Below are 230686 nucleotides of genomic sequence, written 5' to 3'. Positions count from 1 at the left end.
TCCGCAGCAAGGCGGGCCTGGACCACAAGCACTGCGGCAGCCTGCACGCGGCCGACGCGGCGATGGCCATCCAGATGGCGCGCGACGTCTATACCCGCCGGCAGGAGGGCGTGAGCATCTGGGTCGTGCGCTCCGAGCAGATCGTCGCCAGCGACCCGGCCGAGAAAGGCAGTCTGTTCGAGCCGGCCGGTGACAAGGTCTACCGCCACCCCACGTTCTACGAGCTCCCGGAAGAGCTCAACCACATGTGATGGACGCCAAGACCACCTACGTTCTGCGGCTGGCCGACACCTGTCTCATCCACAGCCAGCGGCTGTCCGAATGGGCCGGCCATGCGCCGGTGCTGGAGGAAGACCTGGCGCTGACCAACATCGCGCTGGACCTGCTGGGCCAGGCGAGGGCTCTGCTGACGCATGCCGGGCAGCTGGAAGGCGCCGGCCGTGATGAAGACCAGCTCGCCTTCCTGCGCGAGGAGCGCGAGTACCGCAACCTCATCCTCGTCGAGTTGCCCAACGCGGCGGCCAGCCCGAGCGATGGCGCCGGCGGGCGGGACTTTGCGCTCACCACGCTGCGCAACGCCGCGATCGCGATCTGGCTGGAGCTGCTGTTTGACCGCCTGCAGACGAGCCGCGACGCGGAGCTCGCCGGCATCGCCGCGAAGTCGCTGAAGGAGGTGCGCTACCACCGCCAGCACAGCAGCGACTGGGTCGTGCGGCTGGGCGACGGGACCGAGGACTCGCAACGCCGCATGCAGGCCGCGCTGCAGGTGCTGTGGCCTTACTTCAACGAATTGTTCGCGGCCGATGGCGTGGATGGCGTCGGCCCCGCCTGGCGCGAGCTGGAGCCCGACTGGCGCGCCCGCTGGGCCACGCTGATGACCGAGGCGACGCTCACGCTGCCACCCGGCAGCGCGCTGCAGCCGCGCGGCATCGACGGCATCCACAGCGAGCACATGGGCCACCTGCTCGCCACGATGCAGTTCCTGCAGCGTGCCTACCCGGGCGGGACCTGGTGATGAACCTTGCCGCCGCCCGCGAGCGCCTGGCCCAGGTGCCCGACCCGGAAATTCCGGCGGTGACGCTGGTGGATCTGGGCATCGTGCGCGACCTGCGCGAGACGGCCGCAGGCGTCGAGGTCGTGCTGACGCCGACCTACAGCGGCTGCCCCGCCACCGAGCTGATTGCCGACGACGTGCGCGCGGCGCTGGCCGGGTTCGGCGAGGTCACCGTCACGCTGCAACGCGTGCCGGCCTGGAGCACCGACTGGATCAGTGCCGAGGGCCGCGAGAAGCTGCAGCACTACGGCATCGTGCCGCCGCAGTGCAGCGCGGAGCAGGCCATGAGGGTCGTGCCGCGCCTGCGCTGCCCGCGCTGCGATGGCGGCAAGACGGAGCAACTGTCCCGCTTCGGCTCCACCGCGTGCAAGTCCACCTGGCGTTGCATCGAATGCGGCGAACCCTTCGAATACTTCAAACCCTTCTGACCGATGCACCCCCCATATTCACTTCGCTCACTGCCCCCCGAGGGGGCGTCAACGCCCTTGGGGCGGCCGGGCGGGCGTTGAGATGGCCCTTCACTTCCACCCGCTGCGAGTGACCTCCGTCGAGCGCGACACCGAGGACGCCGTGGTCGTCGGCTTCGAGGCGCCGGCCGAGGGCTTCGGCTTCGAGCCCGGCCAGTACCTCACCTTGCGCGCCAGCATCGGTGGTCGGGAGCTGCGCCGCAGCTACTCCATCTGCTCCGACCGGCTGTTGCGCGTCGGCATCCGCCGCGTCGAGGGCGGCGTGTTCTCGAGCTGGGCGCACGAGCAGTTGAAGCCCGGCGATGTCATCGAGTCCTACCCGCCGCAGGGCCGCTTCGTGTTGCCGCCGGCCGGCGGGGCGCGCCATGTGCTCTTCATCGCCGGTGGCTCCGGCATCACGCCCATCTTGGCGCTGATGACGGCGTTGCTGACCCGCGAGCCGGCTTCGCGCGCGACGCTGATCTATGCCAACCGTCGCACGGCGTCGACGATGTTCAAGGAAGACCTTGAGGACCTGAAGAACCGCTTCATGATGCGGCTGTCGCTGCATATGGTCTTCAGCCGCGAGGTGGTGGACGCGCCGCTGTGCGCGGGCCGGCTGGACGCCGGCAAGCTCAGCGCGTTTCTCGCCGGCCCGGTGCCGGCGGCCAGCATCGACGAAGCCTTTGTCTGCGGCCCGTTCGAGATGAACGACCAGGCCGAGGCCGCGCTGCGGGGGCATGGCCTGCCGGCCGCGCGCATCCACATCGAGCGTTTCGGCACGCCGGAGATGGCCAGGGGTGGCGCTGCACCGCACGAGGTCAGGCCTGGCGATGCGCCCGAGGCGCGCGTGACCGTCATCCGTGATGGCCTGTCGCGCGAGATCGAGTTTCTTGCCAGCGACGCGAGCCTGCTCGACGCCGCCGCGCGCCAGGGCCTGGACGTGCCGTTCTCGTGCAAGAGCGGCGTCTGTTCCACCTGCCGCTGCAAGCTCGTCGAGGGCCGGGTGCGCATGGACAAGAACTTCGCGCTCGACAAGGCCGAGGTCGCGGCAGGCTTCATCCTCAGCTGCCAGGCCCATCCGTTGAACGACCAGGTCGTGATCAGTTTCGACGAACGCTGAATGCCCAGAAAGCGCGCTCCCACCTTCGAAGCCCAACGGGACGACATCCTGGCCGCTGCGGCCCGGCTGTTCGCGACGCAGGGCTTTTCGGCCACCTCCATGAACCAGGTCGCCGAAGCCTGTGGCGTGGCCAAGCCCACGCTGTACCACTACTTCGAGGACAAGCAGGCGCTGCTCGCGCAGATCTGCGACGGCCATGTGCATGCACTGCTGGCGCTCGTCGACGCGGTCAAGGCGCAGCAGCTGGCGCCCGAAGCCCAGCTGCGCAGCCTCATCGAGCGTTTCACGCGGGCCTACGCCGATGCGCAGGACGAGCACCGTGTGCTGACCAGCGAGATCAAGTTCCTGGCCGATGCTGAGCGTGAGCGCCTGCTGAATGTCGAACGCCGGGTGGTGGAGGAGTTTGCGGCGGCCCTGTCGCTCGTGCGCCCCGAACTGCGCACGGCGCGGCTGCACAAGCCGCTGACCATGCTGCTGTTCGGCATGATCAACTGGACCTTCACCTGGCTGCGGCCCGAAGGCGAGTTGTCGCACGAGGCGCTGGCGGCGCTGGTGAGCGACCTGTTCTTTGGCGGGCTCGGTGCGGTGCAGACGCACGCCGTCGATCTTCAAGACAACCACGAGGAGACAACCCCATGAAGCGCATCCATCACCTGGCGCTGGTGGCGACCCTGAGCCTGCCGGCGCAGGCCGACATCAACGTCGGCGTGACCGTGTCGGCCACCGGCCCGGCGGCGTCGCTCGGCATCCCGGAGAAGAACACCATCGCGCTGATGCCGACGACGCTGGCCGGCCAGAAGGTCAACTACCTCGTGCTGGACGATGCATCGGACACCACCACCGCCGTCGCCAACACGCGCAAGTTCATCACCGAGAACAAGGTCGACCTCATCATCGGCTCCACCGTCACGCCCAATTCGCTGGCGATGATCGATGCGGTGGCCGAGAGCGGCACGCCCATGATCTCGATGGCCGCGTCCGCCCGCATCGTGGAGCCGGTGGAGGGCAAGAAAAAGTGGGTGTTCAAGACGCCCCAGAACGACATCATGATGACGCTGGCCATCATGACCCACATGGCCGACAACGGCGTGAAGAAGGTGGGTTTCATCGGCTTCGCCGACGCCTACGGTGAGGGCTGGTGGGGCGAGTTCCAGAAGATTGCCGCCACCAAGAAGCTCGGCATCGTGGCCAGCGAGCGCTACAACCGCACGGACACGTCGGTCACCGCCCAGGTGCTCAAGTTGGTTTCGGCCCGCCCTGACGCCATCCTCATCGCCGCCTCCGGCACGCCCGCCGCGCTGCCGCAGAAAGCGCTGAAGGAGCGCGGCTACACCGGCCGCATCTACCAGACGCACGGCGTGGCCAACAACGATTTCCTGCGCGTGGGCGGCAAGGATGTGGAAGGCACGCTGTTGCCCTCGGGCGCGGTGCTGGTGGCGTCGCAGTTGCCGGCGGATCATCCGGTGAAGCAGAGTGCGCTGGACTACATCGGCAGGTACGAGGCCGCCTACGGCAAGGGCAGCGTGTCGACCTTCGGTGGCCACGCCTGGGATGCCGGCCTGCTGCTGGCTGCAGCGGCGCCCGAGGCGCTGAAGAAGGCCCAGCCGGGCACGCCGGCCTTTCGCGCCGCGCTGCGCGATGCGCTGGAGAACGTGAAGAACGTGGCTGGCGCGCATGGGGTCTTCAACATGTCGGCGGGTGACCACCTGGGCCTGGACCAGCGGGCCCGCGTGATGGTCGAGATCAAGAACGGTGCGTGGGTGCTGTTGAAGTAGCCCACCCCCTGCGCACCACCGATTCCACTGATTCGCTGGCCTAGGCGCTTCGCGCGCCCCCTCAAGGGGGCACTGCCAGTGGCCCGGCAAAGCCGGTTCCACGGCAGTTGCTGGATGAACGGCCCGCGTGCAGCGCGGCTTTGAGGACATGACATGGCAGTCTCCACAATTCAGAGTTACATCGCGGGCCGCTGGATCGGCGCCACGGCCGCCAAGCCCCTGGCGAGCGCTATCAACGGCCGCGTCGTCGCACACACCCACGAGGAGGCGCTGGACTTCGCCGAGGCGATGAGCTTCGCGCGCAGCACGGCCTTGCCGGGCCTGTTGCGCACGCACTTCCAGGATCGCGCCCGGGTGCTGAAGGCGCTGGCGGCCTATCTGCTGGAGCGCAAGGAAGCGCTTTACGCCGTGAGCGCCCACACGGGTGCCACGCGGGCCGATTCGTGGATCGACATCGAAGGCGGCATCGGCACGTTGTTCGCGTATGCGTCCATCGGCGGCAAGGATCTGCCCAGCAGCAACGTGCTGCACGAGGGCCCGCCGATGCGCCTGGGCGCCGACAACCACTTCATCGGCAGCCACGTGCTGGTGCCCCGGCGCGGCGTGGCGCTGCACATCAACGCGTTCAATTTCCCCGTTTGGGGCATGCTGGAGAAGTTCGCGCCGAGCTTCCTGGCCGGCATGCCCTGTCTCGTGAAGCCGGCCACCGCGACGAGCTACGTCGCCGAGGCCTGCGTGCGGCTCATCGTCGAGTCCGGCCTGGTGCCGGCCGGTGCGCTGCAGCTCATCATCGGCGGCACGGGCGACCTGTTCGAGCGGCTGGACGAGGCCGATGTGGTGACGTTCACCGGCAGCGCCGACACCGCGTTGACGTTGAAGGCGCATCCGAACCTGCTTCAGCGCAGCATCCCGTTCAACGCCGAGGCGGACAGCCTGAACTGCGCCATCCTCGCGCCCGACGTGACGCCGGACGATCCGGAGTTCGAGCTCTTCATCAAGGAGGTGGCGCGCGAGATGACGGCCAAGGCCGGCCAGAAGTGCACGGCCATTCGCCGCACGCTGGTGCCGCGGCATCTGACGGATGCCGTCGCCACGGCGCTGAAGGCGCGGCTGTCCAGAACGGTTGTCGGTGACCCTGCGGTGGAGGGGGTGCGCATGGGCGCGCTGGCCAGCAAGGCGCAGCAGGCCGACGTGGCCGAGCGCGTGGCGCAGCTGTCCGCGCAGTGCGAGGTGCTGCTGTCGGCGAGCGATGGTTTCGCACCGAAGGGCGAGGGCGTGTCGGGCGGCGCCTTCTTCGCGCCGACGTTGCTGCTCGCGCGCAACTCGGCCACCAGCGACGCGCATCACCTGGAGGCTTTCGGCCCCGTCACGACGCTGCTGCCCTATGGCGACTTCGACGAGGCACTGCACCTGGCCACGCTGGGCCGAGGCAGCCTGGTCGGTACCGTCTGCACGAAGACGCCGGCCCTGGCCGCGCAGGCCGTGCCGACCTTTGCCGCCTGGCACGGCCGCATGCTGGTGCTGGACCGCGAGGCCGCACTGGAGAACACCGGCCATGGCTCGCCTCTGCCCAAGCTCAAGCACGGCGGCCCGGGCCGAGCCGGCGGCGGCGAGGAGCTGGGTGGTCTGCGTGCCGTGAAGCACTACCTGCAGCGCTGCGCGGTGCAGGGCTCGCCGACGATGATCTCGGCCGTCACGGGCGAATACCAGCGTGGTGGCGCCGTGACGGAGAGCGAGGTGCATCCGTTCCGCCGGCATTTCGAGGACGTCGAGGTCGGCATGAGTCTGCTGACGCATCGCCGCACCGTTGGCGAGGCCGACATCGTCGCGTTCGGGGGCCTGTCAGGCGACTACTTCTACATGCACTTCGACGAGGTCGCGGCCAAGGACTCGCCGTTCGGCCGGCGCATCGCGCATGGCTATTTCGTGCTGTCGGCCGCGGCGGGCTTGTTCGTGAGCCCCGCACCGGGGCCGGTGCTGGCGAACTACGGCCTGGAGAACCTCCGCTTCGTAACCCCGGTTGCAATTGGTGACACGATCCAGGCGCGGCTCACGGCCAAGCGCAAGATCGACCGCCTGCCGCGCGGTGACCGGCCCGAGGAAGTTCCCCAAGGCGTCATCGGCTGGGACGTGGCGGTGACCAACCAGCGTGGCGAGCTGTGTGCGAGTTATGAGATCCTGACGCTCGTGGCCAAGCGAACTGCCGGCTGATGTGTGGCCCCCATCGGGGCTGCGGGTCAGCGGGTGATGGTGGCGCTGCTTTCGGCGGCTGCCTTCAGGTCAGCCCGGCGCGCGCCGGTGAAGCGCTTGGCCCAGTAGGCTTCACGCATGTCTTCCACACGCACGGCACTGCCGGCGCGTGGGGCATGAATGAACTTGCCTTCGCCAACGTAGATGCCGACGTGGCTGAACGTGCGTCGCATCGTGTTGAAGAACACGAGGTCGCCGGGCTTGAGGTCGTCCCTGCCGATGGACAGCAGGCTGTTGGACTTGGCCTGCTCGTCGGCGCGGCGCGGCAGCACCAGGCCCACGCTCATCTCGAAGATGTGGCGCGTGAAGCCGCTGCAGTCGAAACCGTTCTCGACGGAATTACCGCCGCGCGTGTAGCGCACGCCGAGGAAATTCATCGCCGACAGCACCAGGTCGGATGCGGTGTCACGCACGCTGGCCAGCAAGCGAGATGACCCGCCAGCAGGTTCCGAATTGGTGGCCGTCAGGCCGCGCTCGGTCAGGAAGCGGTTGACCGCATCACCGGCGGTTGCCGTTTGCTGCGCCTTGGCGGGCGTGCCGGCAGCGGGGGCCGCCTTGTCGGCGATGGCGCGCTGCTGCTGCAGGCTCTGTCCGTAGGCACCGGTCATCGTGCCCGGGGGCGGCATCGTGGCCGCCTGGGCGACGCCCTGTGCGTGCGCCGCGCAACCGATGACCAGGAGGCCGGCGGCAGCGATGCGGTTCAGCAGGGGAAAGACGGAGACCAGGAGCATTCGAAACAGAAACCGGGAGGCGGGCCGCAGGGCGGTCGCGGTAGCGGAGGTGTTGGAGCGGGGCGAAGAGTAGGGGGGTGCCCCAGGGACCGTCAATCCGAGCGGACGTAAAGCTTGTAAGTTTCGGGGCAAACCCCGGTGCGCCGCGCGACGGGACTCGGGGAAACCCTGGATTCTGTCACGCCAAGACCTTGCGCGAGGTCAGATTGCCGTCAGTGCCTGCGGCTCAAACTGGTTCGCATGACGCTCACCACCTATGCCGACTTCCATGTTCGCTCGCTGGTCGAGCGCGATGCTTTCTGGGCCGAGCAGGCGCGGCGCATCGATTGGCACACGCCGCCGCAGCAGGTCTGCGACACGAGCCGCCCGCCGTTCGCGCGCTGGTTCGTCGGTGGCACCACCAATCTGTGTCACAACGCGGTGGACCGCCACGCGGCCACGCGGCCCCAGGCCCCCGCGTTGATCTGGGTGTCGACCGAGGTGGCGCAAGAGCGGGTCTACAGCTTCGCGCAGCTGCAGGTCGAGGTGGAGGCCTTTGCCGCCATGCTGGTCGCCCAGGGCGTGGGGCAGGGCGACCGGGTGTTGATCTACATGCCCATGATTCCCGAGGCGGCGTTCGCGATGCTCGCCTGTGCGCGCATCGGCGCCATCCACTCCGTGGTGTTCGGCGGCTTTGCGTCGGTGAGCCTGGCCAGCCGCATCGACGACGCAGCGCCCAAACTCATCGTCAGCGCCGATGCCGGCAGCCGTGCCGGCAAGCGCCTGGCCTACAAGCCGCTGCTGGACGAGGCCATCACGCTGGCCGCGCACAAGCCGCAAGCGGTGCTGATGGTGGACCGCGGCCTCGTGCCGTTCGAGCGCGTGGCGGGCCGCGACCTGGACTATGCCGCCCTGCGCCGCCAGCATGACGGCGCCCGCGTGCCCTGCACCTGGCTGGAGAGCAACACGCCCAGCTACACGCTCTACACCAGCGGCACGACGGGGCGGCCCAAGGGCGTGCAGCGCGACGTTGGCGGCTACGCCGTGGCGCTGGCCACGAGCATGGACTACATCTTCGGCGGCAAGCCCGGCGAGACCTATTTCTCCACCAGCGACATCGGCTGGGTGGTGGGTCACAGCTACATCGTCTACGGCCCGTTGATCGCCGGCATGGCCACGCTGATGTACGAGGGCACGCCCGTGAATCCTGACGCGGCCGTGCTGTGGCGCCTGGTGGAGAAATACCGCGTCACGGTGATGTTCAGCGCACCCACGGCGGTGCGGGTGCTGAAGAAGCACGACGAGGCGCTGCTCAAGCGGCATGACCTGTCGTCGCTGCGTGCGCTGTTCCTTGCGGGCGAGCCGCTGGACGAGCCGACGGCGCGCTGGATCGCGGCCGGCCTGGGCGTGCCCATCATCGACAACTACTGGCAGACCGAGACCGGCTGGCCGCTGCTGACCGTGGCCCACCACATCCCCGGCGTGGAGGCGGTGCCCACGCGCTTTGGTTCGCCCGGCGTGCCGATGTACGGCTACGACGTGCAACTGCTCGACGAGCAGACCGGCGAGGTGCTGACGGCGCCCCAGCAGAAGGGCGTGCTGGTCATCAAGCATCCCTTGCCGCCCGGTGCGCTGCAGACGGTCTGGGGCGACGACGCGCGCTTCGTCAACACCTACTGGAAGAGCGTGCCTGGCCGTGAAGGCGAGCACGAGGTCTATTCCACCTTCGACTGGGGCCTGCGCGACGCCGACGGCTACACCTTCATCCTCGGCCGCACCGACGACGTCATCAACGTGGCCGGCCACCGGCTGGGCACGCGCGAGATCGAGGAGTGCATCTCCGGCCATGCGGCGGTGGCCGAGGTGGCGGTGGTGGGTGTGGCCGATGCACTCAAGGGCCAGGTGGCGCTGGCGTTCGCCGTGCTGCGCGATCCGGCGCAGGCCGGCCCGGCGCTGGAGGCCGAGCTCATGAAGCATGTCGATGCGCAGTTGGGCGCCGTGGCCCGGCCGGCGCGCGTGCTGTTCCTGACGCTGCTGCCCAAGACGCGCTCGGGCAAGCTGCTGCGCCGCGCGCTGCAGGCCGTGGCCGAAGGCCGCGACCCGGGCGACCTGACGACGCTGGATGACCCGTCCGCGCTCGCCCAGGTGAAAACCCTGCTGCAGAAGTAGCGCGTGGCGGCGGGAGGCGGGCCGGCCACGCCCCAGAATCGCCGGCTTCCCGCAGGAGACCCGATGAAGACCGCCCCCATCACCCTGGCCGCATTGCTGCTGGCCGGCGCCGCGCAGGCCCAGCCCCGGCTGCCCGGCCCCAACTTCCCCGCTTACCGCAACGTGGCTGACGTGCAGACCCGCTGCGACACCGGCCTGCAGGGCGCGAAGCGCCGGGTGGCGGCGCTGGAGAAGCGCAAGGTCGACGCCGGCTGGCTGGCCGCGTTCGATGACCTGACGGTCTACTTCGAGGACCACCAGTACCCCAACGACTTCGTGCTGAACGTGCACCCGGACAAGGCCGTGCGCGACGCGGCGCAGGCCTGTTCGCTGCGTTGGGCCGATTTCGCCTCCCGCCTGGGCCAGAACGAGAAGCTGTTCCGCGCGCTGAAGAAGGCGCCGCAGAAGGACGGCATCGACGCCGAGTTCGTGCGCCTGTCGTCGGGCCAGTTCGAGGACTCCGGCGTGGCGCTGCCGCGCCCCAAGCGTGCGCGGGCCAAGCAGATCCTGGACAAGCTGACCGAGCTGGACCAGCAGTTCAACAAGAACGTGCGCGACGCCGGCACGCGCGTGGCCTTCACCGAGGCCGAACTGCAGGGCGTGCCGGCGAGCGTTTGGGAGAAGGCAGGCCGCGACGATCAGGGGCGCATCGTGCTGGGGGTGGACTACCCGAGCTATGTGCCGGTCATGCGCAGCGCCGAGAGCGAAGCCGCGCGCGAGCGCATGTGGCGCGCCAAAGTCAACGAGGGCGGGCAGGCCAACCTGGACCTGCTGGCGCAGATCGTCACGCTGCGCAGCGAGTACGCCAAGCTGTTCGGCTTCGACAACTACGTGGACTTCAACCTGCGCCGCCAGATGGCGAAGAACGGCGCCAACGCCACGCGCTTTCTCGACGCCGTGAGCGGTGCCGTCAATGCGCGCGAGAAGGACGAACTGCAGGAATTGCGCGCGGCCAAGGCCCAGCACCTGGGCACGCCGCTGGCGCAGACGACCGTGCAGCGTTGGGATGCCACCTTCTACAGCGAGCGCGTGAAGCGGCAGAAATTCAGCGTCGACCAGAACGCCTTCCGGGCCTACTTCCCGCCGCAGGCCAGCCTGGAGTTCGCGCTGCACATCATCGAAAAGGTGATGGGCGTGAAGTACCAGCGCATCGACAACAAGCTGTGGCATGACGAGGCGCAGACCTATGTCGTCAGCGACGCGGCGACCGGCCAGGCCATCGCGCAGCTGTATGTGGACCTGTACCCGCGCGAGGGCAAGTACAACCATGCCGCCGTCTGGCCGCTGCGCGGCAGTGCCACCCGCATCGGCCGCACGCCGGCGGCGGCGCTGGTGGTGAACTTCGACCGCCAGGGCCTCACGCTCGATGAAGTCGAGACGTTGCTGCACGAACTGGGCCACGCCGTGCATGTGGACCTGTCCCGCACCCGTTATGCGTCCACCTCGGGCACCTCGGTCATGCATGACTTCGTCGAGGCGCCGTCGCAGATGCTGGAGGACTGGGTCTACGACCAGCAGGTGCTGAAGCTGATGCAGGCCGTGTGCGCCGATTGCAAGCCGGTGCCGGACGCGCTGGTGGAGCAGGCCAAGGCCGCCAAGGAGTTCGGCAAGGGCGGCCAGTTCGGCCGCCAGCACCTGTACGCCAGCTACGACCTGTCGTTGCACCAGCGCCTCAAGCCTGAGCCGCTGCCGCTGTGGGCCACGATGGAGGGCGCCACGCCGTTGGGCCATGTGCCGGGCACGATGTTCCCCGCCGGCTTTGCCCACATCGCGGGCGGTTATGGCGCGGGCTACTACGGCTACTTGTGGAGTCTGGTCGTCGCGATGGACTTGCGCACGGCCTTCGCTGCCGACAAGCTCAGCCCGGAGGTCGGCAAGCGCTACCGCGAGCAGGTGCTGGGCCAGGGCGCGCAAAAGCCGGCGCCCGAGCTGGTGAAGGACTTCCTCGGCCGCGAGTCGCACTCGCAGGCGTTCTTCGAGTACCTGAAGAAGTGACCCTAGGGTGATGGTGACGCCGTCAACGTGACAAGGGCCGCAACAGCGGCCCTTGTTCCATGCGGTCGACGGGCGCCTGATTCAGTGCCCGCAACTGCCAGAACCGCAGCCCGCGCTTGCAGACTCGGCGACGGCCGCTTCCCGGCGCTCGCCGGTTGTCGGGTCGAAGCCCAGTTGCTCCATCGTGAACACCAGCGCCGCGTCCATCATCTCCGCGTGCTGCGGGAACCAGCCCGCCAGCTCGGTGCGCAGGATTTTGAGCGGCTCGCGGTCGTTCAGCTCGTTGGCATAGCGCAGCGCCTCGCGCATGACGTTCAGCACCATCGCGTGCTGGCTGGCGTGGCAGTTCTGCGGGTCGAAGCCGCAGCGCGCCATCCAGTCCTCCTCCATCGCGAAGTGGGCCTCGGTGTGCGTCAGCAGCGCGTGGTAGGCGGGCAGGGCGTCGTCACCGGCGTCCAGCGCGTCGCCGAAGGCATTCAGCAGCTCGACGAACTCCTGGTGGGTGGTGTCCAGCGTGGGCTGGTTCAGGACGAGGTTGTCGGTCCAGGCGAGGGTGGTCATGGGAGGGATGCTAGGCGGTGCGTGGCGGGAAGTTGTTGAGCCAGCTCAAGCCAGCCTGGCGCGGTGCCGCGCCACCTGCGCGCGCACCTGGGCCGGCGCCGTGCCGCCCAGCACGTTGCGGGCGTTCAGCGAGCCTTCCAGCGACAGCACGTCGAACACGTCGGCCTCGACGCGGGCGTCGAAGGCTTTCAGTTCGTCCAGCGACAGCGCGGCCAGGTCTACGCCCTTGGCCGTGGCCGTCTTCACCGCATGGGCGACGACTTCATGCGCGTCGCGGAAGGGCAGGCCTTTCTTGACGAGGTAGTCGGCCAGGTCGGTGGCGGTGGCGTGGCCGCGCAAGGCGGCGGCGCGCATGGCCTCGGGCTTGGCCGTCAGGCCGGCCAGCATGTCGGCAAAGATGCGTAGCGTGTCTTTCAAGGTGTCGACCGTGTCGAACAAGGGTTCCTTGTCTTCCTGGTTGTCCTTGTTGTAGGCCAGTGGCTGGCCCTTCATCAGCGTGACGAGGCCCATCAGGTGGCCCACCACGCGGCCCGTCTTGCCACGCGCCAGCTCGGGCACGTCGGGGTTCTTCTTCTGCGGCATGATGCTCGACCCCGTGCAGAAGGCATCGGGCAGCGCGATGAAGCCGAAGTTCTGGCTCATCCACAGGATCAACTCCTCGCTCAGCCGCGAGATGTGCAGCATCACGAGGGTTGCCGCCGACGTGAACTCGATGGCGAAGTCGCGGTCGCTGACGGCGTCCAGGCTGTTCTGACACACGCCCTCCATGCCCAGCGTGCGGGCCACGCGTTCGCGGTCCAGCGGGTAGCTGGTGCCGGCCAGCGCGGCGGCGCCCAGCGGCAAGCGGTTCACGCGGCGGCGCGCGTCCAGCATGCGTTCGGTGTCGCGCGCAAACATCTCCACATAGGCCAGCAGGTGGTGGCCGAAGCTGACCGGCTGGGCCACTTGCAGGTGGGTGAAGCCCGGCAGGATGGTGTCGGCGTACTGCTCGGCCTTGTCCACCATGACCCGTTGCAACGCGCCCAGCAGGCCGGCGATTTCGTCGATCTCGCCGCGCAGCCACAGCCGCACGTCGGTGGCGACCTGGTCGTTGCGGCTGCGGCCGGTGTGCAGGCGCTTGCCAGCGATGCCGACGCGCTCGGTCAGCCGTGCCTCGATGTTGAGGTGCACGTCCTCCAGGTCCAGCTTCCACTCGAACTGGCCGGCCTCGATCTCTGCGGCGATCTCGCCCAGGCCGCGCTGGATGGCGGCATGGTCCTCGGCGCTCAGGATGCCTTGCGCGGCCAGCATGTCTGCATGCGCCAGGCTGCCCTGGATGTCGGCGCGCCACAGCCGCTGGTCGAAGCCGACGCTGGCCGTGTAGCGCTTGACCAGGTCGCTCATGGGCTCGGAGAACAGGGCGGACCAGGCTTGGGACTTGTTGGCGAGTTGGTTGTCTGACATGGGCGGGCAGGGCAGCGGGTTTCGGCGCGCACAATCGCGCGCAGCCCGGGATTATCGAACGCCTGACATGCCCTCACCTGAGCGCCGCACCGCCGGCCCGCGCCGCCGCAAGTGGCACGACTCTCTGCACATCAGCCAGTGGCTGGGCTATGCGCCGAGCGACATGCCGCAGCTCAACGGTGCGCGACTGCTCGACCCGACCCGCGCGTTCGATGTCTGCCATGTGGGGCTGGTCATGCGCACGGTGCTGGGGGTGCAGCTGCTGCTGGCGCTGGGTGCCGCGCTGGCGGCGCGCGACGGTGCGCAATGGCTGACCCTGACGGCCAACGGCACCGTGGTGACGATGTTCGCGTCGCTGAGCTGGCTGCTGGCCGTCTGCGCCGCCAAGCGCCTGTGGCCACGTCTGCCGGAGCCCGTGCAGTGGGGCGTGTTGATGGCGCTGGGCGCTGTCACGGCGACCTTGGGTTTCGGCCTGCTCAGCTTCACGGCCGGCGAGCTGGTGCCGCTTTGGCGCTGGGGCAGCGTGGCCGCTACGGGGGCTGCGGGTGCGGCGCTGCTGCTGGGCTGGCTCAAGCAGCGTGAGCGCACACGGCGGCCGGCCGACGCGCTGGCGCAGCTCGTGGAGCTGCAATCCCGCATCCGGCCGCACTTTCTGTTCAACACGCTCAACAGTGCCATCACGCTGGTGCAGGTGGACCCCGCGCGTGCCGAGGGCATGCTGGAAGACCTGGCGGAGCTGTTCCGGGTGGCGCTTGCCGACTCCACGGCTTCCGTGACGCTCGCCGAGGAGGTGGACCTGGCGCGGCGCTACCTGGCCATCGAACAGATCCGCTTCGGCGACCGGTTGCGCGTCACCTGGCATCTGGACCCGACCACCGACGCCGCCCGCCTGCCCCCGCTGCTGCTGCAGCCGCTGGTCGAGAACGCCGTGCGGCACGGCGTGGAGCCCAACGACGCGGGCGGCACGGTGGAGGTGAGCACGCGCCGGCGCGGCCGGGATGTGGAGATCCGCATCGTCAACAGCGTCGGCGCGCCGGCCCGCACCAGCGGCCACGGGCTGGCGCTGCGCAATGTGCGGCAACGACTGAGCCTCATGCACGACGTCGCCGCGAGCTTCGAGATCCACGCCACCGCCAAGCGGTTCGCGTTGCGTATCCTGGTGCCCCTATGACGACCTTACGCATCCTCATCGTCGACGACGAGCCCCTGGCCCGGCTGCGCCTGCGCAGCCTCGTGGACGCCGTGACCGACCCGCCTTGCGAGGTGGTGGCCGAAGCCGCCACGGGCTCGCAGGCGGCGGCCTGGCTGCGGGATCACGGCTGCGACCTCGTGCTGCTGGACGTGCAGATGCCCGGCATGGACGGGCTGCAGCTCGCCGACAGCCTGGCGCAACGCGCGGCGGCGGGCCATGCGGTGCCGATGATCGTTTTCGTCACCGCCTATGCCATGCATGCGCTGCGAGCCTTCGAGCTGGATGCGATCGACTACCTCACCAAGCCGGTGCGGCGCGAACGGCTGCAAGCCGCCTTGGCACGGGCCAGCCAACGCCAGGCCGAACGCGCGGCCGTGCTGAAGCAGCCGCCGGTGGACGCAGCGGATACGGCCGATGCCGACTTCATCACCATCACCGACCGTGGCCGCCTGCGGCGCGTGCCGCTGCGGGACGTGCTGTATTTCAAGGCCGAGCTGAAATACGTGACGCTGCGAACGGCCAGCGACAGCCATGTGCTGGACGGCGCGCTGTCCGATCTGGAGCAACGCCACGGCGATCGATTCCTGCGCATCCACCGCAATGCGCTGGTGGCGCGTTGGGCGGTGCGCGAGCTGGAGCGCCATGCGCCCAAGAACGTCGGCGAACCTGAGCGCGATGAGCCTGCCGACACGGCCGACAGCTGGGCCGTGCGCATCGTGCATGTCGACGAATGGCTGGCGGTGTCTCGCCGGCAGGTGGCGGCGGTGCGGGAGGCGCTGGCCGGCAACCGCGGTTAGCCTGGATATCTCGCGGGCTGGCCGAGCATGCCCGCGAGGTGCGCCAGGATCAGCGGATTGACGCGAGCGGCGTCCGCGATCGGTGCCAGGTGACCCGCACCGTCGAGCTCGACGGTCTGCACCTGCGGCAGTTGCGTAGCCAATGTCAACGCCACGCGGCGCGCGCTGGCCCGTGTGGCGCTGCCGAAGATCAGTCGCACGGGCATGCGCAGCGCGGCCAGTTGGGTCGGCTGCCAGCGTGCGGCGAACAGGGCGTCGAAATGGTGTCGGATCGTCGGCATGGGTTCAGCCAGCCGCGCGCGCTGCGCGGCATCCAGCTCGGGCCACACATCCCGGCCCTGCCAGTAGCCGACGAAGCCGCGTGCTGCCGCGTCGGTGTCGCCGCGAGCCAGCGCGGCGGTGACGGCGGCGGCCACGTCGCGCGCCTCGCACCACTCGGGCTGCTCTTCTCCCAGGGCGGGCAGCACGCCGAAGGCCACGGGCTCGTAGAGCGTGAGCGACCGCACCCGCTCGGGGTGCATCAGCGCGATCTGCAGCGCCGTGGCGCCGCCGTAGCTGTGGCCGACCAGGTGCAGCGGCTGCCCGGCGGGCAATTGGAGGTGGTTCAGCAGCTCGCGGGCCTCATGCGCGAGATCGCCCACGGCGTCGGCCGGCCAGCCGGGCCGGCTGCCGTGGCCCAGCAAGTCGGGGGCATGCCAGGTCCAGTCGTGGCCCGCAGCGGCAGCGTCCGCCAGCAGCCGGCGCCATTGCCGGCCACCGGCTCCGCTGGAATGCAGGCAGACGATGGGCGCGGCGGCTGGGGTCATGACGTTCCTGGGAATGGAGGCCCGCATGCTAGTCCAGCGAAGCAGTGAAATCGGTGGTGCGCAGGGGGCCGGCCGGGCTGGCGGCTAGGCGCAGCGCTTGCCAATGCTGGCCGCCTCGGCAAGCGCTGCAACGACGCGGCCGGCCCTCAGCCCGTGTTGCGCAGGCCGGCGGCGATGCCGTTGATGGACAGGTGGATGCCGCGCTGCACGCGCTCCATGGCCGGGTCGTCCGCCGCGATGTGGCGGTAGCGACGCATCAGCTCGACCTGCAGGTGGTTGAGCGGGTCGATGTAGGGGAAGCGGTGCTCGATGGAGCGGGCCAGCGACGGGTTGGCCGCCAGGCGCTTGTCGTCGCCCGTGATGAGGCCCAGCGCCGCCTGCGTGCGCTCGAACTCCTCGCGGATGGCGGCGAAGATGCGCTTGCCGAGCTTCTTGTCCTCCACCAGCTCGACATAGCGTTCGGCCAGCGCCAGGTCGGCCTTGGCCAGCACCATGTCGAGGTTGGACAGCACGGCGCGGAAGAAGGGCCAGCCCTTGAGCATGCGCTTGAGCAGGGCCAGGTTCTTGGCGCGCTGCCCGGGCTCGTCGCCCAGGAAAGCCTCCACGCCCGAGCCGAAGCCGCACCAGCCCGGCAGCGCCACGCGGGCCTGGCCCCACGAGAAGCCCCAGGGGATGGCGCGCAGGTCCTCGATGGCGCGCGTGGCCTTGCGGGACGCCGGGCGCGAGCCGATGTTGAGCTCGGCGATCTCTCGGATGGGCGTGCTGGCGAAGAAGTAGTCGGCAAAGCCCGGTGTGCCGTAGACCAGCTTGCGGTAGGCGCTGAAGCTCGCGTCCGACAGCGCTTGTGCGGCCTGCAGATAGCCCTTGGGCGCGTTCTGCGTGGGGTGCAGCAGCGTGGCCTCCAGCGTGGCGGCCACCAGTGTTTCCAGGTTGCGCCGGCCGATCTCGGGGTGGGCGTACTTGGAGGCGATGACTTCGCCTTGTTCGGTCAGGCGGATCTGGCCGTTCACGGTGCCCGGCGGCTGCGCCAGGATGGCCTGGTAGCTCGGGCCGCCGCCGCGGCCCACGGTACCGCCGCGGCCATGGAAGAGGCGCAGCGTGATGGGGCCGACGCGCTTGAGCTCGTCGAACAGCTCCACGAGGGCGATCTCGGCGCGGTACAGCTCCCAGGACGACGTGAACATGCCGCCGTCCTTGTTGCTGTCCGAGTAGCCCAGCATGATGTCCTGCTCGCCGCCGCTGCGGTCCACCATGCCGCGGATGCCGGGCAGCGCGTAGAACTCGCGCATGATGTCCGGCGCGATACGCAGGTCTCCGATGGTCTCGAACAGCGGCACGATGATGAGGTCGCTGCTCGCGTAGCCGTCCAGCGTGCCGCGCAGCAGGCCGGTTTCCTTCAGCAGCAGCGCCACTTCCAGCAGGTCGCTGACCGACTCGGTGTGGCTGATGATGTAGTGCCGCAGCGCCTCGCGGCCGAAGCGGGCCAGGGCCTCGCGCGCGGCTTCGAAGGTGGCGAGTTCGAACAGCGTCTTCTCGGTGTAGTTCGCGCCGATGACGCGCAGCGGCCGGGCGTCGCTGAGCAGCTTCAGCAGCAGGGCGCGTTTGGGCCCTTCTTCCAGCGCCGAATAGTCACTCTCGATGCGGGCCGTGGTCAGCAGTTCGGCGATGACGAGTTCGTGCTGGTCGCTGCTCTGGCGCAGGTCCAGCGTCGCGAGGTGGAAGCCGAACACCTGCACCGCACGCATCAGCGGCGCCAGGCGCGGGGCGATCAGTGCCTCGGCGTGGTGGCTCTTCAGCGAGGCTTCGATGATGCGAAGGTCGGCCAGCAACTCGTCGGGCGAGCGATAGGGGTCTTGCGGGGCGACGGCGTGGCGCAGCGCCTCGGTGCCGGTCAGTGCGTGCAGTGTGGCGGCCAGGCGGGCATACATGCCCGTCAGCGCTCGGCGGTAGGGCTCGTCCAGGCGATGGGCGTTTTGGTCGGGGCTGCGTTCGGCCAGCGCCTGCATCTCGGCTGACACGCCGGTCAGGCGCAGCGAGATGGACAGCTCGGCGCCGAGCTCGTGCAGCTCCGTCAGGTAGTGGCGCAATGCCACCTCGCTCTGGCGCTGCATGGCGCGCTTGAGCGTGGCGGCACCGACGTTGGGGTTGCCATCACGGTCACCACCGATCCAATGGCCCATGCGCAGGAAGCTGGGCAGCTTGGCGCCGGGCAGGTGTTCTTCCAGCTCGGCATAGAGCTTGGGGATTTGGCGCAGGAAGGTGGTGGGATAGTAGGAGAGCGCGTTCTCGATCTCGTCGGCCACCGTCAACTTGGAGTAGCGCAGCATGCGCGTCTGCCACAGCTGCGTGATGCGGGCGCGCAGCAGGTCATCGGCTTCGCGCAGTTCGCGTTCGGTGCCGGCGCGGTCGCGCGCTTCGAGCAGGCCGGCCACGGCGCGCTCGGCGTCCAGGATGCTCTTGCGCTGCACTTCGGTAGGGTGGGCCGTCAGCACGGGTGAGATGAATCCGCGGTGCAGCACCTCCGCGATCTCGGTCGGGCGGATGCCATTTTCGTGCAGATGCTCCAGGCAGTAGGCCAGCGAGCCGGGCTGCAGGCTTCCCGCGCGTTCGTGCACGTCGCGGCGGCGGATGTGGTGGCGATCCTCGGCGATGTTGGCCAGGTGCGAGAAGTAGCTGAAGGCGCGGATGACGCTGACCGCCTGCTCGCCGGACAGGCTCTTGAGCAGCTTGTCGAAGCGCTTGCCGGCCTCCTTGTCGTGCTTGTGCCGGTACGCCACGGACAGCTGCCGGATGCGCTCGACCAGCTCGTAAGCCTCACGGCCCTCCTGCTCTCGGATGACGTCGCCAAGGATGCGGCCGAGCAGCCGGATGTCGGCGACGAGCGGTTCGTTCTTTTCGGCGTCTTGGCGGGCGGGAGCGGCACGAGGGGGCATGGCGGGTCGTCCGGAAAAATGAAGGAATTCAAAAAAGTAACGAAATTACTTGAATATCACTCTAGCAGTTTCTTCTGGAAAACGTGCCTGCAATCGTCGAGTTGTTGCTTGATTCGCGGTGGGCGTGGCGCCGGTGCCAACGAGCGCTTCTTGGTTGTCTCGGCTGGCTTCGGGTGCCGCGAAGTGGGGGGGGCGGCGGCGTCGGGCGGGGGCGTTGGCGCGGCGGTGTTCATCGCGGCCTGGAGAAGCGCGGGCACGCGCCTGTGCGCTTCAGCCAGCGGCGGCGCTTGTGCCGCCGTGCCGGAGGCGTGCGCCTGGGGGGGCTTTGTCGTCTCGAACCTTCCGGCGGGTTTGATGGTGCTGGCGGGCGCCAGCCAGCTCGGCCTTCGTCCCGTCGGCAGGCGCGGTCGGCGGCCAACGGAGAGAGGTGGCCGCCAGCGCAGCATGCTGATGGGTTGATGCCGCCAAGAGCTTGTACTGCATGGCCTGGCGGACGGGCCCACGGCCAAGCGGGCGGCGCTCGCTACATCAATGCAGCGGATGTTCCACCACCTTGAATTTGGGGGAGGTGGTTCCAGACCGGATTGCCAGGCCCGTTCCAATCGACTAGCTTGGACAACGTTGTCAGCGCGCCGGCGATCACAAGGTGTTGCCGCGCTCGAGCGGTAATGATAGCGTTATCAATTCGTGAAATGAAACGAGTGGCTGAGTTGCAGCACAACGCGGCGACTGACGCCTGGATGACGGTTGATGTGCGGTGTTGTGAATTGACCTAAGAGGCTGATGCGACTCGTACAAACCCCAGCAGAACGCCGTCGGTGCAAAAAATACAGTACGTTAGGTACATGGCTTGAATGTGCTGGCCGTAGCTGGATTGGTAACGTTATCTGGCATCCCAATGGAAAGTCATCGCAAGTCCACGTCGATCGGCTCAGCCTAGGGCCTAGAAAGCAAGCAAGGAGACAAATGAAACACCCCCACAGTTCCCAGGTGCGGCGTCAGGCTGCGACCCCGCGTGTCCGCCCCGTTGCGTTGGCTTCGGCGCTGGCATTGCTGTCCGGCGCGGCGGCCCATGCCCAGCAGGCAAGCGCACCGGCCGAAGAGAAACAGAAGCTCGAATCGGTCGTCATCACCGGCATTCGTCAGTCGCTAGACAGCGCTGTCAACATCAAGCGTGAATCGCGTGGCCTGGTCGATGGCATCGTGGCCGAAGACATTGGCAAGTTCCCCGACTCCAACCTGGCCGAGTCAATGCAGCGCATTGCCGGGGTGTCCATCGACCGTTCGGCCAGCGGCGAGGGCTCGCGCGTCACCGTGCGGGGTGTCGGCCCTGACTTCAACATGGTGTTGCTCAACGGTCGCCAGATGCCCACGGCCATGATTGGCTGGGAAGGTGCCGGCGCCAACGGTTCGCGCGCCTTCGACTTCGCCAACCTGTCCTCCGACTCGATCTCGGCGCTGGAGGTTTACAAGACGGCGCGGGCCGAGTCGCCCACCGGCGGCATCGGCGCGACGATCAATGTGAAGACCGCCCGTCCGCTGGACGTGCGCGAGCGCATTGCCGCCATCGGCGTGAAGGCCAACTACGACGCGTCCGTCGGCCGGCTGCCGGGCCCGTTGCAGGGTGACAAGACGACGCCGGAAATCTCCGGCATTTACTCCGACACCTTCGGCAACCGCACGCTGGGCATTGCGATCAGCGGCAGCTATTCCAAGCGTGACTCCGGCTCCAACAAGGCCTACACGCAAAACGGCTGGGGCACGAACGACGCCGGCGTCAAAAATGCCAGCCCCAGCAGCAACATCATCAACATGCCCACCGGGCTGTATGCGACGTCGCGCGATCTGCGCTACTCGCTGACGGGCATGGAGCGCGAGCGGATCAACGGCCAGGCGACGCTGCAGTTCGCGCCGACCAAGGACCTGAAGTTCACCGTCGACTACACGATGGCGACGAACACGCTCCACTCGAAGAACGCGGAGATGTCGAGTTGGTTCAACAACTCCTTCTCCGACATCTACGACACGAGCACGCCGCCCAAGCTGATCGGCAGCCTCAAGGGCACGCCGACGGCGACCTACAACAGCCCGGCGACGACGTTCACGAAGGGCGGCGTTGCCGCGCCCATCGTCCAGACCGCGATCTGGGACGGCTCGCACGACCTCGCCATCAACACCGGCCAGTACGCGCAGAAGTCCAAGCTCAACTCCGTCGGTTTCAACTCCGACTGGAAGGTCAGCGACGCACTGCGCATCGAGCTGGATGCTCACCATTCCACCGCCAAGACGTCGCCGGACAGCCCGTTCGGCACCTACAACGCGATGGACCTGGCGATGTTCAACCAGGGCAACGCCACCGTCTACTACGACAAGAAGTTCCCGATCCTGAGCTTGCCGGGCCAGGTGTTCGACGACACGAAGATGAACGTGACGGGCACCCAGTTCCGCAACAACCTGAGCGACCAGACGATCGACCAGGGGCAGGCGCGTGGCACCTACCGGTTTGATGCGGACAACAAGCTGCTCGCGGGCCTGGGCTTCACGAAGACCAAGAACCGCTCTGCCAGCTACAACAACCAGAACAACGACTGGGGTGGTGTGGCCCCCACGCTGGGCCAGTTCGCCGGCATCAACACGGGCACCTACAGCCTGGGCGGCTTCTTCAACCGCATCCCCGGTCATGACGACCCGCGCCTGTTCCAGTCCTTCTACATGGCGGACTTCAACAGCCTGCGTGACCGCGCCATCAAGGTCAAGATGGCCAACACGCCGGGCATGACGCAGGCTCAGGCCGAGGCCTACTTTGCGGCGGCGTCGGACTACACCAAGGGTGACGACTGGCGCGCGACGGAGAAGTCCACGTCGCTCTATGGCCAGTGGGATCACGCGTTCGACACCGCGATGCCGATGAACATCTCGGTCGGCCTGCGCTACGAGAGCACCAAGGTGGAGGCGTCGTCCCAGGTGGTCGACCGCACCGGCACGACGAGCTGGAAGTCGCAAAACGAAATCGACCTGACGTCGGGCAGCACCACATTCGGCACCAAGAGCGGCAAGTACTCGTACTGGCTGCCCAGCATCGACTGGGATGCCGACCTGGCACCGAACATCAAGGTGCGCGCCAGCTACGGTGAGAACATCGGCCGTCCTGGCTGGAACCAGATGCAGGGTGGCCTGAGCCTGAACAGCCCCGCCAACCCGAGCAGCGGTGGCACCGGCTCGACGGGCGATCCGGCGCTCAAGCCGTTGAAGTCCAAGAACTTCGACCTCTCGGCCGAGTATTACTACGCCAAGTCCAGCTACGCGGCCATCGGCGCGTTCTACAAGAAGGTCAACAACTTCGTCACCACGTCGACCTTCGACACCACGCTGCCCGGCATCCTGAATCCGGCCAGCGGCACGTACTACAACGCGGCGCTGGCGGCTTGCGGCGGCAATACCCAGCCGCTGTGCATCCGCAACTACATCTTCAAGACCTACGGCGGCCAGCCTGGTGTGACGGTGTCCGGCCCGCTGACCGACGCGGAGATCAAGGGCGTCATCACCGGTGCCGTGCCCGGTGCCACGGCCGTTCCCTTCAAGGTCACGACCTTCACGAATGGGCCTGGCGACACGATCAAGGGCCTGGAGTTGAACTTCCAGCACATGTTCGGCAGCAGCGGCTTCGGTATGTCGGGCAACTTCACGAAGGTGAAGACCGGCCTGAAGTTCGACAACCAGCGCACGGACCAGCAAGCTGCGCTGCTGGGTGTCAGCGACTCGGCCAATCTGGTGGGCTTCTTCGAGAACGACGTCTGGTCGGTGCGCGCCGCGTACAACTGGCGTGGCGAGTTCCTGGCGGCCATTGGCGACGGCAACGGCAACAACCCCGTCTACACCGAACCCTATGGTCAGGTGGACGCGTCAATCGGCTACAAGCTCGGCAAGAACCTGACCTTCCAGCTCGATCTGCTGAACCTGAACGACGGCTACATCCGTCAGCATGGCCGGACCGACGAGATGCTGGTGTCGGCCATCCAGACGGGTCGTCGCTACCTGATCGGTGCTCGCTATCGCTTCTGAGTGACGAGCACGCGTGCGGTGACGGCCCGTGCGGGCTGGCGCCGTGCGCCTTTCTGAGGGCCGGTGCGGGCGTTCAGCCTGCACCGGCCAGATTCGTTTGCCGAATTTCTTCGTCGCGCGGCGCCACACGGGCCGCGCGGCCATACTTCCCCTGGATGAACTCCGAGTTGACGACAGCCGTTCGACGGATCGTGGTGCTGGGTGGCGGCTCAGCCGGTTGGCTGACCGCCGCGACGCTGGCTGCCGAGCTGGGTGGCGACGGCCCCGACGCGTTGCAGATCACCCTCATCGAATCGCCCGACGTGCCGGCCATCGGCGTGGGCGAGGGCACCTGGCCCACGATGCGCGCGACGCTGCAGCGCATCGGCCTGACGGAGGCCGAACTGATCCGTGCCTGTGACGCGGCCTTCAAGCAGGGCTCGTGCTTCGTGGGCTGGCAGCAGGGCGGCGCTGGCGACCGTTACTACCACCCGTTCACGCTGCCGCATGGCTGGGGCGACGCGGATCTGGCGGGCGCCTGGCTGCAAGAAGCATCCAGCGTGGCGTTCGCCGACAGCGTGACGCCGCAGTCGCATCTGTGCGACGCTGCGCTGGCGCCCAAGCAGACGACGACGCCGGACTTTGCTGGCGTTGTGAACTACGGCTACCACTTCGACGCCGTCAAGCTGGGCCAGCTGCTGCAGCGGCATGCGACGAGCGTGCTGGGCGTGCACCATGTCGTCGACCATTTCACCGAAGTGCGCTCCCACCAAAACGGCGACATCGCCGCGCTGGCCACGCGCGCCCACGGCGACATCGCGGGCGACCTGTTCATCGATTGCTCGGGCCTGGCCTCGCTGCTGCTCGGGCAGCATTACGGCGTGGGCTTGCGGTCCGAGCAGGCGGTGCTCTTCAACGACAGCGCACTGGCCGTGCAGGTGCCGCACGTCGAACCGCTGGCGCCGCTGGCCTCGGCCACCGTGTCGACCGCGCATGCCGAAGGCTGGACCTGGGACATCGCGCTGCCAACGCGGCGCGGCGTCGGGCTGGTCTATTCGGCCGGTCACACGAGCGACGCGCAGGCCGAGCGCGCGCTGCTGGGTTACATCGAGAGCCAGGGCCTGTCGCTGGGCGACGCCGCGCCTCGCCGGCTGCGCTTCCAGCCGGGCTACCGCGAGCGCTTCTGGCATCGCAACTGTGTCGCGGTGGGGCTGGCGGCTGGCTTCATCGAACCGCTGGAGGCCTCGGCCCTCGCGTTGGTGGAGCTGTCGGCCGCTTTCATCCGCGACGAGATGCCGGCCGGGCGCGCCGACATGGACCTGGTGGCGCGCCGCTTCAACGAGGCTTTCGGCTACCGCTGGTCGCGCATCATCGATTTCCTGAAGCTGCATTACGTGCTGAGCCGGCGGGACGATGCCGACTACTGGCGCGACCATCGAGCGGCGGCGAGCCAGCCCGAGTCGCTGCGCGAGCTGCTGCAGCTGTGGGCGCATCGCGCGCCATCGCGCAACGATTTCTACCGCGCCGAGGAGGTGTTCCCGGCGGCCAGCTACCAGTACGTGCTGTACGGCATGGGCTTTCGGCCCGTCGGCCGGCCGCTGCGGGCTGACCGGCTCGCCAAGGCGCAGTCCTGCCTGCGGGACGTGACGACAATAACCCGCCGCCTGCTCGGGGGCTTGCCCCGGCATCGCGACCTCATCCAACACATTCGCGCGCACGGCATGCCGCCGGCCGCCTGACCTGACCCATGCTGCAACTGCTCAACAACATCCAGCACAAAGATCTGCGCATCGTCACCGAGCGCGGCGCGGCCTGGGGCGACGATTTCATGTCTGCCCCGGCCACGCCCGATGAGTTCCGCAAGCTGCAGGCCCATTACCCCATCGTCTTCCAGCCCGATGGCCGTGGTGGCTTCGTGCCCGTGGTGCTGTTCGGGCTGCGCGAGGGCCAGAACCTGTTCCTGCGCGAGGACGGCGGCAGCGGCTGGGACGCCGACTACCTGCCGCTGTCCGTGCAACGGCTGCCGTTCTCCATCGGCGTTGCCGACGGCGAACTGCGCATGATGGTCGACATGGCCAGCCGGCGCATCAGCCGCGGCGCCGAAGGTGAGGCCGTCTTCCTGCCGCATGGCGGCACGTCGGACTTCATCGAGAACGCCAACGCCGTGCTGAAAGCCTTGCACGAAGGCCTGGAGGCCACGACCGAGTTCGTGCTGACGCTGGTGGCGCACGAGCTGCTGGAGCCGTTCACGCTCGACGTGGAGCGGCCGGACGGCACGCACGGCCAGCTGCTGGGCTACCACATCATCGACGAGGAGCGCCTGGCCGCGCTGGACGCGGCCACCGTGGGGCTGCTGCACCAGGCGGACTATCTGCAGCCCATCTACATGGCGCTGGCGTCGCTGTCCAATTTCGTGCCGCTGATCCGGCGCCACCTGGCCCGCGAGGCCTGACGCGAGATGTCGGCGCTCGCCGTTTCCAGCCCGCCGGCCGCTGCCGAGCTGCCGGCCGGTGTGCTGCAGTCGACCGAGCCCGTGCTGCTGCGCGGCCTGGCGGCGCACTGGCCGCTCGTGCAGGCGGCCCGCCGCTCGGACGCGGCGTTCTGCGATTACCTGCGCCGGTTCGGCGCGCAGACCCGGCTGGGCCTGTGGCGAGGCGGCCCGGCCATCGACGGCCGCTTCTTCTACAACGACGACTTCAGCGGCTTCAACTACCGCCACGAGGTGCAGACCTTCGGCGCGCTGCTGGACGAATTGCTGGCCGGCACGGCCGACGCGGTCTATCTCGGCTCCACCGAGGTCGACGCTTCTTTCCCCGGGCTGCGCCAGCACAACGACCTGCCCGCGCTGGCGGCGTGCCAGCCGCATGTGAGCCTGTGGCTGGGCAACCGCATGCGCGTGGCGCCGCACTTCGACCTGCCCGACAACATCGCCTGCGTCGTGGCGGGGCGGCGACGCTTCACGCTGTTCCCGCCTGACGAGGTGGCCAACCTCTACATCGGCCCGCTGGACCTGACGCCCGCCGGCCAGCCGGTCAGCCTGGTCGACCACGCCCACCCCGATCTCACCCGCTTCCCGCGCTATGCGCAGGCGCTGGCCCGGGCGCAGGTCTTCGAGCTGCTGCCGGGCGATGCGCTCTTCATTCCCAGCCAGTGGTGGCACGGGGTGGAAGCGCTGGAGCCGGTCAACGCGCTGGTCAACTTCTGGTGGCGTCAGTCGCCCGCCTTCATGGACACGCCGCTGAACACGTTGATGATGGCGCTGCTGTCGTTGCGTGACCTGCCGCCCGCACAGCGGGACGCCTGGCGAGCGCTGTTCGACCACTACGTGTTTGACGCCGACGAGCAGACGGCGGCCCACATCCCGCCCGCGGCGCGCGGCATCCTCGCGCCGATGAACGACCACCGCGCCCGCCAGTTGCGCGCGCTGCTGTTGAACCGGCTCAACCGATAGATCGACGCTTCATGACCACTTCGCCTGCACCCCAGCCCATTCGTCGCGTCGTCATCGCCGGGGGGGGCACGGCCGGCTGGATGGTGGCGGCCGGGCTTGCCAAATGCCTGGGCCGGCAGCTGGAGATCCGGCTGGTGGAGTCGGAGGAGATCGGCACCGTCGGCGTTGGCGAGGCGACGATCCCGACGTTGCACTTCATGCACGAGATCCTGGACCTGGAGGAGAAGGAGTTCATCCAGGCCACGCAGGCTACCTTCAAGTTGGGCATCAGCTTCGAGAACTGGCGCAACGTCGGCGAGCACTACTTCCACTCATTCGGCAAGACCGGCCAGGGCCACTGGACGGCGGGCTTTCACCATTTCTGGCTGGACGCGCGCCGGCGCGGGCTGGCTGGCGGCTATGGCGAGTACTGCCTGGAGCTGCAAGCGGCAATGGCCAACCGCTTCGCGCTGCTGCCCGACAACGGCATCAACTACGCCTACCACTTCGACGCGACGCTGTACGGCCAGTACCTGCGCCGGTTCTCAGAGCCACTGGGCGTGCAGCGCATCGAGGGCAAGATCGCGCAGGTCCACACCGATGCGGCCAGCGGCAACATCACCGGCCTGCAGCTCGCCGATGGCACACGGGTCGATGGTGACTTCTTCATCGACTGCACCGGCATGCGCTCGCTGCTGCTGGGCGAGACGCTGGGTGTGCCCTACGAGAGCTGGTCGCACTGGCTGCCTTGCGACAGCGCACTGGCCGTGCAAACGACGCGCGTCGGCGAGCCCGTGCCCTACACCCGCTCCATCGCGCACCCCTGGGGTTGGCAATGGCGCATCCCGCTGCAGCACCGGGTCGGCAACGGCGTCGTGTTCAGCAGCCGGCACATCAGCGACGACGAAGCCAAGGCCGCGCTGCTCGCCAACGTGGAGGGCGAGGTGCTGCGCGAGCCGCGCGTCATCCGCTTCACGCCGGGCCAGCGCGAGCAGGTCTGGAAGAAGAACTGCGTGGCCATCGGGCTGTCCAGCGGCTTCCTGGAGCCGCTGGAGTCCACCAGCATCCACCTGATCCAGAAGGGCATGACGCGGCTCGTGGAGCTGTTCCCGTCGGACGGCATCCGCCAGAGTGATGTCGACGAGTACAACCAGCAGGCCCGCGAGGCCATCGAGGTCATCCGTGACTTCATCATCCTGCACTACCACGTCACCAACCGCGACGACTCCGCCTTCTGGCGCGGCTGCCGCGACATGGAGGTACCCGCGCTGCTGAAGCACCGGCTGCAGCACTTCCGCGACACGGCCCGCATCGCGCTGCGGCCGGGTGAGCTGTTCGCCGAGAACTCCTGGGTGCAGGTCATGATGGGGCAGGGCATCCAGCCCGCCAGCCACCATCCCATCACGCGCAACATGGACGACCGCACGCTGGCCGACTTTCTCGGCGGCGTTCGCAAGGAGGTGGCGCGCACGCTGATGAAGCTGCCCAGCCACCAGCAGTTCATCGACCAGTTCTGCCCGGCGCCGGCCATCGACCCTGCCGTGCGGGCGCGGCCGCTGCTGCGCGTCAACCCCGACGCCCGCATCGAGACCGTGCGCCTGGACGATGGCTCCACGGTTCACGTCGTCGACGATTTCGTGCTGGACCCGCAGGCGCTCGTGGCCTTCGCCGAGGCGCAGGCGGCCCGGTTCGTGTCGTCCGCCGGCCACCCTTACCCGGGGCCGCAGCTGGCGCTGTCCGACGACCTCTGCCGGCCGCTCGGGGAGTACTTCGAGCAGCAGCTGCGCAGCCGGCTCGGCGCTGGGCCCGGGCTGGGCCTGTTCGGGCGCTTCTCGCGCGTCACGCAGGAGGCCGCCTCGCTGGACCCGCGCCAGCGCATCTGCCACCGCGACGATTCGGGCGTCGCGCCGGGCGAGATGATCGCTGCCAGCGTGCACTACCTGTTCGAGGATGAACAGCTGGGCGGCACGGTGTTCTTCCGGTCCTTGATGTCCGCTGCCGACACGCGCCAGTTCATGCAAGACGCCAACGCGCTGGAGCCCAGCGCCTTCTCCGACAAATACGGCATCGCGCCGGGCTACATGACCGACAGCAACCGCTACTTCGAAGTCATCGGCCGGTTGCCGGCGCGCTGGAACCGGGCCGTGTTCTACGACGGCGGCATCCTGCATTCCGCCGACATCCGCTGGGCGGCGCACAAGGCCGGCTATCAGGCCGGGCTCGGGCGGCTCACCATCAACGCCTTCTTCAAGCGGTTGCGGGCGGCATAGGGACAGCGCCCGCTGCTGGCCGGGGGCGCGACGACGCCACGCTGACCGCCCCGGGTTGACGAACGGGTCCCGCTGACGCGCGACGCCAGCCCTCTTGTCCGGGAGCCTTCTCTGGCCGGCCGCAGCGCGCCTCGATAATGCCCCGCCATGACCACCCCCATCACCATCGCCACGCGGGAGAGCCGCCTGGCGTTGTGGCAGGCCGAGCATGTGCAGGCCCGCCTCGCCAACGAACTGGGCCTGACGGCCACGCTGCTGGGCATGACGACCCGCGGCGACCAGATCCTCGACCGCACGCTGTCCAAGGTCGGCGGCAAGGGCTTGTTCGTCAAGGAGCTGGAAACGGCGCTCGCCGAAGGCCGTGCCCGGCTTGCCGTGCATTCGCTCAAGGACGTGCCGATGGAGCTGCCCGAGGGCTTCACGCTGGCCGCCGTGCTGGAGCGCGAGGACCCGCGTGACGCCTTCGTGGCCAATGACTATGCGTCGCTGGCCGAGCTGCCCGAAGGCGCCGTCGTCGGCAGCTCCAGCCTGCGCCGCGTGACGCAGTTGCTCAGCATCCGGCCGGACCTGCGCGTGGAGCCACTGCGCGGCAATCTCGACACGCGGCTGCGCAAGCTCGACGAAGGCGGCTACCACGCCATCGTGCTGGCCGCCGCCGGCCTCAAGCGGCTGGGCCTGGCGCACCGGGTGCGCGCGCTGTTCGAGATCGATCAGATGCTGCCTTGCGCGGGGCAGGGCGCGTTGGGGCTGGAGATCCGTGCCGATGACGGCGAGCTGGCCGACGCGCTCGCCCAACTCGTCCACGGGCCGACGCAACTGGCCTGCGAGGCCGAGCGCGCCGTGTCGCGCGCGCTCGGCGGCAGTTGCAGCCTGCCGCTGGCCGCCCATGCGCGCTGGCAGGGGGCCACGTTGTGCCTGGACGCGGCGCTGGGCCACGCGGAGCAGCACCGGTCGCCGCTGCTGCGGGTGCGCGCCACTGCCGAGGTGGTGGATGCCGCCGCTGCCCGGGCGCTGGGCCAGCAGGCTGCGGCGCAGTTGCGCGACCTGGGTGCGGGCTCCTACCTGCCCGGATGACGGCCACCCTCATCGTCACCCGCCCGCGCGCGCAGTGCGGCGACTGGCTCGCGCGGCTGGCCGCGCTGGGCGTCGATGCCGTGGCGCTGCCGCTCATCGAAATCCTGCCGGCGCGTGATGCGGCGCCGGTGCAGGCTGCGTGGGCGGCCCTGCCGGCGGTGGACCTGGCCGTCTTCGTCAGCCCCAATGCCGTCGCGCAGTTCTTCGCCGCGTCTGCGGGGGCCGCCTGGCCGGCGCAAGCGCTGGCGGCCTGCGTGGGCCCGGGCAGTGCGCAGGCGCTGGCGGCGCAAGGCGTGCCGGTCGAGAACATCGTTCAGCCGGCCGCTGACGCCGAGAGCCTCGACTCCGAGCACCTCTGGGAGCAATTGGCTCCCCGGCGAGATTGGGGCGGGGCGCGCGTGCTGATGCTGCGCGGTGATGGCGGGCGCGAATGGCTGGCCGACCGGCTCAGCGAGGCAGGCGCTCGGGTCGAGGCGGTGACCGTCTATCACCGCAGCGGCCCGTCTTTTTCCGCCGCCGAGCTGGCCTTGCTCGACGATGTGCGGTCCCGCCCGCAAGCCCATGTCTGGCTGTTCAGCAGCGCTGAGGCCATCGGGCATCTGCAGGGCAGGGCGCTGGCCGGGCAGCCGGCCATTGCCACCCACCCGCGCATTGCCGAGGCGGCCCGCGCCGCGGGCTTCGCGCCTGTGGTTTTGACGCGACCGGCCCCCGAAGCGGTCATCCGGGCCCTGAAAGCCCTCTGACAGAATCTGTTGCACTGTGAACGAGCCGATTTCTGCTGTAACCGTGGCCGAGCCGCCGGCATCCCCGCCGGCCGGTCCTTCACCGACACCCACGCTGCCGGGCTGGCTGCCATGGCTGCTGGCCTTGATGGGCGCGGGCGTGCTGCTGGGCGTCGTGCTCGCCTGGCAGAGCCTGTCCCGCCAGCAGTCGCTGGAGCAGGAGCTGGTGCGCCGGCAGGAGGTCAGCCAGGCGCAGGCCACCGAGGCGCATCTGGCCGCCAAGCAGTCGGCCGAGCTGGTGCGCGACACGGCCGCCAAGGTGTCGCTGCTGGATGCGCGCCTCGCCGAGGTGGCGCTGCAGCGCGGGCAGCTGGAGGAGCTGATTCAGTCCATGTCCCGCTCGCGCGACGAGAACGTCGTCGGCGATATCGAGGCCGCCATCCGCGTGGCACTGCAACAGACGCAGATCACTGGCAGTGCCGAGCCGCTGGTGGCCACGCTCAAGCAGGCCGACGAACGCCTGCTGCGCTACAAGCAGCCGCGCATGGAAGGCGTGCGCCGCGCGGTCGGGCGTGACCTGGACCGCGTCAAGGCCGTTGCCGTCGTCGATGTCTCGACGCTGACCATCAAGCTCGATGAAGTCGTCCGCATGGCCGACGAGATGCCGCTCCTCTCGGGCGGCGAGGTCACCACCCCTCGCGAGGAGCGCCGGGCCGAGGCCGCCGCCAAGGAGCGCGATCGTGCGCTGCTGCTGCAGCGGGAACAGGCCGCTGCGGCGGCTGACGGCAAGCTGGCGCTGTGGTGGTGGCAGGCCACGCAGCAACTGTCCGACTGGACGGGGGCTGCATGGGGCGAGGCCAAGACGCTGCTGCGCGTGACCCGCATCACACACCCGGAGGCGGCGCTGATCTCGCCGGACCAGAGCTTCTTCCTGCGCGAGAACCTCAAGCTGCGCCTGCTCAACGCCCGCCTGGCGCTGCTGAGCCGCCAGTTCGATACGGCGCAGTCCGACTTGCGCGACTGCCAGGAAATGCTGAACCGCTATTTCGACACCCGCTCGCGCAAGGTCGCCAGCGTCGCCGAGTTGCTGCGTCAGGTGGCTGGCCAGGCTCGCCAGGTCAGCGTGCCGCGGCCCGACGACACGCTGGCCGCGCTGGCCGCGGCCGCAGCGGGGCGCTGACCATGCGGCTCGTCATCTGGCTGGTCCTGCTGTTCATCGCGGCCGTGGTGGCCGCGCTGACGCTGGGTTCCAACGACGGCCTCGCCAGCTTCTACTGGTCGGGCTGGCGTCTGGACATCTCGCTCAATCTGTTCCTGCTGCTGCTCGTCGCCAGCTGTTTTGCGCTGGTGACGGCCATCCAGGCGATCGAAGCGTTGACGACGCTGCCCAAGCGGGCTCGCGAATGGCGCATGGCCCAGCGCGAACGCAATGCGCAACTGGCGCTGCGCGAGTCGCTCGTCGAGCTCTTCGGCGCCCGCTTCAGCCGCGCCCAGAAGGCCGCACAACGGGCGCTCAACATCCAGTCGGCCACGCCCGAGCTGGCGGCAGACCAATCTTTCATGGCGCTGGCCCATCTGCTGGCGGCGGCCAGTGCGCACCGCCTGCAGGATCGCCGGCATCGCGACGAGCAGCTGACCAAGGCGCTGGAGCTGGCGCGACGCAGCAGCAGCGCACGCGCGCAGGAAGAAGGGGCTCGGCTTCTCGCCGCGGAGTGGGCGCTCGACGACCGCGACGCACCGCGTGCGCTGGCGTTGCTGGGCGAGTTGCCGCCCGGCGTGGCGCGTCGCACCCAGGCGCTGCGGCTGCGGCTGCAGGCGTCGCGGCTGGCTCGTCAGCCGCTCGACGCCTTGCGAACGGCCCGCCTGCTGGCCAAGCATCAGGCTTTCTCCAAGGTGGCGGCGCAGGGTTTGCTGCGCTCGCTGGCGTTCGAGGCGCTGGACGGCGCGCGCGACGTCGATCAGCTGCGGACAACCTGGCAACAGCTCGACCCCAGCGATCGCCGCGACCCCCTGGTGGCGACGCGTGCCGCGCAATGCGCCGGCCAATTGGGGTCGCCGGATGATGGTCGGGGCTGGCTGCGGCCTTTCTTCGACGACCTGGGCGAACTGACCTCGGACGACCGGCGCGAGATGGCGCTGGCCTTGGTGCCTGTGCTGGCAGGGTGCGGGCCGGACTGGCTGCAACGGCTGGAGTCTGCGCAGGCGCGCTTCCCGCGCGAGCGGGCGCTGGCCTACGCCCTCGGTCATGCGCTCGCCGAGCGTCAGCTGTGGGGCAAGGCCCGCCTGATGCTCGACGCGGCGGCTGAGGATGTCGGCATGCCCGGCGGCGCCCGTCGGCGTAGCTGGCTGGCGCTGGCGGCCTTGGCGGAGCAGGAAGGCGACGAGACGCGCCGCGCCCGCTGCTTCGAAGCGGCAGCTCGCCTGCCTTGAAGGCCGCTTAGGGGGCAGTTTGAAATTTCTTGATCAAACAGTTCCAAACTCTTGCCGGAGAGTCAAAAAACTGGCTATACTGTGAGGCTTCAGCGGCTGTAGCTCAGTTGGATAGAGTACTTGGCTACGAACCAAGGGGTCGTGGGTTCGAATCCTGCCAGCCGCACCAAAAATTAGAAGAGAAGTCATGATCGGTAGCATCCACCTGCCGGTCGCCTGATCACCGTAAAGCATTAGCGGCTGTAGCTCAGTTGGATAGAGTACTTGGCTACGAACCAAGGGGTCGTGGGTTCGAATCCTGCCAGCCGCACCAACAACAAGAAGAGAAATTGACGGGTTAGCACCGAAAGGCGCTAGCCCGTTTTGTTTTTCGACTCTTTGTTTTATTTTGCTTTGAGTTTGGCGCTCTGCCCCCTGCAAGCCTGGCGAATCGCGCAGCGCGCATGTAGCCAACAGCGTCGCCTGGTCATGGCGATGTGGTGCCTTCCTCGCTATCCACGCTTGGTGGGGTCAGGTGGACGGCGTTTTGGCGGATCGGCGCTGCAGCGTGGCGGCAAGGAATACGCCCTGCGTGCAGGGCTGAGTCTCGTCATCACTATGTGGGGTGCGTGCCTGCAGTTGTCCGGCTAGCCTGCCTGCCGAGTTACCCATCTGAACGATACGCAGATGGCCAGGCGCGCGGAGGGACGCATGACTCAGACGGCCGGTATGCCGCCGAACGGTTCGAGGGCTTTTTCAGATCCACTTGCCGGTGCCGGTGCCGGGCGCCGATGCCGCGCTGTGGGGATGATCGGGGTCAGCGCGTTGCTCGCCGCAGGTGTCGCGGTGGGCCAGACGCCCGCTGTCGTGCCGACGCCGGGGGAGTTGACGCCTCGGCGCGCCGTGGTGACGGACCCTGCCCAGTTGCCGGAGACCCGTCGTGCACCGCGGCAGTTGGCTGAGCCGGAAGCCCTGACCATCGACGTGCACCGGTACGTGGTGGCGAACGACGCGCCGGCAGAACTGCGCGCCGCGCTGGACCGCATCACCGCGCCCTATGTGGGCGCCGGCAAGCACTTCGAAGACCTCATCAACGCGGCGGATGACGTCACCCGGTTTCTGAACCGAGAGCTGGGCTACTACCTGGCCTATGCGTACATCCCGGAGCAGTCGCCGCAGGACGGCCAGATCCGCATCGAGGTCGTCGAGGGGCGGCTGGACCGCGTCGTGTTGCTCTGGCCCGATGGCCCCATGCCGGTGAAGCGGGAGGTCATCGAGGCCTACCTGGCTCATCTGCAACCCGGAGCCGTTCTGAAGGTGCGCGATGTCGAGCGGGTGGTGTTCCTCGTCAACGACCTGCGCGGCGTGACCGTGCGGTTCGACGTCCAGCCCGGGGATCGCCCTGGCACGTCGAAGCTCGTCGTGACGCCCGACGTCGATCCTTCACGGGCGGGGCGGTTGGATGTGGACTCGACGGGCTCGCGCTTTCTGGGCACCTACCGCCTGGGCGCGACGTGGGCATGGGACAGCCCCCTCGCGCGGGGCGACGCGATGACCGTGAGCGGCCTCGCGTCCTACAACGGCGGCCTGGCGTTTGCGCTCGGCAGCTACTCGCTGCCGTTGGGCGGCAGTGGCATCAAGGTCGGCGGTTCGCTGTCCTACATCCGCTACCAGCTCGACGACGATGAGTTCCCGCTGGGCGTGAACGGCGATGCGGTCGCCGTCAACGCCTTTGCGCTGTATCCGTGGGTGCGCTCGCGCAATCTCAACGTGTTCCTGGTGGCGGCGCTGCAGCAGACGAACTCGACGGACCGCAAGGAGCTGGCCGGTGTGAAGGACCGGCGCAGCCTCAACAGTGTGTCGTTGGGGTCGACCGGTGACATCCGCGATGGGCTGCTCAGTGGGGGCGTGAATTCCTATGAGATCAATTTCGCCGCAGGCCGTGTGCGTTATGCCGACGGGCGGCCCGCAGGGCTGGATGACGGCCAGACCTTTCGCAAGCTCACGCTGTCGTTCAACAGGCTCCAGAACCTGATCACGTCTCAGCTGCTGATGTATGCGGCGGTTCGTGGGCAGCATGCGCTCTCCAACCTGGATACCAGCGAGCAGTTCCGTGCCGGAGGCCCGGATGGTGTTCGGTCGTTCGCGCCGGGCGAAGGTACGGGCGACAGCGGCTGGCTCGGCACGGTGGAGCTACGTCTCGTGCCGCAATGGGAGTTCTTGGGCCGGTTCGCGCGTGAGTCGATGCTGAGCGTCTTCTATGACGCGGCTCGGGTGAAGTTGCGCCACGACGCATCGCAGCGCCCGGCCAATTTCGTGAACGCTGAGTCCTTTGGCGGCGCTGGCCTGGCGCTGTCCTGGGCGCGGGGGCGCGCGTACGCGCTGCGAGTGAGCGCAGCCTGGGCGACGCATGGCACGCCGAAGTCGGACCCGGTGGTGCGCAGCCCGCGCCTCTACATGCAGTTCAGCAAGTACTTGTGATGCGGTGTCGTGGCGCCACGCCAGGCTGGCGCCCCGTCGCGGAGATTGAACAGGAGCGTCAGATGAGCATCCGCAGCCCCCGCCGTCGCCACCCGCGCACGTCGATCCGGCCGATCTGTCTGGCTGCAGTCATCGCCCTCTCGCCGGTGGCTTGGGCCTTGCCGACGGGCGGCGTGGTCGGCAGCGGGCAGGCGCAGATCGGCACGCCCGGCGCAGGCCAGATGCTCATCGTCCAGAGCACGCCAACGGCCGCCATCGACTGGAAGACGTTCTCCATCGCCGGGGGTGAGGTGCTGCGGGTTCAGCAGCCGGGGGCCAGCTCGGTGCTATACAACACGGTCAGCGGGGCCGATCCCTCACAGATTCTCGGCACGCTGCAGGCCAACGGCCGCGTCTTCCTGTCCAATCCGCGCGGCATCCTGTTCGGCAGCGGCGCGCAGGTCGATGTGGGGGGGCTGGTGGCCACCACGCTCAGGTTGGGGGCCAACCCGCTGGCGGGCTCGCCGGGCGCCCGGCTGTCGCTGCAGGCCGACGCCGACGCCGGCGCCATTCGAGTGGAGGGCGAACTGCGCGCGACGGGCACGATCGCGCTGGTGGCGCCGCAGGTGGAAGTGGCGCCAGGCGCACGGGTGGTCGCGGGCCGGGTGGGCATTGCTGCGGCCGGGGCGGTGGACGTGGATCTCGACGGCGACGGGCTGGTCTTCTTCAACGCACGCAACACCGGGCAGGAGGTTCGCGTGAACCTGGCCGGCCTGGTGCAGGCCGATGCCGGGCTGGCGGAGGTGCGCGCTGCGGCGCGCAGCGCGCTGGCCGGCACGGTGTTGAACCTGGACGGCGTGGTCCGCGCGCGCGGGCTGGCGCGGCAGGGCGGTCGCATCGTCATCGACGGCGGCACGGCCGGTGCCACGGTGGTGAACGGCACGCTGGACGCGGCGTCCGAGGTTGCGGGGCAGCGTGGTGGCGACATCGCGGTGCTCGGCCAGAGGGTGACGGTGGGCGAGCAGGCGGTGATCGCCGCGGATGGCGCGGCGGGTGGCGGCACCTTGCGCGTGGGTGGCGGCTGGCAGGGCAAGGAGCAGGACGTCCACAACGCCACCGACGTGACGGTGCAGGAGGGCGCGCTGTTGAGTGCCCGCGCCACGGCGCAAGGCCAGGGTGGCAGGGTGGTCGTCTGGTCCGACGGCAGCACGCGCTTCGATGGCACGATCGATGCGCGCGCCGCCGGGGTGGGCACGGTGGGCGGGCAGGTCGAGACATCGGGCAAGGTCGCGCTGGGCGTTCAGAAGGGGCGCGTGCGGGTCGACGGCGGCCTGAACGGCCGGGGTGGGAACTGGCTGCTCGACCCGACCAACCTGGTTGTCGTCGCTGGCGGGGCGGCCCCCTATTCGGGCATCGCGGCAACGCCGGCGGGCGACCTCAGCGTGGCGCCGGCCGCGTTGGAAGCGGTTCACGGCAACGTGCTGCTGCAGGCCACGAACAACATCACCGTCACCGACGCGATCGCACTGACGACCGGCGGCGCCCGCCTCACGATGACGGCAGGCAACGCGATTGCGGTCAACAACAACGTCAGCACGACGGGCGCTGGCAACATCTCCCTCACCAGCGGCGTGGGGGGCATCACGCTGGCGGCGGACAAGTACATCAACGCGGGAGCCGGCAGCATCACGCTGGACGCTGGCGGCGGCCCGGTCAACCTGGCGGCTGGCGGCGCAACTGCGACGGCATCGACCGGCCTGATCACGACCAGCAACGCGGCGGGCGCCGTCTCTATCGTCAACGCGACGACGCTGGTGCTCAACAGTGTGAGCGCCGGCACGGGCGGCGGCATTTCGGTGTCGCATTCGGCGGCGGGCTCGCAGGTGACGGGGTCCTTGATCCAGCATGGCGTGTTGACGAAGGCCGGCAGCGGCACGCTGACCCTCGGCAGCTCGAACACCTACACCGGGGGAACGACGGTCAGCGACGGCGTGCTGAGCATCGCGGCGCAAGGCGCGCTGGGCGCAACGCCCGGGGTGTTCACGGCGGATCAACTGGTGTTGGCGGGGGGCACGCTGCAAGTGACCGACGACGTCACGTTCGATGCCCAGCGGGGCGTGGTGCTGGGCACCGGGACGTCGGGCATCAGCGGGGCGACCCTCGACGTGGCGGCTGGCAAGACCTTGACCATCCACGGTGCCATCGCCAACAACGGCGCCAGCACCGGCACGCTGACGAAGACAGGCGGTGCGACCAGCAAGCTCGTGCTGGCCGGCGCGAACACCTACACGGGCCTCACGACGGTCAACGGCGGCCAGCTCACGCTCAGCGGTGGCTCGGCCATGGCCGATCCTGGGGCCGGCGTCGACGCTGGCGCGGGTGCCATCGCGTTGGCCGACACGGCGGGCGTGCAACTGGTGCTGGCCGCGAACGAGACCATCGGTGGGCTCAGCGGTGGCGGCGACATCAACCTGGGCGCGTTCCGGCTGACCTTGGGCGACAACTCGAACGCGACGGCCACGTACAACGGGCAGATCACCGGCGCGGCGGGCCAGGCAGGCGTGGTGCAACTGGTCAAGCAAGGCAGCAGCACGCAAGTGTTCACCCATCCGACCAACAGCTTCACCGGCGCGACGCGCATCGACAGCGGCACGTTGAGCATCGCGGCGGACGGCTCGCTGGGGGCGGCGCCCGGCGTCGTCACCGCGAACCAGCTCGTGTTGGCAGGCGGCACTCTGCGCGTGATGGGCGACGTGGCGCTCGACGCCGATCGGGGTGTGCTGCTGGGCAGCGGCGCCACGGTGGACGTCGCCGACACCAAGACGCTGACCATTCACGGCGCCATCGGCAACAACGGCGCCTCCACCGGCACGCTGACGAAGACCGGTGGTGCGACGAGCGGGCTCACGCTGGCAGGAGCGAACAGCTACACGGGCGCGACCACCGTCAGCGGCGGCCGGCTCACGCTCACGGGTGGCGTGGCCATTGCCGACCCCGGCGCCGGGCCCAACGCGACAGCCGGTGCCGTGGTGCTGGCCGACACGGCCGGCGTGCAGTTGGTGCTGGCTGCGAGCGAGACCATCGGCGCGCTCAGCGGTGGTGGTTCTGCAGGCGGCAGCACCTCCCTTGGCAGCTTCCGGCTCACGCTGGGTGACAACGGCAGCACGCCGGCAACGTACGCCGGGCAGATCAGCGGCGCGGCCGGCCAGGGCGGCGCGTTGCAGGTGGTCAAGCAGGGCAGCAACGGGCAGACGCTGGACGGCGTCGCCGGCTACAGCGGCGACACCCAGGTGCTGGCGGGGACCCTGACCGTCGGATCGCACGGCCGCTTGAGGGGCCGCTTGTTCGTGTCTGCCGGCGCCACGCTGTCGACGGCGGCGGGCAACGCCGATGCGCTGGACGACGCCTCCGACGTCACCGTGGGCGGCACGCTGATGCTGGGCAGCGCGGAACGCATCGAAGCGTTGACGCTCGACAGCGGCCGGGTCGCCGGTGCGGCGGCGCTGACCGCCGCGAGCTTGACCAGTGGCGGGGCCAGCACCTTGGCGGCCGACGTTACGGCCACGCAGGCCACGATCAACGCGGGGGCGCTGGCGGTGGCTGCGGGTGGCAAGCTCAGCGGCGACATCAGCGTCGGCGCCGCGACGCTCAGCACCACGGCCCCAGGCCAGCTCGGCGCCGCATCGAGCCTGCACATCCAGGGGGGCTCGCTGGTCCTCGGCGGGGCTGCCAACGTGGCCTCGGTGTCGCTCGACGGTGCCACCCTCGGCGGCAGCGGCGCGCTGGTGGCCGGCCAGCTGTCGAGCGTCGGGGCGAGCAGCCTGTCGACCGGCGTGGCGGCTCAGGACGCCACGGTGTCGGCCGGCACCTTGACGCTGACCGGCGGCGTCTTCTCGGCCGCCACCCACGTCGGCGCGGGTGCCGCGCTGGTCAGCACGGCCGCCGGTCAGATCGACGCGGGCGCCAGCTTCGATGTCGACGGCACGCTGACCCTGGGCGGCCCGGCCACCATCAGCAGCCTGCTGCTCAAGGGCACGCTGAATGGCACGGGGCCGTTGGACGTCACGCACACGGCAGCGCTCTCCGGCGGCACCGTCGGCACGGGCTTGACGGCAGGCCTGCTGACGAGCAGCGGCACCAGTGCGATCAACACGGCGGTGTTGGCCACGGCCGGCGCCACGGTGACGGGCGGCACGCTGACGGTTGGCGGTGCGGGCGGGAGGCTCACGACCGCTGGCGGTGCGATCACCGTGGACAGTGGCGCCACGCTGGCGACGGTGGCCGGCGTGACGGACGGGCTGGGCGACGGCTCGGCGCTACGGGTCGCGGGCGCGTTGACGCTGGGCGGCGCCGAGACCGTGAACCGGCTGACGCTCAGTGGCACGCTGGGCGGCGCCGGTAGCCTGAGCGTGGCGGACACGGCGACTCTGAGCGGCGGCACGCTGAACACGGGGCTGACGGCGGCCAGCCTCACGAGCAGCGGCATCAGCGCGATCAACACGGCGGTGTTGGCCACGGCTGGCGCCACGGTCACGGGCGGCACGCTGACGGTTGGCGGTGCGGGCGGGAAGCTCACAACCGCTGGCGGTGCGATCACCGTGGACAGTGGCGCCACGCTGGCGACGGCGGCCGGCGTGACGGACGGGCTGGGCGACGGCTCGGCGCTGCGTGTGGCGGGCACGCTGGCGCTGGGCGGCGCCGAGACCGTCAACCGGCTGACGCTGAGCGGCACGCTGGGCGGCGCCGGCAGCCTGAGCGTGGCGGACACGGCGACGCTGAGCGGCGGCACGGTGAACACGGGCCTGACGGCGGCCAGCCTGACGAGCAGCGGCATCAGCGCGATCAACACGGCGGTGTTGGCCACGGCCGGCGCCACGGTGATGGGCGGCACGTTGACGGTCGGCGGCGCGAGCGGGCGGCTGACGACGGCTGGTGTGGGGATCACGGTCGACAGCGGCGCCACGCTGGCGACGGCAGCGGGGGTGACCGATGGTCTGAGCGGCGGCCCGGAACTGCGCGTCGCGGGCACGCTCACGGTCGGCGGCACGGAAACGGTCGACCGGCTGCTGCTGAGCGGCACGCTCGGTGGTGCGGGTAGCCTGCACGTGACGGACACGGCGACGCTGAGCGGCGGCACGGTGAACACGGGGCTGACGGCGGCCAGCCTGACGAGCAGCGGCATCAGCGCGATCAACACCGCGGTGATCGCCACGGCCGGCGCCACGGTGACGGGCGGCACGCTGACGGTGGGCGGCGCGGGCGGGCGGCTGACGACGGCTGGTGTGGGGATCACGGTCGACAGTGGTGCAACGCTGGCGACGGCAGCGGGGGTGACCGACGGCCTGGGCGGTGGCCCGGAACTGCGCGTCGCGGGCACGCTCACGGTCGGCGGCACGGAAACGGTCGACCGACTGACGCTGAGCGGCACGCTCGGGGGCGCCGGCCGCCTGAACGTGACGGGCGCCGCCACGCTCACCGGCGGCACGGTGAATGCGAGCCTGACAGCAGGCAGCCTCACCAGCAGCGGTGCCAGTGCCATCAACGGCTCGGTGCTGGCCACCGGTGGCGCGACGGTCACGGGCGGCACGCTGACGGTGGGCGGCGCGAGCGGGCGGCTGACGACGGCTGGCGTGGCGATCACGGTCGACAGCGGCGCCACGCTGGCGACGGCGGCCGGCGTGACCGATGGCCTGGCCGATGGCTCTGACCTCCGCGTGGCGGGCGCGCTCGCCGTCGGCGGGGTGGAAACCGTCAACCGCCTGGCGCTGAGCGGCACGCTCGCGGGCGCCGGCCGCCTGAACGTCACAGACACCGCCACACTCACCGGCGGCACGGTGAACGCGAGTCTGACCGCGGCCAGTCTCACGAGCAGCGGCGCCAGTGCCATTCACGGCGCGGTGCTGGCCAGCGGCGGCGCGACGGTCACGGGCGGCACGTTGACGGTCGGCGGTGCGAGTGGGCGGCTGACGACGCCGGGCGTGAGCGGCGTCGCCATCACCGTGGACCGCGGGGCCACGCTGGCGACAGCGGCCGGCGTGACCGATGGCCTGGGCGATGCGTCGGAACTGCGGGTGGCGGGCACGCTCGCCGTCGGCGGGGGGGAAGCCGTCAACCGCTTGGCGCTGAGCGGCACGCTCGCCGGTGCCGGCCAGCTGAACGTCACGGACACGGCCACGCTCAGCAGCGGCACCGTCGACGCGAGCCTGACGGCGGGCCGCTTCACGAGCAGCGGGGCCAGTGTCATCAGCGCGGCGGTGGCGGCTACCGGCGGGGCGACGGTCACGGACGGCACGCTGACGGTGGGCGGTGCCGGCGGGCGGCTGTCGACGCCTGGCGTCGCGGGCGTTGCCATCACTGTCGCCAGCGGGGCCACGTTGGCGACTGGCGCCGGCGTGGCCGATGGCCTGGGCGATGGCTCGGCCTTGCGCGTCGCAGGCGCGCTCGCCGTGGGCGGCGCCGAGCGCGCGGGCCGGCTGACGCTGAGCGGCACCTTGGGCGGTGCGGGCACGCTCAATGTCGCCGACACGGCGGCGCTGAGCAGTGGCACGGTGAACACGGGCCTGACGGCCGGCAGCCTGAGCAGCGACGGCAGCAGCGCGATTAACGCGGCCGTGGTGGCCACGGGCGGCGCGGCGGTCACGGGCGGCACGCTCACGATCGGCGGCGCCAGCGGGCGGCTCACGACGCCGCGTGTCAGCGGCGTCGCCATCCGCGTCGACAACGGGGCCACGCTGGCGACAGCGGCCGGCGTGAGCGATGGCCTGGGCGATGGTTCGGAACTGCAGGTGGCGGGCTCGTTCGCCGCAGGCGGCACGGAGACCATCCACCGATTGGTGCTGAGCGGCACGCTGGGTGGTGCGGGTGGCTTGAACGTCACGGACACGGCGACGCTGAGTGGCGGCACGGTGAACACGGGCCTGACGGCTGGCAGCCTGACGAGCAGCGGCATCAGCGCCATCAACACGGCGGTCGTGGCCACCGGCGGCGCCACGGTCACGGGCGGCACGATGACGGTCGGCGGTGCGGGTGGGAAGCTCACCACCGCTGGCGGTGTGATCGCCGTCGACAGCGGCGCCACGCTGGCGACGGTGGCCGGTGTGACGGGCGGGCTGGGCGGCGGCTCGGCGCTGCGCGTGGCGGGCACGCTGGCCCTGGGCGGCGCCGAGACCGTCAGCGGGCTGATGCTGAGCGGCACGCTCGGTGGCGCCGGCAGCCTGGCGGTGGCGGACGCGGCGGCGCTGAGCGGCGGCACGGTGAACACGGGCCTGACGGTAGGTAGCCTGAGCAGCGACGGGGCCAGCGCGATCAACAGCGCGGTGGTGGCCACGGGCGGCGCGACGGTCACGGGCGGCACGCTCACCATCGGCGGGGCCAGCGGACGGCTCACGACGGGCGGCGTGGGGATCACGGTCGAGAGCCCGGCGACGTTGGCGACGGCAGCCGGCGTGACCGCCGGCCTGGGTGAGGGCGCGGAACTCCGCGTCGCGGGCACGTTCGTGGTGGGCGGCACCGAGACGGTCGGCCGGCTGGCGCTGAGCGGCACGCTGGCCGGTGCGGGCCAGTTGAATGTCACCGATACGGCGACGCTGAGCGGCGGCACGGTGAACACGGGCCTGACGGCGGCCAGCCTCACGAGCAGCGGCAGCAGCGCGATCAACGCCCCGGTGCTGGCCAGCGGCGGTGCGACGGTCACGGGCGGCACGCTCACGGTCGGCGGCGCGAACGGGCGGCTGATGACGCCGGGCGCGAGCGGTGTGGCCATCACCGTGGACAGCGGGGCGGTGCTGGCCACGGCGGCCGGCGTGAGCGATGGCCTGGGCGATGGTTCGGCACTGCGCGTGGCCGGCACGCTCGCTGTCGGTGGGGTGGAAACCGCGGACCGACTGACGCTGAGCGGCACGCTCGCGGGTGCGGGCCGGCTGAACATCACGGACACGGCCACGCTCACCAGCGGCACCGTGAATGCGAGCCTGACGGCAGGCAGCCTCACGAGCAGTGGCAGCAGCACCATCAACGGCGCGGTGCTGGCCACGGGCGGTGCAGCGGTCACGGACGGCACGCTCACGGTCGGCGGCGCGAGCGGGCGGCTGACGACACCGGGCGGCAGCGGCGTCGCCATCACCGTCGACAGCGGCGCGACGCTGGCGACCGCAGCGGGCGTGGCCGACGGGCTGGGGGATGGCTCGGCGCTGCGTGTCGCCGGCGGGCTCGCCGTGGGCGGCGCCGAGACCGTGGGCGGGCTGACGCTGAGCGGCGCCCTGGGCGGCGCGGGCCAGTTGAACGTCACGGACACGGCCGTGCTGAGCGGCGGCACGGTGAACGCGGGCCTGACGGCGGGCCGCCTCACCAGCAGCGGCACCAGCGCTCTCAACGCGGCGGTGCTGGCCACGGGCGGTGCGACGGTCACGGACGGCACGCTCACGGTTGGTGGTGCCAGCGGCCGGCTGACGACGCCGGGCGGCAGTGGCGTCACCATCGCCGTCGACAGCGGCGCCACGCTGGCAACGGCGGCGGGCGTGGCGGACGGGCTGGGCGATGGCTCGGCCTTGCAGGTGGCAGGCACGCTCGCCGTGGGCGGTGCCGAGACCGTGAACCGGCTCGCGCTGAGCGGCACGCTGGCAGGCCCCGGCAGCTTGAGGGTCACGGACACGGCCGTGCTGAGCGCCGGCACGCTGAGCACCGGCCTGACGACGCAGACGCTGCGTTCGCAAGGCGCCAGCAGCCTCGGGGCGGCCGTGCAGGCGGCGTCGGCTGCCACCGTCGTGGACGGCCTGCTGGCGCTGCAGGCCGGCAGCGTGCTGGTGACGCCGACCCTGCAAGTGCTGGACGGCGCGGCGCTGGCCACGCTGGGTGCCGGCGGGCTGGCTGTGTCTGGCACGCTGGAGGTCGCCCAGGGGGCGCGTGTGACCTTGGCGGCTGATGAACAGGTGTCGGCGCTGAACCTGTTCGGCGTGCTCGCGGGCAGCAGCGCGGGTCAAGGCCGCTTGACGGTGGCCGGCGCCAGCGTCGTCGATGGTGGCACCCTGGCCGCGCCGCTGACGACCGACACGCTCGTTGCCCGAGGCGCCAGTTCGCTGGCCGCGCCGGTGCGGGCGCTCACCGGCGCCGTCATCGCTGGGGGCGCGACGACGACGCTGACGGTCGGCGGGACGCTGAGCACGCCGAGTCTTCGCGTTGCTGGCGGCGGCTCGCTGAGCACCATGGGTGCCGATCAGTTGGCGGGTACACAGACGCTGGCGGTTGACGCTGGCGCCGTGCTCACGCTGGGCGGCGCCGAGCGCGTCAAGGCCATCACGCTGGCCGGCGTGGCGAATGGTGCCGGCACGCTGACAGCCGACACGACGGTGCTGGACAGCGGCAGCCTGGCGCTGTCGCTGTCGACCGGCACGCTGCAGTCGCAGCAGGCCAGCCGCATCGACGGCGCCGTCACGGCCGGCACGGGCGCCGTGGTGAGCGACGGCACGCTCACGCTGGCCGGTACGCTGAGCGCGCCGACGCTGACCATCGCTGGCGGCGCGACGCTGCACACCACGCAGGCCGAGCGCCTGGGCGACGCCACCGCACTGCGCCTGGCCAACAACGTCAGCTGGGTCATCGGTGGCAACGAGACGGTCGGCAGCCTGGCGGACCTGGACCCGGCCGCCGCCGCCGGCCGCGGGGCGAGCGTGCGGCTCGACAGCTTCCGGCTCGCGACCGGTGGCGCCGGCAGCGCCGGTGACGGCGACCGCTTCAGCGGCAGCCTCAGCGGCACCGGCACGCTGGAGAAGCAGGGCGACGGCGTGCTGACGCTGGCCGGCAGCAACAGCTACGGCGAGACCGTCGTGAGCGCGGGCACGCTGCGCGTGGGCATCGGCAACCAGGGGTCGCTCGGCACGGGTGCGGTGCGCAACGACGGCACGCTGCAGTTCGCCCGCAGCGACACGCTGACGGTGAGCAACGCCATCACCGGGCGCGGCGCGCTGGAGCAGGTCGGCAGCGGTGTTCTCGTGCTGACGGCCGCGGGCAACGACTGGACTGGCAGCACGCGGGTGCTGGCCGGCACCTTGCGCACATCGGCCGCGCAGCGGCTGCCGGACGCCACGCCGGTCAGTGTGGCCGGCACGGCAGCGCTGGAGCTGGGCGGTGATGAGGCCATCGCCGGAATCAGCGCCGATGGCCGTGTGACGCTCAATGGTTCGGTCACGACGACGGGCGCACAGCGGTACGGGGGCGGTGTCACGGTCACGGCGGCGGGGCCCATCACGCTGACGGCGCCCGGGGCCGCCATCACCGCGCTCAGCGACGGCAACAGCTGGGGCTCGCAGCCGCTGTCGGTGACTGCCGGGGTGCTCGAACTCTCGGCGGGCAAGTCTGCGGCCGACACCTGGCGCGACTTGACGCTCGGCGCGGTTCGGCTGGGTGAGGCGGGTGCCGGTGCCAGCCGCGTGGACGCCGGCCGGCTGCAATTGGGCGCCAGCGCCGGCGCGGCCACCGGGGATGCCCGCCAGGACGGCGTGCTGCAACTCGGCGGCGGCACGCTGGTGCTGCAGGCCCATGCGGCGCCGAGCGGCTATGCGGCGGTGGAGGAGGCCCAGGCGCTCGACCCGCTGCGAGGCCGTGCCGCCATGCAGGCCGCCGCAGACGTCATCACGCAGGGTGCCAACAGCCGCGTGGCGGTCGGCAGTGGCGCACTGCTGAGCCTGCAGGCGGATGCGGGGTCGATCAGCCTCAATCAGACGTCCAACCAGTTCACGGGCGGCGTGGAGGCGCTGGCCGGCACGGCCTGGGGGCAGCCCTGGGCCGTGAACACGGCAACCGTCAACGGCGTGGAGATCGCGCGTCAGCAGCGCATCACGCTGGCCGGGCAGGGCGTGCAGGTCGGCGGGCGGGGCCTGGACGCCGACCTGGTGCGGCTGACGGCGGGCACGCTGGCGACACCCGACCCCGCGAGCGTCATCCGGGCTCGCCTCTGGTACAACGATGCGGCCTTTGGCACGCAGCTGTCGACGCCCGGGTTGCGGCTGACGCTGTTGCCCGAAGCCTTCAGCACCGCCGGCAGCCATGGCGATACCGACCACCTGATCTGGGTCGCCGTGGGCGTCAAGGGGGCGAACGCGACGCCGGAGCAGAGCTTGTCAGCCGGCTTCGTGCAGCTGTTGCCCAAGGGCGGCGCGCAGGGTGCGACGGCGGTGTTTCTGGGCGGTGAGCCGGTGACGGCGGCGGGCTACCGCTTCTTCCATGATGGTGCCGCCATCGCGACCGAGGTGCCGGTGAGCTACAACCGCGTGCTGCCGGCGACCCCGCAATTGAGCGGTTCGTTGGCCGCGGTGGCTGCCGTCTCGGAGGGGTCGCGCCGCGAACGCTTCGAGGAGACGGTGCGCACGGAGAACGTTGCGCCGCGGCTGCGCGCGGGCATCATCGCCGAGGTGGGCCCTGGCCAGCCGGCGACCACCCAGTCGGGCCTGGGCAAGCCGGTCGCCGGACCGGAGTCCTGCGTCGCTTCGAGCGCTTCGATGGCCTGCGGTGGTGGCACGCCGCAGGCCACGCCCACAGCGCAGCCACCCGTCGCGAAGGAGCAGCCATGACCGAGGAAACCCGCCGTGCGCAGCGCGCCTGCGCCGATCAACCCGGGCAAGGCCGGCGGTTGCGCCGCCGCGAGCTCATGCAGTGGCCGGCAGCGGCCGCCACCAGCTGGATGGCGCCGCGACTGGCCGGCGCACTGCCGAGTCCGCAGCCCGGCGGCGCGCGCCTGGCGCTGCTGATCGGCAACCGCGACTACCCGCCGCCCTACGACCTGCCCTCCATGGGCAAGAACGTGAAAGACCTCGAAGACGCCCTCGCGCGGCGCGGGTTCGAGGTCAGCGCCCATGTCGACATGGGCCTGGCCCAGATGCGCGACGCCATCGGCGCGTTCGCGCAGCGCGTGGCGGGCGTGGGGGACGACGCCGTCGTCTTCTTCTACTTCAGCGGCCACGGCTCTCAGGTGGATGCCGAGAACCTGCTAGTGTCGGCCAACACCAACCCGGCGTCGGCGCTGCGCACCGTCGAGGCGGGCAGCACAGTGTTGGGCCGCGACGTGGTGCGCCGGCTGCCCAGGCCGGCTCGCGGGCAGCTCATCGCCGTCATCGACGCCTGCCGCACGGGCCTGAGTTCGTCGTCGCCGGCCGACGGCCTGAACCAGGTGGAAGCCCCGCAGGGCTGCCTCATCGTGTTCTCCACCGGCGCCGGCAAACCGGCGCTCGCGCCCACGACAGACACCATCAGCACCTTTTTCACGGCGGCCCTCGTGCGCCAGATCAACCAGGCGTCCGACGAGCTCACGTTCTCCGACGTGATGCGACTGGCCAAGCTCGACACGCAGCGCACGATGGAGAACCACCCGGTGGCGCTGGTCCGGGAGTTCGCGCAGTACCCCTTCATCGCCGAGGGCACCACGGTGCCGATGCTGCTGGCCCGCCAGGCGGAGCCGGTGGCGGCGCAGGGCCCCGCCGGTCTTGCTGATGCGGTGCCGCAGCGCTATGGCTCGGCCGAGGAGGCGCGCGACTGGCAGGCTCTGCAGGCCACCACCTGGCCACCGGACCTGCGCCGCCGGGCCGAGGCCTTCATGACGGCCTATCCCGAAAGCAAGTTGCGCAGCGCGGCGCTGGTGGCCCGCGAAGGGGCCGGCGAGTCGGCGGCGCTGCTGGCGCGGGGCGACATCCGCCTGTTCCGCAGTTCCTTTGCGACGGATGGGCTCGCGGAGCGGGACGTCGCCGAGCTGGCCCGGGCGGCCAGGGGCGACAAGGACGCCGCCGCGCGCATCGGCCGGCGGTGGGCGACACGGGCCGACAGTGGCCCGGGCTTGTCGCGCTACGAGGGCTGGATGCAGTACGCGGCCGAGCTGGGCAACGGCATCGCCAGCTACGAGTTGGCGCTGCATTACCGCCGGCTGGACCAGCCGCTGGCAGCGGCTCGGTGGGATGCACATTCCAGGCAGCTGGGCTACACGCCGCCGCCGTCGCTGGACAACCGGCGCAAATGAGCGCGTGACGCCATCGGCCTTGCTGCGGTGGCGATGCGCGCTTCGATGACACGCTGACGGCACGCTCACCGTCCTGCGGCGCCTGTCGGGCGCATCGGACAATCAAGCGGCGGGTGCGCCCGTGCGCCTCGCGGCGCGTCAGCAAGGAGACATGGCAATTGAGCAAGGCTTTCACGAAGGAATCGGAGGCGGCGGATGAGGATGACGGCGACGGCCCGTCGCTGCCCGCATTGCCGGCCGGCACGCGCAACTACATGACACCCGGCGGCTACGCGCGGCTGCGCGCGGAGTTCATGCAGCTCATCGACGTCGAACGGCCCAAGATGGTGGAGACGGTGTCGTGGGCGGCCAAGAACGGCGACCGCTCGGAAAACGGCGACTACCTCTACGGCAAGAAGCGGCTGCGCGAGATCGACCGGCGGCTGCGTTTCCTGACCAAGCGGCTGGACATCGCCGAGGTGGTGGACCCGAGCGCCCACCATGGCAGCGAGCAGGTGTTCTTCGGCGCGACGGTGACCTATGCCAACGCCCGGGGCGACGAGAAGACCATCACGATCAAGGGCATCGACGAGTCGGACAGCCTGGCTGGCGAGGTGAGCTGGATCTCGCCCATCGCGCGCACGCTGCTGAAAGCCCGCGTGGGCGATGAGCTCAACCTCGTGACGCCGGTGGGCGTGGAGAAGATCGAGGTGGTCGACGTGCACTACCCCGCGCCCGGCCCGGAGGCTTGATCAGGACTTCTTCGGTGCGGGCTTGAGCATCGCTTCCGCGCGTGCCGCCTCTTCCGGTGTCAGCTTGGCGCGCAGAACGGGCAGGGCCGTGGCGGCCTGATCGTTGCCCAGGCTCTTGCTGATCGCGCACCAGGCGTAGGCGGAGGCCATGTCTTTGTCGCCGCCCTCGCCCTGGGCCAGCATGACGGCGAGGTTGAACATCGCATCTGGCTGCCGGCGCTGGGCGGCAGCCTGGAACAGTTGGCGCGCGGTCACGAAGTTCTGTGCCACGGCTTCGCCACGGTAGAAGTAGGTGGCCAGCGCGTTCTGCGCGTCGGCGTGCCCCCTGAGGGCTGCGTCCTTGTAGAGCACGATGGCGCGCTCGGGAGCAGGGGCGGGCGTGCCTTCGCCCAGGTCCAGCATGCGGGCGGCTTCGTAGGTGGCTTCCAGGTGGCCGGCCTTGGCGGCGGCGCCGAAGTAGGCGCCCGCGCGGTTGAGGTCCAGCGGGATGCCGGGCGGCTGCTTGGGCAGTTGGTGGTGATAGAGCTGGCCCAGCATGTAGAGGGCCTTGGTGTCGCCGGCCGCACCGGCGGCCTCCAGATAGGCCAGTGCCGGTTTCACATCGATCTGGGTGCCGATGCCGCTCAGGTGAGCCTGCGCCAGCAGCGTGCCGGCGGGCTCGAAGCCGTAGTCCAGCGCCTTGCTCCACCACTTGTAGGCTTGCGCGGGCGCGCGCGGTGTGCCCTGGCCCGTCAGGTAGATGCGGGCCAGCAGCAGTGCGGCCTCGATGCGGGTGTTGATGTTGTCCGGGTGCTTGGGATCGAACTGCAGGCGGTCCTTGACGGGGTCGTAGCGGGCATCGACGACCTCGCGCAGCCATTCGATGGCCTTGGTCGTGCTGGCGGGCGTGCCCAGGCCCAGCAGCTGGATGCGGGCCAGCATCAGCGCCGCTTCCTCGTAGCCGAGCTTCTTCCAGCCTTCCTCGAACCTGGCGCGGGCCTCGACGTAGTTGCCGGCCTCGTAGGCATCGAAGGCCTGGGTGAGCGACTTGTCCTTGCGCGCGATCCAGTTGCGGCCGGCGGCAAACCGGTTGTCAGCGGCGGAGCAGGTCACGCCGGGTGTCTGTGCCGACAGGCCCGAGGCCGTGTCAGCGGTGGGGGAGGACAGTCCGCTCGCGACGCTCTGGGTCTTGGCATTGCCGTCCGGGCTGAGGTCGCTGAAGCGCTCGGCCTCGTTGGACGCGTTGTCCAACATGTTGAAGTCGCGCATATAGGCCAGCGTGACGTCATCGTCGGCCGCCGAATAGCCACTCATGAAGGCGCAGGACGAGGCGTAGTTGCGCGACAGGACCTTGTTCTTGGCCGCCGTGACGATCGACGGATCGACGCTGCCGTTGCTGCGCTGGCCGGTCACCTTGACGGTGTCCAGCGTGTTGGGCGCCCCGCCGGGTGCGCTCGCAGCCTGCTGGGCGTGGGCGGCCGAGACCGCCAGGAAAAAGGCCAGACCGGCTGGCGCCGTCCAGCTTCTGGTGAAGAACGGACGGACGCAGCCGGTCATGGGGGCTCCTCGGTTTTTTTGCTCAGCGCGGGCTGCGCAGTGTCATGCCCACCGTGTAGCGGCGGCCGGCGTAGCCGTCCGAGTAGATGCTCGGAATGCCGTCGGCGTAGTCCTGGTAGCCGCCCGTCGTGTTCTGCGTGCGCTCGCCGGTCAGGTTGCGCACGTCGGCAAAGATTTCCAGGCCGTTCTTGAAGCGGTAGGACATCTTGGCATCCACGTAGCGGGTCATGTTGCCGAACTGCGGTGCGCCCGGGTTGTAGGGCGCGCGCCAGCTGGTGGTGCTCACGGACGGATAGTTGTTCACGCCCAGGTTGTTGGACGTATTGGGCGAGAACAGGAAGTAGCGTGGCGCCACGACCTGCATCGCGACGCGGGCCTGGAAGGCGCCGTCGTCATACCAGAGCGAAGCGTTCCACGAGTACTTCGGTTCGTTCACCACGGGCAGCACGTCGCCGCTGATCAAGTCCCGCGCCGGCATGCCCTGGCTGGAGCGCAGGCGGCTGTAGTTGGCGTCGATGCCGGTGTAGCGCAGCACGGACGGCAGGAAGGTGAAGGCCGTCTTCACGCCGAACTCGATGCCGCGGCGGGTCGATGCGGGGGCGTTGTCCCACTGCGTGTACGAGAACTCGTAGTCCTTCAGCGGTGTGCCGGTCTGCGGGTCGACGGCCGTGCTGTCCTTGAATACGTTCTGGTTGTTGCGAACCGTGCCGATGGTGGGCGCGCCGATCAGGCCGCGCTGGCGGAAGACGTTGACCGACATGCTGGTGTCGCGGTTGGCATACCACTCCAGCGACAGGTTCTGGTTGGTGTTGGTCTGAGGCTTCAGCGCAGGGTTGCCCATGGTGCCGGAGCAGGTCTGGTTGGGCGAGTTGCCCTGGTCGTCGGGCTCGGTCTCCTCGACGACCTGGCTGATCGTGCAGGTGCCGCTCGGCAGCAGCTTGGAGACCGGCGGCCGTGCGACGGTGCGGCCGATGGAATAGCGCAGCGCGAGCTTGTCCTCCACGGGCCAGAGCGCCAGGTTCAGTGATGGCATCACGTCCGTGGCGCTGTCCTTGATCGATGTGTTCTGGCTGGTGACGTAGCTGGAGACATCGCCGGCATTCGTGTCCTTGTTCCAGTTCGGGTTCTTGCGAATCGACCTGAACGACATGAAGCCCATGGCCTCCACGTCGGTCTTCACCATGCGCACGCCGACGTTGCCGGTCAGTTCCATGTTCCCCCACAGCGGCGCCTCGAAATCCTCCATGACGTAAGCCGCCGTGGACTTCTCGCGGAAGCTGGAGTAAGGCATGTCGTAGACCTTGCCGTCGCTGGCCGTGCAGCTGCGAAAGCAGTCCAGGCGCACGGGGATGCCTGCCAGTGCAAACAGCTTGTCGATGTTGATCTGGTTCCAGCCGTTGATCAGCGTGTCCGGGCGGCCCTTGGAGCCGCCGTAGAACTGGGCCGCGGGATTCAGCGTCAGCGTGGACTGGATCAGCTGCTGGTACTGGGCCTGGGTCAGTGTCGTGGTGCCCGCCGGTGTGCTGCCGATGCCGGCGTTGAGCAGGTTGCTGTTGGGCACGTAGCCGTAGGCGCAGGGCTGGCCGCCGGTCGCCACGGAGCCGGCGGTGTTCTCGCAGCCGATGACGTTCCAGCGCGTGTTGACCTGCGGCATGTAGACGCCGGGCTTGAAGCCGGCCGTGCCGTAGGTGCCGATGGGGTCCTGCAGCGTGCCGCCGGCGCCGTTCCACGTCTTGCCGCCGGTGTCGCGGAAGTTGAAGCCGCCCTTTAGCGAGGTCAGGAAGGGCACCTTGTCCACCATGTTGTAGGCCAGGTCGACCTTGGCGGTGCGCTCGGTGCTCTCGGTGTCGAACGAGCGGATGACCTGCAGCAGCAGGTTGTTGGTGTAGAGCGCGCGCTGCGCCGCCGTGTAGGCCGGCGTGGCCAGCAGCTGGGTGGCCGACGCGGCGGTGGCCGCCTGCGGCGTGGCGGGGTTCAGTGCCGAGTAGGCCGGCCAGTTGAACTGGTTGATGTTGTTCGTGCCGTCCGGCAGCGAGAACGCCCACAGGCCGTTGTCCTGCAGCGAGTAGGTGGCCCGGCCGTAGTTGTAGCTGTAGGACGCCCGGCGGTCATAGCGCAGCGCCGTGGACTTGGTCGACCCGGCCATGAAGTTGGCGCTGAAGCGGCCGTCGCGGTATTCGCCGCCGGTGGACAGTGTCTTGCTGGTCGTGTCGATGGAGCTGAAGATGGTGTCGGTGGTGAGCACGCCGCCATCGGTCGTGTAGCTGGTCACGTGGTGGCTCGAGTCGACCGTGTAGCCTGGCAGGATGTTGGTCGTCGTGCCGAGCACCAGCGGGGCATTGTTGGCACGCCAGGAGTAGCTGGGCAGCAGCGAGCCGCTGACGCCGGTGGCCAGCGAGCGGGTGTTGGCCGTCGTGTTGTCGGTGAAGCTGTTGGCCGCATTGAACGTGGGCGTGCTGCCCACGCCCAGGAAACCGACGGTGTCGTCGACGTGGCGATCGCTGCGGGCGAACTTGCCGAACACGGTCAGCTTGTCGTTGACCTTGAAGTCCAGGCGGATGTCGCCGCTGTTGCGCCGGTCGTCCTGGCTCTTGACCGTGTAGCGGAAGCCCACCGTCTTGGACGGCGTGTAGTCGTTCCACTGGGACAGGCAGGTCAACTGCTCGTTCTGGCGCGCCGTGTAGGCCGCGGTACGGCTGCTCGAAGCGATGTCCGCCGTTTGCGCAGCCGTCAGATTCGGGAAGATCGTGAAGCAGTCGGCCTTGGATTGGGCGGCGGCCGATCGGGTCAGCAATTCAACCGGCGTGGCCGAGTTGAAGACGCCGCCGGCGGTCAGGGGCACGGAGCTGAGCGGGGTGTTGATCGAGTCGCCGTAGGCCGTGGACGGATTGAAGGTGAAGGTCTTCTCGGGCGAGTTGTCGAAGTCCGCCGCGCGCGACAGGCCTTCCTGGCTGTTGCTGCCACCTTGGGCGATGCCGTGCTGCTCGTTCTTGTAATGGGCGCGGCCCAGGTTGGCGATGATGCCCAGGCGTTTGTCCAGGAACTTGTCGGCCAGCACCAGGTTGAAATTGGGCGTCGTCTTCTTGTTCAGGTCGCTCTGTGTGGCCTCGACCTTGAGCGAGTAGTAGCGCTTGTCGAAGTCCAGGCCGGTACGGGTCGTGATGATGATGCCGCCGCCCAGCGAGCCTTCGGTCATGGCGGCCGTCGATCCCTTGACGACGTCGACGCTCTTGATGAGGTCGGACGACAGTTCGCGGAATTCCGTGCCACGGCCGTCGCCACCGTTGAGCAGATCGGTGCCGGCGCCGGAGCGCACGGCCATGCCGTCCATCTCGACGCGCGTCAGTTCCGGGCCGTTACCGCGGATCGAGACGTTCACGCCCTCGCCGAAGTCGCCGCGGTCCAGCGCCACGCCGGCCACGCGGGAGATGGCCTCGCCGATGTTGCGGTCCGGGAAGGCCCCGACGTCCTCGGCCACGATGGAGTCCTGTGCCGTTGCCGCGCGCTTCTTGCGGTCGATGGCGGATTGCTGCGACCTGCGTGTGCCGATCACCAGCACCGTCTCCAGCTCGTTGACCGGTGCCTTCGGCTTCACGTCGGCAGGCTTGGCTTCCGGCGGCTTGGCGGGTGCGGGTTTCGTGTCGGTGGTCGACTCGGTGGCTTGCTGGGCCAGGGCGGCCTGGGCCGCCAGCAGGGCGACGGCGAGGGAAGCGGCAGCGCCGATGCGGTCGCGCCGCAGCGCGGGATGGCTGTTCGTGGTCACGAGGGTCTCCGTTCGCGTGACCGGTAAGTTCCGGTCCGCTTTTGTTGTGAAGACGCGTGCCCTGACCAGAGCAGCGATGTTTCAGTCAGGTTTCACGCGACGGAGCGGACCTTAAACAGCGGGTTACGAGCCGAGAAATACGATTTCGCCGGTTTGTTATCCCGCAAAGGAATACCGACGCCAGAAACAGTGGTTAACCCGGGGAATTGAACAGAAACACTCAGCGGCGTGAGCGGTGCGAGGCTCCGCTGTCACAACGACAACGGTGTCAGGGTTTGGTGCGCGCCACACGCTGCACGGACGCCGTGCGCCGCAGCACGCGCAGCACGTCGGCCAGGTGCAGGCGGTCCCGCACGGCCAGCAGCAGGTTCATCTCGACCTCTTCGAGCGCCGGCGCCTCTTCGCCCATCGCGATGTGGGTGATGTCTGCTTCGGCCTGCGCCACGGCTTGCGCCACCTGGGCGAGCACACCCTTGCCGTTGCTCAGCAGCAGCGTCACGCCGACCTCGAAGCTGCGGGTGGGCTCGTCGGCCCACTCGACGCGGATCCAGTGTTCGCTGTCGCGCTGGAAGAGCCGCTTGCCGACGGCGCAGTCGCAGGTGTGCACGATGAGCCCTTCGCCGCGGCCGAGGTAGCCACGCAACTCGTCGCCAGGAATGGGCCGGCAGCAGCTGGCCAGCTGCACCGAGGCGCCTTCGCTGCCGTCGATGAGCACGCTGCCGCGGTCCACGGGTGCTTCGGCAAAGCGGCCGAGCGTCAGCGCCAGCGCATCGGGCTTCTGGCCATGCTCGGCCATCAGCCGCGCCATCTTCTTGGCGATGATGGCGGCAATCTTGCGGCCGGCGCCGATGTCGACGAGCAACTGCTCGGTGCCGGCGCTGCCGGCCCAGGAGGCCAGCTCGTGCCAGATTTCGGCGGCCGGGTCTTCCAGCTCGAGGCTGGGCAAGCCCAGGCCCTCGACACGCATGGCCTGCGCCAGCATCTTCTCGCCCAGCTCGCGCGACTCTTCCTGCTCCAGGTCCTTCAGGTAGTGGCGGATCTTGGAGCGGGCCCGGCCCGTGCGAGCGAAGCTGAGCCAGGCCGGATTGGGGCTGGCGCCGGGCGCGGTGATGATCTCCACGATGTCGCCGCTGTGCAGTTCGGCCCGCAGCGGCACGGCCTCGCCATTGACCTGGGCCGCCACGCAATGGTCGCCGACGTCGGAGTGGATGGCGTAGGCGAAGTCCACCGGCGTCGCGCCCTTGGGCAGCGCCATGATCTTGGACTTGGGTGTGAAGACGTAGATCGCGTCGGGGAACAGGTCGATCTTGACGTGCTCCAGGAACTCGTTGGCGTCGCGCGTCTCGTCCTGGATGTCGATCAAGCTCTGCAGCCAGCGCGCATTGGCCTGCTGCGCGGCCAGCGCCGAGGACTGCTTGTTGCGGCTCTTGTAGATCCAGTGCGCCGCCACGCCCTGTTCGGCGATCTGGTGCATGCCCTCGGTGCGCAGCTGGAACTCCAGCGGCGTGGCCAGCGGCCCCAGCAGCGTCGTGTGCAGCGACTGGTAGCCGTTGTCCTTGGGGTTGGCGATGTAGTCCTTGAAGCGGCCGGCCTGCGGCTTGTAGAGCTGATGCAGCACGCCCAGCGCCGTGTAGCACTGCAGCTCCTCCTCGGTCAGGATGCGAAAGCCGAAGATGTCGCTGACCTGGGCAAAGCTCATCAGCCCCTTCTCGCGCATCTTTTTGTAGATGGAGTAGACCGTCTTCTCGCGCCCCTGCACCTCGACGCGCATGCCGGCCTTGACGAAGGCGGTGCGGATCTCACCCTCGATGCGCGACACCAGATCGCGCCGGTTGCCGCGTGCCTTGGCCACGGCCTTGGACAGCGCGGCATATCGCCAGGGGTGAAAGTACTGGAAGGACAGGTCTTCCAGCTCGCGGAAGGTCTGGTTCAAGCCCAGCCGGTGGGCTATTGGGGCGTAGATGTCGAAGGTTTCGCGCGCGATGCGGCGGGCCTTGTGCGGCGCCATCGCGCCCATCGTGCGCATGTTGTGCAGCCGGTCGGCCAGCTTGATGAGGATGACGCGCAGGTCCCGCGCCATGGCCAGCAGCATCTTGCGGAATGACTCGGCCTGCGACTCCTCCTTGGTGGAGAACTGCAGCTTGTCGAGCTTGGTCAGGCCGTCCACCAGGTCCGCTGTCGTTGCGTCGAACTTCTCGATCAGCTCGGTCTTGGGCACGCCGCAGTCCTCGACGACGTCGTGCATCAGCGCCGCCATCAAGGCCTGCACATCAAGCCGCCACTCGGCGCAGATGCCGGCCACGGCGATGGGGTGGGTGATGTAGGGCTCGCCGGTGGCGCGCTTCTGGCCCAGGTGGGCCTCGTCAGCGAACTTGTAGGCCTCGCGGACGCGCTTGACCTCGGCCTTGCTGAGGTAGCCGAGCTTGGGGAGGAGGGCGTCGAAGGAGGCGGCCTCCGCAGGAGTCGGAGGCGCCGCCTGGCGCAGCCCGGGCAGCGTGAACCAGGCGGTGAGGGAGCGTTGGGCCATAGAGGCTCGAATTTAGCCCATGCCAAAAAGCCAACGGGCGTCCGAGGACGCCCGTTGCATATTCGGCGAAGGCCGATTTAGACCGGCACCTTGCGCAGCATCTCGATGCCGACTTCACCGGCGGCGATTTCGCGCAGCGCCGTCACGCTGGGCTTGTTCTTGCTCTCGATGCGGGGGCTGTGGCCCTGGCTGAGCATGCGCGCACGGTAAGTGGCGGCCAGCACGAGCTGGAAGCGGTTCGGGATCTTGGTCAGGCAGTCTTCGACGGTGATGCGGGCCATGGTGTTCCTTGGATTGAAGCGCGGTCAGGGCAGATCAAGCGCCTGAAAGACGGCGGAGCGGTTGCGCCGCTGAGCCGCGTATTTTAGCCGCTGGGCGTGGACGATGGTCTTGAGGTCGAAAACCGCGGTGTCGAACACCGCGTTCACGACGACGAAATCGAAGTTCTGGGCCTGTGCCACCTCGACGCGCGCGTTGTTCATGCGCTTGGCGATGACCTCGGGTTCGGTGTCGCCGCGCCGGTTCAGGCGCAGGCGCAGCTCGTCCCAGCTCGGCGGCAGGATGAAGATCAGCACGGCGTACGGGAACAGCTGCTTGATCTGCAGCGCGCCCTGGAAATCGATCTCCAGCACCACGTCGTCGCCGTTCTGGAGCCGGTCCTCGATGCCGGCGCGCGAGGTGCCGTAGAGGTTGCCGTGCACCTCGGCCCACTCGAAAAAGTCGCCGCGAGCGGCCATGGCGCGGAATTCGTCGGGCCCGATGAACCAGTACTCGCGGCCATGTTGTTCCTGGCCGCGCGGCGCGCGCGAGGTGTGGGAGGTCGAGACGGCGAGTCGTGCGTCCAGCTCCAGCAGCGCCTTCACGAGGCTGGATTTGCCGGCGCCGCTCGGGGCGGCGACGACGAAGAGATTGCCGGGGTATTCCATGTCGCGGGCTGAATTGATGCTCTGAGGGCGCTAGGCCGGCTCGCGACTTTAGCTTGCACCCGAGGCCCGGCCGGGCACCTGGCGGCCAGGCCGGGGCCGCTGGCGTGACGTCTCTCTCGTCTGGCCCTGCCGTGACGCCGCGGTTTTGGCGGGCGAGCGGCCTGCGCTCAAGAAATTGCAGCGGACCTTGAACGACATCAAAGTGCGATCAATCGATCCGGTCCAGCATCGGCGCCTTCGCGTCAATTCCCGCTTCCCATGACCACACCCTCGCTCCTTGAACGCATGGCGGCCGCCGGCCTGCGCCCCTTGCAACTCGCCGGCCGGCAGTTGCTGCCCGTCGTGCAGGGCGGCATGGGGGTGGGCGTGTCGGCGCACCGGTTGGCCGGCAGCGTCGCCGCCCAGGGCGCCTGGGGCACCATCGCGTCGGTGGATCTGCGCCGCCACCACCCGGACCTGATGGCCCGCAGCGAGGGCATGAGCGACGGCGACGAGCGCAAGAAGGCCGTTATCGAGCAGGCCAACCAGGAGGCGCTGACCCGCGAGATCCGTCAGGCGCGCGGCATTGCCGGCGGGCGCGGCGTGGTGGCCGTCAACGTGATGCGTGCGGTCAGCGACTACGCAGCCTCCGTGCGCACGGCGCTGCAGGAAGGGGTGGACGCGCTGGTCGTGGGCGCCGGGTTGCCGCTGGACCTGCCGGAGCTGGCCCAGGATCACCCGGACACGGCGCTGGTGCCCATCCTGAGCGACGCGCGCGGCGTGGCGCTGCTGTGGCGCAAGTGGGAGCGCCGCCAGCGGCTGCCGAGTGCCATCGTCATCGAGCACCCCGGGCATGCCGCAGGTCACCTGGGCGCCGCCCGCGTGGCCGATGTGGGCGATGCGCGATTCGCGTTCGAGACGGTGCTGCCGGCCGTGCGCCAGCATCTGCGGGACGCCGGCGTGGAAGGCCAGGTGCCGCTGATCGCGGCCGGCGGTGTGCGCCGCTGCGAGGACATCCAGCGGCTGCAATCCCTCGGCGCCGACGCCGCCCAGCTGGGGACGGCCTTCGTCGCGACCGAGGAGTGCGACGCCCATCCGCATTTCAAGCAGGTGCTGGCCGAGGCGCGCGACGAGGATCTGGTGGAGTTCACCAGTGTGGCCGGCCTGCCCGCCCGCGCCGTGTTGACGCCCTGGTTGAAGAAGTATCTGAAGGCCGAAGAGCGGCTGCAGGCCGTGGTGCAGATCAAGCAGCGCTGCACGATGGCCTTCGACTGCCTGAGCCAGTGCGGCCTGCGCGACGGGCTCAAGGGCTGGGGCCAGTTCTGCATCGATCAGCGGCTGGCGGCTGCGTTGCGTGGCGAGATGGCCAAGGGGCTGTTCTTCCGCGGTCGTGGCGAGCTGCCGTTTGGCTCGCAGGTGGCGACCGTGCGCCAGTTGCTGGAGCGGTTGATGACGCCCGGCGTGCCGCTGGGCACCCCGGCCTGAGCCAGTCCGCCCTGGCCAGGCGGTTCAGTCGGCCATGTTGAACAGTAAGGGCTGGTCGCGTGGCAGCTTGATGCGCAAGGGCAGGCAGTGGTCCGGTGCGGCGGACACGCCGGCTTGGACCAGCCGTTCGCGCCACGACGGTGCGCCCAGCTGTGGCGTTCGCAGCACGATGCTCAGGCGCCAGGGCCAGGATTCGGTGGCGTCCTCGCCGGCCGTGATCACGCGGTCGATGCCGGGCTGATCCAGCAGCCTGGCGAGGACATGGGCGGGCGGGTCGATGCGCTGCCACAGTGCCAGCATGCCCGGCTGCGAGACGGGCGCCAGCGGAGGCTTCAGCACCAGACACTCGAGCTGACCGTTGCGGCGCCAGGCGTTCAGGCTGGCGAGCACCCGGTGCTCGCTGCGGCCCAGCTGCCTGGCGCATTCGGCGAAGGGCTTGGAGCACACCGCCAGGCCTTTTTCCATGCTGGCGGCCAGGTGGAGATCGTCGCAATCGAGCGTGGCGCCGGGCGACGGCAGTCGCAGCCAGGCGCAGGGCGCCAGCGGCAGTCGGGCCAACTGCCGCTGCAGCATGGCTTCGTCCAGCGCCTCGATCTCGGCCCACAGCGTCGGCGCGCCTGCAGGGGCATCGGCCAGCTCGATGCGAAAGCAACCGGGCAGTGCGGCAAGCGCGGTGGCCAGGCTGTCCGGCGCGTCGAACGCGATGCGCCAGCGCGCGCGGCGCAGCGCCGCCCCCCAGCGCGGGCGAATCGGCTGCAAGGCGCCGCTGCGGCTCAGGTCACGGCAAGTCGTCAGCAGCTCGCGCGGCGTCGCCCCGCTGCGAGCCGCCATCTGGCGAAACGGTGACGGGTGCAGCGGAAAGTCCTGCTGCCAACCCTGGATCAGGGTCTGGCGCAAGCCGGCGCAGCAACTGGGCGGTGCAGCATGGGTGGGCATGGTGGGCGGATGGTGGTTCGCGCATGCCCCGCTGTCCTTGATCTTGTTCAAGCTCGCTCGGGTGGCTCATTGATGGAGATCAAGGTCCCCCGTGCGCGCCTGCCGTCCTCAAGGCAAGGGACATCTCCCGGCAGCTCGCTTGCTCCGCAGCCGTTTCACAGCGCAGACTGCCACCTGCCGTGACGTTACGACGGCGACTTCTCCGTGGGAGCTTGCTGCATGAGCGAACTGCGCCCGGTGGTCCTGGCAGGGCGGACCGTCTGGATCGAGAGCGACGAGGTGCCAGCCTCGGCGCCGGCCACCGCTGCGCCGCCTGCGAGTGGCCCCAACCACCCGGCGCTGACGCGGACGTCCGCAGGCAGCGGCCCGGCGACACCGGCACCGGGCGCGGCGGAGATGGCGCAGATCGGCCCGACGCTGGAGGCGGTGCTGGAGCCGATCAAGGCCAGTTGCCGCACGCTGCCGTCGCTCAGCGAGGTCACCGTGGAAGTTTCGCTAGGTTTCAAGGGCTCGGTCGGCTTCTTCGTGGCCAAGGGCGAAGCCAACGGCGCCGTGAAGGTGGCCGTCAAGTGGAGCCCGGGCAAGGACTGAGCCGTCGAGCGGCTGCGAGAACCTCATGCCATTGCCTAACGATTCGCTGGTGAGCTTCTGGCGCTCGGAGTTCGACTCCAGCCCGGGTTGCTTCGTCTGCAGCGGCGTGTTCGTGGGCGACGGGCTGATCCTCACCGTCAAGCATGCGTTCGAGGATGCGGCCAACGGCGTGCTGTGGGCGCGGCCGCACAGCAATGCCACGCAGGCCATGCCGCTGCGCCAGTCGCCCCACACCGACCCGCTGCTCAAGCACCCCGAGCTGGACGCCGCGCTGGTGCGTGTGGAGGCCATGCCGCTGCACGCCCGCGCCGCGACCATCGACTTCGGCGGCAACATGAACGCGCTCGGCCCCGACGTGACGCTCAACGGCTACTTCCGCGGCCATCACGAGCGGCCGCTGCCCTTGCGGGTGGTGCAGTTCGATGCCGCGCTGCGCCACCACGAAACCGAGCCCAAGCACCCCGAGGGCTACAGCGGCGCCGGCGTCGCCAACGGCGACCGGCTCTGGGGCATCAGCTACGCGCACTACACCGACGGCAACGTCGCACGCGGCTGCGTGCTGTCCATCGACCAGTTGATGGCCGGCTGGCTGGAGGCGCACCTGCGCAGCCGGGAGGCGCCGTCTTACGACATTCCGGCGCGTGAGGAAGAGATCCGGCAGCTCATCGGCCAGGCCGATGTGGAGGGCGCGCGTAGGCGTCTGATGGATCTCATCGACTCCTTCCTGCACGAGCCCGGCATGAAGGAAGCCAAGATTCGCGTGACCAGCCTGAGCGCGCGACAGCGCCTGCTGAACCAGCAGATCGACGCGCTGCGCGACGCGCGCGACCGGCTCGAGGCGACGATGCGCTTCACGATGGAAATCGTTGACGGCCTGCTCGCCTTGCTGAACGAGGTCGTCGAGTCGCTGTCGCGCCGACTCCAACCGGGAGCTGCCTGATGCAAGAGCCCACCCCACCGGCCGGCACCGAGGCCTTTCTGCACGAGATGCGGACCGAGGCCGGGCTGCTGCGCGACGGCCTGGCGCCGCAGGGCCGGGCCGACGGCGCCAGCCGCCTGCTGTCCTTCGCCGAGAAATACGCGGTGGCACCCGCGCTGCGCGACGAGGCCCTGAAGCTGCGGCTGATGTCGCGCCTGCAGGGCGCGACGCCCTCCAACGACCTGGTGCTGCGCATGACCGCGCTGGTGGACGCCATCCTCGCCGAGCACACCGACGCGCAAGGCGTGGCGGGGCTGGAGGAGCGTGCCCGCGTGAAGGCGCAGCTGCGCGAGCACTACCTGCGCTCCGCCCCCGAGCAGGCGGTGTTCTTTCGCTGCGACGGCGTGGCCAAGCGCTACGGTGGGTTCAGCATGGGCACGCTGACGCTGGAGCTCAGGCTTGGCGAGATCACCGGCATCGTTGGCCAGAACGGCCACGGCAAGACGACGCTGCTGAAAATCGTCAGCGGCCAACTGGCGCCCAGTGAAGGGACGCTGGCCTACCCGATGCTGCATCAGCGCGAGCCGGGCATCGACTGGCCGGTGGTCAAGGATCACATCGCCTTCGTGCCGCAGGAGCTGCCGCCCTGGCGCGGGCGCCTGCTCGACACGCTGCACTTCGAAGCCGCCATCCACGGCGTGAAGGGCGAGGACAACGAGCGCGATGTCCGCTTCATGGTCGAGCGGCTGGACCTCGGCGGCCATGTCGACAAGCGCTGGGACGAGCTGTCGGGCGGCACCAAGCTGCGCTTTGCGCTGGCCCGCGCGCTGGTGTGGAAGCCGCGCCTGCTCGTCATGGACGAGCCGCTGGCCAATCTGGACGTGCTGGCCAAGGGGCGGCTGCTGCTGGATGTGCGCGATCTGGCCCAGTCCTACATCCACCCGATGGCCGTCATCATGAGTTCGCACGATCTCTACAACCTCGAGGCGGTGTGCGGCCAGATGGTGTTCCTGAAGAACGGCCGCGTGGACTTCGTCGGCGCTGTCGGTGCCATCCCGGCGCGTTACGGCGACCAGGAGTTCGAGATCGGCACGGCCATGCGTTCCAGCCAGGTGCGCGAGCTGCTGGTCGGCGACCTGGTCACCAGCGTGCAGCAGGACGGTGTGCACCTGCGCATCCGCGCCGTGCCGGGCTGCCAGCCCATGGACGTGCTGCGGCTGCTGGTGGAGCGCGGCATCGCCATCACGTATTTCCGCGACAACAGTGCGTCGATCCGGCGCCTGTTCAGCTGACGCGACTTGGGCGTTCAGGAAGACCCCACCATGCTGGTACGCCGCCCCGCCGTGCTGCCGCTGCCAACGGCGACCCCGGTGACCGGGCCGGTGGCGTCGCCTCGCGGCGCGTCGCCCGGGCGGCGGCTCATTTCGTGGCGCTCGCCCTCGCGCTGGTTGTTGCTGAACTACCCGTTGCTGTGGCGCGCGCGGCCCGGGCTGTTGCTGGCCGTGGCGCTGGTCGGGCATCTGCTGGCCGGCTGGCTGGCCTGGCTGCTGCCGGCCTCGGTGCTGTGGGATGGCGAGTTGCAGTTCCACCTCGTGCCGCTGGCCTATGCCTGGGCGTTGACGCTGGCGATCTTCATTCCGTGCACGCGGCGCATGGCGGTGTACCGCGATGCCGGTCGGCGCCCGCGCCAGCGGCTGGCGACGCTCGCGCTGTCGCTGGCCGCCGTGCTGGCGCTGTGCTGGCCGGCCGACCGTTTCCAGCAAGTCGTCATGCGTCGCCAGGTGGCGACCGTCACGGCCGAAGACGTGGTGCTGGTGCGCCGCCTCACCGCGCTGCAGAACAGCCTGTTGAACCTCGCGTCGGAGCCGGGCGGCCCCTTGCCGGGCTGTGCGGGCTGGCCGGCGGACTGGACGGCGCCGGACGCAGCCGGGCGTCTCAATGACTTGCTGCGTCGCAACCGCCTCGACGGCAGCCTCGATGCTGAGGACCTGGCCGCCGCGATCGCCGGCCAGCCTCCGTCCTGCGGCGGCGTCGACACCCCGACGGTGGATGCCCGGGCGTTCTTTTTCCTGCGCCTGCCGCTGGAGCGCCCCTCGCAGCTCGCCGATGTGTGGGAGCAACTGGAGGCGAGCGACTGGCGCAGCCTGGCGGCCAACCACATCATGGCGCTCGGCATGGTGCCGGTGTTCTGGCTGGCGCTCATCGTGATGTCCCAGCCGCGGCGCCCGGTGGCGCGGCGCTGGCTGAGCCGGCTGTCCAGCCGGGTCGGCCGGCTGGCGCGCTGGCCGCGGCTGCCGCTGCTCGGGCGGCTGGAGGACTATCTGCTGCGCAACCGCCCCGCGTGGTGGGCGTTGTGGCCGCTGCGCCTGCTGCTGCTCGCCACGCTGATCTGCCTGCCGGGGGCGGCGCTGTCGGCGTGGGTGCAGGGGGCCGGCGCCGGCACGCCGGCACTGTTGTTCGGCGGGCTGATGTACCTGGTGCTGGGCATCGCGCTGGCCTTGCATTGCCATCAGCTACCGCTGCACATGGCGACGTTGCGCCGGCCCGCGGTGTTCGCGCTGCTGGTGCTCACGACGCTGCTGCCCGTGCTGCCGTTCGAGGCGCTCGTGCTGGGCCTGGGGGCATCGGCCGGGCTGGGTGCGGCCAAGGGCGGCGCCGCGATGCTGGCGATCGCGCTGTACTACGTCACGCCTCACCTGCTGACGGCCTGCCTCGTCATGACGGTCGTGCGCATCCGCGTGGCGGTGGTCGTCGTCATCCTCGGCGTGTTGGTGATGGGCGTGGTGGCGGGCATGCCGGAGGTTCACGGCGCGTTCCTGGCCGGCTGGCTGGCGAGCTGCGCGGCGCTGGCGCTGAGCGACCCGCTGCTGCGCGTCCTGGGGCTGCGCCTCACGCGGGCCTTGCTGCTGATGGCGCTGACGCTGGCGCCTGCGGCGCTGGTGGCCGGCACGATGCTGGCGCTGGAGCAGGGGCTGGCGGCCGACGACGCTTTGGGCGACCTGTGGATCCTGGCCGCGTGGTGGCTGGTGTTGTGGCTCGGGCCCGTGCGTGGCCGTTCCCGCGTGCTGGCCGAGCCGGCCGATCGCTGAACCGGCCCCAGCACGCCGATCCGGGCGACGGCGTTGGGCATATTCCCGGCCGGCGGGCTGTCGGGGCGCTGCTAGAGTGCCCCGCCGATGACGGCGACGGTGCCGTGCGGGAACGGGGAGGGCGGTCGGTGCAACGCAAATGGATGGTCGTGGCCGGGCTGGCGGCTGGCGCAGTGGTGGCGGCCGGTGCCGTGATGCTGGGGGCGCACAAGCGCTTCAGCGGCCACATCAACGCGCTGGGTGTGGCGCTGGACGCGCCGGCGGCCTATGTCGCCACGCCGTCGCTGACGGCGCTGTCGCGCGATCTCGTCAAGGCGCCCGTGCTGCGCCACCTGCTGACCGAGGACTTCGCGTTCTATTACGAGACGCACGAAGACCGGCTCGGCCTGGCCGGTGCCGTCAAGCGCGTGGCCTTCGAACACGAGGCCACCTGGCGCGACGACCTGCTGGCGCTGGCGCTGGACCAGCCCAGCGAAGCGGCGCTCTGGACCGACGCGCGTGGCGCCGCCCGCCACTGGGCTCTGGCGATGACGCGCGATGCGCTGGCGCGCGTCATCCAGGGGCTCGGCCAGCTGGCGGCCAGCGATGCGCAGCTGACCTTGATCGCTGACGTGCCGCTGGCCACTTTCGCGATGGAGACCGTGCCGGTCTATGCGCTGCAGCTGTCGCCCCGGCGCACGCTGGCCATCGCGTCGCGTGGCAACCGCGTGGTCGTGTTGTCCGACCCCGGCCTGCTGTTCGACGACGAACGCAAGCCCGACCGCAAGGCCGCCACCGTGCTCGGCGCGCTGCTGTCCGGCGACGCCGGCAACCAGGCGTTGTGGCGGCGCCACTTCGGGCTGACCGAGCCGGCAGGCACCGCGCACACGCTGGTGGCGGGCGGCGACCTGCTCGCGCTGGGCTACCAGCAGTTCTTCCCGGCGCTGCAGGCCTTGCGCGTCGATGTGACGCCCGGTGGTGCGGCGCTCAACACCTGGGTTCGCCAGGGCAGCGACTGGCCCGCGTCGCCCTGGGCGGCCTTGCCGGCCAAAGCAGCCGCCTGCGCGGCGTTGCCGGTGAACTGGGTGCAGGCGCGCCAGGTGCTCACCGGCGCCGAGGGCAAGCGCGGCGCTGGCGATGCCGGCCCGGCGCTGGCCGAGATGGCGCGCAGCTTCGACGGCCCGGCCGCCATCTGCTGGTATGGCGCGTCGCAACTGCACACGCCGCTGCTGGTGGCGCATGCCAGCGGCCCGGCGCCCAGCGCGGCCACGCTGCAGGCCTTCATGCAATGGTGGCTGCCGAATCAGGCCGCCTGGTCGCCGGGCGACAAGGCCGCCATCGTCGATGCCCCCTACGGCGCCAAGCGCCAGGGTGAAGACGTGGGCTACGAGATGGCCTTCCGGCGGGCCGGCGACTGGTGGCTGTTCTCGCCCGACGCCGCGCTCGTCTCGCGGGCCGAGGACGCCATCGCCCGCCGCTACCCCAGCGTGGCCGACACGCTCGGCGCAGGTGCCAAGACCGCGATCGCCGTGGCGGCACCGAACCAGGTCGCCGAGCTGCTGCGGCGCGAGGCGCTGGCCGTGCTGCCGGTGGAGCAGGCCGACTTCCGGCAGGCCGCCGAGACGCTGCTGTTCCCGCGCCTGGCCTCGTTCGGCAAGCTCGCCGCGGCGCAGGCCCAGCCTGCCGGCGCCCGCGACGCCGACGGCTGGACGCCGCTGCGCTGGCAGCCGGTTGGCAGCGCGCCATGACGCCGCGCCGCCGCTGCCTGCAGGCCGCTGCCGCGCTGGCCTTGCCCGCCTGGGCGGGTTGGGCCGCCGCCGCACCGGCGCGGCTGGACGCCCAGCAAAGCCGCCATCTGCGCGACTGGATCACGCTGCTCATCCACGCCCAGGTCGAGCAGGGCCCCACGCCGCGCTGGACGCACCGCGACTGCGCCGGCCTCGTGCGCTTTGCCGTGGCCGAGGGGCTGCGGCCGCACGACCTGGCCTGGCGCCAGTCCATGGGCCTGATGGGCCAGCGCCTGCCGCCTGACATCGACCCGCAGGCCGCCGCGCCGTGGCGCAACGCCTGGAAGCGCGCCGACGGCTCGCAGGGCGCCTTCGTGTCGGCGCTGGACCTGGTGCAGGCCAACACGCGCTTCATCGGCCGGCAGCTCGCCCAGGCCCAGGGCGCCGATCTGCTGTTCTACGACTTCGGCGACGACCAGCACCTGATGGTCTGGATGGGCCGCTACATCGCCTATCACACGGGCCGCGTGCTGCCCGGTGACAACGGCCTGCGCGCGCTCAGCCCCTCGCAGCTGATGGCCTGGACCGATACCCGCTGGCGCCCGGCCGGCGACAACCCGAATTTCGTCGGCCTGTACCGGCTGGACTTCATGGCATGAACTTCTTTCGACTGCTTCACCCATTGAAATGGCTGGCGCTGCTGGCCCTGGCCTGCGCCGCGCAGGCCTTCGCGGCCGACCAGGAGCTGCCGCTGGAGAACTACCACTCGCCCGCCGTCGGCGAGCCGTTCTTCCTGCTCAGCGACGCCACCTTCGGCAGCAGCCAGCCCGCGCAGGTGCGGCTGGAGATGAATGCGCCCGCGAGCCTGGCCAACGCCGGCGGCGTCGACCTCGTGCTCTACCGCGTGCCCGAGCCACTGAGCTTCCTGCAGAAACAGCGCAACCTGCACCGTGTGGTGGTGGACAACAAGCCTGCCGGTGAAGGCCTGGCCAACACGCTGACGCATCTGTGGGACAGCTGGGTCGTCAAGGCGCGCATCGCCTGGCAGAAGCTGTTCTCCAGCAGCGCGCGCCGCGCCGTCACCGAGCAGGCCCCGGCACTCAAGACGCCCACGACGCTGCGCCGCCCGTCCACCTTCGAGGAGCCGCTGCAGTTCAAGCCGCTGCCAGGCCTGCCGGTCGTGCAGCGCTTTCGCTACCCGCTGCACCTGGCCAAGCCCATCGCACCGCCCAAGGGGCTGAAGCTGGAAGGCAGCAGCAGCGAGTTCATCACGCCCACGCAGGGCAATGTGTTCATTCCGCTGGGCGCACTCAAGCCGGGGCTCTACCTCGTCGAGGCCATCGCCGGCCAGCACCGTGCCACGACGCTGCTGTTCGTCAGCGACACGCTGGCGCTGACCAAGGTGTCGGGCGCGCAGATGCTGGTCTGGAGCGCCCACCGCGCCACCGGCGAGGCCGTGGCCGCCACGCAGGTGGTGTGGACCGACGGTGTCGGCGTGCTCAAGACCGGCACCGCCGACGCGCAAGGCCTGGTGCGCCTGGAGCGCCCGGCCGCGCCGGAGCAGACCTATGTCTTCGGGCAAGACCCGGCCGGCGGCGTCTTCATCTCCGAGAACTTCTACTACGACAGCGAGATCTACAACGCCAAGGTCTACGCGACGACCGACCGGCCGCTGTACCGGCCCGGCGACGAGGTCAAGGTGAAGGTGGTCGGCCGCGAGTTCCGCAACGCGCGGGAATCGGTCGCGCTGGCTGACGGCGACATGACGCTGACCGCACGCGACCCGGCCGGCCAGGTCGTCGCCACGCAGAGCCTGCGCTTCAGCGCCGCCACCGGCGGTGCCGACGCCGCCTTCCGCCTGCCGGACAACGCGGTGGCCGGCGGCTACGAGCTGCTGATGACGCTGCGCGACGACAGCTACACCGCGGCCTTCCGCGTGGCCGACTACCAGAAGCCGCATTTCGAGATCCAGTGGCTGCCCGACAAGGCCGACTTCGGCACCGGCGAGGCCGTCACCGGCAAGCTGCAGTTGAGCTACCCCGACGGCAAGCCGGTGGCCAACGCCAACCTGTCGCTGACCGCGCGCGCCCAGGTGCTGGCGATGGTGGAGGGCGAGCTGGACGATGCCGGCGCCTTCGCGCTGAAGCTGCAACAGGCCGAGCTGCAGACCGACGGCAGCGGCCAGGCCAAGTTCAGCCTGCCGGCCACCGACAAGCCCAGCCGTTATGTGCTGACCGTGCTGGCCACCGACGGCGCCGCCTACCGCGTGCGCTCCACGCGCGAGCTGCTGGTGGAGCGCGGTGCGGCCGGCTGGCTGCTGACGCCGGAGCGCCAGTTCTCCAAGCCCGGGCAGGCCACCGCCTTCCGCTGGAGCCCCAGCCGCCGCGCCACCGCCACGCCGCCGTCCGCGCCCGTCAAGTGGGACTGGGTGCGGCTGGAAGACCGCAAGACGGCCAGCGGCGACGTGGCTTCGGGCAGCGCCGTGTCGCTGAGCTTCCCGCAGCCGGGCTCCTACACGGTCATGCTGCGCGACGCCCAGCACCGCATCGTTGCGGCCAGCAGCCACTTCGTCACCGGCGACGGCCTCAAGGCCCCGGCCGGCAGCATCGCCATCGTGTTCGACAAGCCGCGCTACCAGCCCGGCGACACGGCCGAGGCGCTCGTCACCTTCCCTGAAGCCGTGGAGCAGGGCCTCGTCACGCTGGAGCGCGAGCGCGTGGACGCCGCGGCCACGCTGACCAAGGGCGGCGATGGCTTCACGACCGAGCGCGTCGGCGCCACGCAGTGGAAGGTGCGCGTCAAGGTGCGCGAGGACATGGCGCCCAACGTGACCTTGTCCGTCGCCTACGCGAAGAACGGCGACAGCGTGTTCCAGAACCAGGGCTTGCTCGTCGAGCAGCCGCGCGTGGCGCTGGCCTTCAAGACCGACAAGCCGGTCTACGCGCCGGGCGAGACGGTGACGGTGGATGTGACCACCACGGTGGCCGGCCAGCCGGTGGCGGCCGACGTGGCCGTGGGCGTGGTCGACGAGATGATCTACGTGCTGCAGCCCGAGATCGCGCCGTCCATCGACGACTTCTTCTTCCACCCGCGCCGCAACAACGTGCGCACCAGCGTGTCGCTGAACTTCATCGGCTACGACCTCGCCACGCGCAAGCTCGGCGAGCTGCCCGGCCGGCGCGGTGAACCGCAGCGTGCCGTCAAGGTGCTGGAGCGCCCGCGCCGCGACAACGTCGACACGGCGGCCTGGGAGCCGCGCCTGCGCACCGACGCCACCGGCCGCGCGCGCTTCAGTTTTCGCATGCCCGATTCGCTGACCCGCTGGCGCCTGACCGGTCGCGCGATGGCCGGCAATGGGCTGGTGGGCCAGCAGACCGCCTGGGTGCGCAGCGACAAGGCCTTCTACGCCAAGTGGACCAGCCCCGACTGGCAGCGCCTGGGCGACCAGGCCGACGCCAGCCTGGCCTTGTTCAACCAGGGCCAGCAGCCGGGGGCTGTGGAGTGGACGGCCACCGGCGCGGGTGTGCAGCAGCAGGGCAAGCTGACGCTCAAGCCCGGCGCCAACTTCGTGGCGCTGCCGCTGAAGGCCGAGGCGCTCGGCGCGCAAGACCTGACCATCACGCTGCGCGCCGACGGCAAGGTCGTCGACACGCTGGCGCAGGCCGTCAAGCGCGTGCCCGTGGGCTGGAGCAACCCGCGCGAGCTGGTGCTGGACTTGTCGGCCGGCACGCCGGTGCCGCTGGGCCTGCCCGCCGATGCGCGCAACGTGCGCGTCACGCTGGCCACCGACCCGGCCGCCGGTGCCTTCAGCCGCTGGGTGGACGATCTCGTCGACTACCCCTACGGCTGCGTGGAGCAGACCGCCAGCCGCATGCTGCCATTGGCCATCGCGCTGCAGTCGCTGTCCGCCGCGCAGCAGCCGCTGGCGCCGCAGCTCACACAGCGGCTGTCGACGGCGCGCCTGGCGCTGGCGCAGATGGCCGGCCCCGAGGCGCGCTTCGGCTGGTGGGGCCGCAGCATGGCGCCCGATGCCTTCCTGACCGCCTACGCCTACTACGCCGACTGGCGTGCGACGCAGGCGCTGCGCACGACGCTGCCGGCCGCGCACTGGGAGCGCCTGCTGGACGTGTATGCCAAGGACGGCGTCAAGCTGCCGCCGCTGCAGCGTGCCCTGGCGCTGCACTGGATGGGCGAGATGGGCCTACCGGTGGGCAGCATGGTGGATGCGCTGCTGGAGGAACTGGCGGCGGCCAAGGGCGACTCGGCGCCGGCCACACGGGCGGGCGCCAGCCTGGCCATGGCCGACGACGCCCCCGGCGCGCCCGATCTGGCCGTCGTGCTGGCGGCCCACACGGCCGGCCCGCGGGCCTCGGCAGCGGCGCGCAGCGTGGCTGACGCGGCCGCCGCCCGGCTGGCCGGCTCGCCGGCCCCGCTGGCGCAAAGCCTGCTGGCGTTCACGCGCCGCCCCGGCGCTCCGGCGCCGCAGGCCGTGCTGGCCGAGGTGCGCGGCGAGCAGCCGACCTTCGACCGCGCGCAGTCGCTGGTGTGGCTGCACAAGGCGCTGGGCGGCACGCCGGGCATCCGCGACGCCGCCGGCTCGCTGTCGGCGCCGTGGGTGGCCGCAGCCGGGAGCATCGGTCAGCCGCAATGGACGCTGCCCGCCGGCACGGCCCACCCCGCCACGCTGGCGGCCGGCGGCGGGGCCAAGTGGGCCTACGTCGCTTTCGACAGCAGCGAGGCCGGCACGGCGCCGGCGCTGCCGGCGCAGATCACGCGCGCGCTGTTCCGCGTCGTCATCGACAAGCCGGCCGCCGCCAAGGGTGATGGCGGTTCGTCCGGCCGCTCGCTGGTGCGGCTCGAGCCCGTCAAGCCGGGCAGCACGCTGGACACCAACACGCTCTACCTCGACGCGCTGACCGTGCAACCGGGCGGCGCCCTGCAGCGCGCGGTGCTGGACGTGGCGCTGCCGCCAGGCGCGGCGGTCGAGTCGGGCACCTGGGGGCTGGACGTGCAGGACGGCAAGGCCGCCACGCCGCTGGAGCGGGCCCAGCACCAGCCCACCGCGCTGGGCTACGCCGTGCCGGTGGAGGCGCTGGCGGCGGGCGAAGCGCGCACCGTGCGCCATCTGGTGCGCTTCTCGCAGCGGGGCCGCTTCCAGCTGCCGCCGGCCCGGCTCTATCGCATGTACGACCCCGAGGCCAAGGCGCTGGAGGCCGGCAAGGGCTGGGCCGTCGTCGAGGTCCGGTGAACGCATGAAGCGGCTGTCGCGCCTCGTGTTCGCCACGGCTGTGCTGGCCGGGGCAGGGCTGGGTGCGCGTGCGGCGCCGACGCCGCAACTCGCCTGGCGCGCGCCGAGCGGCGAGCTCGCCACACCGGCCGGCGCCCGGCTGCCGGCGCAGGTGCCGCTGGGCAGTACCTGGAAGCTGTTCGTCTACGGCTACCTCGTCACCACCGGGGCGCAGGAGCCCCTCTACCGCTGCGGCAACGTCAAGCGCGAGCCGGGCGACGAGTACTGCTGCGAGCCGGGCGAGAGCATCGGCCGCGACGCTGCGTTGCAGCGCTCCTGCGGGGCCTACTTCGAACCCCGGCGGCTGAAGCTGGATGCGGACAACTGGCAGCGTTTCTGGGCCGATCGGCAGGCGCCGGCCTGGCTGCAGGCGCTGCCGGCGCTGCGGCCGGCCAGCACGGTGCCGGTGCCGGCCTTGCTGGAGGCCTTGCAGCGCATGCCCGACGCCGGCCGCCTCGCCGCGCGTGAGGCGCTGCTGCCCAATACGCTGCGCGAGCCGGCACTGCTGGCCGCGCTGGGCAGCGGCCCGCGCTTCAAGACCTGGTCGTGGACCGATGCCCAGGGCGAGCGCTTCGGCGGCGCTGCCGGCTGGCTGGCCGATGGCACGGCATTCTGGATCGGCGGAGCCGGCACCGGGCAGCAGGTCATGCAGCGTGACGCCGCCCGGTTGACCCGCGACTGGGCCGGCACGGGCCAGCTGACCGCCAGGCCCGACGCCGCGACGCTGCAGGCCCAGCCCTGCGTGGACGTGCGCTTCTTCGCACGCTACCCGCTCGCGCGCGTGCTGCGGCGCAACGGCCAGCCGGCCGCCGCCGGGCCGCTGAACGAGCCCGGCACCTACACGCTGAAGTTCGCCAACGGCCAGCAGCTGGTGGTGCCGTCCCAGCCGGGGCTGCTGCTGACCGGCTCGCCCATCGCGCCGCGGTTGCAGGCGCGCATGACGCTGGAGGAGTACGTGGCCCGCGTCGTCGACCGCGAAGGCGTGGCCACCGAGACCGCGGCCGCCCGGGCCCTGGCCATCGCCGCGCGCAGCTGGCTGCAGCAGAACGCGGTGCCGTCGGTGTCTCAGGGCTGCCTGATGGTCGATGACGACAGCCGCGCACAGCGCGTCAGCCCGCGTCCGCCGAGCCCGGCGGCCGAGTCCGCCGCGCGCTTCACCGCCGGCCTGGTGCTGCGCGGCGCGCCGGTGCGCTACGCCTTGGATCGCAGCGATGCCAAGGCCGAGGCTCAGCTGCTGGGCTGGCGCGAGGCCGTGGCCGCCAGCCGGGCCGGGCAGGGCATGGAGGCCTTGCTGCGCCAGGCCTTCCCCACGGCAACGCTGACCGGCTGGCAGGCCCAGGGCGATTGCCAGCCGCTGCCGCTGGCCGCGCAGTGGCTGACCGACCGCATGCCGCGCTGGCAGCGCCAGCTGCGCCGTGAAGTGGGCTACGAGCCGCTGGACGCGCCGCCGCAGGTGTGCCAGCTGGAAGTGGGCACACCGCACGCCGACCTGCGCCGCAGCCGCCTGTGGCTGCGCGAATGGCAGACGCGCGACGGCCGCGTCACGCTGATCCACGAATACCTGCACCTGGCCTTCCGCCGGCACCCGCGCGGCCAGGATGAAAACGACATCGAGCGCCTGGCGCAACAGTTGGCCGATCTCTAGGCATGAAACCCCGCGTCCCAGTCATAGCTTGGCCGTTCCCGCGAGGGGGCGGCGCAGTGTGCGGCATCGAGCCGCGAGCATTTCGCCACGGTCGGCTGGCTTGGGAGCGGCCCGGCGCTCGGCCCGACATTCGCCACCGGGGACACCCGATATGAATCGCATCCTTTGCCTGTCTCTGCTGTTCTGCGCCGTGGCTCACGCTGCGGACCGCCCCACCATCGACAACCCGCGCGGCGGCTGGCGGGCCAGCGCGAGCAGCGCGAACGAGTTCGTTCAGCCCGTCCACTACCCGGCGGCCAACGTCAACACCGAGGGCATCGCGCCGCCCGCGCTGATCTCCGGCCGCATCAGGGGCGACATTGCCGCCGCGCCCAAGTCGCAGCGTGAGCAGGCCCGTCTGGTGGTGGACGGCGTGGCGCTGCCGCTGGATGTGCGCGAGGGCGGCACCTTCGCGCGGCCGTGGTCGTTCGGCCCCGGCTCGCATGGCGTCAGCGTGCGTGCGCCGGGCGGCGCCGGGGCGCCCGAGCGGCGCGTGCAGTTCTACGAGGCCAACGCCGCCCGCGTGGCGCCGCGGCTGCGCGTGGCGCTGAGCTGGGACACCGACCAGACCGACCTGGACCTGCACGTTGTCGCGCCCGATGGCCAGCATGTCTGGTACGGCAAACGCGTGGTGGCCAACGGCGGCGCGCTGGACGTGGACGTGACGACCGGCTTCGGCCCGGAAATCTATGCCAACCCGGCGCCGCTGCCGGGCGTCTACAACGTCTACGTCAACTACTACGGCGCCGGCGAGCAGCGCGACGCGATCACCGTCGCGCAGATCGCCGTCATCGAGGAAGAGGGCACGCCGCGCGAGAAACAGCGCGTCTTTCGCGTGCCGCTGCGCAAGCCCGGCGAGCTGACGCTGGTCTCCTCCTTCGTGGTGCCATGAACGCGCTGCTGATGCTCGCGCTGGCGGGGGCGGCCAGCGCTGCAGGCGCGGCCGAGATCAACCGCCCGGCGGGGGGCTGGACGCACAGCGGCCTCGTCGAGACCGATCAGCGTGTCGAGTACGCCTACCCGAACAACCTCATCGACCGCGGCGGCCAGCGCGGCCGCACGATCATCGAGGGGCGGCTCAAGAGCGTGGACAAGGCCGCCCGGCGGCCGCCCACGCTGGTGGTCAACGGCAACGCGATGCCGCTGCAGCACGACGAGCAGGGCCGCTTCGCGCGGCCCTATGCCTTCGGGCCGGGCAGCAACGGCATCGAGCTGCGCGGCGCCGATGGCCGCACGCTGCAGCGCGTGCAGTTCTACGACGCCAACCGCACCAAGACGCGCGCGCAGGTGCGCATCATCCTGGCCTGGGACGACCCGCAAGCCGAGCTCGACCTGCATGTGCTGACACCGGACGGCGGCCACGCTTTCTGGGCCAGCCCCGTCCTCGCCAACGGTGGCGGGCTGGACGTGGACAGCGTCGACGGTGCGGGGCCGGAGATGTTCTCCATCGCCGCACCGTTGGCCGGCACCTACCGCATCTACGTCAACTACTGGGGCAACTTCGGCGCCTCGGGCTATCACTTCGACGAATCGACCCGCCAGCAGCCCGTCATCACGGCCCGCGTGACGCTGGTCTTCGACGAGAACACCGGCGCCGAGCGCCGCGAGACCTTCACCATCCCGATGCGCAAGATCGGGGATCTGCAACTGGTTCGCTCGTTCCTGCGCAGTTGAGTGCACACTCAGGTAAACCCGTCTGAGGTAAACCCGTCCGGGAACCCAGGTAGGCTCTGCCTAGAATTTGTTGCACTGCACAGGAGACTCCCGCATGGCGACTGCCCGCAAAAAGCCGGCAACCACAGAAGAGACACCGGCTGGCGCTGCCAAGCCCGGAGTCCGCATCCTCAAGAAGTACCCCAACCGCCGCCTCTACGACACGCAGACCAGCAGCTACATCACGCTGGCCGACGTGAAGCGCATGGTGCTGGATGGCATTGCCTTCGAGGTCCACGACGCCAAGACGCATGAGGACCTGACGCGGTCCATCCTGCTGCAGATCATCCTGGAAGAGGAGACCGGCGGCGTGCCGATGTTCTCCGCCAGCTCGCTGGCCCAGATCATCCGCTTCTACGGCGGCGCGATGCAGGGCGTCATGGGCGGTCTGCTGGAGCGCCAGATGCAGGCCTTCACCGACATGCAGCAGCGCTTCACCGAGCAGACCCCGGGCTCCCCCTTCAGCCCCGACGCCTGGACGGGCCTGATGGGCGGCTACGCCGAGCAGTCCAAGAACCTGATGAACCAGTGGCAGGAGCAGCTCAAGAACGCGGGCGCGATGTTCCCGTTCGGCGTGCCGCCGGGGGGCAAGAAGCCCTGATCGATCGGCTGCCCATGGACGCGCTGGCGAGCGCGATGGGGCAGGTTCGTGAGGCCGCCCCTTTCTTTGTTGCACCGTTGCGGCTGCTGGCCCCGTTCGGCCGCAGTTTCGGGCCGAGCCCGTGGATTTTTCAGCCGCATTGATCTGCCGAAAAGCATCCTGTCTGTGCCAGGTTTGTGAGCTGGCCGGTCGTCGGGCCGGCGCGAAGTGCGCGCGTCGTCGAAAATAGCCGGATGAACGAACCCGCCACCCTTGCCGCTCCTCCGGCCTCCGCGCCGAAGATCGGCTTCGTTTCGCTCGGTTGCCCCAAGGCCTTGACCGACAGCGAACTGATCCTCACGCAACTGCGCGCCGAGGGCTACGAGACCTCCAAGACCTTTGCCGGGGCCGACCTGGTCATCGTCAACACCTGCGGCTTCATCGATGACGCCGTCAAGGAGAGCCTGGACACCATCGGCGAGGCGCTGGCCGAGAACGGCAAGGTCATCGTGACCGGCTGCCTGGGCGCCAAGGCCGGTGCCAGCAGCACCGACGCCGGCAGCCTGGTGCGCGAGATCCATCCCAGCGTGCTGGCCGTCACCGGCCCGCATGCGACGCAGGAGGTCATGGACGCCGTGCACACGCACGTGCCCAAGCCGCATGACCCCTTCGTCGACCTGGTGCCCAGCTACGGCATCAAGTTGACGCCCAAGCACTACGCGTATCTCAAGATCAGCGAGGGCTGCAACCACCGCTGCTCGTTCTGCATCATCCCGAGCATGCGCGGCGATCTGGTGTCCCGCCCCATCGGCGACGTGCTGAACGAAGCTCGCGCGCTGTTCGAGAGCGGCGTGAAGGAGCTGCTGGTCATCAGCCAGGACACCTCGGCCTACGGCGTGGACGTGAAGTACCGCACCGGCTTCTGGGACGGCAAGCCCGTCAAGACCAAGATGCTGGACCTCGTCGCCCAGCTCGGCGAGCTGGCCAAGCCCTACGGTGCCTGGGTGCGCCTGCACTACGTCTACCCCTACCCGCACGTGGATGAGGTGCTGCCGATGATGGCGCAGGGCTTGGTGCTGCCCTACCTGGACGTGCCGTTCCAGCACGCGCACCCGGATGTGCTCAAGCGCATGAAGCGCCCGGCCAACGGCGAGAAGAACATGGAGCGCATCCTGCGCTGGCGCGAGGCCTGCCCGGAGCTGGTCATCCGCTCGACCTTCATCGCCGGCTTCCCCGGCGAGACCGAGGCCGAGTTCCAGTACCTGCTGGACTTCATGCAGGAAGCGCAGATCGACCGCGCCGGCTGCTTCGCCTACTCGCCGGTGGAAGGTGCCAGCGCCAACGACATCCCCGGCGCGCTGCCCGACGAAGTGCGCGAGGAGCGCCGCGCGCGCTTCATGGCCGTCGCTGAAGCCGTCTCCGCCGCCAAGCTGCAGGCCCGCGTGGGCCAGACGATGCAGGTGCTGGTCGACTCCGCCCCGGCGCTGGGCCGCAAGGGCGGCGTGGGCCGCTCCTACGCCGACGCGCCCGAGATCGACGGCACCGTGAAGATCCTGCCGCCCGAGAAGGCCAGCAAGACGATGAAGGTGGGCGACTTCGTGCGCGCCCGCATCGTCGCCGCAGACGGCCACGATCTCGTGGCAAGCTTGGTCTGATGACCAAGACAGCGCCCAGCACGCAGCTCATCCATCACCCTTACCGCGCCCCCGAGGGCTGGGACGCGGTACCCGTGCCGGTGGCCAAGGCCTCGACCGTGCTGTTCAAGAACACGGCCGACCTGCACAAGCCCCGGCCGCGGGACGGCTTGAGCTACCGCTACGGCCTGCACGGCACGCCCACCAGCTACACGCTGGCCGCGCGCCTGGCGACGCTGGAGCATGCCGAGCATTGCCTGCTGGTGCCCAGCGGGCTGGCGGCCGTGACGCTGCCGTCGCTGGCCATCCTGCGCCCCGGCGACGAGGTGCTGGTGCCGGACAACGTTTACGGCCAGAACCGCTATCTCACCGAGTCGTGGCTGCCGCAGTGGGGCGTCACGCACCGCGTCTATGACCCGCTGACGGTGCCCGAGCTGCGCGACAACACCCGGCTGGTCTGGCTGGAGGCGGCGGGCTCCATCACGCTGGAGTTCCCCGACCTGCTCGGCACGCTGGCCGCCTGCCGGGCGCGGGGTGTCGTCACGGCGCTGGACAACACCTGGGGTGCGGGTCTGGCCTTCAACGGCTTCGAGCCGGCGCCGGCCACGCACCCGGGCCTGGGGGCCGACATCGTCATGCAGGCGCTGACCAAATATCCCAGCGGCGGCGCCGACGTGCTGATGGGCTCGGTCTGCACCCGCGACCGCCAACTGCACGACAAGCTGAACGATGCGCACGAGCACCTGGGCTACGGCCTGGGCCAGAACGATGTGGAGCTGGTCTTGCGCGGCCTGCCGACGCTGCCGCTGCGCTACGAGGCGCAGGACCGCGTGACGCGCCAGCTCGCGCGCTGGATGGCGGGCCGGCCCGAAGTGGCGCGCGTTTTCCATCCGGCGCTGCCGGGCTCACCGGGGCATGAGCACTGGCTGGCCGTCGGCGGCGCGGGGGCGGCCTGCCTGTTCTCGGCGGTGTTCAAGCCGGGCTACACGCCCGCTCAGGTGGACGCCTTCGTCGATGCGCTGCAGCTGTTCGGCATGGGCTACTCGTGGGCCGGCCCGATGAGCCTGGCGGTGCCCTACGACATGAGCCGCAGCCGCAATCTGCCGCTGCCCTTCGCGGGCCGCACGCTGGTGCGCTTCGCGATCGGGCTGGAGGACGGGGCCGACCTGCAGGCAGACATCGAGCAGGCGCTGGCCGCGCTGGCCTGAGGCCTCCCGTCAGCGCGAGCGCTCCTTCATGGCGCGCTCGACCTCGCGCTTGCCTTCTCGCTCCTTGATGGTGTCGCGCTTGTCGGACTTGTCCTTGCCCTTGGCCAGCGCGATGTCGGCCTTCACGTAGCTGCCCTTGTAGTGCAGATTCAGCGGCACCAGCGTGAAGCCGCGCTGCTCGATCTTGCCGATCAGGCGCTTGATCTCGGCCTTGTGCATCAGCAGCTTCTTGGTGCGGTCGGCCTCGGGCGTGACGTGCGTGGAGGCGCTGCGCAGCGCGTTGATGCGGCAGCCGATCAGGAACAGCTCGCCGTTCTTGATCATCACGTAGCCATCGGTGAGCTGCACCTGGCCGGCGCGGACGGCCTTGATCTCCCAGCCCGACAGCACGACGCCGGCCTCGAACTGTTCTTCGATGTGGTAGTCGTAGCGGGCGCGGCGGTTCTCGGCGATGGACATGGGAGGGCAGGTGAGGGCGAAGCCCGTCAATACAATCCGGGGATTCTATGAAGCAGGTTAAAAAGTCCGTACTGCTCTGGTACACGCCGCAGGAAATGTACGAGCTGGTCACCGCGGTGGAGCGTTATCCCGAGTTCCTGCCCTGGTGCAACAGGGTGGAGGTGCTGGCGAGCGAGGGTGACACCGTCACGGCCCGCCTGCACCTGGCCTATGCCGGCGTGCGCCACGCGTTCACGACACGCAATCGCAACGAGGCCGGCCGCAGCGTGCACATGCAGCTGGTGGACGGCCCTTTCTCGCATCTGGACGGTCTCTGGCAGTTCCTGCCGCTGAACAAGCCCGGCACGACCGGCGAGCCCACCGCCTGCAAGATCCACTTCGAGCTGAACTACGCGTTCAGCAGCGGCGCGCTGGAGGCCGTGGTCAGCCCGGTCTTCGACCGCATCGCCAACACCTTCGTCGACAGCTTCGTGCAGCGTGCGGAAAGCCTCTACGGTGCGCGCTGACGGTTGCGGCTTGGCGCCGAGGGCGGGGCGCTGAATGGCCGAGCACATTCGCGTCGAGCTGGTCTGGAGCCCGCAGGCCGGTGACGTGCAGCACCGCTGGCTGGACCTGCCAGCAGGCGCCACGATCGAGTCGGCGCTGCGTGGCTGCGCCGACTTCACGCTGCCGCTGGCGACGGCGCGCATCGGCATTTGGGGGCGCATGCGGCCGCTGGACACGCCGCTGCGCGAGCGCGACCGCATCGAGGTCTACCGGCCATTGACGGTGGACCCCAAGGAGGCCCGCCGGCTGCGCTACGCCACGCGCGGCGAGCGCATCGTGTCGCGCCACCGGCCCAAGGCCGGCGGCTGACTCAGCGGCACTCGCTGTTCATCGTGCTGCGCACGCGGTCGATTTCGGCCTGGCGTTGCGCGTCGTCCATGAACGTGCGTTCGCCCGCCTCGTTGGTGCGCGACACGCGGGCGCCGCTCTGCAGTTCGCGCAGGTTGGACTGAGCGCGGCTGCAGTTCTCGCGGCGCTGCTCGGCGACGCGGCGTGCCTCTTCCTTTTGCTTGGCGGCGTCGCGTTCTTGTTCCTGCTTGCGGCGGGCGGTGGCTTCCTGGTCGGCCTTGGTGGGCGCGCTCGCGGCCGGTGCCGGCGCGGAGGCTGCGCTGGCCGGCTGGCCCAGCGGCACGACGGTGATCACGGCGCCTGGTGGGCGCTGCAGGATGTCCTTGTCCGGCGTGCCGGCCGGCGGCGGCCGGTCGCTGTATTGCAGGTTGCCTTTGGCGTCTTTCCACTTCCATTGGGCCTGGGCGGATGCGGCCAGAACCAGTCCAAGCAGAGCGATGAAGAAGGGCTTGTGATCCATCGGGTCAGTGTATAGCTGCGATGCCTCCGTATAATGCCGCTTTGCGTCTGGAGCTTTCCTCATGCGCCTTCTCGGCAAAGCGCTCACCTTCGACGACGTTCTGTTGGTGCCAGCGTTCTCCCAGGTGTTGCCCCGCGACACCAGCCTTGCGACCCGCCTGTCGCGCAACATCCCCTTGAATCTGCCGCTCGTGTCCGCCGCCATGGACACGGTGACCGAGGCGCGCCTGGCCATCGCCATCGCGCAGGAGGGCGGCATCGGCATCGTGCACAAGAACCTCAGCGCTGAGGCGCAGGCACGCGAGGTGGCACGGGTCAAGCGCTACGAGAGCGGCGTCGTTCGCGAGCCCTTGACGATCGGCCCGGACGCCACCGTCCGCGACGCCGTCGAGCTGACCAAACTGCATGGCTTCTCGGGTTTCCCGGTGGTCGAGGGCAAGCGCGTGGTGGGCATCGTGACCGGCCGCGACCTGCGTTTCGAGACCCGCATGGACGCTCGCGTCAGCGAGATCATGACCCCCGCCAGCAAATTGGTGACCGTTCGTGAGGGAGCGTCACTGGATGAAGCCAAGGCGCTGATGCACGCCCACAAGCTCGAGCGCGTGGTCGTCGTCAACGAGGCGTTCGAGCTGCGCGGCCTCATGACGGTCAAGGACATCACCAAGCAGACCAGCTTCCCGAACGCGGCCCGTGACAGCCACGGCAAGCTGCGCGTCGGCGCGGCCGTCGGCTTCGGCGAAGACACCGAGCAGCGCGTCGAGTTGCTGGTGAAGGCCGGCGTGGACGCCATCATTGTGGACACCGCGCACGGCCACAGCGCCGGTGTGCTGGAACGCGTGCGCTGGGTCAAGCGCGCCTATCCGGGCGTGGATGTCATCGGCGGCAACATCGCCACCGGCGCGGCAGCGCTGGCGCTGGTGGAGGCCGGCGCGGACGGCGTGAAGGTCGGCATCGGCCCGGGCTCCATCTGCACGACACGCATCGTCGCGGGCGTGGGCGTGCCGCAGATCACGGCCGTCGACAACGTCGCGACCGCGCTGCGCGGCACCGGCGTGCCGGTCATCGCCGACGGCGGCGTGCGCTACTCGGGCGACCTGGCCAAGGCCATCGCGGCGGGGGCCGACTGCGTCATGATGGGCGGCGCCTTCGCCGGCACGGAAGAAGCGCCGGGCGAAACCATTCTCTATCAGGGCCGCACGTTCAAGAGCTACCGTGGCATGGGTTCCATGGGCGCGATGGCCAAGGGCAGCGCGGACCGCTACTTCCAGGACACGTCGGCCAACAACCCCAACACGTCCAAGCTCGTGCCCGAGGGCATCGAGGGCCAGGTGCCGTACAAGGGCTCCGTCGTGCAGGTCATCTTCCAGATGGCCGGCGGCCTGAAGGCGTCGATGCACTACTGCGGTTGCGCCACGATCGCCGACATGCAGGAGAAGGCCGAGTTCGTCGAGATCACGACGGCTGGCATGCGTGAAAGCCACGTGCACGACGTGCAGATCACGAAGGAAGCACCCAACTACCGCAGCGAATAAGCTGTCCACGAGCACAACGGGGCGACATCGGATCGCCCCGTTTCTCTTTTCCGAACCACGATGAGCCGGTCACCGCAACGCTCTCCCGCCATGGGTTTCATCATGGCTGCCGTGCTGATTGACATGATCTCCATCGGCCTGATGATGCCGGTGCTGCCTCACATCGTCGGCACCTTCACGGCCAGCAACGACGAGCAGACCTCGGCCTTTCTGGCGGTGACCATGGCCTTCGGCGTGGCCAATTTCTTCGGCTCGCCCATCCTGGGCGCGCTGTCCGACCGCTTCGGTCGCCGGCCGGTGCTGTTGATCGGCTTTGCGGGCCTGGCGCTCAGCTTTTTCGTGACCGCCATGGCCACGGCGCTGTGGATGCTGGTGGCCGTGCGCCTGTTCTCGGGCGCCATGCAGGCCAACATCGCCATCGCGAATGCCTACGTGGCCGACATCACGGCGCCCGAAGACCGTGCCCGCCGCTTCGGGCAGCTCGGCGCGATGTTTGGCATCGGCTTCATCCTCGGGCCGTTCATCGGCGGGCTGTTGGGCGACCACGACGTGCACTGGCCGTTCTTCGCGGCGGGCTGCATGGCGGTGCTGAACTGGTGCTACGGGTTCTTCGTGCTGCCCGAATCGCTGCCCCGCGACCGGCGTAGCCCCTTCAACTGGAAGAAGGCCAACCCCGTGGCGGCCTTGCGTGGCCTGGCCGCGCTGAAGGGGGTGGGCTCGCTGGTGGCGGTCATCGCGCTGTCGTCGCTCGCGCAGTTCATGCTGCACAACACCTGGGTGCTCTACACCAAGTTCCGCTTCGGCTGGGGACCGCTGCAGGTCAGCTGGTCGCTGCTCGTGGTGGGCCTGGTGTCGGTGGTGAGCCAGGGCGTGCTGCTCAGGCCGCTGCTCAAGCGTTTTTCGGCGCAGCGGCTGGCCGTCATCAGCATGACGTCCGCCTCGCTCGCCTACCTCGGCTTCGGCCTGGCCAATCAGGGCTGGATGATGTACGTCATCATCGGCCTGAACCTGCTGGGCGGCGCCGCCGCTGCCGCGCTGCAGGGCATCATTTCCGGGGCGGCGAGCCCGACCGAGCAGGGCAAGGCCATGGGCGCGCTGTCGTCGCTGAACAGCCTGATGGCGGTGTTCGCGCCGCTCGTCGGCCTGACGCTGCTGGCGCAGGTCTCGCATCGCCCCGCGGGCGACCTGCTCATCGGGCTGCCGTTCTACACCTGCGCCGCGCTCCAAGCTGCGGCGATGCTGATCACCCTCCGTTTCTTCCGCACCCAGCCGGCCCCGCTGCCAGCCTGAAAGACGCGCCATGCAACACGACAAGGTCCTCATCCTCGACTTCGGCTCCCAGGTCACCCAGCTCATCGCCCGCCGGGTGCGCGACGCATCGGTGTACTGCGAGATCCACCCGAACGACGTGTCGGACGACTTCATCAAGACCTTCGCCCCCAAGGCCATCATCCTCAGCGGCAGCCACGCGTCCACCTACGAGGACCACGAGCTGCGCGCGCCGCAGGCCGTGTGGGACGCCGGCGTGCCGGTGCTGGGCATCTGCTACGGCATGCAGACCATGGCCGTGCAACTGGGCGGCAAGGTCGAGTGGAGCGACCACCGCGAGTTCGGCTATGCCGAGGTGAGGGCGCACGGCCACACCCAGCTGCTGGACGGCATCCAGGACTTCCAGACGGATGAGAAGCATGGCATGTTGAAGGTCTGGATGAGCCATGGCGACAAGGTCACCGTGCTGCCGCCGGGCTTCAAGCTGATGGCCTCCACGCCCAGCTGCCCCATCGCCGGCATGGCCGACGAGGCGCGCCGCCTCTACGCGGTTCAGTTCCACCCGGAAGTCACGCACACGCTGCAGGGCGAGGCCATGCTGCGCCGCTTCGTGCGCGACATCGCAGGTTGCAAGGGCGACTGGCAGATGGGCAGCTACATCGACGAGGCGGTTGCCAAGATCCGCGAACAGGTGGGTGACGAAGAAGTCATCCTGGGCCTGTCCGGTGGCGTCGACTCCTCCGTCGCCGCCGCGCTGATCCACCGCGCCATCGGCGACCAGCTCACCTGCGTCTTCGTCGACCACGGCCTGCTGCGCCTGAACGAGGGCCGCATGGTCATGGACATGTTCGCCGGCCGCCTGCACGCCAAGGTCGTGCACGTGGACGCCAGCGAGCAGTTCCTCGGCAAACTGGCCGGCGTGAGCGATCCCGAGCGCAAGCGCAAGATCATCGGCGCCGAGTTTGTCGAGGTCTTCCAGGCCGAGGCCAAGAAGCTGAAGGGATCGTCAACCACCGCCGGGAGCGGCGGTGGGGCGAAGTGGCTGGCGCAAGGCACCATCTACCCCGACGTGGTGGAAAGCGGCGGCACCAAGACCAAGAAGGCCACGACGATCAAGAGCCACCACAACGTCGGTGGCCTGCCCGAGACGCTGGGCCTGAAGCTGCTGGAGCCGCTGCGCGAGCTGTTCAAGGACGAAGTCCGCGCGCTGGGTGTGGCGCTGGGCCTGCCAGAGGACATGGTCTACCGCCACCCGTTCCCCGGCCCGGGCCTGGGCGTGCGTATCCTCGGCGAGATCAAGAAGGACTACGCCGACCTGCTGCGCCGCGCCGACGCCATCTTCATCGAGGAGTTGCGCAACACCATCGACCCGGCCACGGGCAAAAGCTGGTATTCGCTGACCTCGCAGGCCTTCGCCGTGTTCCTGCCGGTCAAGAGCGTGGGCGTCATGGGCGACGGCCGCACCTACGACTACGTCGTCGCGCTGCGCGCCGTGCAGACCAGCGACTTCATGACCGCCGACTGGGCCGAGCTGCCTTACTCGCTGCTCAAGCGCACGTCGGGCCGCATCATCAATGAAGTGCGCGGCATCAACCGTGTGACCTACGACGTGAGCAGCAAGCCGCCTGCGACGATCGAGTGGGAATGATCGCCCCTCTGCCATGAGGTCGGCTGGCGACCGCCGCCGTCACGGTCGAGCGCGCGGCATGTCCACGCGGATGCGCGCCGTGGCGGACTGACCGTCGCTGGTCCGAGCGACGATCTGGACATCTACATTGCCGACACCTGCGGGTGGTGTGCCTTCGAGCCTGCCGGTGGCCGGGTCGAAGCGCAGCCAGCCAGGCAGCGGCTGCCCGTTGGCCAGTTTGGCGCTGTAGGTTAACTGGACACCCGCCGGCGGGCTGAACAAGCGGCTGACTATCAGGCCGCTGGTCAGTTCCCTGCCCTGGACTTGCAGCAGGGGCAGGACCACGACGAGGCGGTCGGTCTGGCCGGTTCCGATGGACACGTTGGGCGCCGCCGACTGGATGGAAGAGTCCGTCTGGGCACGAGGCTGTGGGGAGGGCGGTGTCAGCCCGCCGACGGCAGACAGCCCAGCGCCTCCCGTGCCGAGCCCACCGCCCACACCAGCGCCCAGCACCGAGATCGACCCGGGCGGGCCCATGGGCAGGTCGGTGACTGTGGGCGAAGCCGGAACCACGGTGATGACGGGCTGCGTGACCGACGTGTAGGGCAGCGTCGTCGTCGGCAGGGTGACGATCAGAGTCTCCAGGTTCTCGGACTTGACCGCCGGCGATGGCTTGACCGTCAACACCCCGTCCACCAGCGTGAGCTGGTAGTTCTGCGCGGTCGCGCCGGTGATCTGGATGGGGTAGCTACCCGGGGGCACGCCAGCGCCGCTGGGGGCGGTCGGCGTCGCGTTCTGCACGACGGCGGCGGTGTCCTGGTAGCGCAGCTGGCTGGTGTTGACCGACCAGGTCAGCGCCGGGTCCTGTTCCCCGGCGGTCTTGACCTTGTCGTCGGCCGTGACGGTCAGCGGTGCCTTCGTCACGGTGAGCACACCGTCGCGCACGGTGACCACGTAGTTGGCGGCTCTGGCCTGGCCGGCGATGACGTGCGTGCCGGCGGTGGCCTGGGCGCCGGTGGGCGTGGTGCTGCCGGTGAGCTGCACGACGCCGGCGGCGTCGGCGTATTTGAGCTGGCTGGGGTCGACGCTCCAGGTCACCGTCGGTTCGGCGGCGCCGTAGACCTTGGTCTGGGCATCCAGGCTGATGGTCAGCGCCGCCTTGTCGACGCTCAGCGTGGCCGGCACGAACTGCGTGATCTGGTAGTTGGCGTTGGCGCTCAGCGTGCCCAGCGTGATGGCATGGCTGCCGGCCGTGGCGGTGGCGCCGGTGTCGGCGGCGAGCAGGCCCGACAGGCTGCCTGCCGCGGTATCACCCGCGACGAGGCCCTGGCCACCCAGTTGGTAAGTCAGTGCCGGGTCGGCCGCGCCATAGGTCTTGGTCTTGTTGTCGGCAGTGATGGTCAGGCTGCGCGGCGTGATGCTGGCCGTCGTGCTGGCCTGCGGCGTGACGGTGTAGTTGCCCAGGTCGGCGCCGGTCAGCGTCGTGGTGAGGTTGACCGTCTTGCCCGGGCCGGCATTCTTGTCGGCGAAGCTGCCGGACACGCTGCCGAGCAGCACCTGGTCGCCCGGCACCAGCCCCACCCATTGCAGGCCTTGCTGGCTGACGCTCGCGGCGAGCGTGCCGTCGTAGACCTTGTCCTGGCCCTGCAGGCCTTGCATCGAGAGCGCCTTGGGCGTGATGTCTGCGGCGAGGCCGGCGGGCTGCGTGACGTTGTAGTTGCCGGCGTCGGCGCCGCCCAGCGTATCGGCGGCGGTGACGGTCTTGGCGGTGCCCACGTTCTTGTCGGCAAAGCTGCCGGCCTGCGTCAGCGTGACGGCGTCGCTGCCGATGAGGCCGACCAGGCTGCCGCCCGACAGCGAGGCGGTGGTGAGGCCGTCGTAGACCTTGTTGGCGACGGTCGTGCCGGTGACGGTGAGGGCCTTGGGCGTGATGTTGGCCGTGAGGCCGGTGGGCTGTATGACCGAGTAGTTGCCGGCATCGGCCCCGCCCAGCGTGTCGGCGGCGGTGACGGCCTTGGCCGTGCCTGCGTTCTTGTCGACAAAGCTGCCGGCCTGCGTCAGCGTCACGGTGTCGCTGCCGATGAGGCCGACGAGGCTGCCGCCCGACAGCGAGGCCGTGGTGAGGCCGTCGTAGACCTTGTTGGCGACGGCCGTGCCGGTGACGGTGAGGGCCTTGGGCGTGATGTCGGCCGTGAGGCCGGTGGGTTGCGTGAGGCTGTAGTTGCCGGCATCGGTGCCGCCCAGCGTGTCGGTGGCCGTGACGGCCTTGGCGGTGCCGGCGTTCTTGTCGGCAAAGCTGCCCGTCTGCGTCAGCGTGACGGTGTCGCTGCCGATGAGGCCGACCAGGCTGCCACCCGACAGCGACGCGAGCAGCAAGCCGTCGTAGACCTTGTTGGCGACGGTCGTGCCGCTCACGGTCAAGGCCTTGGGCGTGATGTCGGCCGTGAGGCCGGTGGGTTGCGTGAGGCTGTAGTTGCCGGCGTCGGCACCACCCAACGTGTCGGTGGCCGTGACGGCCTTGGCGGTGCCCACGTTCTTGTCGACAAAGCTGCCGGCCTGCGTCAGCGTCACGGTGTCGCTGCCGATGAGGCCGACCAGGCTGCCGCCCGACAGCGAGGCGAGCAGCAGGCCGTCGTAGACCTTGTTGGCGACGGTGGTGCCGCTCACGGTCAGGGCCTTGGGCGTGATGTCGGCGGTGAGGCCGGTGGGCTGCGTGAGGCTGTAGTTGCCGGCGTCGGCACCACCCAGTGTGTCGGCGGCGGTGACGGCCTTGGCGGTGCCGGCGTTCTTGTCGGCAAAGCTACCGGCCAGGGTCAGCGTGACGGCGTCGCTGCCGACGAGGCCGACCAGGCTGCCGCCCGACAGCAAGGCCGTGGTGAGGCCGTCGTAGACCTTGTTGGCGACGGTCGTGCCGGTGACGGTGAGGGCCTTGGGCGTGATGTCGGCCGTGAGGCCGGTGGGTTGCGTGAGGCTGTAGTTGCCGGCATCGGTGCCGCCCAGCGTGTCGGTGGCCGTGACGGCCTTGGCGGTGCCGGCGTTCTTGTCGGCAAAGCTGCCCGTCTGCGTCAGCGTGACGGTGTCGCTGCCGATGAGGCCGACCAGGCTGCCGCCCGACAGCGAGGCCGTGGTGAGGCCGTCATAGACCTTGTTGGCGACGGCCGTGCCGGTGACGGTGAGGGCCTTGGGCGTGATGTCGGCCGTGAGGCCGGTGGGCTGCGTGACCGAGTAGTTGCCGGCGTCGGCGCCACCCAGCGTGTCGGCGGCGGTGACGGCCTTGGCGGTGCCCACGTTCTTGTCGACAAAGCTGCCGGCCTGGGTCAGCGTGACGGCGTCGCTGCCGACGAGGCCGACCAGGCTGCCGCCGCTGAGCGAGGCGGTCGTGAGACCGTCATAGACCTTGTTGGCCACGGTGGTGCCGGTGACGGTCAGCGCCTTGGGCGTGATCGTCGCGGCTTGTGTGCCCAGCGTCAGCGTGTAGTTGCCGGCGTGGGCGCCGCTGAGTGTCAGGCCGCCGAACTGCACCTGCGAGGCCAGCGCCACCTGGCTGCTGTTGTAGGTGGCGGTGGCGGTGCCGCCGATCGACACGGTGTCCAGCGAGTAGGGCATGCCGTCGGCCGTGCTGCCGCTGCCCGCGGCCTCGGCCGCCAGCAGCGCGGCCGTGCCGATGGGCGTCGCTGCGACGCCGCCGTTGTAGGCCCGGCTGGCCGCGACGGTCAGGCCGCTGAGCGTGAGGGCCTTGGGTGTGATGTCGGCCTGCACCGACCCGGCGCTGATGGTGTAGTTGCCGGCATCGGCGCCGCCGATCGTCAGCCCGCCCAGCGTGACGGACTTGCCCGTGCCGACGTTGCGGTCGGCGAAGGCGCCGGTGGCCGTGCCGGCGACGAAGACGTCGTCGCCGGTCAGCGCCTTGCCGTCGCCGGCGTTGGCGCCGCCGCCGCTGAGGGCCGCCGAGCCGCTGACCTGCGCGGAGGTCGTGCCGTCATAGACCTTGTTGGCCGCCGTCAGGCCGCCCACGTTGATGGCCTTGGGGTTGACCGTGAAGCTGCTGCTGCCGGTATTGACGGTGATCTGGTAGCCCAGCGACGAGGCGAACGTGCCCTGGCCGGTCAGGTTGACCGTGTAGGTACCGACCGGCTGGTAACCGGCGCTGGACGGCACGTAGCTGCTGCTGGTGAAGTTGAGTGAGCCGGTGGTGGCGGAGGCCTGGGTGTCGCCGTCGATGAAGCCGGTGATGTTCACGCCGGGCGTGGAGCCGGAGTCGCCGTAGGTGATGGACGAGCTGGCGCCGACCGACACGGTCAGCGTGGGCGCCGTGCTGTAGACGAACCAGTTGCCGCTCCCCGGTACGGCGCTGTAAGTCAGGTTGTAGTGCTTGTTGTAGCTGCTCATGCCCTCCGTCGTGCCAGAAGGCGAGGTGGAGTAGACGAGGTAGCGACCGCTGCCCACGCTCAGCCCGGTGTCGGTGGCGAGGTTGTTGACGAAGTTGCGGGCGGCGGCGACGACGAGGTCGCCCGAGCCGGTGCTGAGCGCCTTGTCGAGCACCACGTCGCTGCTGGCGCCGGCGGCCTGCAGCGTGCCGCCGCTCGTGAAGGCCAGGCCGTCGACGCCGTCCACGCTGCCCACCGTGAGGGTGCTGGCGGCGTTCTTCAGCGTGCCGGAGCCCAGCTGGCCGGCCACGGTGGCGACGGCGTTGCCGCTGCCGGTCAGCGTGGCCGTGCCGGTGCCGCTGAACAGCAACTGGCTGGCGCTGACGGTGCCCGACGCGCCTTGCGTGATGGTGCCCGCCGTGCCGGTGGCAAGCTCCAGGACGCCGGTGCTGGCCGTCAGCGTGTTGTTGCCCAGCGCCAGCGTGCCGCCATTGGCCTGCAGCGCCAGGCGGCGCCCGGTGGCCTCGCCGGAGGCGATGGTGCCGCCCAGCGTCACGCCGCCCGAGCCGCCCAGCAGGCTGACGTCGGCGTCCAGCGTGGCGCTGCCGCGCTTCATGCTGGCCTGGGTGAAGTCCAGCGCGGCGATGCTGGTAGCACCGCTCTGGTCGGTGCGGCCGAACTTCAGGTCGGTGAAGCCGCTGGATTGCTGAATGACGGCGCCGATCTGGCTGGCCGTGATGCCGAAGCCGTTGTTGTTGCCGCCGAGGGCTGCCGTCAGCGTCGGGTCGGCGGCGGCCACCTGCAGCGTGCCGCCGGAGGCGCCGACGAGCTGGGTGTCGCCCGCCAGCAGCAGGCCGCCGCCCTGGGCGGTGTAGCCGCCGACCTGGAAGACCAGCGACGTCGTGCTGCTGGCGCCGATGACGGCGCCGCTCTGGAAGCGCACGCCGCGGCCCTGGCTGCTGGCGTTCAGGCCAGCGTTCGTGACCGTGATGCCGGCGCCGCGCAGGTCGTCCAGCACGATGTCGCCGGCGGCGTTGCTGGTCTTGTCGGTGGATTGCTTCAGCGTGATGGCGAGCTGGCCGGTGCCGGCGTCCAGCGTGGTGCCGGCGCGCTGGACGATCTCGGACACGCAGCTGCTGCAGTTCGCATCCTGCACGCCCTGGGCCGCACCCTGGTTGGCGATGAGGCTGAGGTTGCCGTTGTCGGTCGTGATGTTGGCGTCGACGTAGACGCTGCGGCCGGCCTCCAGCGTGAGGCCGCCGCCGGCGCCGCTGGCCGAACTGGTGATGGCGCGGGCGATGCGGATGTCGTTGTTGGCCTGCAGCGTGACGTTGGTGCCGGCATTGAGCATGCCGGTGATGGCAGACGGCGTGATGACGATGTCGGTGGACGGGTTGGCCGAGAAGCCCAGCAGCCCGGTGGAGGTGCTGCCGCCGCTGGCGGTGTAGGCGCTGCCGTCGGGCACGAAGCGGCTGCCGTTCCAGTTCGCGCCGCCGGCGTTGTGGATGGGCGTGACGGTGCTGCCGCCCGAGGCGCTCTCGTCCACCAGCGTGGCCGCGTAGACGTGGTTGCTGTTGTTGCCGGACGAACTGTTCGGCGCGGCCCAGATCAACGGCCGGTAGGCCACGCGCTCGGCGCTGGTGACGGCCGTGGGCAGCATGGCCACCTGGATGTCGCTGCTCAGCGTGCCGCTGCCCACCGTGGAGGTGTTCTGGCCCAGGGCGCTCTGGGCCAGGCCCAGGATGCTGTTGCGCCAGCTCACCTGGCCGGCCGCGCCCTGGGCGCCGGACAGCAGCGTGACGGCGCCATAGCCGTCGACGCCGCAGTAGTCCAGTGCGCTCATGAAGAGCAGGTCGCCGGTGGCGGTGCCGTTGCGGGTCAGCGTCAGGAAGTTGGCGCCGACGCCGTCGCCCGCGGCGCTGCCGACGAGGCTGTTGCTGGCGCTGACGGCCGCACCCGTGGACGACTCGCCGTAGGCCCGGCCCGTCGTGCCGTCGACCCAGGTGACGGCACCGGCGCCGGCCCCGCCGCCGCTGCGGTCGTCGGTGTTGGTCCAGTGGCTGGAACGCACGACGTAGTGGGTCTGGCCGTTGGCCGTCACGGCCGTCACGCCGCTGACCACGGAGCTGATGTAGTTGTAGGCGTCGAACAGCGACGTGGCGATGCCGATGTGGTCACCCGTCGTGGAGCCGACCAGGCTGTTGCTGGCCGACACGGTGCCGGCCACGCCACCCGTGTCGCCGAAGGTGACCGCGCCGGCGCCCGTGGCCGAACCGTTGGACCACCACGGGCTGGCGACGGCGTAGCGGCCGCTGGCCAGCGTCGTGATGCCGCCGAACGCGAAGTGCTGGGCGGAGCTGGGGTCGATGTAGGCCGAGTAGGCGACCGCGTCACCGGCCACGGCGCCCACCAGCGAGTTGGTCGCGCTGACGGTGCCGCCCGCGCTGCCATCCTTGAGCTGGCCGTTGCTGCCGTTGATCCAGGAGGCCGCGCCCTTGGCGGCCGGGGCGGAGTACTGGTCCCACGCGGCGGAGGAGGCCCAGAACGGCGAGGCCACGACGGCGCTGCCGTCGGCGAGCGCCTTCACACCGCCCCAGCCCACGCGGTCGCCGTCCAGCGTCGTCACGCGGTCGGGCCAGTCGTAGTTGAAGCCCTTGCCCTCGATGTAGCGGTTGATGTAGTCGGCATAGTCCGTCATGCCCAGCAGCTTCTGGTTGGCCGTGATCTGCTGCACGCTGGTGGACGGCGTGCTGCCGACCAGGCTGTTGCTCGCCGAGATCGTGCCGGCCACGCCGGCCGTGCCGCTGCCCCAGGTGACGGCGCCGCGCTCGCTCCACCACTGCGAGTTGGATAGAACAAAGTTGCCGTTGCTCAGCTCGGTCACCCCGTCGATGGGGAGGCGGAAGCCGATGTAGTCGCCCGCGTGGCTGCCCACCAGGCTGTTGCTGGCCGACAGCACACCGCCGCTGGCGCCGCCCACCAGCTGGCCGTTGCTGCCGTTGATCCAGGTCACCGCGCCGGCCTGGGCCGCGCCGGTGTTGTTCCAGTTGGGGCTGGCCACCAGCACGTTGCCGTTGGACAGCTGCTGATAGATCGGCGTCACGTTGAGCACGAAGCCGGTGGAGACGCCGCCATAACCATCGGGCAGGACGGACAGTGACTGCGGCGTCGGCACCGAATAGTTGCTGCCGAAGGTGGCCGTGCTGGCCGTGGCCACATAGGGGCCGACCGGGCGCGCGGTGGTGGTGCTGGCGGCATTGCCGCTGACCGTGCCGGACGATACCGTCGGCGTGGCCCAGGCCGTCGTGGCCAGCGTGCCCAGGCGGTCGCCCACGGCGGTAATGGCGGTGTGGTTGGCGTTGTTGAAGGTGTCGGCCGTGTTGCCGACCAGGCTGTTGCTGCTGCTGACGGTGCCGGCGCTGTTGCCGCTGCCCAGCCAAGTGATGGCGCCCTTGCCCGAGTCCCAGAACGGGCTGACGACCAGGTAGCTGCCGCCATTGAGCGCGCCGCCCAGCAGGCCGACGTGATCGCCCGTCGTGGTGAGATAGGTGGTGACGTCCGTCCAGCTGACACCGCCGCGCGTCTGGTTGGTGGTGGAGACGCTGGTCACGTCCGACACGGCGCCCACCAGGCTGTTGCTGGCGCTGATGTTGCCGGCCAGGCCCGCGCTGCCGCTGCCCAGCGTGGCGGCGCCCTTGCCGCTGTCCCAGCCGGGGCTGCGCACGACATAGCTGCCGTCCGACAGCACACTGACCGCGCCGACCAGCAGCGCATCCCAGTTGCCCAGCGACGTGTAGTACGGCCCGTTGCCGCTGCTGTTGTAGTTGCCGCCGCGGTTGTCGCCGTAGTGCACGCTGCCGACGTAGTCGCCGGCATGGTTGCCGACGAGGCTGTTGGCGGACGACACCGCCGCGCCCGTGCTGCCGGCGCCGAAGGGCTGGCCGTTGCTGCCGTCCACCCAGGTCACGGCACCGTAGGCCACCGTGCTCTGCGCGCTGCTGCTGCGATTGCCCCATTGCGGGCTCAGCACGATGTAGTTGCTGCGCAGGCCGTTGGCCCCCGTGGCACCCACCGCCTGCACGCCGCCGGAGCCGACCGCCTCGAAGGCATCCGAGCCCACGAGGCTGTTGCTGCTGCCCACGGCGCCGGTGCGGCCCGTCGTGCCGCTGCCCCAGGTCACCGCGCCGGCGTTGACGGCGCCCGTGTTGTCCCAGTTGGGCGAGACCACGGCGTAGTTGCCGCCGGCCAGCTCGACGATGAACTGGCCGACCTGGTCGCTGGCGGTGGAGCCCACGAGGCTGTTGGACGAGGCCGCCACACCCGCCGCGCCACTGGCGCCATCACCGAAGCCGACGGCGCCGGCACCGTTGCTCCAACTGGTGGCGTCGACCAGGTAGTTGCCACTGCTGAGCGTGCGCACACCGCCGGCGAGGGCGCCGGTCTTGCGGGTGGTGCTGGTCGTGATGAGCGTGCTGCCGTTGTAGTCGTAGCTGGAGTAGGGCGTGCTGTCGCCCAGCGAGTAGGCGCCGATGCCGTCGCCCGCGCCGCCGATGCGGCTGTTGGACGCGCTGACCGCCGCGCCGGTGCTGCCGGCGCCGAAGGGCTGACCGTTGCTGCCGTCCACCCAGGTGACCGCGCCGTTGGGGCTGTTCTCCAGGAATCGCCCGGCCGCGGCGTTGCCGTTGCCGCTCCAGTAGGGGCTGACGACGATGTAGTTCTGGCCGCTGCTGCCCACGGTCTTGATGCCGCCGCTGCCGACGTAGTCGTAGGCGCTGCTGCCCACCAGGCTGTTGCCGGTGCCGATGGTGCCCACCGCGCCGCCGGCGCCCGCCCAGGTGACGGCGCCGGCGTAGGTGGCACCGCCATTGGTCCACAGCGGCGAGTTGACGACGTAGCCGCCGCCGGGCAGCGCGGTGACGAGCTGGCCGACGAGGTCGCCGGCGCCGCCGGGCGTCGTGGTGCGCCGGTTGGTGCCGCCATCGCTGTACTGGTAGGGCAGTGACGCGGTGCCGAAGCGCTCCAGATCCACCGGCGTGAACAACGGGTTCTGGGCCGTGCGCTGGCCCAGCACGTAGACCTTCTTGTTGCTGTCGCTGGCGGCCGCCGACACCGGCGCCTGCGTGCGGTTGGGCGTGCTGCCGAGGAGGGCCGTGGTGCTGGAGATCGCACCGCCGGAGGCGCCGTCGGCGAGCAGGCCGTTGCTGGCGTTCATCCAGGCCACGGCACCGCGGCCGTTGAACCAGGTCGGCACGCCGATGGCGATGTTGCCGTCGGCCAGCGCGGTGATGGTGGTGCCCGGGCGCACGACGTTGGAGCCACCGGCGTCCAGCACGTCGCCGCCGCCGACGCGGTCGTTGGCCGTGACGGTGACCGAGCCGGCGTTGTTGACCGTGAGGCCGCTGTAGGTGTAGCGGGTCAGGCTGTCGACGTTGGACGTGCTGCCGACCAGGCTGTTGCCGGAGCCGACGGTGTGCGAGCCGCTGCCCGTCTGGCTCTGCCAGGTGATAGCACCGGCCGACGCGGTGGTGTTGTCCACCAGCGCGTAGGCCCGGCTGGCGGCGGGCGAGGCGCCGCTGCCGCTGCTGTCTTGCGAATCGTAGGACGTGACGGTCTTGCTGGTGACGGTGCCGTAGTCGGGGCTGAGCACCAGGTAGCTGCCGGTGCCCAGCAGCTTGATGCCGCCGCTGCCGATCTTGTCGTTGGCGTTGGCGCCCCGCAGGTTGGCCAGCAGCGCGCCGGTGCTGCTGTTGAACAGGTAGGCGGCGCCCGTGGCCGTCGTGGCCCCGGTGTTGGCGGTGGGCGAGGTGATGACGACGTTGCCGTTGCCGAGCACCTGCACGGCACTGCCGAAGCCGTCGGTGGTGGTGGGCGTCGGGTCGCTCAGGTCCAGCGTGGCGAGCGCGGTCGAGGCGTTGTCGACGAGGATGTTGCGCGGGTCCAGCAGCAGCTGGCCATTGCGGCCGTCGCGGCTGGAGAGGTCGGCCAGGCCCTGGAAGACCAGATCCTGCTTGCCCGACACCTCGGCCTGGCCGCCGGCGCCGGCGATCGTGCCGCCGCGGGCGCTGAGGCTGCCGGCGAACAGCGTCTTGGCGTCGGACCAGACGACGATCTGGCCGCCGTCGCCGCGCGCACCGTTGGCATCGGCCCGCAGCACGGTGGCGGCGTTGATGCCCACGGTGGTCGCGTTGCCGAGGTCGCTGTCGGCGCCATGGAAGCCGCCGCCGATGCGCAGCCGGCCACCCTGGGCGCCGCTGGCGTCCAGCGTCGCGGCGCGCAGCTGCACGCTGGCCGCGGTCAGGTCGATGCTGCCGCCGCGGCCGGCACTGGATTGCGCGCTGAACTGCGCGGAGCTGTAGATCGTGGCGCTGCTGTCCGCGCCGGTGCGGCCCGTGACGGCGATGCGGCCGCCGGCCGTGGCGCCGTCGGCGACGATGGCGGCCTGGGCCGTCTGGATGACTGTGTCGGCCTGCAACTGCACCGTGCCACCCGCACCGGTGGCGGACGACACGTCCAGCCGTGCCGACTGGCCGACGTAGTCGCCCTGCAGCTGGATGCTGCCGCCGTCGCGCGCGGTGACGGCGCCGCTCAGGTCGAGGTTGCCGCCGCTGAGTGACACCCGGCCGCGCTGGGCCGAGATGCTGCCGCTGTTGCTGACCAGGCGCACGACGCCGTCCTGCTCCAGCATCTGGCTGGCGCTGTTGCCACCGGCCACGGCCTGTTGCAGCAGCTGGCGCGCGGCGCCGGCCGCGAGGATGACCTGGCCGCCCTCGGCCACCAGTGCATGGCGGTTCTCGATCAGCGTGTCCAGCGTGCTTGGGTCGACCTTGATGCCCAGCAACTGCGAGCCGTCGAGGTTCAGCGTCACCGCATCGCCGCCGGCCAGCGCCACCGTGCCCAGACGGGCGCTGACGACGCCCTCGTTGCGCACCTCGGGGGCCAGCAGCGCGACGTAGCCACCGTCGGCCGCCGTCAGCCTGCCCTGGTTGACGACGCTGGCCGTGCCGCTGCCGCGCGTGAAGCGCAGCCGGCCGGCCATGAAGTCCTCGTCCGACAGGTTCATCGTCGACGCCACCAGCCCGCCCACGTCCACCTGCGAGCCCTGGCCGAAGACGATGCCGTTCGGGTTGACCAGCAGCACCTGGCCGTTGGCGGTGAGCTTGCCGAAGACCTGCGACATGTTGCCGCCGACGACCCGGTTCAAGGCGACCGAGCTGGCGTTGGGCTGAAGGAACCGCACCTCGGCCTGCGCGCCGATGTCGAAGCTCTGCCAGTTGATGGCGGCCTTGGTGCTGCCCTGGGTGACGTCCAGCCGGGTGCCGGCCTGCCGCCATTGCGCCTGCCCCTGGGTCACGGAGCCGCCCTGCGGCAGCGCCGTGGCGGGCGGCGGCGCGGCCTGGGCCCAGGCCGACAGCGCCGCGCCGGCCAGCATGACGCCGGTCACCGCCTTGGCTGCACCCGAGCGGCCCTTGCCGCGGCCGCTCACGAGTTCTGCCACGGCCACAAAGCCGCCGGCGGCTTCACTCCACACGAGACGGAACGCACGATTCATCGAGCCAGGACCACGATTTGTCATGTCACACCTCAACGATTGCTAGCCGGGAAGGCAGGGCGGTGCGGGCGAGGGCCGACGGCCGCCTCAGAACCACTTGGACAGCGAGAGCAGGGCGCGTGTTTCCTTGTGCCTGCCGTCGGCGTCCTGCTGAGTCACGGGGTTGCGTGTGGGGTTGGCCCCGTGGCGGCGCGCCAGCGCCGCGCGCGCCGTGAGGCCGTCTGGGCCGTCCCAGCTGAGTTCCACGCCCGAGCCGCTCAGGTGAATGCGGTTGGGCTGCAGCGTGGCCACGTTGACGTTCTCGTCACGCCAGCCCAGGCCCTGGTCATGGAACAGGCTCGCGGCCCAGGTCGGCGCGAACTTGAACTTCCAGTCCACGTTCAGCAGCAGGCCCGAGTCCACGCTGGGCTCGGACACGCTGTAGGCGCGCACCGCGTAGGGGCCGGCGAGCTGGAACTTTTCCGACGGATCGAGGTTCTTGCTCGCCTTCTGGGCGGAGGCCGAGACCGTCAGCGTCTGCTGTGCGTCCAGCCGCTGCAGCCGCGTCAGCGACAGGTTGAAGTGGGCAAAGCGGCCGTTGCGTTGCGGCCCGCCGGCCAACTGGTCGCCGGCCAGGTCGGCGGCGTTGTCCGCCATGTCCAGCCGGCCGCCCACGCCCTGCGCGGCCACCATCCAGACACCGCCGCCGCCCCAGGCGTCGCGCCGGTCCAGGTTGAAGGACAGCGTCATGAGGTCGATGTGCTTGCGGCTCAGTTCCACGCCGGCCACGAGGTTCTTGAAGCGCTTGCGCTCCGCTGCCAATTGCAGGCTGGCGTTGCGCTCGGCGCTGCGCTGCAGCGGGTAGCTCAGCAGCCCGCCCAGCGTGCTGGCGTTGCCGGCGTAGCGCACGGTGTTCAGGTCGTAGCCGTAGTGCAGGCCCGAGGTCTGCAGCGTGGCACGAAGCCCGTCGCTGCCCAGCGGCATGGCCACCCCCACCCGGCCATAGGTGGAACCCTTGCTGCCGAACGAGGCCAGCGTCCACTGATCGCCCCGCGCCAGCGGCCCGTTCACCGCCAGGTTGACGGCCACGCGCGCCTCGCCGGTGGCACGGGCGCCCGTGTTGTCGAGCAGCGCATTGCCGCTCAGCAGCGGTGCGTCGGTCACGGCGGCGACGAGGCGTGTTTCGCCGGCCTTGTCGCCCGGCTCCAGCACCGACGCCGCGTGCATGCCCGGCGTTTCGTTGAGCAGCGTGACGGCGCGCTGCACGTCGTCCGTGCGCAGCGGCTCGCCTTCCTTCTGCCGGGCCAGCAGGTAGTCGCGGACCCTCGCATCGGGCAGCGCACGCGGCGCGCTGCGGTTGTCGATGCGAACTGCCGACAGGCGGCCCTCGGCGACCTGGATGCGCACCAGCCCCTGGCGAATCTCCTGCTCCGGCAGCCAGGCCCGCGCGAGATAGCCGCGCTGGCGGTAGGCCTCCACGATGGCCTCGGTTGCGCGTTGCAGCGAGGCCAGGTCTTGCCGTTGCCCCACCCAGGGCTTCAACACGCCCTGCAGGGACTCCGCGTCGATCAGTTGCGCGCCCTGCACCTCGAAGTGCTCGACGACAACGCCGGGCCCCTGGGTGGCGGGTGTCGGCCGGGGCGCTGCGGGTGCTGACAGGTCGGCAGGGCGCGCCGGCTGGGTGGCCCGCTCGGCTTCCCGGAGCAGGTCTGCGCCGGTGGGCGGCGTCTGCGCCCTCGCCATCGACACCCACAACAGCGCCGCACTGGCGGCCAGGGGGCTGAGCACTCGTCGGGCTCGATGCATCGGCGTCTCCGTCCTGTGAGTCGGATTGCTTGACCGAAGCCTCTCAGAGGGGGAGCGCAAAGCCAGACGGGCGCGCAGTGCGGCCCGGCGTGACGCAGTCTCCCTGCCCGAGGCTTGCCGGCACCGACCGCCGGTGGAGACCGTTCGATCAGCGGGTCATGCAGCCCTGGTTCTTCAACGTGGCGAACTCATCGTAGTGCCGCATTTGGCGTGCCGACAAGCCGTTTTGTCGGCAAGTCCGCCGCAACATCAACGGCACTTGTCGAATGTCAAGGAAGTCTGTAGGTCAGTTGCGGCATCGGCAAAACGCTGGCGCTGACCATCGCCTTGGAGGCCGGCGACATGAGCCGCTTCGCCAGCGCCGGCAACTTCGCCTCCTACGCCCGCACCGTGAGCAGCCGGCGCGAGTCCAACGGCAAGAAGAAAGGCGACGGCAACGCCAAGTGCGGCAACAAACACCTGGCCTGGGCCTTCATCGAAGCCGCGCACTTCGCGGTGCGCTACGACGACACGATCCGGCGCTGGTTCCAGAAGAAGTGCGCCAGCAGCCTGCAGGTCGTGGCCATCAAGGCCGTGGCGCACAAGTTGGCGCGGGCCTGCTTTCATGTGATGAAGACGGGCACGCCGTTCGACGCGGCCAAGGCGTTTGGATGAGAAAGATCGGGTGATCCACGGGACGACGCGGGACAGGCCGAATGGGGGTTGGTTCACAACCAAGAGACCTGAATGCCTGCCCGCGTCGATCCCGCCCCAAAGTTGAAGGCGTTCGCAGCGCCCGCAGCCTGAGCCAGATGGGGTTGGAGCGTGCCGCGCGTGGTTGCCACGAGCACGCAGCCACAAGACCTGTGCGAGGCGCGTCGCGCCCCGCAATGAGTGGACGGGCTGGGGAACAGACGGCTTTCTGGAGCGGCGAGCGCGGCGGCCAACTGCCGAGTTCAAAGCCTTGATCCCGATGGGTGACTGGTGCGCTGCGGCGCAACCAATGCTTTGAGAGCCCAGTGCGCGGCGAGTTCGACGACGGGGAATGCTGTCTTGGAGGAAAAAGGTGCGCTCTTGCGGTGCGGGGGCGTGTGTTTGCGGCCTGCTCTATACAGACTCATGTCGCCAGACCGGGAACGCCAATGCAAAACCTTCCTCTTCGAGCGAATCGACCATTGCGTTGATTTCATCGCACTCTGCCTCTGCCGGCACATCGATGGCGAACATCGAGAACTTCTCGAAGCTCACCAATGAACATCCCAGTTCGAGCAATCGCTTCTCCGGCAGTGAGAAGTCAAGGGAATCGTTGTTCAACACCCGGACCAGTGAGTGCCCTGACGACTTCACCAGTTCGAACTCGAAAATCTGCCCGTTGACTGGGTCATGCTGGGCTCGGAACACATCACCGACCGCCAGACCTCGAATGAAGAGCGGAACGCTCTTGAGTGCGTACAGCTCTCCGTCTCGCTCGCACCAAACGCCTTCTGCCGCAACAGGCGGCCAGCCATCGTCAACATCCAAGGCAAAAAGCAGCTTCTCCATGATCGTTCGCTTCAGGCCGTCAGATGGGCCTGAAATAGTAAGTCGTCGAACACGGTGACCCATCCGTCATCAACGCGTGATTAGGAATATAGCCCGCCCTCTGCCACCCCAGCCGCTCATAGAGCCGCGACGCGTCGTTGCCGGTGCCGGTGTCCAGCACCAGCGTCGTCCTGCCCAGCTCACGCGCTTTCACCTCCAGCGCACGCAGCAACCGCTCGGCCACGCCCTGCCGGCGAGCGCGGCGGTGCACCAGCATCTTGGACACATCGGCGCGGTGCGGCTGGTTGTCGGGCATGTCGGTGACGAGAGACACCAAATTCGGGGTCTCAAATTTAAACCCGCCCCCGCCAAAATCCTCTGAATTTCACACCATGGCCCGCCCTTCGCCTCAAGCGCGTGGGTCCTCCGGGCAAAATATTGCTTGGTTCGGAAAGATGGGGTTTAAATTTGAGGCCCGATCCCGAATTTGCCACGTCCTAAAAGATGCTTCGACCGTGATTATTATTATCCAACTGGATCGGAGGTTAAGCGCGATGCAAGAATTTCCAAGGAACTGATTCCACTGTATTGCCCTGGGTTGGTTGAAGGGCCACCGTTAGGGTTTTTGTACATCTTCCAGGAGGTTGCAATAAGCTCTTTGAAGGAAATATTTCCTTCGAGCTGGCCTGAAACATCCTTAAAGTTATAAATTGTCGAATTTCCCGTAAAGGCATTTTTCGATACAAAGGCCGAATTAGCTGCAGTTGTTTCCAGATACGCTGTTGCGGCGCCCATGTATGAAGCCACAGCCTGTGCTAGCTTGGTATCATTATTCAGAATATTTTCCATGGCCGCCTTGTCGGCAGCCTGCACATCACCAACCACATGCAACTTACCTTCTTTGATGGTGACATCCCAATTGGACGCTGCCAAGTCTGGCCGAGCGGCAGCAAGCGAACTCTGAAACTTTTTCAACCGTGCTTCGATGGTCTTGATGCTCTCATCAGCCGTCAGAGAAGCACTGGTTTTAGTGTTCCATTTCTCGTAAACCACCTTGGAATCTCCCAATTCCAAGGCCGCGCCCGTCAGAGTGACCGGCGTAGATGAGTTCTGGTAGTGCTCGTACCCAGCGGCGAGGGCGGCACTCTCGGCTGCAGAGCGGCCTTCAGCTCCAGCAGTAGGCGCTGCGCTGGTTGCTGTCCGAACGATAGAAGGGGACAGGGCTACGATGTTCATGATGCTCCATGCCTGCGGAAGGCGAGGCATGGATGCTCTTCGGCAGCTTCTGCCATGTTCTGAACCCCAGCGCCGCCAAATGCGCATTTGCACAGTTCTTTAACAATCGCGCCCTGAACCGTCGAGCTGCCCACAGCACACCAGGCTGAGCCGGGGCTCGGTGCTGCTCAACCTCAGGAATTCGTGGGTAAGTCTAAAATTTAAACCCCTCCACCCCGAAATCCACTAGATTTCGCCCATGGTCCGCTAAGGGTTTTCCGTTTGGTGCGCCCAGCCATGGCATTTCTCGGTCCAGCCACACGGTCAGCGGGGCGCGCGACTTCAGCGTCGTGTTGTATTCGGCCCAGCTGGTCTTGCGGTAGCGCACTCGCGCCTTTTTCTCTTCAGCGATACCGACAGCCCAACTCTTCGGACGGGCAGTTTTGCAACAAAGCCGTCGATCAGTCGATCTGGCGGAAACGGTAACCCTTGCTGCGCATGCAAAGGGTGATCACTTCCGCCTGGTCGGAGGATGAGAGTTTGTTGATTTTCACTTGATAGCCGCACTCTGCCAGTGCATTGTCTTTCTCGTGATTTGTTACATTATCTTTGACCCAGTCAAACTTGGGGGAGGCTGCGCAAGCCGCCAGCAGCGCAGGTAGTACACACAAAGCCAGCAGTTTTTTACACATCGGTTTCAACCCTCAAAGACACACTCACTGTTAAAACAGATAAAGGCCGTCCAAGGCCTGTCATCAACGGATTTTTCAGTCTAGCTGATGGGTGCGTTAGCCGATATTCAAATCAAGCCTTGGATATTTAAATTACCTGGGCTTACGAACGACACGTCCTGGCGTCACCAGGCCAGGCTCAGCGCGCTCCCAGGCAGCGCGCCATCGCCAAGGCGCGCGCGAACAGGCGGCGGTCGCCAGGGGGGCACCACCCGGTGATGCGGCCAGCGTCGCCCGCGCACCCGCTGATCAGCCCCAGCACCGCGCTCATCGGCGTGGGGCCCAGCGCGGACAGCCAGGCCAAGTCAGAGGCAGCCGGGCCGGGAAAGGGTGGGGGTCACCGCGTGCGGGCTGACGTTGATCAACCGCTCCCCGGGGAGTTGAAGCCCGATTGCCAGCACCCGCTCGATCAGAGCTGCCATGAGGTTGTGGCCATCGACCGCGCCGTCAGGCCGTCGGGCCGTCGGGCCGTCACACGGCCTGCACATCGCATTCCTAGAGTCGCAGCCTTTCCCGACTTTTCCCCCCGGAGTGCCCCCCATGTCCCATCCAGATCGCCGCGGCTTTCTGCGCAGCCTCGGCCAGGCGGCCGGCGCCAGCGCGTTGCTCGCCAGCTTCCCGCCCGCCATCCAGCGCGCGCTGGCCATCCCCGCCAGCCAGCGCACCGGCACGCTGCACGACGTCGAGCACATCGTCATCCTGACGCAGGAGAACCGCTCGTTCGACCACTACTTCGGCACGCTGGCCGGCGTGCGCGGCTTTGCCGACCCGTTCCCGGTGCCGGTCATGGACCGCGCCGGCACGTTCGCCGGCAAGACGGTGTTCGTGCAGCCCAATGGCGGCGGCGTCAAGGTGCCGGGCCGGCCCGATTGGGGCGGCCAGCGCACGGCCATCGCGCCGTTCCACCTGAACACGCAGCAGGACTTCTCGGTCATGCGGGTCGCCGGCACGCCGCATTCGTGGGCCGACGCCCAGGCCGCCTGGGACCAGGGCCGCATGAACAACTGGCCGGCGGCCAAGCAGGCGCATTCGCTGGGCTACTTCCAGCAGGCCGACATTCCTTTCCAGTTCGCGCTGGCGCAGGCCTTTACGCTGTGTGACCACTACCACTGCGCCACGCAGACCGGCACCAACACCAACCGTCTGTTCCTGTGGAGCGGCGGCAACGACCCGCTCGCGCTGGGCGGCGGCCCGTCTACCGACAACAGCCGTGACTGGTTCAACGAGAACCCGGCCACCGACTACACCTGGACGACCTATCCCGAGCGTCTGCAGGCCGCCGGCATCAGCTGGCAGGTCTACCAGAACATGGACGACAACTTCACCGACAACTCGCTGGCGGGCTTTCGGCCGTTCCGGGACGCGTGGTACGGCCGCCCGGGCTTCTCCAGCGTGCTCAAGGCGCGGGGTGTCAGCACGCGTGACTTGGACCTGCTCAAGGCCGACGTCGTGGCCGGGCAGTTGCCGCAGGTGTCGTGGATCGTGGCCACGGCCGAGGGCTCGGAGCACCCCGGGCCGTCCAGCCCTGCGTCGGGTGCCGACTACACGGCCCGCGTGCTGGATGCGCTGACGGCCAACCCGGAGGTCTGGTCCAAGACCGTGCTGTTCATTAACTTCGACGAGAACGACGGCTTCTTCGACCACATGCCGCCGCCGGCCGCGCCGTCCTACGAGACTTACGACGCCGACCCCGCCAAGGCGGTGCTGGCCGGCGCCTCCACCGTGGACACGACGGGCGAATACCACCACGTGCTCAACGGCAGCGCCGCCACCTACCAGCACCGCAACTACGGCATGGGGCCGCGCGTGCCGATGTATGTCGTGTCGCCGTGGAGCAAGGGCGGCTGGGTGAACTCGCAGGTGCATGACCACACCTCCGTCATCCGCTTCATCGAGGCGCGCTTCGGCGTGCAGGAGCCGCTCATCACGCCGTGGCGCCGCGCCGTCAGCGGCGACCTGGTGGGCTGCTTCGACTTCGCCCGCCCCGAGGACAGTGCCTTCCTGCAGCACCTGCCGGCCACCGCGGCGCTGCGCGCCCGCGCGCTGACGCTGCCCGGCACCAAGACACCCGTGACGCCCACCACGCTGGCCGCGCCGGTGCAGGAAGCCGGCCTGCGCATGGCCCGTGCGCTGCCGTACGAACTGCAGGTGCAGGCCCAGGCCGGCACGGCCGGCGTCACGCTGCGATTCGAGAACGGCGGCGAGGCCGGCGTGGTGTTCCACGTCTACAACCGGCTGACGCTGGACAAGCTGCCGCGCCGCTACACCGTCGAGGCCGGCAAGCAGCTGGACGGCCTATGGCCCGGTGCCGCCGGCGCGGCCTATGACCTGTGGGTGCTGGGGCCGAACGGCTTCCATCGGCACTTCACGGGCAACCTGCCCAAGGCTGGTGTCGCCCAGGCCCAGCCTGGCGTGCGCGTGAGCGCCGATCGCGTGTACCTGGAGCTCGTGCTGGAACTGCGCAACGACGGCAGCAAGCCCTGCACCTTCGTGCTGCAGACGCATCGCTACGCCGCCGTGCCGGACCGCAGCTGGATCGCCGCCGCAGGCAGTGTGCAGACGGTGCGCATCGCTGTGGACCGCGAGCATCGCTGGTACGACCACAGCCTCAAGGTCACCGAGGTGGCCGGCTTCGGCGTGCGTCTGTCGGGCCACCTCGAGAACGGCGAACCCTCGGTCAGCGACCCGGCCATGCACGGCCCGGCCGTGCTGGACCAGACCCGTCCCTGAACCTCATTCCTCACAAGGCATTTCCATGATCAAGCATTTCACTGGCCTGGCGCTGCTGGCCCTCACGCTCGGCGCGCAGGCGCAAGCCACGCTCGGCAGCAACCTCGTCGTCAACGGCGACGCCGAGAGCGGCGTCGCCGGCTGGTCGGGCTTCGACGGCTACTCGATGTTCCAGTCGGTCAACTACGGCAGCAACTGGGTGCTGCCGACGCAGCCGGGCCCCGTGGACCGCGGCAGCAAGATGTTTGCGGGCCTCGCATCGCAGGCGGCCGGGTTCCAGACCGTGTCGCTGGGCGCGCTGGCGGGCCAGTCCCTGCACTACGAACTGAGCGGCTACCTGGGCGGCTGGGCGGCGCAGGGCGACAACGCCGTGTTCTACGTGTCCTTCCTCGACGGGCTGGGCAACGAGATCGGCGGCGCCGCGCTCGGCCCCGTCACGCCGGCGGACCGGGGCGACCAGACCGGGCTGTTCCTGCGTACCGCCTCGGGCGCGCTGCCCGCCCAGACGACCTCGCTGATGTTCTCGCTGTCGATGGAGCGGCTGGGCGGCGGCGACAACGACGGCTATGCCGACAACCTGTCGTTCGTCGTCAGCAGCGTGCCCGAAGGCAGCACGCTGGCCTATGCGCTCGCCGGCCTGAGCCTGCTGGCGGGCGTGGCGGCGCGCCGCCGCCAGCGCTGAGGCGCGGCGCGTGGCGATGCTCGGCCTTGGGCCCCGGCGTCGTGGTCGAGCGTCACCCGCGCTTGTATGCTGGCGGCCCCTGGACCTCTTCCTGACCTGCACCGATGCGCGCCGCCCTCAGCATTCTTGCCCTTGTCATCGTCGCGGCCATCGTGCTGTCCCTCGTCAAGAAGCAGGCCACGGCGCTGAAGCCGCCGCCGGCTGCCGGTGCATCGGCCGTGCGGGCCGCGCTGCCGCAACCACAGGCCGTGGACCAGCAGGTGCAGCAAAGCGTGGACGACGCGGCCCGGCGCGCGGCAGAAGCGGCCTCGGCGGCGACGAACTGAGGCCGCGATCGGCCGAGATTGGCCAGGAGCGCTTCGTCACGCTGCGGCCTGGCTGGGGTGTTCGCACGGCCTGCCAGCGCCGGCCTTGGCGGGCTTGAGTCCTACAGCGTCCGCCGCTGCCGGCCGACCGGCGCGGCGGCCCGCGGGCGTGACGATGCGGCCATCGGCGACAAGGAGATGCGCATGGTCATCCTCAAACCTCTCGTGGCCCTCGTGGCGACCTCGGCACTGGCCGTCAAGCTGGTGCAGCACCTTCATCGCGCGCGGCAACAGCGCCATGCGCACACCGAGCAGAGCCGGCACCGCGACGACGTGCATCGCTGGGAAGGCGAGGGCGGCAACCTGCCGCCGCGGCCGCAACGCTGACCGGCCCGGGGCGAGCGGCGATCAGCCGGCCGGGGCCACGGCCTGGGCCAGCGCCCGCACGCTCAGCGGGGCCGAACCTTCGGCCTTGTTGGAGATGGTGACGAAGGCGTCCTGGCCCGCACCCGCCGTGCCGCGGATGATGCGCGCCAGTTCGCCGCGCGTGTCGGGATCGGGGTCCAGCATCTCGCTGAACTCGCCGTACTTGCTTTCGGCCGCTTCGTAGCCATAGGCGCCGTGCAAGCGGTTGAGGTTCCAGCGCACCACCAGCGGGCCCGGCCACAGCGCACGCAGCAGCGGCAGTTGCTCGGCCAGCGGCGGCAGCTTGGGATGCAGGCCCACGCAGTAGCGAGCGCCGGTGTCGCGCAGCAGCGCTGCGAGGTCGGGCGTCAGCCACGCGGCGTCGCGCACCTCCACCGCCAGCACACCCGTCGCCGGCCGGGGCAGAGCGAGCAGCATGGCGTGCAGCAGGTCGAACTGTTGCGTCATGTCGGCCAGCCGCCCACCGGGCAGCGGGCTGAGCTGGAACACCAGCGCACCCAGCGTGGCGCCGAGGCCCTCGTAGGCCGGCTCGATGAAGCTCTGCAGCGCGGTGGCGGCATCCAGGAACAAGGGGTTGGGCTGCTGGCCGCGACCGTCGTCGCTGCGCAGCAGCGCATCCGTCACCAGGCTGGGCGCCTTGACCGTGAAGCGAAAGCCCTGTGGCACCTGCTCGGCATGCCGCTGGAACTCGCTGGCAGCCAGCGGGCGGTAGAAGCCGCGGTCTATGCCCACGGCGCGCAGCAGCGGGTGGGCGGCGTAGGCGGGCAGCCCGTTCTTGGACAGCGCGGACTCGCTGTGCCGACCCGCCCACACCAGGCCTTCCCAGCCCGGGTAGCTCCAGGTCGACGTGCCCAGATGGATGTGCGGCGACAGCCGCGCGGCCAGCGCCACATCCTCGGGCAAGGCCGGCGCGGCGCCGATGCCGCGTGTGCGCTTTTGCGGCGCGCCGCCGAACAGCTCGTCCTGCATGCGGCTCAGAGGGTGAGAGGGAATCCGGCGTGCCCGAAAGGGCGCTCGAAGCCGCCCCAATCGAGGCGCAAGGCACAGCCGTAGCTCGGGCTACGGCGAGCCTTTGCAACGACGAGTGAGGCGGTTTGGAGCGTCAAGGCGGGCATGCTGGATTTGCTCTCACCCTCTCAGGCGCGGATCTCGACACCGGCCTGCGTCAACGCGGCCTGGATGGCGCGCGCGAACGCCAGCGCGTGCGGGCCGTCGCCGTGCAGGCAGATCGTGTCGGCCTGCAGCGGCACGGTCTCGCCCGTCACGGCCACGACGACGCCTTCGCCCACCATGCGCAGCGTGCGTGCGACGGCCTCGTCCACATGCTCCACAAACGCGCCGGGCTGGCTGCGCGGCACGAGGCTGCCGTCGGCGCGGTAGCCCCGGTCGGCGAAGACCTCCGACACGGCGCGCAGGCCGGCCCGGTCGGCCGCGCGCAGCAGCTCGCTGCCGGCTAGTCCGTACAGCGCGAGCGACGGGTTCACGTCCAGCACCGCGGCGGCGATCGCGTCGGCGAGTGCGGGGTCCCGGGCGGCCTGGTTGTAGAGCGCGCCATGCGGCTTGACGTGATGCAGCCGCCCGCCCGCGGCACGCACGAGCGCGTCCAGCGCACCGATCTGGTAGATCAGGTCGGCGCGCACGTCTGCCGGGTCCAGCTGCATTTCGGTGCGGCCGAAGTTGTCCCGGTCCGGATAGCTGGGGTGGGCGCCGATGGCGACACCGCTCTGCAGTGCGGCGGTGACGGTGGCCTGCATCAGCCGGGCGTCTCCCGCATGCCAGCCGCAGGCGATGTTGGCGGCGCTCACCAGTGCCAGCAGCGCCGCATCGTCGGCAGCGCCTTCGCCGAGGTCGGCGTTCAAGTCCACATGCAGGGTCACAGCCCGCTCCTCATCTGATCCAGCAGCAGGCGTTGCGCGCGCCAGGCGGCAACGGCCTCATCGGGTGTGCAGCGCACGAAGCGCAGCCTGGCGCCCAGTCGCAGCTGACCGAGCTTCCACAAGTCCGCCCGGATGACGACGGCGATGCGCGGGTAGCCGCCGGTCGTTTGCGCATCGGCCAGCAGCACGATGGGCTGGCCCGACGGCGGCACCTGCACGACGCCCGGCAGCACGCCGTGCGAGGCCAGCTCGCCACCGCGCACACGCGCCAGCGCGGGGCCCGCCAGGCGGTAGCCCATGCGGTTGCTCTGCGGCGTGACGGTCCAGTCCGTGGCGTCGAGGGCGGCGATCGCGTCGGCGTTGAAGTCGCCGTGCTCCGGGCCGGGCAGCACGCGCACGCTGGCGTCCCAGGGCGGCGGGCGCATGCCCACGCGGCGCGCCTCGCGGCCGAGGGGCGGCACATCGCGCAGCGGCAGGTGGTCGCCCTTGCGCAGCGCGCGGCCGGCCAACCCGCCGAAGCCGGCCTTCAGGTCGGTGCTGCAGGACCCCAGCACGGCGGGTACGGCGATGCCGCCGCGCACGGCCACGTAGCTGCGCATGCGCTCGCGTGGCGCGCCCAGCCGGAGCGTCTGGCCAGCGCGCACTGCCGCGCGCCACCAGGGGCGCAGCGGCTGGCCGTCGAGCATGGCGTCGGCATCGCTGCCGGTGATGGCGATGCAGGCGTCGCGGTGAAAGCGCAGCGTGGCCCCGTCGAGCGTGAATTCGAGCGCCGCCGCGTCGGCCGGGTTGCCGACGAGCAGATTGCCCGCGCGCAGCGCCAGGTCGTCCAGCGCGCCGCACAGGCTCAGGCCCCGGTCGCGCCAGCCGGTTCGCCCCAGGTCTTGCACGGTCGCGAGCGGCCCGGCCCGCAGCAGCTCGATCATGCGGCCACCGCCACGAAACGCACCCGGTCGCCCGGCGACAGCGCCGTGGGCGGCTGGGCGTTGGCGTCGAACAGCGCCACCGACGTGCGCCCGATCAACTGCCACCCCCCGGGCGAGGCCAGCGGGTAGATGCCGGTCTGCGCGCCGCCGATGCCCACGCTGCCGGCCGGCACCGACACGCGCGGCTCGGCGCGGCGCGGCGTGTGCAGCGTGTCGTCCAGCCCGCCGAGGTAGGCAAAACCCGGCTGGAAGCCGAGGAAGTAGACGTCGTACGCCGCCGCGGTGTGGCGGCGCACGACCTCGTCGGGCGTGAGCCCGCAATGGCGGGCGACGTTGGCGAGGTCGGGGCCGTCGTAGACGACCGGGATCTCCACCCGCCGGCCGGCGCGCGCGCGCCGCAGCGGCCGGGCCCAGGCCGCCTGCGCGGCGCCCTCCAGCGTGGCGGCCTCGGTGAGCAAAGGGTCGAACACCAGCGTCAGGTTGTTCATGCCGGGGATCACCGCCTGCACGCCCGGCGCGCCGCGCAGCGCGTCGGCCAGCTGCCAGATGTGCTGCTGCAGTGCCAGCGACACCGGCGGCGCCAGCGTGCAGCACAGCGCGGCTTCGCCGAGGGGGTGGACGGACAACTCGCTCATGGCCAAAGCATGCCATGGCACCGGCGGCGTCCCGGGCGGCAGGGCGCAGTCGCCTAAACTCCTGCCCCCATGACCGAGCCCCTTTTCACGCCCGCCGACGAGTACGCCATGCGGCTCGCGCTGGACCAGGCCCACAACGCGTGGCTGGTGGGCGAGGTGCCGGTGGGTGCCGTCATCACGCGCGGCGGTCAGGTGGTGGCCACCGGCTACAACCGCCCGATCACGACACACGACCCCACCGCACATGCGGAGATCGTGGCGCTGCGCCACGCGGCGACGCTGCTGGAGAACTACCGGCTGCCCGAGTGCGAACTGTTCGTCACGCTGGAGCCCTGCGCGATGTGCGCGATGGCGTTGATGCATGCGCGGTTCAAGCGCGTCGTCTTCGCCGCGACGGACCCGAAGACGGGGGGCGCCGGCTCGGTCATCGACCTGTTCGGCCACCCGCAGCTTAACCACCACACGCGCATCGAGCGGGGACTGATGGCCGATGCCTCGGCCCAGCTGCTGCGCGACTTCTTCGCCGAACGCCGCGAGGCCGCCCGTGCGCGCCGCGCCGAGCGCCAGGGACTGATCCCCACCGGCGAGGCCACGCATCTCGACGACAACCCATGACCACGCTCACCCTGTTTTCCCCCTCCGGCGCGGTGCCCAAGGCCGACGCGATCAAGCGCGCCACGCGCCGCCTGACGAAGCTGGGCTTCGACGTGAGCGTCGACGCCGATGCGTTGTCGCGGCAGCAGCGCTTTGCCGGTGACGACGCCGCGCGGCTGGCCGCGCTGCACCGCGTGGCCGATGCGGCGCCGTCCGTCGCGCTGGCCACGCGCGGTGGCTACGGCCTGACGCGGCTGCTGGACCAGATCGACTGGGCCCGCATCGCCGCCAGCGTCGAGAGCGGCACGCGCTGGGTGGGGTACAGCGACCTGACGGCGCTTCAGAACGGCTTCATCGCGCGGCACAAAGGCCTGGCGATGTGGTCCGGCCCGATGGCCAACGACGACTTCGGCCGCAGCGACGCCGACGGCGGCGTGGACGAGGTCACGCGTGACTGCTTCGTCGAGGCGATGAGCGGTGCGCTGGAGGCGGTCGGGTTTCGCGAGTCGACGAAGGCCTTGGACGGCGCGTTCGATGGGCTGGAGGCGCGCGGCCGGCTGTGGGGCGGCAACCTGACGGTGCTGTGCTCGCTGCTCGGCACGCCGCACTGGCCCAAGATCAAGGGCGGCATCCTGTTCCTCGAGGACGTCAACGAACACCCCTACCGGGTCGAGCGCATGTTGCTGCAGCTGCAGCAGGCCGGTGTCATCGACAACCAGGCCGCCGTGCTGCTGGGCGACTTCAGCGGCGCGGCGCGCACGCCCAACGACCGCGGCTACGGCCTGAAGGACGCCGTGGCCGCGCTGCGCGCGCGCACCAAGACGCCGGTGCTGACCGGGCTGCCGTTCGGTCACGTGCGCACCAAGGTGTGCCTGCCCGTCGGTGGCACCGTGGAGTTGTACGTGCAGGGGCGCGAGGCCATCCTGGGCTGGCAGTCAGACCCTCGCCTGGCGCACGCGGCCCACGAGGCGGGTGAGGCCTGCGGGCCGGACTGCGGCCACGACCATCACCACGGCCACCACCACGACCACTGACGGCCCTGCGGGTTTTCCTTGTCGCCGGGCCCTGGGGCGTGGTGGCGGGACTTCCCCTGACGAGACCGTTTGCGGATCTATGATGCCGCCCCTCGCCTCGGCCCTTGCCGGGGCGTCGCGTTTTTGGGGGCGTCGGCTTGGGTGCAATTCGTGTCGGGTTCATGGCGGGGCTGGGCGTCGCGGCGCTTTTGTTGCTCGCCGCCTGCGACAACAGTCCCCACCCGCATGGCGCAGAGCGTGAGAACACGCTGTTCATGGCGTTCTCGGAGCGCTCGCCGCGCTTCCTGGACCCCACCTCCGCGTACACCGCGCCCGAGAGCACCTACGTCTACGAGATCACCGAGCCGCCCTACGGCTACCACCCGCTCAAGCGGCCGTACACGCTGATCCCGCGCGCCGCGCAGGCGCTGGCCCAGCCGTACTTCCTCGACGCGCAGGGGCGCCGCCTGCCTGACGACGCGCCGGACGACCAGGTGGCCGAGGCGGTCTACGACATCCCCATTCGCCCGGGGCTGAAGTGGTCACCGCACCCGGCCTTCGCGGTGGACGCGCAGGGCCGCTACCTCTATCACCACCTGAAGCCCGGCGAACTGGGTGAGCGGCGCAGCCCGTTCGAGTTCGCGCAGCTCGGCACGCGCGAGGTTGTGGCCGAAGACTTCGTCTATGCGCTCAAGCGTCACGCCAGCCCCAGGCTGGATGCGCCACTGGCGGCCGTGTTCTCGGAGCATGTCATCGGGCTCAAGGACTACATGGCGCTGCTCAAGCGCGAGAACCGGCAACTGCTGGCCGGCCTGCCCGAGAACCTGGCCGACAAGCCCTTCCTGGACCTGCGCCGCTGGCCGCTGGCCGGCGCGGTGGCCGTCAACGACCACTTGCTGCGCATCCGGCTCAAGGGGCGCTACCCGCAGTGGCAGTACTGGCTGGCGACCACCTTCACATCGGCCATCCCCTGGGAGGTGGACGCGTTCTACGCGCAGCCCGGCATGGCCGCCCAGTCGCTCACCTGGAACCAGTGGCCCGTCGGCAGCGGCCCGTTCATGATGACCGAGTACGTGCAGGACCGCCGGCACGTGATGAGCCGCAACCCGAACTACCGCCCCGACACCTACCCCTGCGAGGGCAGCCCCGGTGACGCGCAGGCTGGCCTGCTGGACGACTGCGGCAAGCGCATCCCGTTCGTCGACAAGGTGGTGGCCATCAACGTCAAGGAGCGCGTGCCCATCAAGGAGCTGTTCAAGCAGGGCTACCTGGACCTGCCCGAGATGGACCGGGCGGACTGGGGTGTGACCCTGGGTGTGGACCGCGACGATTCCGATGCCGTGCGGGACTTCTACGCGGAGCGGGGCTTTCGCCTGCCGATGATGGTGGACATCACCAATTGGTACCTGGGCTTCAACTGGCTGGACCCGGTGGTGGGCCAGGGCGACACGCCGGAGCAGCAGCAGCGCAACCGGGCTTTGCGCCAGGCCATCGCCATCGCCATCGACTGGGAGGAGGGTTATGGCCGCATCTTCCGCGAGAAGGGGGGCGACGCGGCGCACGGCATCATCCCGCCGGGCGTGTTCGGGTCTCGCGAGGGGCAGCCCGGCGAGTTCAACCCGGTCACGCACCGGCTCGTCAACGGCCGCATCGAGCGCCGGCCGCTGGCCGATGCGCAGGCGCTGATGGTGCAGGCGGGCTACCCCGGCGGCCGCGATGCCCGCACCGGCCGGCCGCTGGTGCTGAACTACGACTTCCAGCGGGTCGTCACGCCGGAGCTGAAGGCCGAGAACGACTGGCTGGTGCGCCAGTTCGCGAAGTTGGGCATCCAGCTCGACATCCGTGCCACCGACTTCAACCAGTTCCAGGAAAAGATCCGCCAGGGCCGGCACCAGATCTTCTGGTGGGGCTGGTTCGCCGACTATCCGGACGCCGAGAACTTCCTGTTCCTGCTCTATGGGCCCAACGCCAAGAGCCTGCACGAGGGCGAGAACGTGGCCAACTACGCGAACCCCGAGTTCGACCGGCTGTTCCGCGAACTGCAGTCGCTGGAAGATGGCCCACGCAAGGCCGCCGTCATGGCCCGCATGAACGACATCGTGCGGCAGGACGCGCCCTGGGCCTGGGGCTTCTGGAGCTATTCGGGCCTGGCCTTCCAGCACTGGGTGCACAACGGCAAGCCCGGCGTGGTCGTGCGTGACCGTGCGCGCTACCTGCGTGTCGATGCGCAGGAGCGGGCCAGCCGCATCGCCGAATGGAACCGGCCGGTCTGGTGGCCGCTGGCGGCGCTGGCGCTGGGCGGGCTGGCCATCGGCATTGCCACGCGGCGCGCCTGGGCGCGGCGCGAGACGGCCACGGCGCTGGGGAAGGGCGCCTGATGCTGCGCTTCGTGCTGCGTCGCCTGGCTTACGGCCTGGCCGTGCTGGTGGGCGTGAACCTGTTCACCTTCATGCTGTTCTTCTCGGTCAACACGCCCGACGACATGGCCCGCCTCAACATCGGCGGCAAACGCGTGACGCAGGCGCAGATCGAGGCCTGGAAGACCGAGCGTGGCTACGACAAGCCGCTGTACTTTGACGCCGGCCGTGAGGGCGCTGAGCGCTTCACGCACACCATCCTGTGGGAGCGTTCGGTCAGCCTGTTCGCCCTGGACTTCGGCCGCAGCGATGCGCGCCAGGCCATCAACATCGGGCACGAGGTGAAGGTGCGCATGGGCGTGAGCCTGCGTCTGGCGCTGCCGCTGTTCCTGCTGCAGGTCATCGCCAGCGTGGCGTTCTCGCTGCTGCTGGTGTTCTTCCGGCACACGCGCATCGACTTCTGGGGCGTGGTGCTGTGCGTGCTGATGCTCTCCATCAGCAGCCTGTTCTACATCATCGTGGGGCAGTACCTGTTCGCGCGGGTGTTCCGGCTGGTGCCGATGAACGGCTTCGCGCCGGGGCTGGACGCGCTGCGCTTCCTCGCGCTGCCCATCCTGTTGTCGCTGCTGTCGCGCCTGGGCGGCGAGGCGCGGCTGTACCGCGCGATGTTCCTGGAGGAAATGGGCAAGGACTATGTGCGCACCGCGCGTGCCAAGGGTCTGAGCGAGGGGCGTGTCCTCGGGCGCCATGTGCTGCGCAATGCGCTCATCCCCATCATCACGAGCGCGGGCGGCTACCTGCCCTATGTCTTCCTGGGCAGCCTGGTGTTCGAGAGCTTCTTCGGCATCCCGGGTCTCGGCGCCTTCGTCATCGAGGCCATCACGGGCCAGGACTTCGCCATCGTGCGCACGATGGTCTTCCTCGGTGCGCTGCTGTATGTGGCCAGCAACGCGCTGATCGACATCGCCTACACATGGGTGGACCCCCGGGTGAGGCTGGCATGACGGAGCGGCCATGAAGCTCGTGCTGTTGTGGACCGATGTGGCGCTGTGGCTGATGGTGGTGGCCGCAGCCGGCTACGCCTGGCGGGTGAGGGCGCTGGCCCATCTGCGCACGACCTGGCGGCGCGTGCTGCGCGACCCGGTGGCGGCGAGCGCCGGGGTGGTGATGGCGTTGTTCCTGCTCGTCACGCTGGCCGACAGCGTCCATCTGCGCCGCGCGCTCGAGGCGGCCGGCGAGCCGGCGGCCTATGACACGCACACGCTGTCCGCGCTGGACCTGCTGCTGGCGCGGCAGATCGCCATGCGCGAGGTGAGCTACTCGGTGCCGCTGGGCACGCATGGCTTCAGCAAGGAGAGCCTCTTGGATGCGCAGGGCCAGGCGCGGCGCGATTACCCGCGCCTGGCCTTCGGCGGCGCCCATCTGGCGGACCCGGCCACGCAATGGTGGGGCGACGTGGCCCGCCGTACGGCAGCGGGGCTGGCGGCAGGCGTGGTGATCACGGGGCTGCTTGCCGCGCTGGCGGTGGCCGCGCTGGCCCGGCACCACCAGGGTTGGCGGCGCGCGCTGGCCGACCTCGCCGCCGACCGCACGGACTATCCGCTGCGCGCCGTGCTGATCACGCTCGGCGTGGTGCTGTTGCTGGCGGGGCCCGTCATCGCGCTGGCGCCGCACTACCACGTGCTCGGCACGGACCGCACCGGCAACGACGTGCTGGTGCTGGCGCTGAAGAGCGTGCGCACGGCCTTCGTCATCGGCGCGCTGTCCACGCTCGCCACGCTGCCGGTGGCGCTGCTGCTGGGCGTGCTGGCCGGCTATTACAAGGGTTGGGTGGACGACATCATCCAGTACCTCTACACGACGCTCAGCGCCGTGCCCAACGTGTTGCTGATCGCGGCCTGCGTGCTGATGGTGCAGGTCTATTTCGACAAGAACGCCGAACTCTTCGAGACCGCGGCCGAGCGGGCCGACCTGAAGATGCTGGTGCTGTGCCTCATCCTCGGCTTGACCGGCTGGGCCGGCCTGTGCCGCCTGGTGCGGGCCGAGACGCTGAAGCTGCGTGAGCTCGACTATGTGCAGGCCGCCACCGCGTTCGGCGTCGGCGACCTGCGCATCATGGCGCGGCACATCCTGCCCAACGTGATGCACCTCGTGCTGATCACGGTGGTGTTGAGTTTCTCGGAACTCATCCTGTACGAGGCGGTGCTGACCTATGTCGGCGTCGGTGTGGACCCGTCGACCAGCAGTTTCGGCAGCATGATCAACCTGGCGCGCGCCGAGATGTCGCGCGACCCGGTGGTGTGGTGGAGCTTTGCGGCCGCGTTTGCCAGCATGGTGAGCCTGGTGCTGGCCGCCAACCTGTTCGCCGACGGGGTGCGGGATGCCTTCGACCCCAAGGCGCGCTCGGCGCGGCCACGCGTGTTCCAGCGGCGCGGAGGCGGCGATGCTTGAGATCGACGACCTGCGTGTGCAGCTCGACGCCGATGCCGGCCTCGTGCGCGCCATCGACGGCATGCACCTGACGCTGTCGCGCGGCGAGACCTTCGCGCTGGTCGGCGAGAGCGGCTGCGGCAAGAGCATGACGGCGCTCGCCTTGATGCGCCTGTTGCCCGAGAGTGGCCATGTGGCCGGCGGCGCCGTGCGACTGGACGGCCAGGACCTGCTCGCGCTGCCCGAGCGCCGCATGCGCGCGGTGCGCGGTGGCCGGGTGTCGATGATCTTCCAGGAGCCGTCGACCAGCCTGAACCCTGTCATGCGCGTCGGCGACCAGATCGTCGAGGTCATCGAGGCGCATACCGCCTTGCGCGGTGCCGCCGCCCGCGCCAAGGCCGTTGAGTGGCTGGCGCGCGTGGGCATCCCCGAGCCGGCGCGGCGCGTCGACGACTACCCGTTCCGGCTCTCGGGCGGGCAGAAGCAGCGCGTGATGATTGCCATCGCGCTGGCGGCCGAGCCTGACTACCTCATCGCCGACGAGCCGACGACGGCGCTGGACGTGACCATCCAGGCGCAGATCCTCGACCTCATCCGCGACCTGCAGCGCGAGCGCCAGCTCGGCGTGCTGCTGATCACGCATGACCTGGCCGTCGTCAGCGGCATGGCCCACCGCGTGGCGCTGATGTATGCCGGGCAGATCGTCGAGGTCGCGCCGGCCGCCGCGTTCTTCGCCGCGCCACGGCACCCTTATGCGCGGCTGCTGCTGCAGGCGCTGCCCGATGCCGGCCGCCGCGGCGAGCCCCTTGCGGCCATCGGCGGCACGGTGCCACCCCTGTGGCAGGACTTTTCCGGCTGCCGCTTTGCGCCGCGTTGCGACAAGGCCATGACGCACTGTGCCGGCACGCACCCGGAGCTGACACCGCAAGGCCCCGAGCACCAGGTGCGCTGCCTGATCTACAGCCAGCCCGGCGACGCGCTGCCGCGAGCCGCCGTCCAGGCCAGGCCCGCACAACCGGCGCCGGCAACGGCCGGTGCGCCGCTGCTCGACGTCCGCGACCTGCGTGTGCGCTTCGCGCTGAAGGCGGCGTTGCTGCACCGGGGGCTGCGCCACTTCGACGCGGTGGACGGCGTCAGCTTCCAGCTGCACGCCGGGCGCACGCTGGCGCTGGTGGGCGAATCGGGCTGCGGCAAGACGACCTCGGGCAAGGCCATCGTCCAGTTGCTGCGGCGCCAGGCGCGCATCAGCGGGCAGGCGCTGTTCGACGGGCAGGATTTGTTCGCCCTGCGCGGCGAGCCACTCGTGCAGGCGCGGCGCGGCCTCCAGATCATCTTCCAGGACCCGTTCGCGTCGCTGAACCCGCGCATGCGCGTGGCCGATGCGTTGGAAGAAGGCCTGATCGCGTTGCGCCCTGATCTGGATGCCACCGCGCGCCGCGCCCGCCTGCTGGAGCTGGTGGAACAGGTCGGCTTGCGGCGCGATGCCTTGCAGCGCTGGCCGCACGAGTTCTCCGGCGGGCAGCGCCAGCGCATCGCCATCGCCCGTGCGCTGGCGGTCGAGCCTCGCCTCATCGTCTGCGACGAGCCGACGTCGGCGCTGGACGTGTCGGTCCAGGCGCAGATCCTGAACCTGCTGCGCGAGCTGCAGCGCGAGCGCGGGCTGGCTTACCTTTTCATCACGCACAACATCGGCGTCGTCGAATACATCGCCGACGACATCGCCGTCATGCAACGCGGCCGCCTCGTCGAGCACGGCGCCTGCGCGGACGTGCTCGGCCAGCCGCGTGAAGCCTATACAAGGGACTTGCTCGCGGCGGTGCCGCGACTGCTTGTCACATAACGCTGTGTCAGCGTCGTACGGCGACAACGGCTAGGGTTTGCCTCTAGCGCTGGGTTGTCAGGGAAAACCGTTTGTAAATCAACGGCTTGCGATCGATGTTCGAGGCGGTAGGGGCATCTACCGTACGTCGGCTTTGTTGCAGCCGCACAAACTCCTCGCCGCCCTCAGCCCGGGCCTATCGCTCGGGGCAGGGATCGGCCCCATCCCGGCCGCCCCGCCATGCATCGCGGCGGACCTACCTCTCCAAATAGGAGTTTCAATGTTCAAGAAGACCACCGTCACGAGTGCGATCCTGGCGCTCGCCGCGTCCAGCGCCTTGGCTCAGCAGACGGAGACCCAGAAACTGGAGCGCATCGAAGTCACGGGCTCCAGCATCAAAAGGGCGTCCTCAGAAACCTCGCTGCCGATCTCGACGATCAGCAAGGCGGACATCGCGCGCACCGGCGCCACCACCGTTCAGGACCTGGTGTATTTGCTGCCGTCGAGCTTCGGCGGCAATGTGGTGGCCAACAACGTGGGCGCCACGGGTGGTGCTTCCACGGCCAACCTGCGCGCGTTGGGTCCCAAGTACACGCTGGTGTTGCTGAATGGCCGGCGCATCGCCAACTTTGCGTTCGGCAACAACCCGGTCGATCTGAACTCGATTCCCTTGGCGGCTGTCGAGCGTGTGGAGGTGCTGCGGGACGGTGCCTCGGCCATTTATGGTGCCGACGCTGTTGCTGGCGTTATCAACTTCATCCTGAAAAGGGATTACCAAGGTGCCGAAGTCTCTGCTGCCGAATACAAGGCGGACAACGGAGGCGGGGCTTCGCATAACCTGAGCGCCGTTCTCGGTTATGGGGACCTCGACAAGGATCGATTCAATGTGATGTTGACCGCCAGCTACGAAGGCGTCGACCCATTGAAGGCAAGTCAGCGCAGTTTTGCGAGCACGGCGGTTCGGCCTGATCTGGGCATCAACAAGTCGTCGCCACGCAACGGCATCCCGAACCTGAATTTCAGCGACACGCTCGGCAACAGCTATACCTCGGTCAATCCGTTGGCGTACAACGGCTGCGTTTCGCCGGCTTTCGCGTTGGTGCAGCGCTCGGCTGCGGGAACTTGCGGCACGGACTATGTCAAGTTCATCGACCTGATTCCGCAGCAAAGGCGCGACAACGTCTCTGCGCGGGCTGTATTCCAGCTGGACGCCGACAACCAGATCATCGCGGAGGCGATGCACAACGCCGATCGCCAGCAGTCTTTCTACTCGCCGGCACCGTACACGCTGCTGATGCGCTACCCGGCCGCTGGTCGTTTCTATCCCAAGTCGATCACGATCCCCAAGGGCGTCACGCTGCCCGCCGGCTACAAGTTCGCGGACGGGACCGTCCTGACCAGCCCGACCGTTCTGGCCAACGATGTGACGGTGACGCCCACCGGTTCCATCACCGGGAACTGGCGGACCGTCGCGGGGGGCGGTCGCTCGGACATCACGCAGACCCAAACGGACCGCGCGCTGGTGGGAGCCAAGGGCTTGCTCGCTGGCTGGGACTATGACTGGGCGCTGACCTTTTCCCGCAACAAGGGGCAGATTTATTTCGGGTCGGGGCAATTCAGCTATACCGGCCTTACGCCGCTGGTCGCGAAAGGGGACATCAACGTCTTCGGGGCGCAAGATGCCACCAGCCAGGCCGCGCTGGACAGTGCGCAGCTGACGGGGCAACTGCAGCAGACTGCCGAGTCCAAGGCCACCGAGCTGGATTTCCACATGTCCCGCGAAATCTACAAGATGGCGTACGGGGAGCTGAGCGTGGCCGTGGGTTGGAACTTCCGCAAGGAGACCATTGAGCAAATCTCGATGCCGGTGTTGGCCAGTGGCGACGTGGTGGGCGGCAACGGGCCCGTGCCGGGTGTTGCCAGCGGCCGCAAGGTTGCGGGCCTCGTCGGTGAGTTGATCGTGCCCGTCTACAAGGATCTCGAGCTGAACCTGGCGGGGCGGTACGACAAGTACAAGAACGACTTTGGGACCAGCTTCGACAAGTTCAGCCCCAAGGCGAGCTTGCGTTACCAGCCGATGAAGGAGCTGGTACTGCGTGGCTCCGTCGCCAGTGGCTTCCGCGCGCCGACGCTGTATGAAAACCTCCGTCCGCTGACCACGGGCAACAACACCTCGGCGAACTGGAGCGATCCGATCCGTTGCCCGGGCGGCGTCAAACTCCCGGATGCCGTTGCTGTCAACCCAGTCGATGAAATCCAGAGTGAGTGCGATGTGCAACTCAACTCAGCGACGTCAGGTGACAGGAATCTGCGTCCTGAGAAATCCAAGCAGTTCTCGCTCGGTGCGGCGTTCTCGCCTATCCAGGAGCTGACGATGGGCGTCGACTACTGGAATGTGCGGATCACCGATCCCATCGTCGCAAAGTCTGAAATCCAGGTGCTGAGCGATCCGGAGAAATACAAGAACTACATCTATCGATACGACCCCGAGGCATTCCCAGACGGCTGGGTTGACGACGGCAAGCAGACCGGCGCCAAGCAGGGAAGTACTGACCCCAGATTCCCGATTGCCTATGTCTACCTCCCCCAGGAGAACACGGCGAAGACGTATGCCTCCGGTCTCGACTTCAGCCTGTCGTCGCGGGCGAAATTTTCTGGACTGGGATCGTTCGGCGTCAACCTGGACGGCACGCTGTTCCTGACCCATGGCTACCAGTACACGGGGCTGGGCAAGACCAGCGATCTCGGCAAGTTCAAGGATTTCGGCGCCATCCCGCGCTGGCGTCATGCGCTGACGTTCCTCTGGGGCAACAGCATGTTCGACGCTTCGCTGACTCATAACTACACAAAGGGTTATGAGGACTACACCGACCCGACGGCGGTGGACGGCACGACCTATCCCGCAGTGCGCAAGGTGTCGGCCTACGTGACCTGGGATGGTCAAGCCACCGTCCGACCCACCAGTTCGTTGTCGCTGGTCTTCGGCGTCAAAAACCTGCTGGACAAGGAGCCGCCGTCGTCGCGCAACTCGCTGTATTTCCAGATGGGCTACGACCCGACGTACACCAATCCCATCGGTCGTCAGTTCTATGGCCGCATCAACTACAAGTTCTTCTGAATCAGGGTTGATGTAGCGCTAACGTTCAGCTGCACTGCAGGGTGCAACTGAACGTTTCGCAGCAAACTTTGCGATGAGGCTGCGTTCGTTGCACGGGTTAGCCCCAAGAAATGGTCGTCCGGCCCACCGCTAAGATGCCGCTGCGGCCAATTTCGGCCGGCGGTGTGGTTCTACCGCACCGCGTTCGTGGCGATGAAATGCGTGCCCGACGGCTTTGGCCACCGGGCGTTTTTTTTGGCCAGAACGGGTATGGAGGGGCTCTCTGCGTTGGGTATGTGCATGACGTTCGGGAGCGCTCTCCTGACCGTTCTAGAATGCACCCCCTTCGGGAACTGGTTGGACGGCTGGAGCGCAACTTCCGCTGTTTCGTAGCTGCCACTCCCCAGGAGTCATCGACTGTGATTTGTAGTTGCAAGAAGGAGCGCGCATGAATTTTGCGCAGGAGAAGCAGGGCGCATCCCGGTTCACGGGAATCGGCATCGTGGCCCTGATCCACGTCGTCGCCATTTATGCGCTCGCCAGCGGTCTGGCCCGCGACATCGTGAAGAAGGTCAGCGGCCCGATCGATGTGAAGGTGATCGAAGAGAAGGTCAAGCCGCCGCCGCCGCCTGAGAAGGTCGTCCCGCCCCCGCCGGACCTGAAGGCCCCGCCGCCGCCGTTCGTGCCGCCGCCTGAGTTCCAGGTCACGGCGCCGGCGCCCCCAGCTCCCGCCATCCAGTCCACACAGGTGGCACCGCCCGCTCAGGCTGAGATCCGTCCGGCACCGGCGCCAGCGCCTGTCGCCGCGCCGACGCCCAAGCCGGCTCGTGTCACGGCAGCCATGGTCTGCACCAAGCGTGGTACGCCGGAAATGCCGTCCGTCAACTGGTCCGGCGAAGCGCTGTTCAAGGTGGTTGCGACCGTCAAGAGCGGCCGCGTGACCTCCGCTGAAATCACGTCACTGCGTGGTGGTGTTGACCGCAAGGCGCTTCGTGCCATGACGCAGGCAATCGACGCCACGCTGCGCGACACCTATGAATGCCCGGGCGACCACGTGTTCGAGCAAGAGTTCCAGTTCAAGATCGACTAAGACAACGACCTTGAACTCGCGCCGACCCGGCGCATCCAGAACGCATCAAACCAGAATCTTTCCCTAGGAGTTGACTCCATGATTTCTCGCATCACCGGCTTCCTTGCCGCTATCGCCATGGCCGCGACCCTGGCCGTCTCGCCTGCCCACGCGCAAGACCAGAAGCCGGCCGACGTTGCTTCGGCTCCCGCAGTCGAAGCCGCCCCGCTTGACGCTGCCGCAGCCCCCGCTCCGGCCGCTTCCAAGCCGGTCGACAACCCCTACAGCCTGGGCAACATCATTGCCCACGGCAACGTGGTCGACCAGGTCGTGCTGGTGATCCTGGCCATCATGTCCATGGGTTCGTGGTACATCCTGGTGGTCCGTCTGTGGGACACCGCCAAGCTGTCCTCGGAAGCCAAGGAAGTTCGCGCCACCTTCTTCAAGAAGGCCAACCTGAACGACGGCGTGCGCAGCCTGAAGGAGGAAAGCGCCTTCCGCTACATCGCCACGGCTGCCATCGAAGCGTCGGAGCACCATGAAGGCGCCCTGACCGAGAACATCGACCACAGCACCTGGGTGACGATGAACGTCGACCGCGCTGTCGCCGACGTCAACAGCAAGATCTCCGCTGGCCTGGGCTTCCTGGCTACCGTCGGTTCGACCTCGCCTTTCATCGGCCTGTTCGGTACCGTGTGGGGCATTCTGAACGCGCTGACCGCCATCGGCCAAGCCGGCCAGGCTTCGATCGACAAGGTGGCCGGCCCCGTGGGCGCCGCGCTGATCATGACCGCCATCGGTCTGGTCGTCGCCGTGCCGGCCGTGCTGGGCTACAACTGGCTGGTCAACCGCAACAAGAGCGTCATGAGCCAGGTCCGTTCGTTCGCCGGCGACCTGCACGGCGTGCTGATGGGCAACCGCGCTGTTGCCAAGCGCTAATCCCTGAGCTGCCGCTCGTAAAGGAGCCAATGCCATGGGCATGAACGTCGGATCCTCTTCCGGCGAGGACGAAGTCAACTCGGCCATCAACACCACGCCCCTCGTGGACGTGATGTTGGTGATGCTGATCATCTTCCTCATCACCGTGCCGGTGGTGACGCAGACGATCGCCGTGAATCTCCCTAAGGAGACCAACGTCGTTCGCGTCACGAAGCCGGAAAACATCGAAATCTCGGTCAGCAAGGACGGCGACGTCTACTGGGGTACCAAGCTGATTCCCGACATGGAGGAGCTCGTGCAGCGCCTCGGCAAGGAATCGGTCAAGAACCCGCAGCCCGAGGTGCATATCCGCGGCGACGACAAGACGCGTTATGAGTCGGTCGGCCGTGTGATCTTCGCCAGCCAGCGTGCGGGCATCATGCGGGTCAACTTCGTCACCGAGCCGCCGGCTCGTGGCGGCTGATCCCAGGAGTCAAGCATGGGAATGAATGTTGGAAGTTCGTCGGGCAGCGGTGAACCCGAAGTCCTGATGGACGTCAATACGACGCCGCTGATCGACGTGATGCTGGTGCTGCTCGTGATGCTGATCATCACGATCCCGATCCAGCTGCACACGGTCAACCTGGACATGCCGCCGCCGAACCCGAACTCGGTGCCGCCGCAAGACCCGGTGGTGCACACCGTCCTGATCGACTTTGACGGCACGATCTACTGGGACGAAGCCGCGCTGCCGAACGTCGACGCGGTGAACGCCAAGATGCAGGAAGTCGGGGTGATGCCTATCAGCGATCAGCCCGAGATCCACATCAAGCCGAACAAGCTGGTCGACTATGGCGTCGTGGCTGCGGTGATGGCTTCGGCCCAGCGCAACAACGTCAAGAAGATGGGCATGGTCGGCAACGAGCAGTACGTCAAGTGACGTCCGTGCTGGCCAGCTGACGCCGGTATATTGATGCGCGCTGCCCGAAAGGGCGGCGCGTTTTTGCTTTGCAGGAGAGCAAGTTGAAGACTTTGAAAACCGTGGTGGCTGTGGCCGTTGGCGTTCTGGCGCTGTCCTTGAATGGCGCACCGGGCGCTGAGTTCGGCCTGAGCCAGGCACAGGCTCAGGAGACGGTGCGCAAGGAAGTGGGCACGCCCCTGAGTGAGGCGAGCAAGCTGGTCAAGGCCGGCAAGTACAAGGAAGCGCTGGCCAAGCTGCGCGATGCGGAAGCCGTCGGCGGCCGCACGGCCGGCGAGAACAATGCGATCGAGGGCGTGCGCTTCTCGGCGGCCATGGGTGCCGGCGATGCCGACACGATGGCGCGCTCGTTCGATGTGCTGAAGTCCAAGCTGGGCGGACCGCAGCAGCTGCAATACATGGAAGCCATCGCGGGCACCTATCTGCGCGCTGGCAGCGCGGCCAAGACGCTGGAATGGGCGGGCAAATACTTCGCGGCCGGCGGCACCAGCCCCGCTGTCAAGCAGATGCAGCAGCAAGCCCAGTTCAAGTCGGGCGACATGACGGCCGTGTTGAAGGACACGCTGGCCGAAGTGCAGGCCGATGAGAAGGCAGGCCGCGTTCCCAGCCAGGACAAGCTGAACCTGGTGCTCTACGCCGCCCAGAAGAAGGGTGACGGCGCGACCGAGGCCTATGCCGTCGAGAAGCTGCTGAACCACTATCCGCGCAAGGAACTGTGGGCCCAGGTGGTGGGTAGCCTGCAGAGCAAGAAGGGCTTCGCGCCGCGCTTCGGGCTCGACGTCTATCGCCTGCAACTGGCCACCGGCAACTTGCGTGGTGCCGACGACTACATGGAAATGGCCCAGCTGGCTGCGCAGGCCGGCTACCCGGACGAAGGCAAGAAGATCGTCGAGCAAGGTCTGGCCGCCAACGTGCTGGGCCAGGGCGCCGAGGGCGCTCGCCACAAGCGCCTGCTGGACCTGATGGTCAAGAAGTCGGCCGAGGCCAAGGCTGATGCGGTCAATGCCGAGAAGTCGGCGGCGGCGGCCAAGACCGGCGACGAACTCGTCAAGTTGGGCCTGTCGCGCGTGTTTGCTGGCGACAAGGCCGGCGGCCTGAAGCTCGTCGAGGACGGCATTGCCAAGGGCAACTTCACACGTGCCGACGACGTCAAGCTCTACCAGGGCCTGGCTTACTACAACGCGGGTGAAACCAGCAAGGCGCAAGCCGCCTGGCGCGCCGTCAAGGGCACCGACGGCTCCGCCGATCTGGCCCGTCTGTGGCTGGTCCAGTCGCGCACCAAGCGCTGATCGGTGCCGTGGGCGGCTGCCGCCGCTCACGCGATGCTCAGCATGCCAAAGGCCCTTCGCGGGCCTTTTTTCATGGGCGGCCGGGCTGTGGTGCCGTCACTTCGGTGCGAGGCGGATGGCGCCGTCCAGGCGGATGACTTCGCCGTTGAGCATTTCGTTCGTGATGATCTGATGGACGAGCTTGGCGTAGTCCTGCGGCGTGCCCAGCCGGCTCGGGAATGGCACGCCGGCGGCCAGTGCGTCCTGCACCTCCTGCGGCATGCCGAACAGCATGGGCGTGCCGAAGATGCCCGGCGCGATGGTCATGTTGCGAATGCCGTTGCGAGCCAGGTCGCGCGCAATGGGCAGCGTCATGCCGACGATGCCGCCCTTGGAGGCCGCATAGGCCGCCTGGCCGATCTGGCCGTCGTAGGCGGCGATGGAGGCGGTGGAGATCAGCACGCCGCGCTCGCCGGTGGACTCGGCCTCGTTGCGGGCCATCGCCTCGGCGGCCAGGCGAATCATGTTGAACGTGCCGATCAGGTTGACCGTGATGGTCTTCGTGAAGCTGGCCAGCGGGTGAGCGCCGTCCTTGCCGACGGTCTTGGTGGCTGGCGCGATGCCGGCGCAGTTGACGAGACCGACGAGCTTGCCGAGCGCCGTGGCCGCCGCGATGGCCTGCCGGCCGTCGTCTTCCTGGCTGACATCGCAGCGCACGAAGACGCCGCCCAGCTCATGCGCGAGCTGCGCGCCGCGCTCGGCTTGCAGGTCGGCGATGACGACCTTGGCGCCATGGCCGGCCAGCATGCGGGCCGTGCCTTCCCCGAGGCCCGAGGCGCCGCCGGTGACGATGAACACCTTGCCTGCGATTTCCATGCTGAGGAACTCCTGCGTTGATTGACGTGAACGTCAATTGTGGCCGACAAAAAAGCCGCAGGGCTGGCGCGCTGCGGCTGGTTTGGTTGAGCAGTGGATCAGCTGCTCAGTGCGGCCAGGGCGTTGCGGGTGATCTCGTCCACCGAGCCCACGCCGGCGATGCGGCGGTACTTCGGCGCGCTGGCGTCGCCGGTGGCGGCCCATTGCGAGTAGTAGTCCACCAGCGGGCGGGTCTGCGCGGAGTACACGTCGAGCCTCTTCTTGACGGTCTCTTCCTTGTCGTCGTCGCGCTGCACGAGGTCTTCGCCGGTGACGTCGTCCTTGCCGTCCACCTTGGGCGGGTTGAACTTGACGTGGTAGGTGCGGCCCGATGCCGGGTGCGAGCGGCGGCCGCTCATGCGCTCGATGATGGCGTCAAAGGGCACGTCGATCTCGAGCACGTAGTCGAGCTTGACGCCGGCCGCCTTCATCGCGTCGGCTTGCGGAATGGTGCGGGGGAAACCGTCGAACAGGAAGCCGCCCGCGCAGTCTGCCTGGGCGATACGCTCCTTCACCAGCGCGATGATCAGGTCATCGCTGACCAGGGCACCGGCCTTCATGACGGCATCGGCCTGCAGGCCCAGGGGTGTGCCCGCCTTCACGGCGGCGCGCAGCATGTCGCCGGTGGAGATCTGCGGAATGCCGAATTGCTTGCAGATGAAGGCTGCCTGGGTGCCTTTGCCGGCGCCGGGGGCGCCCAGAAGAATCAGTCGCATGGGTCTCCTCGTAGTGTCGGGGGCGCCAGCGCGCGCCCGACTCGGTCAGCGCGCGAGTATCGCATGGGGTCTTTCAGTGGCCTGACGTGAGCGCCGGATTCAGCTCTGGATGAGATGACGCACGCGGGCCAGGTCTTCGGGGGTGTCGACGCCAGGGCCGGGCTTCTCCGGGCTGATGTGCACGGCGATGCGCTCGCCATGCCACAGCACGCGCAGCTGCTCGAGAGACTCGATCTGCTCCAGCGGGCTGACCGCCAGCGTCGGGAAGCGGCGCAGGAAGCCGGCACGGTAGGCATACAGGCCCACGTGGCGCAGCGCATGGTTGGGCTGGCCGCCGCCGTCGCGCCACCAGGCGATGGGTGCGCGCGAGAAGTACAGCGCCCGCCCCAGGCGGTCGGTGACGAGCTTCACGACGTTGGGATTCGCAAACTCCGCAGGATCGGTGAGCGCGTGGGCCACCGTCGCCATCACGCAGTCGGGCTGGGCGGCCAACGTGGTGGCGCAAGCGTCGATCATGGCGGGAGCGATCAGGGGCTCATCGCCCTGCACGTTGACGACCGTGGCGTCGTCCGGCAGGCCCAGCTGTTCGACGGCCTCTGCGAGGCGATCGCTGCCGGAAGGGTGGTCGGCGCGCGTCATCAGGGCCTGCACGCCGTGCGCAGCGCAGGCAGCGGCCACTTCGGTCGCGTCGGTGGCGACGACGATGCGCCCGGCGCCCGACAGCGCGGCGCGCTGCGCCACGCGCACGATCATCGGCAGGCCGGCGATGTCGGCCAGCGGCTTGTTGGGCAGGCGGGTCGAGGCGAGCCGCGCCGGGATGACGACGGTGAAGCTCACGGGGTCAGCTCGACCGGCGCGGTTGGCGCGTCCGGGTCCCAGGGGCGCGCCTCGCTCTCCAGCATCAGCGGAATGCCGTCACGTACAGGGAAGGCGAGCCGGTCTGCGCGGCAGGCGAGGGCAGGCAAGTCGGGCTCGGCGCCGCGCAGCAGCGTCAGCGGCCCCTTGCACAGCGGGCAGACCAGCATCTCGATCAGTCTTGGGTCCATCGGGAGGGAAACAGGCGTTGGAGTTGGGCATCCAGCGCGGCCTCGAAGGCGGCACCGGGATCAAAGTCTAGCGTCACGACCCAGACGGGCGTGGTGCCGGCGCGCTCCGGCGGCAGTTTGACGGCGTCCTTTTCGGTGAGGACGACGCCCGCAGCGTCGGCAGGCCAGGGCAGGGGGGTGAGGTCGGCATGGTCCGGCAGCGGCAGGGTGTCGGTGCGCAGGCCGCAGGCCGCGAGCATGTCGAAGAAGCGCTGCGGCCGCGCGATACCAGCCACTGCGAGCAGGCCCGGCCTGGCTCGCAGGGTATCGAGCACCTGCAGGTCCGCGGGTGCGCCGGCCCACCAGTCGGCCAGCGGCACGGCGCCGGCCAGGCGACGGGCGCCGACGAAGCCGTCCAGCGGCGTGCTGGCATGGGGGGCGTTGTAGACGACCAGCTCATGGGCCGTGGGCGTGGCGGGCGGCTGTCGGAGCGGGCCGGCCGGCAGCAGTCGGCCATTGCCCAGCCCACGCTCGTCGAACACCAGCAGGCTCAAGCGCCGCGGCAGCCGCCAGTGCTGCAGGCCGTCGTCGCTGACGAGCAGGTCGATGTCGGCATGAACGGCGAGCAGCGCTCGTGCGGCGGCGACTCGGTCTCGCCCCACGACGACGGGCACGCCGCTGCGCAGGTGGATGAGCAGCGGCTCGTCACCGGCGTCGCGTGCGGTGGAGTGCCGCGTGACATGGTGGACGCCGTCGCCGTCGCGGCCATAGCCGCGCGAGATGACGCCGACCTTGAGGCCGCGCGCCCGCAGCAGCGTCAGTAGGGCCAGTGTCGTGGGTGTCTTGCCGGCGCCGCCGACGATCCAGTTGCCGACGACGATGACCGGCACCGGCAGGGTCTCGGCGTGCTTGAGGCCCAGCCGATAGGCCAGCGTGCGCACGGCCAGCAGGCCGCGATACAGCCAGCTCAGCGGCAGCAGCGCGGCGGACAGCGGTCCGCCGGTGAGCCACTGCGCCTGCAGCCGATCAGTGAGCGTCGGCTTGCGCGGCGAAGGTGACACGGCTCAGGCCCACACGGCGCGCCGCGTCCATCACGTTGATGACGGCCTGGTGCGGTGTGGCAGCGTCGGCCGAGATGATGACCGACGTCTCGGCGTTGCCGCCCGAGGCCTGGCGCAGCGCGCCGATGAGGACGTCCACCGAGCGGCCTTCCACGGCCTGACGGTTGATCACGAAGCGGCCATCGGCGGCGATGCCGACGATGACTTCCTGCGGGCGGTCCTTGAGCTTGTCCGCGTCGGCCGACGGCAGCGTGATCTGCAGTTCGGTGAACTTGGAATACGTCGTCGACAGCATCAGGAAGATCAGGATCACCAACAGCACGTCGATGAAGGGGATCAGGTTGATCTCCGGCGGCTCGCGGTGCGGGGAGCGGAAGCGCATGGCTCTCTCCGACCTCAGACGGTGGTGTAGCGGCGCAGCTGGCCCAGCAGGCGATCGGCAGCGCCTTCGAGCTCCAGCACGTACTCCTCGATCTTGCCGCGGAAGTAGCGATAGAACATCAGCGACGGGATGGCGATCATCAGGCCGAACGCAGTGTTGTAGAGCGCGATGGAGATGCCGTGCGCGAGCTGGGAGGGGTTGGTGCCACCGGGGCTCTGGCTGCCGAAGATCTCGATCATGCCGACCACCGTGCCCATGAGGCCCAGCAGTGGCGCGGCCGTGGCGATGGTGCCGAGCGTGTTCATGTAGCGCTCGAGCTGGTGCACGGCGCGGCGGCCGGCGAACTCGAACACCAGGCGCAGCTTGCCTTCCGGCATCTTGGGCTCGGCCGCGACGGCACGCAGGCCGGAAGCGAGCACCTCACCCAGCAGGGAGTTCTTGGCCAGCTTGTCGACCATGTCGCGAGCCGGCAGTTGCTGGGCGGTGACGTTGAGCACGTCGTCGAGCAGGCGGGGCGGCATGATGCGCGCCGCGCGCAGGCTCGTCAGGCGTTCGATGATCAGGGCCAGAGCCACCACGGAACACAGAAGCAAAGGCCAAATCGGCCAACCGGCGGCTTGTATGATGGAAAACAAGGGTGTCCCCGTCGAAAAAGGCGTCGAACAAACGGCCACTGCTGGCCAGGAAAGTGCGGCGGATTATGGCCCGACCCTCGGCCCCTGCCGGCGATCGTTCCGTCCCCGAAAACCGTTCCCGTCATCCACCGCTGCTGTGGATAACTTTGTGAGTAAGCTCGGGGCGGCGCTCGTAAGCGGTTGTGAGAGCAGGGTCTTGGACAACTTGCCGTAAGTTTGAGCACCGGAAATTGAATTGAAAAACAAGACCTTATGTGCTCATGACGAAGCGATGACGCGCTTCACCGCCCAGAAATGCCCGGCAGCCCAGCATTGGCGCGGCTGTGGACTTCCCGGCCTGCGCCGGTATTGGGGTTGCGCGTGATTGATGGCCGCGAACCCGCATCAAATCGACGTGTCTGGGGTGTGGCCGGCCTGCTGGAGGCCGTGTCGCAGAGCCTGGCCGATCGATTCTCGGTGGTGGTCGTCGGCGGCGAGATCGCCGGTTTCACGCGCGCGGCCAGCGGCCATTGCTACTTCGGGCTCAAGGACGCCGACGGGCAGGCGGCGAGCCTGCGCTGCGCGATGTTCCGCCGCGCGGCGGCCATGCTGGATTTCGCGCCGGCCGATGGGGCGCTCGTGGAGGTGCGTGGGCGCGTGGCCGTCTACGAGCCGCGCGGCGAGCTGCAGTTCGTCGTCGAGGCCATGCGCCGGGCGGGTGCGGGCACGCTGTACGAGCAGTTCCTGAAGCTGCGCGCGCGGCTGGCGGCCGAAGGCCTGTTCGATGACGCCGCCAAGCGGCCGCTGCCGCCACTGCCGCGGCGCATCGGCGTCGTCACGTCGACGGCCGGTGCGGCGCTGCATGACGTGCTGACCGCGCTGGCGCGCCGCGCCCCGCAGGTGGAGGTGGTCGTCTATCCCAGCCTCGTGCAGGGCGCCGAGGCGCCGCCGGCACTCGTCAATGCGCTGCGGCTGGCCAATGAGCGGGCGGAGGTGGACGTGCTGCTGCTCGTGCGTGGCGGCGGCTCGCTGGAGGACCTGTGGGCCTTCAACGATGAACGTGTCGTGCGCGCGGTGGCGCAGTCGGCGCTGCCCGTCGTCTGCGGCGTGGGCCATGAGACGGACGTGACGCTGTGTGACCTGGCGGCCGACCTGCGCGCGCCCACGCCGACGGCGGCGGCCGAGCTGGCGGCACCGTCGCGCGACGGCTTGCTGCAGCACCTCGCCAGCCTGGAGCGCGGCCTGGCCATCAGGCTGGAGCACCGGCTGCAAACCCTCGGTCAGCGGCTGGACCGTCTGGCGCTGCGCCTGTCCCGCCCCAGCGATGCCTTGGCGCGCCAGCGCCGGCTGCTGGACCTGCTGGCCCAGCGCGCCGCCGCTGCGCCGGGGCGCCGGTTGGAGTTGCAGCGGCAACGGCTGGAGCACCTCGCGCCGCGCCCGGCGCGCGCGCTGGCCGAGGCGCTGCGGCGGCAGGGCGCGCGGCTCGACGCCTTGCAGGCCCGCCTGCAGGCGCTGGACCCGCAGCACGTGCTGGCGCGTGGTTATGCCTGGCTGGACGACGGGCAGGGCGGTGCCATCACCTCGGTGCAGTCACTCGCGCCGGGGCGCGAGGTGCGCGCCGTGCTGGCCGATGGCAGTGCCGACATGCAAGTTCAGCGGGTACGGCATTTGCCGCCGCGCTGACGGCCATGGCCGTATCGGCCGCAGGCTCTCTTTGCGTCCCTACAATCCGCCGCGATTGTTTCCCCCCAACACACCGAGGTTCACACCATGGAACACACGCTGCCCCCGCTGCCTTACCCCATCGACTCGCTGGCCCCTCACTACAGCAAGGAAACGCTGGAGTTCCACCACGGCAAGCACCACAACGCCTATGTGGTGAACCTGAACAACCTGCAAAAGGGCACCGAGTTCGAAAGCAAGACGCTGGAAGAGATCGTCAAGACCTCCAGCGGCGGCATCTACAACAACGCCGCGCAGATCTGGAACCACACCTTCTTCTGGAACTGCATGAAGCCGCAAGGCGGCGGTGAGCCCACCGGCGCGCTGGCCGCAGCCATCAACGCCAAGTGGGGCAGCTACGCTGCCTTCAAGGAAGCCTTCGTCAAGAGCGCCGTCGGCAACTTCGGCTCGGGCTGGACCTGGCTGGTCAAGAAGGCCGACGGCACGGTCGACATCGTCAACACCGGCGCCGCCGGCACGCCGCTGACCACCGCCGACAAGGCCCTGCTGACCGTCGACGTGTGGGAACACGCCTACTACATCGACTACCGCAACCTGCGCCCCAAGTTCGTGGAGACCTTCCTGAGCAATCTCGTGAACTGGTCGTTCGCCGAAGCCAACTTCGCCTGAACGGCTTTGCGTTGACGCTCGAAGGCCGGCAATAGCCGGCCTTTTGTTTTTTGCGGGCCGAGCGCCGGGCCGCTCCCAAGCCGGCCCGCGTTGGCGATGTGCTCTCGGCTCGACGCCGAGAGCATCGCCGTCCCCTCGGGGGACCGACCAGATGCGTCCGCGTGCAGCGGGACGCAACTGGGCGAGGGGCGTCACCCCGACACTTGAATGACGTGCCGCACCAGTGGATAGACCTGGTGCTGCCAGCGCCGCCCGCTGAACACGCCGTAATGGCCCACGTTGGGCTGGATGTAGTGCGTGCGCATGTAGAGCTTGAGGCTGCTGGCCAGCTCCTGCGCGGCCAGTGTCTGGCCTACGGCGCAGATGTCGTCGCGCTCGCCCTCGATGGTCAACAGCGCGGTGCGACGGATGGCGGCCGGGTTCACGCGGCGGCCCTTGAACGTCAGCGCGCCGCGCGGCAGGTCGAAGGTCTGGAACACGCGCTCCACCGTCTCCAGGTAGAAATCGGCGGACAGGTCGGCCACGGCCAGGTATTCCTCGTAGAACAGCCGCGTGGCCTCCGCCAGGTCGAACTCCTCGGTGACGAGGTGGCGGTAGTAGTCCTTGAAGGCATTGGTGTGCCGGTCCTTGTTCATGCTCATGAAGGCCGACAACTGCACGAAGCCCGGATAGACCCGTCGCCCCGCGCCCTTGTGCTGCCAGGGCACATGGCTGATTAGGTGGCGGCGAAACCAGGTGATGGGCCGGCTGGTGGCGAGGCGGTTGACCTCGGTCGGGCTGACGCGACAGTCGATCGGGCCCGCCATCAGCGTCAGGCTGGCGGGCGTGGCGGGGTGCTCGTCTTCGGCCATCAGCGCCACCGCTGCCAGCGCGCTGACGCAGGGCTGGCAGACCGCCACCACATGGGCGCCGGGGCCCAGCGCGGCGAGGAAGTCGATGACGTGCTGGGTGTATTCGTCCAGGCCGAAGCGGCCAGCGGCCAGTGGCACGTCGCGCACGTTGTGCCAGTCGGTGACGTGCACGTCATGGTCCTGGGCCAGCGTGCGCACGGTGTCGCGCAGCAGCGTGGCGAAATGGCCGGACATGGGCGCGACGACCAGCACCTTGGGCGAGGGCGGGGCGCCGAGGCGGTGAAAGCGGCGCAGCGTGGCGAAAGGCGTGGCCGACACGACCTCTTCGACGACCGGCCAGGACTCCCTGCCGCTGGCGACCTGCTCGATGCACCAGGGCGGCCGCGTGTGCGTGACCTGCGCGAGCTCGAACACCTGCCCGGCCGCCGCCATCTGCCGCGCCGCTGCCCAACCGCGGCGCGTACCTGCGTGCTGCAGAAAGGGCAGGGACAGCCGGGTCGCGGCGCGCAGTGGCCACAGCAGATCGGCGTGGGCCTGGTAGGCGGGATACATGGCGGTCTCCTTCGCGATGCACGGGCGCTGCAAGGAGCGCGCCAGCGTGGCATGCGGCTTGCGTCCGCCAGTCCACACAGGAGACGCGTCATGCCGCTTGCCACGCCCAACCGTCCCGCCAGCCGCCGGGCCGCCAAGACCGTCCAGCCCGCCGTGGCGCCCGCCACGCTGACGCTGTGCAGCAAGAACTACTCGTCGTGGTCGTTGCGGGGCTGGCTGCTCGCGCGCTTCGCCGGGCTGGCGTTCGAAGAGGTCATGGTGTCGCCCGACGACGAAGCGGTGCGCCGTGAACTGCTGCTGCTGGCGCCATCCATCCGCGTGCCCTGCCTGCGGCACGAGGGCGCCACGGTGTGGAACACGCTGGCCATCGCCGAGTACCTCAACGAGGTGTTTCCCAAGGCCGGGTTGTGGCCTGCCGATCGCACCGCTCGTGCGCATGCGCGGGCCGTGTGCGGCGAGATGAACTCCGGCTTCGCCAACCTGCGCTCGGCGCTGCCGATGAACCTGAAGGGGCGCTTTCCGGGGCACCGCATCTGGGCCGGTGCGCGGCCCGACATCGAGCGCATCGTCGACATCTGGGCCGACTGCCTGGCGCAGTACGGCGGGCCGTTCTTGTTCGGCCCGCGCCGTGGTGCAGCGGACGCGATGTTCGCGCCGGTGGCCACGCGTTTTCAGACCTACGACGTGGCGCTGCCGCCGGCCTGCGCGGCCTACCGCGACACCATCCTGGCCATGCCAGAAATGCAGGCCTGGACGGCCGATGCGCGGCTGGAGCCCGACGAGATCGAGCAACTGGACATGGACTTCTGACGCGTCAGGCCCAGGGCGTCGGCGAGGGAACCTCGCAGGGTGCCGGCATGTCCACGGTCTTGAAGTCGGCCGGCGAGACGATTTCGAGGTACTCCATGTCTGGCGAGTAGTCGAACAGGTAGTGCACGATGCCGGGCCGCTGGTGCACGCAGTCTCCGGCCTGCACCAGCGTCTCCTGGTCGCCGTACATGAACTTCGCCCAGCCCTTGGTCATCAGCACGATCTGGAATTGCGCCTCATGCCGGTGCCAGCCCGTGCCCCGTTCGGGGGCCATGTTCGCCTTGACGAGGTGCGCGATGACGCGCCCGCCGGTCGCCTCGGCGACACCGAGGTCGCGGTAGAGGAAGAAGTCCCTCAGCCCGTCGCTGCGCCAGGGCGTGTCGCCTGGCTTTACGTGAGAGAACGTCGTGTTCGACGCGCCGACGGCTTCCGATAGATCCGACATGGCCAGGCCTCCTGAAGTGCTGAGAGGAGATCCACCGTCATGCAAGACGCATTCCTGCGTGTCGCGCAGGAGGCGCAGCGGATGAATGCGAACGGCTTGACGCAGATCACGGGGTGCCCGGCCCGCTTGACCTAGATTCGCGGCGTGAGCGCTCTTCCTCAAGGCTTGCACGCGGCGGAAGCCGACGCGCAGGCTCTCGCCCCCTTCACCACCTGGCCCGACGGCCCCGACGGTGCCGCGTTGTCCCAGTTCCAGGTGGCGGGCATGCATTGCGCCGCCTGTTCCGGGCTGATCGAGTCGGCGCTCGCGAAGCTGCCAGGCGTCGTTGGCGCCAGCGTCAATGCGGCGTCGGCTCGGCTGGCGCTGCGCTGGCGGCCGTCACGGCTGCCGCTGGCCGACGTGCTCGCGGCGCTGGAGGCCATCGGCTACCGCGCAACCCCTGACGTCGCCGCGCCTGCCCGCGAACTGCGCCGTCAGGAGCGCCGCCAGGCGCTGTGGCGCGTGTTCGTGGCCGGCTTTCTGATGATGCAGGTCATGATGCTGGCGACGCCGGCCTACGTCGCGACGGCGGGTGAACTGGCCCCCGATCTGGACCGCCTGCTGCGCTGGGGCTGCTGGGTGCTGACGCTGCCGGTGATGGTGTTCTCGGCCGGCCCGTTTTTCCGTGGCGCGTGGACGCAGTTGCGCGCGCGTCGCCTGGGCATGGACGTGCCGGTGGCGCTGGGCATCGCGGTGACCTTTGTCGCCAGCACCGGTGCGCTGTTCGATCCCACCGGGCCGCTGGGGCACGAGGTCTATTTCGATTCGCTGACGATGTTCGTCGCGCTGCTGTTGCTGGCCCGCTGGTTCGAGCTCGGTGCCCGCCACCGTGCGGCGGATGCGCTGGAGGCGGTGGCGGGTTCGCTGCCCACGGCCTGCGAGCGCCTGCGCGACGACGGCAGCAGCGAGCGCGTGGCGCCCGAGGTGCTGCGCGTGGGCGACCGTATCCGCGTCGCCGCCGGCGAGGCCTTCGCGGCGGACGGCCGCGTGCTGACCGGGCAGGGCTGGGTCAACGAGGCCTTGCTGACCGGCGAATCGGCGCCGGTCGCCAAGGCGGTGGGGGACGGTGTGGTGGCCGGCAGCCTCAGCGTGGACGGCAGTTTCGTCGTCGCGGTGCAGCGCGTCGGTGCCGACACGACTGCGCAGGGCATCGTGCGCCTCATGCAGCAGGCGCAGAGTCAGCGGCCTTTTGCCCACGGCGTGCTCGACCGCGTGGCCGCCGGCTTCACGGCGGTGGTGCTGCTGCTGGCGGTGGCCGCCGGCGTGGGCTGGTGGTGGGTGGACCCGTCGCGGGCCGTCGCGGTGGCGGTGGCGGTGCTGATCGTCACCTGCCCCTGCGCGTTGACGCTGGCCGCGCCGGCCGCATGGCTGACCGCCAGCGGAACGCTGGCGCGGCGCGGGCTGCTGCTCGCCGACCTGTCGGCGCTGGACCGGCTCTGCGCGGTGGACACGGTGGTCTTCGACAAGACCGGCACGCTGAGCGAAGAGCGGCTGATGCTGCGACGCTGGTGGACCGGGAACGCCGGCGCAGATGCGCAGGCGCTGCTGGAGCGGGCGCGCAGCCTGGCGGCGTTGTCGCGCCACCCGCATGCGCAGGCCTTGGCCGATGGCCGTGGCGGCGAGGGCTGGACCGATGTGCGCGAGGTGGCCGGCCGCGGCGTGCAGGCGTGTGATGCGCAGGGGCGGCAATGGCGGCTCGGCGCGCCCGGTTGGGTGAGCGACACACCGGACCCGGCCGCGCGGCTGGCCTTCGGTGACGAACACGAGGTGCTGTGGCTGGATCTGGCCGAGGCCCCGCGCCCCGATGCCGCTGAGGCGGTGGCGGCGCTGCGAGCCCAGGGCCTGCGGGTGCGGCTGCTGTCGGGCGACCAGCCGGACGCCGTCGCGCGCATGGCCGCCGCGCTGGACATCGCGCACTGGTGCGGTGGCGCCACGCCGGCGTCCAAGCTGGCGGCCGTGCAGGAGTGGCAGGCCGATGGCGAGCGCGTGCTGATGGTGGGTGACGGCATCAACGACGCGCCCGTGCTGGCGGCGGCCGATGTGCGAATCGCGATGGGGCAGGGGGCCATGCTGGCGCGCAGCGCCGCGGATGCGTTGCTCGTCTCCAACCGCCTGATGGCCGTGCCGCAAGCCCTGGCACTGGCGCACAAGACCCGCCGCGTGCTGCGGCAGAACCTGGCCTGGGCGGCGCTCTACAACCTGGCCTGCGTGCCGCTCGCGTTGGCAGGCTGGCTGCCGCCGCTGGCTGCCGGCATCGGCATGGCCAGCAGCTCGCTGTTCGTCGTGCTCAACGCGCAGCGCCTGCATCGAGGCTGAGGCCCATGGACATCCTGTATCTGCTCATTCCGTTCTCGGTGGTGCTGGTGCTGCTCATCGTGGCCGTGTTCGGCTGGGCCGTGAACTCGGGGCAACTGGAAGGCCTGGACGAAGAGGCCGGGCGCATCCTGGTTGACGAGGATCAAGGCACCTAGGGCCCTTCCCGAGAAGAATCGTTTTCATCAGACTGAAGGAGTCGCGATGGCGAACGAAACAGTCCCGGTGGCATCCGGGATGACATACGAGGACGGACCGGTACGCGCGTTTGCGCTGGCTGCGGTTCTGTGGGGGGTGGTCGGCATGCTGGTGGGGGTGTTCATCGCCGCCCAGCTGGCCTGGCCGGAGCTGAATCTCGGCATTCCATGGTTGAGTTATGGCCGCCTGCGGCCGCTGCACACCAACGCCGTGATCTTCGCCTTCGGCGGCTGCACGCTGTTCGCGACGAGCTACCACGTCGTGCAGCGCACCGGGCAGGCGCGCCTGTTCCTGCCCAAGCTGGCCTGGTTCACGTTCTGGGGCTGGCAACTGGTGATCCTGCTGGCGGCGCTGTCGCTGCCGCTGGGCTACACCACCGGCAAGGAATACGCCGAGCTCGAATGGCCGATCGACATCCTGATCGCCGTCGTCTGGGTGGCCTATGCCGTCGTGTTCTTCGGCACGGTCGGCACCCGCAAGATCCGGCACATCTACGTGGCCAACTGGTTCTTCGGCGCGTTCATCATCGCCGTGGCGCTGCTGCACATCGTCAACAGCGCCGAGATCCCGGTCAGCCTCACCAAGAGCTACTCCGCCTACGCTGGCGTGCAGGACGCGATGGTGCAGTGGTGGTACGGCCACAACGCCGTCGGCTTCTTCCTGACGGCCGGCTTCCTGGGGATGATGTATTACTACATCCCCAAGCAGGCGGAGCGCCCGGTCTACAGCTACCGGCTGTCCATCGTCCACTTCTGGGCGCTGATCTTCACGTACATGTGGGCGGGCCCGCACCACCTGCACTACACCGCGCTGCCCGACTGGGCGCAGAGCATCGGCATGATCTTCAGCCTCGTGCTGCTGGCGCCGAGCTGGGGTGGCATGATCAACGGCGTCATGACGCTGTCGGGCGCCTGGCACAAGCTGCGTGACGACCCCATCCTGAAGTTCCTCATCGTGTCGCTGTCGTTCTACGGCATGTCGACCTTCGAGGGCCCGATGATGTCGATCAAGACGGTGAACTCGCTGTCCCACTACACCGACTGGACGGTGGGCCATGTGCACAGCGGTGCGCTCGGCTGGGTGGGCCTGGTGTCCATGGGCTGCCTGTATCACCTGATCCCGCGCATGTTCGGCCGCACGCAGATGTATTCCAAGCGTGCCATCGAGCTGCACTTCTGGGTGGCGACGTTGGGCATCGTGCTCTACATCGCCGCGATGTGGATCGCCGGTGTCATGCAGGGCCTGATGTGGCGCGCGGTCAACCCGGACGGCACGCTGGTCTACACCTTCGTCGAGAGCGTCAAGGCGACCTGGCCGTTCTACGTGATCCGCCTGGGCGGCGGCCTGCTCTACCTCGCCGGCATGGGGATCATGAGCTGGAACGTCATCAAGACCGTGCAGGCAGGCAGCGCCACGCCCGTGCGCATTCCCGCCCCCGCGCTGGCCCACGCCTGAGGAGAATTCATGAGTACCGATACCCGAGCCGTGACAGGCCACCAGCGCATTGAGACCAGCAACCTGCTGATGATCGTGCTGGTTCTGCTGACCGTGCTGGTCGGCGGCATCGTCGAGATCGTGCCGCTGTTCTTCCAGCGTTCCACCACGCAGGCCGCACCTGGCCTGAAGCCTTACACCGCGCTGCAGCTGGCGGGCCGCGACATCTATCTGCGTGAGGGCTGCTACAACTGCCACTCGCAGATGATCCGGCCGCTGGCCGCCGAGACGCTGCGTTACGGCAAGTACTCCACGGCGGGCGAGTTCGTCTACGACCACCCGTTCCAGTGGGGCAGCAAGCGCACCGGCCCGGACCTGCACCGCGTGGGCGGCAAGTACAGCGACGAATGGCACCGCATCCACCTGAACAACCCGCGTGACGTGGTGCCCGAGTCCAACATGCCCGCCTACCCGTGGCTGGTGACGGCTCCGGTGGACGCCGCCGGCATGCCGGCCCGACTCTCGGCCATGCGCACGCTGGGCGTGCCCTACACCGACGAAGAGGTGAAGGCGTCCACGCAGGACGTTGCCGGCAAGACCGAGCTCGACGCGCTGGTCGCCTATCTGCAGGTGCTTGGCACCGCGAACAAGTGAAGGAGCCCGCATCATGGGCATCAACGAACTCCGCATCGCCGTGACCATCGTGTCGCTGGCCGTTTTCGTGGGCATCGTCGTCTGGGCCTGGCGAGGCCGCTTCGAAGCCGCTGCTGCGCTGCCTTTTGAAGGAGGCGAGCAATGAGTGACTTCTTCAGCTCCGGCTGGTCGGTCTTCGTGGCCGCCGCCACGGTGCTGGGCCTGGTGGCCTGCGTCGTGCTGCTGGTCATCGCCAGCCGCCGTCAGCCGTCCGCTGCCGACAACACCACGGGTCACGTCTGGGACGAGGACTTGCGCGAACTGAACAACCCGCTGCCGCTGTGGTGGATGGGCTTGTTCGTGCTGACCATCGTCTTCGCCGGTGCCTATCTGGCGCTGTATCCCGGCCTGGGCAGCACGGCCGGCAAGCTCGGCTGGACCAGCCTCGGCGAGCATGCGGCCGACGTGGCGCAGACCCGTGCGGCGATGGCCCCCGTCTATGCCGGCTTCGCCGGTCTGACGCCCGAGCAACTGGCCAAGGACCCCAAGGCCCATGCGATCGGTGAGCGGCTCTTCGCCAACAACTGCGCGCAGTGCCACGGCGCGGACGCGAAGGGCTCCAAGGGCTTCCCCAACCTGACCGACAACGACTGGCTGTGGGGCGGCAGCATCGAGACCATCACCGAGACCATCACCAAGGGCCGCGAGGGCAACATGCCCGTCATGGCGCCGGCGGTGGGCACCAGTGACGACGTGCGCAACGTGGCCCACTACGTGCTGTCGCTGTCGGGCAGCCCGCACAACGAGCTGTACGCACAGCTCGGCAAGCCCAAGTTCACGGCCTGCGCCGCCTGTCACGGCAGCACCGGCGCGGGAACGCAAGCCCTGGGTGCGCCCAACCTGAGCGACAAGATCTGGTTGCACGGCTGGGGTGAGCAGGCCATCATGGCCATGGTCAACAACGGCAAGCACAACGTCATGCCGGCACACGGTGAACGCCTGACGCCCGAGCAGATTCGTGTGCTCGCGACGTATGTGTGGAGCCTGTCGCAGTCGCAGGGCGTCGCTAGCAACCCCTGATCCATGGCATCCCCTGCAGTACCAGGGCCGGGTGGCGATGCCACCCAGGTCATCCGCCTCTACCGCTCGGAAGACAAGATCCACCCCCGGGCGGTGGACGGTTTCTATGCCCGCTGGCGCTGGGCCTTCGTGGCCCTCACCCAGCTCGTCTTCTATGGCTTGCCCTGGCTGAGCTGGGGTGAGCGGCAGGCCGTGCTCTTCGATCTGGGGGCGCGGCGTTTCTACGTCTTCGGCCTGGTGCTGTATCCGCAGGACTTCGTGTATCTCACGGCCCTGCTCATGATCTCGGCGTTCGGACTGTTCCTGTTCACCGCGGTGGCCGGGCGCTTGTGGTGCGGTTTTGCGTGTCCGCAGACGGTCTACACCGAGATCTACATGCGCATCGAGCACTGGTTCGAGGGCGACCGCAACGCGCGGCTGCGGCTGGACAAGTCGCCCTGGAACTTCAACAAGCTCTGGCGCAAGTCCGGCAAGCAGTTCGTGTGGATTGCGCTGGGCCTGTGGACCGGCTTCACCTTCGTCGGCTACTTCACGCCCATCCACACGCTGGGCCGTGAGGTGCTGGCGCTGGGCCTGGGGCCGTGGGAGAGCTTCTGGGTGCTGTTCTACGGCTTCGCGACCTACGGCAACGCCGGCTACATGCGCGAGCAGGTCTGCAAGTACATGTGCCCCTACGCGCGCTTCCAGAGCGCGATGTTCGACCGCGACACCCTCATCGTCAGCTATGACCCGGTGCGCGGTGAGCCGCGCGGCAACAACGCCTTGCGCAAGAAGGGCAGGAACCCCAGCGAGCGCAGCGCCGAGGTCGGCGACTGCATCGATTGCGGGCTGTGCGTGCAGGTCTGCCCGACGGGTATCGACATCCGCAACGGCCTGCAGTACGAATGCATCGGCTGCGCGGCGTGCATCGACGTCTGCAACGGCGTCATGGACAAGATGGGCACGCCGCAGGGGTTGATTCGCTATGACACCGAGAACGGGCTGGAGCAGCGGCTGACCCGCGCCCAGCGCTGGCGCCGCGTGCTGCGGCCGCGCGTGCTGGTCTACAGCGTCGTGTTGTTGGTGATCTGTGTTGCGCTGCTGTGGAGCATCGCGTCGCGCCACAGCTTCCGCGTGAACGTCGTGCGTGACCGCGCTTCGCTGGCAAGGCTCGTCGAGGACGGCTGGATCGAGAACGTCTATCGTCTGCAGCTGATGAACGCGACCGAAGCGCCGCAGCGCTACCGCATCGAAGCCGAAGGCCTGCCAGGCTTGAAGCTCAGCCAGGCCACGACCGTGGAGCTCGGCCCGACGGAGGCCCGCTGGGTGGCCGTCGCGCTGCGTGTGCCGCCCGAGGCCGCTCAGCAACTCAAGGCCGGTGCGCATCCCATGCACTGGCATATCCGCCGCGACGGCGAGGGTGGTGACGAGACGGTCGTCGAGAAATCCACTTTCGTGCTGCCGCGTTGACCCCCCAGGAGACACACATGACCGTTGCATCGACCGCCCACGCGCCGGCATCCGCCTGGCGCGAACCCATGGTCTGGCTGGTCGTCGGCGGGCCGGCCGCCGTCGTCGTGGCCAGCTTCGTCACGCTGGCGCTGGCCATTCGCCACCCCGATCCGCCGCTGGATCTGCGCGTCAGCGCGCCGCACGCGGCTGACGATGCCGATGCGGCCGACCTGCGGGCCAAGTCCGGCGACCTGCCGGCCATGGTGGGGCGCAACCATGCCGCCACCGGCGCTCCGGGAGCCAAGCCGTGACAGGCGCACCCGGCCCCTCGCGCGTCGCACGCTTCGCGATGGCGGTGGCCTGGTCGTCCTTCCTGTCGGCAGGCGTGCTGGAGGCGCTGGTATTCGCCGTGGTCGACCCCGGCGAGCTGCGCTGGTTCGGAGGCTCGCAGGTGGAGTTGTCCGCGCAGGCGGTCTACACCGTCAGCTTCCTGATCTTCTGGGGCGTCGTCGCGCTGGGGGCGAGCCTTGCGCTGCTGCTGGTGAACCTGCCGGCCGACGACGTCAGGCCTGAGCGCCGTTCTCCGGGCTGGCCGCGCTGAGGCCGCTGCCGGCCACTACGCGCGCATGGCGGTCGTGGGTCCAGTAGGCCCACGCCCAGTCGATCAGCACGACGAAGCGGTTGCGGAAGCCGATCAGGAAGTAGACGTGGGCGAAGAGCCAGAACAGCCAGGCCGGGTAGCCTGAGAAGCGCCACGCGCCGGCCGGCGTGTCGAGGTCCACGACGGCGCTGTTGCGGCCGATGGTGGCGAGGTTGCCGTAGTCGCGGTAGCGAAACGGTGTGGTGGCCTGGTTGCGCAGGCGTTGCTGCAGGTTGGCGGCGGCGCAGCGGCCCATCTGCTTGGCGCCGGGTGACACGCCGGGCACCGGCTGCGGTGGGCGGCCCGGCGCATGGCTGTGCGCCGAGGCGAGGTCACCGATGACCTGGATGGCCGGGTGGCCGGGCAGGCTGAGGTCGGCCTCCACAACGACGCGGCCCGCGCGGTCCAGCGTGCAGCCGGTGGCGTCGGCCAGCACCCGCCCGAGCGGCGACGCGGCCACACCGGCGGCCCAGACGATGCAGCGGCTGTGCAGCCGCTCGGCGCCGGTGGCCGTCGTGATGTCCAGCCCTTCGGCGTCGATGCCGGTCACGCGGGCAGCCAGCCGCACTTCCACCCCCAACGCGGCCAGTTGCTCGCGGGCGCGTTCGCTCAGGGGTTCGGGCATGGCCTGCAGCACGCGCGGGCTGCCTTCCACGAGCAGCACGCGGGCCTGGCGCGGGTCGATGCGGCGGAATTCCCCCGGCAGCGTGTGCCGCGCGATCTCGGCGAAGGTGCCCGCCAGCTCCACGCCCGTGGGCCCGCCGCCCACGACGACGAACTGCAGCAGCGCTGCGCGGCGCACCGGGTCTTCCTCGCGCTCGGCGGCTTCGAAGGCCATCAGCACGCGGCGACGGATCTCGAACGCGTCCGACAGCGTCTTGAGCCCCGGTGCGTGTGCGGCCCAGTCGTCGCGGCCGAAATAGCTGTGCGTGGCACCCGCGGCGACGATGAGATGGTCCCAGTGCAGCCGGGCCCCGTCCTTCAGCGTCACCGTGCGTTCCGTGGGGGCGATGGCCACCACTTCGCCCAGCAGCGTCGTCACGTTGCGCTGGCGCCGGAACAGATGCCGGATGGGCGCTGCGATCGACGGCGCCGACAGCCCGGCCGTGGCGACCTGGTAGAGCAGGGGCTGGAACAGGTGGTGGTTGGTCTTGTCGACCACCGTGATGTCGACGTCGGCGGTGCGCAGCGCTCGCGCTGCCTCCAGCCCGCCGAAGCCGCAGCCGATGATGAGAACTTGGGGACGCATGCGGGCCATCCTACCCGCGCGCTTGTGCGCTGCAGCATGCATGGTTTTGCGTTCGCCACAGGGCGGTTGCATCGTGATGCAAAGCCGGCCTTGTCCGACAGCATCACGCCGGTTGCGCGGCCTAGCATGCGACGCGCGTGCCGCTGCGGGCGCATCGCTCGCCCATGTCTACCGAGGTCCTTGTTCCCCCCACCGCGCCGCCAGAGGCCGTCGACGCCACCGGGCCCGTGCGGCCAGCGGGCGCCGCGCGGCAGCGCCTGCGAGGCTTGTCGTTCCACCAATGCCTGCTGGCGGCCTTCCTGCTGATCACGGCGGTGCTGGGCGGCGCTGCGGCGCAGGCGATGCTGGCGCTGGAGCACGTGGCGCTGCAGGGCCGCCAGGCCTCGCAGGACGCCGCCGGCCTGACCGCCGATGTGCAACGGCTTGCCGAGCGCACGGTGGCCATGGAGCGCAGCGCGCGGCAATTCCTGGTGCTGGACGACGCCGAACTGCGCGACCGCTATGCCGCCGCCTGGGCCGACGCGAAGGACACGCAGCGCGCCCTGGCACCTTTGATGGCCGACGTGGCGGTGCGCGAGCTGTTCGCCGAATGGGCGCAGCAGGCCCAGTCGGCGTGGGAGGCGCTGCAAGACCCCGGCCCGCAGCGGGCCCGCCCGGCGCTGCTCAAGCGGCTGAGCCCGGCGTTCGCGCGGCTGCACCGGCTCAACGAGCTGATCGCCGAGCGCAGCCAGCAGGCCATGGACCGGCGCTCCGACGCGGTGCTCGCCGAGCTGGAGCAGCAGCGGCGGCTGATCTCCGTGCAGGTGCTGGGGGCGATCGGGCTGGCCCTGCTGCTGGCCGTGGGATTCGGCCACTGGCTGCTGCGGCCGCTGGCTCAGCTGGAGGCGGCGATCGGCCGCATGGGGGACAACCGGCTGGACGGCGCCATTGCCGTTGGCGGCCCGGCCGACCTGCGGCGCCTGGGCCGGCAGCTGGAATGGTTGCGCCAGCGGCTGGCGACGCTGGAGGCCGACAAGACCCGCTTCGTGCGCCACATCTCGCATGAGCTGAAAACGCCCATGGCGTCCATCCGCGAAGGCGCCGCGCTGTTGCGCGACGGTGTGGCCGGCCCGCTGACGCCCGACCAGACCGAGATCGTCCGCATCCTGGGCGACAACAGCGTGGCGCTGCAGCGCCAGATCGAAGACCTGCTGCGCTACCAGACGCTGGCGTCCGACGCCCATCAATTGCAGCGCAAGCCGACCGACCTGCCGGCCCTGCTGGCCCGCGTGGCGGACGAGCAGCGGCTGCTGTGGCAGGCGAGGGGGCTCACCGTGCAGGTGGACGCCCAGCCCTGCACGGCGGCGGTCGACGGCGAGAAGCTCGCCATCGTGCTGGCCAACCTGCTCGTCAATGCCGTGCGCTTCAGCCCGCCGGGCGGCACGGTGACGCTGTCGGTGCGGCAGGACGAACGCCAGACCTGCTTCGACTGCGTGGACGGCGGCCCCGGCGTGGCGTCAGAGGACGTGGCGCGCGTTTTCGACCCCTTCTTCCAGGGCCGCAACCAGGCGCCCGGTGCGCGCCGGGGCAGCGGCATCGGCCTGTCCATCGTGCGCGAGATCGTGCAGGCCCATGGCGGCCGCTGCCAGCTGCTGCCGCGCGAGCGCGGTGCCCATTTCCGAATCGAGATTCCCCATGCGACCTGAACGACGACAGCTCCCCCAGCTTGGTTTGTTTGTGCTGATCGGCCTGCTGTCGCTGGCCGCCTGCCAGGCGCCGGTGCCCGTACCACCCCCTGCGCCGCCGCCGGGGGTCTGTGCGAAGCCCGCGGCGCCGCCCGAGGCCGAGTCGCTCAAGGCCGTGCTGGCCTATGCCGACGAGCTGCGCAAGACGCTCGCCCTGGCGCAGGGGCGCACCGGTGCCGAGCAGGCCCAGGCCGCCGCGCAGCTGGACGCGCTGGCGGCCGCGCCGGACGCGCTCGCCGAGCCGCTGAAGGCCGTGGCCACGCTGAGCGCCGCACGGCTGGCCGAGCTGCGCCGGTTGCAGGACAGCGTCGACAAGCTGACGCAGCAACTGCGTGACAGCCAGCGCCGCAACGAGCAGCTCAATGAAAAGCTCGAGGCGCTGAAGGCCATCGAGCAGACCCTGCCCGTGAAGCGATGAACCCCTCGTCCAAGGAGTACCTTGGCCGGTCCCCCGAGGGGACGGCGATGCTTGCCGGATCGACCGGCAAGCACATCGGCCGAGCGGGTCGGCTTGGGAGCGGCCCGGCGCTCGCCCCGCAAATCACAGGAGTCCTCGCATGACGCCTTCTGCCTCCATCCTGGTCGTCGACGACGACGCCGACCTGTTGCGTCTGATGACCATGCGACTGACCGCTGCCGGCCACACGGTGCAGGCCGTCGCCAGCGCCGAGGCCGCGCTGGCCCACCTCGCGGTGAAGCTGCCTTCGCTGCTCATCACCGATGTGCGCCTGCCCGGGCTGGACGGCATGGCGTTGTTCGACGAGGTGCGCGCGCGGCATGCGTCGCTGCCGGTCATCCTGCTGACCGCGCACGGCAGCATCCCAGACGCGGTGGACGCCACGGCGCGTGGCGCCCATGCCTACCTGACCAAGCCCTTCGACGGCCAGGAGCTCATGGCCAAGATCCACCGAGCGCTGATGGTGAACGCGCCAGGCCCGGCGCGCTTCGACGGCGACGGCGCCTGGCGCCGCGAGATCGTCAGCCGCAGCCCGCGCATGGCCGAGGTGCTGGCCGAGGCCCGCCTCGTGGCGGGCACCGACGCCAGCGTGCTCATCAGCGGCGACAGCGGCACGGGCAAGGAACTGCTGGCCCGCGCGCTGCATAACGCCAGCCCGCGCGCGGCGCGACCGTTTGTGGCGGTGAACTGCGCAGCCATCCCCGAGGCGCTGCTGGAGTCCGAACTGTTCGGTCATGTGAAGGGGGCGTTCACCGGTGCGCAGGGGCATCGGCAGGGGCTGATCCCGGCGGCGCATGGCGGCACGGTGTTTCTCGACGAGATCGGCGACATGCCGCCGTCGCTGCAGGTCAAGCTCCTGCGGGTGCTGCAGGAGCGCGTGGTGCGGCCGGTGGGCAGCAACGAGCCGGTGGCCGTGGACGTGCGCGTGCTGTCCGCCACCCACCGCGACCTGGAGCTCGCGATGGCGGAAGGGCAGTTCCGCCCAGACCTGTTCTACCGCCTGAACGTCGTGAAGCTGAGGCTGCCGCCGCTGTCGGAGCGCCGCGAGGATGTGGCGCTGCTGGCGCAGCATTTCCTGCAGCTGCTGGCCGAGCGGCATCGCAAGCCGGTGAAGGGCTTCGCGCCCGAGGCGCTGGAGGCGCTGGTGACGGCGCCGTGGCCCGGCAATGTGCGCCAGCTCTACAACGTCGTCGAGCAGGTGTGCGTGCTGGCGACCGGCACGCTGGTGCCGTTGGCCCAGGTGCAGCGCGCGCTGCAGATGCCTGCGGCCGACGTGCTCAGCTACCAGCATGCCAAGCAGCGCTTCGAGCGCGACTACCTGAACCAGTTGCTCACGCTGACCTCGGGGCATGTCGCGGAGGCGGCCCGGCTGGCCGACCGCAACCGCACCGAGTTCTACCGCCTCATGCAAAAGCACGGGCTGGACCCGCAGCGCTACCGCACCGATCCCCTGGCGACCGCGTCGGATTTCAGCGACACGAAGCGGTCCGACGAATCAAGCACTTAGCGGCGCTGTCGCCAGAGCTGTCGCCGCCTGGCGACAGAACCGCTGCTGCGGCGGGTGCCGGCATCACCGGATCGGCCGCCGACGACGGGCAAGTGGCTGATTTCAAAAGGAAATCAAGACCTGGCACAGCCTTTGCGCTGAGGAGGTCGTGGTGCCCCCGGGCATCGCGTTTCTTTGACTCAGCATCCTCAGGAGATCTGCATGCAACAAGCATCCACCTTGGTCCGTCTGCTGTCCGCCGCCCTGACGGCCACGGCCGTTAGCGCTTCCTTCGCCGCCGACATGGCGCCGGCCACCGCTCCTGCGCCGGCAGACCAGGTCGCTCAGGCGCAGCCCGGCGATGCGGCCATCGCCAGCCAGGCCGCTGCGGCGCTGCAGCAGGACAAGGACCTGCAGGCCCTGCCGCTGACCGTCAGCAGCGCAGCTGCCGGCGTCGTGGTCGTGAAGGGCATGGCGCCCAGCGCCGAGCTGGCTCAAAAGGCCATCAAGCTCGTGCAAGCCGTGCCCGGCGTGAAGGAAGTGCGCAACGAGATCAAGGTCGGCTGATCCCCACCGTCCCTGATCTCCCCGGCCCCGCGTGCCCCCGCGGGGCCTTTTTTTTGTCTTCGGGCCGAGCGCCGGGTCGCCCCAAGCCGGCCCGCTCAGGCGATGTGCTTGCGGCTCGATGCCGCAAGCATCGCCGTCCCCTCGGGGGACCGACCAGAGGCGCCCGCGTTCAGCGCGGCGCGACTGGGCGAGGGGCTTCCGGTCAGCACCGGCTGTTGTTCACCAGCGCCTGCAGGCCGGCCTGGTCGAGGATGCGCAACTGGCGCTGCTTGACTTCCATGAGGCCGTCTTCCTGGAATTTGGAGAAGGTGCGGCTGACCGTCTCCAGCTTGAGGCCCAGGTAGCTGCCGATTTCCTCGCGCGTCATGCGCAGCACGAGGCTGGACGCGGAGAAGCCGCGGGCCTGCAGACGTTGCGTCAGGTTCAGCAGGAAGGCAGCGAGCCGTTCCTCGGCGCGCATATTGCCCAGCAGCAGCATCACGCCATGGTCGCGCACGATCTCGCGGCTCATGATCTTGTGGAAGGAGTGCTGCAGCACGGTGAACTCGCGCGACAACTCCTCCAGCTGGGCGTATTGGATGACGCAGACCGACGAGTCTTCCAGCGCGACGGCGTCGCAGTGGTGGTGGTCGCTGCTGATGCCGTCCAGGCCGAGCAGTTCGCCCGCCATCTGGAAACCGGTGACCTGGTCGCGGCCGTCTTCGCTGTTGACGCAGGTCTTGAAGAAGCCGGTGCGCACGGCGTAGAGCGACTCGAAGCGCTCGCCGTTGCGGAACAGGTGGTCACCGCGCGACACGGAGCGCCGCTTGGTGACGAGGTCGTCGAGCTTGCTGAGCTCGCTGGCGTTCAGGCCCACGGGCAGGCAGAGTTCACGCAGGTTGCAGCTGGCACAGGCGACCTTGAGCGGCTCGATGGCGTCGGAAGTGGGCGTCGGCATGTCTGGGGAGCGCGACATGCGGGAGACGGTCGGCAAGGTCGTCGGCATGGCGTTTTTTGGGTTGGATCAACTGGTTTGCATTCTTGGCCGGGCGGCGCGCAGCGGGCTTGATGCCGATCAAGGCCGGTCCGCGTGGGGCTGGGCAAAGTGCCGGTCATGACTGCTGTAACCGAACGCCCCCACGAGCTCGAGCTTGCCGACCTGCTGCGTCGCCACGACGTGGCCGGGCCGCGCTACACCTCGTACCCGACCGCCGACCGCTTCGTCGAAGCGCACCAGGGCACCCAGCACTTGCAGGCGCTGCACCAGCGCGGCACGGCCCAGCCGTTGTCGGTGTACGTGCACATCCCGTTCTGCGAGCAGCTCTGTTACTACTGCGCCTGCAACAAGATCATCACCAAGCATCACGAGCGCGCCGCGCCGTATCTGGCGGCGCTGGAGGTGGAGATGGATCTCGTCGCCGAAGCGCTGGGCGCTGAATCCGGCGGTATGGCGCCGGTGTCGCAGCTGCACCTGGGAGGCGGCTCGCCGACCTTCCTGTCCGACGACGAGCTGAGCGGCTTGATGGACGGTCTGCGCCGCCGCTTCAAGTTGCTGCCCGGCGCCGAGGTGTCCATCGAGGTGGACCCGCGCACCGTCGACCGGCAACGGCTGGCCCACCTGCGCGTGCTGGGATTCAACCGCCTGTCCTTCGGCGTGCAGGATTTCGACGCCGCCGTGCAGAAGGCAGTGCACCGCGTGCAGCCGATCGAGCAGGTGGCCGCGCTGATGAAGGACGCGCGTGAACTGGGCTTCTCGTCCACCAACGTCGACCTGATCTATGGCCTGCCGCTGCAGACGCCCGAGAGCTTCGCCCGCACGATCGCGCAGGTGGCCGAGTTGCGGCCCGACCGCATTGCGATGTATGCCTACGCGCACCTGCCGCAGCGCTTCAAGCCGCAGCGGCGCATCGTGGCCGAGCTGCTGCCGCCGGCCGGCGACAAGCTCACCATGCTGTCGGGCGCGATCAGCTCGCTGCTGGGCGAGGGCTATGCCTATATCGGCATGGACCACTTCGCGCTGCCCGACGACCCGCTGGCCGTGGCCAAGCGCCAGGGCCTGCTGCACCGTGGCTTCCAGGGCTATTCCACGCAGCCGGACTGCGATCTGGTCGGGCTGGGCGTGTCGGCGATCAGCCGCGTGGGCGCCACCTACGCGCAGAACGCCAAGACGATGGATGAATACGAGGACGCGCTGCGCCAGCGCCAGCTGCCCGTGCAGCGCGGCCTGGCGCTGACGCGCGACGACCTCGTGCGCCGTGCCGTCATCATGGCGCTGATGTGCCAGGGGCGGGTGGAGTACGAGTCCATCGCGGCGTCCTACCTCGTCGATGTGCCGAGCTATTTCGGGCCGGAGCTGGCGCGGCTGAAGCTGCTGGTCGACCAGGGGCTGGTCGAGCTGGAGCCGGATGCGATCCAGGTCACGCCGCTGGGCTGGTATTTCGTTCGTGCCGTCGCGCTGGTGTTCGATCGCTACCTGCAGGCTGATGCCAGCCGCGAGCGTTTCTCCAAGATCATCTGACGCCGATCGTGACCGGGGCCGCCGATGGCATTTGATGTCGCGCTGATCGCATCGGCCACGCTGATGGGGCTGGCCGGCACGCCGCATTGCGCGGCCATGTGCAGTGCGCCCTGCGCGCTGGCGGCAGGGCCGCGTCCCGCCAAGCTGCTGGCCGGCCGCGTGCTGGGCTATGGCGCGGGCGGCGCCGTGGCGGCCGCGTCCGCCGAAGCGCTGGCGCGGGCGTCGCAGAGCGTCGCGCTGCTGCAGCCGGCCTGGGCGCTGCTGCAGGCGGCCCTGCTGCTGCTCGGGCTGACGCTGCTGGCCCGCGGCCGCGTGCCGGCCTGGCTGGGCGCCGTGAACTGGCGGCCCAAGCCGCGCCATGCGTTCGCCACCGGCCTGGCCTGGGTCGTCATGCCTTGCGGGCTGCTGCATGCGGCGCTGCTGCTGGCGGGGCTGTCGGGCTCGGTGCCCGGCGGTGCGGCGGCGATGGCGGGCTTCGCGCTGGCGAGCACGCCGGGCCTGGTCATCGCGCCGCTGTGGCGTGCGCGCCTGCTGCGGCGCGGTGAACGTGGCGAGGTGCTGGCGCTGCGACTGGCCGGTCTGGCGCTTGCCATCGGCGCGGCGTGGGGCCTGGGTCACGGCGTGTGGGAACGCATCCTGCTGGCCTGCTGACGCCTAAACTCGCCGGGTTCGTTCTCCCCTTCGTCAGCTGCGGAGCCGCTCCCTCATGCCCCAACACATCACGGCGCCGGAAGGCGGCCGCAAGATCACCGTCAACGCCGACTTCTCGTTGAATGTGCCGGACCACCCCATCATCCCGTTCATCGAAGGGGATGGCATCGGCGTGGACGTCACGCCGGTCATGCTGCGGGTCGTGGATGCGGCCGTGGCGCGCTGCTATGGCAATGCCCGCAAGATCCACTGGATGGAGATCTATGCCGGCGAGAAGAGCACGCGCGTCTACGGCCCCGGCGTGTGGATGCCGCCCGAGACGCTGCAGGCCGTGAAGGACCATGTGGTCTCGATCAAGGGGCCGCTGACAACGCCGGTCGGCGGCGGCATCCGCTCGCTGAACGTGACGCTGCGCCAGGAACTGGATCTCTACGTCTGCCTGCGCCCCGTGCAGTACTTCCAGGGTGTGCCCAGCCCGGTGAAGGAGCCGCACAAGGTCGACATGGTCATCTTCCGCGAGAACTCGGAAGACATCTACGCCGGCATCGAGTACGAGGCGGGCAGCGACAACGCCAAGAAGCTGATCCAGTTCCTGCGCGACGAACTGGGCGCCGGCAAGATCCGCTTCCCGGAGAGCTCGGGCCTGGGCATCAAGCCCGTCAGCCGCGAGGGCACGGAGCGCCTGGTGCGCAAGGCCATCCAGTACGCCATCGACCACAACAAGCCCAGCGTGACCATCGTTCACAAGGGCAACATCATGAAGTTCACCGAGGGCGCCTTCCGCGACTGGGCCTATGCGCTGGCGCAGAAGGAGTTCGGGGCCGAGCCCATCGACGGTGGCCCGTGGTGCCGCCTGCGCCACCCGCGTACAGGCAAGGAGATCCTGGTCAAGGACGTCATCGCCGACGCCTTCCTGCAGCAGATCATCCTGCGGCCGGCCGAGTACAGCGTCATCGCGACGCTCAACCTCAACGGTGACTACATCTCGGACGCGCTGGCGGCGCAGGTGGGCGGCATCGGCATCGCGCCCGGCGCGAACATGAGCGACTCGGTGGCGATGTTCGAGGCCACGCATGGCACGGCGCCCAAGTACGCCGGCAAGGACTATGTGAACCCCGGCTCGGCCATCCTGTCGGCGGAGATGATGCTGCGCCACATGGGCTGGACGGAGGCGGCCGACCTCATCCTGCGCGCGATGGAGCTGGCCATCCTCAGCAAGAAGGTCACCTACGACTTCGCACGGCTGATGGACGGTGCCACGCAGGTGTCGTGCTCGGGCTTCGGGCAGGTCATGATCGACCAGATGGAAATTGCCTGACGGCCGTTGGCCGGGCCGCACCAGCCGGGGTTTCAGGATCAGCCAGTTTCAAAAAAAGAAAACCCCGGCGTAGGGCCGGGGTTGTGGGGCGCCCCGTGGTGCTTCACGAGACGCGGTCAGGGATTGCAGGAGGCAAACGCCTGGTCGGGAGTTTAAGTAACTGCGCTGAAACTTTCCTTGCTGGTCATTGACGTGAATCAGCGGTGATCGTGAAAAAGGGGCGCGTTCGGCGCCCCTTGTCACATCGGCTGAGACGTCAGGCGATCAGTTGCAGCGCGGCGTTGAACGTCGCGCTCGGGCGCATGACCTTGTCCAGCTTGGCGGCGTCCGGCAGGAAGTAGCCGCCGATGTCGGTCGGCTGGCCTTGCACGGCCTTCAGTTCGTCGGCGATCTTGGCTTCGTTGGCCGTCAGCTTCTCGGCCAGAGGCTTGAACTTGGCGGCCAGCTCGGCGTCTTCCGTCTGGGCAGCCAGTTCCTGGGCCCAGTACAGCGTCAGGTAGAAGTGGCTGCCGCGGTTGTCGATCTCGCCGGTCTTGGGGCTGGGGCCCTTGCCGTTGTCCAGCAGCTTGCCGGTGGCGGCGTCCAGCGCCTTGGCCAGCACCTTGGCCTTGGCGTTCTTGTTCTTGATGCCCAGCTCTTCCAGGCTGACGGCCAGCGCCAGGAACTCGCCCAGCGAGTCCCAGCGCAGGTGGTTCTCTTCCACCAGCTGCTGCACGTGCTTCGGAGCCGAGCCGCCGGCGCCGGTTTCGTACATGCCGCCGCCGGCCATCAGCGGGACGATGGACAGCATCTTGGCCGAAGTGCCCAGCTCCATGATGGGGAACAGGTCGGTCAGGTAGTCGCGCAGGATGTTGCCCGTGGCGCTGATCGTGTCCAGGCCGCGGATGACGCGCTCCAGCGTGTAACGCATGGCGCGAACCTGGCTCATGATCTGGATGTCCAGGCCGGTCGTATCGTGCTCGTGCAGGTACATCTTGACCTTGCGGATCAGCTGCGCCTCGTGCGGGCGGTAGCTGTCCAGCCAGAAGACCACCGGCATGCCGGAGTTGCGCGCGCGGTTGACGGCCAGCTTGACCCAGTCACGGATGGCGGCGTCCTTGCACTGGCACATGCGCCAGATGTCGCCTTGCTCGACGTTCTGGCTCAGCAGCACCTCGCCCGTCTCCAGGTCGGTGATGTTGGCGATGCCGTCTTCGGTGATCTCGAAGGTCTTGTCGTGCGAGCCGTACTCTTCGGCCTGCTGGGCCATCAGGCCCACGTTGGGCACGGTGCCCATGGTCTTGGGGTCGAAGGCGCCGTGCCACTTGCAGAAGTTGATGATCTCCTGATAGATGCGGGCGAAGGTCGATTCCGGCATCACGGCCTTCACGTCCTTCAGGCGGCCATCGGCGCCATACATCTTGCCGCCGGCACGGATCATGGCCGGCATGGAGGCGTCCACGATGATGTCGTTGGGCGAATGGAAGTTCGTGATGCCCTTGGCCGAGTCCACCATCGCCAGTTCGGGGCGATGCTCGTGGCAGGCGTGCAGGTCACGCTTGATCTCTTCTTGCTTGCTGGCTGGCAGGCTGGCGATCTTGGTGTAGAGATCGACCATGCCGTTGTTGACGTTGACGCCCAGCTCCTCGAACAGCTTGCCGTGCTTCTCGAAGGCGTCCTTGTAGAAGATCTTCACGCAGTGGCCGAACACGATGGGGTGGGACACCTTCATCATCGTGGCCTTGACGTGCAGCGAGAACATGACGCCGGTCTTGCGCGCATCCTCGATCTCGCGCTCGTAGAAGGCCAGCAGCGCCTTCTTGCTCATGAACATGGAGTCGATGACCTCGCGGTCCAGCAGGTCGACCTTGGGCTTGAGCACGATGGTCTTGCCGCTCTTGGTGATCAGCTCCATCTTCACGCTGCGGGCGCGGTCCAGCGTCAGGGACTTTTCGCCGTGATAGAAGTCACCGTCGTGCATGTGCGAGACGTGCGAGCGCGAGGCCTGGCTCCACTCGTCCATGCGGTGCGGGTTCTTGCGTGCGTATTCCTTGACGGCCTTGGGCGCGCGACGGTCGGAGTTGCCCTCGCGCAGCACCGGGTTCACGGCGGAACCGATGCACTTGTTGTAGCGCGCGCGGATGTCCTTTTGCTCGTCGGTCTCGGGCTTCTCGGGGAAGTCGGGGATCTTGTAGCCCTTGTCCTGCAGCTCCTTGATCGCGGCCTTCAATTGAGCCACGGAGGCGCTGATGTTGGGCAGCTTGATGATGTTGGCCTCGGGCTTGAGCGTCAGCTTGCCCAGCGCGGCCAGGTTGTCGGTCACGCGCTGCTCTTCCGTCAGCAGCTCCGGGAACTGGCCCAGGATGCGGCCTGCCACCGAGATGTCGCTGGTGACGACGTCGATGCCCGCATGGCGGCCGAAGGCCTGGACGACCGGCAGCAGCGAGGCGGTGGCCAGGCGGGGGGCTTCGTCGGTCAGCGTGTAAACGATCTGGGGCGTCTTTTCGGCGGTCATGGGAGAGGGTCCGGTAATTGAGGAATCCGTGGAGCGCTGGGCGCCGCTTGGGCGCGCGCCAGGTGCGAACTCTAGCAAGCTGTCCGCATGCCGGCGGCCATTGCGATGCTTGCCCGGGCTCAAAGCAAAAGCCCTGCAGCGTCAGGCTGCAGGGCTTTTGCCGTTTTGCCGCTTCCGTGCGGATTCAGGCCTGCAGCGACGACTGCTGCTGCTCGGCCGCGCGCGCGGCGGCTTCCATCGGCGTGATGTTCTGGGCGAGCTGGCCCTTGGGGCCCTGCACCAGGTCGAACTGCACCTGGCTGCCCTGCTTCAGCGTGCGAAAGCCCTCCATCTGGATCGCCGAGAAATGGGCGAAGACATCATCGCCACCGGCTTCCGGCTCGATGAAACCAAAGCCCTTGGCGTCGTTGAACCATTTGACCTTGCCCTGCGCCATCATGTTGTCTCCGTTCTTTGGGGCGCCTCCTGGAGAGGCGGAGCGGATTTTGGTGACGTGAATAGGGGCGTCAATTCGGGACCTTCCCGGCCGGGTTCTCCCGCAGCTGCTTGCAATTTCATCAACCGGCGCCAAGTGCCTGCCATCGGCGAGGGGATACCCCCGTCGATAGAATCGATTCATGCCTGTGCTCCCCGTCTTTTCACCAAGAAACCAGTCAGCGCCGCCCCCGCCCATGCCGCCCTTGAAACCCGGCAAGGACGAAGGCGATGGCGCCGTGGTCGTCGAGCGTCAGCCGCAGAAGACCGAGCCCCCGCGGCTCTATCAGGTGCTGCTGCTGAACGACGATTTCACGCCGATGGAGTTTGTTGTCATGGTTCTGCAGGAATTTTTCCGGCATGACCTGGATACGGCGACGCAGATCATGCTCAAAATCCACCATGAGGGTCGTGGGGTCTGCGGTGTGTTCACCAAGGACGTCGCTGCCACCAAGGTGGAGCTGGTACTGGCCGCCTCCCGGCGTGCCGGCCATCCCCTGCAGTGCATTATGGAGGCCGCATGATTGCGCAAGAGCTTGAAGTCAGTCTGCACATGGCGTTTGTCGAAGCGCGTCAGCAGCGGCACGAATTCATCACCGTCGAGCACCTGCTGCTCGCGTTGCTCGACAACCCCAGCGCCGCCGAGGTGCTGCGCGCCTGCGCGGCCAACCTCGACGACCTGCGCAAGAGCCTGACGCAGTTCATCAAGGAAAACACGCCTATGGTGGGCGGCACCGACGAGGTGGACACGCAGCCGACGCTGGGTTTCCAGCGCGTCATCCAGCGCGCCATCATGCATGTGCAGAGCACCGGCAGCGGCAAGAAGGAAGTGACCGGTGCCAACGTGCTCGTTGCCATCTTCGGCGAGAAGGATTCGCATGCCGTGTACTACCTGCACCAGCAGGGCGTGACGCGGCTCGACGTCGTCAACTTCATCGCCCACGGCATCAAGAAGACCGATCCCGAGCCGCCCAAGGCGCCCGAAGGCCAGGCCCAGGGGCAGGAGAGCGAACGCGAGGAAGGCGAGGGCGGCAGCCCGAAGGCCTCGCCGCTGGAGCAGTTCACGCAGAACCTCAACCAGCAGGCCAAGGACGGCAAGATCGACCCGCTGATCGGCCGCGAGAGCGAGGTCGAGCGCGTCGTGCAGGTGCTGTGCCGTCGCCGCAAGAACAACCCGCTGTTGGTTGGCGAAGCCGGCGTTGGCAAGACCGCCATCGCCGAGGGGCTGGCCTGGCGCATCACCGAGGGTGAGGTGCCGGACGTGCTGGCCGACTCCGTCGTCTACTCGCTGGACATGGGCGCGCTGTTGGCGGGCACCAAGTACCGCGGCGACTTCGAGCAGCGCCTGAAGGCGGTGCTGAAGGCGCTGAAGGAGCAGCCGCACGCCATCCTGTTCATCGACGAGATCCACACGCTGATTGGCGCCGGTGCAGCCTCGGGCGGCACGCTGGACGCGAGCAACCTGCTGAAGCCGGCGCTGTCCAGCGGCGCGATGAAGTGCATCGGCGCGACCACCTTCACCGAGTACCGCGGCATCTTCGAGAAGGATGCTGCGCTGAGCCGCCGCTTCCAGAAGGTCGACGTGGCTGAGCCGTCGGTGGAGCAGACCGTCGAGATCCTGAAGGGCCTGAAGAGCCGCTTCGAGGAGCACCACTCGGTCAAGTACGCCCTGGGCGCGCTGCAGGCGGCCGCCGAGCTGTCGGCCAAGTACATCAACGACCGCCACCTGCCGGACAAGGCCATCGACGTCATCGACGAGGCCGGTGCCGCGCAGCGCATCCTGCCCAAGAGCAAGCAGAAGAAGACCATCACGCGCGCCGAGGTGGAAGACATCGTCGCCAAGATCGCGCGCATCCCGCCCGCGTCCGTCAACAGCGACGACCGCAGCAAGCTCAAGACGCTGGACCGCGACCTCAAGAGCGTCGTCTTCGGCCAGGACCCGGCCGTCGACGCGCTGGCCGCCGCCATCAAGATGGCGCGTTCGGGCCTGGGCCGGCCGGACAAGCCGGTGGGCAGCTTCCTGTTCAGCGGCCCCACGGGTGTCGGCAAGACGGAGGTGGCCAAGCAACTGGCCTACATCCTGGGCGTTGAGCTGATCCGCTTCGACATGTCCGAGTACATGGAGCGCCATGCCGTCAGCCGCCTGATCGGCGCGCCTCCGGGCTATGTGGGCTTTGACCAGGGCGGCCTGCTGACCGAGGCCGTCACGAAGAAGCCGCATGCGGTGCTGCTGCTGGATGAGATCGAGAAGGCGCACCCGGATGTCTTCAACGTGCTGTTGCAGGTCATGGACCACGGCACGCTGACCGACAACAACGGGCGCAAGGCCGACTTCCGCAACGTCATCATCATCATGACGACCAATGCGGGCGCCGAGATCATGAACAAGGCAACCATCGGCTTCACGACGCAGCGTCAGCAGGGCGACGAGATGGCTGACATCAAGCGCCTGTTCACGCCGGAGTTCCGCAACCGGCTGGACGCCATCGTGTCCTTCCGCCCGCTGGACGAGGAAATCATCCTGCGCGTGGTCGACAAGTTCCTGCTGCAGCTGGAAAGCCAGTTGCAGGAGAAGAAGGTCGAGGTCAGCTTCTCCGACGCGCTGCGCAAGCAACTGGCCAAGAAGGGCTTCGATCCGCTGATGGGTGCGCGGCCGATGCAGCGCCTGATCCAGGACACCATCCGTCGCGCGCTGGCCGACGAGCTGCTGTTCGGCAAGCTCGTCGATGGCGGTCGCCTCAGTGTGGATGTGGACGATAAGGGCGAGACGGTGCTGGACATTCATCCCAACCCGCCCAAGCCCAGCAAGGACGGCAAGCCCAAGGCGGAGCCGGCGACGGCCTGAAGTAGAGGCCCCTCGCCCAGCCTTGCGCCGCTGAACGCGGGCAAGTCTGGTCGGTCCCCCGAGGGGACGGCGATGCTTGCGGCATCGAGCCCCAAGCACATCGCCAGAGCGGGCCGGCTAAGGAGCGGCCCGGCGCTCGGCCCGCAGAAATGCACGACGGCCGCAGAGAATGCGGAAGGAGAAAGGGACGCCTCGGCGTCCCTTTTTTCGTTCGGTCAGCTGGCCGGGTTCTGTTTGAAGAATCCGGCCAGCAGCTCGTACATGGCCGGTTCCTCGGCACGCATGGCGGCCGGTGCGACGAAGAAGGCCTCCACCGCCACGGCGAAGAATTCCTCCACGGCCTCGCCGCCGTAGGGGTCGATCAGCGTGTCCTCGCCGGCATCGATGCGCGCGCAGAACTTCTCCCATTCGGCGTCGATGACGGAGATCCATCGCTCGCGCTCGGCGCTGTCCATCGGCGGCACGCCATCGGCCACGCCGTCGCGCATGTCGAGGACGTGGGCGAACTCGTGGATGACGACGTTGAAGACTGCATCGGCGCCGAATTCCGCTGGGTCGTCACTGACGGCGATGGCCCGCCAGGCCAGCATCAGCGGCCCGCCTTCCATCGCTTCGCCCGCCAGCTCTTCGTCGTATTCGTGGACGATGCCGTCCTCGTCTTCGACGCGGCGCTGCGCGACGACCTCGCCGGCATGCATGACGATGCCGACGAAGCTGTCGTACCAGTCGAGGCCCAGCCGCAGCACCGGCAGGCAGGCCTGCGCCGCGACGGCGACGGCCACTTCGTCGGTCACCTCGAAGCCGTCGACACCGTGGAACTCCTTGGTCGACAGGAACAGGCTGCACAGCCGGCGCAATTCGGCGAGGTCGTCGTCGCTGCGCTGGGCCAGGAAGGGGTAGCGCAGCAGCGTGAGCTGCCACAGCGCATCGGGGATGGCGTGGCGGCGGGCGGCGCGTTGCTCGCGCCAGTTCCTGAGCGCCTTCAGGATCACAGGGCGATGCGCTGCAGACCGGCGGCTGACAAGCGGATCACGTCCCCGCGCGTGGTCTCGGCGCCAAGGTCCCAGTCGGACAGCACGATGCGCCGCAGGCCATCCCCCAGGTCGTGCTCGGCCGGGCGGTGCGTGTGGCCGTGGATCAGCGTCGCGGCGTTGGCCTCGCGCAGCAGCGCGCGGCAGGCGTCGGCATCGAGGTCCATGCCCATCAGTTGGGCGGCCTGCGAAGCGCGGCTTTGTGCGCGGGCCTGCCTGCCGAAGGCCTGGCGGTCGGCCAGCGGCTTGGCGAGGAAGTCCGCCTGCCAGGCCGCGGAGCGGCTCGTCGCGCGCCAGGCTTGGTAGCCGGCGTCCGACAGGCATTGCGCATCGCCGTGGGCCAGCAGCCAGCGCTGGCCGAAGGCGCTCAGCACGGTGGGGTCGGGCAGGGCGGACATGTCGGCGTCGGCCAGCATGTCCGTGCCGACGAGGAAGTCGCGGTTGCCGGCCATGAAGAACAGGTCCAGCCGCCTCGCGGCGTCGCGCAACATCGTGACGACGCCGGCCTCGAAAGGCTCGTGGCGTGCGTCGTCGCCCACCCAGACTTCAAAGATGTCGCCGAGCAACAGCACCGCCTGCGCCGGCGTTTCGGCGAGGTGGCGTTCAAGCCGCGCGAGCGTGGCCGGCGTGTCCGGCGCCAGGTGCAGGTCGGACAGCAGGTCCACCTGCTGCCAGGTCGCGGGCGCCGTCAGCGTGTGGATCAAACCTCGACGGCCTTCTCGATGACCACGTCCTCGACGGGCACGTCGCCATGGCCGCCGCGGCCGGCTGTCTTGACCTTCTCGATCTTGTCGACCACTTCCTGCCCTTGGACAACCTTGCCGAACACGGCATAGCCCCAACCCGACGGGCTTTCGGACTTGAAGTCCAGGAAGCCGTTGTTGGTCGTGTTGATGAAGAACTGCGCCGTCGCCGAGTGCGGGGCGTTGGTGCGCGCCATCGCCAGCGTGTAGTGGGCGTTCTTTAGGCCGTTGTTGGCCTCGTTCTGGATGGGGGCCTCGGTGGCCTTCTGCTTCATGCCGGCCTCGAAGCCGCCGCCCTGGATCATGAAGCCCTTGATGACGCGGTGGAACACCGTGCCGTCGTAGTGGCCGCTGCGCACGTATTGCAGGAAGTTTGCGACCGACAGCGGCGCCTTGGCGGCGTCCAGCTCGATCAGGATGTCGCCGTGGTTGGTGGTCAGTTTGACTTGGCTCATTTTTTTGCGGGCTCGATGACGGCCTTGTTGATGAAGATGGGCTTGAGGGGCAGATCCTGGAAGAACATGTTCTTCGGCGCCGTTTCGGTGGCGCGGATCTTGTCGACGACGTCCATGCCGTCGACGACCTGGCCGAACACCGCGTAACCCGTGCCGATGCGACCGACGTCCGCGTCGAGGTTGGCGTTGTCGACCACGTTGATGAAGAACTGCGACGTGGCGGAGTTGGGGTCGTTGGTGCGTGCCATCGCCACGCTGCCGCGCAGGTTGGACAGGCCGTTGCTGGACTCCAGCGGAATCGGCGCCTTGGTCGGGCGCTGGTTCAGCTTGGCATCGTAGCCGCCCGTCTGGATCATGAAGTTGCCGATGACGCGGTGGAAGATGACACCGTTGTAATGGCCTGCTTTCACATATTGCAGAAAGTTGGCAACAGATTTGGGCGCCTTCTCGGCGTTCAGCTCGATGCGGATGTCGCCTTCGCTGGTCTGGAGCTTCACGGTCTGGGCCGAGGCGCACGTGGCGCTCAGCAGGGCGGCCAGGAACAGGGCGGTCTTGGTCATGTCAGCGTGTCTTGTTGAGGGTGCGGGTCAGGGCGAGCGCGCCGTTGATCTTGCCGGCGAGCGCATCGCCAGGCGCCAGCGAGAGTTTCTGCGCGCGCTGGTAGGCCCGCAGTGCCAGGCGAACCAGCACGTCGCCCAGATTCTCCTGGGCCTGCGCATGCTCGGGCTGCAGGCGCAGCGCCTGTTCCAGCGCGTCCTTGGCTTCGTCGAGTTCGCCTGCGGCAGCGCGCAGCACAGCGAGGTTGTTGAATGGGTCGGGCAGGTCGGGGAAGTCCTGCGTCAGCCGCGTGAAGATGGCCAGCGCCTGCGGGCGTTCGCCCATCTCCATGCGCATGACGCCCAGCGAGAAGCGCAGTTGCAGGTCGTCTGGCGAGCGGGTCAGGGCTTGCTCGACCTGGTCGATCGCCTGGGTCTTCTGACCGGCCAGCCACAGGCGTTGGGCGTTGGTCAGATCGTCGGCGCAGGCGGGCACGGCTGCCAGAGCGAGCAGCAGCGCAAGGGTGAGGGCGGGGAGGCGCATGAGGGTTGTGGCGGGGAACGGCCTCGGGGGCGGCCGGTATACTGATTTCATTCTATGAGCCCCGCCTGGCCGGCCCCTGAGCGGGGCTTCTTGTTGGCGGAGGGCTTGTCCCCCAGTTCCCGGTTCCTCATGTCCCTGCGCGTCTACAGCTCTCTCAGCCGCACCTTCGAAGACTTCAAGCCGCTCGTGCCTGGCCAGGTGCGCATGTATGTGTGCGGCATCACGGTCTACGATCTGTGCCACATGGGGCATCTGCGCATGAACATGGCGTTCGATGTCATCTACCGCTGGCTGCGCGCCAGCGGCTATGCGGTCACCTACGTCCGCAACGTCACGGACATCGACGACAAGATCATCAAGCGCGCCGTCGAGCGCGGCATCACCATCCGCCAGCTCACCGAAGAGATGACGGCGGCGATGCACGATGATTTCGCTGCCGTCGGTCTGCTGCGCCCCGACCACGAGCCGCGCGCCACCGAGTACGTGCCGCAGATGCTGTCGCTGATCGAGCGGCTGGAAGCGCGCGGCCTGGCCTACCGGGCCGAGGGCGGTGACGTGAACTACGCCGTGCGCAAGTTCGATGGCTACGGCAAGCTCAGCGGCAAGAGCGTCGACGACCTGCGTGCCGGTGAGCGTGTGGCCGTCGACGACGGCAAGCTCGACCCGCTGGACTTCGTGCTGTGGAAGGCCGCCAAGGCCGAAGAGCCGGCCGATGCGAAATGGGCCGCGCCGTTCGGCGAGGGCCGGCCAGGCTGGCACATCGAGTGCTCGGCGATGAGCTGCGCGTTGCTGGGCGAGAGCTTCGACATCCACGGCGGCGGCGCCGACCTGCAGTTCCCGCACCACGAGAACGAGATCGCGCAGAGCCAGGGTGCCGGCTACCCGTTCGCCACTTATTGGCTGCACAACGGCTTCCTGAACGTCGATGGCGAGAAGATGTCCAAGAGCCTGGGCAATTTCTTCACCATCCGCGATGTGCTGCAGAAGTTCGATGGCGAGACGCTGCGCTTCTTCATGCTGCGCACGCACTACCGCCGGCCGTTCAATTTCAGCGACTCGCACCTCGAAGACGCCCGCACGGCGCTCACCAGGCTCTACACGGCGCTGGACGCTGTGGTCCCCGCCGAGGTGGCCATCGACTGGAGCGAGCCGCATGCCGCCGCGTTCAAGACGGCCATGGACGAGGACTTCGGCACGCCCGGCGCCATCGCGGTGTTGTTCGATCTGGTCAACGAGGTCAACCGTGACCGTTCCCCGCAAAAGGCGGGTCTGCTGAAGGCGCTTGCCGGCGTGCTGGGCATCCTGCAGCAGGCGCCGCGCGCTTATCTGCAAGGTGGTTCTGCGGGCGACGAGTCGGCCTGGATCGAGGAGCGCATCGCCGCTCGTGCCGCCGCCAAGGCCGCCAAAGACTTCGCCGGTGCCGACGCGATCCGCGCCGAGCTGGCCGCGAAGGGCATCACGCTCAAAGATGGCGCGGGTGGCACGACCTGGGTGAAGAGCTGATGGCGTCCCGGACCCCTGTCGAGGTCACGCCGGACTATTGGGACGACGCCTGCCGGCACCTGATCAAGCGAGATCGGGTGCTGCGCAAGCTCATCCCGCAGTTCGGCGAGGCCCGCCTGCAAAGTCGCGGCGATGCGTTCGCGACACTCGCGCGCTCCATCGTCGGCCAGCAGATCTCGGTCGCGTCGGCCCAGTCGGTGTGGAACCGCTGGGTTGCGCTGTGCCCCAAGTTCCAGCCGGCCGCAGTGCTCGCGCTCGACGTCGAGAGCCAGCGCGCCGCCGGCCTGTCGGCGCGCAAGGTCGACTATCTGCGTGACCTCGCCGAGCATTTCGATGCCGGCAGCGTGCATGTGCGCCAGTGGGCGCAGATGGACGACGAGGCCATCATCGAGGAACTGGTGGCCATTCGCGGCATCGGCCGCTGGACGGCCGAGATGTTCCTGATCTTCCACCTGATGCGCCCCAACGTGATGCCGCTGGACGACGCCGGCCTGCTCAAGGGCATCAGCCAGAACTATTTTTCCGGTGAACCCGTCTCCCGCGCCGAGGCGCGCGAGGTGGGTGACGCCTGGGCGCCGTACCGCTCCGTGGCGGTTTGGTACATTTGGCGCAGCCTCGATCCGCTACCCGTGGACTACTGATGAGCAAGAAACATTTCCTTGAATTCGAGCAACCCATCGCAGAGCTCGAGACCAAGATCGAAGAACTGCGCTATGTGCAGAGCGAGTCCGCTGTCGACATCTCCGAGGAGATCGACCGCCTCTCCAAGAAAAGCCAGCAGCTGACCAAGGAGGTCTACTCCAACGTCGCGCCCTGGCAGGTCTACCAGATCGCCCGCCACCCGCAGCGCCCGCAGACTCTGGATTACTGCGCGGATGTCTTCACCGAGTTCCAGGAGCTGCATGGCGACCGGCACTTCGCTGACGACGCCGCCATCGTCGGCGGCCTGGCCCGCTTCAATGGCCAAGCCTGCATGATCATCGGCCACCAGCGCGGCGCCGATGCGAAGGAGCGCACGCTGCGCAACTTCGGCATGCCGCGCCCCGAGGGCTACCGCAAGGCGCTGCGCCTGATGAAGCTGGCCGAGAAGTTCGGCCTGCCGGTCTTCACCTTCATCGACACCATGGGTGCCTATCCCGGCATTGGCGCCGAGGAGCGGGGCCAGTCGGAAGCCATCGGCCGCAACATCCTCGAGATGGCGCAGCTGGAAGTGCCCATCATCGCCACCATCATCGGTGAGGGCGGTTCGGGCGGCGCGCTGGCCATCGGCGTGGCCGACCAGGTGCTGATGCTGCAGTTCGCGGCCTACTCCGTCATCTCGCCGGAAGGCTGCGCGTCCATCCTGTGGAAGAGCAGCGAGCGTGCTTCCGACGCGGCCGAAGCGCTGGGCATCACGGCGCATCGCCTGAAGGCACTGGGCCTGATCGACAAGATCGTCAGCGAACCCGTCGGCGGCGCGCACCGTGACGGCAAGCAGATGGCGTCCAACCTGAAGCGCGCGCTCAGCGATGCGCTGCGTCAGGTCAGCGACCTCAAGACCCGCGAGCTGCTGGACCGCCGCTATGAGCGCGTCCAGGCCTATGGCCGCTTCAGCGACACCAAGAATCGCTGATTTCTCTCCCGTCGCGGTCGCCTTCAGCGGCGGCCTCGACTCCACGGCGCTGTTGCATGTGGTCGCTCGCTCGGGAGCGCCGGCGGTGGCGCTGCACGTGCACCATGGCCTGCAGCCGCAGGCCGAGGAATGGGCGGCTCACTGCGAACGCGTGGCGACGGCATGTGGGGCGGCGTTTCGCATCACGCGGCTCCGTGGTCAGCCCGGTCGTGGCGTCAGCGTAGAGGCCTGGGCCCGCGAAGGCCGCTATCGGGCGCTGCACGACATGGCCATGGCGGCCGGCGCGGATCTGCTGCTGCTGGCGCATCACCGCCAGGACCAGGCTGAGACCTTTCTGCTGCAGGCCATGCGCGGCGCCGGTACGGCCGGCTTGGCCGGTATGCCGCGCCTGCAATGGCGCAACGGCTTGTGTTGGGGGCGCCCCTGGCTGGACAGGCCGCGTGCGGCCATCCGGGCCTATGCCGAGCAGCACGGCCTGCGCTGGATCGAAGACCCGAGCAATCAAGATGGCCGCTATGCGCGCAACCGGCTGAGGCAGGCGTTGTGGCCGGCATTTCCTGCTGCTGAGGCCGGTCTGGCCCAGGCGGCACGCTGGGCCGCGGACGCCCAGGCGTTGGCGTCCGAGGTGGCGGCTGAGGACCTCGCGCGCTTGGGTTCGGCTGACCGGCTGGACCTCGCGTTACTGGCCGGCCTGACGCCGGTCCGCGCGAGCAATGCGCTGCGTGCGTGGCTGGCCAGCCAGGTCTTGGCACCTGCCTCGCTGATCGTTCGGATCCTGGCCGAATGGCGGCCGGGTGCGACGCTGTGCTGGCCGGCACCCGGCGGCATGCTGCATGCGTACCGAGATGGCTTGTACTGGCATGCCGAGTCGGGCGCATCACCGGCGCCGTCTGTCGTCGACCTCAGCAGGCCGGGCCGGCATGTGCAGCCGGCATGGCGGGGCAGTTGGTGGGTCGAGCCGGGCGTGCCTGGCATTGCGCCGGCACGGTTGGCGGCGCTGACGCAGCAGGCGCGACGCGGTGGCGAGCAGTTCCAGCGCGCGCCCGCGTCCGTGCCGCGCGCGCTGAAGAAGGCCTGCCAGGAGGCGAGCCTGCCGCCGTGGCGGCGCCACGGCCCGGTGTTGGTCGACGCCCGAGGTGAGGTGGTCGCCGTCGCGGGCCTGGGCATGGACGCCCGGGCCTTCGCCGGCCAAGATGAGCCGCAGCTCTCCATCCACTGGCAGGACGACTCCGACTTGTCTCAGCGCGAAGGCGAGCGCGGTCCGCTTGCATAAAATGCCAGGTTTGCGAGTGCGCCCTCCTGGCCGCTCCGTCCTCAGCCTTCGCTCAAACACATGGCTCTGATCGTCCACAAGTACGGCGGCACCTCGATGGGGTCCACCGATCGCATCCGCAACGTCGCCAAGCGCGTCGCCAAATGGGTGCGTGCTGGCCACCAACTGGTCGTCGTGCCATCGGCCATGAGCGGAGAGACGAACCGTCTGCTCGGCCTGGCCAAGGAACTGTCGCCGGCCAGCGTGACGGCCGACGTCAACCGTGAGCTCGACATGATTGCCGCCACGGGCGAGCAGGTCTCCGTCGGTTTGCTGGCGATCGCGCTGCAGGCCGAAGGCATTCCGTCGGTGAGCTACACCGGCTGGCAGGTACCGGTCGCGACCGACTCTTCCTACACCAAGGCTCGCATCGAGAGCATCGACGACCAGCGGGTGCGGGCTGACCTGGCGGCCGGCAAGGTCGTCGTCATCGCGGGCTTCCAGGGCGTCGACGCGGATCGCAACATCACGACGCTGGGCCGGGGCGGCTCCGACACCTCGGCGGTGGCCATCGCTGCGGCGATGAAGGCCGATGAGTGCCTCATCTACACCGACGTGGACGGCGTCTACACGACCGATCCGCGCATCGTCCCGGAAGCGCGCCGGCTGCACACCATCAGCTTCGAAGAGATGCTGGAGATGGCCTCGCTCGGCTCCAAGATCCTGCAGATCCGCTCGGTGGAATTCGCCGGGAAGTACAAGGTGCCGCTGCGCGTGCTGTCCAGCTTCACGCCCTGGGACATCGACATCAACGAAGAAGCCAAGTCCGGCACCCTGATCAGTTTTGAAGAGGACGAAAACATGGAACAAGCCGTCGTTTCGGGCATTGCCTTCAACCGTGACGAGGCCAAGGTGACGCTGCTGGGCGTGCCCGACAAGCCCGGCATCGCCTTCCAGATCCTGGGCCCCGTGGCCGAGGCCAACATCGACATCGACGTCATCATCCAGAACGTCTCCCAGGACGGGAAGACCGACTTCTCGTTCACCGTGCACCGCAACGACTACGCGCGCACGATGGAGTTGCTGCAGAACACGGTCGGCCCGGCCACCAACGCAGCCAAGGTTGTCGGCGATCCCAAGATCTGCAAGGTCTCCATCGTCGGCATCGGCATGCGCTCGCACGTGGGCGTGGCCAGCAAGATGTTCCGGTCGCTGTCGGAAGAGGGCATCAACATCCAGATGATCTCCACCAGCGAGATCAAGACCAGCGTCGTCATCGACGAGAAGTACATGGAACTGGCCGTTCGCGCACTGCACAAGGCCTTCGATCTGGATCAGGACGCGGCAGCCGCCTGAAATTTCAAATCGGGCTCGTTTTCTTGATATAGAATGCGAGGCTCTGCTGGAGTCGTGACCGAGTGGCCGAAGGTGCTCCCCTGCTAAGGGAGTATGTGGGCAAAACCTGCATCGAGGGTTCGAATCCCTCCGACTCCGCCAAGTACAAGTTCTGAGACGTTTTCTGAAGTCTCGCGAAGAACACGAAAAGCCCGCTTTCTCTGTGAAAGCGGGCTTTTTCGTTTGCGGCGGCGTATCTGACGTCTCGTTCAAACGTTGACCATGGTGGCGAGCGAAGCTCGCGGCGCCAACGGCCAAATTGCGAATTGATGCCATCTTCGGGGCTATCGCGTGAGTGCCCGCCTGCGCAAAATATTCGCATAACAACGTTTGTGCGGAGCAAATGTCATGAGCCGAACATCAGGCAGTGTCGCTGGCGCCCCGCTCGTCGATGCGTTGCCACTCGGCAGAGAGATATTCAAGCACGCGGGCACGGTGTCGACGCTGGACCGCGCACGGCTTCTGCGGCAGCGGCCATCGACGGTGTGGTTGACGGGCCTGAGCGGCGCCGGCAAGTCGACGCTGGCCTATGAAATGGAGCGCCGCCTGCTCGCACGGGGCAGCCTGAGCTTCGTGCTGGACGGCGACAACCTGCGCCACCATCTCAACCGCGACCTGGGTTTCAGCGCGCGCGATCGGCAGGAGAACATCCGCCGCGCCGCTGAGGTCGCTTCGTTGATGAACGAAGCCGGGCTCATTGTTTTCAGTGCGCTGATCTCGCCACGGCGAGAAGACCGCGCCATGGCCCGCACCATCGTTGGCGAGTCGCGTTTCGTCGAAGTGCACATGAGCGCGGATCTGACGGTGTGTGAGTCGCGCGATCCCAAGGGGTTGTATGCCAAGGCTCGCGCCGGGCTGATCAGCGAGTTCACGGGCGTGTCGGCGCCCTACGAAGAGCCCGAAGCGCCGGCGTTGCGCCTCGATGCCGGGCGCCTGACGCTGGAGCAGGCGGCCGACGAACTGATGAATGTGCTCCACGGCCTCGGCGTGCTGCAGTAGCGGCAGAGCGGCCGGGCAGGGCGAAGCGAAGCGGTGACGGCGTCATGCATGGCTTTGACCTCTTCAACGGCGATGCCGACGGCCTGTGTTCGTTGCATCAGCTGCGCCTGTGCGAGCCGCGAAGCGCCAGCCTCGTCACGGGCGTCAAGCGCGAAATCGACCTGCTGCGCCACCTGCCGGAAGGGCCCTCGTTGGAGGTCACCGCGCTGGATCTCTGCTTCGATCGCAATGCCGGCCATGTACGGCGAGTCCTGGAGGCGGGTGGAACTGTTCAGTACTTCGACCATCACGCGGCCTCACTGTGCTTCGAGCACCCGTGTCTGCGCACCTGCATCGACCCATCGCCGGAGGTCTGCACGGCCTTGCTGGTCGATCGCCACGTGGGCGGCCGCCATCGCGACTGGGCCATCACGGGGGCGTTCGGCGACAACCTGCTGTCCGTGGCCGAGAAGCTTGCCCAGGAGCGCGGGCATGGCGACGAGGCGACTCTTCAGCTGAGAAACCTGGGCCTGCTGCTCAACTACAACGCCTATGGCGAGACGGTGCAGGACTTGCACTTTCATCCCCAGGCCTTGTACGAGGCCCTGCACGCTTTCGAGAGCCCGTTCGATTTCGTCGTCAGCTCACCGCACTACCAGGCGCTGGCCGACGGCTATCGCGATGACCAGCAGCACGCGCAGTCGTTGCGCCCCCATCGAGAGTCTGACGATGGCGCGCTCTACCTGCTGCCGGCGGCTCCCTGGGCCCGGCGGCTCAGCGGGACGCTGGCCAATGCGCTGACGCAGCGAAGCCCGGGCGCCTGTGTTGCGCTGCTCACAGCCCGAGCCGAGGGCGGCTACGTCGTCAGTGTGCGGACTCGCGCCGGCGTTGGCGCCGATGTGCTCTGCAGGCGCTATGCCGATGGCAATGGTCGAGCCGGTGCGGCCGGCATCGACCGGCTCCCCGAAGCGGAGCTGGATCGCTTCATCGCCGACTACTTCCGGCACATCGAGAGAGGGACATGATGGCTTCTATCGTTCCCGGCCGTACGCCGTCCGGCCGTCCCTTGCCGCTGCTGATGACGCCGCTGCGACGCTGCGGCAGCCATGCGCTGCGTTTGCGGTTGAACATCAACGCCGACTTCTATTCGCCGTATCCGCTGCACATCGTCGACTTCATGCCGCTGGTGCCGCTGTATGGCGACTTGAACGACGACCGTCGCTATTTCCGGCTCGTCGTCGATGTCGTTGGCTTGCAGGCCGCCGGCGTTGTGAAGTGGCCGGACATGGCGTTCGACCCGGGCGAGATCTTCGATGCAATCAAGGGCCAGCATCGCAGCGTGCACAGGATCGTCTGGGAGCTGCTGCTGCGCGCCGGGGAGCGACACGGCGCCACGGTCGTCATGGACAAGTCGCTCGACAGCGTTCACTACGCAGAGGAGCAACTCGCAATCTTTCCCGACATGCTGTTCCTCAACGTCGTGCGGGACCCGCGGGCCCAGGTGGCGTCGATGAACAGAGCCATCATCCACGACTTCGACACCACGTTGAATGCGATCAGCTGGGTGAAGGCGCATGAGGCCGGGCGAGCGCTCGCCCAGCGTCACCCGGACCGCGTCCTCACCATCCGCTTCGAGGACTTCATTGCCGACCAGGAGCGCGTGCTGCGCAGGGTGTGCGGCTTCATCAATATCGAGTTCCTGCCGGCCATGCTCGACGTGGCGGCATCGAGCGAGGCGCGTCAGCTCGCGAAGATGTCTGACCTGTGGCAGTCGAACTGCTTCGCGCCGATCCCGGCCATCCAGGACAAGTTCAAGACCCAGCTGTCCATGGATGACATCGAGACCATCGAGTCGCTGGCGATGGAGCTCATGCAGCACTATGGCTATGAGCTGATGACGGCGGCCTCGAAGCCCGAGCCGGGGGCGGACACGCTGGCGGCTTGCGCCCAGGCGTCTGCGCAGGGGCGTGTTCAGGCCTGGGCCGGGCTGGCCGAATCCAATCATCGCGACTACGTGCTGCGGCGGTTCCGGGCGGACTACCTCACCCGCGTGCGGCAAAGCCTCGATCACGCGTAGCGGGTTGCGCGCGCCTCGCGGACGAAGGCCCACAGCTGCACGCCCAGGCCCTGTGCCGTCGCGATGGCGAGGCTGCTGGGCGCCGACACGCAGGCCAGCACGCCGATGCCGGCCATGGCGGCCTTGTGGACGAGTTCGTGGCTGGCGCGGCTGGACATCATGACGAAGCCCTCGGCCGCAGCGCCGCCGCGAATGGCCCGCGCACGGGCGCCGATCAGCTTGTCCAGCGCGTTATGGCGGCCGATGTCCTCGCGCACGAATTGCAGCGTGCCGTCCACGGCGCACCAGGCGGCGGCGTGCAGGCCGCCGCAACGGGCATTGAGCTGCTGTGCCTGCGGCAGCGCGGCAGCCGCCCGGGCCAACGCGCCGTGGGGCAGGGTTGGCGGCGCCAGGCGGGCCGGTCGCAAGGCATGGAAGTCGGCCAGGCTCTCCAGGCCGCACAGGCCGCAGCCGGTGCGGCCCGCCAGTTGGCGGCGGCGCAGCTTGAGGCCTTGTTCGCGTGCGGCCGTGATGCGCAGCGCGAGCTCGATGCCGTCGGCGCGCGAGTCGTCGATGTCAACGTCCAGCAACTCCCCGGCATGGGCCAGCCAGCCTTCCGACAGCGCGAAGCCGAGCGCGAAATCCTCGAGGTCCAGCGGGGTGCCCAGCATGACGGCCTGCGAGATGCCGTTCACGGTCAATGCGATCGGCATCTCCACGGCGACCACCTCGTCGGCGTCGCCATCGACGGGGCGAACGCGCAGCAAGGCCGCATCGCCATCGAGCGGGAGTGGGGGCAGGGCGGTTGTCATGCCGGCATCATAGGAGCCGGCTCACGCCCCTGCAGGCAGGGCCTCTCGCGGGTCAGGCTGCCGGCAGCGCGAGCGAGCGTGGCTCGGCCGGCACGCCGAGAAGGGCCCACAAGTCCTCGGCCGGCAGCAGCGTCAGCATGCGGGGCGCGGATGCGTCGCCGCCGCGCACCAGGCGTGCCCGCCCGCCCGGGCTCGGGAGTGCTTGCGTGGCGGCAATGCTGAAGACGGGCCCCAGTTCGCCCACCCGCAGCGCCAGGCCCTGGCCCTGGGCGTTGCGGCAGATGAGCACGGGCGCCTCGCTCGTGGCCGTGGCGTGCCCGTACAGCGCCAGGCCCAGGTCCAGCACCGGCAGCATGCGGCCGTCGTGCTGGAGCATGCCGACAAGGGCGCGTGGCGCATTGGGCAGCGCAGTCAAGCGCGGCTGCTCCACGGCTTCGATCAGCAAGCCCGCAGGCAGGGCCAGCCATTCGCCGGCGACGTTGAAGGCCGCGATGTCCAGACGCTCGGTGCCGGCCTGCGCCACCGGCGGCACGAAGCTGCCGTCCTGGCCGCCGTCTGGCGCCAGCACCTTCGGGCCCAGCGGCAGCAGCAGCACGGCGGCGACGTCTTCGCTGGACACCGCCTGGCCCTGCCGATATTCGCGGTAGCCCTGAGACATGGCGATGCCGGCGGCGTAGACCATGCCGTTCACCTCGATGTGCATGCGCCGCGTTTCACCCGCCGCGAGGGCGGTCAGCGTGCCGGCAGGCAGCGGTGCGGTCGCGCCGGCGGGCCAGCGGGCATCGGCACTGGCGACCACGCGGCCGTCCCGGGCTGCATACAGGGCCACGGCCGCCGTGGTGCCGTCATCGGTCGGCGCGCCGTCGGCCGCCCGGGGGAGTGAGTCCTTCAGCATGGCGGCGAATTGCGGATCGCCATCGAACACGATGCCGATGCCGCCCACGACCTGGCCGTCGTGCTGGAGCGACGTTGCGTAGACATAGGTCGGGCGCGCGCCGCCGCCGCCGACGGCGCCGGGTGTGTCGTACAGCGGCGTGGCTTCGTGGCGCGACACGACATGCCGTTCCGGGTCGCGCAGCGCCAGCGCGCCGGCCACCCAGGGCGCCGTCAAGGTCTGGCCGACATGGCGGGCCTGGGCAGGGTCGGACACGGCCACCACGCGCCCGTTCACGTCGAACACCAGCAGCAGCGAGTACACCGTGTAGAGGCTGTTGATGTGCTGCAGCACGTGCTGGGCTTCGCTGGCCGCCGCGGCGGCGCGCGGCGTGCCCTGTGCGGCCAGCGCGCGCTGCAGCCGCACGTCGAGCGCCCACCAGCGGCAGTCGTTGGCGCGCTCGTACAGGTTGCGGTCCATGATGTCGATGGCCAGGCGGGCCTGGAACAGCGCCGTGTCGAACACGGCGGCCAGCGCGGATTGCTGCAGTGTGGCAATGGCCTGCTCGAACACCTGGCGCAGCTGCGCGCCGGTGCGTTGCACCTCGTTGAGCAGCGTCGTGGCGAAGCCCGGGGCGCTGGTGTCGCCGGGGGCCTGGCCGTGGCTGCGCAGCTTGCCGTTCCAGAGCGTGCGGGAGAGATTGCGCTGGATGCGGCGTGCCTCGCGCGGAATGCCCTGCAGTTCGGCGTCGAAGAGCCGGCTGGTGTCCAGCGCGTCACCCAGGATGCGCAGTGAGTCGTCGGCAGCCTGGTCGTCCTCGAAGGCCCATTCCAGCGGCGTCAGCACGCAGGCCTGCCAGCCCGGCGGCCCCATATAGCCCTCGTAGCCGCTGGCCGCGGCGGTGGCGCAGAGGTAGTCGCGCCCGGCGAACATCAGGCGCTCGCCGCGCAGCGGCAGTGGCGCGCCGATCGGGAACTGCCAGGGGTCTGAGCTCTGCAGCACGCGCTGCTGCTCGTCGAGCAGGCAGATGACGGCGCGCTCGTCGGGGCCGGCCAGCAGTTGCCTGAAGACGGCCGACATTTCGTCCTCCAGTCGGAAGCTCAGGCACAGCAGGCCGATTGCGGGTTGATCGGCGGTCGCGCCGGGGGCGCGCAGCGCGCGGGCGTATATCAGGCCTTGTCGCCCACCAAGCAGCGCCGTGGCGCCGTGGCGTTCGACGTACGGGGCGTCGGAGGCCAGCGCGTCGGCAACCCAGGGTTCGTCGCAGCGCTGCAGGGGCTGGCGATCGTCCCGGCGGGCCAGCACCTCGCCGGTGGGGGCCAGCACGATGACGTCGTCGTAGACGGAGTATTTGGCGGTGTAGGCCGCGAACCGTGCCTGCAGCGCGGCGCGGCTGTCGGCGTGGTGCGCGTCGGCGCTGTCCAGCAGGGCGTGGGCGCCCAGCGGGCCGTCGACGGCGAGGAAGCCGACGTCGGCGGTGCGTTCGAACAGGTTGCGCACGAGGATGTCGATGGTCACGCGGGCCTTGCCGGCCATGCGCTCCAGCGCGCGGGCATGCAGGCGGCGCGCCAAGCTGTCCAGCAGCGTCGTCGTCAGGTCCTGGAAGGCGGTGCGGGTCTGTGCGATGTCGGTGGCCGTGCCGCTCATCTGGCCCAGCAGCGCCAGGCTGTCCCACACGCCTTGCAGCCGCAGCAGCGCCTCGCGATGTTCGTCGACCGATGCCATGCGGCGCAGATAGGGCGCCACCGCTGCACTGAAGGGCAATCCCTTGTGCCAGACCTTGTTCATCGCACTGCTTTCCGTCACTGTGTTTGCGAGCAATCCCGGATCCGGCCGGTGGGCGGGGGGGCTGGTGTGCACTCGGCCGTCGGGGGTGCCTCGGGCGTCGCATGGCGAGGGAGGATGCCGCAAACAGATGTTGCGCTGCAGCAGTTTGCGCCCAGGAGCGCGCAAGGTGTCACACAAATTCGCGCGCATGGTGAGAACTGTGGTGGGCGGCCTGGCGTGCGCCTGCCTCCACAATGCGGCGTCACCCCCGTCCAAGCTCCGCTGCGATGTACCTGCCCAAGCATTTCGCGTCCGACGATCTCTCGCTGGCCCTGCAACTCGTCGAGGAGCAGCCGCTGGCCCTGCTGCTCGGCCCCGATGCGCAGGGCGAAGGCTTCGGCACCCATGTGCCGCTCGTGGCGCTGAGCCGCGAGCCGCTGGTGCTGGAGGGGCACATGGCGCGCGCGAATCCCCACTGGGGCTGGCTGGCGCAGCAACGGCACTTGATGGCGGTCTTCAGCGGCCCGAGCGCCTACATCAGCCCGCGGCACTACGACAGCGCGCGCAACGTGCCGACGTGGAACTATGCGGCGCTGCATGTCTATGGCGACATCGAGCTCGTCGATGGCAGCGCCGACAAGGATGCGTTGCTCAAGCGCCTGATCGCCCAGTTCGAGCCGGCTTACGCCGAGCAGTGGCGTGGTCTGGACGAGGACTATCAGCAGAAGCTGCTGGGCGCCATCGTCGGCTTCCGGCTGCGCGTCACGCGCTGGGAGTTGAAGCTCAAGCTGAGCCAGAACCGGGCCGCCACCGAGCGCGAGCGCATCCAGGCGGCGCTGGCGGCTTCGTCAAATGCCGAGGAACGCGCCTTGGCTGCGTGGATGGCGCGGCTCGCGGGCTGAGGCGGTCGTGTGCGCGGTGCTTGGCGAGTCAGGCGTGGCCGCTGGCAGGCTCGACGCATTCGCCCAGCGCGCGGCGCAACGCCATCGCGGCATGAGGCGCCCGTTCCTTCGCGCCGCTGATGAAGAAGACAAAGACGTCGCGCGGCGCTGACGTTGGAGTCAGCGCGGGCTCCACGCGCGGCAGCCCGGTCGGTTCGCTCCCCTGGGCCCAGGCTCGGGCAGACGCAGCCAGCGCCGGGAACACCTCGGGCCTGCAGCCGAGTGGCTCGTCGCTCTGCGTGCGCATGATGCGCGTGTAGACGAAGTCGCCAGTCACCTCGGCCAGCGGCGGGTAGTCGTCGGACTCGGTGAAGACGGTGGCGGCGCCGAAGCGCCGCGCCAGCGCGAGGTATTGCGGGCAGCGAAAGCTGTCGTGCCGCACGTCCAGCGCGTGCCGCAGCGGCAGGCCGTCGACACTGCGGGGCAGCAGCTCCAGGAAGGCGGTGAGGTCGGCGGCGTCGAAGCGGTGCGTCGGCGCGAGCTGCCAGACGATGGGCCCCAGCTTGTCACCCAGCTCGGCGATGCCGGAGTCGACAAAGCGCCGGATCGACTCGGCACCGTCAGCCAGCACGCGGCGTTGGGTCGCGAAGCGGATGGCCTTGAGCGAGAACACGAAGCCCTCGGGCGTTTCCCGCCGCCACTTGGCGAAGGTGGCGGGTTTCTGCGCGCCGTAAAAGCTGCTGTTGATTTCGATGGCCGTGAGGCGCCGGCTGGCGTAGGCGAGCTCGCGCGCCTGCGGCCAACCCGGCGGATAGAAGTTGTCGCGCCAGGGCTCGAAGTTCCAGCCGCCGATACCGACCCTGATGCTGCCTTCGCTCACAAGCGTCTCCACACGTTGACTGTATGAAATAACAGTCTATCGATGCGGTGTGCAGCGGGCAACAAAAAGCCAGCACGAGGCTGGCTGGGTTCGGTGCGAGGCTGGCGTCACATGCCGGCGTAGTTGGGGCCGCCACCGCCCTCGGGCGTCACCCAGACGATGTTCTGCGTCGGGTCCTTGATGTCGCAGGTCTTGCAGTGCACGCAGTTCTGCGCGTTGATCTGCAGGCGCTGGCCGCTGCCGCCCTCGTTGGGCACGAACTCGTAGACACCGGCCGGGCAGTAGCGGCTCTCGGGGCCGGCGTAGGTGGCCAGGTTGACCTGCACCGGCACGGCGTCGCTCTTGAGCGTCAGATGGGCGGGCTGGTTTTCCTCGTGGTTGGTGTTGGAGATGAACACCGACGAGAGGCGGTCAAAGCTGAGCTTGCCATCCGGCTTGGGATAGGCAATGGGCTGGAACTCGGCGGCCGGGCGCAGCGTCGAGTGGTCGGCCTTGTGGTTGTGCAGCGTCCAGGGCGGGCTTTGCACGCCCAGCTTGGGCAGCAGCCACTGCTCGATGCCGGTCATCAGCTCGCCGGTCAGCTTGCCCTTCTTGAACCAGAGCTTGAAGTTGCGCGTCTGCTGCAGTTCCTCGTTCAGCCAGCTCTTCTCGAAGGCCTCGGGGTAGGCCGCCAGCTCATCCTGTGCGCGACCGGCCTGCATTGCCGGGGCCAGCGCCTCGGCGGCCAGCATGCCGCTCTTGATGGCGGCGTGGCTGCCCTTGATGCGGGCAGCGTTCAGGTAGCCGGCGTCGCAGCCGACCAGGCAGCCGCCGGGGAACACGGTCTTGGGCAGGGCTTGCGGCGTGCCGTTGTTGATGGCGCGCGCGCCATAGCCGATGCGCTTGCCGCCCTCCAGATGGGCGCGGATGGCCGGATGGGTCTTCCAGCGCTGCATTTCCTCGAACGGGCTCAGAAACGGGTTGTCGTAGTCCAGGCCGACGACAAAGCCCAGCGTCACGCGGTTGCCGTCCAGGTGGTAGAGGAAACCGCCGCCGAAGGTGTCGCCCTCCATCGGCCAGCCGGCGGTGTGCACGACCTTGCCGGGCTGGGCCTTGCCAGCCGGGATCTCCCACAGCTCCTTGATGCCGATGGCGAAGGTCTGCGTGTCCTTGCCGGCGGCGAGCTGGTATTTGGCGAGCAGTTGCTTGCCCAGGTGGCCGCGCGCGCCCTCGGCGAACACGGTGTATTTGCCCAGCAACTCCATGCCGAGCTGGAAGTGGTCGGTGGGCTGGCCGTCCTTGCCCAGGCCCATGTTGCCGGTGGCCACGCCCTTCACGCGGCCCTGTTCGTCGTAGAGCACTTCCGCTGCGGAGAAGCCGGGGAAGATCTCGACGCCCAGCGCCTCGGCCTGCTGGGCCATCCACTTGACGACGTCGGACAGGCTCACGACGAAGCAGCCATGGTTGTGGAAGTTGCGCGGCACCAGCCAGTCAGCCATGCGGGTGCTGCCGGTCTCGTTGAGCAGCAGCACGTCGTCGCCGGTCACGGCCTGGTTCAACGGTGCGCCCAGCTCTTTCCAGTTCGGGAACAGCTCGGTGATGGCGCGTGGGTCCATGACCGCGCCGGACAGGATGTGCGCCCCCGGCTCCGACCCCTTCTCGAGCACGACGACACTGGCGTCGGGGCTGATCTGCTTGAGCCGGATGGCCGTGGCCAGCCCGGCAGGGCCACCGCCGACGATGACCACGTCGTACTCCATGGACTCGCGGGGGCCGAACTGGGCCAGGATTTCCTCTGTTGTCATTGCCGGGCGCTTTCGAGAACTGAATGGGGCGCGATTCTACGGACGCATCCTCTGAAAAAGAACGGTCGTGCTATTTTTGGTGGCGGGCGTCTAGCGCCGGTTCGTCGCGCGTGCCACGCCGGGTGCGGTTGCTGGGGCCGGTAGGATGCTCGCGACATCACGAAGAGGCAGTCCCATGAGTTACTCCATCAACCTCGAAGGCCGCGTCGCGCTGATCACCGGCGCGTCCAGCGGGCTGGGTGCGCAGTTCGCCCGCACGCTGGCCCAGGCCGGCGCCTGTGTTGTGCTGGCCGGTCGCCGCATCGAGCGGCTGAAGGATCTGCGCGCCGAGATCGAGGGTGGCGGTGGCGACGCCCATGTCGTGCATTTGGACGTCACCGACGTCGCCAGCATCCGGGCGGCCGTCGCGCATGCCGAGACCGAGGTCGGCACGCTGGACATCCTCATCAACAACTCCGGCGTCAGCACGACGCAGCGCCTCACCGACGTCACCGAGAACGACTACGACTTCGTGATGGACACCAACGCGCGCGGCGCATTCTTTGTCGCGCAGGAAGTGGGCAAGCGCATGCTGGCCCGGGCCCGCGGCGCGGCGCCGGGTACCTTCATCGGCGGGCGCATCGTCAACATCGCGTCGATGGCGGGCTTGCGCGTGCTGAGCCAGATTGGCGTCTATGCGATGAGCAAGGCCGCCGTCATCCACATGACGCGGGCCATGGCGCTGGAGTGGGGCAAGTTCGGCATCAACGTGAACGCGATCTGCCCGGGCTATATCGACACTGAAATCAACCACCACCACTGGGACACCGAGCAGGGCAGGAAGCTCGTCGAGCTGCTGCCGCGCAAGCGCGTGGGCCAGCCGCAGGATCTCGACACCGCGCTGCTGATGCTGTGCGCCAACGAGAGCCACTTCATCAACGGTGCGGTCATCCAGGCCGACGATGGCTTCGGGGTGTGATCGAGTGATGATCAAGCGAGACCTGACCCCGCTGGAGGGGCGTGTGCTGGCCGTGCTGGTTGAAAAAGAGCACACGGTGCCCGACAGCTATCCGCTGTCTGCCAATGCGCTGACCTCCGGCTGCAACCAGAAGACCGCACGGGACCCGGTGATGGATGTGGCGGAAGCCGAGGTGCTGGCGGCCGTTGAAGAGCTCAAGGCGCTGAGCCTGGTGAACACGGTCAGCGGTAGCCGTGTGCTGCGCTATGAGCACAATTTTGCGCGAGCCTACGGTGTGCCGGGTGCGGCGGTGGCTTTGCTGACGCAGTTGCTGCTGCGCGGCGCGCAGACGGCGGCCGAATTGCGCCAGAACACCGACCGCCTGCATCGCTTCGCGGACGTGTCGTCAGTGGAAGGCTTCCTGGAAGAATTGGCTGCCCGTGAGCCGGCACTGGTGGTGAAGTGCGCCAAGGCGCCCGGCGCACGCGAGGCGCGCTGGGCGCATTTGCTGTGCGGTCCGGTGGCGAGTGTGGCGCAGGGGGCGGCGGGCGCCGGACCGCAGGACGAAGAGTTGGCGCTGTGCCGGGCGGAGTTGGCGGCCGTGAAGGCGGAGCTTGTGGTGTTGCGCGCGCAAGTGACGCGCTTGGCTGAAGAGTTTGGTGTCAGGTTTTGAACCGGTGTCAATCGGGCCAATCCATTGCTGGCGCGTCAAGCGGATACAATTGCATAACATTGTCAGATGGCCTGGTCGGTTATTCTGACGGCGTAGCGCCTATGGGAGGGTCGTTGGTGACGCTGGGCGCAAGGTCTGGCTTTCCATAGAAGAACACTGATGCGCAGCTTCTCCAGGGGTTTCACCCTCATTGAGTTGATGATCACCTGCGTGGTGATTGCCATCCTTGCGGCCATCGCTGTGCCGCAATACAGCCGCTACATCGCCAGGCAAAAAGTCAATTCGGGCCAGATGGACCTGGTGTCTCTGGCCATGAACATGGACGTTTACCTACAAAACAACACCACGTACCCCGCGACAGCCGCGGACACCGCGGCTGTTAAGGTGTTGCTGCCAGCCTGGGCGCCGGCGCAAGGTGCTGATTTCAACTACAAGATCTCGGCGGTGAGCAACAGTGTGTTCCCGCCTACGTACACGGTGGAGGCGGTAGGCACCAGCACCGCAGTCAGTGGCTGCACCATCTCGCTCACCAGCGCAAACGGCCGCACGCGGTCGGGTTGCGCGGGTGGCGCAACAACCTGGTGAAGGTGCTTATGCGCAGCGCTGGGGTGGGTGGGCGGAGCCGGCGGCTGCGTGGCTACAGTCTGATCGAGCTGATGGTCACCATCGTGGTGTTGATGCTCGTGCTGGCGGCGGCGGTCTCGCTGGGACAGGGCTGGATCCGGGGCAACAAGGTGGCCAAGGGCCAGGGCCTGGTGCAGCAGGCGTACAGCGTCGCGAAGGCTTTTGCTCTGCAGAACGTGGGTGGGCAAACCGGTACGTCGGCCACCGCAGCGGTGGTTTGCCTGAACAGCGGTGTGCTCAATGTCTATCTCGGCGGCAGCTGTAACGGAGCCCCCGTGTGGAGCGGCACGCTGCCTGACAACACATCCCTGACGGTGGGGACGCCGGCCGCCGCGCCGACATGTTTCGGATTCTCCAACCAGGGGCTGCGCACCTCGTCAGCCGGCACGGCCACCTGCAGCCTGGCCACCACCTACACCGTCACATCGGGCAGCACCAATGTCAGTCGACAGTTCTTCTAAGGCGGCGCAGCGCGGCGTCATCCTCGTCGAGGCGATGATCGGCATGGTGTTGGCCGGCTTGATCGCGACCGCGACGGTGTATGCCGTGGCCCGCGCCGGGCGTGCGCAGAACAGTGCCAATTTGCGTAGCGCTGCCGTCGACCAGATTCGCGCGCAATTGATGCGAGAGGGCGTCGCCCTTTGCGGTGCGTCGCGGGCTGTGACGGTCGCCGGCAAGTCGTTGTCGGTGAGCTATCGCTGTACGGCCTACAGCGGCGTGTCGGTGACTTTCCCTGGCGTGACAACGCCGGTCTCCGTCACCTTGCCGGCGACAAGCACGCAAAAAATCCAGGCGTCGGTGACTGACGATGTGCTCGGAGGGACGCTGACCGTGTCCAGCGCGCAATGAACCGCCGCCACACGCAGGGCGGGGTGTCGCTCATCAGCCTGATGGTGGGCATGGCGCTGTCGATGATCTCGGTGGTGGCGCTGATGATGGCCTACAAGGGCGTGGTTCACAGCGGCAATGCCGTGGTGGCCAACACGACACGGGTGTCGCAAGGGGTCAGCCTCGCGGTGTCGACGCCGCGCCTGATCTTGCAGGCAGGCTGGGGCATGGGTGCCACGGCCACGCCGGTCGGCGCTGCGGCCAACACCGATCTGGTGCTGTTGAGTTCGTCGACGCTGTCCAACACCTCGCTGACAGGGGCGGCAGCCACGATTTCGAGCACATCGAGCACAGGGACGGCCTTGGTCTGGGACACCAAGATCACAGGTGATGTGAAGTGCTGGGCGCTCGTTTCCAGCGGCGGCGGTCTCAGTTTGCTGGGGCCCGCAGACTGCACGGCGGCTTCCAACTGGCTTCAGGTGACTTGGGGCAATCGCACCGAACTGGCGCCGCCGCAAAGCTTCACGGATTTGACGTTTGCGGTGGCCAAGGGGAGTTGCTGGCCCTACGGCGGTGGGCCGGGTGCACAGCCGGGTGTGGTGGTCACCTTGCAGGCGCTGGGAACGGCGGCCAACACGCTGTGTCTGAGCAATCTTCCGAATTGAGGGGGCGGTGGTGATGCGGAATCAACAGGTTTTGTCGGTCTTAAGGCCTGGGCCGCGCGTGCGCCAGCAGCATGGCGCAGCCAGCCTGGTGCTGGTGCTGATTGCCGCCATCGGGCTGATGGCGCTGACCGCGCGCAGCCTTCAGGCGCCTGCTGCGGCGCAGAAGTTGCAATTCACCGAACACGTGGCGACGCAGGCTGAGCTGAATGCGTGGAGCGGCGTGTCGATTCTGTCCGCAGCGGTGGCGAATCTGACAACACCGGCGCGGCTGACGCCGGGGCCGCTGACTTTGGCAGGCGTGCCGGACGGCATTGCAGTGAACTACGTGGGCAAAGTTGGCAGCAATCTGCGCTTCAATGTGATCGGCACCAGTGCCGGTGCGACATCGGCGCTGGCGGTGGTGCTGCGTCCCTTTGTGGGCGGCGGCGTCACGCCCTCCACACCGCCCAACAGTTACGGCACCGGGCAGATGTACAACGGCAACACTACCTTGTCGGGTAGCGTGATGTACACCGGCGGCGGGGAGCCGCAGAACCTGTCGGTGTTGGGCGGGTCGTTGACGCTGAATGGCTCGGTGACGGGCCTGAATACCGTTTGTGCGACGGGCGACCTCAGCGTGTCGGCAGCGATCTCGGCCAACACCTTGTGCAGCAACGGCAACATCTTGCTGGAGGGGGCGGCGAATGCGCAGCGCATCAACGCCATCGGCAACGTCACGCTCAGTGGTGGTGCTGCCAGCTCCATCGGCGGCATTCACAGCAACGGCGCTGTCACTCTTTCTGGAGGCTCGGCCTACGCTGGAGACGTGCAGGCCACTGGCAGTGTGGCGGTGACCGGTGGGGCAGCAAGTGCCCTGAACATTCTGACCGAGGGGAACATTAACTGGACGTCCACAAGCTCCAACGCCGTGTCCTTGAGTGCCAATGGCACCGTCACTTACCTACCGCCTAGCGGCGACCCTGTGACGGATATCTCTGCCATCGGGGATGTTAGGGTCAGCGCTGCACGCAATGTCTACACGCAGGGCACGACGACGCTGACGGGTAACTATGGCCAGGGCATCAGCGGAGTGCTGAAGTCGCAGGGACTGCTCAGCGGGGTTCAATGGGGCGCAAATGGCGGGGCGCGTGTTGCCTCGGGCACTGTGGGGAGCATCACAACGCCTTACCCGACCGGCGGCGTCCATGTGACGGTGCAAAACGGGTACACCGTGAGTGTCCCGCGCGTGGTGGTGCCGACGGTCAGTACCTTTACGCTGACTAAGCCGACGGTGGACGCCTACACGCTGCGCGATCAGGCCAATCTGGTGTTCACGGGTGTCGACGCCAGCGGCAACCCGCAGGTGCTCGCACGCGGCATCGCCGGGGTGCCGGACGGCAACTATCTGATTGCGAACAACACCACGGGCCCGTCGAAGGACTGGTTGTGCAGCACCGCGAGTGGCGGCAACTGCTCCTCGACGCCGTTGGCACGCGTCTGCAAGAGCTATTCCGACTACAACACCTGCTTCTCGTACAGCCAGGGCACCTGGTCGATGAACGGCGGCAACACCGCCTTGCCTTTGGTGTTGTGGTTCACCGGCAATCTCGATGTGGGCACCGGTCGCTGGGTGAACACCTTCATTGCGTCCGGCAACATCACGACGTCGGGCCAAATGGTGATGTTCTCGCCCAATTACCCGGCTGGCAGCTACACCTGCCAGGGTGTGGCAGACGACACCAACAACCTGCCGGCTCTCAGCGCAAAGGGGTTGTCCGGCAGCAACTATGCAACGCAATTGTGTGCTGGCTCGCCGAGACTGCCCACCAGTGCGGCGGTCGGCAACTTGTCGCTGGTCGCGGGCGGTATCGTCAATGGCGTGTTCTCCGGCGGCAACATCACGCTGGGCGCTTCCAGCGAAGTCTACGGCGCCATCCTGGCCGGGCAGTATTTCTCGACGGGCGGCGCAACCACCGTGGCGGGCTTCACCTTTGCGGGCAAGCAGGGCACGGGAACTGGCAGCAATGCGCTGGGCGGATCGACGAAGATTGTCCAGAACGGTGGCTCGCAGTATTACGACCCCGGTACCTTGCCCTGTACCGTCAACTGCAGTTCGGGGAACGCCGCCAACAACATCATCTGGGTGTCGCCGATCTGAGGCATTCACTGTTGCGCCGGTGTGCAGAGCACCGCCGGCGACGGGTGTCCTCGTGAGGGACACTTAAAAGACGGGCCGCAGATGCGGCCCGTTTTCAATGGCGCGCTTGCTGCACTACTGGATCGTGTATCGCAGGCTCACGTAGGCGAAGCGGCCGCGCGGGTCGGTGTAGCTGGGGTCGTAGCCACTGACGAAGAACCAGGCTTGTTGCGAGAACGGCGGCGCTTTGTCGAACACGTTCTGCAGGCCGGCGCGCAGCGTCAGCGACTTCGTCATCTCCCAGCCGGCGGACAGGTTCCACAGCGAGTAGGCAGCGACCTTGCGGTCCTCCTTGCCGACGATGTGCTGGTCGTGATAGCCGGACAGGTAGTTGTTGGAGAGCGTTGCCGTGAACGGGCCCCGCGTCCAGTCGACGCTCAGCGTATGGCGCCAGCGCTGCACCACGCCATCGTTGATGAACTGGCCCAGATTGCTGACGAACGGGTCGCCGTCACCGGTTTGTTGCTGTGACTTGAGCGTCAGCGTGCCGTTCAGGCGCAACGCAAATTCGCCGACGCTGGTCTTGAGGCCGCTGAAGCTGGCGCCGAGGTCCACGCCCGAAATGCGCTGCTTGCCGCGGTTGGCCTTCACCAGATCGATGGCGCAGATGTCGTAGTCGTCCGGGTCGTAGTGGCTGGCGCAATCTGCCGGCAGGTTGGCGCTGTCCCAGTAACGGTGAACGAGGCTGCCGTACTTGTCGAGGTTGGCGAGGATGACATCAACGCCCAGCGTGCTGATCAGGTTGCTCTTCTCGATGTTCCAGTAATCGGCGTTCAGCACCACGCCGCGCTGCGGTTCGAAGACGACACCGGCGGAGAACTGTCGAGACTTTTCCGGCTTCAGCTGGCTGTTGCTGTAATTCAGCGTTGTCCAGGTATCCGAACATTTGGTCGGGCTCGGGTTGCTGGCTTCTTGCATGCAGACCGGGTCCACCAGTGTTGCGGCGGTGCCTGTCGTTGTGGGGCGATACAAGTCAGACATGCTGGGGGCGCGGAAGCCCTTGCCGACGGACGCCCTCAGCAGCAATTCCGTCGTCGGCATGTACTTCAGGCCCAGCTTGGGGCTGAGGGCGCCGCCGCTGACCTGGTAGCGCTCGTACCGGAACGCTCCTTGGAGTTCGAGCTGCTTGGTGAGGGGCGCGCTGATTTCGCTGAACACCGCCGCCACCTTGCGCGACTTGCCGAAGTCGGAGTCCGGCCCCTGCGAGGTTTCCCCCAGGATGGTGTCCGCCTTCAGCGCATCGGACTGGTGATAGTTCTGCTTTTCGCGGCGGAATTCGCCGCCCAATGCCAAGGCGAGATCGCCGCCGGCCAGTGGCATCAGGCCCCGGGACATCTTGAAGTCCAGGCTGTCCGTCGTGCCGGTGGCGCGGCGAACCTCGCCGCGGATCTGCGCGGCCTCGTACAGCGCCAGCCCGGCTGCACCGGAAGGACCGAAGGCATTGAGCGTGCCGTCGGCAAAACCGTCGCGGATCTTTTGTTCGTCCAGGTAGCCTTGGTAATCACGGTCGGACACCTTGCTGGTGCTGTGGTTCAGCGCCCATTCGTAGTCCCAGCCGACGAGCGTGCCGTTGGTGCCGACGACGAATCGGTTGGACGACGACACCAGTTCGCTGGTTCTCAGCCCGGCCTCGGTCAGTCGGGTGCGTGCGGTGATGACGCGCTCTTCATCCTCGGGGTCCAGCGAGAGCAAAGGCGTGCCCGCAAAGATGGGAACGCGGGAGACGTCGATGTCCGCATCGATGCGGTTGGGCGTACCCGTGTAGAAGGTGCGGGAACGCGCCAGCGACACCTCCGCAAAGAGCTGGTGGCCGCCGCCCAGGTTCAGCACGCCACGGCCGAAGGCACTGCTCTTTCTGGACTTGGGGTAGAGCTCGATGTCGCGCATGTAGTCGAACGTGCAGCCATCGACGCCGCCAATGCCCTCGGGCAGGTAGAGGCTGCCATTCGCGGGGTTGCAGCCGGTTGCGGCCGACGGATTGATGTAGGCCGCGTCGGGGTCGACGACGGTCTTGCCGTTGGCCTTGTAGCCGGCATCGACCAGGGTCTGCTGCTGCGTGCTGGTGAGGACGAGGTTGCCCGGGAAACTGGCGCTGGACAGCAGGTCGGGCAGGCGGCCCGGGATGTCGAGTTCCTTGATGAATTTGCGCTGAGAGGCGTTGAGGCTGCTGGCTCGTTGCACGTCCAGCACGCCCATCACGTTGAAGCCGTCGCGGCCATAGTCACCGAAGCCACCTGACAGCGTGGCCGAGCGCTTGTTGCCGCCGCCACCTTCGGTGGTGTTGCCGGCCATCAGGCTCACATCGACGCCGCTGAAATCCTTGCGGGTGATGAAGTTGATGACGCCACCGATCGCATCGGAGCCGTACAGCGACGAAGCACCGTCCAGCAGCACCTCCACGCGTTGAATGGCGGCGGCGGGGATGCTGTTGAGGTCCACGCCTGCGGAATCGCCGGGAGACGCGAAGTTGGCCATGCGGCGGCCGTTGAGCAACACCAGCGTGGACGACACGCCCAGGCCGCGCAGGTTGGCGCCATTGAAGCCCATCTGGTCGCGAAAGCCACCAGGCGCAACGCTGCCCCCGTCTGTCAGGTTGTTGGCGCTGGCGCTGATGCGAGACAGGATCTCGGCCGCGGTGGTCAGGCCGGCCTTGTCGATCTCGCTGCGAGAGATCACCTGCACCGGCAGCGAGGTCTCGCCCTCGATGCGCTTGATGGCCGAGCCCGTCACCTCGACGCGTTCAAGCTTCTCCTGCGCCTGGGCGCCGCTCGCCAGCGCGAGCAGCGCGACCGCCAGGGCGATGCGGGACGGACAGGGGCTTCTCATCGGCAGACTCCGGAATCCAAGTGGCGTTCTCCACGAGTCTAGGCACCGCGCGGCTAGCATTTGGCCCCGGTGTGAGTTTCGTCTCGTGCGCGCCACGTCCCTTATCGTTGGGATTAGGGGCAAACCCAGGGGGTGCGTCTGTCATGATGGTGCGCTGCAACCAGGAGGAACGTGGGCATGAGGGCATGGTGGTTACGAATCGGGGCGGGATTGACCGCGACGGCGCTGGCCTTGGGGGTACAGGCAGCGGCGCCCACCGCGTCCACGGCGCCGGCCGCAGCGTCGAGTGCGCCCCAAGGGTTCCGGTTGTTCCGTCCGTTCGCGCCTGCGCCCGCGGCGGCACCCGCGCCCGCACCTCGCGCCGCCGCGCCGAAACCTGCAGCACCAGCGCCGCAGGCACCGTCGGGCAGTACGGGGGCGCTGCAGCCCGTGGCGGATGCCGAACCGGTGATTCGCGGCTATGCAGTGCCCATCGGTGGTGCGCTCAAGGCCGACAACGAGGAGGTCTGGCAGCGCATCGTGCAACTGGCCGGCGGCAAGGGCGCACGCTTCGTCGTGTTCGGCACGGCCAGTGAAGATCCCGAAGCCAGCGCCAAGCAGGTGGTGGACTTGCTGCAGCGTCGCGGCGCTGTGGCCGAGGCGCTGCCGGTCGCGCCGAAGTTCCTGTGGGTGGACCTGAACAAGGTCGTGCGCGATCCGGCGCTGATCGCCAAGGTCAAGGCTGCCAAGGGCATCTTCTTCACCGGCGGTGTGCAGGAGCGCATCGTCGACGTGCTGCAGCCCGGTGGCCAGAGCACGCCGATGCTCGAAGCCATCTGGGACGTCTACCGCAAGGGCGGCGTGGTAGCCGGCACCTCGGCCGGCGCCGCCATCATGAGCACCATCATGTTCCGCGACGCCCCCAGCGTCATCAACGTGCTGAAGGGCCGCTTCGCGGACGGCAAGCAGGTGGATCGAGGGCTGGGCTTCGTGGGCCCCCACCTGTTTGTCGACCAGCATTTCCTGAAACGGGGCCGTTTCGGCCGCATGATCCCGCTGATGATGGCCAAGGGCTACAAGATCGGCCTGGGCGTGGACGAGAACACGGCGGCCATCATCCGCGGCGACGAGATCGAGGTGATCGGCGACCGCGGCGCCCTCATCGTCGACCTGAACGAGGCCAAGACGGACGCCACGCTGGGCGCCTTCAATGTGCAGGGGGCGCGGCTGTCCTACCTGGAGCATGGCGACCGCTATCACCTGCGGGCGCGCTCGACGACGCCGTCAGCACCCAAACTGCGCGGTGACCTGCACGACGCCGAGTCGCCCAGCTTCAAGCCCTACTACACGGACGACGTCTTCAGCCTGGACATGCTGGGCGACTCCACGATCTCCAACTCGATGGCCCGCCTCATCGACAGCGTGCGCAAGGAAACCAAGGGCCTGGCCTTCGACGTGTTGCCGCGCGCCAACGACCCGCTCGCGGAACTGGGCTTCTTGTTCCGCATCTACAAGGGGTCGGACTCCATGGGCTGGAGCACCGAGGAGTTCGGTGGCGAGCAGTTCACGGTGACGAACCTCTACCTGGACATCAGCCCGGTGCGCCTGCCGATGCCGCTGTATGGCGGCTGGACAGGGCCGTCCACCGCCGCAGGCCAGGGGGGTGAAGCTTCGCCGCCGGCATTGACGGCCTCCAGCCCGTCGGGGCAGTAGGCCCGGCGGCGGCCTGCGATCATTGCGGGCTTTCCCATCCAGTTTCATGTGCGCCGCTGGCGGCGCAGGCTCCTCAAATTGCAGACTTCTCCGAAAGCAGGCACCGTTGTCGTCATCGGCGGCGCACTGAAAGCCGATAGTGCGGCCGTCTGGCAGCGCATCGTCGACGAGGCCGGCGGTGCGGGCGCACGCATCGCGGTGTTCCCGACGGCTGCCTACGAGCCCGAGCGCATCTCGGCGCAGATCGTCGCGTCGCTGAACCGTTGTGGCGCGGTCGCCCAGGTCATCCCCATCGCACCTCATCTCGACGGCGTCGACCTGCAGGCGCGGCTGCATGACCCGGCGCTGATCGCGCAGGTGGCGGCCAGCCGCGCGGTCTTCTTCTCGGGCGGTGCGCAGGAGTACATCGTCGACACCTTGCAGCCCGGCGGCCAGCCGACCGCGATGCTCGACGCCGTGCGTGCCGTATTCGCAGCCGGTGGCGTCATTGCCGGCACCAGCGCCGGTGCGGCCGTCATGAGCCAGCTGATGTTCCGCGACGCGATGGACAACGTCGCCGTGCTCAAGGGCTTGTGGCGCGCGGGGCAGGAGTACGACCGCGGCCTGGGTTTCGTCCGCGAGGGGCTGCTGATCGACCAGCACTTCCTGCGCCGCGGTCGCATTGGCCGCATGCTGCCGGCGCTGCATGCGCTGGGCTGCCGCCGCGGTCTCGGCGTGGACGAGAACGCCGCTGTCGTCATCCAGGGCGGGCGGCTGGAGGTCATCGGTGGGGGCGGCGCGATGCTGGTGGACCTGGCGGATGCGGAGCATGACGCCGCGCTGCCAGCCTTCAACCTGCGCGGCGCCCGGCTGGCCTACCTGGATGCTGGCGACGTCCATGACCTGGACACCGGCGAGACGACGCCGGCCCCGCACAAGGCGCAGGCGCTGCGGATCGATCCGTCTGCGCCCGGGTTCGTGCCCCGTACAGGCTTTGATCGCTACTTTCTGGACTTCCTCGCCGAAGGCTGCCTGCAGGCCGCGCTCGCGCAACTGCTGGAAGGGGCGGCTGACGAGGTGAGGGGACTGGCCTACCGCCATGTGCTGCCGACTCAGGATCGGCAGTTCGACATCGGCTTCGAGTTCCGGCTGTGGCGCGAGCCGGGTCTCGTTGGCTGGCGCGAAGCGACGGCGGCAGGGGACCGCTACACCTTGCTCGGCGTGCGGCTGGATGTCATTCCGGTGCGGCTGGCATTGCCGCTGCACACGCCGCTGGCGGCGGCCTGCGGCGCTGGCTGATCCGCACGCGACCGGCGGCGCGACACAATGCCGCATGGCCGAAGTGCACCCCGTCGATCCCTCCCGCCCCGAAGGCTTTCAGCGCGTCAGCGCGGCGCTGCAGGCGGCGGACCATCCGCATGCGCCGCTGTGGCTGGACGTCGCCGCGCGTACCGCGCAGGAGGCGGCCGACGCGCTGGGCGTCACGCTGGGCCAGATCGCCAAGTCCGTGGTCTTTCGCGTCAAGGCCGACGATTCGGCGGTGCTCGTCATCACCTCGGGAGACCGGCGTGTCGACGAGGCCCGGCTCAAGCCGCATACCGGCGCGCTGGGGCGCGCCGACGCCGACTTCGTCAAGGCGCGCACGGGCTTCTCCATCGGCGGCGTGTCGCCGGCCGGCTTCGCGCCGGCCGACGGTGGCGCTCGGCCGCGTCTGTTCATCGACCGCGAGCTGTTCCGCTTCGACATCATCTGGGCGGCTGCCGGACATCCGAACGGCGTTTTCAAGCTGACACCGGATGAGCTGCAGCAGCTCACGGGCGCGCCGGTCATCGACGTGGTGCAGGCATGACGGCCGCGGCACGGTCGCCCTGCGTGAACATCTGCCAGATGGACGCCGCCAGCGGCTGGTGCCGGGGCTGCGCGCGCAGCCTGCAGGAGATTGCCGGCTGGGGCAGTGCGAGCGAGACGCGCCAGCGCCAGATCCTGGCGGGCTTGCCGGTCCGGCGCGCTGAATTGCAGCGCCAGGGCCTGTGGCTGACGCCGAACCGACCCGAGTGACACCATGAAGCGCCTCACCTTCTACTTCGACCCCGTCTCGCCCTATGCCGCACTGGCATTCGAGGCCTTGCCCGAAGCGCTGGCGGGGCACAGCGTGGAGGTGGTCTACCGACCCATCCTGTTTGCGGCGCTGCTGCAGGCGCTGGGCCAGAAAGGGCCGGCGGAGATTGAGGCCAAGCGCCGCTGGACGTTCCGCCAGGTGGCCTGGCTGGCGCATCGACAAGGTGTGGTGCTGGACCCGCCGGCCCAGCATCCGTTCAACCCGCTGCCGCTGCTGCGCCTGGCCTGGGCCTGTGCCGCGCCCGAGGGGCAGCCCGGTGACACGCCGGGGCGCTGGGTTGCCGAGCAACTGTTCCACCATGTCTGGCGCGGTGCCGGTGCGGATGCCAATGAAGCTGGCCGGCTGGTAGCGCTGACCGAGCGGCTCGCACCCGCACAGGACCCGGCGGCCGAGGCCATCAAGCAGCGGCTGCGCAGTGAGACCGAGGCGGCGCTGGCGCTGGGGGTGTTCGGTGTGCCCACGGTCGAGCTCGAAGGCCGCTTGTTCTGGGGGCAGGACGCCTTGCCCATGGTGCGCGCCGCGTTGGAGGGGGACGCGTGGTTCCGCAGCGGCGTGTGGGAGTCGGCGGCACAGCGCCGGCCAGGGGTGGTGCGCAAGCACTGACGCGCCTCTCTCGGGACTTACCCGCCCAGCGGCCTGAATTCCGCAATGAGAAACCGCAAGGGCGGGTTCCTGCGGGGTTTGTCAGCCTCGATTCAGACTGGCGTCAGAACACGGTCAGAGGCCATCGCAATAGTCACGCCGCCAGGATCACGCCGCCGGGGAGTGATCCGACAACACACGGAGACTAATCATGGCAACTGCAGCAGCATCCGCAGCCGCGCCGATGACCAAGGAGGAGAAGAAGGTCATCTTCGCGTCCTCGCTGGGCACGGTGTTCGAGTGGTACGACTTCTATCTTTACGGCTCGCTGGCACCCATCATTGCCAAGCAGTTCTTCGCGGGTCTGGACCCGCAGGCCGCGTTCATCGCCTCGCTGATGGCGTTTGCCGCCGGCTTCATCGTGCGGCCGTTCGGTGCGCTGGTGTTCGGGCGGCTGGGCGACATGATCGGCCGCAAGTACACCTTCCTGGTGACCATCCTGATCATGGGCCTGTCGACGTTCATCGTCGGCGTGCTGCCGGCCTACGCCACCATCGGCGCGGCGGCGCCGGTCATCCTGATCGGCCTGCGGCTGCTGCAGGGCCTGGCCCTGGGCGGTGAATACGGCGGCGCGGCCACCTACGTGGCCGAGCATGCGCCGCACGGCAAGCGCGGCGCCTACACGTCGTGGATCCAGACGACCGCGACGCTGGGCCTGTTCCTGTCGCTGATGGTCATCCTCGGCGTGCGCACATCGCTCGGCGAGAAGGACTTCGGCGACTGGGGCTGGCGCGTGCCGTTCATCGTCTCCATCCTGCTGCTGGGCATCTCGGTGTGGATCCGGCTGTCGATGAACGAGTCGCCGGCCTTCCAGAAGATGAAGGCCGAGGGCAAGACCTCCAAGGCGCCGCTGTCCGAATCCTTCGGCCAGTGGAAGAACCTGAAGATCGTGCTGCTGGCACTGTTCGGCCTCGTCGCCGGGCAGGGCGTGGTCTGGTATTCGGGCCAGTTCTACGCGCTGTTCTTCCTGACGTCGGTGTTGAAGGTCGACGCCTCGAGCGCCAACATCTGGATCGCGATCTCGCTGATTCTTGGCACGCCGTTCTTCGTCGTGTTCGGCACGTTGTCAGACAAGATCGGCCGCAAGCCCATCATCCTGGCCGGCCTGCTGTTGGCCGTGGTGACCTACTTCCCGCTGTTCAAGGCGCTGACCGAGGCCGCCAACCCGGACCTCGCCAAGGCCCAGGCCACGGCCAAGGTCACGCTGACGACCAACGTCGCCAGCTGCTCCTTCCAGGGCAGCCCGCTGGCCCGCGAGGTGGACTTCACGAGCGCCTGCGACATCGCCAAGCGTGCGCTGGCCGTCTCCTCGGCCAGCTCCGAAACGGTTGAGGCCGCGCCGGGCGCACCCACCGTCGTTCGCGTGGGCGACAAGGAAATCCAGGTGCCCACGGCCACCAAGCTGACCGAGCACAAGTTCGACGAGACCAGCACCAAGGCCATTGCCACCTTCAAGAAGGACCTGGCCGACGCGATGAAGGCCGCCGGCTACCCGGCCAAGGCCGATCCGGCCAAGGTCAATGTGCCCATGGTCGTCGGCATCCTGTTCGTGCTGGTGCTCTACGTCACGATGGTTTACGGCCCGATCGCGGCGATGCTGGTGGAGATGTTCCCGACGCGCATCCGCTACACGTCCATGAGCCTGCCGTACCACATCGGCAACGGCTGGTTCGGCGGCCTGCTGCCCTCCATCACATTCGCGATGGTCGCGCAGAACGGCAACATCTATCACGGCCTGTGGTACCCCATCGTCATCGCCGCGGTGACCTTCGTCATCGGCCTGCTGTTCGTCCGCGAGACCAAGGACGTGGACATCTACGCCAAGGACTGATGCCCGCGTGAGTGGGTGGGCCGCGCGCCCGCCCTAACCCAGGTGACACGAGGCCGGCGCATGCCGGCCTTTTTCACGACCGCTTGTCGATTGCATCCCGCCCTGCGACGATCAGGCGCAATGGTCAAGCCCAAACAACAGAATGAAGCCGGCGGTGCCGAGCAGAGGCGGCTGCAGATGGTGGACATCGCGCGCCTGGCCGGTGTGTCCGTCTCGACCGTGTCCCGCGCCCTCAACGGCAGCGAGCTCGTCAACGCCGAGACCCGCCAGCGCGTGGCCGAGCTGGCCCGCTCGCTGAACTACTCCATCAATTTCGGCGCCCGCAACCTGCGGCTGCAGGAGAACAAGACGGTCGCCGTCGTCGTTCCCTACGACGCGAAGTCGCGCCAGCACATCTCCGACCCGTTCTTCCTGTCCATCGTCGGTTCCATCGCCGATGCGCTGACCGACCGGGGCTACGACATGCTGTTGTCGCGTGTCGACGCCGAGCATCTGGACCTGGCCTCGCACTGGTTCGACTCCGGCAAGGCCATTGGCCTGGTGCTCATCGGGCAGTGGCGCCACCATGACCAGCTCAACGAGATGGCCGCGCGCAAGCTGCCGCTGGTGGTGTGGGGCGGTGAGATGCCTCAGCAGCTCTACTGCAGCGTCGGTGGTGACAACGTCCTGGGTGGCACGCTGGCCACGCGCCATCTGCTGCAGCTCGGTCGGCGTCGCATTGCCTTCGTGGGCGACGCGCAACTGCCGGAGGTGTGGCTGCGCCGCCAGGGCTATTGCCAGGCGCTGCGTGAGGCCGGTGTGGACATCGATCCATCGCTCGAACTTCCGGCGCCGTTCGAGCCGGGTGTTGCCAGTGGCGTGTTGCGCGATTTCTGCGCGGCGCGGCGCGACTTCGACGCGGTCGTCTGCTGCAGCGACGTGCTGGCGCTGCTGACCATCCAGGCGCTGCGCGCCGCCGGCCGGCGGGTGCCTGATGACGTTGCCGTCATCGGCTACGACGACATGCCGCTCGCGGCCTATTGCGATCCGCCGCTGACGACGGTCCACCAGCCGGTGGCCGAGGCAGGTGCCGAGCTGGTGGAAGCCTTGCTGGGCCAGCTGCGCGGCGAGCGCGCGGGCCTGAGAACGATGCCCGTCTACCTGAAGCTGCGAGCCAGCGCACCGGCGGCGCCAGGCTGATCCGGGCGCCGGCCCGGCCGGTTGATTTCGGTCGGCCTGCGAACGTTTGCTGTCGATCTTGCTGCTTTGCTTTGATAGCCAAAGGAATACGTATTTCTACGGAAATGCAATCGATTGCAAGTTGACGAAGCGGCGCGCAGAATGCCGTCACGGATCCCCGCATGGCCGCGTGCGCGAGCCGAACTGCCCCGAAGAGGGCGCTGTAGACAGACAACCAGGAGACAACCATGACCTCGATCCGCTCATATGCCGCGCTCGTCGGCATCCGTTCCACGCGCCGCCCGGTGGCGGCTGCCGTGGCCTGCCTCTGCCTGGCTGCCTCGGCGCAGGCCCAGCAGGCGCCCGCCGAGCCCGCCGATGGCCTCAAGCTCGACGCCGTCGTCGTGACGGGCACGTCGTCGGCGAAATCCAAGATGCGATCCAGCGTCGCGGTCTCGACGATCGAGAGCGACGGCGTCACGGCCGTCACGGCGGCCAGTGCCACGGATGTGCTGCGCGCCATTCCGGGCATCCGCGCCGAGGCCAGCGGTGGCGAGTCCAACGCGAACGTGGCGGTGCGCGGCATCCCCGTGTCGGCCGGTGGCGCGCGCTACATCCAGTTCCAGGAGGACGGCCTGCCCGTGCTGCAGTTCGGTGACATCGCGTTCGCGACGCCCGACACCTGGATGCGCGCCGACGCCGCCTTCGAGCGGCTGGAGGTGGTGCGCGGCGGCTCGGCCTCCACGCTGGCCACCGGTGCGCCGGGCGGCATCATCAACTTCATCAGCCGCACGGGCCTGGAGCCCGGCGGCAGCCTGCAGCTGACCAAGGGGCTGGATTTCGACCAGACGCGGGTGGACTACGGCTATGGCGGCCGGCTGGCGCCGAAGACACGGTTCTACGTGGGCGGCTTCTACCGCGTCGGCGACGGCGGGCGCAAGGGCGCGGACGGCAGCGAGAGCGGCGGCCAGATCCGCGGCAACGTCACGTTCGAGCTCGCCGGCAAGGACTTCCTGCGCCTGAGCTTCAAGCACCTGGACGACCACACGCCCACCTTCATGCCCACGCCGGTCCGCTACGTGAACGGCAGCATCCAGGAAATCCCCGGCCTGGACCCGCGGCGCGCTGCCTTCTACAACGCCGGCTGGCCGCTGGACAGCACGCTGACCAACACCAACGGCCGGGCGCTGAGCAACATCCGCGACGGCCTGGGCGCCAAGAGCGATGCCTTCGGCGCCGAGGTGAGCCTGGATGCGGGCGGGGGCTTCCGGCTGCAGAACAAGTTCTCGTGGAGCAAGAACAGCGGGCGCTTCATCGGCATCTTCCCGGGCGACGACGTGGCCGCCGCGCCGGCGGGCACGACCATCGCCACCGGCCCGGACACCGGCAAGCCCTACAGCGGCAACAAGTTCACGGCCGTCGTCTTCAACACGCGCATCGACGACGCCGGCCTGCTGGCCAATGACCTGAAGTTCTCTCGCGACATCGCGCTGGGCGGTGGCATGACGCTTGGCGCCGTCGCCGGCCTCTACACCTCGGTGCAGAAGCTCGACCTCACGTGGAACTTCAACCAGTACTCGCTGTCTGCCGACGAGAGCGGCGCGCGGCTGCTCAACGTGCCGGGCGTGACCAACGGCGCGCCGGGCTTTGGCGGCTGCTGCAGCAACTTCCAGGACAGCAAGTACACGACCAATGCGCCCTACCTGGTGCTGAACCTGGATGCCGGCGCCTTCACGGGCGACTTCAGCGTGCGCCGCGACAACAACAAGGCCAGCGGCAACTACTTCCAGTCCAACGCCGGCATGGCCTACGACCTGACGAAGCCCAACCTGATCGACTACACGTTCGGCCGCACCTCGTACTCGCTGGGCGGCAACTACGCGCTGAACCCTGACCTGTCGGTCTTCGCGCGCTACTCCGACGGCGCGGCCTACAACGCCGACCGCATCACCTTCTTCAACAACCCCAACCTCGTCAACGGCAAGAGCTCGACCATCCCGGTCAACAAGGTGCGCCAGGCCGAGGTGGGCGTGAAGCTGCGCAGCGGCGGCTACAGCCTCTTCGCCACGCTCTTCCACGCCAAGACCGACGAAGTCAACGTGGACGTGACGACCACCCCCATCGTCGCCAAGGCCAACAGCTACCGCAGCAACGGCCTGGAGCTCGAAGGCGCCGCCCGTTTCGGCCTCGTGAACCTGCTGGCCGGCCTGACCTACACCGACGCCAAGCAGCCCGACGGGAAGGCGCCCAAGCGCCAGGCCAAGGTGGTCTACCAGCTGACCCCGACGCTGAACTTCAGCGAAGCGCTGACGGCCGGCGTCGGCATCGTCGGCACGACGAAGAGCCAGGACGACGGCCCCGGCGGGCCGCTGACCATCACCTTGCCGGCCTACACCGTGGTGAACGCCTTCGTCAGCTACAGCCTCACGCCGAAGGCTCAGCTGACGCTCGCGGCGAACAACCTCTTCGACGAACTCGCCTACACCGAGAGCAACGACGGCCGCGGCGCGGCGCGTGCCTACACGGGCCGTACCGTGAAGGCCAGCCTGCGCTACAGCTTCTGAGCGCCATGACGGACGGGCCCGTGCCAATCCCCATCGTCGTGATCGGCGAGGCCCTCGTGGACCAGTTCCGCGACGGGCCCGTCGCAGGCGGTGCGCCTTTCAATGTGGCGCGGTCGCTGGCGGCGTTCGGCGCGCCGGTGCAGTTCATCAGCCGCATCGGTGTCGACGATGCCGCCGGCCGGCTGGTGCTGGACAGCGCCGCCCGCTTTGGCCTGTCGACGTCGGGCATCCAGCGCGATGAGCAGCGCGCCACAGGGCGGGTCAGCGTGCATGAGGCGGGCGGGGTGCACCGCTTCGAGATCCATGCGGACGCCGCCTGGGACCACCTCGAGCGCCCAGCCATCTCATGCGGCGGCATCGTCTACTTCGGCAGCCTGGCGCAGCGCCACCCGGTCGCGCGGGCGGCGCTGCGCGGCCTCGTCAAGCAGGGGCAGGGCGTGCGGCTGCTGGACCTGAACCTGCGTGCCGGTGCGAGCGAGCCGATGCTGGCTGCGGAGTCGCTGATGCTGGCCGACTGGGTCAAGATCAACGAGGACGAACTCGACCAGCTGTTTGACTGGTTCGAGCCCACGCTGCCGGAGCTGATGGCGCGCTTCGCGCTGAAGCGCATCGTGCTGACGCGTGGCGCTGCGGGCTATGCGTTCTACGGTGAGCAGGGCCGGCTGCTGGCCTGCGGCGCCGGCGTGGCGCAGCCAGCCTTCGTCGACAGCGTGGGTGCTGGCGACAGTTTCACGGCCATGCTGCTGGCCGGCCTGTCACTGGGCCGCGATGTGGCCGCCACGCTCGCGCTGGCCAACCGCTACGCGGCCATGATCTGCGGCGTGCGCGGCCCGCTGCCCGACGATGCGACGCTGCTCGCACTCTGGCGCGACGCGCTGCAGGCACTGCCGGCGTGCGGGGCCGCCGCATGAACAAGCCGCACCTGTCGTTCACGCAGATCGTGAACATGAACGTCGGCTTCCTCGGCATCCAGTTCAGCTTCGGCCTGCAACAGGCCAACATGAGCCCGATCTACCAGATGCTGGGCGCCGACGGCAAGGATCTGCCCTATCTCTGGCTGGCCGGGCCCATCACGGGCCTTGTCGTGCAGCCCATCATCGGCGCGCTGAGCGACCGCACAACCCATCGCTGGGGCCGGCGCACGCCTTACTTCCTCATCGGTGCGCTGATCTGCTCGCTGGGCCTGCTGGCCATGCCGTTCAGCCCGGCGCTGTGGTTTGCGGCCGGCCTGCTGTGGATCCTCGATGCCGCCAACAATGTGACCATGGAGCCCTACCGGGCCTATGTGAGCGACCGGCTTCGCGAGGAGCAGCACGCCAGCGGCTTTCTGACGCAGGCGTCGTTCACCGGGTTGGCGCAGACGCTGGCCTACCTGACGCCCAGTCTGCTCGTGGCCGTGGGCATGAACAAGGACGCGCTGGGCGCCAACGGCATCCCGCTCGTCACGACGCTGGCATTCGGCGTCGGAGCGCTGCTGTCGTTCGCGACGGTCTGGTGGTCGGTGCGGCGGGTGCCGGAGTTGCCGCTGCCGGCGCAGGAGCTCGCGCGGCTGCGTGCCCTCCCGAAGGGGCTGGGGCCTGCGCTGGCGGAGATCTGGGGCGCCGTGCGCGAGATGCCGCCTACCATGCGCCGGCTGTGGTGGATGGCGCTGTGCCAGTGGTACGCCATGATGTGCTACTGGATCTACATCGTGCCCATGCTGGCTGCCAGCGTCTTCGGCACGGATGACCCGCACAGTGCGGGGTTCCGGGATGCCGCGCTGTTGAACGGGCAGGTGGGCGGCTTCTACAACGCCGTGGCCTTCATCGCCGCGTTTGCGATGGTGCCGTTCACGCGGCGCCTCGGCGCGAAATGGGTGCATGCCTTCGCGCTGAGCTGCGCGGCGGTCGGTATGTGGCTGCTGCCCGGCATCCATGACAAGGCCTGGCTCTTCCTGCCCATGGTCGGCATCGGCCTGGCCTGGGGTTCCATCATGGGCAACCCCTATGTGCTGCTGGCCGGCAGCATCCCGCCCGAGCGGGCCGGCGTCTACATGGGCATCTTCAACATGTTCATCGTGATCCCGATGCTCATCCAGGCCGTCACGCTGCCGCTGCTCTACGACAGCCTGCTGGGCGGCCGCCCCGAGAACGTCATTCGCCTGGCCGGCGTGCTGCTGGCCCTGGCCGCCGCCTGCGTGCTGCGCGTTCGTCCCGAGAGTTCCTCATGAAAAACCAAGTCCAGCTCATCACCTACGTGGACCGCCTCGGCGGCCAGCGCGACGGCACCGACCTCGCGCGCCTCACGCGTCTGCTGTCCGCGCCCGGCTCGCCGCTGGCGGGCGTGTTCGGCGGCGTTCACCTGCTGCCGTTCTTTCATGCCATCGACGGCGCGGATGCCGGCTTCGATCCCATCGACCACACCCAGGTCGACCCGCGGCTGGGCGGCTGGGCAGACATCAAGGCGCTGACGGAACGACTGGACGTCATGGCCGACGTCATCGTCAACCACATGTCCAGCGACTCGCCGCAGTTTCTGGACTACTCAGAGAAGGGCGAGGCTTCCGCCTATGCCGGGCTGTTCCTCACGCTGGACGGGGTGTTCCCGCAGGGCGCCAGCGAGCGCGACCTGCTGGCGGTGTATCGCCCGCGGCCGGGGCTGCCGCTGACCTATGCGACGCTGAAGAACGGCGAGCGTCGCATCCTGTGGACCACCTTCACGGCCGCGCAGATCGACATCGCCGTGCACCACCCGCAGGGCCGCGCCTATCTGTCGAGCATCTTGCGCTCCTTCGCCGACAACGGCATCCGCATGGTCAGGCTGGATGCCGTGGGCTATGCGGTCAAGAAGGCGGGCGACAGCTGCTTCATGATGCCGGAGACCTTCGACTTCATCGGCGAGTTCGCGCAGGAGGCGAGGGCGCTGGGCATCGAGGTGCTGGTGGAGATCCACGCCTATCACCAGCGCCAGATCGAGATTGCGGCGAAGGTCGACTGGGTCTATGACTTCGCGCTGCCGCCGCTGGTGCTGCATGCGTTCAATTTCCACACGGCCACGGCGCTCAAGCGCTGGATCGCCATCCGCCCGGCCAACGCGCTGACGGTGCTGGACACGCATGACGGCATCGGCATCATCGACATCGGCGCCGACGCTTCCGATCGGGAGGCTCACCCGGGCCTCGTGTCGCCGCAAGAGCTGGATGAACTCGTCGAGTGCATCCACGCCGCCAGCCAGGGCGAGAGCCGGCAAGCGACCGGCGCGGCCGCGAGCAACCTCGACCTCTACCAGGTCAACTGCACGTTCTTCGACGCGATGGGTCGTGACGAGACGGCCTACCTGCTTGCGCGTGCGGTGCAGTTCTTCCTGCCGGGCGTGCCGCAGGTCTACTACGTCGGCCTGCTCGCCGGCCACAACGACATGGCGCTGCTGGCGCGCAGCCAGGTGGGGCGCGACATCAATCGCCACCATTACCGCGACGACGAGATCGCACGCGAATGCGAGCGGCCGGTGGTGCGCCGCCTCATCGAGCTGATCCGCCTGCGCAACCGCCACGCGGCCTTCGGGGGGCGCTTCGCGCTGCTCGACAGCGGCGAGACCTCGCTGCACCTACGCTGGGAGCAGGCGCAGGACTGGGCCGAGCTGCGCGTGGACTTCGCAACGCAGAGCCATGCGCTGACCTACAGCCTGCCCGAAGGCGGCGAGGGCCGGCTGGCCTTCAGTTGAGCGTCAGCCTCGGGCGACAGAATCGGCCTCATTCAAACCCTGGGGAGACCCGAGCATGTGGAAGTTGATCGTCGGCTTCATCGCCTTTGCCGCCCTCGCGCTGTACATCCTGACCAAGAGCGGCGGCAACATCGACCTCAGTGGCGAGAAGCATGACGTCGCCGCCCATGAGCCGTCGGCCTCCGAGGCGGCTGCGGCAGGGACGGCGGCTTCAGCGGCGGTCACCGCCGCGTCGGCCCCGGCATCCGCCGCATCTCAGTGAGGCTCAGCGCGGTCTCGGTGAGACCTCGCGCGACTGCACGCATGTTCAAGTAGCTGCGGCCTCCGTGGCCGCGCGTTGCGGCGCGTTCAGCGGCAGGCGCACCAGCATCTGCGAGCCCTGGCCGGGAGACGATCGCACCTCGATCTGACCGCCCAGTATGTTGGTCACGATGCTGTGCACGATGTGCATCCCGAGGCCCGATCCGCCGGTGCCGAGCTTGGTGGTGAAGAACGGGTCGAAGATGCGGCGCCGCACGGTCTCGTCCATGCCGCGCCCGTCGTCGATCACGCTCAGCTCGGCCTCGCCATCGTTGAGTGGCGCGCAGCGCACCGTCACCTGGCCGTGCGCCTGGCCGTCGAACGCGTGCAGCAGTGCGTTCATCAACAGGTTGGTCAGCACCTGGCCCAGCGCGCCGGGATAGCTGTTCATCGTCAGGCCCGGGCTGAGCTCCGTTCTGATCGTGAACGGCGTCTTCTTGAAGCTGGGCTCCACCATGACGAGCACGTCCTCGATGACCTGGTGCAGTTCGAAGTCGCGCCGCAGGTCGGCGGTCTGGTCGATGGCGACCTGCTTGAAGTCGCGCACGAGATCGGCGGCCTTCTGCACATTGCGCTGCAAGATGTCCTGCGCACGTCGCGTGTCTCGGGCCAGTTCTTCCAGTGTGCTGCGGCGCAGCGGCACACCGCCCGACAGCATCTGCTCGAGCTGCCGGTAGCGATCTTCCAGTGTCGAAACCACCGTCAGCGCGTTGCCCAGCGGGGTGTTCAGCTCGTGGGCGACACCGGCGACCAGGCGGCCCAGAGATGCGAGCTTTTCCGACTCCACCAGCTCATGCTGGGCGGTCTGCAGCGTCTGCAGCGTCTGGGACAGCTCGCCATTGCTCGCGGTCAGCTCGGCCGTGCGTTGAGCCACGGTTTCTTCGAGGTTGACGTTGTGCTGGCGCAGCGCCTCGAACGCGGAGAGCAAAGCCTGGCGCATGCGCTCCATCGCAGCGCCTACGCGGGCGATTTCGTCGGCACCGCTGATCAACAGCGGCTGGTTCAGCCGCCCGGCCGCCAGCGCCTCTGCGCCGCGGGTCAGTTCGGTCATGGGGCGCAGCATGTAATGCCGCAACACCCACACCATCAGCACGAGTGACAGGGTCAGGGTGAGCCCGCTGCGCCAGACCGTGCGCCAGACATCGGCGCGCTTGGACTGCAGCAGGGGGGCCGCGGTCATCGTGATGGTGAGGTTCGCGATCTCGCGCCCATCACGCAGGATGGCGCGCGTCTGGCTCAGCGTCAGCGCAGCATCCTCCCCGTCGCGTGAGCGCTCGAAGGACAGGAAGGGCGCGGACGATGTCTGCTCGATCACCCTGACGGCGACGAAGCGCGGGTCGTCCACCTGCGCTTTCACCATGGGCTCGGCGAGATCGGGCGAGACCTGCCACACCGGCTCGGCGAGCGACAGCGACATCACTTCGCTGGTTCGCGCCAGGTCCTTGCGCAGATCTTCCATCGCCGTCTCGCGCGTGTTCTGCACGTCGTAGAGCAGCACGGCCGTGGTGGGCAGCAGCAGACCCAGCAACAGCGCCAGCATCACCGCGAACGTCAGCGAGTTGCGCTGCCAGCCGAACGGGCGCGCCGGGGGCGGCTGCATGGGGGGCGGTGTCGATGCGGGGTGATCCGACATGGATGACGCGCGGACAGGGAGGCAGGTCGGGCGAGTGTAGGCCGGAGAAACCCGATCCCGATCCGCGGCAGGTCGACGACAGGTCGGGTTTTTCCCAAACAAAATCAAGCCTATTTCTAGGGGGGTAAGCCTCACAATTGGTCACCAGCAGGCCGTTTCGGCACTGCCTAGGAGAAAAAAAGTGAAGCGTTGGGGTGTTGTGGCGGCGATCTTCGCCGCCAGCTTGGGGATGGGGAACGCACGGGCGGACGGCATGTTGCGCATCGGGATGGTCGCGGGCTTCACAGGTCCGGTAGCCAGTCTTGCGCAGGAGAGCGCCGAGGGTGCGAGGCTGTATTTCGACTCGATCAATGCCCAGGGGGGTATCAAGGGTCAGTTCATCGAGCTCGTCGCGGTGGATGACAAATACGACGATAAAACCGCCGCGGCTCAGGCCCGGGCGTTGGCCGGCCAGGGCGTGCTGGCGCTGATGTTGAGCCGTGGCACCGGTCCGACCGAGGCGATGCTGCCGGTGCTCAAGGAGAACAAGCTCTCACTCGTTGGGCCGGCGACCGGAGCCATCAGCTTGCACGAGCCGGTGCAGCCCTACGTCTACAACCTGCGGGCGAGCTATCAGAGGGAAGCCGAGCAGGCCGTCAAGCACTTGGTGAGCACCGGCGTGAAGCGCATCACGATCGTGCAGGTCAACGATGCGTTCGGCAATGATGCAGGCAAGGGCGCCATCAAGGGGCTGGACGACCTGCGATTGCGTGCGATGGCTAACCTACGCTTCGACCGCAACCGGCCGGATCTCGCCCCCACCATGCAGGCCATTGCCAAGGCCAGCATCGAGGCGGTGGTGCTCATCGGGCCGGGTTATGCAGTCGCCGAGGGCATTCATGCGCTGCGGGCGGCGGGGTCCACGGCGCCGGTGGCCACGTTGTCCAATAACGCTTCGGCGGAGTTCGTCAAGGCGCTCGGCGACGCGGGCCGTGGCGTCATCGTCACGCAACTCTTCCCCTATGAGCGCTCCACGTCCAACCCGATGGTGCGCGAGGCGCTGAGCCTGGCGAAGTCGGCCGGCCGCAGTGAGTTGACGCCTGCACACATCGAAGGGTTCGCAGCCGCCAAGATCGTGGTGGACGTGCTGCGCAAGGCGGGCAAGGACATCACCCGCGACAACGTGAACAAGGCGCTGGACAGTGCTCGCGTCGACCTTGGCGGCCTGCAGGTGCACTACACCGAGAAGGAGCACGGCGGGCTGGAATATGCCGATGTCTCCATCGTGTCTGAAGACGGCCGGTTCAAGCGATAGCAACCCCGTCAGGCGGCTGCTCCCCAGGGCCGCATCGGCCGCCGCCGCGAGCCCGCCTCCTTGCAGCCGCGCGATGATGCGCCCTGCCGTGACGCCTGGCCGCGTCACATTTTTTGGAGTGTGCGATGGATCTGGGATTGAAGGGCCGCTGGGCGTTGGTTTGCGCCGCGAGCAAGGGCTTGGGGCGAGGCTGCGCCGAGGCGCTGGTGGGGGAGGGCGTCAATGTCGTCATCACCGCGCGTGGTGACGCCGACTTGCAGGCCACGGCCGGCGCGCTGCGGGCGATGAACGCTGCCGTCGAGGTGAGGGCGGTTGCCGGTGACATCACGACCGAGGCGGGCCGCGCGGCAGCGCTGGCGGCCTGTCCGCAGGTCGACATCCTCGTCAACAACGCCGGTGGCCCGCCGCCGGGCGACTTTCGTGACTGGGAGCGCGAGCAGTGGCTGGCCGCGCTGGATGCCAACATGCTGGCGCCCATCGCGCTGATGAAGGCCACCGTGGACGCGATGGCGGCGCGCGGCTTCGGGCGCATCGTCAACATCACTTCCGGCGCCGTGAAGGCCCCCATCGATTCGCTGGGGCTGTCCAACGGCGCGCGTTCCGGCTTGACCGGCTTCGTCGCGGGCCTGGCTCGGCAGCCGCGCCTGGCCGGTGCGAATGTGACCATCAACAACCTGCTGCCCGGCGCTTTCGATACCGACAGGCTGCGCAAGAACATGGCTGGCGCCGCCGCCCGCGCGGGCGTGCCGCTGGACGACGTCGCCGACAAGCGCCGGGCGGGCATCCCGGCCCAACGTTTCGGTACGGCGGCGGAGTTCGGTGCGCTGTGCGCCATGCTGTGCAGTGCACAGGCCGGTTATTTGACGGGGCAGAACATCCTGCTCGACGGCGGCAGCTACCCGGGAACCTTCTGATGGCCCGGGCCCGGCGCGTCCTGCTCGGTCTGCTGCTGCTGGCAGGCTTGCTGGCGCTCGGCGTGTGGCTGGTGCTGCGTGCCAGCCTCGCGCAACTGGACGGTGTCCGGCGCATGGCGGCGCTCAGCGCGCCGGTCGAGGCCCAGCGCGACGCGCGGGGCTACCTGACCATCACCGCCGAGAACCGGCTGGACGTGGCGCGCGCACTGGGCTTCGTGCATGCCCAGGAGCGCTTCTTCCAGATGGACTTGATGCGTCGCAACGCGGCCGGCGAGTTGTCTGCGCTGGTGGGGCCGAAGGCGTTGCCGCTGGACAAGGCTCGCCGCCTGCACCGCTTTCGTCACCGTGCCGAGGTTGCGGTGGCTGGGCTGCCGGGCGACGAGCGCGCATTGCTGGACGCTTATGTGGGCGGCGTGAATGCCGGTCTGGACGCGCTCGGCGGGCGCCCGCCCGAATACCTGCTGCTGCGCCAGCAGCCTCACGCATGGACGGCGGCGGACACGCTGCTGGTGGCTTACGGCATGTACCTGGATTTGCAGAGTGCCCAAGGCCGTGACGACATCGCCACCGGATGGCTGCGCGACCAGCTGCCGTCCGACTGGTATGCGTTCCTCACCCAGCACAGCGCCGACTGGCAGGCAGCGCTCGACGACAGCCACGTCACCGCCGTGCCGCTGCCGGCGGGCGCCATGCCCGAGATGCTGCGGGTGATCAAGGCGGCCTGCAGTGATTGCGAGCCGCGCGACGCCCGAATCCTGGGCAGCAACAACTTCGCCGTGTCGGCCGCCCGCGGCGATGGCGACCGCGCCATCCTGGCCGACGACATGCACCTCGGGCTGCGCTCGCCCGGCACCTGGTTCAAGGCGCGCATGCGCTGGAAGGACGCGGCCGGCGCTCACGATCTCGCCGGGGCGACCCTGCCCGGCACGCCGCTGCTCATCGTGGGCAGCAACGGGCAGGTGGCCTGGGGCCTGACGAACACGACCTCGGATTGGGCCGATGTCGTCGACCTGCGCCTCGACGCGGCCGGCACCCATTACCAGGCCGGCGATGTGCGGAAGCCGCTGACGCGGGTTGTGGAACGCATCGAGGTGGCCGACGGCACGACGGTGGCGCTCGAGGTGCTGGAGAGCGAGTGGGGCCCGGTGCTGCCGCAGCCGGCGCCCAAGGGCCATGCTTATGCGCTGCGCTGGGTCGCTCATGATGCGCAAGCCGTGAATCTCGGGCTGATGCGGCTGGAATCGGTCAGCAGCGTCGAGGAGGCGGTCACGGCCGCTGCGAGCGTCGGTGTGCCGCACCAGAATCTGCTCGTCGCCGATGCGGCCGGGCACATCGGCTGGACGGTGCTGGGTGCGATACCCCGGCGCAGCGGCGGCGACCCTGACCACCCCCAGGACTGGAGCGACGGCCGCACGCGCTGGCAGGGCTACCTGACGGCGGCCGAGCAACCGAAGGTGATCGATCCCGCCGACGGGCGGCTGTGGACTGCCAACTCGCGCATGATCGGCGGCGAGGCGATGAAGCAGTTAGGCAACGGCGGCTGGGACCTGGGCGCGCGCGCCATGCAGATCCGCGACGACTTGCGCGCGCAGGCCCGCCTGGACGAAGCCGGGCTGCACGCCATCCAGCTCGATCACCGCGCGCTGTTCCTGCAACGCTGGCGCCGCCTGCTGCTGGACCAGGTGCTGACGGCCGACTTCGTCGCCGCCAACGGCCTGGCCGACGTCCGCGCCGAGGTCGAGAAGAGCGCCGACGCGGCGCGTCCCGATGCCGTCGGCTACTTGCTGGTGCGCAGCTTCCGCCTGGAGGTGCTGAAGCAGTTGTTCGCGCCGCTGGCCGGGCTGCTGGAGGCGCAGGGGCTGAAGTTGGCCGACGTGAAGATGGTGCCCGAGACGCCCGGCTGGGCGCTCATCCAGGCCGCCAGGCCCGACACCTTGCCTGCGGCCTACAAGACCTGGCCGGAACTGCTGCAACGTGCGCTGCTGGACAGCCGCCAGGCGCTGGTCGGCAAGTACGGCAGCGTGGCCGCTGCGACCTGGGGTGCCGACAACCCGACCGGCATGCGCCACCCGTTGAGCATGGCCGTGCCGGCACTGTCGGGCTGGCTGGACCAGACGAGCCAAGGCATGGCCGGCGACGCCCACATGCCTCGCGTGCACAACCACGGCCACGGGCAGAGCGAGCGCATGGTCGTCTCGCCGGGGCACGAGGAAAAGGGGCTGCTCGTCATCCCCGGCGGCCAGAGTGGGCACCCGTTGTCACCTTTCTACCGCAGTGACCATGCCGCCTGGTTGGCCGGTCAGGCGCTGCCCTTCCTGCCCGGCGAGGTGAGTTATCGCCTCGTGCTGAAGCCCTGAACTGGAGCATTGAAATGAAAGTCGCACTCGTCACTGGCGCCGGGTCGGGCATCGGCCGTGCAGTCGCTCGCGCGCTGGCGCGCGACGGCTGGACGCTGGCCTTGATGGGCCGCCGCGAGCCCCCGCTGCGCGAGACGCTCGCCGACGCCCTCGTCCTGCCGGCCGACGTGGCCGACGAGGCCCAGGTCGACGCCGCTTTCGCGACGCTGAAGCAGCGGCTGGGTCGGCTGGACCTGTTGTTCAACAACGCGGGCATCAGCGCGATCGGCGTGCCCATTGACGAACTGCCGGTCGCGCAGTGGCGCGCCGTCGTCGACACCAACCTGACGGGCAGCTTCCTGTGCGCTCGCGCGGCCTTCATGCTGATGAAGTCGCAGCAGCCGCGAGGCGGCCGCATCATCAACAACGGCTCCATCTCGGCCCATGCGCCGCGTCCCCATTCGGCGCCCTACACCGCCACCAAGCACGCGATCAGCGGGCTGACCAAGTCGCTGAGCTTGGACGGCCGGGCCTTCGACATCGCCTGCGGGCAGATCGACATCGGCAATGCCGCCACCGACATGACCGAGAAGATGGCGCGCGGCCTGCCGCAGGCGAACGGCCAGATCGCGGTGGAGCCGCGCATGGACGTCGAGGACGTCGCCCGAGCCGTCGTCTACATGGCCGGCCTGCCGCTGAGCGCCAACGTGCAAACCATGACGGTGATGGCGACCCAGATGCCCTTCGTCGGCCGCGGGTGAGCGGCGCAGCGGCGTGACGGCAGCCATGACCTCTTTCCTGGTGACCCGGCCTTGAGCATGCTGCGGGCCGCAGGTGCATGCAGCACCGTCACAATCGCGTCATGTCTTTGTTCCGTCTGCTCTTCCGCTGGGTCGTGCTCGCCGTCGGGGCGATCATCGGTATCGGCTTCTTCCTGTTCGCGTTGCTCGCCTTCGTGGCCATCCTGCTGGTGGGGTTGTTGACCGGTCGCAAGCCCAGCGCGGCGTTTCGCATGAACCGCAATCCCTGGGCGCCGCGCCGCGCACCGGTGCCGCCAGGCGATGTCGTCGACATCGAGGCGCGCGAGGTCAAGGACCCGGCGCCCTTGCCCCTGCAGCCGCCCCCCCGCTGAGCGCGGGCGGGACGAGTTCGACCGCGCCATACCAGGTGCGGGCCGACGCGCGGTTGTTGTCGCTGTCGGTCATGACGGCCATCGACGTCAGCGGCCCCGGCTCCTCGCCGAAGGCGAGCCGGAAGTCGGCCGCCAGGTTGCGGCGGTGGTCGCGCCAGCGGTGTAACTGGGCCGGCCCGGAATCGACGACGATCTTGCGAATGCGGTCGCTGCGCGGGTTGATGACCACCGTGCCGACCGGCAGCTGGCTGTCCCACACGTACATCAGCGTCGCATAGGGTGGCTGTTCACCGGTGAGCGCCTGGGCGAGCTCGAACTTCATGCGCGTCTTCAGCGGCAGTCGATCGACGTCGCCCGCGAAGCCGAAAATGACCCGCGCGACGGCGTCCTCATGGTCGATGTCCGCCACGTTGGCGTTGGGGATGAGGGTTTGGGCCCACCACGAGAAGCTGACCTCGCCGACCTTGTCCAGCTGCGGCTGCAGCCGTTTGCGCCAGATGCTGGCCGAGCGCTCGGCCGTGGCTTCCAGTGCGCGCCGGCCGTCCTTCTCCGTCCAGCGGTAGGCGGTGGCTTTCTTGCCGGGCAGGGCCAGAGCTTGCCACCCCTCGGCGGATGGCGGAGGTGGCGCGACGGGGGTGGCGCAGGCCGCCAGCAGCGCGGCGGTGCACAGGATGAGCAGGGCGGTTTTCACCAGGTTTTGCGCAGGAGTTCTTCAAGAATCTCGCCATATATGCGGTATCGGCTGGCGCTGATCAAGCCCGCCTCGACCGCCGCGCGCACGCCGCAGCCCGGTTCGTGAATATGTGAACAGTTATGGAAGCGGCAGTCGGCGTGTTCGCGCAGGTCGGGCATGAAGCGCCACAGCTGCGCGGCGTCGATCTGGCGCAGGCCGAACTCCTGGAAGCCGGGCGAATCGATGAGTGCCGTGGTGCGCGTGTCGTCGGTCCAGTACCACTGCGTCGTCGTGGTCGTGTGGCGGCCCGAGTTCAGCGCCTGCGAGATTTCACCGACCTGGGCCTGGGCGTCTTTCACGAGCAGGTTGATGGCCGTGCTCTTGCCGGTGCCGCTGGGGCCCAGCACGAAGGTGCGCTGGCCGGCCAGCCAGGGCTCGAGCGTGGCCCGCGAACCCTCGCGGTCGGCCTTTAGCGCGACGTCGAACATCGTCAGCCCCATGGCGCGGTAAGGCGCCAGCCGCTCGCGCGCCGCGTCGGTGCCGGGCAGGTCGGTCTTGTTCAGCGCGATGGCCGCGCGGATGCCGGCCGACTCGGCGGCGATGAGGGCGCGGGCCAGCTGCGACTCGCTGAACACCGGCTCGACGGCCACGAGCACCAGCAGCTGGTCCAGGTTGGCGGCGAAGCTCTTGGTCTTCCACTCGTCCTGCCGGAACAGCAGGTTGCGGCGCGGCTCCACGGCTTCGATGACGCCCTCGTCGCCGGACTCGGCGAAGCGCACCTGGTCGCCGACGACGGCGTCGCTCTTCTTGCCACGCGGGTGGCAGACGAGGCGCTGGCCCTCGGCGCCCTCGACGATGTAGTGCCGGCCGTGGCCGCGCACGACCAGCCCCAGGTCCAGACCCTGGAACTTGCTCACCGCAGCCCCTCGGCCGAAGCAAGCGTCAGCCGGTGCCCCGCAGGGTTGCGGGCCGGCTGGGGAGCGTCCCGGTGCGGGGCGCTCATGCAGCGGTCGCTTCGGGCAGCGCGCTCACCTGCGCGGCACAGATCGCGTCGTTCAGCGTGAGGCCGCCGCGCGAATGGGTCGTCCAGCTGATGGTGCAGGCGTTGTAGCTCACCAGCATTTCGGGGTGATGGTCTTGCGCGTGCGCGATCTCGGCAACCGCGTCGACGAAGGCCATGGTTTGGTAGAAGTTCTCGAAGCCGAAGCGACGACCGATGAGCTTGGCGTCCGCGTCGGGCAGCCAGCCGGGCAGGGTGACCAGCACGCGGGCGCGCGTGTCGGCGTCCATCAGCGGGGCCTTGGGGTCGCACTGGGCGAGGAGCAGTTCATTCATGAGGCGAGCGCCGCGAGCCGTTCGGCTGCGGGGGGGTGCGAGTAATAGAAGCGTGCGTAGACGGGGTCGGGCGTCAGCGTGCCGGCGTTGTCCTCGTGCAGCTTGAGCAGCGCGGAGGACAGGTCGGTGCCGCTGGCCTGGGCGCAGGCGTAGGCATCGGCCTGGAACTCGTCGCGCCGCGAAAAATGGCTGGCCAGCGGTGTGACGAAGAAGCCGAAGGCCGGCCCGGCAAGCATGAACAGCAGCAGCGCCAGCGCATCGTTGGGGGCGCCCAGCGACGGCTGCACGCCCAGGCCCAGGTAGAAGGCCGGCTGCTGCGCCAGCCAGCCCAGCAGCGCGAACCCCGCCAGGCTCATGGCGAACGCCAGTGCGATGCGCTTGGCGATGTGCCGGTGCTTGAAGTGGCCCAGCTCGTGGGCGAGCACTGCTTCCACCTCGCCGCCGTTGAGCTTGGCCAGCAGCGTGTCCAGGAAGACGACGCGCTTGGCCGGCCCGAAGCCGCTGAAATAGGCGTTGCCGTGGGCCGTGCGCTTGCTGCCGTCCATGACGAACAGTCCCTTGGCTGCAAAGCCGGAGCGCGCCATCAGCCGCTCCACGCGCTGCTTCAGGGCGGCATCCGCGAGCGGTTCGAACTTGTTGAACAGCGGCGCGATGAGGCTGGGGTAGAGCACCATCACGAGCAACTGGAATCCCATCCACACCGCCCAGGCCCAGAACCACCAGCGCGGGCCGGCAGCACCCATCAGCCACAGGATGACGGCCAGGATGGGCAGGCCCAGCGCGAGGCCCACGGCCAGGCCCTTGACCAGATCGGTCATGTAAAGCCGCAGCGTCATGCGGTTGAAGCCGAAGGCCTGCTCGATGCGGAACGTGGCCCACAGCTCCCAGGGCAGGTCCAGCAGCCCGCCGATCAACACGAAGGCGGCCACCAGGCCAAGCTGATAGCCCATCGCCTGCCAGCCCGGGCCAAAGCCCTGCAGCGCCTGGCTGGCACCCAGCACCCAGCCGTTGAGGGCGTCGAGCCCGCCCAGCAGCGTCCAACCCAGCAGGATGGCGGCGTTGAAGGCAAGGGACAGCAGCCCGAAGCGGGCCCGTGCGATGGTGTAGTCAGCCGCCTTCTGGTGCGCGGCCAGCGACACGCTGCCGGCGAACGCAGCGGGCACCTGATGGCGATGCGCGGCGACGTGGCGGACCTGGCGTGACGACAGCCAGACCTTGATGAGCGTGGAGGCCGCCAGCGCGAAGGCGAATGCGGCGGACAGGAGCAGAGGCGACATGGGCAAATTTTAGGCTGCGAGAATTCGCGTCTATTCAGAGTGAGCCCCCCCATGTCCGATACCCTTGCCCTCAGCGAAAACAACCTGATCTGGATCGACCTCGAAATGACGGGCCTGTATCCAGACAAGGACCGCATCATCGAAATCGCGGTCGTCGTCACCGATGCCCACCTCGACAAGCGCGTCGAGGGCCCGGTGTTCGCCGTGCACCAGAGCGACGCCACGCTCGACGCGATGGACGCCTGGAACAAGGGCACGCACGGCAAGAGCGGCCTCATCGACCGCGTGAAGGCCTCGACCGTCTCGGAAGCCGACGCGGCCGCCCAGACCATCGCCTTCCTGAAGCAATACGTGCCCAAGGGCAAGAGCCCCATGTGCGGCAACAGCATCTGCCAGGACCGTCGCTTCCTGGCCAACTACATGCCAGAGCTGGAGAGCTTCTTCCACTACCGCAACCTCGATGTGTCGACGCTCAAGGAGCTGGCCAAGCGCTGGAAGCCCGCCGCGCTGGAGGGCTTCAAGAAGGCCCAGGCGCACACGGCGCTGGCCGACATCCACGAGTCCATCGAGGAACTGGCCCACTACCGCACGACCTTCCTGGCGCTTTGATGTCGCCGGCCGAGCGCGGCGGCGCAGCGGCGGTTGCCGGTCGGCGGCGAGCCAGGGCCTGACATGCTGCACGCTGCCTTCGACTTCCCCCGCCACCCGCTGGCTCGCGAGGATGGCGAGCGCCTGCGAGGCTGCTGGACCGAGCCGCCCGCGCGCTGGCTGCGGGCGACGCGGCTGGAGGAGGTCGGCGCCGTCGTCGGCGAAGCCGAGGCGGCGGCGCGCGCTGGCGCCTGGGTGCTGGGCGGCCTGCGATACGAGGCCGCTGCCGCCTTCGACGTCGTGCTGGCCACGCACTCGGCCACCGCGCCGCTGGCCGAGTTCGCGGTCTACGACACGGCGCCGCAGGACTGGCCCGACCCCGAGCTCGAAGGCGAGGGCGCCTGGACCGGCTTTCTCGGCTGGCAGGACGGCGAACCCGACGCTACCGCTGCCATCGAACGCATCCGCGACTACATCCGTGGCGGCGACTGCTACCAGGTCAACCTGACGACGCGACTGCGCGCAGCGCCGGGCGAGCTGGACGCCGAACAGCTCTTCCTGGCCCTGCATGCCAGCCAGCCCGGCGGTTTCAGCCTGTTCCTGCGTGGCGCGGGCGTGGCCAGCGTGTCGCCGGAGCTGTTCTTCGACTGGCGCCCCGTCCCCGGCGCCAAGGCCAGCTGGCTGCTGGCCGCGCAGCCGATGAAGGGCACGGCGCCGCGCGGCCGCGACCGCGTCGACGACGAGGCAGCGCAGCAGCACCTGCGCACCAGCGAGAAGGAACGTGCCGAGAACCTGATGATCGTGGACCTGCTGCGCAACGACTTGAGCCGCGTCGCGCAGCTGGGGTCGGTTCGGGTGCCCCGGCTGTTCGAGCTGCATGCGCTGCCGACCGTCTGGCAGATGACGTCCACCGTCACCGCCGTCAGCCGCGCCGGGTTGACGCTCGCGCAGGCGTTCGCCGCGCTGTTCCCCTGCGGTTCGGTCACCGGGGCGCCCAAGGTGCGTGCGATGCAGATCATCCGTGAGCTGGAGCCTTCGGCACGCGGCTGGTATTGCGGCGCGCTGGGGCTGATCCAGCCGGGCGGTGTGGCGACGTTCAACGTGCCCATCCGCACCGTCGAGTTCCAGCGCGACACGCTGACCTGCGGCATCGGCAGCGCCATCACGCTGGACAGCGAGCCCGCTGCGGAGATCGCCGAATGGCGGGCCAAGTCGCGCTTCCTGGCGCGCGCCGAGGCGCCGATCGCTGCGCTGGAGACGCTGCGGCTGCAGGACGGCGTGGCGGTGCGCGGCGAGGCCCACCTCGCGCGCATGCAGCGCACGGCGCGCCATTTCGGTCTGCGCTTCTCGCTGGCCGACGCGCGGGCGTATCTGCAAGCCCTCGGCGCCGCGCAGCCCGCCGGCAGCTGGCGGCTGCGCCTGACCAGCGACGCGCAGGGCCTCTTGACCCACACGCTGGCCCCTTATGTGCCCATGCCCGGCCCCGTGCTGCTGGCGCTGGCCGAGCGCCCGCTGCCCACGCGCGGGCCCGGCGCGGAGTTCCTGGCCCACAAGACCACGCGGCGCGAGCTCTATGCCGTCGACAAGCCCGCCGAGGCTTTCGACGTGATGCTGTGGAACGAGGCTGGCGAGCTGACCGAATGCAGCTTCGGCAACCTCGCCCTGCTGATCGACGGCCAATGGCTGACGCCGCCGCTTGCCAGCGGCCTGCTGCCCGGCGTGCTGCGGGCCGAGCTGCTGGCCCAGGGGCGCATCCGCGAAGCGCGGCTGCTGCGCGAGGACCTGGGTCGCGCTGAGGGGCTGGCCTTCTTCAACAGCCTGCGCGGCTGGCTGCCGGCCGTTCAGCGCGCGAAATAGGCCGGTTGGTCGATGTCGGCCAGCAAGCCGGCGTGTTGCGGCCGCCAGCCCAGCTCTTGCTGAGTCAATTCGCTGCTGCAGGGGTTGTCCAGCGCCGCGAAGTGCTGGAACCAGCCGAAATGCGCCGCAGCGGCCTCGCCGCTCAGCCCCTGCACCAGCAGCCCCAGGCGCCGGCCGATGACGGCGGCGATCTCGGCGAACGGCACGCCCGTCTCCGCCGCGCCGTGATAGCAGGCGCCTGCACGGCCGGCTTCGGCCACGCGACGGAACAGCGCGGCTGCGTCCAGCCGGTGCACGGCCGGCCAGCGGTTGCGGCCGTCGCCGATGCAGGCCGCCAGGCCTTTCTGACGCGCCAGCTCGATCAGCAGCGGCACGAAACCATGGTCGCCGACACCGTGCACGGAAGGCGGCAGCCGCACGACGCAGGCCTGCACGCCGCGCTCGATAAGCGCCGCCACCGCCTGCTCGGAGGCGACGCGGGGATGCGCGTCGTGCGGGGCGTCGGCCTCGGTCGCCAGCGGGCCGCCGGCCACGAGTGCCGTGCCCGACGTCACCACCAGCCTGCGAGCACTGCCCGCCAGTGCGTCGCCCAGTGCGGTGACGATGTGACGGTCGGCCGCGCAACTGGCGGCAAAGCGCGTGAAGTCATGGTTGAAGGCGGTGTGGATGACGGCGTCAGCCGCTGCCGCGCCGCGGCGCAGGCTGTCGAGGTCGTCGATGGAGCCGCGGTGCGCGGCGGCACCGGCGGCGGCCAGCGCTTCGACCGCCGCGACCGAGCGCGCGAGGCCGGTCACGCGGTGACCGTGGGCGAGCAGTTCTTGCACAATGGCCGAGCCGATGAAACCGGTCGCGCCCGTCACGAACACATGCATGGAAAGCGTCCTTGCAGAACAGTGGAGATCGCCCCACTGTCGCGGTCAGCCGGCGCGGCGTGAAGCCGTGACGGCATACCGGTATCGGCACTACCAGGATCACGATGCCCGCTCTCGACGACAACCCACTGGGCCGCTACCTGAAGGAGCGCCGCGCCCGGCTGGACCCCGCTGCCTTCGGCTTGCCGCTGGCGCGCCGCCGCACGCCGGGCCTGCGCCGCGAGGAGGTGGCTCAGCGCGCACACGTCAGCGCCACCTGGTACACCTGGCTGGAGCAGGGGCGGGGTGGTGCGCCGTCCACCGAGGTGCTGGAGCGCCTGGCCGGTGCGCTGCAGTTGAGCGCGGTCGAGCGCGAGCACCTGTTCCTGCTGGCCCAGAACCGCCCGCCCGAAGTGCGCTTTCAGGTGGCCGCCGACGTCACGCCGCGGCTGCAACGCGTGCTGGATGCGCTGGCGCATTGCCCGGCGCTGATCCGCACGCCGACCTGGGATGTCGTCGCCTGGAACCGTGCCTGCGCCGCCGTGCTGCACGACTACGCGGCACTGCCGCCGGGGCAGCGCAACATCCTGCGGCACCTGTTCGGCAATCCGGCAGCACGCAGCCGCATGCCCAACTGGGAACGCGATGCGCGCTACGTCGTCGCCGCCTTCCGGGCCGATGCGGCCCGCGCCGGCGCGACCGCGGCGGTGCAGGCGCTGGTCGGCGAGCTGGGCGCGACCAACTCCGAGTTCGCCGCGATGTGGGCCGAACAGGACGTCCGCGGTGACTATGGCGACATGGCCAAGCAGATCGACCACCCCGTGGTCGGCCGTATCGAGCTGGAATACACCGGGCTGGCCGTCGAGGGGCGGCCCGACCTGTCGCTCATCGTCTACCACCCGGCCACGCCGGCCGATGCCGCGCGGGTGCGCGAGCTGACCGGGCTCGCGGCTTGATGGCCCGCGCATTTGGTGAAAACCCTGAGTCATGCTACAGTCGCGACTTCGCCGAGCCAGGCTCGGTGAATTCCACGTCTCCTCTGACCTCGTTCGATCATTCGAATCGGACTCCGAACACGGATCGGTCGGCGGCGATGAAGCCGTCGCTTTGACTGATTGTTCCCCCGCGCCGCACCCGGGCTGAAGTAGCTGCCCGAGCCGCACGACGCGAGCTGATCTATCTCCCAGCGACTTTTGATGATTCCGAGAGCGTTCGATGCCTCTCGGCGCTGCGCATTTGCCTTTGCGCGGCGTGACTCTGAATGAAAGAACGAACGATGAGTTTCGAGACCCTGGGCCTGAGCCCCGCCGTGCTGCAAGCCGTCAAGGACGCTGGCTACGAGAACGCGACCGATGTGCAGGCGCAGGCCATTCCGCTGGCCCTCGCGAACAAGGACCTGATGGTCTCTTCGCGCACCGGCTCGGGCAAGACCGCTGCCTTCATCCTGCCCGCGCTGGAAAAGGTGCTGGCCGCCCGTGGCGACAACACCAAGCGCCGCGAAAAGGGCGTGATCTACGGCCCGCGCGTGCTGGTGCTGGCCCCCACGCGTGAACTGGCCATGCAGGTGGCCAAGGCCGCGCAGGCCTACGGCCGCCACATCCCCGGTCTGAAGGTCGCGACGGTGCTGGGCGGCATGCCCTATCCGCTGCAGATCCGCCAGCTGACCGGCCCGCTGGACATCCTGATCGCCACGCCCGGCCGCCTGCTGGACCACCTGGCCAGCGGCAAGTGCGTGCTGAGCAATGTCGAAATGCTGGTGCTGGACGAAGCCGACCGCATGCTGGACATGGGCTTCATCGACGACATCAACGTCGTGACCAGCCACACGCCCGAGACCAAGCAGACCGTGATGTTCAGCGCCACGTTCGCGGGCCACGTTGGCCGCCTGGCTCAGCAACTGCTTCGCGACCCGGCTCGCGTCGAAGTGGCCTCGCACACCGACACGCACGAGAACATCGAGCAGCGCCTGCATTGGGCCGACAACCCGCACCACAAGGACCAGTTGCTGGAAGCCATCCTGGCCACGCCGGAGCTGGACCAGGCGGTCGTGTTCACCAGCACGCAGCGCGACGCCGACTGGCTGGCCGAGCGTCTGGCCGAGATCGGCCACGCCGTGGCGCCGCTGCACGGCGCGATGCCCCAGGGCAAGCGCAACCGCGTGCTGATGGGCCTGCGCCGTGGCGACCTGAAGGTGCTGGTGGCCACCGACGTGGCCGCGCGCGGCATCGACGTGCCGACGATCAGCCACGTCATCAACTACGGCCTGCCGATGAAGGCCGAGGACTATGTGCACCGCATCGGCCGCACCGGCCGCGCCGGTCGCTCGGGCCTGGCCATCACGCTGGGCCTGCGTGACGACGTGTCCATGATCCGTCGCATCCAGCAGTTCACGACGCAGACCATCCCCGTCTCGCAGATTGCAGGCCTGGAGCCCAAGACGCAAGAGCCGCGCATCTTCCCGCCGCGCCCGGCCGGCCAGGGTTTCGATCGCAACGACCGCTTCGGTGGCCGCCCGTCTTTTGGCAACAAGAGCTTCCGCCGTGATGAAGGTGGCTATGGCGGTGGCCGCCCGCAGCATGGCGGCGGCAAGCCCTTCGGCCACGGTGGCGACCGCGGCTTCGCGCCGCGTGGCGATGACCGCGGGTTCCAAGGTCGTGACGACCGCGGTTTCCAGCAACGCGAAGACCGTGGTTTCCAGCCGCGTGGCGAAGGTCAGGGCTTCCAGCCTCGTGGTGACAACCGCGGTTTCCAGCCGCGTGAAGACCGCGGCTTCCAGAACCGCGACGGCTTCCAGCCGCGCGAGGATCGCGGCTTCCAGCAACGCGAATTCCAACCGCGTGAAGACCGTGGCTTCCAGCCGCGTGGCGACCGCCCCTTCCACGGTGGTGGCAAGCCGGCGTTCGGCGGCAAGCCCAGCTTTGGTGGTGGCGGTGGTGACCGCCCGTCCTTCGGTGGCGAGCGCCGCGGCCCGGGTGGCCCGCGCAAGGGTGGCTTCGGCCGCTAATCAGCGATGAGTCGCGTGCATCTGCACGCGATGACTCCAGTCGATCTCGACGCCGTACTGGCGCTGCAACAGCGCTGCTACGGCGTCGACTTTTTGGAGCGTCGCGAAGCCTTCGCTGCCAAGCTGGCCGTGACCGACGGCCTGGGCTGCTGCTGGATGGCGCGTGGCGAGGACGGCCAGCCGCTGGCCTATGCCGTCAGCCTGCCGGTCTGCGAGGCGACGTTGCCGGCGCTGGATGCGCCGCGCTGCCAGCGGCCCGTATTGCCGACACTGCTGTATCTGCACGACATGGCCGTCGCGCCGGAGGCGCGTTCGCTGGGGCTGGCGTCGCGGCTGCTGGCGCGGTTGCGCGAAAGCGCCGGCGCACTGGGTCTGGGCCGGATGGGCTTGGTGGCTGTGCAGGGCTCGCAGCCGTACTGGCAGCGCCAGGGCTTTGCCGAGGCGGCCGCACTGACGGCGCCATTGCGGGCCAAGCTGGCCAGCTTTGGCGCGGATGCGCGCTTCCTGGTTCAGTCCTTGAGGTAGGGGCGCAGCCAGCGCAGCTGCGGCTTGTCCTTGCCGCCGTCCGGCTCCAGCGACAGGAAGTAGTCGCCCCAGCGCGGCCCGCCGGCCCACCACAGCCAGCCCGTCCAGACGTCGGCGTTGGCCTGCAGGTGCTGCAGCGCGCCGGCCACGGCCTGCTCGCAGACGGCGTTGGCGCCGCCGCCCACTTCGCCCAGGATGGCGCGGCGCCGGTTCTGCTTGAGCCACGCGGTGAAGCGTTGCAGCCGCTCGACGCCGATGGTGGGGCTCACGCACTCGGCATGCGTGCCGGAGCCGTCCTTGTCCAGGTACTGGTGGACCTCGAACACCATGTGGTCCAGCGGGTCGTGCACGCGGCCCATCACGTCGGCATTGGGCGTGCCGTACCAGGTGGACTCGAACCAGCTCCAGGCGCCGGTGTAGCCGTTGCCGGGCAGCGTGATGAGGTTGCTGGCGCCGGTCTTGCGGATGGCGTCGACGGCGGCTTGCGCGGCTTCGGCCCAGGTTTCGGTGGGCAGCTGGCGGGGCTCGTTGACGAGGCCGAACTGCACGCGCGGGTTGCCCTTGAACTGCAGCGCCAGCCGCCGCCAGAAGTCGGCGAACGCGGCAACGGGCACACCCGGCTGGCCGATGGACACGCCACCGTAGGCGGCGTAGTTGTGCGGGTCCAGCAGCACATGCAGGCCGCGCGCCGTGGTGCCGTCGACGAACTTGCGCAGCCGCGCCAGCTCGGCGGGCTGCAGTTCGCCCATCAGCGCAGGCTGCAGCCGCTCCCAGCGGAAGGCCACCCGCATCAGGTTCATGCCCTGGGCCTGGTAGTAGGCGGTGCTGGCGACGCTGGGGTAGACGTAGTCCTTGCCGTGAACGCCGGGGAAGGGCTGTTGCTCGCCCCATTCCGCGCTGGACAGGCTGATGCCGCGCCAGGCGAGCGGGGCGGCGAAGCTGCTGCCGGCGGCCAGCAGCGCCGCAGCGAGTAGGGCGACGGCAGCCGCGCGCTTCATGCGGTGCCCGCCGCGGGCGGCTGCACGCCCAGCGCTGCCAGCACGTCCTGGCAGGCGCCCATGGTGTGGTAATCGGTCTTGCCGGCGGGGCTTTTCTCGTCGGTCAGCTTCTCGTTGGCGGGCCCGAGGATGCGGTACCAGGCGCCGTGCTGGTGGTCGACGAAGTGGCGCCAGGCGTAGGCCCACAGGCGGTCGTACCAGGTCCAGTAGCCCTCATCGCCCGTTCGCACGGCCAGCCAGGCGGCGGCGGCCAGGCTCTCGGCCTGCACCCAGAAATACTTGTCGGCGTCGCACACCTCGCCGTCGGGCGCGAAGCCGTAGACCAGGCCGCCGTGCGCGGCGTCCCACCCGCGCTGCATCGCCGTGTCGAAGAAGTGCCGCGCGGTCGGCACCAGCCAGGCCGGCGCGGCGGCGCCCAGGCGGCGCTCCAGCATCAGCAGCAGCTTGGCCCACTCGGTGAGGTGGCCGGTCTGGAAGCCCCAGGGCCGGAAGATGTTGGTCTTGTCGTGGCGGTTGTAGTCCCAGTCGGGCGTCCAGTCGGCGCGGTAGTGCTCCCAGACCAGGCCGCCGGCCAGGGCCGCCTGGCGCTGCGCGATGGCGGTGGCCAGTGCCAGCGCACGGTTCAGGTAGCGGGCTTCGCCGGTGGCGGCGTGCGCGGCGAGCATGGCCTCGCAGGCATGCATGTTGGCGTTCTGGCCGCGGTAGGGGCTGAGCTGGCCGTCGGGGTTGGCGTCGTCGGCATAGAGGCCGTGCGCGGGCTCCCAGAAGCGCTGCTCCATCAGCTCGAAGGTCGCGGCGATGCCTTCGCGTGCGCCGGGCATGCCGGCCTCGGCGGCGTGGGCGTGGGCCAGCAGCACGAAGGCCAGGCCGTAGCAGTGCTGGGTGCCATCGGTGACGGTGGCCTGGCCGTCGTGCCAGTCCAGCACCCAGGCATAGCCGCCGTGGGCCTGGCGATGGGCGCCGTTGACGAACGCGAGCGCGTGGGCCACGTGCTGGGCCGGGCCGCCGAACCAGCGCCAGGCCAGCGCGTGGTTGAACACGAAGCGTGTGCTGCTGACCAGATGGCGGGTGCGGCGGTCGTAGACGGTGCCGTCGTCCTTGAAGAACTGGAAGCAGCCGCCCGTGGCGTCGATGACGCGCGGCGCATAGAACGCCAGCGTGTGGCGCATGTGGGCCCACAGCGCGGCGGGCTGGCGCATGTCAGGCATGGGGGTCATTTCAGCACCTCGGTTTGCAGGAAGCGCGTGAGCTCGTCGGCCATCTGCGCATGCACGTCGATGCGCGGATGGGCGTAGGCGAAGGCCTGGAAGGTGTAGGTCCAGACGCGGGCATCGCCCTCGCCGCGCAGCGTGGCCACGGCCTGCGCCAGCGCGCGCGGGATGGCGGGCTCGTCCTTCCAGGCGGTCATGCCGCCGGCCAGCAGCACCAGCTTGGCGTGCGGGTAGCGGCCGCGCAGCTGGCGCACGAAGGCCAGGTAGCGCGGCGCGAAGTCGGGTGCGATGTGCTGGCCCTTGGAGGCGGGAAAGCCGTGGTCGTTCTGGCCCAGGTTGAGCAGCACCACGTCGGGTTCCTGCGGATCGGCGGGCGCTACCGGGGCGTCGAGCCGCGGCGCCACGCGGTTCCAGACCTGGGGCATCAGCAGGTCGCCCCAGGTGGCGGTGATACCGATGCCGCTGACGGCGATGCCCACGTAGTCGGCGCCCAGCCGCTCGGCGGTCAGCGCGCCGTAGGCCCGCGTGCCGTCGTGGAAATAGAGATCGTCGTACTGGTCGGTGCCCAGGTCGCCGTTGCAGGCGCCGGCGGTGATGGAGTCGCCATAGAACGCCAGCTTCATGCGCCGGGCCGGCGGCGGCGCGAGCAGCCGGCCGCCAGGCGCCAGGCGCAGGCCGAGGAAGGTGGTCTCCGCCATCGAGGCCTCGGTGCGCTTGACCAGGCGCAGCGTGTGCTCGCCGTCGGTCAGCGGTTCACGCAGCTGCCAGTCGGTGGCCGACTGACCCGGCGCCGCCAGCCAATGGCGCCGGCCGTCGATCTCGACGGTGAAGTGGCTGGTGCCCCAGTGCGCCGTCTCGAAGCTCAGGCCCAGCTGGCGCCCAGTGAAGCGCGCGCGCAGCTCGCTGCCGCTCCAGGCGAGCAGCTTGCCGCGCGTGTTGGTGCCGATGCGGCCGCTCCAGCGCAGGTGGGCGTCGTCCGGCGCGACGAGCGGGCCGGGCAGGGCGCGCGGGATGAAATCGGAGCGCCGTTCCGTGGCGGGGTACACGCCGGCGGACATGACGGCCAGCAGGCTCGCGGGCCGGCCGCTGCCCTGCCACTCGTCGCGCTTGACGCGCACATGCAGCAGGTGGGCGGTGGGCTCGATGTCGCGGCCCACCACGGTGTAGTGCCAGCCGAGGTAGCCGCGGCGCTCGGGCACCTGCCCGCGCAGCGTGACCCAGGGGCCGTCGTCGACGCGGGCTTCCAGGTTGCGGAACTGTTCGTTTTCGGCATGGAAGACGGCGATCTCCGCGCCATGCACGAGGAAGTGCGCCTCGGCATCGTCGGCCCGCGTGACCCAGCCGGGCTTCTGGTCGGGCCATTCGGGGTGCACCTCGCCGCCGCGCGCGAAGCCGTGTTGCGCGTAGGGCGCGAGCGTGTCGCCCATGAGCAGCTGGGTGAACTCGTGGGCACGGCCGAACAACGGGGCCGGCAAGGGCGCGGGCGCGGCGACCGGGCCGCGTGCGGCATCGCTCAGCAGTTGCGTGAGCGCCTTGGCGATGCGTTGGTGCCCCAGGGCATTGGGGTGCACCGGTTCATCGTGCAGGTCGGCCCAGCGCTCCTGGCCGGCGTCCACGCGCGCCTGCATCCAGCGGCCGAAATCCAGCGCCGTCACGCCGTAATGCGCGGCCAGGCGCAGTTGCAGGTCCACGGCGTCTCGCGGCTGGTTGCCTTGTTGCGTGAGCCCGAGCACGACCACGGCCGGCGGCTTGGGCGCCGTGAGCAGCTTGCGCAGGATGGCTTCGTAGCTGCTGCCGCGCACGGCGGGGTCCAGCCACTGGTCGTTGACGCCGAACTCCACGATGACCAGGTCCGGCGCGGCATCCAGCACCTGGCTCTGCAGCCGCTGCACGCCTGCGGCGGAGTCCGTGCCGCTGACGCCAGCGTTCACGAGGCGCACGCCGGGGCCCAGCGCGCTGGCCAGCTGGGCCGCCCAGCCACGTTCGCGCGGCGGCTGGGCCGCGTAGCCGGTCGTGATGGAGCCGCCCACGGTGGCGAGCGTGACGGGTTCGCCGGCCTGCACTTTTTGCATGACGGTTTGCAGCCGCGCGTCGGTGGTTGCCTGGCCCGCCAGGGGCAGCAGCAATGACAGGGCCAACGGCAGTCCTTTCAGCAGATTCATCGCAGTCATTCAGGCAAACGGCGGCGTGGCTCGTTTGCTCCATGTGTTTACTAAACGACTCGGAATTATGGATTCGATCATCAGCTGTCGGAAGGCTGGCACTGTTGCGAAGAATCAGGACTATCCCCGAGTGTCGGGTCGTCATGAGAAAAACAAAATGCGCAACAAAACCATGTTTAGCTTTGCCCCATGGCGAGGCAGGAGACAGGCCGCTGAGTGACCCGGCGGCCGGCGGGGGTGCCGTTCTGGCCCCGTCTTCCGCTGTGGGCGGCTGCGCGACTGACGACTGCGAGCCCGTGAAACCTCTACGACTGATCGATCTGCATGAAGGCTGGCAACTCGCCGAGGCCGGCGAAGCGCTGGCGGCCGCCGACTTGGCCGCGCTGCCCGACGGCGACTGGCTGCCCGCAACGGTGCCCGGCACGGCCCATGGCGCCCTGCTCGCGGCGGGCCGCATTCCCGACCCGTTCCTGGGTCTGAACGAGCAGGCGGTGCGCTGGGTGGCCGAGCGCCGCTGGGTGTGGCGCTTGCGTTTTGCCGTCGATGCGCTGGCCGAGCGCGAGCACCTGGTGTTCGAGGGCCTGGACACCTATTGCACGGCGTGGCTGAACGGCGAGCCGTTGCTGAACTCCGACAACATGTTCGTGCCGCAGCGCGTGGACGTGAGTGCGCGGCTGATGCGCGGTGTCAACGAGTTGCTGCTGTGCTTCGAGCCTGCATTGCCGCAGGCTCGCCGGGTCGAGGCGGTGCACGGCAAGCGGGCGTTATGGAATGGCGACAGTGCGCGGCTGCATGCCCGCAAGGCCCAGTACCACTTCGGCTGGGACTGGGGCCCGGAGCTGATCACCTGCGGGCCGTGGCGGGCGGTGCGGCGCGAGAGCGGTGCGGCACGCGTGGCCGACCTGTGCTGCCGCACGGCCATCGACGTGGCCCGCCGCGAAGCCACCCTGCGGGTGAGCGCCACGCTCGACGGCGCGGGTGCTAACTGCGTGTTCGAGCTGCAAGATCCGCAAGGCCGCGTGGTGGCCTCGCACACCGTGCCGGCCGCTGCCGAGTGCCACGCCACGCTGGTGCTGGCCGACGCCCAGCTCTGGTGGCCCAACGGGCTGGGCGCCCAGCCCCTCTACACGCTGATCGCCCGGCTGCAGGGCGAGGACGGGCTCAGCCTGGCCGAAGACCGGCGGCGCATCGGCTTGCGGCAACTGCAGCTGGTGCAGGAGCCTGTGGACGGCGAGGCGGGCCTGAGCTTTCACTTCCGCGTCAACGGCCAGGATGTCTTTGCGGGTGGGGCGAACTGGATTCCCGACGACAACCTGCTGGAGCGCATCACGCCGGCGCGCTACCGCGAACGGGTCGCTCAGGCGGCGGCGGCCCACATGAACATGCTGCGCGTCTGGGGCGGCGGCATCTACGAGCACGAGGCCTTCTACGAGGCCTGCGACGAGCTGGGCCTGCTTGTTTGGCAGGACTTCATGTTCGCCTGCGGCCTGTACCCGGCCAACGACGCCTTCCAGGTCAGCGTGCGCGCCGAGGCCGAGGCTGCGGTGCGGCGGCTGCGACACCACGCCTGTCTGGGACTCTGGTGCGGCAACAACGAGGACTACATGCTTGCCGAGTCCCAGGGGCTGGCCGGCCCCGGCGTGCCTGCGGACCGTTTCGAGGCGCGCGTGATCTACGAGGAACTGCTGCCCGCCGTCTGCGCGGCGCTGGACCCGGATCGCGCCTACTGGCCGGGCAGCCCGTTCACGCCGGGGGAGGGGGCGAAGTCGTCGGACGCGACCGTGGGCGACCGCCACAGCTGGGAGGTCTGGCATCAGCAGATGCTGCCCTACCAGCTCTACGGCACGGTGCAGGCCCGCTTCGTCAGCGAGTTCGGCATGCAGTCCCACCCGTCACTGTCGCTGCTGGAGCAAGTGCTGCCGCCGGCCGAGCGCTTCCCGGAAAGCCGCACGATGCAGTGGCACAACAAGGCCGGTTCGGCCGCCGGGCCGGACGGGCATCGCCGGCTGGCGGTGTATCTGGCCGACAACCTGCGCGTGGGCAGCAGCCTGGCCGAGCATGTCTATGCCACGCAGTTCGTGCAGGCCGAGGCCATGCGCGTGGCCTACCAGGACTTCCGCCGGCGCTGGCAGCGCCCGGGTGCGCGTGCGGTCAGCGGTGCGCTGGTCTGGCAGCTGAACGATTGCTGGCCGGTGACGAGCTGGTCGCTCATCGACTCGTCGGGGGCCACCAAGCCGGCCTGGCACGCTGTGCGGCGTGCGCTGGCGCCGGTGGCGGTGGCGGTTCGCCTGGAGGCCGGGCAAGCCCGGCTGGCGGTGATGAACGGCACGGCCAAGCCGCGCGAGCTGACGCTGCAGTTGCGCGTGTTCGGCTGGGATGGGCAACTGCTCGACGAGCTGTCCACACCGCAGCGGGTGCCGGCGCTGGCCTGCTGCGAGACCACGCTGCCCCTGCCGGCGTTCGCGGTGCCGGTGGTGGTTGAACTCTGCGCCGTCGATGCATCGCATACGGGGGACGCGGCCGGCGGCCTCGTCGCGCGGGATTGCGCCTGGACGGAGCCCTTCCGCTTTAATCGCCTGGGGCCTGCGCAGTTGCAGCTGGCCTGGCAGGGCGGCGCGCTGAGCCTGGCGGTGGACCGGCCCGTCAAGGGGCTGTGGCTGCAGGGCGAGGGCCTGGCCTTCGCCGACAACTTCATCGACCTCGTTCCTGGCGCGCCGCGGCACGTGTGTGTGCAGGGCGCCAGGCCGGCCGCCCTGCAATGGCAGGCCCTGGACCATCCGCTGCGCGCCATCGCGCTGGCGCACTGACGCACGGAAGGAGGCCGAGACCCAGAGCCCACACGACCCAGACAACGCTGCCGAGTCGCACGCCATGTGGGGCGCGCCGACCGGGCAGCGTTGCCAACAACAACGCGCACACCTGACCGCGCATCCACCCGCGCACACGCACGAGGCCCGCAGGGCCCGATGTATCCCACCCGAGGAGAAAACAGGATGAGACAAGCGACAACACCTTCGACACCCTTCCGGCGCAACGCCGTGTCCCTGGCGGCGGCCCAGTGCTTGATGCTGCTGGCACTGCCGGCGCACGCGCAATCCGCGGCCGCGCCGCCCGCCGCCGCGGCATCGGCCGCCAAGCCTGGGTCGCAGCAGCTCGAGACCGTCATCGTCTCCGGCCGCCGCGCCGCGTTGGCCAGCGCGCAGAAGCTCAAGCAGGAGTCCGACGAGATCGTCGACTCGGTCATGGCCGACGAGATCGGCAAACTGCCGGACCGCTCGGTGTCCGAGGTGTTGCAGCGCATCGTGGGCGCGACCATGTCGCGCGTGTCGGCCAACAACGACCCGGTGCACTTCTCGGTCGAAGGATCGGGCGTCAATATCCGTGGCCTGACCTATGTCTCGGCGCAGCTCAACGGCCGCGAGACCTTCAGCGCCAACCAGGGCCGCAACCTGGGTTTCGAGGACGTGCCGCCCGAGCTGATGTCGGGCGTCGACGTCTACAAGAACCCCTCGGCCGAGCAGATCGAGGGCGCCATCGGCGGCCTGGTGAACCTGCGCACGGCGCTGCCGTTCGACTTCAACGGTTTCAAGGCGTCGCTGTCTGCCGATGTCAGCCGCAACAGCCTGGCGGCGAAGAACAAGCCCAGTGTGTCGGGCCTGCTGACCAACACCTGGAACACCGACCTCGGCCGCATCGGCCTGATGGTCGACGTGGCGCACTCGTTGAGCGGCAACCGCACGGACGGGCTCGTGCTCGACCCCTTCTACAAGCAGTCGGCCACCAGCCCGAACTGGATCTCGCGCGGCATCACCTGGCGCCAGCAGTTCTACGAGCGCGTGCGCGATGGGCTCTATGCCGCCGCGCAGTGGCGCAAGGGTGACGTCGAGTCCTCGCTGACCTTCTTCCGCTCCAAGTACCGCTTCGACTGGAACGAGAACAACGTCAGCAACCAGGTCGACCCCTACAACGTCCGCGTGCTCAACGGCAAGTACGACAGCAACGGCGTGATGACCACCGGCACGCTGACCGGCGTGAACAGCAATGGCGATGTGACCGGCATCGAGGTGGAGAACCAGACCCGCTACTCGCAGCGCAGCTCCAAGACGGATGACCTGTCGTGGAAGATCCAGGGTCGGATCAACGACAACCTGTCATGGAGTTCGGACCTGCAATACGTCCGCTCCCGGACGCAGAACTTCGACTCCACCGTCGGCACCGGCGTGCAGCTGCCCAGCGAACAGGTGGACTACACCGGCAGCATGCCGCACGTGGTGTTCGACAGCGCCGCCAAGGCCATCCTGAACGACCCGTCCAAGTACTACTGGTCCATGATGATGGACCACCTGGACAAGGGCACCGGCACGCAGAAGGCGTGGAAGGCCGATGGCCGCTGGACCTTCCGCGACAGCGGCATCCTGGAAGACTTCCGCTTCGGCGTTCGGCTCGCCAAGCGAGACGCCGAGACGATCAACAGCATGAACGCCAATGGCGACAGCTACAACTGGGCCACCGTCACGCATGCCTGGCAGCTGGGCTGGAACATCAGTGAGTTGGCCTACATCAACCAGTCCAACATCCCCACCTACAAGAACAGCTTCAACAACTTCATGGGCGGCGGCAAGGTCGACCTGCCGTCGCTGTACTTCCCGGCGGCGTCTGTGGCGTTCGGCTGGCCCGACAGCTACAACCAGCTGCATCAGCTCTATCTCGCCAAGTGTGCGGCGTTCGCAGCAGCGAATGGGTGGGGTGGATGCGCGTCGCAGGCCGAGAGTGTGCAGGGTGGCGGCAGGTGGGCGCCAGCCTCCTTCGGGACCGACCCCAAGGGCACGAACACCCAGGCCGAGAACACGACAGCAGGCTACGGGCAGTTGCGCTTCTCGTTCGATGAGAAGGGCCTGCCGCTGGACGGCAACGTGGGCCTGCGCGTGGTGCGCACGAAGAACGAGGCGCATGGCTACACCTCGCTGAGTGTGGAGAGCGCGCCTGCCGGCGCCGTGCTGGCCAGTGGCGTCACCATGCCCAACTTCACGGCGGCGACGATTGCGGCCAACACCAAGGCGCAGAACTTCAGCCAGACCTTCACCGACTTCATGCCCAGCCTGAACCTGCGCTTGAAGGCTGCGCCGGACCTGCAGTTCCGCTTTGCGGTGTCGCGCGCGCTGTCGCGGCCGCAGTTGGGCCAGATGCAGGCCTACCTGCCGATGAAGCTCACGCTCGACATCGAGAAGCCCTCCGACCCCACCTCGACGCAGCCGCCGCTCATCAAGGCCGTCAAGCTCACGGGCACGGCCAACGGCAACCCGGAGCTCAAGCCCATCCGGTCCACGCAGGAAGATTTGACGGCCGAGTGGTACTTCGCCAAGAGCAGCTCGCTGACGATGGCGGTCTTCAACAAGAACCTGAAGGACATCATCCTCAACCAGACCTTCAAGCGCACCATCACGGACAGCGACGGCAAGCCGGTGAGCTTCGTCATGAACGGGCCGGTCAACGGCGCCAAGGGTTATGCGCGAGGCGCGGAAGTCGCCTTCCAGCAGTACTTCGACTGGGTGCCGTCCTGGCTGCAGGGCTTGGGCGTGCAAGCCAACTACACCTATGTCGACAGCAAGGTGAAGCGCTACAACGCGGTCTATTCGGCCTATTGCACCCCGGGGGCGGGGCAAGACAACCTGAACCTCTACATCAACGGCTGCGACACCGATGGCCGCACCTTTGGCGACATGCCCTTGGACAACCTCTCGCGCAACACCTACAACATCGCGCTGTTGTTCGACCGCGGGCCGATCTCTGCACGCATCGCCTACAACTGGCGTGGCCGGTACCTGTACGGCGTGGCGCTGAACTCCGACAACACCGGCCCCAACCAGACCAACGCGCTCGACACCAACCCGGCGAGTGCCACCTACAACCGGCACGACATCAGCCTGCCGCTGGGCTTGCCGTTATGGGCTGACGCCTACGGGCAAGTGGATGTGGGGCTGCACTACAAGTGGACGGACAACTTCACGATGGGCCTGGACGCGACCAACCTCACGAACAAGACGTACAAGCAGATCATGCAGCAGCACATCGGCATGATCGGCCACAACTACTTCACGTCGGGCCGTACCTACAAGGTCAGCGCGCAGTACAGCTTCTGAGCGGCGCCGTTGCCGGCAACGGGGTGAGGCCACCCCGGCTTCTTTTTGCCTGACCCTTACGGCGCCTGGCATTGCGCAGCGCTGTTGGACAGCAGGCCATCGTTGAAGTCCGTATCCATCGCGAGACAGGCCGACGCCGGCTGGGCTGGTTCACCCCAGTCCGCTATGGCGCGCCATGGCGTCGTGCATATTCACCAGGGCGTTAGCGAGGCCCAGGCCCTGGCTGCGGCCGCTGCAGAATCCGCGCGCCCAATGGCATAGAGCAGAAAGCCCGCGAGCGGTTCGCGAGGCCGAGATCGGGGAGGGACGCGATGTTCATCGTCTGGGGGAAGAAGGTCGTTCGCAGGAGGCTGGGCCATGTGGCCGACTTCTGCCCCATCTGCCGTGGCACGCGTGCTTTCCAACTCGTGCGCGTAGGCCTGGCTAGTCACGTGTATTACCTGAGCTTCGGCGACGGCGAGTTGCATGGCTTCGAGCGCGTGTGCCAGGACTGCGGAACGACGCTGCGGGCCGAGGAACGCACCTACGCCAGCGTGTCCAAGGCCAAGGCATCGCTCAAGCAGCTGGTGGCCACAACTTTCCCCAGCATCGAGACCACGCTGCGCGAGCGCTTCGAGTTGGAGCACCGCATCCTCACCGACCTGCGCTCGCTGTCTTCATCCCAGCGGCGAGACCTCATCCGCGTGCCGTTCCTCTTGCTTTCCCCGAAGGTGGAGGAGCGCTTCGAACGTATTCACCTCGACTTGCAGTCGGGCCTGGGGCTGCTGGCCGGTATCGTGCTGTTCTTCTACGGCATGTCGGTACTGCCGCCGCTCGTGCAAAAGGCGGGCTATGCCGACGCAGCGCTCGTCGCCCTGGGCGTGGCGAGCCTGGCTGTCATCGTGTGGCAATACATTGCCGCCGGCCGACGCTTCATGCGTCGCGAGGTGTTGCCCGCGCTCGCACGGGGCTTGGGCCCGCTCAAACCCACCGATGCCGAGTTGCGCCTGGCGCTGGACGAACTGCGCCGCGCCAAACACCGGATGGCCAACCGGGTGAATCTGGCCGAGCTTCGCGCACAGCTGGGGCCGGCCCAGCCGCTGGCCGCCGTGGCGCTGGGCGAGATGAGCTCGCAGCTTCGGCCGTAGCGCCAGCTCTGCCACCAGACGTGCATTTGCGTTTTCCCTCAGGGCGATTGCATTAGCCACCGAAGCCGTTGTGTGGTACGAAGCGGCCCCCGAGAACGACAAGACAAGACACGATGCAATCCCTGCCGATGGCTGCTGGCGACGAGTTGATGCAACGCTTTGAGAACCTGAGCGATCCACGCAAGAAGAGCGGGCGCTTCCAGTTCCCCTTGCAGGAGTTGCTGCTCACCGCGCTGTGCGCTGTGTCTGCGGGGGCCGAGGACTGGGTCGATGTGAGCGAGTGGGGCGAGTTCAAGCTGGCGTGGTTGCGGCGCTTTCTGCCCTTCGAGCACGGTGTGGCCTCGCACGACACCTTCAGCCGCGTGTTCGCCATGCTGGACTCGGCGCGGTTCGAGGCCTGCTTTCGCGACTGGATGACTCAGCTCTGCCCGAGCTTGGCGCAGCAGCACATCGCCCTTGACGGCAAGACGCTGCGGGGCTCGCGCACGGCCGATGGAGCGCTGCACCTGGTGACGGCCTGGCACTGCGGCAAGGGCGTCACGCTCGGGCAGATCAGGACGCAGGCCAAGAGCAACGAGATCACCGCCATCCCAGAGCTGCTGGCCGGGCTGGACCTGCGCGGCGCGACGGTGACCCTGGACGCCATGGACTGCCAGAAGAGCATCGTGCAGCAGCTCGTCGATGAGGGGGCCGACTACATCATCGGCGTCAAGAACAACCAGCCCACGCTGGCCGAGGCGGTGCAGGGCCTGCTGGATCAAGCCCCGGCCAAGGCCGATGGGCGCGCCTGGCATGAGCACAAGGTGGTCGACAAGGGGCACGGCCGCATCGAGACACGGCACTGTCTGGTCTGCCACGATCTGGGCGCCATTGCGCAGGTGCTGCAGGACTGCCCCGGCGTGCGCAGCGTGGTGTGCGTGCGATCCACGCGCCCCCGAGTTCGACACCAACCGCCGTAAGTGCCTGATCCGTATAGGCTGGCCCTTCGGAATTGCCACTACAGCAGGGTCAGTTGGGTGTCGATGGTCGGTTTCTTGATGCGAAGTGCGGCCAGG

The 230686-nt window shown here is 68.8% G+C and carries 180 protein-coding genes, 3 tRNA genes and 3 pseudogenes (1 of these 186 cut by a window edge); 130 read left to right on the top strand and 56 right to left on the bottom strand.

What is annotated here, in order from left to right:
• From paaB to paaZ, 7 genes are all read left to right on the top strand, one after another.
• Positions 1 to 251: the 3' portion of a 1,2-phenylacetyl-CoA epoxidase subunit PaaB gene (gene paaB / locus ACG00X_RS05405; RefSeq protein ID WP_394486981.1), read on the top strand. It extends 43 nt beyond the left edge of the window; the window shows 251 of its 294 coding nt (coding positions 44-294); its start codon lies off the left edge, out of view; the stop codon is at positions 249 to 251.
• A complete protein-coding gene (gene paaC, locus ACG00X_RS05400; RefSeq protein WP_394486980.1) occupies positions 251 to 1015 on the top strand; it encodes a 1,2-phenylacetyl-CoA epoxidase subunit PaaC in 765 nt (254 codons plus the stop codon). Before paaB ends, paaC begins: the two co-directional genes overlap by 1 nt.
• Positions 1015 to 1482, top strand: a complete 468-nt coding sequence (gene paaD, locus ACG00X_RS05395) for a 1,2-phenylacetyl-CoA epoxidase subunit PaaD (protein WP_394486979.1) — start codon at positions 1015 to 1017, stop codon at positions 1480 to 1482. The genes paaC and paaD overlap by 1 nt, the downstream gene beginning before the upstream one ends.
• Before the next feature lie 82 nt (positions 1483 to 1564).
• Entirely contained in the window at positions 1565 to 2623 is a 1059-nt protein-coding gene (gene paaE / locus ACG00X_RS05390; RefSeq protein WP_394486978.1) for a 1,2-phenylacetyl-CoA epoxidase subunit PaaE, read from the top strand.
• The gene (locus ACG00X_RS05385; RefSeq protein ID WP_394486977.1) at positions 2624 to 3262 is read left to right on the top strand and encodes a TetR/AcrR family transcriptional regulator; all 639 of its coding nucleotides are present in this window, start codon (positions 2624 to 2626) and stop codon (positions 3260 to 3262) included. It abuts the gene before it with no gap.
• On the top strand, positions 3259 to 4398 hold the full coding sequence (locus tag ACG00X_RS05380; protein WP_394486976.1) for an ABC transporter substrate-binding protein: 1140 nt from the start codon (positions 3259 to 3261) through the stop codon (positions 4396 to 4398). The genes ACG00X_RS05385 and ACG00X_RS05380 overlap by 4 nt, the downstream gene beginning before the upstream one ends.
• Before the next feature lie 153 nt (positions 4399 to 4551).
• Positions 4552 to 6609 (top strand): phenylacetic acid degradation bifunctional protein PaaZ, encoded by a 2058-nt coding sequence (paaZ, locus tag ACG00X_RS05375; RefSeq protein ID WP_394486975.1) that lies wholly within the window; start codon positions 4552 to 4554, stop codon positions 6607 to 6609.
• Positions 6610 to 6635: 26 nt separating this feature from the next.
• Here paaZ and ACG00X_RS05370 read toward each other — a convergent pair whose 3' ends face one another.
• On the bottom strand, positions 6636 to 7379 hold the full coding sequence (locus ACG00X_RS05370; protein WP_394486974.1) for a C40 family peptidase: 744 nt from the start codon (positions 7377 to 7379) through the stop codon (positions 6636 to 6638).
• A 240-nt stretch (positions 7380 to 7619) separates the two neighbouring features.
• Here ACG00X_RS05370 and ACG00X_RS05365 point away from each other — a divergent pair, with 240 nt between their 5' ends.
• Both ACG00X_RS05365 and ACG00X_RS05360 read left to right on the top strand, forming a co-directional pair.
• On the top strand, positions 7620 to 9527 hold the full coding sequence (locus tag ACG00X_RS05365) for a propionate--CoA ligase (RefSeq protein WP_394486973.1): 1908 nt from the start codon (positions 7620 to 7622) through the stop codon (positions 9525 to 9527).
• 63 nt (positions 9528 to 9590) lie between these two features.
• Entirely contained in the window at positions 9591 to 11561 is a 1971-nt protein-coding gene (locus ACG00X_RS05360) for a M3 family metallopeptidase (protein WP_394486972.1), read from the top strand.
• A gap of 81 nt (positions 11562 to 11642) precedes the next feature.
• Here the strand turns inward: ACG00X_RS05360 and ACG00X_RS05355 are convergent, their stop codons facing one another.
• Both ACG00X_RS05355 and argH read right to left on the bottom strand, forming a co-directional pair.
• Positions 11643 to 12122: a hemerythrin domain-containing protein gene (locus ACG00X_RS05355; protein WP_394486971.1), complete on the bottom strand. Its 480-nt coding sequence runs from the start codon at positions 12120 to 12122 to the stop codon at positions 11643 to 11645.
• 45 nt (positions 12123 to 12167) lie between these two features.
• A complete protein-coding gene (gene argH, locus ACG00X_RS05350) occupies positions 12168 to 13565 on the bottom strand; it encodes an argininosuccinate lyase (protein WP_394486970.1) in 1398 nt (465 codons plus the stop codon).
• Between the two features lie 67 nt (positions 13566 to 13632).
• Here argH and ACG00X_RS05345 point away from each other — a divergent pair, with 67 nt between their 5' ends.
• Together ACG00X_RS05345 and ACG00X_RS05340 are read left to right on the top strand one after the other, a co-directional pair.
• A complete protein-coding gene (locus ACG00X_RS05345) occupies positions 13633 to 14736 on the top strand; it encodes a sensor histidine kinase (protein WP_394486969.1) in 1104 nt (367 codons plus the stop codon).
• Positions 14733 to 15554 (top strand): LytR/AlgR family response regulator transcription factor, encoded by an 822-nt coding sequence (locus tag ACG00X_RS05340; RefSeq protein ID WP_394486968.1) that lies wholly within the window; start codon positions 14733 to 14735, stop codon positions 15552 to 15554. The genes ACG00X_RS05345 and ACG00X_RS05340 overlap by 4 nt, the downstream gene beginning before the upstream one ends.
• Here the strand turns inward: ACG00X_RS05340 and ACG00X_RS05335 are convergent.
• Positions 15551 to 16360, bottom strand: a complete 810-nt coding sequence (locus ACG00X_RS05335; RefSeq protein ID WP_394486967.1) for an alpha/beta fold hydrolase — start codon at positions 16358 to 16360, stop codon at positions 15551 to 15553. The genes ACG00X_RS05340 and ACG00X_RS05335 overlap by 4 nt on opposite strands.
• A gap of 146 nt (positions 16361 to 16506) precedes the next feature.
• Positions 16507 to 19293, bottom strand: a complete 2787-nt coding sequence (gene ppc, locus ACG00X_RS05330; protein ID WP_394486966.1) for a phosphoenolpyruvate carboxylase — start codon at positions 19291 to 19293, stop codon at positions 16507 to 16509.
• A gap of 18 nt (positions 19294 to 19311) precedes the next feature.
• Between ppc and ACG00X_RS05325 the strand changes: the two genes are divergently transcribed.
• From ACG00X_RS05325 to greB, 16 genes are all read left to right on the top strand, one after another.
• Positions 19312 to 19752, top strand: coding sequence for a hypothetical protein (locus ACG00X_RS05325; protein WP_394486965.1), 441 nt, complete (start codon positions 19312 to 19314; stop codon positions 19750 to 19752).
• Between the two features lie 507 nt (positions 19753 to 20259).
• Positions 20260 to 23355, top strand: a complete 3096-nt coding sequence (locus tag ACG00X_RS05320) for a TonB-dependent receptor (protein WP_394486964.1) — start codon at positions 20260 to 20262, stop codon at positions 23353 to 23355.
• 155 nt (positions 23356 to 23510) lie between these two features.
• Entirely contained in the window at positions 23511 to 25073 is a 1563-nt protein-coding gene (locus ACG00X_RS05315) for a tryptophan halogenase family protein (protein WP_394486962.1), read from the top strand.
• A gap of 8 nt (positions 25074 to 25081) precedes the next feature.
• Complete coding sequence (locus tag ACG00X_RS05310; RefSeq protein ID WP_394486961.1) at positions 25082 to 25786, top strand: SapC family protein; 705 nt, start codon at positions 25082 to 25084, stop codon at positions 25784 to 25786.
• A gap of 6 nt (positions 25787 to 25792) precedes the next feature.
• Entirely contained in the window at positions 25793 to 26785 is a 993-nt protein-coding gene (locus ACG00X_RS05305; RefSeq protein ID WP_394486960.1) for a cupin-like domain-containing protein, read from the top strand.
• Between the two features lie 11 nt (positions 26786 to 26796).
• The gene (locus ACG00X_RS05300; RefSeq protein ID WP_394486959.1) at positions 26797 to 29034 is read left to right on the top strand and encodes a DUF6445 family protein; all 2238 of its coding nucleotides are present in this window, start codon (positions 26797 to 26799) and stop codon (positions 29032 to 29034) included.
• A 147-nt stretch (positions 29035 to 29181) separates the two neighbouring features.
• Positions 29182 to 30108, top strand: a complete 927-nt coding sequence (gene hemC / locus ACG00X_RS05295; protein ID WP_394486958.1) for a hydroxymethylbilane synthase — start codon at positions 29182 to 29184, stop codon at positions 30106 to 30108.
• On the top strand, positions 30105 to 30851 hold the full coding sequence (locus tag ACG00X_RS05290; protein ID WP_394486957.1) for a uroporphyrinogen-III synthase: 747 nt from the start codon (positions 30105 to 30107) through the stop codon (positions 30849 to 30851). The genes hemC and ACG00X_RS05290 overlap by 4 nt, the downstream gene beginning before the upstream one ends.
• Positions 30852 to 30894: 43 nt before the next feature.
• On the top strand, positions 30895 to 32010 hold the full coding sequence (locus ACG00X_RS05285; protein ID WP_394486956.1) for a uroporphyrinogen-III C-methyltransferase: 1116 nt from the start codon (positions 30895 to 30897) through the stop codon (positions 32008 to 32010).
• Between the two features lie 2 nt (positions 32011 to 32012).
• Positions 32013 to 33260: a heme biosynthesis HemY N-terminal domain-containing protein gene (locus ACG00X_RS05280; RefSeq protein ID WP_394486955.1), complete on the top strand. Its 1248-nt coding sequence runs from the start codon at positions 32013 to 32015 to the stop codon at positions 33258 to 33260.
• Between the two features lie 92 nt (positions 33261 to 33352).
• Positions 33353 to 33429: transfer RNA gene (locus tag ACG00X_RS05275), tRNA-Arg, on the top strand.
• 67 nt (positions 33430 to 33496) lie between these two features.
• Positions 33497 to 33573, top strand: a tRNA-Arg gene (locus ACG00X_RS05270).
• Between the two features lie 377 nt (positions 33574 to 33950).
• Positions 33951 to 35720 (top strand): ShlB/FhaC/HecB family hemolysin secretion/activation protein, encoded by a 1770-nt coding sequence (locus ACG00X_RS05265; RefSeq protein ID WP_394486954.1) that lies wholly within the window; start codon positions 33951 to 33953, stop codon positions 35718 to 35720.
• A gap of 62 nt (positions 35721 to 35782) precedes the next feature.
• Positions 35783 to 47263: an autotransporter-associated beta strand repeat-containing protein gene (locus ACG00X_RS05260; protein WP_394486953.1), complete on the top strand. Its 11481-nt coding sequence runs from the start codon at positions 35783 to 35785 to the stop codon at positions 47261 to 47263.
• Positions 47260 to 48699, top strand: coding sequence for a caspase family protein (locus tag ACG00X_RS05255; protein ID WP_394486952.1), 1440 nt, complete (start codon positions 47260 to 47262; stop codon positions 48697 to 48699). Before ACG00X_RS05260 ends, ACG00X_RS05255 begins: the two co-directional genes overlap by 4 nt.
• Positions 48700 to 48857: 158 nt before the next feature.
• Positions 48858 to 49430, top strand: coding sequence for a transcription elongation factor GreB (gene greB, locus ACG00X_RS05250; protein ID WP_394486951.1), 573 nt, complete (start codon positions 48858 to 48860; stop codon positions 49428 to 49430).
• On the opposite strand, the gene ACG00X_RS05245 is transcribed toward greB, so the two are convergent.
• From ACG00X_RS05245 to gmk, 5 genes are all read right to left on the bottom strand, one after another.
• On the bottom strand, positions 49431 to 50966 hold the full coding sequence (locus ACG00X_RS05245; protein WP_394486950.1) for a tetratricopeptide repeat protein: 1536 nt from the start codon (positions 50964 to 50966) through the stop codon (positions 49431 to 49433).
• 22 nt (positions 50967 to 50988) lie between these two features.
• Positions 50989 to 54729, bottom strand: coding sequence for a TonB-dependent receptor (locus ACG00X_RS05240; protein ID WP_394486949.1), 3741 nt, complete (start codon positions 54727 to 54729; stop codon positions 50989 to 50991).
• Positions 54730 to 54997: 268 nt separating this feature from the next.
• Entirely contained in the window at positions 54998 to 57256 is a 2259-nt protein-coding gene (locus tag ACG00X_RS05235; RefSeq protein WP_394486948.1) for a RelA/SpoT family protein, read from the bottom strand.
• 77 nt (positions 57257 to 57333) lie between these two features.
• Entirely contained in the window at positions 57334 to 57537 is a 204-nt protein-coding gene (gene rpoZ, locus ACG00X_RS05230) for a DNA-directed RNA polymerase subunit omega (RefSeq protein ID WP_394486947.1), read from the bottom strand.
• A gap of 24 nt (positions 57538 to 57561) precedes the next feature.
• On the bottom strand, positions 57562 to 58182 hold the full coding sequence (gmk, locus tag ACG00X_RS05225) for a guanylate kinase (protein ID WP_394486946.1): 621 nt from the start codon (positions 58180 to 58182) through the stop codon (positions 57562 to 57564).
• Positions 58183 to 58440: 258 nt separating this feature from the next.
• Here gmk and ACG00X_RS05220 point away from each other — a divergent pair, with 258 nt between their 5' ends.
• On the top strand, positions 58441 to 59646 hold the full coding sequence (locus ACG00X_RS05220; RefSeq protein ID WP_394486945.1) for an NAD(P)H-dependent flavin oxidoreductase: 1206 nt from the start codon (positions 58441 to 58443) through the stop codon (positions 59644 to 59646).
• Positions 59647 to 59670: 24 nt separating this feature from the next.
• On the opposite strand, the gene ACG00X_RS05215 is transcribed toward ACG00X_RS05220, so the two are convergent.
• Positions 59671 to 60582 (bottom strand): hypothetical protein, encoded by a 912-nt coding sequence (locus ACG00X_RS05215; protein ID WP_394486944.1) that lies wholly within the window; start codon positions 60580 to 60582, stop codon positions 59671 to 59673.
• 219 nt (positions 60583 to 60801) lie between these two features.
• Between ACG00X_RS05215 and ACG00X_RS05210 the strand changes: the two genes are divergently transcribed.
• The 14 genes from ACG00X_RS05210 to ACG00X_RS05145 all read left to right on the top strand — a co-directional run bounded on the left by ACG00X_RS05210 (position 60802) and on the right by ACG00X_RS05145 (position 78993).
• Positions 60802 to 61173, top strand: coding sequence for a CU044_2847 family protein (locus ACG00X_RS05210; protein ID WP_394486943.1), 372 nt, complete (start codon positions 60802 to 60804; stop codon positions 61171 to 61173).
• A gap of 25 nt (positions 61174 to 61198) precedes the next feature.
• On the top strand, positions 61199 to 62113 hold the full coding sequence (locus tag ACG00X_RS05205) for a hypothetical protein (protein ID WP_394486942.1): 915 nt from the start codon (positions 61199 to 61201) through the stop codon (positions 62111 to 62113).
• A complete protein-coding gene (locus ACG00X_RS05200) occupies positions 62113 to 63384 on the top strand; it encodes an ABC transporter ATP-binding protein (RefSeq protein WP_394486941.1) in 1272 nt (423 codons plus the stop codon). Before ACG00X_RS05205 ends, ACG00X_RS05200 begins: the two co-directional genes overlap by 1 nt.
• Positions 63385 to 63414: 30 nt before the next feature.
• The gene (locus tag ACG00X_RS05195; RefSeq protein ID WP_394486940.1) at positions 63415 to 65181 is read left to right on the top strand and encodes a hypothetical protein; all 1767 of its coding nucleotides are present in this window, start codon (positions 63415 to 63417) and stop codon (positions 65179 to 65181) included.
• Between the two features lie 128 nt (positions 65182 to 65309).
• Positions 65310 to 66908, top strand: a complete 1599-nt coding sequence (locus tag ACG00X_RS05190) for a DUF2138 family protein (protein ID WP_394486939.1) — start codon at positions 65310 to 65312, stop codon at positions 66906 to 66908.
• A complete protein-coding gene (locus ACG00X_RS05185; RefSeq protein WP_394486938.1) occupies positions 66905 to 67546 on the top strand; it encodes a DUF1175 family protein in 642 nt (213 codons plus the stop codon). The genes ACG00X_RS05190 and ACG00X_RS05185 overlap by 4 nt, the downstream gene beginning before the upstream one ends.
• Positions 67543 to 72135, top strand: a complete 4593-nt coding sequence (locus ACG00X_RS05180) for an alpha-2-macroglobulin family protein (protein ID WP_394486936.1) — start codon at positions 67543 to 67545, stop codon at positions 72133 to 72135. The genes ACG00X_RS05185 and ACG00X_RS05180 overlap by 4 nt, the downstream gene beginning before the upstream one ends.
• Before the next feature lie 4 nt (positions 72136 to 72139).
• Positions 72140 to 73819 carry a DUF2300 domain-containing protein gene (locus tag ACG00X_RS05175; protein ID WP_394486935.1) on the top strand — a complete coding sequence of 560 codons (1680 nt, stop codon included), beginning with the start codon at positions 72140 to 72142 and terminating at the stop codon, positions 73817 to 73819.
• A gap of 151 nt (positions 73820 to 73970) precedes the next feature.
• Complete coding sequence (locus ACG00X_RS05170) at positions 73971 to 74750, top strand: YfaP family protein (RefSeq protein ID WP_394486933.1); 780 nt, start codon at positions 73971 to 73973, stop codon at positions 74748 to 74750.
• Positions 74747 to 75532 carry a YfaP family protein gene (locus ACG00X_RS05165; protein WP_394486931.1) on the top strand — a complete coding sequence of 262 codons (786 nt, stop codon included), beginning with the start codon at positions 74747 to 74749 and terminating at the stop codon, positions 75530 to 75532. The genes ACG00X_RS05170 and ACG00X_RS05165 overlap by 4 nt, the downstream gene beginning before the upstream one ends.
• 94 nt (positions 75533 to 75626) lie before the next feature.
• Positions 75627 to 76172 (top strand): polyhydroxyalkanoate synthesis repressor PhaR, encoded by a 546-nt coding sequence (gene phaR / locus ACG00X_RS05160; protein WP_394486930.1) that lies wholly within the window; start codon positions 75627 to 75629, stop codon positions 76170 to 76172.
• A gap of 14 nt (positions 76173 to 76186) precedes the next feature.
• Positions 76187 to 76315: a hypothetical protein gene (locus ACG00X_RS05155; protein WP_394486929.1), complete on the top strand. Its 129-nt coding sequence runs from the start codon at positions 76187 to 76189 to the stop codon at positions 76313 to 76315.
• 90 nt (positions 76316 to 76405) lie between these two features.
• Positions 76406 to 77806 carry a 30S ribosomal protein S12 methylthiotransferase RimO gene (gene rimO / locus ACG00X_RS05150; RefSeq protein ID WP_394486928.1) on the top strand — a complete coding sequence of 467 codons (1401 nt, stop codon included), beginning with the start codon at positions 76406 to 76408 and terminating at the stop codon, positions 77804 to 77806.
• Positions 77806 to 78993, top strand: a complete 1188-nt coding sequence (locus tag ACG00X_RS05145) for a PLP-dependent transferase (protein WP_394486927.1) — start codon at positions 77806 to 77808, stop codon at positions 78991 to 78993. The genes rimO and ACG00X_RS05145 overlap by 1 nt, the downstream gene beginning before the upstream one ends.
• A 9-nt stretch (positions 78994 to 79002) precedes the next feature.
• On the opposite strand, the gene smpB is transcribed toward ACG00X_RS05145, so the two are convergent.
• Entirely contained in the window at positions 79003 to 79452 is a 450-nt protein-coding gene (smpB, locus tag ACG00X_RS05140) for an SsrA-binding protein SmpB (protein ID WP_394486926.1), read from the bottom strand.
• Positions 79453 to 79499: 47 nt separating this feature from the next.
• Here smpB and ACG00X_RS05135 point away from each other — a divergent pair, with 47 nt between their 5' ends.
• Together ACG00X_RS05135 and ACG00X_RS05130 are read left to right on the top strand one after the other, a co-directional pair.
• Positions 79500 to 79958, top strand: a complete 459-nt coding sequence (locus ACG00X_RS05135; protein WP_394486925.1) for a type II toxin-antitoxin system RatA family toxin — start codon at positions 79500 to 79502, stop codon at positions 79956 to 79958.
• Positions 79959 to 79992: 34 nt separating this feature from the next.
• On the top strand, positions 79993 to 80307 hold the full coding sequence (locus tag ACG00X_RS05130; RefSeq protein ID WP_394486924.1) for an RnfH family protein: 315 nt from the start codon (positions 79993 to 79995) through the stop codon (positions 80305 to 80307).
• Position 80308: 1 nt separating this feature from the next.
• On the opposite strand, the gene ACG00X_RS05125 is transcribed toward ACG00X_RS05130, so the two are convergent.
• Entirely contained in the window at positions 80309 to 80806 is a 498-nt protein-coding gene (locus ACG00X_RS05125; protein WP_394486923.1) for a DUF4124 domain-containing protein, read from the bottom strand.
• 61 nt (positions 80807 to 80867) lie between these two features.
• Here ACG00X_RS05125 and guaB point away from each other — a divergent pair, with 61 nt between their 5' ends.
• The 3 genes from guaB (at position 80868) to guaA (ending at position 85254) form a co-directional block, all read left to right on the top strand.
• Complete coding sequence (guaB, locus tag ACG00X_RS05120; protein WP_394486922.1) at positions 80868 to 82337, top strand: IMP dehydrogenase; 1470 nt, start codon at positions 80868 to 80870, stop codon at positions 82335 to 82337.
• A 90-nt stretch (positions 82338 to 82427) separates the two neighbouring features.
• A complete protein-coding gene (locus ACG00X_RS05115) occupies positions 82428 to 83627 on the top strand; it encodes an MFS transporter (RefSeq protein WP_394486921.1) in 1200 nt (399 codons plus the stop codon).
• Positions 83628 to 83637: 10 nt separating this feature from the next.
• The gene (gene guaA / locus ACG00X_RS05110; protein ID WP_394486920.1) at positions 83638 to 85254 is read left to right on the top strand and encodes a glutamine-hydrolyzing GMP synthase; all 1617 of its coding nucleotides are present in this window, start codon (positions 83638 to 83640) and stop codon (positions 85252 to 85254) included.
• A gap of 39 nt (positions 85255 to 85293) precedes the next feature.
• Here guaA and ACG00X_RS05105 read toward each other — a convergent pair whose 3' ends face one another.
• Together ACG00X_RS05105 and ACG00X_RS05100 are read right to left on the bottom strand one after the other, a co-directional pair.
• Positions 85294 to 97149 (bottom strand): YDG domain-containing protein, encoded by an 11856-nt coding sequence (locus tag ACG00X_RS05105; RefSeq protein WP_394486919.1) that lies wholly within the window; start codon positions 97147 to 97149, stop codon positions 85294 to 85296.
• An 87-nt stretch (positions 97150 to 97236) separates the two neighbouring features.
• Positions 97237 to 98934 (bottom strand): ShlB/FhaC/HecB family hemolysin secretion/activation protein, encoded by a 1698-nt coding sequence (locus ACG00X_RS05100; protein WP_394486918.1) that lies wholly within the window; start codon positions 98932 to 98934, stop codon positions 97237 to 97239.
• A gap of 297 nt (positions 98935 to 99231) precedes the next feature.
• On the opposite strand from ACG00X_RS05100, the gene ACG00X_RS05095 reads away from it, so the two are divergent.
• A complete protein-coding gene (locus ACG00X_RS05095) occupies positions 99232 to 99588 on the top strand; it encodes a transposase (RefSeq protein WP_394487130.1) in 357 nt (118 codons plus the stop codon).
• Between the two features lie 432 nt (positions 99589 to 100020).
• Here ACG00X_RS05095 and ACG00X_RS05090 read toward each other — a convergent pair whose 3' ends face one another.
• The 5 genes and pseudogenes from ACG00X_RS05090 to ACG00X_RS05070 form a co-directional block, all read right to left on the bottom strand.
• On the bottom strand, positions 100021 to 100455 hold the full coding sequence (locus ACG00X_RS05090; RefSeq protein WP_394486917.1) for a DUF4265 domain-containing protein: 435 nt from the start codon (positions 100453 to 100455) through the stop codon (positions 100021 to 100023).
• A 19-nt stretch (positions 100456 to 100474) separates the two neighbouring features.
• Positions 100475 to 100750: pseudogene (locus ACG00X_RS05085) on the bottom strand (GNAT family N-acetyltransferase); the annotation flags it as partial.
• 209 nt (positions 100751 to 100959) lie between these two features.
• Entirely contained in the window at positions 100960 to 101670 is a 711-nt protein-coding gene (locus ACG00X_RS05080; protein ID WP_394486916.1) for a hypothetical protein, read from the bottom strand.
• A 440-nt stretch (positions 101671 to 102110) separates the two neighbouring features.
• Positions 102111 to 102341 (bottom strand): hypothetical protein, encoded by a 231-nt coding sequence (locus ACG00X_RS05075; protein ID WP_394486915.1) that lies wholly within the window; start codon positions 102339 to 102341, stop codon positions 102111 to 102113.
• Positions 102342 to 102519: 178 nt separating this feature from the next.
• A complete protein-coding gene (locus ACG00X_RS05070) occupies positions 102520 to 102684 on the bottom strand; it encodes a hypothetical protein (protein WP_394486914.1) in 165 nt (54 codons plus the stop codon).
• 236 nt (positions 102685 to 102920) lie between these two features.
• Here ACG00X_RS05070 and ACG00X_RS05065 point away from each other — a divergent pair, with 236 nt between their 5' ends.
• The 4 genes from ACG00X_RS05065 to ACG00X_RS05050 all read left to right on the top strand — a co-directional run bounded on the left by ACG00X_RS05065 (position 102921) and on the right by ACG00X_RS05050 (position 106484).
• Complete coding sequence (locus ACG00X_RS05065; RefSeq protein ID WP_394486913.1) at positions 102921 to 105110, top strand: phosphocholine-specific phospholipase C; 2190 nt, start codon at positions 102921 to 102923, stop codon at positions 105108 to 105110.
• Between the two features lie 25 nt (positions 105111 to 105135).
• A complete protein-coding gene (locus ACG00X_RS05060; protein ID WP_394486912.1) occupies positions 105136 to 105792 on the top strand; it encodes a hypothetical protein in 657 nt (218 codons plus the stop codon).
• Positions 105793 to 105896: 104 nt separating this feature from the next.
• Complete coding sequence (locus ACG00X_RS05055) at positions 105897 to 106118, top strand: hypothetical protein (RefSeq protein WP_394486911.1); 222 nt, start codon at positions 105897 to 105899, stop codon at positions 106116 to 106118.
• A 183-nt stretch (positions 106119 to 106301) separates the two neighbouring features.
• On the top strand, positions 106302 to 106484 hold the full coding sequence (locus ACG00X_RS05050) for a hypothetical protein (RefSeq protein WP_394486910.1): 183 nt from the start codon (positions 106302 to 106304) through the stop codon (positions 106482 to 106484).
• A gap of 21 nt (positions 106485 to 106505) precedes the next feature.
• Here the strand turns inward: ACG00X_RS05050 and ACG00X_RS05045 are convergent, their stop codons facing one another.
• The 4 genes from ACG00X_RS05045 to pxpB all read right to left on the bottom strand — a co-directional run bounded on the left by ACG00X_RS05045 (position 106506) and on the right by pxpB (position 109958).
• Positions 106506 to 107492: a DUF72 domain-containing protein gene (locus ACG00X_RS05045; RefSeq protein WP_394486909.1), complete on the bottom strand. Its 987-nt coding sequence runs from the start codon at positions 107490 to 107492 to the stop codon at positions 106506 to 106508.
• A 167-nt stretch (positions 107493 to 107659) separates the two neighbouring features.
• A complete protein-coding gene (gene pxpA, locus ACG00X_RS05040; RefSeq protein WP_394487129.1) occupies positions 107660 to 108394 on the bottom strand; it encodes a 5-oxoprolinase subunit PxpA in 735 nt (244 codons plus the stop codon).
• A 2-nt stretch (positions 108395 to 108396) separates the two neighbouring features.
• Positions 108397 to 109323 carry a 5-oxoprolinase subunit C family protein gene (locus tag ACG00X_RS05035; protein ID WP_394486907.1) on the bottom strand — a complete coding sequence of 309 codons (927 nt, stop codon included), beginning with the start codon at positions 109321 to 109323 and terminating at the stop codon, positions 108397 to 108399.
• Positions 109320 to 109958 (bottom strand): 5-oxoprolinase subunit PxpB, encoded by a 639-nt coding sequence (pxpB, locus tag ACG00X_RS05030; protein WP_394486906.1) that lies wholly within the window; start codon positions 109956 to 109958, stop codon positions 109320 to 109322. Before pxpB ends, ACG00X_RS05035 begins: the two co-directional genes overlap by 4 nt.
• 69 nt (positions 109959 to 110027) lie before the next feature.
• Between pxpB and tadA the strand changes: the two genes are divergently transcribed.
• The 12 genes from tadA to ACG00X_RS04970 all read left to right on the top strand — a co-directional run bounded on the left by tadA (position 110028) and on the right by ACG00X_RS04970 (position 125523).
• Positions 110028 to 110573: a tRNA adenosine(34) deaminase TadA gene (gene tadA / locus ACG00X_RS05025; protein ID WP_394486905.1), complete on the top strand. Its 546-nt coding sequence runs from the start codon at positions 110028 to 110030 to the stop codon at positions 110571 to 110573.
• Positions 110570 to 111586 carry an LD-carboxypeptidase gene (locus tag ACG00X_RS05020; protein ID WP_394486904.1) on the top strand — a complete coding sequence of 339 codons (1017 nt, stop codon included), beginning with the start codon at positions 110570 to 110572 and terminating at the stop codon, positions 111584 to 111586. Before tadA ends, ACG00X_RS05020 begins: the two co-directional genes overlap by 4 nt.
• 161 nt (positions 111587 to 111747) lie before the next feature.
• Positions 111748 to 113943 (top strand): ABC transporter substrate-binding protein, encoded by a 2196-nt coding sequence (locus tag ACG00X_RS05015; RefSeq protein WP_394487128.1) that lies wholly within the window; start codon positions 111748 to 111750, stop codon positions 113941 to 113943.
• Positions 113943 to 114926 carry an ABC transporter permease gene (locus tag ACG00X_RS05010; protein ID WP_394486903.1) on the top strand — a complete coding sequence of 328 codons (984 nt, stop codon included), beginning with the start codon at positions 113943 to 113945 and terminating at the stop codon, positions 114924 to 114926. Before ACG00X_RS05015 ends, ACG00X_RS05010 begins: the two co-directional genes overlap by 1 nt.
• 10 nt (positions 114927 to 114936) lie before the next feature.
• Positions 114937 to 116373, top strand: a complete 1437-nt coding sequence (locus ACG00X_RS05005; protein ID WP_394486902.1) for an ABC transporter permease — start codon at positions 114937 to 114939, stop codon at positions 116371 to 116373.
• Positions 116366 to 118192, top strand: a complete 1827-nt coding sequence (locus ACG00X_RS05000; RefSeq protein ID WP_394486901.1) for an ABC transporter ATP-binding protein — start codon at positions 116366 to 116368, stop codon at positions 118190 to 118192. The genes ACG00X_RS05005 and ACG00X_RS05000 overlap by 8 nt, the downstream gene beginning before the upstream one ends.
• 259 nt (positions 118193 to 118451) lie before the next feature.
• Positions 118452 to 121289: a TonB-dependent receptor plug domain-containing protein gene (locus ACG00X_RS04995; RefSeq protein WP_394486900.1), complete on the top strand. Its 2838-nt coding sequence runs from the start codon at positions 118452 to 118454 to the stop codon at positions 121287 to 121289.
• 427 nt (positions 121290 to 121716) lie between these two features.
• The gene (locus ACG00X_RS04990) at positions 121717 to 122358 is read left to right on the top strand and encodes an energy transducer TonB (protein ID WP_394486899.1); all 642 of its coding nucleotides are present in this window, start codon (positions 121717 to 121719) and stop codon (positions 122356 to 122358) included.
• Between the two features lie 78 nt (positions 122359 to 122436).
• Entirely contained in the window at positions 122437 to 123276 is an 840-nt protein-coding gene (locus ACG00X_RS04985) for a MotA/TolQ/ExbB proton channel family protein (protein ID WP_394486898.1), read from the top strand.
• Between the two features lie 34 nt (positions 123277 to 123310).
• The gene (locus ACG00X_RS04980; RefSeq protein ID WP_394486897.1) at positions 123311 to 123739 is read left to right on the top strand and encodes an ExbD/TolR family protein; all 429 of its coding nucleotides are present in this window, start codon (positions 123311 to 123313) and stop codon (positions 123737 to 123739) included.
• Positions 123740 to 123754: 15 nt separating this feature from the next.
• Positions 123755 to 124195 (top strand): ExbD/TolR family protein, encoded by a 441-nt coding sequence (locus ACG00X_RS04975; RefSeq protein ID WP_394486896.1) that lies wholly within the window; start codon positions 123755 to 123757, stop codon positions 124193 to 124195.
• 83 nt (positions 124196 to 124278) lie between these two features.
• A complete protein-coding gene (locus ACG00X_RS04970; RefSeq protein WP_394486895.1) occupies positions 124279 to 125523 on the top strand; it encodes a hypothetical protein in 1245 nt (414 codons plus the stop codon).
• 96 nt (positions 125524 to 125619) lie between these two features.
• On the opposite strand, the gene ACG00X_RS04965 is transcribed toward ACG00X_RS04970, so the two are convergent.
• The 7 genes from ACG00X_RS04965 to ACG00X_RS04935 form a co-directional block, all read right to left on the bottom strand.
• Positions 125620 to 126378, bottom strand: coding sequence for a 3-hydroxyacyl-CoA dehydrogenase (locus ACG00X_RS04965; RefSeq protein ID WP_394486894.1), 759 nt, complete (start codon positions 126376 to 126378; stop codon positions 125620 to 125622).
• 98 nt (positions 126379 to 126476) lie between these two features.
• Complete coding sequence (gene adk / locus ACG00X_RS04960; protein WP_394486893.1) at positions 126477 to 127133, bottom strand: adenylate kinase; 657 nt, start codon at positions 127131 to 127133, stop codon at positions 126477 to 126479.
• Between the two features lie 99 nt (positions 127134 to 127232).
• Positions 127233 to 127970: a 3-deoxy-manno-octulosonate cytidylyltransferase gene (kdsB, locus tag ACG00X_RS04955; protein ID WP_394486891.1), complete on the bottom strand. Its 738-nt coding sequence runs from the start codon at positions 127968 to 127970 to the stop codon at positions 127233 to 127235.
• Positions 127967 to 128179, bottom strand: coding sequence for a Trm112 family protein (locus ACG00X_RS04950; RefSeq protein WP_394486890.1), 213 nt, complete (start codon positions 128177 to 128179; stop codon positions 127967 to 127969). The genes kdsB and ACG00X_RS04950 overlap by 4 nt, the downstream gene beginning before the upstream one ends.
• A complete protein-coding gene (lpxK, locus tag ACG00X_RS04945; protein ID WP_394486889.1) occupies positions 128164 to 129219 on the bottom strand; it encodes a tetraacyldisaccharide 4'-kinase in 1056 nt (351 codons plus the stop codon). Before lpxK ends, ACG00X_RS04950 begins: the two co-directional genes overlap by 16 nt.
• Positions 129185 to 129601 carry an ExbD/TolR family protein gene (locus ACG00X_RS04940; protein WP_394486888.1) on the bottom strand — a complete coding sequence of 139 codons (417 nt, stop codon included), beginning with the start codon at positions 129599 to 129601 and terminating at the stop codon, positions 129185 to 129187. Before ACG00X_RS04940 ends, lpxK begins: the two co-directional genes overlap by 35 nt.
• 14 nt (positions 129602 to 129615) lie before the next feature.
• The gene (locus ACG00X_RS04935; RefSeq protein ID WP_394486886.1) at positions 129616 to 130236 is read right to left on the bottom strand and encodes a MotA/TolQ/ExbB proton channel family protein; all 621 of its coding nucleotides are present in this window, start codon (positions 130234 to 130236) and stop codon (positions 129616 to 129618) included.
• Positions 130237 to 130599: 363 nt separating this feature from the next.
• Here ACG00X_RS04935 and xseA point away from each other — a divergent pair, with 363 nt between their 5' ends.
• Both xseA and ACG00X_RS04925 read left to right on the top strand, forming a co-directional pair.
• Positions 130600 to 131898 carry an exodeoxyribonuclease VII large subunit gene (xseA, locus tag ACG00X_RS04930; protein WP_394487126.1) on the top strand — a complete coding sequence of 433 codons (1299 nt, stop codon included), beginning with the start codon at positions 130600 to 130602 and terminating at the stop codon, positions 131896 to 131898.
• An 87-nt stretch (positions 131899 to 131985) separates the two neighbouring features.
• A complete protein-coding gene (locus ACG00X_RS04925) occupies positions 131986 to 132567 on the top strand; it encodes a superoxide dismutase (RefSeq protein ID WP_394486885.1) in 582 nt (193 codons plus the stop codon).
• Positions 132568 to 132758: 191 nt separating this feature from the next.
• On the opposite strand, the gene ACG00X_RS04920 is transcribed toward ACG00X_RS04925, so the two are convergent.
• Positions 132759 to 133970, bottom strand: a complete 1212-nt coding sequence (locus ACG00X_RS04920) for a polyhydroxyalkanoate depolymerase (RefSeq protein ID WP_394486883.1) — start codon at positions 133968 to 133970, stop codon at positions 132759 to 132761.
• Positions 133971 to 134123: 153 nt separating this feature from the next.
• Here ACG00X_RS04920 and ACG00X_RS04915 point away from each other — a divergent pair, with 153 nt between their 5' ends.
• Positions 134124 to 134780, top strand: a complete 657-nt coding sequence (locus ACG00X_RS04915; protein ID WP_394487124.1) for a glutathione S-transferase family protein — start codon at positions 134124 to 134126, stop codon at positions 134778 to 134780.
• 4 nt (positions 134781 to 134784) lie between these two features.
• On the opposite strand, the gene ACG00X_RS04910 is transcribed toward ACG00X_RS04915, so the two are convergent.
• On the bottom strand, positions 134785 to 135225 hold the full coding sequence (locus tag ACG00X_RS04910) for a cupin domain-containing protein (protein WP_394486882.1): 441 nt from the start codon (positions 135223 to 135225) through the stop codon (positions 134785 to 134787).
• 144 nt (positions 135226 to 135369) lie between these two features.
• On the opposite strand from ACG00X_RS04910, the gene ACG00X_RS04905 reads away from it, so the two are divergent.
• The 9 genes from ACG00X_RS04905 (at position 135370) to ACG00X_RS04865 (ending at position 142954) form a co-directional block, all read left to right on the top strand.
• Positions 135370 to 137580 carry a heavy metal translocating P-type ATPase gene (locus tag ACG00X_RS04905; RefSeq protein WP_394486881.1) on the top strand — a complete coding sequence of 737 codons (2211 nt, stop codon included), beginning with the start codon at positions 135370 to 135372 and terminating at the stop codon, positions 137578 to 137580.
• Between the two features lie 5 nt (positions 137581 to 137585).
• Positions 137586 to 137735, top strand: coding sequence for a cbb3-type cytochrome oxidase assembly protein CcoS (gene ccoS, locus ACG00X_RS04900; protein ID WP_394486880.1), 150 nt, complete (start codon positions 137586 to 137588; stop codon positions 137733 to 137735).
• A gap of 79 nt (positions 137736 to 137814) precedes the next feature.
• Complete coding sequence (gene ccoN, locus ACG00X_RS04895) at positions 137815 to 139230, top strand: cytochrome-c oxidase, cbb3-type subunit I (protein WP_394486879.1); 1416 nt, start codon at positions 137815 to 137817, stop codon at positions 139228 to 139230.
• A 9-nt stretch (positions 139231 to 139239) separates the two neighbouring features.
• Entirely contained in the window at positions 139240 to 139863 is a 624-nt protein-coding gene (ccoO, locus tag ACG00X_RS04890) for a cytochrome-c oxidase, cbb3-type subunit II (RefSeq protein WP_394486878.1), read from the top strand.
• Positions 139864 to 139876: 13 nt separating this feature from the next.
• On the top strand, positions 139877 to 140008 hold the full coding sequence (locus tag ACG00X_RS04885) for a cbb3-type cytochrome oxidase subunit 3 (RefSeq protein ID WP_394486877.1): 132 nt from the start codon (positions 139877 to 139879) through the stop codon (positions 140006 to 140008).
• Complete coding sequence (gene ccoP, locus ACG00X_RS04880; protein ID WP_394486876.1) at positions 140005 to 140922, top strand: cytochrome-c oxidase, cbb3-type subunit III; 918 nt, start codon at positions 140005 to 140007, stop codon at positions 140920 to 140922. The genes ACG00X_RS04885 and ccoP overlap by 4 nt, the downstream gene beginning before the upstream one ends.
• A 3-nt stretch (positions 140923 to 140925) precedes the next feature.
• Complete coding sequence (gene ccoG, locus ACG00X_RS04875; protein WP_394486875.1) at positions 140926 to 142371, top strand: cytochrome c oxidase accessory protein CcoG; 1446 nt, start codon at positions 140926 to 140928, stop codon at positions 142369 to 142371.
• 17 nt (positions 142372 to 142388) lie between these two features.
• A complete protein-coding gene (locus ACG00X_RS04870) occupies positions 142389 to 142664 on the top strand; it encodes a hypothetical protein (RefSeq protein WP_394486873.1) in 276 nt (91 codons plus the stop codon).
• Entirely contained in the window at positions 142661 to 142954 is a 294-nt protein-coding gene (locus tag ACG00X_RS04865) for a hypothetical protein (protein WP_394486871.1), read from the top strand. Before ACG00X_RS04870 ends, ACG00X_RS04865 begins: the two co-directional genes overlap by 4 nt.
• On the opposite strand, the gene ACG00X_RS04860 is transcribed toward ACG00X_RS04865, so the two are convergent.
• Positions 142917 to 144251 (bottom strand): NAD(P)/FAD-dependent oxidoreductase, encoded by a 1335-nt coding sequence (locus ACG00X_RS04860; protein ID WP_394486870.1) that lies wholly within the window; start codon positions 144249 to 144251, stop codon positions 142917 to 142919. The genes ACG00X_RS04865 and ACG00X_RS04860 overlap by 38 nt on opposite strands.
• A 155-nt stretch (positions 144252 to 144406) precedes the next feature.
• Between ACG00X_RS04860 and ACG00X_RS04855 the strand changes: the two genes are divergently transcribed.
• The 4 genes from ACG00X_RS04855 to ACG00X_RS04840 all read left to right on the top strand — a co-directional run bounded on the left by ACG00X_RS04855 (position 144407) and on the right by ACG00X_RS04840 (position 148476).
• Positions 144407 to 145927, top strand: coding sequence for a sensor histidine kinase (locus ACG00X_RS04855; protein WP_394486869.1), 1521 nt, complete (start codon positions 144407 to 144409; stop codon positions 145925 to 145927).
• Positions 145928 to 145952: 25 nt separating this feature from the next.
• Positions 145953 to 146384, top strand: a complete 432-nt coding sequence (locus ACG00X_RS04850; RefSeq protein WP_394486868.1) for a hypothetical protein — start codon at positions 145953 to 145955, stop codon at positions 146382 to 146384.
• Between the two features lie 139 nt (positions 146385 to 146523).
• The gene (locus ACG00X_RS04845; RefSeq protein WP_394486867.1) at positions 146524 to 147930 is read left to right on the top strand and encodes a sigma 54-interacting transcriptional regulator; all 1407 of its coding nucleotides are present in this window, start codon (positions 146524 to 146526) and stop codon (positions 147928 to 147930) included.
• Between the two features lie 201 nt (positions 147931 to 148131).
• Complete coding sequence (locus tag ACG00X_RS04840) at positions 148132 to 148476, top strand: BON domain-containing protein (RefSeq protein ID WP_394486865.1); 345 nt, start codon at positions 148132 to 148134, stop codon at positions 148474 to 148476.
• A 202-nt stretch (positions 148477 to 148678) separates the two neighbouring features.
• Here the strand turns inward: ACG00X_RS04840 and fnr are convergent, their stop codons facing one another.
• The gene (gene fnr, locus ACG00X_RS04835; RefSeq protein ID WP_394487123.1) at positions 148679 to 149413 is read right to left on the bottom strand and encodes a fumarate/nitrate reduction transcriptional regulator Fnr; all 735 of its coding nucleotides are present in this window, start codon (positions 149411 to 149413) and stop codon (positions 148679 to 148681) included.
• Positions 149414 to 149569: 156 nt separating this feature from the next.
• Here fnr and hemN point away from each other — a divergent pair, with 156 nt between their 5' ends.
• The 3 genes from hemN to icd are packed head-to-tail and all read left to right on the top strand — an operon-like array spanning position 149570 to position 152942.
• A complete protein-coding gene (gene hemN, locus ACG00X_RS04830; protein ID WP_394486864.1) occupies positions 149570 to 150973 on the top strand; it encodes an oxygen-independent coproporphyrinogen III oxidase in 1404 nt (467 codons plus the stop codon).
• 24 nt (positions 150974 to 150997) lie between these two features.
• Positions 150998 to 151624 carry an urease accessory protein UreH domain-containing protein gene (locus ACG00X_RS04825; protein WP_394486863.1) on the top strand — a complete coding sequence of 209 codons (627 nt, stop codon included), beginning with the start codon at positions 150998 to 151000 and terminating at the stop codon, positions 151622 to 151624.
• Between the two features lie 55 nt (positions 151625 to 151679).
• Positions 151680 to 152942 carry an NADP-dependent isocitrate dehydrogenase gene (icd, locus tag ACG00X_RS04820; protein WP_394486862.1) on the top strand — a complete coding sequence of 421 codons (1263 nt, stop codon included), beginning with the start codon at positions 151680 to 151682 and terminating at the stop codon, positions 152940 to 152942.
• 256 nt (positions 152943 to 153198) lie between these two features.
• Here the strand turns inward: icd and ACG00X_RS04815 are convergent, their stop codons facing one another.
• Positions 153199 to 155436 (bottom strand): NADP-dependent isocitrate dehydrogenase, encoded by a 2238-nt coding sequence (locus ACG00X_RS04815; RefSeq protein WP_394486861.1) that lies wholly within the window; start codon positions 155434 to 155436, stop codon positions 153199 to 153201.
• Positions 155437 to 155620: 184 nt separating this feature from the next.
• Entirely contained in the window at positions 155621 to 155872 is a 252-nt protein-coding gene (locus ACG00X_RS04810; RefSeq protein WP_394486860.1) for a cold-shock protein, read from the bottom strand.
• Between the two features lie 181 nt (positions 155873 to 156053).
• Between ACG00X_RS04810 and clpS the strand changes: the two genes are divergently transcribed.
• Positions 156054 to 156434 (top strand): ATP-dependent Clp protease adapter ClpS, encoded by a 381-nt coding sequence (clpS, locus tag ACG00X_RS04805; protein WP_394486859.1) that lies wholly within the window; start codon positions 156054 to 156056, stop codon positions 156432 to 156434.
• The gene (clpA, locus tag ACG00X_RS04800) at positions 156431 to 158755 is read left to right on the top strand and encodes an ATP-dependent Clp protease ATP-binding subunit ClpA (protein ID WP_394486858.1); all 2325 of its coding nucleotides are present in this window, start codon (positions 156431 to 156433) and stop codon (positions 158753 to 158755) included. The genes clpS and clpA overlap by 4 nt, the downstream gene beginning before the upstream one ends.
• A gap of 215 nt (positions 158756 to 158970) precedes the next feature.
• On the opposite strand, the gene ACG00X_RS04795 is transcribed toward clpA, so the two are convergent.
• From ACG00X_RS04795 to ACG00X_RS04775, 5 genes are read right to left on the bottom strand one after another with little or no spacing between them, the layout of a single operon-like run.
• Positions 158971 to 159747 (bottom strand): M90 family metallopeptidase, encoded by a 777-nt coding sequence (locus ACG00X_RS04795; protein WP_394486857.1) that lies wholly within the window; start codon positions 159745 to 159747, stop codon positions 158971 to 158973.
• Positions 159744 to 160490 carry a UDP-2,3-diacylglucosamine diphosphatase gene (locus ACG00X_RS04790; RefSeq protein WP_394486856.1) on the bottom strand — a complete coding sequence of 249 codons (747 nt, stop codon included), beginning with the start codon at positions 160488 to 160490 and terminating at the stop codon, positions 159744 to 159746. Before ACG00X_RS04790 ends, ACG00X_RS04795 begins: the two co-directional genes overlap by 4 nt.
• On the bottom strand, positions 160487 to 160984 hold the full coding sequence (locus tag ACG00X_RS04785; protein WP_394486855.1) for a peptidylprolyl isomerase: 498 nt from the start codon (positions 160982 to 160984) through the stop codon (positions 160487 to 160489). Before ACG00X_RS04785 ends, ACG00X_RS04790 begins: the two co-directional genes overlap by 4 nt.
• Positions 160981 to 161544, bottom strand: coding sequence for a peptidylprolyl isomerase (locus tag ACG00X_RS04780; protein WP_394486854.1), 564 nt, complete (start codon positions 161542 to 161544; stop codon positions 160981 to 160983). Before ACG00X_RS04780 ends, ACG00X_RS04785 begins: the two co-directional genes overlap by 4 nt.
• 1 nt (position 161545) lies before the next feature.
• Positions 161546 to 162064 (bottom strand): tetratricopeptide repeat protein, encoded by a 519-nt coding sequence (locus tag ACG00X_RS04775; RefSeq protein ID WP_394486852.1) that lies wholly within the window; start codon positions 162062 to 162064, stop codon positions 161546 to 161548.
• Positions 162065 to 162193: 129 nt separating this feature from the next.
• Here ACG00X_RS04775 and cysS point away from each other — a divergent pair, with 129 nt between their 5' ends.
• From cysS to ACG00X_RS04720, 11 genes and pseudogenes are all read left to right on the top strand, one after another.
• The gene (gene cysS, locus ACG00X_RS04770; RefSeq protein ID WP_394486851.1) at positions 162194 to 163567 is read left to right on the top strand and encodes a cysteine--tRNA ligase; all 1374 of its coding nucleotides are present in this window, start codon (positions 162194 to 162196) and stop codon (positions 163565 to 163567) included.
• A complete protein-coding gene (locus ACG00X_RS04765; protein ID WP_394486850.1) occupies positions 163567 to 164208 on the top strand; it encodes a DNA-3-methyladenine glycosylase family protein in 642 nt (213 codons plus the stop codon). The genes cysS and ACG00X_RS04765 overlap by 1 nt, the downstream gene beginning before the upstream one ends.
• Entirely contained in the window at positions 164208 to 165179 is a 972-nt protein-coding gene (locus tag ACG00X_RS04760; RefSeq protein ID WP_394486849.1) for an acetyl-CoA carboxylase carboxyltransferase subunit alpha, read from the top strand. The genes ACG00X_RS04765 and ACG00X_RS04760 overlap by 1 nt, the downstream gene beginning before the upstream one ends.
• Positions 165076 to 165717: pseudogene (gene tilS, locus ACG00X_RS04755) on the top strand (tRNA lysidine(34) synthetase TilS); the annotation flags it as partial. The gene ACG00X_RS04760 and the pseudogene tilS, both read left to right, overlap by 104 nt.
• A 99-nt stretch (positions 165718 to 165816) precedes the next feature.
• Positions 165817 to 166023: pseudogene (locus ACG00X_RS04750) on the top strand (TilS substrate-binding domain-containing protein); the annotation flags it as partial.
• Positions 166006 to 166452 carry a TilS substrate C-terminal domain-containing protein gene (locus ACG00X_RS04745; RefSeq protein WP_394487122.1) on the top strand — a complete coding sequence of 149 codons (447 nt, stop codon included), beginning with the start codon at positions 166006 to 166008 and terminating at the stop codon, positions 166450 to 166452. The pseudogene ACG00X_RS04750 and the gene ACG00X_RS04745, both read left to right, overlap by 18 nt.
• Positions 166453 to 166512: 60 nt before the next feature.
• On the top strand, positions 166513 to 167787 hold the full coding sequence (locus ACG00X_RS04740) for an aspartate kinase (protein ID WP_394486848.1): 1275 nt from the start codon (positions 166513 to 166515) through the stop codon (positions 167785 to 167787).
• Positions 167788 to 167835: 48 nt separating this feature from the next.
• Positions 167836 to 167928, top strand: a tRNA-Ser gene (locus ACG00X_RS04735).
• Positions 167929 to 168174: 246 nt separating this feature from the next.
• Positions 168175 to 168825: an adenylyl-sulfate kinase gene (cysC, locus tag ACG00X_RS04730; protein WP_394486847.1), complete on the top strand. Its 651-nt coding sequence runs from the start codon at positions 168175 to 168177 to the stop codon at positions 168823 to 168825.
• A 44-nt stretch (positions 168826 to 168869) separates the two neighbouring features.
• Positions 168870 to 169829, top strand: a complete 960-nt coding sequence (locus ACG00X_RS04725; protein ID WP_394486846.1) for a hypothetical protein — start codon at positions 168870 to 168872, stop codon at positions 169827 to 169829.
• Positions 169826 to 170881: a sulfotransferase family protein gene (locus ACG00X_RS04720; RefSeq protein WP_394486845.1), complete on the top strand. Its 1056-nt coding sequence runs from the start codon at positions 169826 to 169828 to the stop codon at positions 170879 to 170881. Before ACG00X_RS04725 ends, ACG00X_RS04720 begins: the two co-directional genes overlap by 4 nt.
• Here the strand turns inward: ACG00X_RS04720 and fdhD are convergent.
• Both fdhD and ACG00X_RS04710 read right to left on the bottom strand, forming a co-directional pair.
• On the bottom strand, positions 170872 to 171672 hold the full coding sequence (gene fdhD, locus ACG00X_RS04715) for a formate dehydrogenase accessory sulfurtransferase FdhD (protein ID WP_394486844.1): 801 nt from the start codon (positions 171670 to 171672) through the stop codon (positions 170872 to 170874). The two genes, ACG00X_RS04720 and fdhD, sit on opposite strands and share 10 nt — an antisense overlap.
• Positions 171673 to 171724: 52 nt before the next feature.
• Positions 171725 to 174334: a chemotaxis protein CheW gene (locus ACG00X_RS04710; protein ID WP_394486843.1), complete on the bottom strand. Its 2610-nt coding sequence runs from the start codon at positions 174332 to 174334 to the stop codon at positions 171725 to 171727.
• A 266-nt stretch (positions 174335 to 174600) separates the two neighbouring features.
• Here ACG00X_RS04710 and ACG00X_RS04705 point away from each other — a divergent pair, with 266 nt between their 5' ends.
• Positions 174601 to 175215 carry an FMN-binding negative transcriptional regulator gene (locus tag ACG00X_RS04705; RefSeq protein WP_394486842.1) on the top strand — a complete coding sequence of 205 codons (615 nt, stop codon included), beginning with the start codon at positions 174601 to 174603 and terminating at the stop codon, positions 175213 to 175215.
• Between the two features lie 28 nt (positions 175216 to 175243).
• Here ACG00X_RS04705 and ACG00X_RS04700 read toward each other — a convergent pair whose 3' ends face one another.
• Positions 175244 to 176074: a DUF72 domain-containing protein gene (locus ACG00X_RS04700; RefSeq protein ID WP_394486841.1), complete on the bottom strand. Its 831-nt coding sequence runs from the start codon at positions 176072 to 176074 to the stop codon at positions 175244 to 175246.
• A 107-nt stretch (positions 176075 to 176181) separates the two neighbouring features.
• Complete coding sequence (locus tag ACG00X_RS04695) at positions 176182 to 177858, bottom strand: electron transfer flavoprotein-ubiquinone oxidoreductase (protein ID WP_394486840.1); 1677 nt, start codon at positions 177856 to 177858, stop codon at positions 176182 to 176184.
• A 175-nt stretch (positions 177859 to 178033) separates the two neighbouring features.
• Between ACG00X_RS04695 and ACG00X_RS04690 the strand changes: the two genes are divergently transcribed.
• The 7 genes from ACG00X_RS04690 to ACG00X_RS04660 all read left to right on the top strand — a co-directional run bounded on the left by ACG00X_RS04690 (position 178034) and on the right by ACG00X_RS04660 (position 183722).
• Positions 178034 to 178816 carry an SDR family oxidoreductase gene (locus ACG00X_RS04690; RefSeq protein WP_394486839.1) on the top strand — a complete coding sequence of 261 codons (783 nt, stop codon included), beginning with the start codon at positions 178034 to 178036 and terminating at the stop codon, positions 178814 to 178816.
• Positions 178817 to 178823: 7 nt separating this feature from the next.
• Positions 178824 to 179468: a YceH family protein gene (locus ACG00X_RS04685; protein WP_394486837.1), complete on the top strand. Its 645-nt coding sequence runs from the start codon at positions 178824 to 178826 to the stop codon at positions 179466 to 179468.
• 159 nt (positions 179469 to 179627) lie between these two features.
• Positions 179628 to 180053 carry a type IV pilin protein gene (locus ACG00X_RS04680; protein ID WP_394486836.1) on the top strand — a complete coding sequence of 142 codons (426 nt, stop codon included), beginning with the start codon at positions 179628 to 179630 and terminating at the stop codon, positions 180051 to 180053.
• 8 nt (positions 180054 to 180061) lie between these two features.
• Positions 180062 to 180553 carry a type II secretion system protein gene (locus ACG00X_RS04675; RefSeq protein ID WP_394486835.1) on the top strand — a complete coding sequence of 164 codons (492 nt, stop codon included), beginning with the start codon at positions 180062 to 180064 and terminating at the stop codon, positions 180551 to 180553.
• Positions 180531 to 180941, top strand: coding sequence for a type IV pilus modification PilV family protein (locus tag ACG00X_RS04670; RefSeq protein ID WP_394486834.1), 411 nt, complete (start codon positions 180531 to 180533; stop codon positions 180939 to 180941). The genes ACG00X_RS04675 and ACG00X_RS04670 overlap by 23 nt, the downstream gene beginning before the upstream one ends.
• On the top strand, positions 180938 to 181585 hold the full coding sequence (locus ACG00X_RS04665; protein ID WP_394486833.1) for a hypothetical protein: 648 nt from the start codon (positions 180938 to 180940) through the stop codon (positions 181583 to 181585). The genes ACG00X_RS04670 and ACG00X_RS04665 overlap by 4 nt, the downstream gene beginning before the upstream one ends.
• Before the next feature lie 58 nt (positions 181586 to 181643).
• Positions 181644 to 183722 carry a hypothetical protein gene (locus tag ACG00X_RS04660; RefSeq protein ID WP_394486832.1) on the top strand — a complete coding sequence of 693 codons (2079 nt, stop codon included), beginning with the start codon at positions 181644 to 181646 and terminating at the stop codon, positions 183720 to 183722.
• 114 nt (positions 183723 to 183836) lie between these two features.
• Here ACG00X_RS04660 and ACG00X_RS04655 read toward each other — a convergent pair whose 3' ends face one another.
• Positions 183837 to 186587, bottom strand: a complete 2751-nt coding sequence (locus ACG00X_RS04655) for a TonB-dependent receptor (protein WP_394486831.1) — start codon at positions 186585 to 186587, stop codon at positions 183837 to 183839.
• Positions 186588 to 186893: 306 nt separating this feature from the next.
• Between ACG00X_RS04655 and ACG00X_RS04650 the strand changes: the two genes are divergently transcribed.
• The 12 genes from ACG00X_RS04650 (at position 186894) to ACG00X_RS04595 (ending at position 200536) form a co-directional block, all read left to right on the top strand.
• Positions 186894 to 188279 carry a cyanophycinase gene (locus ACG00X_RS04650; RefSeq protein ID WP_394486830.1) on the top strand — a complete coding sequence of 462 codons (1386 nt, stop codon included), beginning with the start codon at positions 186894 to 186896 and terminating at the stop codon, positions 188277 to 188279.
• A 78-nt stretch (positions 188280 to 188357) separates the two neighbouring features.
• Positions 188358 to 189557 carry a cyanophycinase gene (locus tag ACG00X_RS04645; RefSeq protein WP_394486829.1) on the top strand — a complete coding sequence of 400 codons (1200 nt, stop codon included), beginning with the start codon at positions 188358 to 188360 and terminating at the stop codon, positions 189555 to 189557.
• 34 nt (positions 189558 to 189591) lie between these two features.
• Complete coding sequence (locus ACG00X_RS04640) at positions 189592 to 190107, top strand: YbaK/EbsC family protein (protein ID WP_394486828.1); 516 nt, start codon at positions 189592 to 189594, stop codon at positions 190105 to 190107.
• Positions 190104 to 190316 carry a DUF1289 domain-containing protein gene (locus tag ACG00X_RS04635; RefSeq protein WP_394486827.1) on the top strand — a complete coding sequence of 71 codons (213 nt, stop codon included), beginning with the start codon at positions 190104 to 190106 and terminating at the stop codon, positions 190314 to 190316. The genes ACG00X_RS04640 and ACG00X_RS04635 overlap by 4 nt, the downstream gene beginning before the upstream one ends.
• A gap of 4 nt (positions 190317 to 190320) precedes the next feature.
• Positions 190321 to 190980, top strand: a complete 660-nt coding sequence (locus ACG00X_RS04630; protein ID WP_394486825.1) for a 2-hydroxychromene-2-carboxylate isomerase — start codon at positions 190321 to 190323, stop codon at positions 190978 to 190980.
• Positions 190981 to 191170: 190 nt separating this feature from the next.
• Positions 191171 to 192850 (top strand): MFS transporter, encoded by a 1680-nt coding sequence (locus ACG00X_RS04625; RefSeq protein ID WP_394486824.1) that lies wholly within the window; start codon positions 191171 to 191173, stop codon positions 192848 to 192850.
• Between the two features lie 120 nt (positions 192851 to 192970).
• Positions 192971 to 194029, top strand: coding sequence for a LacI family DNA-binding transcriptional regulator (locus ACG00X_RS04620; RefSeq protein ID WP_394486823.1), 1059 nt, complete (start codon positions 192971 to 192973; stop codon positions 194027 to 194029).
• A gap of 227 nt (positions 194030 to 194256) precedes the next feature.
• Complete coding sequence (locus ACG00X_RS04615; protein ID WP_394486822.1) at positions 194257 to 196572, top strand: TonB-dependent receptor; 2316 nt, start codon at positions 194257 to 194259, stop codon at positions 196570 to 196572.
• Positions 196573 to 196577: 5 nt separating this feature from the next.
• Complete coding sequence (locus ACG00X_RS04610) at positions 196578 to 197483, top strand: PfkB family carbohydrate kinase (RefSeq protein ID WP_394486821.1); 906 nt, start codon at positions 196578 to 196580, stop codon at positions 197481 to 197483.
• Positions 197480 to 198781 (top strand): MFS transporter, encoded by a 1302-nt coding sequence (locus tag ACG00X_RS04605; RefSeq protein ID WP_394486819.1) that lies wholly within the window; start codon positions 197480 to 197482, stop codon positions 198779 to 198781. The genes ACG00X_RS04610 and ACG00X_RS04605 overlap by 4 nt, the downstream gene beginning before the upstream one ends.
• A complete protein-coding gene (gtfA, locus tag ACG00X_RS04600; protein ID WP_394486817.1) occupies positions 198778 to 200274 on the top strand; it encodes a sucrose phosphorylase in 1497 nt (498 codons plus the stop codon). Before ACG00X_RS04605 ends, gtfA begins: the two co-directional genes overlap by 4 nt.
• A gap of 55 nt (positions 200275 to 200329) precedes the next feature.
• A complete protein-coding gene (locus tag ACG00X_RS04595) occupies positions 200330 to 200536 on the top strand; it encodes a hypothetical protein (protein WP_394486816.1) in 207 nt (68 codons plus the stop codon).
• 45 nt (positions 200537 to 200581) lie between these two features.
• Here the strand turns inward: ACG00X_RS04595 and ACG00X_RS04590 are convergent, their stop codons facing one another.
• Positions 200582 to 202174, bottom strand: coding sequence for a sensor histidine kinase (locus ACG00X_RS04590; protein WP_394486815.1), 1593 nt, complete (start codon positions 202172 to 202174; stop codon positions 200582 to 200584).
• A gap of 214 nt (positions 202175 to 202388) precedes the next feature.
• Here ACG00X_RS04590 and ACG00X_RS04585 point away from each other — a divergent pair, with 214 nt between their 5' ends.
• The 5 genes from ACG00X_RS04585 to ACG00X_RS04565 all read left to right on the top strand — a co-directional run bounded on the left by ACG00X_RS04585 (position 202389) and on the right by ACG00X_RS04565 (position 207883).
• Complete coding sequence (locus ACG00X_RS04585; RefSeq protein WP_394486814.1) at positions 202389 to 203501, top strand: ABC transporter substrate-binding protein; 1113 nt, start codon at positions 202389 to 202391, stop codon at positions 203499 to 203501.
• 125 nt (positions 203502 to 203626) lie between these two features.
• Positions 203627 to 204415 (top strand): SDR family oxidoreductase, encoded by a 789-nt coding sequence (locus ACG00X_RS04580; protein WP_394486813.1) that lies wholly within the window; start codon positions 203627 to 203629, stop codon positions 204413 to 204415.
• On the top strand, positions 204415 to 206772 hold the full coding sequence (locus ACG00X_RS04575; protein ID WP_394486812.1) for a penicillin acylase family protein: 2358 nt from the start codon (positions 204415 to 204417) through the stop codon (positions 206770 to 206772). The genes ACG00X_RS04580 and ACG00X_RS04575 overlap by 1 nt, the downstream gene beginning before the upstream one ends.
• 14 nt (positions 206773 to 206786) lie before the next feature.
• Positions 206787 to 207512 carry an SDR family oxidoreductase gene (locus ACG00X_RS04570; protein ID WP_394486811.1) on the top strand — a complete coding sequence of 242 codons (726 nt, stop codon included), beginning with the start codon at positions 206787 to 206789 and terminating at the stop codon, positions 207510 to 207512.
• A 101-nt stretch (positions 207513 to 207613) separates the two neighbouring features.
• Positions 207614 to 207883, top strand: a complete 270-nt coding sequence (locus tag ACG00X_RS04565) for a hypothetical protein (RefSeq protein WP_394486810.1) — start codon at positions 207614 to 207616, stop codon at positions 207881 to 207883.
• Here ACG00X_RS04565 and ACG00X_RS04560 read toward each other — a convergent pair.
• The 4 genes from ACG00X_RS04560 to ACG00X_RS04545 are packed head-to-tail and all read right to left on the bottom strand — an operon-like array spanning position 207840 to position 211168.
• Entirely contained in the window at positions 207840 to 208574 is a 735-nt protein-coding gene (locus ACG00X_RS04560; RefSeq protein ID WP_394486809.1) for a DUF3047 domain-containing protein, read from the bottom strand. The genes ACG00X_RS04565 and ACG00X_RS04560 overlap by 44 nt on opposite strands.
• On the bottom strand, positions 208571 to 209563 hold the full coding sequence (gene rsgA, locus ACG00X_RS04555) for a ribosome small subunit-dependent GTPase A (RefSeq protein WP_394487121.1): 993 nt from the start codon (positions 209561 to 209563) through the stop codon (positions 208571 to 208573). Before rsgA ends, ACG00X_RS04560 begins: the two co-directional genes overlap by 4 nt.
• On the bottom strand, positions 209556 to 209891 hold the full coding sequence (locus ACG00X_RS04550) for a 4a-hydroxytetrahydrobiopterin dehydratase (RefSeq protein ID WP_394486808.1): 336 nt from the start codon (positions 209889 to 209891) through the stop codon (positions 209556 to 209558). Before ACG00X_RS04550 ends, rsgA begins: the two co-directional genes overlap by 8 nt.
• Entirely contained in the window at positions 209888 to 211168 is a 1281-nt protein-coding gene (locus ACG00X_RS04545; RefSeq protein WP_394486807.1) for a M48 family metallopeptidase, read from the bottom strand. The genes ACG00X_RS04550 and ACG00X_RS04545 overlap by 4 nt, the downstream gene beginning before the upstream one ends.
• A gap of 51 nt (positions 211169 to 211219) precedes the next feature.
• On the opposite strand from ACG00X_RS04545, the gene orn reads away from it, so the two are divergent.
• The gene (gene orn / locus ACG00X_RS04540; RefSeq protein WP_394486806.1) at positions 211220 to 211777 is read left to right on the top strand and encodes an oligoribonuclease; all 558 of its coding nucleotides are present in this window, start codon (positions 211220 to 211222) and stop codon (positions 211775 to 211777) included.
• 63 nt (positions 211778 to 211840) lie between these two features.
• The gene (locus tag ACG00X_RS04535; RefSeq protein WP_394486805.1) at positions 211841 to 213613 is read left to right on the top strand and encodes a chorismate-binding protein; all 1773 of its coding nucleotides are present in this window, start codon (positions 211841 to 211843) and stop codon (positions 213611 to 213613) included.
• Here the strand turns inward: ACG00X_RS04535 and ACG00X_RS04530 are convergent.
• Positions 213598 to 214485, bottom strand: coding sequence for an SDR family oxidoreductase (locus ACG00X_RS04530; protein WP_394486804.1), 888 nt, complete (start codon positions 214483 to 214485; stop codon positions 213598 to 213600). The two genes, ACG00X_RS04535 and ACG00X_RS04530, sit on opposite strands and share 16 nt — an antisense overlap.
• Positions 214486 to 214589: 104 nt before the next feature.
• On the opposite strand from ACG00X_RS04530, the gene ACG00X_RS04525 reads away from it, so the two are divergent.
• The 3 genes from ACG00X_RS04525 (at position 214590) to ACG00X_RS04515 (ending at position 217993) form a co-directional block, all read left to right on the top strand.
• Positions 214590 to 215420 (top strand): helix-turn-helix transcriptional regulator, encoded by an 831-nt coding sequence (locus tag ACG00X_RS04525; RefSeq protein WP_394486803.1) that lies wholly within the window; start codon positions 214590 to 214592, stop codon positions 215418 to 215420.
• A 320-nt stretch (positions 215421 to 215740) separates the two neighbouring features.
• The gene (locus ACG00X_RS04520) at positions 215741 to 217468 is read left to right on the top strand and encodes a DEAD/DEAH box helicase (protein ID WP_394486802.1); all 1728 of its coding nucleotides are present in this window, start codon (positions 215741 to 215743) and stop codon (positions 217466 to 217468) included.
• A 6-nt stretch (positions 217469 to 217474) separates the two neighbouring features.
• Positions 217475 to 217993 (top strand): GNAT family N-acetyltransferase, encoded by a 519-nt coding sequence (locus ACG00X_RS04515; protein WP_394486800.1) that lies wholly within the window; start codon positions 217475 to 217477, stop codon positions 217991 to 217993.
• Here the strand turns inward: ACG00X_RS04515 and ACG00X_RS04510 are convergent.
• The 3 genes from ACG00X_RS04510 to ACG00X_RS04500 are packed head-to-tail and all read right to left on the bottom strand — an operon-like array spanning position 217978 to position 222364.
• Positions 217978 to 218991 (bottom strand): glycoside hydrolase family 5 protein, encoded by a 1014-nt coding sequence (locus ACG00X_RS04510; protein ID WP_394486799.1) that lies wholly within the window; start codon positions 218989 to 218991, stop codon positions 217978 to 217980. The two genes, ACG00X_RS04515 and ACG00X_RS04510, sit on opposite strands and share 16 nt — an antisense overlap.
• Complete coding sequence (locus ACG00X_RS04505) at positions 218988 to 220208, bottom strand: AGE family epimerase/isomerase (protein ID WP_394486798.1); 1221 nt, start codon at positions 220206 to 220208, stop codon at positions 218988 to 218990. Before ACG00X_RS04505 ends, ACG00X_RS04510 begins: the two co-directional genes overlap by 4 nt.
• The gene (locus ACG00X_RS04500) at positions 220205 to 222364 is read right to left on the bottom strand and encodes a GDSL-type esterase/lipase family protein (RefSeq protein WP_394486797.1); all 2160 of its coding nucleotides are present in this window, start codon (positions 222362 to 222364) and stop codon (positions 220205 to 220207) included. Before ACG00X_RS04500 ends, ACG00X_RS04505 begins: the two co-directional genes overlap by 4 nt.
• A 296-nt stretch (positions 222365 to 222660) precedes the next feature.
• Here ACG00X_RS04500 and ACG00X_RS04495 point away from each other — a divergent pair, with 296 nt between their 5' ends.
• From ACG00X_RS04495 to ACG00X_RS04480, 4 genes are all read left to right on the top strand, one after another.
• On the top strand, positions 222661 to 225171 hold the full coding sequence (locus ACG00X_RS04495; protein WP_394486796.1) for a glycoside hydrolase family 2 protein: 2511 nt from the start codon (positions 222661 to 222663) through the stop codon (positions 225169 to 225171).
• 186 nt (positions 225172 to 225357) lie between these two features.
• Complete coding sequence (locus ACG00X_RS04490) at positions 225358 to 228504, top strand: TonB-dependent receptor (protein ID WP_394486795.1); 3147 nt, start codon at positions 225358 to 225360, stop codon at positions 228502 to 228504.
• A gap of 311 nt (positions 228505 to 228815) precedes the next feature.
• Positions 228816 to 229631: a hypothetical protein gene (locus ACG00X_RS04485; protein WP_394486794.1), complete on the top strand. Its 816-nt coding sequence runs from the start codon at positions 228816 to 228818 to the stop codon at positions 229629 to 229631.
• Positions 229632 to 229744: 113 nt separating this feature from the next.
• A complete protein-coding gene (locus ACG00X_RS04480; protein ID WP_394486793.1) occupies positions 229745 to 230590 on the top strand; it encodes an ISAs1 family transposase in 846 nt (281 codons plus the stop codon).
• The last annotated feature ends 96 nt before the right edge of the window (positions 230591 to 230686 follow it).

The sequence above is a fragment of the Pelomonas nitida genome, assembly GCF_043555975.1.
Lineage (GTDB): Bacteria > Pseudomonadota > Gammaproteobacteria > Burkholderiales > Burkholderiaceae_C > Pelomonas > Pelomonas nitida.
This window is presented reverse-complemented; position numbering and strand designations above follow the sequence as displayed.

Excerpts from the sequence above, each read along its gene's own strand:
- paaC (WP_394486980.1), top strand. The coding sequence starts at position 251 with ATGGACGCCAAGACCACCTACGTTCTGCGGCTGGCCGACACCTGTCTC.
- paaD (WP_394486979.1), top strand. The coding sequence starts at position 1,015 with ATGAACCTTGCCGCCGCCCGCGAGCGCCTGGCCCAGGTGCCCGACCCG.
- paaE (WP_394486978.1), top strand. The coding sequence starts at position 1,565 with ATGGCCCTTCACTTCCACCCGCTGCGAGTGACCTCCGTCGAGCGCGAC.
- ACG00X_RS05385 (WP_394486977.1), top strand. The coding sequence starts at position 2,624 with ATGCCCAGAAAGCGCGCTCCCACCTTCGAAGCCCAACGGGACGACATC.
- ACG00X_RS05380 (WP_394486976.1), top strand. The coding sequence starts at position 3,259 with ATGAAGCGCATCCATCACCTGGCGCTGGTGGCGACCCTGAGCCTGCCG.
- paaZ (WP_394486975.1), top strand. The coding sequence starts at position 4,552 with ATGGCAGTCTCCACAATTCAGAGTTACATCGCGGGCCGCTGGATCGGC.
- ACG00X_RS05370 (WP_394486974.1), bottom strand. The coding sequence starts at position 7,379 with ATGCTCCTGGTCTCCGTCTTTCCCCTGCTGAACCGCATCGCTGCCGCC.
- ACG00X_RS05365 (WP_394486973.1), top strand. The coding sequence starts at position 7,620 with ATGACGCTCACCACCTATGCCGACTTCCATGTTCGCTCGCTGGTCGAG.
- ACG00X_RS05360 (WP_394486972.1), top strand. The coding sequence starts at position 9,591 with ATGAAGACCGCCCCCATCACCCTGGCCGCATTGCTGCTGGCCGGCGCC.
- ACG00X_RS05355 (WP_394486971.1), bottom strand. The coding sequence starts at position 12,122 with ATGACCACCCTCGCCTGGACCGACAACCTCGTCCTGAACCAGCCCACG.
- argH (WP_394486970.1), bottom strand. The coding sequence starts at position 13,565 with ATGTCAGACAACCAACTCGCCAACAAGTCCCAAGCCTGGTCCGCCCTG.
- ACG00X_RS05345 (WP_394486969.1), top strand. The coding sequence starts at position 13,633 with ATGCCCTCACCTGAGCGCCGCACCGCCGGCCCGCGCCGCCGCAAGTGG.
- ACG00X_RS05340 (WP_394486968.1), top strand. The coding sequence starts at position 14,733 with ATGACGACCTTACGCATCCTCATCGTCGACGACGAGCCCCTGGCCCGG.
- ACG00X_RS05335 (WP_394486967.1), bottom strand. The coding sequence starts at position 16,360 with ATGACCCCAGCCGCCGCGCCCATCGTCTGCCTGCATTCCAGCGGAGCC.
- ppc (WP_394486966.1), bottom strand. The coding sequence starts at position 19,293 with ATGCCCCCTCGTGCCGCTCCCGCCCGCCAAGACGCCGAAAAGAACGAA.
- ACG00X_RS05325 (WP_394486965.1), top strand. The coding sequence starts at position 19,312 with ATGAAGGAATTCAAAAAAGTAACGAAATTACTTGAATATCACTCTAGC.
- ACG00X_RS05320 (WP_394486964.1), top strand. The coding sequence starts at position 20,260 with ATGAAACACCCCCACAGTTCCCAGGTGCGGCGTCAGGCTGCGACCCCG.
- ACG00X_RS05315 (WP_394486962.1), top strand. The coding sequence starts at position 23,511 with ATGAACTCCGAGTTGACGACAGCCGTTCGACGGATCGTGGTGCTGGGT.
- ACG00X_RS05310 (WP_394486961.1), top strand. The coding sequence starts at position 25,082 with ATGCTGCAACTGCTCAACAACATCCAGCACAAAGATCTGCGCATCGTC.
- ACG00X_RS05305 (WP_394486960.1), top strand. The coding sequence starts at position 25,793 with ATGTCGGCGCTCGCCGTTTCCAGCCCGCCGGCCGCTGCCGAGCTGCCG.
- ACG00X_RS05300 (WP_394486959.1), top strand. The coding sequence starts at position 26,797 with ATGACCACTTCGCCTGCACCCCAGCCCATTCGTCGCGTCGTCATCGCC.
- hemC (WP_394486958.1), top strand. The coding sequence starts at position 29,182 with ATGACCACCCCCATCACCATCGCCACGCGGGAGAGCCGCCTGGCGTTG.
- ACG00X_RS05290 (WP_394486957.1), top strand. The coding sequence starts at position 30,105 with ATGACGGCCACCCTCATCGTCACCCGCCCGCGCGCGCAGTGCGGCGAC.
- ACG00X_RS05280 (WP_394486955.1), top strand. The coding sequence starts at position 32,013 with ATGCGGCTCGTCATCTGGCTGGTCCTGCTGTTCATCGCGGCCGTGGTG.
- ACG00X_RS05265 (WP_394486954.1), top strand. The coding sequence starts at position 33,951 with ATGACTCAGACGGCCGGTATGCCGCCGAACGGTTCGAGGGCTTTTTCA.
- ACG00X_RS05260 (WP_394486953.1), top strand. The coding sequence starts at position 35,783 with ATGAGCATCCGCAGCCCCCGCCGTCGCCACCCGCGCACGTCGATCCGG.
- ACG00X_RS05255 (WP_394486952.1), top strand. The coding sequence starts at position 47,260 with ATGACCGAGGAAACCCGCCGTGCGCAGCGCGCCTGCGCCGATCAACCC.
- ACG00X_RS05245 (WP_394486950.1), bottom strand. The coding sequence starts at position 50,966 with ATGACCGGCTGCGTCCGTCCGTTCTTCACCAGAAGCTGGACGGCGCCA.
- ACG00X_RS05235 (WP_394486948.1), bottom strand. The coding sequence starts at position 57,256 with ATGGCCCAACGCTCCCTCACCGCCTGGTTCACGCTGCCCGGGCTGCGC.
- rpoZ (WP_394486947.1), bottom strand. The coding sequence starts at position 57,537 with ATGGCCCGCATCACCGTCGAAGACTGCCTGACCAAGATCCCGAACCGC.
- gmk (WP_394486946.1), bottom strand. The coding sequence starts at position 58,182 with ATGGAATACCCCGGCAATCTCTTCGTCGTCGCCGCCCCGAGCGGCGCC.
- ACG00X_RS05220 (WP_394486945.1), top strand. The coding sequence starts at position 58,441 with ATGACCACACCCTCGCTCCTTGAACGCATGGCGGCCGCCGGCCTGCGC.
- ACG00X_RS05215 (WP_394486944.1), bottom strand. The coding sequence starts at position 60,582 with ATGCCCACCCATGCTGCACCGCCCAGTTGCTGCGCCGGCTTGCGCCAG.
- ACG00X_RS05210 (WP_394486943.1), top strand. The coding sequence starts at position 60,802 with ATGAGCGAACTGCGCCCGGTGGTCCTGGCAGGGCGGACCGTCTGGATC.
- ACG00X_RS05205 (WP_394486942.1), top strand. The coding sequence starts at position 61,199 with ATGCCATTGCCTAACGATTCGCTGGTGAGCTTCTGGCGCTCGGAGTTC.
- ACG00X_RS05200 (WP_394486941.1), top strand. The coding sequence starts at position 62,113 with ATGCAAGAGCCCACCCCACCGGCCGGCACCGAGGCCTTTCTGCACGAG.
- ACG00X_RS05195 (WP_394486940.1), top strand. The coding sequence starts at position 63,415 with ATGCTGGTACGCCGCCCCGCCGTGCTGCCGCTGCCAACGGCGACCCCG.
- ACG00X_RS05185 (WP_394486938.1), top strand. The coding sequence starts at position 66,905 with ATGACGCCGCGCCGCCGCTGCCTGCAGGCCGCTGCCGCGCTGGCCTTG.
- ACG00X_RS05180 (WP_394486936.1), top strand. The coding sequence starts at position 67,543 with ATGAACTTCTTTCGACTGCTTCACCCATTGAAATGGCTGGCGCTGCTG.
- ACG00X_RS05175 (WP_394486935.1), top strand. The coding sequence starts at position 72,140 with ATGAAGCGGCTGTCGCGCCTCGTGTTCGCCACGGCTGTGCTGGCCGGG.
- ACG00X_RS05170 (WP_394486933.1), top strand. The coding sequence starts at position 73,971 with ATGAATCGCATCCTTTGCCTGTCTCTGCTGTTCTGCGCCGTGGCTCAC.
- ACG00X_RS05165 (WP_394486931.1), top strand. The coding sequence starts at position 74,747 with ATGAACGCGCTGCTGATGCTCGCGCTGGCGGGGGCGGCCAGCGCTGCA.
- phaR (WP_394486930.1), top strand. The coding sequence starts at position 75,627 with ATGGCGACTGCCCGCAAAAAGCCGGCAACCACAGAAGAGACACCGGCT.
- ACG00X_RS05155 (WP_394486929.1), top strand. The coding sequence starts at position 76,187 with ATGGACGCGCTGGCGAGCGCGATGGGGCAGGTTCGTGAGGCCGCCCCT.
- rimO (WP_394486928.1), top strand. The coding sequence starts at position 76,406 with ATGAACGAACCCGCCACCCTTGCCGCTCCTCCGGCCTCCGCGCCGAAG.
- ACG00X_RS05145 (WP_394486927.1), top strand. The coding sequence starts at position 77,806 with ATGACCAAGACAGCGCCCAGCACGCAGCTCATCCATCACCCTTACCGC.
- smpB (WP_394486926.1), bottom strand. The coding sequence starts at position 79,452 with ATGTCCATCGCCGAGAACCGCCGCGCCCGCTACGACTACCACATCGAA.
- ACG00X_RS05135 (WP_394486925.1), top strand. The coding sequence starts at position 79,500 with ATGAAGCAGGTTAAAAAGTCCGTACTGCTCTGGTACACGCCGCAGGAA.
- ACG00X_RS05130 (WP_394486924.1), top strand. The coding sequence starts at position 79,993 with ATGGCCGAGCACATTCGCGTCGAGCTGGTCTGGAGCCCGCAGGCCGGT.
- ACG00X_RS05125 (WP_394486923.1), bottom strand. The coding sequence starts at position 80,806 with ATGGATCACAAGCCCTTCTTCATCGCTCTGCTTGGACTGGTTCTGGCC.
- guaB (WP_394486922.1), top strand. The coding sequence starts at position 80,868 with ATGCGCCTTCTCGGCAAAGCGCTCACCTTCGACGACGTTCTGTTGGTG.
- ACG00X_RS05115 (WP_394486921.1), top strand. The coding sequence starts at position 82,428 with ATGGGTTTCATCATGGCTGCCGTGCTGATTGACATGATCTCCATCGGC.
- guaA (WP_394486920.1), top strand. The coding sequence starts at position 83,638 with ATGCAACACGACAAGGTCCTCATCCTCGACTTCGGCTCCCAGGTCACC.
- ACG00X_RS05105 (WP_394486919.1), bottom strand. The coding sequence starts at position 97,149 with ATGAATCGTGCGTTCCGTCTCGTGTGGAGTGAAGCCGCCGGCGGCTTT.
- ACG00X_RS05100 (WP_394486918.1), bottom strand. The coding sequence starts at position 98,934 with ATGCATCGAGCCCGACGAGTGCTCAGCCCCCTGGCCGCCAGTGCGGCG.
- ACG00X_RS05090 (WP_394486917.1), bottom strand. The coding sequence starts at position 100,455 with ATGGAGAAGCTGCTTTTTGCCTTGGATGTTGACGATGGCTGGCCGCCT.
- ACG00X_RS05080 (WP_394486916.1), bottom strand. The coding sequence starts at position 101,670 with ATGAACATCGTAGCCCTGTCCCCTTCTATCGTTCGGACAGCAACCAGC.
- ACG00X_RS05075 (WP_394486915.1), bottom strand. The coding sequence starts at position 102,341 with ATGTGTAAAAAACTGCTGGCTTTGTGTGTACTACCTGCGCTGCTGGCG.
- ACG00X_RS05065 (WP_394486913.1), top strand. The coding sequence starts at position 102,921 with ATGTCCCATCCAGATCGCCGCGGCTTTCTGCGCAGCCTCGGCCAGGCG.
- ACG00X_RS05060 (WP_394486912.1), top strand. The coding sequence starts at position 105,136 with ATGATCAAGCATTTCACTGGCCTGGCGCTGCTGGCCCTCACGCTCGGC.
- ACG00X_RS05055 (WP_394486911.1), top strand. The coding sequence starts at position 105,897 with ATGCGCGCCGCCCTCAGCATTCTTGCCCTTGTCATCGTCGCGGCCATC.
- ACG00X_RS05050 (WP_394486910.1), top strand. The coding sequence starts at position 106,302 with ATGGTCATCCTCAAACCTCTCGTGGCCCTCGTGGCGACCTCGGCACTG.
- ACG00X_RS05045 (WP_394486909.1), bottom strand. The coding sequence starts at position 107,492 with ATGCAGGACGAGCTGTTCGGCGGCGCGCCGCAAAAGCGCACACGCGGC.
- ACG00X_RS05035 (WP_394486907.1), bottom strand. The coding sequence starts at position 109,323 with ATGATCGAGCTGCTGCGGGCCGGGCCGCTCGCGACCGTGCAAGACCTG.
- pxpB (WP_394486906.1), bottom strand. The coding sequence starts at position 109,958 with ATGAGCGAGTTGTCCGTCCACCCCCTCGGCGAAGCCGCGCTGTGCTGC.
- tadA (WP_394486905.1), top strand. The coding sequence starts at position 110,028 with ATGACCGAGCCCCTTTTCACGCCCGCCGACGAGTACGCCATGCGGCTC.
- ACG00X_RS05020 (WP_394486904.1), top strand. The coding sequence starts at position 110,570 with ATGACCACGCTCACCCTGTTTTCCCCCTCCGGCGCGGTGCCCAAGGCC.
- ACG00X_RS05015 (WP_394487128.1), top strand. The coding sequence starts at position 111,748 with ATGGCGGGGCTGGGCGTCGCGGCGCTTTTGTTGCTCGCCGCCTGCGAC.
- ACG00X_RS05010 (WP_394486903.1), top strand. The coding sequence starts at position 113,943 with ATGCTGCGCTTCGTGCTGCGTCGCCTGGCTTACGGCCTGGCCGTGCTG.
- ACG00X_RS05005 (WP_394486902.1), top strand. The coding sequence starts at position 114,937 with ATGAAGCTCGTGCTGTTGTGGACCGATGTGGCGCTGTGGCTGATGGTG.
- ACG00X_RS05000 (WP_394486901.1), top strand. The coding sequence starts at position 116,366 with ATGCTTGAGATCGACGACCTGCGTGTGCAGCTCGACGCCGATGCCGGC.
- ACG00X_RS04995 (WP_394486900.1), top strand. The coding sequence starts at position 118,452 with ATGTTCAAGAAGACCACCGTCACGAGTGCGATCCTGGCGCTCGCCGCG.
- ACG00X_RS04990 (WP_394486899.1), top strand. The coding sequence starts at position 121,717 with ATGAATTTTGCGCAGGAGAAGCAGGGCGCATCCCGGTTCACGGGAATC.
- ACG00X_RS04985 (WP_394486898.1), top strand. The coding sequence starts at position 122,437 with ATGATTTCTCGCATCACCGGCTTCCTTGCCGCTATCGCCATGGCCGCG.
- ACG00X_RS04980 (WP_394486897.1), top strand. The coding sequence starts at position 123,311 with ATGGGCATGAACGTCGGATCCTCTTCCGGCGAGGACGAAGTCAACTCG.
- ACG00X_RS04975 (WP_394486896.1), top strand. The coding sequence starts at position 123,755 with ATGGGAATGAATGTTGGAAGTTCGTCGGGCAGCGGTGAACCCGAAGTC.
- ACG00X_RS04965 (WP_394486894.1), bottom strand. The coding sequence starts at position 126,378 with ATGGAAATCGCAGGCAAGGTGTTCATCGTCACCGGCGGCGCCTCGGGC.
- adk (WP_394486893.1), bottom strand. The coding sequence starts at position 127,133 with ATGCGACTGATTCTTCTGGGCGCCCCCGGCGCCGGCAAAGGCACCCAG.
- ACG00X_RS04950 (WP_394486890.1), bottom strand. The coding sequence starts at position 128,179 with ATGGACCCAAGACTGATCGAGATGCTGGTCTGCCCGCTGTGCAAGGGG.
- ACG00X_RS04940 (WP_394486888.1), bottom strand. The coding sequence starts at position 129,601 with ATGCGCTTCCGCTCCCCGCACCGCGAGCCGCCGGAGATCAACCTGATC.
- ACG00X_RS04925 (WP_394486885.1), top strand. The coding sequence starts at position 131,986 with ATGGAACACACGCTGCCCCCGCTGCCTTACCCCATCGACTCGCTGGCC.
- ACG00X_RS04920 (WP_394486883.1), bottom strand. The coding sequence starts at position 133,970 with ATGTATCCCGCCTACCAGGCCCACGCCGATCTGCTGTGGCCACTGCGC.
- ACG00X_RS04910 (WP_394486882.1), bottom strand. The coding sequence starts at position 135,225 with ATGTCGGATCTATCGGAAGCCGTCGGCGCGTCGAACACGACGTTCTCT.
- ccoS (WP_394486880.1), top strand. The coding sequence starts at position 137,586 with ATGGACATCCTGTATCTGCTCATTCCGTTCTCGGTGGTGCTGGTGCTG.
- ccoN (WP_394486879.1), top strand. The coding sequence starts at position 137,815 with ATGACATACGAGGACGGACCGGTACGCGCGTTTGCGCTGGCTGCGGTT.
- ccoO (WP_394486878.1), top strand. The coding sequence starts at position 139,240 with ATGAGTACCGATACCCGAGCCGTGACAGGCCACCAGCGCATTGAGACC.
- ACG00X_RS04885 (WP_394486877.1), top strand. The coding sequence starts at position 139,877 with ATGGGCATCAACGAACTCCGCATCGCCGTGACCATCGTGTCGCTGGCC.
- ccoP (WP_394486876.1), top strand. The coding sequence starts at position 140,005 with ATGAGTGACTTCTTCAGCTCCGGCTGGTCGGTCTTCGTGGCCGCCGCC.
- ccoG (WP_394486875.1), top strand. The coding sequence starts at position 140,926 with ATGGCATCCCCTGCAGTACCAGGGCCGGGTGGCGATGCCACCCAGGTC.
- ACG00X_RS04870 (WP_394486873.1), top strand. The coding sequence starts at position 142,389 with ATGACCGTTGCATCGACCGCCCACGCGCCGGCATCCGCCTGGCGCGAA.
- ACG00X_RS04860 (WP_394486870.1), bottom strand. The coding sequence starts at position 144,251 with ATGGCCCGCATGCGTCCCCAAGTTCTCATCATCGGCTGCGGCTTCGGC.
- ACG00X_RS04855 (WP_394486869.1), top strand. The coding sequence starts at position 144,407 with ATGTCTACCGAGGTCCTTGTTCCCCCCACCGCGCCGCCAGAGGCCGTC.
- ACG00X_RS04845 (WP_394486867.1), top strand. The coding sequence starts at position 146,524 with ATGACGCCTTCTGCCTCCATCCTGGTCGTCGACGACGACGCCGACCTG.
- ACG00X_RS04840 (WP_394486865.1), top strand. The coding sequence starts at position 148,132 with ATGCAACAAGCATCCACCTTGGTCCGTCTGCTGTCCGCCGCCCTGACG.
- fnr (WP_394487123.1), bottom strand. The coding sequence starts at position 149,413 with ATGCCGACGCCCACTTCCGACGCCATCGAGCCGCTCAAGGTCGCCTGT.
- hemN (WP_394486864.1), top strand. The coding sequence starts at position 149,570 with ATGACTGCTGTAACCGAACGCCCCCACGAGCTCGAGCTTGCCGACCTG.
- ACG00X_RS04825 (WP_394486863.1), top strand. The coding sequence starts at position 150,998 with ATGGCATTTGATGTCGCGCTGATCGCATCGGCCACGCTGATGGGGCTG.
- icd (WP_394486862.1), top strand. The coding sequence starts at position 151,680 with ATGCCCCAACACATCACGGCGCCGGAAGGCGGCCGCAAGATCACCGTC.
- ACG00X_RS04815 (WP_394486861.1), bottom strand. The coding sequence starts at position 155,436 with ATGACCGCCGAAAAGACGCCCCAGATCGTTTACACGCTGACCGACGAA.
- ACG00X_RS04810 (WP_394486860.1), bottom strand. The coding sequence starts at position 155,872 with ATGGCGCAGGGCAAGGTCAAATGGTTCAACGACGCCAAGGGCTTTGGT.
- clpS (WP_394486859.1), top strand. The coding sequence starts at position 156,054 with ATGCCTGTGCTCCCCGTCTTTTCACCAAGAAACCAGTCAGCGCCGCCC.
- clpA (WP_394486858.1), top strand. The coding sequence starts at position 156,431 with ATGATTGCGCAAGAGCTTGAAGTCAGTCTGCACATGGCGTTTGTCGAA.
- ACG00X_RS04785 (WP_394486855.1), bottom strand. The coding sequence starts at position 160,984 with ATGAGCCAAGTCAAACTGACCACCAACCACGGCGACATCCTGATCGAG.
- ACG00X_RS04780 (WP_394486854.1), bottom strand. The coding sequence starts at position 161,544 with ATGACCAAGACCGCCCTGTTCCTGGCCGCCCTGCTGAGCGCCACGTGC.
- ACG00X_RS04775 (WP_394486852.1), bottom strand. The coding sequence starts at position 162,064 with ATGCGCCTCCCCGCCCTCACCCTTGCGCTGCTGCTCGCTCTGGCAGCC.
- cysS (WP_394486851.1), top strand. The coding sequence starts at position 162,194 with ATGTCCCTGCGCGTCTACAGCTCTCTCAGCCGCACCTTCGAAGACTTC.
- ACG00X_RS04765 (WP_394486850.1), top strand. The coding sequence starts at position 163,567 with ATGGCGTCCCGGACCCCTGTCGAGGTCACGCCGGACTATTGGGACGAC.
- ACG00X_RS04760 (WP_394486849.1), top strand. The coding sequence starts at position 164,208 with ATGAGCAAGAAACATTTCCTTGAATTCGAGCAACCCATCGCAGAGCTC.
- ACG00X_RS04745 (WP_394487122.1), top strand. The coding sequence starts at position 166,006 with ATGCTGCATGCGTACCGAGATGGCTTGTACTGGCATGCCGAGTCGGGC.
- ACG00X_RS04740 (WP_394486848.1), top strand. The coding sequence starts at position 166,513 with ATGGCTCTGATCGTCCACAAGTACGGCGGCACCTCGATGGGGTCCACC.
- cysC (WP_394486847.1), top strand. The coding sequence starts at position 168,175 with ATGAGCCGAACATCAGGCAGTGTCGCTGGCGCCCCGCTCGTCGATGCG.
- ACG00X_RS04725 (WP_394486846.1), top strand. The coding sequence starts at position 168,870 with ATGCATGGCTTTGACCTCTTCAACGGCGATGCCGACGGCCTGTGTTCG.
- ACG00X_RS04720 (WP_394486845.1), top strand. The coding sequence starts at position 169,826 with ATGATGGCTTCTATCGTTCCCGGCCGTACGCCGTCCGGCCGTCCCTTG.
- fdhD (WP_394486844.1), bottom strand. The coding sequence starts at position 171,672 with ATGACAACCGCCCTGCCCCCACTCCCGCTCGATGGCGATGCGGCCTTG.
- ACG00X_RS04710 (WP_394486843.1), bottom strand. The coding sequence starts at position 174,334 with ATGAACAAGGTCTGGCACAAGGGATTGCCCTTCAGTGCAGCGGTGGCG.
- ACG00X_RS04705 (WP_394486842.1), top strand. The coding sequence starts at position 174,601 with ATGTACCTGCCCAAGCATTTCGCGTCCGACGATCTCTCGCTGGCCCTG.
- ACG00X_RS04695 (WP_394486840.1), bottom strand. The coding sequence starts at position 177,858 with ATGACAACAGAGGAAATCCTGGCCCAGTTCGGCCCCCGCGAGTCCATG.
- ACG00X_RS04690 (WP_394486839.1), top strand. The coding sequence starts at position 178,034 with ATGAGTTACTCCATCAACCTCGAAGGCCGCGTCGCGCTGATCACCGGC.
- ACG00X_RS04685 (WP_394486837.1), top strand. The coding sequence starts at position 178,824 with ATGATCAAGCGAGACCTGACCCCGCTGGAGGGGCGTGTGCTGGCCGTG.
- ACG00X_RS04680 (WP_394486836.1), top strand. The coding sequence starts at position 179,628 with ATGCGCAGCTTCTCCAGGGGTTTCACCCTCATTGAGTTGATGATCACC.
- ACG00X_RS04675 (WP_394486835.1), top strand. The coding sequence starts at position 180,062 with ATGCGCAGCGCTGGGGTGGGTGGGCGGAGCCGGCGGCTGCGTGGCTAC.
- ACG00X_RS04670 (WP_394486834.1), top strand. The coding sequence starts at position 180,531 with ATGTCAGTCGACAGTTCTTCTAAGGCGGCGCAGCGCGGCGTCATCCTC.
- ACG00X_RS04665 (WP_394486833.1), top strand. The coding sequence starts at position 180,938 with ATGAACCGCCGCCACACGCAGGGCGGGGTGTCGCTCATCAGCCTGATG.
- ACG00X_RS04655 (WP_394486831.1), bottom strand. The coding sequence starts at position 186,587 with ATGAGAAGCCCCTGTCCGTCCCGCATCGCCCTGGCGGTCGCGCTGCTC.
- ACG00X_RS04640 (WP_394486828.1), top strand. The coding sequence starts at position 189,592 with ATGGCCGAAGTGCACCCCGTCGATCCCTCCCGCCCCGAAGGCTTTCAG.
- ACG00X_RS04635 (WP_394486827.1), top strand. The coding sequence starts at position 190,104 with ATGACGGCCGCGGCACGGTCGCCCTGCGTGAACATCTGCCAGATGGAC.
- ACG00X_RS04630 (WP_394486825.1), top strand. The coding sequence starts at position 190,321 with ATGAAGCGCCTCACCTTCTACTTCGACCCCGTCTCGCCCTATGCCGCA.
- ACG00X_RS04625 (WP_394486824.1), top strand. The coding sequence starts at position 191,171 with ATGGCAACTGCAGCAGCATCCGCAGCCGCGCCGATGACCAAGGAGGAG.
- ACG00X_RS04620 (WP_394486823.1), top strand. The coding sequence starts at position 192,971 with ATGGTCAAGCCCAAACAACAGAATGAAGCCGGCGGTGCCGAGCAGAGG.
- ACG00X_RS04615 (WP_394486822.1), top strand. The coding sequence starts at position 194,257 with ATGACCTCGATCCGCTCATATGCCGCGCTCGTCGGCATCCGTTCCACG.
- ACG00X_RS04610 (WP_394486821.1), top strand. The coding sequence starts at position 196,578 with ATGACGGACGGGCCCGTGCCAATCCCCATCGTCGTGATCGGCGAGGCC.
- ACG00X_RS04605 (WP_394486819.1), top strand. The coding sequence starts at position 197,480 with ATGAACAAGCCGCACCTGTCGTTCACGCAGATCGTGAACATGAACGTC.
- gtfA (WP_394486817.1), top strand. The coding sequence starts at position 198,778 with ATGAAAAACCAAGTCCAGCTCATCACCTACGTGGACCGCCTCGGCGGC.
- ACG00X_RS04595 (WP_394486816.1), top strand. The coding sequence starts at position 200,330 with ATGTGGAAGTTGATCGTCGGCTTCATCGCCTTTGCCGCCCTCGCGCTG.
- ACG00X_RS04590 (WP_394486815.1), bottom strand. The coding sequence starts at position 202,174 with ATGCAGCCGCCCCCGGCGCGCCCGTTCGGCTGGCAGCGCAACTCGCTG.
- ACG00X_RS04580 (WP_394486813.1), top strand. The coding sequence starts at position 203,627 with ATGGATCTGGGATTGAAGGGCCGCTGGGCGTTGGTTTGCGCCGCGAGC.
- ACG00X_RS04575 (WP_394486812.1), top strand. The coding sequence starts at position 204,415 with ATGGCCCGGGCCCGGCGCGTCCTGCTCGGTCTGCTGCTGCTGGCAGGC.
- ACG00X_RS04570 (WP_394486811.1), top strand. The coding sequence starts at position 206,787 with ATGAAAGTCGCACTCGTCACTGGCGCCGGGTCGGGCATCGGCCGTGCA.
- ACG00X_RS04565 (WP_394486810.1), top strand. The coding sequence starts at position 207,614 with ATGTCTTTGTTCCGTCTGCTCTTCCGCTGGGTCGTGCTCGCCGTCGGG.
- ACG00X_RS04550 (WP_394486808.1), bottom strand. The coding sequence starts at position 209,891 with ATGAATGAACTGCTCCTCGCCCAGTGCGACCCCAAGGCCCCGCTGATG.
- ACG00X_RS04545 (WP_394486807.1), bottom strand. The coding sequence starts at position 211,168 with ATGTCGCCTCTGCTCCTGTCCGCCGCATTCGCCTTCGCGCTGGCGGCC.
- orn (WP_394486806.1), top strand. The coding sequence starts at position 211,220 with ATGTCCGATACCCTTGCCCTCAGCGAAAACAACCTGATCTGGATCGAC.
- ACG00X_RS04535 (WP_394486805.1), top strand. The coding sequence starts at position 211,841 with ATGCTGCACGCTGCCTTCGACTTCCCCCGCCACCCGCTGGCTCGCGAG.
- ACG00X_RS04530 (WP_394486804.1), bottom strand. The coding sequence starts at position 214,485 with ATGCATGTGTTCGTGACGGGCGCGACCGGTTTCATCGGCTCGGCCATT.
- ACG00X_RS04525 (WP_394486803.1), top strand. The coding sequence starts at position 214,590 with ATGCCCGCTCTCGACGACAACCCACTGGGCCGCTACCTGAAGGAGCGC.
- ACG00X_RS04520 (WP_394486802.1), top strand. The coding sequence starts at position 215,741 with ATGAGTTTCGAGACCCTGGGCCTGAGCCCCGCCGTGCTGCAAGCCGTC.
- ACG00X_RS04515 (WP_394486800.1), top strand. The coding sequence starts at position 217,475 with ATGAGTCGCGTGCATCTGCACGCGATGACTCCAGTCGATCTCGACGCC.
- ACG00X_RS04510 (WP_394486799.1), bottom strand. The coding sequence starts at position 218,991 with ATGAAGCGCGCGGCTGCCGTCGCCCTACTCGCTGCGGCGCTGCTGGCC.
- ACG00X_RS04505 (WP_394486798.1), bottom strand. The coding sequence starts at position 220,208 with ATGACCCCCATGCCTGACATGCGCCAGCCCGCCGCGCTGTGGGCCCAC.
- ACG00X_RS04500 (WP_394486797.1), bottom strand. The coding sequence starts at position 222,364 with ATGAATCTGCTGAAAGGACTGCCGTTGGCCCTGTCATTGCTGCTGCCC.
- ACG00X_RS04490 (WP_394486795.1), top strand. The coding sequence starts at position 225,358 with ATGAGACAAGCGACAACACCTTCGACACCCTTCCGGCGCAACGCCGTG.
- ACG00X_RS04485 (WP_394486794.1), top strand. The coding sequence starts at position 228,816 with ATGTTCATCGTCTGGGGGAAGAAGGTCGTTCGCAGGAGGCTGGGCCAT.
- ACG00X_RS04480 (WP_394486793.1), top strand. The coding sequence starts at position 229,745 with ATGCAATCCCTGCCGATGGCTGCTGGCGACGAGTTGATGCAACGCTTT.